Source organism: Mastigocladopsis repens PCC 10914 (assembly GCF_000315565.1).
Taxonomy (GTDB): domain Bacteria; phylum Cyanobacteriota; class Cyanobacteriia; order Cyanobacteriales; family Nostocaceae; genus Mastigocladopsis; species Mastigocladopsis repens.
The window spans coordinates 2,293,414-2,524,099 of the sequence record NZ_JH992901.1 but is presented as its reverse complement, the minus strand read 5'-3'; the positions used below and the strand labels follow the sequence as shown (position 1 = coordinate 2,524,099).

204 protein-coding genes, 1 tRNA gene, 3 rRNA genes, 2 other RNA genes, 9 pseudogenes and 1 riboswitch (1 of these 220 cut by a window edge) are annotated in these 230,686 nt (G+C 43.6%); of the genes and pseudogenes, 99 read left to right on the top strand and 120 right to left on the bottom strand.

The window, feature by feature from the left end:
• The first annotated feature begins 611 nt into the window (after positions 1 to 611).
• From MAS10914_RS0113405 to ureC, 6 genes are read left to right on the top strand one after another with little or no spacing between them, the layout of a single operon-like run.
• A complete protein-coding gene (locus MAS10914_RS0113405) occupies positions 612 to 1,397 on the top strand; it encodes a class I SAM-dependent methyltransferase (protein ID WP_017316452.1) in 786 nt (261 codons plus the stop codon).
• Positions 1,390 to 2,235, top strand: a complete 846-nt coding sequence (locus MAS10914_RS0113400; protein WP_017316451.1) for an urease accessory protein UreD — start codon at positions 1,390 to 1,392, stop codon at positions 2,233 to 2,235. Before MAS10914_RS0113405 ends, MAS10914_RS0113400 begins: the two co-directional genes overlap by 8 nt.
• A gap of 33 nt (positions 2,236 to 2,268) precedes the next feature.
• On the top strand, positions 2,269 to 2,571 hold the full coding sequence (gene ureA, locus MAS10914_RS0113395) for an urease subunit gamma (protein WP_017316450.1): 303 nt from the start codon (positions 2,269 to 2,271) through the stop codon (positions 2,569 to 2,571).
• 36 nt (positions 2,572 to 2,607) lie between these two features.
• Entirely contained in the window at positions 2,608 to 2,922 is a 315-nt protein-coding gene (locus tag MAS10914_RS0113390) for an urease subunit beta (RefSeq protein WP_017316449.1), read from the top strand.
• A gap of 31 nt (positions 2,923 to 2,953) precedes the next feature.
• Complete coding sequence (locus MAS10914_RS0113385) at positions 2,954 to 3,628, top strand: Coq4 family protein (protein ID WP_026082538.1); 675 nt, start codon at positions 2,954 to 2,956, stop codon at positions 3,626 to 3,628.
• 42 nt (positions 3,629 to 3,670) lie between these two features.
• The gene (ureC, locus tag MAS10914_RS0113380) at positions 3,671 to 5,386 is read left to right on the top strand and encodes an urease subunit alpha (protein WP_017316447.1); all 1,716 of its coding nucleotides are present in this window, start codon (positions 3,671 to 3,673) and stop codon (positions 5,384 to 5,386) included.
• Between the two features lie 26 nt (positions 5,387 to 5,412).
• Here the strand turns inward: ureC and MAS10914_RS0113375 are convergent, their stop codons facing one another.
• Genes MAS10914_RS0113375 through MAS10914_RS34200 form a run of 4 tightly spaced genes read right to left on the bottom strand, consistent with a single transcriptional unit; the run spans position 5,413 to position 6,552 of the window.
• A complete protein-coding gene (locus tag MAS10914_RS0113375) occupies positions 5,413 to 5,727 on the bottom strand; it encodes a DUF4351 domain-containing protein (RefSeq protein WP_017316446.1) in 315 nt (104 codons plus the stop codon).
• A 38-nt stretch (positions 5,728 to 5,765) separates the two neighbouring features.
• Positions 5,766 to 6,170: a type II toxin-antitoxin system death-on-curing family toxin gene (locus MAS10914_RS0113370; RefSeq protein WP_017316445.1), complete on the bottom strand. Its 405-nt coding sequence runs from the start codon at positions 6,168 to 6,170 to the stop codon at positions 5,766 to 5,768.
• Positions 6,170 to 6,367, bottom strand: coding sequence for a hypothetical protein (locus tag MAS10914_RS0113365; protein ID WP_017316444.1), 198 nt, complete (start codon positions 6,365 to 6,367; stop codon positions 6,170 to 6,172). The genes MAS10914_RS0113370 and MAS10914_RS0113365 overlap by 1 nt, the downstream gene beginning before the upstream one ends.
• A gap of 44 nt (positions 6,368 to 6,411) precedes the next feature.
• Positions 6,412 to 6,552 carry a hypothetical protein gene (locus MAS10914_RS34200; protein ID WP_156818149.1) on the bottom strand — a complete coding sequence of 47 codons (141 nt, stop codon included), beginning with the start codon at positions 6,550 to 6,552 and terminating at the stop codon, positions 6,412 to 6,414.
• Between the two features lie 80 nt (positions 6,553 to 6,632).
• On the opposite strand from MAS10914_RS34200, the pseudogene MAS10914_RS32805 reads away from it, so the two are divergent.
• Positions 6,633 to 6,776, top strand: a pseudogene (locus MAS10914_RS32805) (nucleotidyltransferase family protein); the annotation flags it as partial.
• Between the two features lie 545 nt (positions 6,777 to 7,321).
• On the opposite strand, the gene MAS10914_RS0113355 reads toward MAS10914_RS32805, so the two are convergent.
• Positions 7,322 to 7,582: a serine protease family protein gene (locus MAS10914_RS0113355; protein ID WP_017316442.1), complete on the bottom strand. Its 261-nt coding sequence runs from the start codon at positions 7,580 to 7,582 to the stop codon at positions 7,322 to 7,324.
• Positions 7,566 to 7,904: a CU044_2847 family protein gene (locus tag MAS10914_RS0113350; protein WP_026082537.1), complete on the bottom strand. Its 339-nt coding sequence runs from the start codon at positions 7,902 to 7,904 to the stop codon at positions 7,566 to 7,568. The genes MAS10914_RS0113355 and MAS10914_RS0113350 overlap by 17 nt, the downstream gene beginning before the upstream one ends.
• Before the next feature lie 440 nt (positions 7,905 to 8,344).
• Between MAS10914_RS0113350 and MAS10914_RS0113345 the strand changes: the two genes are divergently transcribed.
• Together MAS10914_RS0113345 and MAS10914_RS0113340 are read left to right on the top strand one after the other, a co-directional pair.
• Positions 8,345 to 9,442: a sensor histidine kinase gene (locus tag MAS10914_RS0113345; protein WP_017316440.1), complete on the top strand. Its 1,098-nt coding sequence runs from the start codon at positions 8,345 to 8,347 to the stop codon at positions 9,440 to 9,442.
• A 256-nt stretch (positions 9,443 to 9,698) separates the two neighbouring features.
• Positions 9,699 to 11,078 (top strand): aldehyde dehydrogenase, encoded by a 1,380-nt coding sequence (locus MAS10914_RS0113340; protein ID WP_017316439.1) that lies wholly within the window; start codon positions 9,699 to 9,701, stop codon positions 11,076 to 11,078.
• A 112-nt stretch (positions 11,079 to 11,190) separates the two neighbouring features.
• On the opposite strand, the gene MAS10914_RS0113335 is transcribed toward MAS10914_RS0113340, so the two are convergent.
• From MAS10914_RS0113335 to MAS10914_RS30125, 3 genes are all read right to left on the bottom strand, one after another.
• On the bottom strand, positions 11,191 to 11,781 hold the full coding sequence (locus MAS10914_RS0113335; protein WP_017316438.1) for a sulfite oxidase-like oxidoreductase: 591 nt from the start codon (positions 11,779 to 11,781) through the stop codon (positions 11,191 to 11,193).
• A 160-nt stretch (positions 11,782 to 11,941) separates the two neighbouring features.
• Positions 11,942 to 12,118, bottom strand: coding sequence for a 50S ribosomal protein L32 (gene rpmF, locus MAS10914_RS0113330; protein ID WP_017316437.1), 177 nt, complete (start codon positions 12,116 to 12,118; stop codon positions 11,942 to 11,944).
• Between the two features lie 81 nt (positions 12,119 to 12,199).
• Positions 12,200 to 12,748: a hypothetical protein gene (locus tag MAS10914_RS30125; protein WP_017316436.1), complete on the bottom strand. Its 549-nt coding sequence runs from the start codon at positions 12,746 to 12,748 to the stop codon at positions 12,200 to 12,202.
• 366 nt (positions 12,749 to 13,114) lie between these two features.
• On the opposite strand from MAS10914_RS30125, the gene MAS10914_RS0113320 reads away from it, so the two are divergent.
• Positions 13,115 to 14,896 (top strand): caspase family protein, encoded by a 1,782-nt coding sequence (locus MAS10914_RS0113320; RefSeq protein ID WP_017316435.1) that lies wholly within the window; start codon positions 13,115 to 13,117, stop codon positions 14,894 to 14,896.
• Positions 14,897 to 14,952: 56 nt separating this feature from the next.
• Here MAS10914_RS0113320 and MAS10914_RS0113315 read toward each other — a convergent pair whose 3' ends face one another.
• Positions 14,953 to 15,327 (bottom strand): Mo-dependent nitrogenase C-terminal domain-containing protein, encoded by a 375-nt coding sequence (locus tag MAS10914_RS0113315; protein WP_017316434.1) that lies wholly within the window; start codon positions 15,325 to 15,327, stop codon positions 14,953 to 14,955.
• A 532-nt stretch (positions 15,328 to 15,859) separates the two neighbouring features.
• Positions 15,860 to 16,042 carry a hypothetical protein gene (locus tag MAS10914_RS34940; protein WP_017316433.1) on the bottom strand — a complete coding sequence of 61 codons (183 nt, stop codon included), beginning with the start codon at positions 16,040 to 16,042 and terminating at the stop codon, positions 15,860 to 15,862.
• Here MAS10914_RS34940 and MAS10914_RS32800 point away from each other — a divergent pair.
• A pseudogene (locus MAS10914_RS32800) lies at positions 16,042 to 16,176 on the top strand (anion transporter); the annotation flags it as partial. The gene MAS10914_RS34940 and the pseudogene MAS10914_RS32800 sit on opposite strands and share 1 nt — an antisense overlap.
• A gap of 235 nt (positions 16,177 to 16,411) precedes the next feature.
• Here the strand turns inward: MAS10914_RS32800 and MAS10914_RS0113300 are convergent.
• From MAS10914_RS0113300 to MAS10914_RS0113290, 3 genes are all read right to left on the bottom strand, one after another.
• Positions 16,412 to 18,184 carry a ribonuclease J gene (locus MAS10914_RS0113300; RefSeq protein ID WP_017316431.1) on the bottom strand — a complete coding sequence of 591 codons (1,773 nt, stop codon included), beginning with the start codon at positions 18,182 to 18,184 and terminating at the stop codon, positions 16,412 to 16,414.
• Between the two features lie 308 nt (positions 18,185 to 18,492).
• Positions 18,493 to 19,377: a 4-hydroxy-tetrahydrodipicolinate synthase gene (gene dapA / locus MAS10914_RS0113295; RefSeq protein WP_017316430.1), complete on the bottom strand. Its 885-nt coding sequence runs from the start codon at positions 19,375 to 19,377 to the stop codon at positions 18,493 to 18,495.
• A gap of 205 nt (positions 19,378 to 19,582) precedes the next feature.
• Positions 19,583 to 20,623 (bottom strand): aspartate-semialdehyde dehydrogenase, encoded by a 1,041-nt coding sequence (locus MAS10914_RS0113290; RefSeq protein ID WP_017316429.1) that lies wholly within the window; start codon positions 20,621 to 20,623, stop codon positions 19,583 to 19,585.
• A 936-nt stretch (positions 20,624 to 21,559) separates the two neighbouring features.
• Between MAS10914_RS0113290 and tig the strand changes: the two genes are divergently transcribed.
• The 4 genes from tig to MAS10914_RS0113270 all read left to right on the top strand — a co-directional run bounded on the left by tig (position 21,560) and on the right by MAS10914_RS0113270 (position 26,341).
• Complete coding sequence (gene tig / locus MAS10914_RS0113285; protein ID WP_017316428.1) at positions 21,560 to 23,020, top strand: trigger factor; 1,461 nt, start codon at positions 21,560 to 21,562, stop codon at positions 23,018 to 23,020.
• 255 nt (positions 23,021 to 23,275) lie between these two features.
• Positions 23,276 to 23,971, top strand: a complete 696-nt coding sequence (clpP, locus tag MAS10914_RS0113280) for an ATP-dependent Clp endopeptidase proteolytic subunit ClpP (protein WP_026082536.1) — start codon at positions 23,276 to 23,278, stop codon at positions 23,969 to 23,971.
• Positions 23,972 to 23,980: 9 nt separating this feature from the next.
• Positions 23,981 to 25,318, top strand: a complete 1,338-nt coding sequence (gene clpX / locus MAS10914_RS0113275; protein ID WP_026082535.1) for an ATP-dependent protease ATP-binding subunit ClpX — start codon at positions 23,981 to 23,983, stop codon at positions 25,316 to 25,318.
• Between the two features lie 120 nt (positions 25,319 to 25,438).
• Positions 25,439 to 26,341, top strand: coding sequence for an alpha/beta fold hydrolase (locus MAS10914_RS0113270; protein WP_017316425.1), 903 nt, complete (start codon positions 25,439 to 25,441; stop codon positions 26,339 to 26,341).
• Between the two features lie 338 nt (positions 26,342 to 26,679).
• On the opposite strand, the gene MAS10914_RS0113265 is transcribed toward MAS10914_RS0113270, so the two are convergent.
• Positions 26,680 to 27,666 (bottom strand): GntR family transcriptional regulator, encoded by a 987-nt coding sequence (locus MAS10914_RS0113265; RefSeq protein WP_017316424.1) that lies wholly within the window; start codon positions 27,664 to 27,666, stop codon positions 26,680 to 26,682.
• Between the two features lie 200 nt (positions 27,667 to 27,866).
• On the opposite strand from MAS10914_RS0113265, the gene MAS10914_RS0113260 reads away from it, so the two are divergent.
• Together MAS10914_RS0113260 and MAS10914_RS0113255 are read left to right on the top strand one after the other, a co-directional pair.
• Positions 27,867 to 28,607, top strand: coding sequence for a dienelactone hydrolase family protein (locus MAS10914_RS0113260; RefSeq protein ID WP_017316423.1), 741 nt, complete (start codon positions 27,867 to 27,869; stop codon positions 28,605 to 28,607).
• Between the two features lie 192 nt (positions 28,608 to 28,799).
• Complete coding sequence (locus tag MAS10914_RS0113255; protein WP_017316422.1) at positions 28,800 to 29,699, top strand: S1 RNA-binding domain-containing protein; 900 nt, start codon at positions 28,800 to 28,802, stop codon at positions 29,697 to 29,699.
• A 148-nt stretch (positions 29,700 to 29,847) separates the two neighbouring features.
• Here MAS10914_RS0113255 and MAS10914_RS0113250 read toward each other — a convergent pair whose 3' ends face one another.
• Both MAS10914_RS0113250 and MAS10914_RS35535 read right to left on the bottom strand, forming a co-directional pair.
• On the bottom strand, positions 29,848 to 32,034 hold the full coding sequence (locus MAS10914_RS0113250; RefSeq protein WP_017316421.1) for a DEAD/DEAH box helicase: 2,187 nt from the start codon (positions 32,032 to 32,034) through the stop codon (positions 29,848 to 29,850).
• A 288-nt stretch (positions 32,035 to 32,322) separates the two neighbouring features.
• Entirely contained in the window at positions 32,323 to 32,520 is a 198-nt protein-coding gene (locus MAS10914_RS35535) for a PIN domain-containing protein (RefSeq protein ID WP_017316420.1), read from the bottom strand.
• A 175-nt stretch (positions 32,521 to 32,695) separates the two neighbouring features.
• Between MAS10914_RS35535 and MAS10914_RS0113240 the strand changes: the two genes are divergently transcribed.
• Entirely contained in the window at positions 32,696 to 33,391 is a 696-nt protein-coding gene (locus MAS10914_RS0113240; protein WP_017316419.1) for an Eco47II family restriction endonuclease, read from the top strand.
• Between the two features lie 9 nt (positions 33,392 to 33,400).
• On the opposite strand, the gene MAS10914_RS0113235 is transcribed toward MAS10914_RS0113240, so the two are convergent.
• Complete coding sequence (locus MAS10914_RS0113235) at positions 33,401 to 34,441, bottom strand: DNA cytosine methyltransferase (protein ID WP_017316418.1); 1,041 nt, start codon at positions 34,439 to 34,441, stop codon at positions 33,401 to 33,403.
• Between the two features lie 113 nt (positions 34,442 to 34,554).
• Here MAS10914_RS0113235 and MAS10914_RS0113230 point away from each other — a divergent pair, with 113 nt between their 5' ends.
• Complete coding sequence (locus MAS10914_RS0113230; protein WP_017316417.1) at positions 34,555 to 34,773, top strand: hypothetical protein; 219 nt, start codon at positions 34,555 to 34,557, stop codon at positions 34,771 to 34,773.
• Positions 34,774 to 34,852: 79 nt separating this feature from the next.
• Here MAS10914_RS0113230 and MAS10914_RS0113225 read toward each other — a convergent pair.
• A tRNA-Ser gene (locus MAS10914_RS0113225) sits at positions 34,853 to 34,937 on the bottom strand.
• A gap of 73 nt (positions 34,938 to 35,010) precedes the next feature.
• Entirely contained in the window at positions 35,011 to 35,940 is a 930-nt protein-coding gene (locus MAS10914_RS0113220; protein ID WP_017316416.1) for a TIGR04168 family protein, read from the bottom strand.
• 154 nt (positions 35,941 to 36,094) lie between these two features.
• On the opposite strand from MAS10914_RS0113220, the gene nadA reads away from it, so the two are divergent.
• Positions 36,095 to 37,069, top strand: a complete 975-nt coding sequence (gene nadA / locus MAS10914_RS0113215; RefSeq protein WP_017316415.1) for a quinolinate synthase NadA — start codon at positions 36,095 to 36,097, stop codon at positions 37,067 to 37,069.
• A gap of 132 nt (positions 37,070 to 37,201) precedes the next feature.
• Here the strand turns inward: nadA and MAS10914_RS0113210 are convergent, their stop codons facing one another.
• The 4 genes from MAS10914_RS0113210 to MAS10914_RS0113195 form a co-directional block, all read right to left on the bottom strand.
• Entirely contained in the window at positions 37,202 to 38,101 is a 900-nt protein-coding gene (locus tag MAS10914_RS0113210) for a hypothetical protein (RefSeq protein ID WP_017316414.1), read from the bottom strand.
• A gap of 249 nt (positions 38,102 to 38,350) precedes the next feature.
• A 5S ribosomal RNA gene (gene rrf, locus MAS10914_RS0113205) occupies positions 38,351 to 38,468 on the bottom strand.
• Positions 38,469 to 38,584: 116 nt separating this feature from the next.
• Positions 38,585 to 41,405: ribosomal RNA gene (locus MAS10914_RS0113200) — 23S ribosomal RNA — on the bottom strand.
• A gap of 397 nt (positions 41,406 to 41,802) precedes the next feature.
• A 16S ribosomal RNA gene (locus tag MAS10914_RS0113195) occupies positions 41,803 to 43,292 on the bottom strand.
• Together the 16S, 23S and 5S rRNA genes form the textbook arrangement of a ribosomal RNA operon.
• Positions 43,293 to 43,647: 355 nt before the next feature.
• On the opposite strand from MAS10914_RS0113195, the gene MAS10914_RS34195 reads away from it, so the two are divergent.
• Positions 43,648 to 43,809, top strand: coding sequence for a hypothetical protein (locus tag MAS10914_RS34195; RefSeq protein ID WP_156818148.1), 162 nt, complete (start codon positions 43,648 to 43,650; stop codon positions 43,807 to 43,809).
• A gap of 467 nt (positions 43,810 to 44,276) precedes the next feature.
• Here MAS10914_RS34195 and MAS10914_RS0113185 read toward each other — a convergent pair whose 3' ends face one another.
• From MAS10914_RS0113185 to MAS10914_RS0113170, 4 genes are all read right to left on the bottom strand, one after another.
• On the bottom strand, positions 44,277 to 46,592 hold the full coding sequence (locus tag MAS10914_RS0113185; RefSeq protein ID WP_017316412.1) for an NB-ARC domain-containing protein: 2,316 nt from the start codon (positions 46,590 to 46,592) through the stop codon (positions 44,277 to 44,279).
• Between the two features lie 366 nt (positions 46,593 to 46,958).
• Positions 46,959 to 48,011, bottom strand: coding sequence for a UDP-3-O-(3-hydroxymyristoyl)glucosamine N-acyltransferase (lpxD, locus tag MAS10914_RS0113180; RefSeq protein ID WP_026082534.1), 1,053 nt, complete (start codon positions 48,009 to 48,011; stop codon positions 46,959 to 46,961).
• A 258-nt stretch (positions 48,012 to 48,269) separates the two neighbouring features.
• Positions 48,270 to 49,538 carry a murein transglycosylase A gene (gene mltA, locus MAS10914_RS0113175; RefSeq protein ID WP_017316410.1) on the bottom strand — a complete coding sequence of 423 codons (1,269 nt, stop codon included), beginning with the start codon at positions 49,536 to 49,538 and terminating at the stop codon, positions 48,270 to 48,272.
• 3 nt (positions 49,539 to 49,541) lie between these two features.
• On the bottom strand, positions 49,542 to 49,796 hold the full coding sequence (locus MAS10914_RS0113170) for a hypothetical protein (protein ID WP_017316409.1): 255 nt from the start codon (positions 49,794 to 49,796) through the stop codon (positions 49,542 to 49,544).
• A gap of 714 nt (positions 49,797 to 50,510) precedes the next feature.
• Between MAS10914_RS0113170 and MAS10914_RS0113165 the strand changes: the two genes are divergently transcribed.
• From MAS10914_RS0113165 to MAS10914_RS36640, 4 genes and pseudogenes are all read left to right on the top strand, one after another.
• A complete protein-coding gene (locus MAS10914_RS0113165; protein ID WP_017316408.1) occupies positions 50,511 to 51,281 on the top strand; it encodes a hypothetical protein in 771 nt (256 codons plus the stop codon).
• Positions 51,282 to 51,475: 194 nt separating this feature from the next.
• Positions 51,476 to 51,703: a hypothetical protein gene (locus tag MAS10914_RS34190; protein WP_156818147.1), complete on the top strand. Its 228-nt coding sequence runs from the start codon at positions 51,476 to 51,478 to the stop codon at positions 51,701 to 51,703.
• Positions 51,704 to 51,997: 294 nt separating this feature from the next.
• Entirely contained in the window at positions 51,998 to 56,089 is a 4,092-nt protein-coding gene (locus MAS10914_RS0113160; protein ID WP_017316407.1) for a PAS domain-containing hybrid sensor histidine kinase/response regulator, read from the top strand.
• Between the two features lie 116 nt (positions 56,090 to 56,205).
• Positions 56,206 to 56,307 (top strand): annotated as a pseudogene (locus MAS10914_RS36640) (helix-turn-helix transcriptional regulator); the annotation flags it as partial.
• Positions 56,308 to 56,497: 190 nt separating this feature from the next.
• On the opposite strand, the gene MAS10914_RS0113155 reads toward MAS10914_RS36640, so the two are convergent.
• Both MAS10914_RS0113155 and holA read right to left on the bottom strand, forming a co-directional pair.
• Positions 56,498 to 56,917 (bottom strand): DUF4168 domain-containing protein, encoded by a 420-nt coding sequence (locus tag MAS10914_RS0113155; RefSeq protein ID WP_033365234.1) that lies wholly within the window; start codon positions 56,915 to 56,917, stop codon positions 56,498 to 56,500.
• Between the two features lie 158 nt (positions 56,918 to 57,075).
• On the bottom strand, positions 57,076 to 58,062 hold the full coding sequence (gene holA / locus MAS10914_RS0113150; RefSeq protein ID WP_026082532.1) for a DNA polymerase III subunit delta: 987 nt from the start codon (positions 58,060 to 58,062) through the stop codon (positions 57,076 to 57,078).
• Positions 58,063 to 58,238: 176 nt separating this feature from the next.
• On the opposite strand from holA, the gene MAS10914_RS0113145 reads away from it, so the two are divergent.
• Complete coding sequence (locus tag MAS10914_RS0113145; RefSeq protein WP_017316404.1) at positions 58,239 to 59,030, top strand: DUF1868 domain-containing protein; 792 nt, start codon at positions 58,239 to 58,241, stop codon at positions 59,028 to 59,030.
• Here the strand turns inward: MAS10914_RS0113145 and MAS10914_RS0113140 are convergent.
• Together MAS10914_RS0113140 and MAS10914_RS0113135 are read right to left on the bottom strand one after the other, a co-directional pair.
• Positions 59,019 to 59,801 (bottom strand): RDD family protein, encoded by a 783-nt coding sequence (locus MAS10914_RS0113140; protein ID WP_017316403.1) that lies wholly within the window; start codon positions 59,799 to 59,801, stop codon positions 59,019 to 59,021. The two genes, MAS10914_RS0113145 and MAS10914_RS0113140, sit on opposite strands and share 12 nt — an antisense overlap.
• A 20-nt stretch (positions 59,802 to 59,821) precedes the next feature.
• Entirely contained in the window at positions 59,822 to 60,676 is an 855-nt protein-coding gene (locus MAS10914_RS0113135; RefSeq protein WP_017316402.1) for a glycerophosphoryl diester phosphodiesterase membrane domain-containing protein, read from the bottom strand.
• Between the two features lie 81 nt (positions 60,677 to 60,757).
• On the opposite strand from MAS10914_RS0113135, the gene MAS10914_RS0113130 reads away from it, so the two are divergent.
• Positions 60,758 to 61,726: a stage II sporulation protein M gene (locus tag MAS10914_RS0113130; protein WP_017316401.1), complete on the top strand. Its 969-nt coding sequence runs from the start codon at positions 60,758 to 60,760 to the stop codon at positions 61,724 to 61,726.
• Here the strand turns inward: MAS10914_RS0113130 and MAS10914_RS0113125 are convergent.
• On the bottom strand, positions 61,704 to 63,032 hold the full coding sequence (locus MAS10914_RS0113125) for a DUF58 domain-containing protein (protein WP_017316400.1): 1,329 nt from the start codon (positions 63,030 to 63,032) through the stop codon (positions 61,704 to 61,706). The genes MAS10914_RS0113130 and MAS10914_RS0113125 overlap by 23 nt on opposite strands.
• Before the next feature lie 158 nt (positions 63,033 to 63,190).
• Here MAS10914_RS0113125 and MAS10914_RS30115 point away from each other — a divergent pair, with 158 nt between their 5' ends.
• Entirely contained in the window at positions 63,191 to 63,724 is a 534-nt protein-coding gene (locus MAS10914_RS30115; protein ID WP_017316399.1) for an FHA domain-containing protein, read from the top strand.
• 10 nt (positions 63,725 to 63,734) lie between these two features.
• On the opposite strand, the gene MAS10914_RS0113115 is transcribed toward MAS10914_RS30115, so the two are convergent.
• The 5 genes from MAS10914_RS0113115 to MAS10914_RS0113100 form a co-directional block, all read right to left on the bottom strand.
• On the bottom strand, positions 63,735 to 64,685 hold the full coding sequence (locus MAS10914_RS0113115) for an AAA family ATPase (RefSeq protein WP_017316398.1): 951 nt from the start codon (positions 64,683 to 64,685) through the stop codon (positions 63,735 to 63,737).
• The gene (locus MAS10914_RS34185) at positions 64,678 to 64,833 is read right to left on the bottom strand and encodes a hypothetical protein (RefSeq protein ID WP_156818146.1); all 156 of its coding nucleotides are present in this window, start codon (positions 64,831 to 64,833) and stop codon (positions 64,678 to 64,680) included. The genes MAS10914_RS0113115 and MAS10914_RS34185 overlap by 8 nt, the downstream gene beginning before the upstream one ends.
• Positions 64,834 to 65,169: 336 nt before the next feature.
• Positions 65,170 to 66,285: a DUF4350 domain-containing protein gene (locus tag MAS10914_RS0113110; RefSeq protein WP_017316397.1), complete on the bottom strand. Its 1,116-nt coding sequence runs from the start codon at positions 66,283 to 66,285 to the stop codon at positions 65,170 to 65,172.
• Entirely contained in the window at positions 66,282 to 66,890 is a 609-nt protein-coding gene (locus tag MAS10914_RS0113105) for a DUF4129 domain-containing protein (RefSeq protein WP_017316396.1), read from the bottom strand. The genes MAS10914_RS0113110 and MAS10914_RS0113105 overlap by 4 nt, the downstream gene beginning before the upstream one ends.
• A gap of 41 nt (positions 66,891 to 66,931) precedes the next feature.
• The gene (locus tag MAS10914_RS0113100; RefSeq protein ID WP_017316395.1) at positions 66,932 to 67,420 is read right to left on the bottom strand and encodes a DUF2243 domain-containing protein; all 489 of its coding nucleotides are present in this window, start codon (positions 67,418 to 67,420) and stop codon (positions 66,932 to 66,934) included.
• A 158-nt stretch (positions 67,421 to 67,578) separates the two neighbouring features.
• Here MAS10914_RS0113100 and MAS10914_RS0113095 point away from each other — a divergent pair, with 158 nt between their 5' ends.
• Entirely contained in the window at positions 67,579 to 68,049 is a 471-nt protein-coding gene (locus MAS10914_RS0113095) for an NADAR family protein (protein WP_017316394.1), read from the top strand.
• 123 nt (positions 68,050 to 68,172) lie between these two features.
• On the opposite strand, the gene MAS10914_RS30110 is transcribed toward MAS10914_RS0113095, so the two are convergent.
• Both MAS10914_RS30110 and MAS10914_RS0113085 read right to left on the bottom strand, forming a co-directional pair.
• Positions 68,173 to 68,592 carry a hypothetical protein gene (locus MAS10914_RS30110; RefSeq protein WP_017316393.1) on the bottom strand — a complete coding sequence of 140 codons (420 nt, stop codon included), beginning with the start codon at positions 68,590 to 68,592 and terminating at the stop codon, positions 68,173 to 68,175.
• Positions 68,593 to 68,621: 29 nt separating this feature from the next.
• Positions 68,622 to 69,101 carry a hypothetical protein gene (locus MAS10914_RS0113085; RefSeq protein WP_017316392.1) on the bottom strand — a complete coding sequence of 160 codons (480 nt, stop codon included), beginning with the start codon at positions 69,099 to 69,101 and terminating at the stop codon, positions 68,622 to 68,624.
• Between the two features lie 802 nt (positions 69,102 to 69,903).
• On the opposite strand from MAS10914_RS0113085, the gene psb32 reads away from it, so the two are divergent.
• Positions 69,904 to 70,641: a photosystem II repair protein Psb32 gene (gene psb32 / locus MAS10914_RS0113080; RefSeq protein WP_017316391.1), complete on the top strand. Its 738-nt coding sequence runs from the start codon at positions 69,904 to 69,906 to the stop codon at positions 70,639 to 70,641.
• Between the two features lie 99 nt (positions 70,642 to 70,740).
• Here psb32 and MAS10914_RS0113075 read toward each other — a convergent pair whose 3' ends face one another.
• The 3 genes from MAS10914_RS0113075 to MAS10914_RS0113065 form a co-directional block, all read right to left on the bottom strand.
• Positions 70,741 to 71,124, bottom strand: a complete 384-nt coding sequence (locus MAS10914_RS0113075; protein ID WP_026082531.1) for a DUF4346 domain-containing protein — start codon at positions 71,122 to 71,124, stop codon at positions 70,741 to 70,743.
• A 303-nt stretch (positions 71,125 to 71,427) separates the two neighbouring features.
• A complete protein-coding gene (locus MAS10914_RS0113070; protein WP_017316389.1) occupies positions 71,428 to 72,606 on the bottom strand; it encodes a GNAT family N-acetyltransferase in 1,179 nt (392 codons plus the stop codon).
• A 49-nt stretch (positions 72,607 to 72,655) separates the two neighbouring features.
• Entirely contained in the window at positions 72,656 to 73,348 is a 693-nt protein-coding gene (locus MAS10914_RS0113065) for a RibD family protein (RefSeq protein WP_017316388.1), read from the bottom strand.
• 299 nt (positions 73,349 to 73,647) lie between these two features.
• Here MAS10914_RS0113065 and MAS10914_RS0113060 point away from each other — a divergent pair, with 299 nt between their 5' ends.
• Complete coding sequence (locus tag MAS10914_RS0113060) at positions 73,648 to 75,684, top strand: sensor histidine kinase (RefSeq protein WP_017316387.1); 2,037 nt, start codon at positions 73,648 to 73,650, stop codon at positions 75,682 to 75,684.
• Between the two features lie 4 nt (positions 75,685 to 75,688).
• Here MAS10914_RS0113060 and MAS10914_RS0113055 read toward each other — a convergent pair whose 3' ends face one another.
• The 6 genes from MAS10914_RS0113055 to groL all read right to left on the bottom strand — a co-directional run bounded on the left by MAS10914_RS0113055 (position 75,689) and on the right by groL (position 82,082).
• Complete coding sequence (locus tag MAS10914_RS0113055; RefSeq protein WP_017316386.1) at positions 75,689 to 76,777, bottom strand: Gfo/Idh/MocA family protein; 1,089 nt, start codon at positions 76,775 to 76,777, stop codon at positions 75,689 to 75,691.
• 95 nt (positions 76,778 to 76,872) lie between these two features.
• Positions 76,873 to 77,592 carry a ribonuclease III gene (gene rnc / locus MAS10914_RS0113050; RefSeq protein ID WP_017316385.1) on the bottom strand — a complete coding sequence of 240 codons (720 nt, stop codon included), beginning with the start codon at positions 77,590 to 77,592 and terminating at the stop codon, positions 76,873 to 76,875.
• Positions 77,593 to 77,750: 158 nt separating this feature from the next.
• Positions 77,751 to 78,211: RNase P RNA component class A (gene rnpB, locus MAS10914_RS32365), an RNA gene on the bottom strand.
• Positions 78,212 to 78,260: 49 nt separating this feature from the next.
• The gene (locus tag MAS10914_RS0113045; RefSeq protein WP_017316384.1) at positions 78,261 to 78,971 is read right to left on the bottom strand and encodes a hypothetical protein; all 711 of its coding nucleotides are present in this window, start codon (positions 78,969 to 78,971) and stop codon (positions 78,261 to 78,263) included.
• Positions 78,972 to 79,034: 63 nt separating this feature from the next.
• The gene (gene corA / locus MAS10914_RS0113040) at positions 79,035 to 80,177 is read right to left on the bottom strand and encodes a magnesium/cobalt transporter CorA (RefSeq protein WP_017316383.1); all 1,143 of its coding nucleotides are present in this window, start codon (positions 80,175 to 80,177) and stop codon (positions 79,035 to 79,037) included.
• A gap of 240 nt (positions 80,178 to 80,417) precedes the next feature.
• Complete coding sequence (gene groL, locus MAS10914_RS0113035; RefSeq protein WP_017316382.1) at positions 80,418 to 82,082, bottom strand: chaperonin GroEL; 1,665 nt, start codon at positions 82,080 to 82,082, stop codon at positions 80,418 to 80,420.
• A 399-nt stretch (positions 82,083 to 82,481) separates the two neighbouring features.
• On the opposite strand from groL, the gene MAS10914_RS0113030 reads away from it, so the two are divergent.
• Positions 82,482 to 83,561 carry an MraY family glycosyltransferase gene (locus tag MAS10914_RS0113030; RefSeq protein WP_017316381.1) on the top strand — a complete coding sequence of 360 codons (1,080 nt, stop codon included), beginning with the start codon at positions 82,482 to 82,484 and terminating at the stop codon, positions 83,559 to 83,561.
• A 69-nt stretch (positions 83,562 to 83,630) separates the two neighbouring features.
• Here MAS10914_RS0113030 and MAS10914_RS0113025 read toward each other — a convergent pair whose 3' ends face one another.
• Positions 83,631 to 84,443, bottom strand: coding sequence for an alpha/beta fold hydrolase (locus MAS10914_RS0113025; protein ID WP_017316380.1), 813 nt, complete (start codon positions 84,441 to 84,443; stop codon positions 83,631 to 83,633).
• 15 nt (positions 84,444 to 84,458) lie between these two features.
• Complete coding sequence (gene fabG / locus MAS10914_RS0113020; protein WP_017316379.1) at positions 84,459 to 85,226, bottom strand: 3-oxoacyl-[acyl-carrier-protein] reductase; 768 nt, start codon at positions 85,224 to 85,226, stop codon at positions 84,459 to 84,461.
• A 438-nt stretch (positions 85,227 to 85,664) separates the two neighbouring features.
• Between fabG and MAS10914_RS0113015 the strand changes: the two genes are divergently transcribed.
• The 9 genes from MAS10914_RS0113015 (at position 85,665) to trxA (ending at position 93,546) form a co-directional block, all read left to right on the top strand.
• Positions 85,665 to 87,215, top strand: coding sequence for a phosphate ABC transporter substrate-binding/OmpA family protein (locus MAS10914_RS0113015; protein ID WP_017316378.1), 1,551 nt, complete (start codon positions 85,665 to 85,667; stop codon positions 87,213 to 87,215).
• A gap of 240 nt (positions 87,216 to 87,455) precedes the next feature.
• Positions 87,456 to 87,567: riboswitch (guanidine-I (ykkC/yxkD leader) on the top strand.
• 169 nt (positions 87,568 to 87,736) lie between these two features.
• Positions 87,737 to 88,930, top strand: coding sequence for an agmatinase (gene speB / locus MAS10914_RS0113010; protein WP_017316377.1), 1,194 nt, complete (start codon positions 87,737 to 87,739; stop codon positions 88,928 to 88,930).
• 3 nt (positions 88,931 to 88,933) lie between these two features.
• Positions 88,934 to 89,296, top strand: coding sequence for a hydrogenase maturation nickel metallochaperone HypA (gene hypA, locus MAS10914_RS0113005; RefSeq protein ID WP_269635053.1), 363 nt, complete (start codon positions 88,934 to 88,936; stop codon positions 89,294 to 89,296).
• The gene (gene hypB, locus MAS10914_RS30105; protein WP_017316375.1) at positions 89,280 to 89,972 is read left to right on the top strand and encodes a hydrogenase nickel incorporation protein HypB; all 693 of its coding nucleotides are present in this window, start codon (positions 89,280 to 89,282) and stop codon (positions 89,970 to 89,972) included. Before hypA ends, hypB begins: the two co-directional genes overlap by 17 nt.
• A gap of 95 nt (positions 89,973 to 90,067) precedes the next feature.
• Entirely contained in the window at positions 90,068 to 91,105 is a 1,038-nt protein-coding gene (locus tag MAS10914_RS0112995) for an ABC transporter substrate-binding protein (RefSeq protein ID WP_017316374.1), read from the top strand.
• Positions 91,102 to 91,950: an ABC transporter permease gene (locus tag MAS10914_RS0112990; RefSeq protein ID WP_017316373.1), complete on the top strand. Its 849-nt coding sequence runs from the start codon at positions 91,102 to 91,104 to the stop codon at positions 91,948 to 91,950. The genes MAS10914_RS0112995 and MAS10914_RS0112990 overlap by 4 nt, the downstream gene beginning before the upstream one ends.
• A gap of 28 nt (positions 91,951 to 91,978) precedes the next feature.
• Positions 91,979 to 92,281 carry a hypothetical protein gene (locus MAS10914_RS34180; RefSeq protein WP_017316372.1) on the top strand — a complete coding sequence of 101 codons (303 nt, stop codon included), beginning with the start codon at positions 91,979 to 91,981 and terminating at the stop codon, positions 92,279 to 92,281.
• A gap of 46 nt (positions 92,282 to 92,327) precedes the next feature.
• Complete coding sequence (locus tag MAS10914_RS0112980) at positions 92,328 to 93,125, top strand: ABC transporter ATP-binding protein (protein ID WP_017316371.1); 798 nt, start codon at positions 92,328 to 92,330, stop codon at positions 93,123 to 93,125.
• A gap of 103 nt (positions 93,126 to 93,228) precedes the next feature.
• A complete protein-coding gene (gene trxA, locus MAS10914_RS0112975) occupies positions 93,229 to 93,546 on the top strand; it encodes a thioredoxin (protein WP_017316370.1) in 318 nt (105 codons plus the stop codon).
• 445 nt (positions 93,547 to 93,991) lie between these two features.
• On the opposite strand, the gene MAS10914_RS0112970 is transcribed toward trxA, so the two are convergent.
• Positions 93,992 to 94,918 (bottom strand): DNA polymerase III subunit delta', encoded by a 927-nt coding sequence (locus tag MAS10914_RS0112970; protein WP_017316369.1) that lies wholly within the window; start codon positions 94,916 to 94,918, stop codon positions 93,992 to 93,994.
• A gap of 216 nt (positions 94,919 to 95,134) precedes the next feature.
• Entirely contained in the window at positions 95,135 to 95,761 is a 627-nt protein-coding gene (tmk, locus tag MAS10914_RS0112965; protein WP_017316368.1) for a dTMP kinase, read from the bottom strand.
• Positions 95,762 to 95,898: 137 nt separating this feature from the next.
• Between tmk and MAS10914_RS0112960 the strand changes: the two genes are divergently transcribed.
• Both MAS10914_RS0112960 and MAS10914_RS0112955 read left to right on the top strand, forming a co-directional pair.
• The gene (locus MAS10914_RS0112960) at positions 95,899 to 98,718 is read left to right on the top strand and encodes an ATP-binding protein (protein WP_017316367.1); all 2,820 of its coding nucleotides are present in this window, start codon (positions 95,899 to 95,901) and stop codon (positions 98,716 to 98,718) included.
• 128 nt (positions 98,719 to 98,846) lie between these two features.
• Positions 98,847 to 99,029, top strand: coding sequence for a hypothetical protein (locus tag MAS10914_RS0112955; protein ID WP_017316366.1), 183 nt, complete (start codon positions 98,847 to 98,849; stop codon positions 99,027 to 99,029).
• A 54-nt stretch (positions 99,030 to 99,083) separates the two neighbouring features.
• Here the strand turns inward: MAS10914_RS0112955 and MAS10914_RS30100 are convergent, their stop codons facing one another.
• The 7 genes and pseudogenes from MAS10914_RS30100 to MAS10914_RS0112920 all read right to left on the bottom strand — a co-directional run bounded on the left by MAS10914_RS30100 (position 99,084) and on the right by MAS10914_RS0112920 (position 105,077).
• On the bottom strand, positions 99,084 to 99,608 hold the full coding sequence (locus MAS10914_RS30100; protein ID WP_017316365.1) for a hypothetical protein: 525 nt from the start codon (positions 99,606 to 99,608) through the stop codon (positions 99,084 to 99,086).
• A 250-nt stretch (positions 99,609 to 99,858) separates the two neighbouring features.
• Positions 99,859 to 100,698: an aldo/keto reductase gene (locus MAS10914_RS0112945; RefSeq protein WP_017316363.1), complete on the bottom strand. Its 840-nt coding sequence runs from the start codon at positions 100,696 to 100,698 to the stop codon at positions 99,859 to 99,861.
• A gap of 30 nt (positions 100,699 to 100,728) precedes the next feature.
• On the bottom strand, positions 100,729 to 101,292 hold the full coding sequence (locus MAS10914_RS0112940; RefSeq protein WP_017316362.1) for a type 1 glutamine amidotransferase domain-containing protein: 564 nt from the start codon (positions 101,290 to 101,292) through the stop codon (positions 100,729 to 100,731).
• Positions 101,293 to 101,346: 54 nt separating this feature from the next.
• Positions 101,347 to 102,529, bottom strand: a pseudogene (locus MAS10914_RS31555) (zinc-dependent alcohol dehydrogenase).
• A 5-nt stretch (positions 102,530 to 102,534) separates the two neighbouring features.
• Entirely contained in the window at positions 102,535 to 103,014 is a 480-nt protein-coding gene (locus MAS10914_RS0112930; RefSeq protein WP_017316361.1) for an SRPBCC family protein, read from the bottom strand.
• Between the two features lie 353 nt (positions 103,015 to 103,367).
• Positions 103,368 to 104,513, bottom strand: a complete 1,146-nt coding sequence (locus tag MAS10914_RS34175) for a transposase (RefSeq protein ID WP_017315955.1) — start codon at positions 104,511 to 104,513, stop codon at positions 103,368 to 103,370.
• 207 nt (positions 104,514 to 104,720) lie between these two features.
• Positions 104,721 to 105,077 carry a hypothetical protein gene (locus tag MAS10914_RS0112920; protein WP_017315956.1) on the bottom strand — a complete coding sequence of 119 codons (357 nt, stop codon included), beginning with the start codon at positions 105,075 to 105,077 and terminating at the stop codon, positions 104,721 to 104,723.
• 89 nt (positions 105,078 to 105,166) lie between these two features.
• Here MAS10914_RS0112920 and MAS10914_RS30080 point away from each other — a divergent pair.
• The 3 genes and pseudogenes from MAS10914_RS30080 to MAS10914_RS34935 form a co-directional block, all read left to right on the top strand.
• Positions 105,167 to 105,910, top strand: a pseudogene (locus MAS10914_RS30080) (substrate-binding domain-containing protein); the annotation flags it as partial.
• A gap of 44 nt (positions 105,911 to 105,954) precedes the next feature.
• Positions 105,955 to 106,653: a hypothetical protein gene (locus MAS10914_RS0112910; RefSeq protein WP_017316359.1), complete on the top strand. Its 699-nt coding sequence runs from the start codon at positions 105,955 to 105,957 to the stop codon at positions 106,651 to 106,653.
• 61 nt (positions 106,654 to 106,714) lie between these two features.
• Complete coding sequence (locus tag MAS10914_RS34935; RefSeq protein ID WP_017316358.1) at positions 106,715 to 106,936, top strand: hypothetical protein; 222 nt, start codon at positions 106,715 to 106,717, stop codon at positions 106,934 to 106,936.
• Here MAS10914_RS34935 and MAS10914_RS0112900 read toward each other — a convergent pair.
• From MAS10914_RS0112900 to MAS10914_RS0112885, 4 genes are all read right to left on the bottom strand, one after another.
• Positions 106,933 to 107,142 (bottom strand): TOBE domain-containing protein, encoded by a 210-nt coding sequence (locus tag MAS10914_RS0112900; protein WP_026082530.1) that lies wholly within the window; start codon positions 107,140 to 107,142, stop codon positions 106,933 to 106,935. The two genes, MAS10914_RS34935 and MAS10914_RS0112900, sit on opposite strands and share 4 nt — an antisense overlap.
• Before the next feature lie 273 nt (positions 107,143 to 107,415).
• A complete protein-coding gene (locus MAS10914_RS0112895) occupies positions 107,416 to 107,679 on the bottom strand; it encodes a Calvin cycle protein CP12 (protein ID WP_017316356.1) in 264 nt (87 codons plus the stop codon).
• Between the two features lie 142 nt (positions 107,680 to 107,821).
• Entirely contained in the window at positions 107,822 to 108,601 is a 780-nt protein-coding gene (locus MAS10914_RS0112890; protein ID WP_017316355.1) for an MBL fold metallo-hydrolase, read from the bottom strand.
• Positions 108,602 to 108,637: 36 nt separating this feature from the next.
• Positions 108,638 to 110,239, bottom strand: a complete 1,602-nt coding sequence (locus tag MAS10914_RS0112885) for a phytoene desaturase family protein (protein ID WP_017316354.1) — start codon at positions 110,237 to 110,239, stop codon at positions 108,638 to 108,640.
• Positions 110,240 to 110,380: 141 nt separating this feature from the next.
• On the opposite strand from MAS10914_RS0112885, the gene MAS10914_RS0112880 reads away from it, so the two are divergent.
• The 4 genes from MAS10914_RS0112880 (at position 110,381) to MAS10914_RS30075 (ending at position 114,885) form a co-directional block, all read left to right on the top strand.
• Positions 110,381 to 110,719 carry a hypothetical protein gene (locus MAS10914_RS0112880; RefSeq protein WP_017316353.1) on the top strand — a complete coding sequence of 113 codons (339 nt, stop codon included), beginning with the start codon at positions 110,381 to 110,383 and terminating at the stop codon, positions 110,717 to 110,719.
• Positions 110,720 to 111,031: 312 nt separating this feature from the next.
• Positions 111,032 to 111,952, top strand: coding sequence for a phosphodiester glycosidase family protein (locus tag MAS10914_RS0112875; protein ID WP_198014973.1), 921 nt, complete (start codon positions 111,032 to 111,034; stop codon positions 111,950 to 111,952).
• Positions 111,953 to 112,165: 213 nt separating this feature from the next.
• Entirely contained in the window at positions 112,166 to 113,374 is a 1,209-nt protein-coding gene (locus MAS10914_RS0112870; RefSeq protein ID WP_017316351.1) for an FG-GAP repeat domain-containing protein, read from the top strand.
• 314 nt (positions 113,375 to 113,688) lie between these two features.
• A complete protein-coding gene (locus MAS10914_RS30075) occupies positions 113,689 to 114,885 on the top strand; it encodes an FG-GAP repeat domain-containing protein (RefSeq protein WP_017316350.1) in 1,197 nt (398 codons plus the stop codon).
• A 75-nt stretch (positions 114,886 to 114,960) separates the two neighbouring features.
• Here the strand turns inward: MAS10914_RS30075 and MAS10914_RS0112855 are convergent, their stop codons facing one another.
• Complete coding sequence (locus MAS10914_RS0112855) at positions 114,961 to 116,466, bottom strand: UDP-N-acetylmuramoyl-L-alanyl-D-glutamate--2,6-diaminopimelate ligase (RefSeq protein WP_017316349.1); 1,506 nt, start codon at positions 116,464 to 116,466, stop codon at positions 114,961 to 114,963.
• Positions 116,467 to 116,909: 443 nt separating this feature from the next.
• Between MAS10914_RS0112855 and MAS10914_RS0112850 the strand changes: the two genes are divergently transcribed.
• The 3 genes from MAS10914_RS0112850 to MAS10914_RS0112840 all read left to right on the top strand — a co-directional run bounded on the left by MAS10914_RS0112850 (position 116,910) and on the right by MAS10914_RS0112840 (position 119,010).
• Entirely contained in the window at positions 116,910 to 117,680 is a 771-nt protein-coding gene (locus MAS10914_RS0112850; protein WP_017316348.1) for a tyrosinase family protein, read from the top strand.
• 6 nt (positions 117,681 to 117,686) lie between these two features.
• Positions 117,687 to 118,178, top strand: a complete 492-nt coding sequence (locus tag MAS10914_RS0112845) for a hypothetical protein (protein WP_033365213.1) — start codon at positions 117,687 to 117,689, stop codon at positions 118,176 to 118,178.
• Positions 118,179 to 118,473: 295 nt separating this feature from the next.
• A complete protein-coding gene (locus MAS10914_RS0112840) occupies positions 118,474 to 119,010 on the top strand; it encodes a hypothetical protein (protein WP_232224157.1) in 537 nt (178 codons plus the stop codon).
• Positions 119,011 to 119,965: 955 nt separating this feature from the next.
• Here MAS10914_RS0112840 and MAS10914_RS0112835 read toward each other — a convergent pair.
• Positions 119,966 to 120,871, bottom strand: coding sequence for a CoB--CoM heterodisulfide reductase iron-sulfur subunit B family protein (locus MAS10914_RS0112835; protein ID WP_017316345.1), 906 nt, complete (start codon positions 120,869 to 120,871; stop codon positions 119,966 to 119,968).
• Positions 120,872 to 121,208: 337 nt separating this feature from the next.
• Between MAS10914_RS0112835 and acpP the strand changes: the two genes are divergently transcribed.
• Both acpP and fabF read left to right on the top strand, forming a co-directional pair.
• Positions 121,209 to 121,460, top strand: a complete 252-nt coding sequence (gene acpP, locus MAS10914_RS0112830; RefSeq protein ID WP_017316344.1) for an acyl carrier protein — start codon at positions 121,209 to 121,211, stop codon at positions 121,458 to 121,460.
• A gap of 127 nt (positions 121,461 to 121,587) precedes the next feature.
• Positions 121,588 to 122,838: a beta-ketoacyl-ACP synthase II gene (gene fabF, locus MAS10914_RS0112825; protein ID WP_017316343.1), complete on the top strand. Its 1,251-nt coding sequence runs from the start codon at positions 121,588 to 121,590 to the stop codon at positions 122,836 to 122,838.
• 99 nt (positions 122,839 to 122,937) lie between these two features.
• Here the strand turns inward: fabF and MAS10914_RS34170 are convergent, their stop codons facing one another.
• On the bottom strand, positions 122,938 to 123,096 hold the full coding sequence (locus MAS10914_RS34170) for a hypothetical protein (protein WP_156818144.1): 159 nt from the start codon (positions 123,094 to 123,096) through the stop codon (positions 122,938 to 122,940).
• Between the two features lie 34 nt (positions 123,097 to 123,130).
• On the opposite strand from MAS10914_RS34170, the gene tkt reads away from it, so the two are divergent.
• Positions 123,131 to 125,143 carry a transketolase gene (tkt, locus tag MAS10914_RS0112820; RefSeq protein ID WP_017316342.1) on the top strand — a complete coding sequence of 671 codons (2,013 nt, stop codon included), beginning with the start codon at positions 123,131 to 123,133 and terminating at the stop codon, positions 125,141 to 125,143.
• 336 nt (positions 125,144 to 125,479) lie between these two features.
• Positions 125,480 to 126,121 (top strand): hypothetical protein, encoded by a 642-nt coding sequence (locus tag MAS10914_RS0112815; protein WP_017316341.1) that lies wholly within the window; start codon positions 125,480 to 125,482, stop codon positions 126,119 to 126,121.
• 264 nt (positions 126,122 to 126,385) lie between these two features.
• Here the strand turns inward: MAS10914_RS0112815 and MAS10914_RS0112810 are convergent, their stop codons facing one another.
• Positions 126,386 to 129,079: an MHYT domain-containing protein gene (locus tag MAS10914_RS0112810; protein ID WP_017316340.1), complete on the bottom strand. Its 2,694-nt coding sequence runs from the start codon at positions 129,077 to 129,079 to the stop codon at positions 126,386 to 126,388.
• 86 nt (positions 129,080 to 129,165) lie between these two features.
• Between MAS10914_RS0112810 and MAS10914_RS34165 the strand changes: the two genes are divergently transcribed.
• Positions 129,166 to 129,321: a hypothetical protein gene (locus tag MAS10914_RS34165; protein WP_156818142.1), complete on the top strand. Its 156-nt coding sequence runs from the start codon at positions 129,166 to 129,168 to the stop codon at positions 129,319 to 129,321.
• A 333-nt stretch (positions 129,322 to 129,654) separates the two neighbouring features.
• Here the strand turns inward: MAS10914_RS34165 and MAS10914_RS0112805 are convergent, their stop codons facing one another.
• Positions 129,655 to 130,434 carry an ion transporter gene (locus tag MAS10914_RS0112805; protein WP_017316339.1) on the bottom strand — a complete coding sequence of 260 codons (780 nt, stop codon included), beginning with the start codon at positions 130,432 to 130,434 and terminating at the stop codon, positions 129,655 to 129,657.
• A 333-nt stretch (positions 130,435 to 130,767) separates the two neighbouring features.
• On the opposite strand from MAS10914_RS0112805, the gene MAS10914_RS0112800 reads away from it, so the two are divergent.
• Positions 130,768 to 131,193: a nucleoside deaminase gene (locus MAS10914_RS0112800; protein ID WP_017316338.1), complete on the top strand. Its 426-nt coding sequence runs from the start codon at positions 130,768 to 130,770 to the stop codon at positions 131,191 to 131,193.
• A gap of 10 nt (positions 131,194 to 131,203) precedes the next feature.
• On the opposite strand, the gene MAS10914_RS0112795 is transcribed toward MAS10914_RS0112800, so the two are convergent.
• The 3 genes from MAS10914_RS0112795 to MAS10914_RS32105 all read right to left on the bottom strand — a co-directional run bounded on the left by MAS10914_RS0112795 (position 131,204) and on the right by MAS10914_RS32105 (position 135,799).
• On the bottom strand, positions 131,204 to 131,866 hold the full coding sequence (locus MAS10914_RS0112795; protein ID WP_017316337.1) for a response regulator: 663 nt from the start codon (positions 131,864 to 131,866) through the stop codon (positions 131,204 to 131,206).
• Complete coding sequence (locus MAS10914_RS0112790) at positions 131,859 to 133,097, bottom strand: sensor histidine kinase (RefSeq protein WP_017316336.1); 1,239 nt, start codon at positions 133,095 to 133,097, stop codon at positions 131,859 to 131,861. The genes MAS10914_RS0112795 and MAS10914_RS0112790 overlap by 8 nt, the downstream gene beginning before the upstream one ends.
• Before the next feature lie 137 nt (positions 133,098 to 133,234).
• Positions 133,235 to 135,799, bottom strand: a complete 2,565-nt coding sequence (locus MAS10914_RS32105; protein WP_017316335.1) for a PAS domain S-box protein — start codon at positions 135,797 to 135,799, stop codon at positions 133,235 to 133,237.
• A gap of 491 nt (positions 135,800 to 136,290) precedes the next feature.
• On the opposite strand from MAS10914_RS32105, the gene MAS10914_RS0112780 reads away from it, so the two are divergent.
• On the top strand, positions 136,291 to 136,731 hold the full coding sequence (locus MAS10914_RS0112780) for a Spy/CpxP family protein refolding chaperone (RefSeq protein WP_017316334.1): 441 nt from the start codon (positions 136,291 to 136,293) through the stop codon (positions 136,729 to 136,731).
• A gap of 236 nt (positions 136,732 to 136,967) precedes the next feature.
• On the opposite strand, the gene MAS10914_RS0112775 is transcribed toward MAS10914_RS0112780, so the two are convergent.
• The 3 genes from MAS10914_RS0112775 to MAS10914_RS0112765 all read right to left on the bottom strand — a co-directional run bounded on the left by MAS10914_RS0112775 (position 136,968) and on the right by MAS10914_RS0112765 (position 140,374).
• Positions 136,968 to 137,660 carry a DevA family ABC transporter ATP-binding protein gene (locus tag MAS10914_RS0112775; RefSeq protein ID WP_017316333.1) on the bottom strand — a complete coding sequence of 231 codons (693 nt, stop codon included), beginning with the start codon at positions 137,658 to 137,660 and terminating at the stop codon, positions 136,968 to 136,970.
• Between the two features lie 216 nt (positions 137,661 to 137,876).
• On the bottom strand, positions 137,877 to 139,058 hold the full coding sequence (gene devC, locus MAS10914_RS0112770) for an ABC transporter permease DevC (RefSeq protein WP_026082527.1): 1,182 nt from the start codon (positions 139,056 to 139,058) through the stop codon (positions 137,877 to 137,879).
• Positions 139,059 to 139,063: 5 nt separating this feature from the next.
• Positions 139,064 to 140,374, bottom strand: a complete 1,311-nt coding sequence (locus MAS10914_RS0112765) for an HlyD family efflux transporter periplasmic adaptor subunit (protein ID WP_017316331.1) — start codon at positions 140,372 to 140,374, stop codon at positions 139,064 to 139,066.
• A gap of 492 nt (positions 140,375 to 140,866) precedes the next feature.
• Between MAS10914_RS0112765 and MAS10914_RS0112760 the strand changes: the two genes are divergently transcribed.
• Positions 140,867 to 141,487, top strand: a complete 621-nt coding sequence (locus tag MAS10914_RS0112760) for a TetR/AcrR family transcriptional regulator (protein ID WP_017316330.1) — start codon at positions 140,867 to 140,869, stop codon at positions 141,485 to 141,487.
• Positions 141,478 to 141,753: pseudogene (locus MAS10914_RS34160) on the top strand (TetR/AcrR family transcriptional regulator C-terminal domain-containing protein); the annotation flags it as partial. The gene MAS10914_RS0112760 and the pseudogene MAS10914_RS34160, both read left to right, overlap by 10 nt.
• Before the next feature lie 167 nt (positions 141,754 to 141,920).
• Here the strand turns inward: MAS10914_RS34160 and MAS10914_RS0112750 are convergent.
• Together MAS10914_RS0112750 and MAS10914_RS0112745 are read right to left on the bottom strand one after the other, a co-directional pair.
• Positions 141,921 to 142,499, bottom strand: coding sequence for a Uma2 family endonuclease (locus MAS10914_RS0112750; RefSeq protein WP_017316329.1), 579 nt, complete (start codon positions 142,497 to 142,499; stop codon positions 141,921 to 141,923).
• 105 nt (positions 142,500 to 142,604) lie between these two features.
• Positions 142,605 to 142,880 (bottom strand): hypothetical protein, encoded by a 276-nt coding sequence (locus MAS10914_RS0112745; protein WP_017316328.1) that lies wholly within the window; start codon positions 142,878 to 142,880, stop codon positions 142,605 to 142,607.
• Between the two features lie 427 nt (positions 142,881 to 143,307).
• On the opposite strand from MAS10914_RS0112745, the gene MAS10914_RS0112740 reads away from it, so the two are divergent.
• Positions 143,308 to 144,108, top strand: a complete 801-nt coding sequence (locus tag MAS10914_RS0112740) for an endonuclease/exonuclease/phosphatase family protein (RefSeq protein WP_017316327.1) — start codon at positions 143,308 to 143,310, stop codon at positions 144,106 to 144,108.
• Positions 144,109 to 144,574: 466 nt separating this feature from the next.
• On the opposite strand, the gene MAS10914_RS0112735 is transcribed toward MAS10914_RS0112740, so the two are convergent.
• Together MAS10914_RS0112735 and MAS10914_RS0112730 are read right to left on the bottom strand one after the other, a co-directional pair.
• Positions 144,575 to 144,838, bottom strand: coding sequence for a hypothetical protein (locus MAS10914_RS0112735; protein WP_017316326.1), 264 nt, complete (start codon positions 144,836 to 144,838; stop codon positions 144,575 to 144,577).
• Positions 144,839 to 144,915: 77 nt separating this feature from the next.
• Positions 144,916 to 145,989 carry a YheT family hydrolase gene (locus MAS10914_RS0112730; protein WP_017316325.1) on the bottom strand — a complete coding sequence of 358 codons (1,074 nt, stop codon included), beginning with the start codon at positions 145,987 to 145,989 and terminating at the stop codon, positions 144,916 to 144,918.
• Between the two features lie 158 nt (positions 145,990 to 146,147).
• On the opposite strand from MAS10914_RS0112730, the gene MAS10914_RS0112725 reads away from it, so the two are divergent.
• On the top strand, positions 146,148 to 146,894 hold the full coding sequence (locus MAS10914_RS0112725; protein WP_017316324.1) for a response regulator transcription factor: 747 nt from the start codon (positions 146,148 to 146,150) through the stop codon (positions 146,892 to 146,894).
• A gap of 309 nt (positions 146,895 to 147,203) precedes the next feature.
• Here the strand turns inward: MAS10914_RS0112725 and MAS10914_RS0112720 are convergent, their stop codons facing one another.
• Complete coding sequence (locus MAS10914_RS0112720) at positions 147,204 to 147,416, bottom strand: transposase domain-containing protein (protein WP_017316323.1); 213 nt, start codon at positions 147,414 to 147,416, stop codon at positions 147,204 to 147,206.
• A 310-nt stretch (positions 147,417 to 147,726) separates the two neighbouring features.
• Between MAS10914_RS0112720 and MAS10914_RS0112715 the strand changes: the two genes are divergently transcribed.
• On the top strand, positions 147,727 to 149,217 hold the full coding sequence (locus tag MAS10914_RS0112715) for a catalase (RefSeq protein WP_017316322.1): 1,491 nt from the start codon (positions 147,727 to 147,729) through the stop codon (positions 149,215 to 149,217).
• Between the two features lie 158 nt (positions 149,218 to 149,375).
• Here MAS10914_RS0112715 and MAS10914_RS0112710 read toward each other — a convergent pair whose 3' ends face one another.
• The 3 genes from MAS10914_RS0112710 to MAS10914_RS0112700 form a co-directional block, all read right to left on the bottom strand.
• A complete protein-coding gene (locus MAS10914_RS0112710; protein ID WP_017316321.1) occupies positions 149,376 to 150,128 on the bottom strand; it encodes a choice-of-anchor K domain-containing protein in 753 nt (250 codons plus the stop codon).
• A 360-nt stretch (positions 150,129 to 150,488) separates the two neighbouring features.
• Positions 150,489 to 151,745, bottom strand: a complete 1,257-nt coding sequence (chlP, locus tag MAS10914_RS0112705; protein ID WP_017316320.1) for a geranylgeranyl reductase — start codon at positions 151,743 to 151,745, stop codon at positions 150,489 to 150,491.
• A gap of 151 nt (positions 151,746 to 151,896) precedes the next feature.
• On the bottom strand, positions 151,897 to 152,511 hold the full coding sequence (locus tag MAS10914_RS0112700) for a GAF domain-containing protein (RefSeq protein WP_232224156.1): 615 nt from the start codon (positions 152,509 to 152,511) through the stop codon (positions 151,897 to 151,899).
• A gap of 251 nt (positions 152,512 to 152,762) precedes the next feature.
• On the opposite strand from MAS10914_RS0112700, the gene MAS10914_RS0112695 reads away from it, so the two are divergent.
• On the top strand, positions 152,763 to 153,779 hold the full coding sequence (locus tag MAS10914_RS0112695; RefSeq protein ID WP_017316318.1) for a sulfate/molybdate ABC transporter ATP-binding protein: 1,017 nt from the start codon (positions 152,763 to 152,765) through the stop codon (positions 153,777 to 153,779).
• 57 nt (positions 153,780 to 153,836) lie between these two features.
• Here MAS10914_RS0112695 and MAS10914_RS36165 read toward each other — a convergent pair whose 3' ends face one another.
• Positions 153,837 to 153,971, bottom strand: a complete 135-nt coding sequence (locus MAS10914_RS36165; protein ID WP_269635052.1) for a hypothetical protein — start codon at positions 153,969 to 153,971, stop codon at positions 153,837 to 153,839.
• A gap of 90 nt (positions 153,972 to 154,061) precedes the next feature.
• On the opposite strand from MAS10914_RS36165, the gene MAS10914_RS0112690 reads away from it, so the two are divergent.
• The 4 genes from MAS10914_RS0112690 (at position 154,062) to MAS10914_RS0112675 (ending at position 158,599) form a co-directional block, all read left to right on the top strand.
• Positions 154,062 to 154,709, top strand: a complete 648-nt coding sequence (locus tag MAS10914_RS0112690; protein ID WP_017316317.1) for a Uma2 family endonuclease — start codon at positions 154,062 to 154,064, stop codon at positions 154,707 to 154,709.
• Between the two features lie 290 nt (positions 154,710 to 154,999).
• The gene (locus MAS10914_RS0112685; protein ID WP_017316316.1) at positions 155,000 to 155,740 is read left to right on the top strand and encodes a cytochrome c biogenesis protein CcdA; all 741 of its coding nucleotides are present in this window, start codon (positions 155,000 to 155,002) and stop codon (positions 155,738 to 155,740) included.
• Positions 155,741 to 155,744: 4 nt separating this feature from the next.
• Positions 155,745 to 157,154: a cytochrome c biogenesis protein gene (locus tag MAS10914_RS0112680; RefSeq protein WP_017316315.1), complete on the top strand. Its 1,410-nt coding sequence runs from the start codon at positions 155,745 to 155,747 to the stop codon at positions 157,152 to 157,154.
• A 2-nt stretch (positions 157,155 to 157,156) separates the two neighbouring features.
• On the top strand, positions 157,157 to 158,599 hold the full coding sequence (locus MAS10914_RS0112675; RefSeq protein ID WP_232224155.1) for a glycosyltransferase: 1,443 nt from the start codon (positions 157,157 to 157,159) through the stop codon (positions 158,597 to 158,599).
• A gap of 49 nt (positions 158,600 to 158,648) precedes the next feature.
• Here the strand turns inward: MAS10914_RS0112675 and queF are convergent, their stop codons facing one another.
• From queF to MAS10914_RS31550, 5 genes and pseudogenes are all read right to left on the bottom strand, one after another.
• Positions 158,649 to 159,023 carry a preQ(1) synthase gene (gene queF, locus MAS10914_RS0112670; RefSeq protein WP_017316313.1) on the bottom strand — a complete coding sequence of 125 codons (375 nt, stop codon included), beginning with the start codon at positions 159,021 to 159,023 and terminating at the stop codon, positions 158,649 to 158,651.
• Between the two features lie 82 nt (positions 159,024 to 159,105).
• On the bottom strand, positions 159,106 to 159,510 hold the full coding sequence (locus tag MAS10914_RS0112665; RefSeq protein WP_017316312.1) for a hypothetical protein: 405 nt from the start codon (positions 159,508 to 159,510) through the stop codon (positions 159,106 to 159,108).
• 158 nt (positions 159,511 to 159,668) lie between these two features.
• Complete coding sequence (locus MAS10914_RS0112660; protein ID WP_017316311.1) at positions 159,669 to 160,055, bottom strand: phasin family protein; 387 nt, start codon at positions 160,053 to 160,055, stop codon at positions 159,669 to 159,671.
• 25 nt (positions 160,056 to 160,080) lie between these two features.
• Positions 160,081 to 160,177, bottom strand: an RNA gene (gene ffs / locus MAS10914_RS32790) — signal recognition particle sRNA small type.
• Positions 160,178 to 160,213: 36 nt separating this feature from the next.
• Positions 160,214 to 160,479, bottom strand: a pseudogene (locus MAS10914_RS31550) (YciI family protein).
• Positions 160,480 to 160,591: 112 nt separating this feature from the next.
• On the opposite strand from MAS10914_RS31550, the gene MAS10914_RS0112650 reads away from it, so the two are divergent.
• The 4 genes from MAS10914_RS0112650 (at position 160,592) to MAS10914_RS0112635 (ending at position 163,162) form a co-directional block, all read left to right on the top strand.
• Positions 160,592 to 161,155, top strand: a complete 564-nt coding sequence (locus MAS10914_RS0112650; RefSeq protein ID WP_017316310.1) for a 2'-5' RNA ligase family protein — start codon at positions 160,592 to 160,594, stop codon at positions 161,153 to 161,155.
• 73 nt (positions 161,156 to 161,228) lie between these two features.
• Positions 161,229 to 161,636 carry a lysozyme inhibitor LprI family protein gene (locus MAS10914_RS0112645; protein ID WP_017316309.1) on the top strand — a complete coding sequence of 136 codons (408 nt, stop codon included), beginning with the start codon at positions 161,229 to 161,231 and terminating at the stop codon, positions 161,634 to 161,636.
• Positions 161,637 to 162,020: 384 nt separating this feature from the next.
• Positions 162,021 to 162,455, top strand: coding sequence for a hypothetical protein (locus MAS10914_RS0112640; RefSeq protein ID WP_017316308.1), 435 nt, complete (start codon positions 162,021 to 162,023; stop codon positions 162,453 to 162,455).
• 146 nt (positions 162,456 to 162,601) lie between these two features.
• On the top strand, positions 162,602 to 163,162 hold the full coding sequence (locus MAS10914_RS0112635; protein WP_017316307.1) for a peptidoglycan-binding domain-containing protein: 561 nt from the start codon (positions 162,602 to 162,604) through the stop codon (positions 163,160 to 163,162).
• Between the two features lie 56 nt (positions 163,163 to 163,218).
• On the opposite strand, the gene MAS10914_RS0112630 is transcribed toward MAS10914_RS0112635, so the two are convergent.
• Positions 163,219 to 164,502 (bottom strand): ribulose bisphosphate carboxylase small subunit, encoded by a 1,284-nt coding sequence (locus tag MAS10914_RS0112630; protein WP_017316306.1) that lies wholly within the window; start codon positions 164,500 to 164,502, stop codon positions 163,219 to 163,221.
• Between the two features lie 457 nt (positions 164,503 to 164,959).
• Between MAS10914_RS0112630 and MAS10914_RS32785 the strand changes: the two genes are divergently transcribed.
• Positions 164,960 to 165,250 (top strand): hypothetical protein, encoded by a 291-nt coding sequence (locus MAS10914_RS32785; RefSeq protein WP_026082525.1) that lies wholly within the window; start codon positions 164,960 to 164,962, stop codon positions 165,248 to 165,250.
• Positions 165,251 to 165,285: 35 nt separating this feature from the next.
• Here the strand turns inward: MAS10914_RS32785 and MAS10914_RS35525 are convergent, their stop codons facing one another.
• The 4 genes from MAS10914_RS35525 to MAS10914_RS0112605 all read right to left on the bottom strand — a co-directional run bounded on the left by MAS10914_RS35525 (position 165,286) and on the right by MAS10914_RS0112605 (position 167,952).
• Positions 165,286 to 165,510 carry a hypothetical protein gene (locus tag MAS10914_RS35525; protein ID WP_232224154.1) on the bottom strand — a complete coding sequence of 75 codons (225 nt, stop codon included), beginning with the start codon at positions 165,508 to 165,510 and terminating at the stop codon, positions 165,286 to 165,288.
• Between the two features lie 72 nt (positions 165,511 to 165,582).
• The gene (locus MAS10914_RS0112615) at positions 165,583 to 165,918 is read right to left on the bottom strand and encodes a ribulose bisphosphate carboxylase small subunit (protein ID WP_017316304.1); all 336 of its coding nucleotides are present in this window, start codon (positions 165,916 to 165,918) and stop codon (positions 165,583 to 165,585) included.
• 113 nt (positions 165,919 to 166,031) lie between these two features.
• Positions 166,032 to 166,439 (bottom strand): RuBisCO chaperone RbcX, encoded by a 408-nt coding sequence (rcbX, locus tag MAS10914_RS0112610; protein ID WP_017316303.1) that lies wholly within the window; start codon positions 166,437 to 166,439, stop codon positions 166,032 to 166,034.
• An 82-nt stretch (positions 166,440 to 166,521) separates the two neighbouring features.
• The gene (locus MAS10914_RS0112605; RefSeq protein WP_017316302.1) at positions 166,522 to 167,952 is read right to left on the bottom strand and encodes a form I ribulose bisphosphate carboxylase large subunit; all 1,431 of its coding nucleotides are present in this window, start codon (positions 167,950 to 167,952) and stop codon (positions 166,522 to 166,524) included.
• Positions 167,953 to 168,390: 438 nt separating this feature from the next.
• On the opposite strand from MAS10914_RS0112605, the gene MAS10914_RS0112600 reads away from it, so the two are divergent.
• From MAS10914_RS0112600 to MAS10914_RS0112565, 8 genes are all read left to right on the top strand, one after another.
• Positions 168,391 to 168,930 carry a GNAT family N-acetyltransferase gene (locus MAS10914_RS0112600; protein WP_017316301.1) on the top strand — a complete coding sequence of 180 codons (540 nt, stop codon included), beginning with the start codon at positions 168,391 to 168,393 and terminating at the stop codon, positions 168,928 to 168,930.
• Positions 168,931 to 169,070: 140 nt separating this feature from the next.
• Positions 169,071 to 170,234: a ligand-binding sensor domain-containing protein gene (locus MAS10914_RS0112595; RefSeq protein WP_017316300.1), complete on the top strand. Its 1,164-nt coding sequence runs from the start codon at positions 169,071 to 169,073 to the stop codon at positions 170,232 to 170,234.
• Positions 170,235 to 170,346: 112 nt separating this feature from the next.
• On the top strand, positions 170,347 to 171,132 hold the full coding sequence (gene panB / locus MAS10914_RS0112590; protein WP_017316299.1) for a 3-methyl-2-oxobutanoate hydroxymethyltransferase: 786 nt from the start codon (positions 170,347 to 170,349) through the stop codon (positions 171,130 to 171,132).
• A 165-nt stretch (positions 171,133 to 171,297) separates the two neighbouring features.
• Positions 171,298 to 172,878, top strand: a complete 1,581-nt coding sequence (serA, locus tag MAS10914_RS0112585; protein WP_017316298.1) for a phosphoglycerate dehydrogenase — start codon at positions 171,298 to 171,300, stop codon at positions 172,876 to 172,878.
• 78 nt (positions 172,879 to 172,956) lie between these two features.
• Positions 172,957 to 173,877, top strand: coding sequence for a 50S ribosomal protein L11 methyltransferase (gene prmA, locus MAS10914_RS0112580; protein WP_026082523.1), 921 nt, complete (start codon positions 172,957 to 172,959; stop codon positions 173,875 to 173,877).
• A 505-nt stretch (positions 173,878 to 174,382) separates the two neighbouring features.
• On the top strand, positions 174,383 to 175,480 hold the full coding sequence (locus MAS10914_RS0112575) for an AI-2E family transporter (RefSeq protein ID WP_017316296.1): 1,098 nt from the start codon (positions 174,383 to 174,385) through the stop codon (positions 175,478 to 175,480).
• 159 nt (positions 175,481 to 175,639) lie between these two features.
• A complete protein-coding gene (locus MAS10914_RS0112570; RefSeq protein ID WP_017316295.1) occupies positions 175,640 to 177,157 on the top strand; it encodes a rhomboid family intramembrane serine protease in 1,518 nt (505 codons plus the stop codon).
• A gap of 125 nt (positions 177,158 to 177,282) precedes the next feature.
• Positions 177,283 to 178,068 (top strand): hypothetical protein, encoded by a 786-nt coding sequence (locus MAS10914_RS0112565; RefSeq protein WP_017316294.1) that lies wholly within the window; start codon positions 177,283 to 177,285, stop codon positions 178,066 to 178,068.
• A 25-nt stretch (positions 178,069 to 178,093) separates the two neighbouring features.
• Here the strand turns inward: MAS10914_RS0112565 and MAS10914_RS0112560 are convergent, their stop codons facing one another.
• Positions 178,094 to 179,149: a DNA cytosine methyltransferase gene (locus tag MAS10914_RS0112560; protein ID WP_017316293.1), complete on the bottom strand. Its 1,056-nt coding sequence runs from the start codon at positions 179,147 to 179,149 to the stop codon at positions 178,094 to 178,096.
• Positions 179,150 to 179,276: 127 nt separating this feature from the next.
• On the opposite strand from MAS10914_RS0112560, the gene MAS10914_RS0112555 reads away from it, so the two are divergent.
• On the top strand, positions 179,277 to 179,495 hold the full coding sequence (locus tag MAS10914_RS0112555) for a hypothetical protein (RefSeq protein ID WP_017316292.1): 219 nt from the start codon (positions 179,277 to 179,279) through the stop codon (positions 179,493 to 179,495).
• A gap of 142 nt (positions 179,496 to 179,637) precedes the next feature.
• Here MAS10914_RS0112555 and MAS10914_RS0112550 read toward each other — a convergent pair whose 3' ends face one another.
• Positions 179,638 to 182,094 (bottom strand): ATP-dependent Clp protease ATP-binding subunit, encoded by a 2,457-nt coding sequence (locus MAS10914_RS0112550; RefSeq protein WP_026082520.1) that lies wholly within the window; start codon positions 182,092 to 182,094, stop codon positions 179,638 to 179,640.
• Positions 182,095 to 182,342: 248 nt separating this feature from the next.
• Between MAS10914_RS0112550 and MAS10914_RS0112545 the strand changes: the two genes are divergently transcribed.
• Positions 182,343 to 182,633: a DUF3288 family protein gene (locus MAS10914_RS0112545; RefSeq protein WP_017316290.1), complete on the top strand. Its 291-nt coding sequence runs from the start codon at positions 182,343 to 182,345 to the stop codon at positions 182,631 to 182,633.
• Positions 182,634 to 182,689: 56 nt separating this feature from the next.
• Here the strand turns inward: MAS10914_RS0112545 and MAS10914_RS0112540 are convergent, their stop codons facing one another.
• Positions 182,690 to 184,177, bottom strand: a complete 1,488-nt coding sequence (locus MAS10914_RS0112540; protein ID WP_017316289.1) for an MlaD family protein — start codon at positions 184,175 to 184,177, stop codon at positions 182,690 to 182,692.
• An 88-nt stretch (positions 184,178 to 184,265) separates the two neighbouring features.
• Entirely contained in the window at positions 184,266 to 185,048 is a 783-nt protein-coding gene (locus MAS10914_RS0112535) for an ABC transporter ATP-binding protein (RefSeq protein WP_026082519.1), read from the bottom strand.
• 58 nt (positions 185,049 to 185,106) lie between these two features.
• On the opposite strand from MAS10914_RS0112535, the gene MAS10914_RS0112530 reads away from it, so the two are divergent.
• Positions 185,107 to 186,627, top strand: coding sequence for a phytoene desaturase family protein (locus MAS10914_RS0112530; protein ID WP_017316286.1), 1,521 nt, complete (start codon positions 185,107 to 185,109; stop codon positions 186,625 to 186,627).
• Positions 186,628 to 186,661: 34 nt separating this feature from the next.
• On the opposite strand, the gene MAS10914_RS0112525 is transcribed toward MAS10914_RS0112530, so the two are convergent.
• The 3 genes from MAS10914_RS0112525 to MAS10914_RS0112515 form a co-directional block, all read right to left on the bottom strand.
• Complete coding sequence (locus MAS10914_RS0112525) at positions 186,662 to 187,984, bottom strand: dihydroorotase (protein ID WP_017316285.1); 1,323 nt, start codon at positions 187,982 to 187,984, stop codon at positions 186,662 to 186,664.
• 126 nt (positions 187,985 to 188,110) lie between these two features.
• Positions 188,111 to 189,463, bottom strand: a complete 1,353-nt coding sequence (locus MAS10914_RS0112520) for a histidine phosphatase family protein (RefSeq protein ID WP_017316284.1) — start codon at positions 189,461 to 189,463, stop codon at positions 188,111 to 188,113.
• A 230-nt stretch (positions 189,464 to 189,693) separates the two neighbouring features.
• On the bottom strand, positions 189,694 to 190,098 hold the full coding sequence (locus MAS10914_RS0112515) for a hypothetical protein (protein ID WP_017316283.1): 405 nt from the start codon (positions 190,096 to 190,098) through the stop codon (positions 189,694 to 189,696).
• 390 nt (positions 190,099 to 190,488) lie between these two features.
• Here MAS10914_RS0112515 and MAS10914_RS0112510 point away from each other — a divergent pair, with 390 nt between their 5' ends.
• Complete coding sequence (locus MAS10914_RS0112510; protein WP_017316282.1) at positions 190,489 to 190,911, top strand: gamma-glutamylcyclotransferase family protein; 423 nt, start codon at positions 190,489 to 190,491, stop codon at positions 190,909 to 190,911.
• Between the two features lie 26 nt (positions 190,912 to 190,937).
• Here the strand turns inward: MAS10914_RS0112510 and MAS10914_RS0112505 are convergent, their stop codons facing one another.
• The 3 genes from MAS10914_RS0112505 to MAS10914_RS34930 form a co-directional block, all read right to left on the bottom strand.
• A complete protein-coding gene (locus MAS10914_RS0112505) occupies positions 190,938 to 191,570 on the bottom strand; it encodes an anti-sigma factor family protein (protein ID WP_026082518.1) in 633 nt (210 codons plus the stop codon).
• A gap of 156 nt (positions 191,571 to 191,726) precedes the next feature.
• Complete coding sequence (locus MAS10914_RS0112500) at positions 191,727 to 192,383, bottom strand: sigma-70 family RNA polymerase sigma factor (RefSeq protein WP_017316280.1); 657 nt, start codon at positions 192,381 to 192,383, stop codon at positions 191,727 to 191,729.
• Between the two features lie 354 nt (positions 192,384 to 192,737).
• The gene (locus tag MAS10914_RS34930) at positions 192,738 to 192,893 is read right to left on the bottom strand and encodes a hypothetical protein (RefSeq protein ID WP_198014971.1); all 156 of its coding nucleotides are present in this window, start codon (positions 192,891 to 192,893) and stop codon (positions 192,738 to 192,740) included.
• A gap of 493 nt (positions 192,894 to 193,386) precedes the next feature.
• Between MAS10914_RS34930 and MAS10914_RS0112490 the strand changes: the two genes are divergently transcribed.
• Positions 193,387 to 194,058 (top strand): L,D-transpeptidase, encoded by a 672-nt coding sequence (locus tag MAS10914_RS0112490; RefSeq protein ID WP_026082517.1) that lies wholly within the window; start codon positions 193,387 to 193,389, stop codon positions 194,056 to 194,058.
• A 62-nt stretch (positions 194,059 to 194,120) separates the two neighbouring features.
• On the opposite strand, the gene MAS10914_RS0112485 is transcribed toward MAS10914_RS0112490, so the two are convergent.
• Positions 194,121 to 194,669 carry a late competence development ComFB family protein gene (locus MAS10914_RS0112485; RefSeq protein ID WP_017316277.1) on the bottom strand — a complete coding sequence of 183 codons (549 nt, stop codon included), beginning with the start codon at positions 194,667 to 194,669 and terminating at the stop codon, positions 194,121 to 194,123.
• Between the two features lie 90 nt (positions 194,670 to 194,759).
• Entirely contained in the window at positions 194,760 to 195,692 is a 933-nt protein-coding gene (locus MAS10914_RS0112480; RefSeq protein ID WP_017316276.1) for a M23 family metallopeptidase, read from the bottom strand.
• Positions 195,693 to 196,093: 401 nt separating this feature from the next.
• Here MAS10914_RS0112480 and MAS10914_RS0112470 point away from each other — a divergent pair, with 401 nt between their 5' ends.
• The gene (locus MAS10914_RS0112470) at positions 196,094 to 198,433 is read left to right on the top strand and encodes a cation:proton antiporter domain-containing protein (RefSeq protein WP_017316274.1); all 2,340 of its coding nucleotides are present in this window, start codon (positions 196,094 to 196,096) and stop codon (positions 198,431 to 198,433) included.
• 36 nt (positions 198,434 to 198,469) lie between these two features.
• Here MAS10914_RS0112470 and MAS10914_RS0112465 read toward each other — a convergent pair whose 3' ends face one another.
• Positions 198,470 to 198,685, bottom strand: coding sequence for an Hfq-related RNA-binding protein (locus tag MAS10914_RS0112465; protein ID WP_017316273.1), 216 nt, complete (start codon positions 198,683 to 198,685; stop codon positions 198,470 to 198,472).
• Positions 198,686 to 198,787: 102 nt separating this feature from the next.
• On the opposite strand from MAS10914_RS0112465, the gene dapF reads away from it, so the two are divergent.
• On the top strand, positions 198,788 to 199,630 hold the full coding sequence (dapF, locus tag MAS10914_RS0112460) for a diaminopimelate epimerase (RefSeq protein ID WP_017316272.1): 843 nt from the start codon (positions 198,788 to 198,790) through the stop codon (positions 199,628 to 199,630).
• A gap of 184 nt (positions 199,631 to 199,814) precedes the next feature.
• Here the strand turns inward: dapF and MAS10914_RS0112455 are convergent, their stop codons facing one another.
• Positions 199,815 to 200,111, bottom strand: a complete 297-nt coding sequence (locus MAS10914_RS0112455; RefSeq protein WP_017316271.1) for a 2Fe-2S iron-sulfur cluster-binding protein — start codon at positions 200,109 to 200,111, stop codon at positions 199,815 to 199,817.
• A gap of 359 nt (positions 200,112 to 200,470) precedes the next feature.
• Between MAS10914_RS0112455 and MAS10914_RS0112450 the strand changes: the two genes are divergently transcribed.
• Positions 200,471 to 201,274 carry a GNAT family N-acetyltransferase gene (locus tag MAS10914_RS0112450; protein WP_017316270.1) on the top strand — a complete coding sequence of 268 codons (804 nt, stop codon included), beginning with the start codon at positions 200,471 to 200,473 and terminating at the stop codon, positions 201,272 to 201,274.
• Between the two features lie 442 nt (positions 201,275 to 201,716).
• On the opposite strand, the gene MAS10914_RS0112440 is transcribed toward MAS10914_RS0112450, so the two are convergent.
• The 3 genes from MAS10914_RS0112440 to MAS10914_RS0112430 all read right to left on the bottom strand — a co-directional run bounded on the left by MAS10914_RS0112440 (position 201,717) and on the right by MAS10914_RS0112430 (position 204,485).
• Positions 201,717 to 202,376, bottom strand: coding sequence for a DNA-3-methyladenine glycosylase family protein (locus MAS10914_RS0112440; protein WP_017316268.1), 660 nt, complete (start codon positions 202,374 to 202,376; stop codon positions 201,717 to 201,719).
• Between the two features lie 63 nt (positions 202,377 to 202,439).
• The gene (gene ada / locus MAS10914_RS30055; protein WP_017316267.1) at positions 202,440 to 203,534 is read right to left on the bottom strand and encodes a bifunctional DNA-binding transcriptional regulator/O6-methylguanine-DNA methyltransferase Ada; all 1,095 of its coding nucleotides are present in this window, start codon (positions 203,532 to 203,534) and stop codon (positions 202,440 to 202,442) included.
• Between the two features lie 36 nt (positions 203,535 to 203,570).
• Positions 203,571 to 204,485 (bottom strand): DMT family transporter, encoded by a 915-nt coding sequence (locus tag MAS10914_RS0112430; protein WP_232224152.1) that lies wholly within the window; start codon positions 204,483 to 204,485, stop codon positions 203,571 to 203,573.
• Between the two features lie 443 nt (positions 204,486 to 204,928).
• On the opposite strand from MAS10914_RS0112430, the gene MAS10914_RS0112425 reads away from it, so the two are divergent.
• The gene (locus MAS10914_RS0112425; RefSeq protein ID WP_017316265.1) at positions 204,929 to 207,148 is read left to right on the top strand and encodes a sensor histidine kinase; all 2,220 of its coding nucleotides are present in this window, start codon (positions 204,929 to 204,931) and stop codon (positions 207,146 to 207,148) included.
• Positions 207,149 to 207,297: 149 nt separating this feature from the next.
• A complete protein-coding gene (locus MAS10914_RS0112420) occupies positions 207,298 to 209,442 on the top strand; it encodes a PAS domain S-box protein (protein WP_033365904.1) in 2,145 nt (714 codons plus the stop codon).
• Positions 209,443 to 209,497: 55 nt separating this feature from the next.
• On the opposite strand, the pseudogene MAS10914_RS34155 reads toward MAS10914_RS0112420, so the two are convergent.
• Positions 209,498 to 211,114 (bottom strand): annotated as a pseudogene (locus tag MAS10914_RS34155) (ABC transporter permease subunit).
• A 307-nt stretch (positions 211,115 to 211,421) separates the two neighbouring features.
• Here MAS10914_RS34155 and MAS10914_RS0112405 point away from each other — a divergent pair.
• The gene (locus MAS10914_RS0112405; RefSeq protein WP_017316261.1) at positions 211,422 to 212,201 is read left to right on the top strand and encodes an amino acid ABC transporter ATP-binding protein; all 780 of its coding nucleotides are present in this window, start codon (positions 211,422 to 211,424) and stop codon (positions 212,199 to 212,201) included.
• A 192-nt stretch (positions 212,202 to 212,393) separates the two neighbouring features.
• On the opposite strand, the gene MAS10914_RS0112400 is transcribed toward MAS10914_RS0112405, so the two are convergent.
• Complete coding sequence (locus MAS10914_RS0112400) at positions 212,394 to 214,322, bottom strand: cytochrome-c peroxidase (RefSeq protein ID WP_232224151.1); 1,929 nt, start codon at positions 214,320 to 214,322, stop codon at positions 212,394 to 212,396.
• A gap of 295 nt (positions 214,323 to 214,617) precedes the next feature.
• Here MAS10914_RS0112400 and MAS10914_RS0112395 point away from each other — a divergent pair.
• From MAS10914_RS0112395 to truB, 4 genes and pseudogenes are all read left to right on the top strand, one after another.
• Positions 214,618 to 214,827: pseudogene (locus tag MAS10914_RS0112395) on the top strand (sterol carrier protein domain-containing protein); the annotation flags it as partial.
• 187 nt (positions 214,828 to 215,014) lie between these two features.
• Positions 215,015 to 215,932, top strand: a complete 918-nt coding sequence (locus MAS10914_RS0112390) for a DMT family transporter (RefSeq protein WP_017316258.1) — start codon at positions 215,015 to 215,017, stop codon at positions 215,930 to 215,932.
• Between the two features lie 334 nt (positions 215,933 to 216,266).
• Positions 216,267 to 217,946, top strand: coding sequence for an alpha/beta hydrolase (locus MAS10914_RS0112385; RefSeq protein WP_026082514.1), 1,680 nt, complete (start codon positions 216,267 to 216,269; stop codon positions 217,944 to 217,946).
• A gap of 150 nt (positions 217,947 to 218,096) precedes the next feature.
• Positions 218,097 to 218,975, top strand: coding sequence for a tRNA pseudouridine(55) synthase TruB (truB, locus tag MAS10914_RS0112380; protein ID WP_017316256.1), 879 nt, complete (start codon positions 218,097 to 218,099; stop codon positions 218,973 to 218,975).
• A gap of 518 nt (positions 218,976 to 219,493) precedes the next feature.
• On the opposite strand, the gene MAS10914_RS0112375 is transcribed toward truB, so the two are convergent.
• The 5 genes from MAS10914_RS0112375 to MAS10914_RS0112355 form a co-directional block, all read right to left on the bottom strand.
• A complete protein-coding gene (locus MAS10914_RS0112375) occupies positions 219,494 to 219,790 on the bottom strand; it encodes a hypothetical protein (protein ID WP_017316255.1) in 297 nt (98 codons plus the stop codon).
• A 159-nt stretch (positions 219,791 to 219,949) separates the two neighbouring features.
• Positions 219,950 to 222,061, bottom strand: coding sequence for a TonB-dependent receptor plug domain-containing protein (locus MAS10914_RS0112370; protein ID WP_017316254.1), 2,112 nt, complete (start codon positions 222,059 to 222,061; stop codon positions 219,950 to 219,952).
• A gap of 500 nt (positions 222,062 to 222,561) precedes the next feature.
• Positions 222,562 to 222,897, bottom strand: coding sequence for a cytochrome c6 PetJ (gene petJ / locus MAS10914_RS0112365; protein ID WP_017316253.1), 336 nt, complete (start codon positions 222,895 to 222,897; stop codon positions 222,562 to 222,564).
• A 165-nt stretch (positions 222,898 to 223,062) separates the two neighbouring features.
• Positions 223,063 to 223,557: a GNAT family N-acetyltransferase gene (locus MAS10914_RS0112360; RefSeq protein ID WP_017316252.1), complete on the bottom strand. Its 495-nt coding sequence runs from the start codon at positions 223,555 to 223,557 to the stop codon at positions 223,063 to 223,065.
• 103 nt (positions 223,558 to 223,660) lie between these two features.
• The gene (locus tag MAS10914_RS0112355) at positions 223,661 to 224,830 is read right to left on the bottom strand and encodes an RpoD/SigA family RNA polymerase sigma factor (RefSeq protein WP_017316251.1); all 1,170 of its coding nucleotides are present in this window, start codon (positions 224,828 to 224,830) and stop codon (positions 223,661 to 223,663) included.
• Between the two features lie 1,206 nt (positions 224,831 to 226,036).
• On the opposite strand from MAS10914_RS0112355, the gene priA reads away from it, so the two are divergent.
• A complete protein-coding gene (gene priA, locus MAS10914_RS0112350; protein WP_026082513.1) occupies positions 226,037 to 228,673 on the top strand; it encodes a primosomal protein N' in 2,637 nt (878 codons plus the stop codon).
• 118 nt (positions 228,674 to 228,791) lie between these two features.
• On the opposite strand, the gene MAS10914_RS0112345 is transcribed toward priA, so the two are convergent.
• Positions 228,792 to 230,054, bottom strand: a complete 1,263-nt coding sequence (locus tag MAS10914_RS0112345) for an acyl-CoA dehydrogenase family protein (protein WP_017316249.1) — start codon at positions 230,052 to 230,054, stop codon at positions 228,792 to 228,794.
• A 335-nt stretch (positions 230,055 to 230,389) separates the two neighbouring features.
• Positions 230,390 to 230,686: the 3' portion of a hypothetical protein gene (locus MAS10914_RS32100; protein ID WP_017316248.1), read on the bottom strand. 222 nt of this gene lie beyond the right edge of the window; the window shows 297 of its 519 coding nt (coding positions 223-519); the start codon falls outside the window, past its right edge; the stop codon is at positions 230,390 to 230,392.

Sequence of the window (230,686 nt, the reverse complement as noted above, 5' to 3'; positions counted from 1 at the left end):
GTTTTTCTAGCCCACTGTGGTATAACGAGTTAAAAACTCTCCCACAGGCACTGACCCCGACAGATTCCCCTCCACAAGCATCTGTTTTACTACCACGGGCTGCCCGACCGCAGTCACAAAATACTTATTCTGATGTATCCTTTGTCTCATTCACAACATTCGACCCCCCTGTTAATCAGGTATTTCCTTTTGGTGATGCGAGTTGTCTGGTGGAGAAACACCAATCTTGCCTAACCCTAACTTTTTTGGTGGCAAGTATATTCTACTACACCAAGGTATTGCGAAGCCATGTTTTTTATTGGTCGCAATTCATCTCACCGTTAAGGCGAAGCCTGTAACGGGAGATGAATTGCGACATCCAAGATAGCCAAAATAAAACCCCAGGCTTATGACCTGGGGTGACGGTGTTTCAACCACGATGTGCATGACGGCTTACTGACCTAATCTACCCTTTTGTTTTTAACGACAGTAGCCAAAATGCCAAAAATACTTTTCCACTGCTAAACTGCTGAGTTGGTGAAATCTGTCCCAGAAAAATTACCTAAACAACTATATTATGAGATGGATAAAAAAATCGGCATAAATATATAAGTAGAGTGGGCAATACACCCATGACCGATCACTCCGAACCAACATACCTACACACAATGAACCCGCTGACTCGATTCTCAGACAGAGTAGGGGATTATGTGAAGTACCGACCAAGCTACCCAGCCGCAGCAATTGATATTATCCTCGAGGGGTTAGCAGCATTACCGTCACAACTCCTAGCAGTAGATATTGGTGCGGGTACAGGAATTTCATCGCGGTTGTTAGCAGAACGCGGTGTCAATGTCATTGCGATTGAACCAAACGCAGCAATGAGAGAAGCTGCGGAACCTCTTTCAGGACTGGAATTTCGTGATGGAACAGCAGAAGTTACCAAATTACCTAACGCATCGGTTGACTTAGTAACTTGTTTTCAGGCTTTCCACTGGTTCAAATCTGAGCTAAGTTTATTAGAATTCCGCCGCATTCTCAAACCATCGGGACGGTTGGCGGTGGTGTGGAATAACCGCGATGAAAATGACGAGTTGACTGCTGAATATTGCCGCTTGGTACGTGCAGCATCGAATAACCACCCTGCTGAGTCGCGGATGGAGTCTGTGGAACCACTCGTAGCAACTCAACATTTTGTTAACCACCGCGAATATACCTTTGTTTATAGGCAAGAGTTAGATTTAACTGGACTTATTGGACGTGCGATGAGTGTTTCCTATCTTCCTCGTGAAGACTTAGTGTACGAACAGGTTGTTTCTGATTTGCAACAGTTGTATCAGCGCTTTTGCGATGAACGCGGTTTTGTTTATCTGGTTTATCGTACCAGCGTACACCTTGCTGAACCATCAAATGAGTAGCCTTTTAGAGAAAGAACTTCCAACTGGCTGGTATGGCAAACTTAGCTTAGTGTATGCCCATCGCCAAAATACAACAACGCTCATTCACAACCAGAATCAAGCACCGCTGAAGGTACAACGCCCATTTTATCCAGAAGGGCAACAGGTTTGTCATAGCGTGATTTTACATACGGCTGGGGGAATTGTGGGGGGCGATCGCCTTTCTTGCAACTTCCACCTCCAACCCAACGCTCAAGCACTCATCACAACAGCAGCAGCAAGTAAGATATATCGTAGTAATGGGACTCAAGCACAACAAAACATTGAGATAAGAGTTGATTCAGGTGCTTGTTTGGAATTGTTACCCCAGGAAACAATTGTCTTTAATGGTGCAATTTATCGGCAAGACTTGCGGGTAGAATTAGCTACGAAAGCGAGTTGGATCGGCTGGGAAATCACCCGCTTTGGACGCAGTGCTAGAGGAGAGAAATTCTTGCAAGGAGAATGGCGATCGCACACTGAAATTTGGCAGCAAGGCGTTCCCTTGTGGATTGATAGACAATTGTTACCTGGTAGCGAAGAAGTTTTTCATAGTCCCCACGGCTTGGCAGGGCAACCTCTGGTAGGTAGTCTAGTATACGTTGGGCAAGAAGTTTCACCGGAGTTGGTAGAGAAAGTGCGTTCTCTGTGGAATGGCAAAGGGGAAGCAGGTGTGACTCGTCTTTCATGTGGATTATTGTGTCGATATCGTGGTTCTACGACATCTGAGGTGAGAAACTGGTTTACAGCTGTGTGGCAACTGCTGCGACAATCATTTTTGGCGCGTTCTAGTTGTGTACCAAGAGTTTGGCAACTTTAAACCGCATCAACAGAGGAGATAAAGAGGTAGAAAATGCAACTGACGCCGCAGGAAAAAGATAAACTGTTGATTTTTACCGCTGCGCTATTGGCAGAAAGACGCAAAGAAAGAGGTTTGAAGTTGAATTATCCCGAAGCAGTAGCGTATATTTCTGCTGCTATTTTGGAAGGTGCGAGAGACGGGCAAACAGTTGCAGAATTGATGAGTCATGGGACAACGCTATTAACGCGGGATGATGTGATGGAAGGTGTCCCAGAAATGGTGCCTGAAGTGCAGGTGGAAGCAACTTTTCCTGATGGGACAAAACTCGTCACCGTTCATAACCCAATTCGTTGATTGTTCAGTATTTTAAATTTTAAATTTTGAATTATTATGATTCCAGGGGAAATTATTACACCAGAAGGGGAAATAGAACTTAATGCAGGTCGTCCTACTGTAAGATTGCAAGTCTCAAATACAGGAGATAGACCGATACAAGTTGGTTCCCACTTTCACTTTTTTGAAGTCAACGCCGCATTAAATTTTGATAGAGAACAAGCGAGGGGAATGCGCCTTGATATACCCGCAGGGACAGCAGTTCGCTTTGAACCAGGCGATGAAAAAGAAGTGACATTAGTCCCGTTAGTTGGGAGTCGCCAAGTTTACGGTTTTAATGCCAGAGTCAATGGACAGCTGCCACAATTATAAAACAGCCCAAAACTTTGGAAAAGGAGTTGCTATGTTGCTTTCAGAACAGCGACAACTTAAGCATAATTTATCAACTATATTAAAAGGAATTGTTTCTCTGTTCAGAGAACCCACTAATCTTGACTATGTTTACGATATCGAAGATGGGTTGCGTAACACTAAGGCAACTTCACTAGCAGTAGAGTTTATGAAATCCCAGCCAGGGGTAGCCCAGCTAATTGAAGAACGTTATCTTGCACCAACTCCTGATATAGAAAGTTTACTGAAGTATCCCGAAGACACATTAGGATACACTTATGCAGCCTACATCAAAACAGCAGGTTTCGATGCAAATTTTTACCGCAATGTCAAGGTAGAAGATGAGAACAGTTACATTCTTTTACGCATACGTCAAACCCATGATATTTGGCATATAGTTACGGGTTTTGGTACTGATGGATTGGGAGAACTGGGACTGAAGGCTTTTGAATTAGCTCAGACACGTAGAAATTTGGCAGTCGTGCTAGTAGGAGGAGGGTTATTAATTGCACTCGTAAAATCACCAGAAGGTATCGGTTATTTATTAGACCATATAGCCATGGGATATAGGATGGGGTCGAAAGCAAAACCCTTGTTGGCTCAAAAGTGGGAGGAACACTGGGATAAGCCTTTATCGGAGTGGAGGGCTGAATTAGGACTTGAGCCAGCCTCGGTTTATACTCCTTAAGCGAATCGTTAGATAATGAGGAACTAGGTGATGAGTTACAGAATGGATCGCCGCGCCTATGCGGAAACCTTTGGTCCAACAGTAGGAGATCGCATCCGACTAGCCGACACAGAATTATTTATCGAAGTTGAACAAGATCTCACCACCTACGGCGATGAGGTAAAATTTGGTGGCGGTAAAGTCATCCGCGATGGGATGGGACAGTCTCCCATTTCCAACGCTGATGGTGCGGTTGATTTAGTCATTACCAATGCCTTAATTCTCGATTGGTGGGGTATTGTTAAAGCAGATATCGGTATTAAAGACGGCAAGATATTCAAAATTGGTAAAGCTGGAAATCCTTATATTCAAGACAACGTAGATATTATTATTGGTCCTGGTACCGAAGCACTAGCTGGGGAAGGAATGATTCTCACTGCTGGCGGTATCGACTCCCACATTCACTTTATATGTCCTCAACAGATTGAAGTGGCGATCGCCTCGGGTATCACCACCATGATTGGCGGTGGTACTGGTCCAGCTACGGGTACAAATGCTACCACCTGCACCCCTGGACCTTGGAACATTTACCGAATGTTGCAAGCCGCCGATGCCTTCCCAGTGAACTTAGGATTTCTTGGTAAAGGCAATGCCAGCCAACCCCAAGGACTGGTAGAACAAGTGCAAGCAGGTGCAATCGGGTTAAAACTGCACGAAGACTGGGGAACCACACCCGCAGCAATTGATACCTGTCTCACCGTTGCTGATGAGTATGATGTACAAGTAGCAATTCATACTGATACTTTAAACGAAGCGGGGTTTGTGGAAGATACCATCGCCGCTTTCAAAAATCGTGTTATCCATACTTACCATACTGAAGGTGCAGGCGGCGGTCACGCACCAGACATTATCAAAGTGTGTGGAGAAGCAAATGTACTACCATCTTCCACCAACCCCACACGTCCTTACACCGTCAATACCTTAGATGAACACCTGGATATGTTGATGGTGTGCCATCACCTCGACGCTGGTATTGCCGAGGATGTGGCGTTTGCAGAGTCGCGTATCCGTCGGGAAACCATCGCAGCTGAAGATATTCTGCATGACTTGGGTGCATTCAGCATGATTTCTTCCGACTCCCAAGCTATGGGACGGGTAGGAGAAGTGATAATTCGCACCTGGCAAACGGCACACAAAATGAAAGTGCAACGGGGAAACCTCACCCCAACCCCTCTCCTTGTAGGACAGGGGGAAAAAGCAGACAATTTCCGGGCGAAGAGGTATGTTGCTAAGTACACTATAAACCCAGCAATAACCCACGGTATTTCCCAATATGTGGGTTCAGTGGAAGAGGGAAAACTGGCAGATTTGTGTTTGTGGCGTCCAGCGTTTTTTGGTGTGAAGCCGGAGATAGTCATTAAAGGGGGAATGATTGCATGGTCACAAATGGGCGATGCGAATGCAAGTATTCCCACACCGCAACCAGTGCATATGCGACCTATGTTTGGCAGTTTTGCAGGTGCGCGTCACGCCACATCGTTCACTTTTGTCTCGCAAGCTGCTTTAGAAAGAGAGATTCCCAGTCAGTTGGGTTTGCAAAAGCAAGCAGTTGCAGTTTCCGGGACACGTCAGTTGAGTAAGCGGGATATGAAGCTGAATGATGCGTTACCTCATATTGAAGTAGATCCGGAAACCTATGAAGTGAGGGCGAATGGGGAGTTGCTAACGTGCGAACCCGCAACGGTTTTGCCAATGGCGCAAAGATACTTTTTGTTTTGATACTAATGGCAAGGAACAATGAGCAATTAGCAATTATTAGCCTGCAACCAGGTGACTAAATCAGCTGCTGAGGAAAAATCCAACAGCGCCTCACCTAAATTTTCTAGCTGCGTGACGGATAGCCCCCTAATTTGCTGTTCCTGTTCTGGCTCAACTGTAACAAGTCGGCGTTTCAGTAGGCGCATAGTGTACGTTAGCGCCTCTTCCCGCTTTCCTTCTTCGAGAATGTCTTGGTAAATAACAGATTCCCGCATAATTTCCTCGCTAAAAAGTTGGCGAATTAAATCCTTAAAGCGATCGCTTGTTTTGGGGTAAGGGTGCGATCGCTCATTCTCTGCCAAAAGCAATCGCTTGCTTTGGGGTCAGGATGCGACAGAACCTATACAAAATCAGTAAAACCTGGTATGGGAATGATACGACTGCGAAGCCATTGAGTCAATTCGTCTCGCCCTAATTCACCAGATGCTACTTGCAAAATTACTTGCTCTTGCTCATCTACTCCTGCATCAATTTCATAGCCATTTAATACCAGGAAGACTTCCATTGCAGCGTGACCAATGCGTTTGTTGCCATCTATGAAAGGATGGTTTTTAATCAAGGAAAAACCAAGAGCCGAAGCTTTCTCAACTATTGTAGGGTAAAGTTCCTCGCCGCCAAATGTCATCTGTGGTTGAGCTATAGCTGACTCCAGTCCACCAAGGTTAGAAATACCTGCTGAACCACCTGACTGCTCGATGATGCGATGATAGATCTGTAAAACCTCTTCTATGGTGAGATGGCGCATTAAGCTAGCCGTTTGTACAGATCAGCATTTTTCTTGAGTACATAGCCCATAGCATCTTGAAAGGATGCTTCTGGCTGTTTGAGCAATTGTTCTACACTCATTAGCACTAATTCTTCTATTGATACGCCAAGACGAGAGGCCGTTTCTTGCAGCTTGACTAAACGGTCATCCGAAATGTGGATGGTGATGGTGTTCATTGCTAGCTAAAGGTTTGAGGATACGATCACTTTAGCATTGGAACTTATTTCATGATGTTGAGGCTATTTGAAAAGGCGATCGCCCTTGGGGAATGAGCGATAACCGTTGGTAAGCCCAAAGCGCGATTGGCTTTGCCACTGCCCCTTGGGCAATCGCTTGTTTTGAGGTGAAAGTGCGTAAGCATTACTCCTTTGATAGGACGTTTTTATGGTCAAACATGGCTGTTGATTTGGCTAAACTGTTTCTAGATACGAGAGTCAAACCATGAATATTTACGAGCTTTTGCAAGCAAAACGAGAAGAAATCCTCCGAAGTGCTGCTAAATATGGAGCATACAACGTACGTATTTTTGGTTCTGTGGCACGCCGAGAGGCTGATGCAGACAGTGATATTGATTTTCTGGTAGAACATGATTTTTTTTATAAACTTAACGGGTAATTCATAGTTACTAATATTTGTTTTCAAATAAATTTTAGCAGTGTAGCTACCAGCGCCTAGAAAAATTGTATTTAATATCAAGTCCAATTTTACGGAATAACCCTCAAACGTAACAGGGTTCAGTTTGACGATTTCAGGCATATTAGTAGAAGCATTTCCCTTGAGCTTTCCTCCAGAAGTTTGACAGATAATTTTCAATGAACCAGCAACAAAATTAAGGTCGTGTGGCACAAATTTCAAGTCTAATTCACTGGGTTCTATATAAACTAGAACTTTAGTAACTGTATATGATATGGAAATCCGGCAAGTATACTCACTTCGTATCGGCTCAATAAACAGGGGTAGTCGAGAAAAATAAAAAAACGAGCGAGGAACACATAGCGTCGTAGAATATGACAGATGACGCAAAAGCAATCGAGTGAAAAGTTACTCAAATTCGAGCAATCCCCTCTCTTGCCCAAGTTATTCGCGAGAAATCTTCTCTCATTCCATTGGGCTGGTCGTGGCAGCTTGAATCACTGCCTACCCCAAATTATTGAGCCGATACGCCAAAAGACCACTCTGGCTTTGAAAAACTGTTTTGCTGCTACTATCGGGAAGTCTAAGGTGATTGTTTGCTCAGGCTTTTCAACAATAGCTCGCGAAAGTCCCAAAGCATCTGCGACGACATGAGCGCAAGTAAGGATATGCTTTTGGGATACCAAGAAGCCAGCACCAATCACTTTGCCACCGTTGGAGTAAATCCTGACGACTGATGACTCAAGCGGTGTGGTCATCCTGTGACTCCCGTTTCCACTTCAGGGTAATTTCGTAGTTGACCTCGCCATTACCAGAAGCAATCACTGCCCCAAGTTCTGCACTAATTTTAATGCCAAACTTGACTTCCACTTCGTCCGCTGGCTCTTTGATATTACGCACCTTGGTGAGAATCACATTAGCTACTGGTCTTATCTTATCCAAAGCAGACTCGAAAGTCTGATGAGCCTTGTCAACAATCTGATCCCGTAAACCAATGCGATCGTCAATGACTGCTGGCTCATCTACTTCTACAAGAATCGATTCGCCGCTTTCCAGAGGAAATTCAACTATGCGCTTCACACGCTCACCTCTATGCAAAATTTTTTCAAAAAATGGGTTTACTTTGACCGTAAGCTGCAAAACTGTACATCAAGCACTCATTTTGCGTAGGTTAATATTCTTGCTACAAGTTAGGAAATTTTCATAACAGTGGCAGCCCTCTCTGATGGTATCAATAACTAACTGCTGCTAACCGTACTCAACAGCTACAAAAATCGTAACCTCCATTCCCTGTGTGTTGTTCTAAAATTCTACGAGCCATAATTTAATTAGCTTGTTATTATTTCTGGCAAAAAGGAGCAGCATTAAACCTCTAAAAAAATTAAAGACTAGGTTGAGAAAAAATTAGAGTAAAAAATGTTTCTTCGGTGGGAGGTCAACTTAAGTAAAAAATGGAAACAATGATACAAATATAGATTTATTTACACTCATTTAGTTTTACTGCATCTCTTCTATGCTGTATGTCTCAATCTTCTAAGTCTGATAAGATTCTGGTTGTAGATGATTCTCCTGATAATGTATTTCTAATTAAAACCATTTTGGAGGAAGAAGGCTACACGGTTAGCACGGCAGAAAATGGTGCTTCGGCATTGGCACAGATCGAAACATCTACTTGTGACTTGGTGTTGCTGGATCTGATGATGCCGGGTATAGATGGTTACGAAGTCACTAAGCGGATTCGGCAAAATATGACTTTGCCATTCATCCCAATTCTGCTGATTACTGCACATGACTCACCCAATGTCGCGCAAGGATTAGACTTAGGTGCAGACGATTTTATCCGCAAACCTGTCACAGTAGATGAATTGATGGCGCGAGTGCGATCGCTCCTCCGCCTCAAGCACAGTATAGATGAACGCGATGAAATCGCTCGCCAACGGCAAGATTTTGTCTCTCGCCTCACCCATGACTTACGTACACCCCTGGTAGCAGCTGATCGCATACTGTTGCTGTTTCAGGAGGGTGCTTTGGGAACGCTATCACCACAAATGCAGGAAGTGATAGAAATCATGGCTCGCAGTAACAGCAACCTGCTGGCTATGGTAAATACTTTACTCGAAGTTTATCGCTTTGAAGCAGGTCGCAAAACCCTGGCGTTTCAACCAGTTAATCTCAGCCAATTACTAGAAGAAGTCTCTCAAGAATTAAGTCCTTTAGCTGCACAAAAGGAACTTGCAGTTAATTTGGATTTCGGTGAGAAGTCAGGAACTTGTATAGTAATGGGCGATCGCCTAGAACTGCATCGGCTATTCACCAACCTGATAGGCAATGCTATCAAATTTACAGATACCGGCTCAATTACCATCCGCATCACTCCAGCCATCGCTGCTGAGGACTACATTACAGTTGAGGTAGCGGATACGGGTTCGGGTATTCCCCCTGAAGAACAAGCAACTTTATTTGAACGATTTCGCCAAGGAAGTCACAAGCGTTCTGGTAGTGGCTTAGGACTGTACCTTTCTCGCCGAATTGTTGAAGCGCATCAAGGCACTATTCTCATGAATTCAGAAGTCGGCAAAGGGAGTGTCTTCACAGTACGTTTGCCCATCAAACAGTAATCATTATCGGTTATTCGTGTTTGTTATAAATAGGATATGGGCAAACAGCCCACCGTGACCAAAATAGTTCTGAGTATTGAGCGAGATAAAGGAAACAAGTAGTCCATTACAATCAATTTGCGGGGTTTGTAGTAAGCGCTTACTACGAAAAATGTTTACCCGTCATACTAGGGGAAATTGACTCAGTATTCATAGCTAAGAACTTAGGACTTAACTACTCAAGGGTGAGTTCATTTGAGCTACCAAGGACAAAAAGATGATTACTCAAGAATTATCAATTACCGATATTATCCGCAAACAACGTGATTTTTTTAAGACTGGTCAGACAAAAGACATTAATTTTCGACTTGAACAACTGAAAACTTTAAAACAAGCAGTCAGTGAGAATAAAGAAGCGATTATCAACGCATTAAAAGCGGATTTGAATAAACCAGAATTTGAGAGTTATGCTACAGAAATTGGAACAATCCAAGAAATTGACTATGCTATCAAACACATCAAAACTTGGACTAAACCTCAGAAAGCACCAGTTTCCCTGCAACTATTTCCCGCTTCAGCAAAAATTTATCCTGAACCGCTAGGAGTGGTTTTAATTATTGCTCCTTGGAATTATCCGTTTCAATTAATTATCTCACCGTTGGTAGGTGCTATTGCCGCAGGCAACTGTGCTATTCTCAAACCTTCAGAACTTGCACCCCACACCTCTCGTCTTGTCAGTGAGATGACGGAAAAATATTTCGACCCGGCATATATTACTGTGGTAGAAGGAGGTGTGCAAACAAGTCAACAATTACTTGCTGAAAAGTTTGACCACATCTTTTTTACTGGTGGTACGGCTGTGGGCAAAATAGTTATGGAAGCAGCTGCAAAACACCTGACACCTGTGACTTTGGAATTGGGCGGCAAAAGTCCTTGCATTGTAGATTCTGACATCAATATCGAACACACCTCCAGACGCATTACTTGGGGCAAATTTCTCAACGCTGGACAAACTTGTATCGCACCTGACTATCTTTTAGTTGATAAAAAAATCAAAGCAAATTTATTAGATGAAATTCAAAAACGCCTGCAAGAATTTTATGGAGACAATCCAGCCAAGAGTTCTGATTATGCAAGGATTATCCATCAAAAACATTTTGACAGGTTAGTTACCCTCTTGAAAGATGGCGAAATTCGCATTGGGGGAGAAACCAATCCTTCGGAACTTTATATTGCTCCGACAGTGCTTGATAATGTCTCCTTGACAGACTCCGTCATGCAGGAAGAAATTTTTGGTCCGATTCTTCCTGTGATTGAATATACGGATATAACAGAAGCGATCGCCCTAATTAACTCTAAATCAAAACCCTTGGCTTTGTACTTATTTTCTAATAACAAAAACCTGCAACAACGAGTCTTGCAGGAAACCTCATCTGGTGGAGTTTGTATCAACGACACAGCGATGCAGTATGCTGTTTCATCTTTACCATTCGGCGGTGTGGGTGATAGCGGAATTGGTAACTATCACGGTAAATTCAGCTTTGACACCTTTTCCCATTACAAAAGTGTCCTGCACAAATCTTTTCTGCTGGACTTCAAATGGTTATACCCTCCCTATGAGGGCAAATTGTCTACACTGAAGCGAATTATTGGTTAACAGTTAGGAGTATGCGTGAAGAGTGAAGAATAAAAATTGATAATTCATAACTTCTAATTTAATGTAGAGACGCGCTAAATGAAAGCCTCTCTACAACTAAAACCCAAAACCACTAACTATAACGTTCTTCCGCCCAGGGTTCACCACGGCGATGATAGCCATTGCGTTCCCAAAAACCCGATTCCTCGCGTTCTAGAAACTCCAAACCATTAATCCACTTGGCACTTTTCCAGGCGTAGAGGTGGGGAACGACAAGCCGCAATGGACCACCATGTTCTGCTGGTAACGCCTCTCCAAAGACTTTAAAGGCAAAGAAGTTTTCTTCGCGCACAAAGTCTTCCAATGGGAGATTAGTAGTATAGCCACCGTAGCAGTGTTCCATAACGTGAACTGCTTTGGGGTCTACCTCAATGAGTTTCATAAAGTCTGTAACCTTGATACCAGTCCACTTGACATCAAGTTTCGACCAGCGCGTGACACAGTGGAAATCTGCTGTGAATTCGTGCTGCGGAAGCGCCATGAAGTCAGACCAGGTAAAGGTTGCTCCTTTTGCCAAACCCCATACCCGAAACTCCCATTCGTCGATGCTAACTTGAGGAGTAGCACCGTAGGTTAATACAGGAAACCCCTTAGCCAAATACTGACCCGGAGGAACGCGTTCGCCCTCTTGTTTTGTAGCCTTTTGAAAAAATTTTCCTACCATAAGTTGCAGAAAAATAACTTTTCTGAATAGACTTTAATTTTTATAGGGTTATTTGGTAATCAGTCGTAGGTTATAGCTAGTCATTAGTCAATAGTCATTTAGTCAAAGGACTGTAGACTTTTGACTATGGACTCTTGACTATGGACTTTTGGCTGAGGAATTATGATTCCTCTTCATCCTCTTCTTCAGCTGATGGATAGACAAATGTAGAACGTCCAGTCAAAATAGACTTGCCCAAAGAAAGAGCTTTCTGAGCTTGAACTGTGGCTTTGTGCCTCCATGTAGCTCGACGTTTGTCTCGTTTAGACTTGGATGTTTTCTTCTTAGGAACAGCCATAGCAACGGGTACTGCAAATTTAGACAACCTTTTTATTCTAAAGCATAGAAACAAATGCAGTTAGCAATTGGGTAGAAATCTCTATTTTGTGGGTTGCGTCGCTGGTGCAGCAGGTGCTGTTTGAGGGGGAACATTTATCGGTTCAGTTCTTACGCTTGGATCAACAGCAGAAGGTTGAGGTGTAGCTGGGGGGGTATTGGTGATCCCAGGTTGACCGGAAGAAGGTGTGGTGAAGTTTTGTCCAAAAAAGAGCAACGATCGCGCCGTTTTGAAGTAAGTTGCCCAACGTTGCGGGTCGGGGCGAGTACGCCATTGAGGACGACTGACGTCTAATGCTAGAACTGGTGCAACTGTTCCATAATTTTGCACGGAAACGACTATCGAAACATCTGTTACTAAAATATCTTGGTCAAAGCTACGTTGAGCCGCAGATCTTGCAGCAGCCTCTGCCCTTCGGAGTAAGGTTTCGTAGTTTTCTTCTGCTAATCTGTCGATAGAAAGGTCAACTCTAGCGGTATAAGCTTGCACCACCTGGGGGGTGATTGCTTCGGTCGCTAACCAAAAAGGAAACCCAGAACTCAGCAAAAATACAGCAGAACCTTTCCGGATTTTCTTGCCAATGAACGGCATAAATTGAATGAACGTTTTTAATGGATTCCTGACTGCAAAGAGAAGGGTGCATGATTGCTGATAGACATAAATCCTCCTCATCATTTCTTAGCTCCTCACTGATAATCTAGTATTGGGATTTACAAAAGGATGAAGTATAAAGGATGAAAGATCAGAAATTTTATACTTCATATTTCTGGCTTTTGCCGTCAGTAGATACTTCATGCTTTTGCCTTCAGTTCATACTTGATACTTCATCGTTCAGGTGACTTCTGCTCTTGAGATTCAAAGAGAATCACCTAGACTATTAGACATAGGTTAGCCTTGTTTTTTTCACAAAGCCAACCACTATCTTAGGCACGTACACAACGAGTAACAAAAAGCGCGATGGCAAATAACTGGGCGGTCGCAATTGGCATCAATCAATATCAGTTCTTTCAACCTTTAGGTTGCGCCCAAGCAGATGCCGAGGCGGTCAAAAATTTTTTGATGACAGAGGGTGGTTTTTTGCCGCAACAATGTCTGCTGATGACAGAGACTTCGCCACCGCAGGGAGATAGATCTACCTATCCCACGAAAGAGAATATTTTGCTGTTACTTGAAGATTTTGCTGCTGCTTGCTGGCGACCTCAAGACCGATTGTGGTTTTTCTTTAGCGGTTATGGTGTCAACCACAAAGGACAAGATTACTTAATGCCAGTGGAAGGCGATCCCAAGCGTATTCAAGAGACAGGTATAGAAGTAAGAGCGTTAATGCAAAGTCTGCAAGTTGCTGCCCTCGACGCATTGCTATTGTTGGATATCAACCGTGCTTTTGGCACTCACGCAGATGCTCCCGTAGGGAAAGAAACGATAGAACTAGCCAAAGAACTACAAATTCCCATTATTCTTTCTTGCCAGCCAGACCAATTTTCTCACGAAAGTAGCGAACTAGGTCACGGATTCTTTACAGCAGCTTTGTTAGAAGCCCTGCGTTATGCTGATGGCAGTCATTTGGCAAATCTAGAAAGATACCTGAGTGTTCGCACTCCAGAACTATGTCAACACTACTGGCGTCCCACACAAAACCCTATCACTGTTTTTGTTCCCACTCCGGTGGTTATCTCATCGCCATTGGAGGAGAAAAAGGACAAGGGGGTCAGGGGAAACCCAGACAAGGAGGTGTTTGCGTCTTTTTCTTCCCCGACTCCCCCAACTTCCCCGACTCCCCCAACTTCCCCGACTCCCCAATCTCCCCCGACTCCCCAATCTCCCCCGACTCCTCCAACTTCCCCAACGCCCCAATCCCCCCAACCCCATAAAGGGTCATTAAACAACCAATTTTTGCCGCAGATTCTACTGTGGAGTACAGGTGTTATGCTGGTTCTGTGCTTAATCGTGGTTGTTTTGTTCCGCGATCGCGCAGGATTGAGATTAGCACAGACATTGTCAGCATCCTCCAAGACTGCTACTGGTAATACAAAGGTTGTCAAGGCGTCACCAAAACCCAACCCGACACCATTACCTACCGTACCAGCCCAACCAACAATCCAAACAATCCCTCAAGTCTCTCCAAGTCCTGACGAATCCAAACAGCGGACTCAAGCACTATTGGACTTGGAGAAAATGTCCCTGAAACCAACTCAAGCTAGTGATTTGAGGTTGGCGATTAATACGGCTCGTAAAATTCAGCCTAGTGAACCGCAGTATACACAGGCTCAGGACAACATCAAGATTTGGAGCCGCATGATTTTAGATTTAGCTCAAGGTCGTGCTAAACAAAGAATGTATGCAGATGCTATCTCCGCTGCACAATTAATCCCCCAAGACCAATCTCTATACACAAAAGCACAAGCATCTGTTAAGCAGTGGCGGCTAGAGGCAAAACAATATGTCAGCAATTTAACCCTTATAGATGCTGCTGTTGGCTTAATCCGTTCTGAACATGCTTCCACTTACAATCGCGCTATAGAAGTTGCCAAGAAAGTCCCACAAGGTGAACCAGGCTTTGATATTGCTCAAAAATCTATCAACACTTGGAGTGGACAAATTTTGCGTCTTGCCAAAAAGCGAGCTGCCCGAAGAGAGTTCAAAGCTGCAATTGCAACCGCTGTTCTAGTTCCAGAGGGAACAGTCGCATACAAAGAAGCGCAGAATGCAATTGCAGATTGGCAAAAAAAGATTCAGTAGTATTTTTGGATAGTTGTTAGTTGTTGATTATTCCACTAACAACTATCCAGTGTTGATTAGCAGTACTGTGTGACATCCTCGCCACATTCATCTGCTAGATAGCACAGTGCTCGAAAACGTAAGCCAACCACTTCTTCATATACGGGGTTAAGCTTACACATTGGCGGAATATGAAACAGGGTTTTCCCAAATAATTTCACATCGCGCTCAAAAGGACACTGGGAAGGAATCACCTTGCACAAGCGATGAGCAAGTTCGCGATCGCGAACTTGAAAATTCTCTAACCAATTGCGTATGGGTTGGAGAATATCATAGTAAGGTTTGGCGGAAGGACGGCCTAGCTGGGTTTCTTTAACGACATCTTGTGCTTGATTTATCGATACCCAGCTTGCCAGGAAAATGTTTCTTGTGGTATTATTGTATACCTTCATGGTTCACTCCTCTATTCGATTGAGGGTCTTGGCGTGCCTGATGAACATCTACAATATTGCCAAGACTTATCCCGGAAGAATCTTGTCCTGACTGAGATGCAATCTGATGATCTAAGTCGTCTGATGATTAAGTAGCTACTGGCATCAGAACCTGTTCTATATTACGTCAAGTTAACAATAATTTCCTTTTCCTCAGATGTATGATATGAATTTCTTCCTTATAACTTGACGCATATAAAATTGTAATTAAAACATCTACCTTTGGGTAGAGGTAAATGTTACATTTACAAAAACTTCATGACGAAATTTTATAGCAGTATTTATTCGTAAGTAGAAATGCTAGGATTTTGCTATCACGCAGTCATTAGCTATGAGCTAAATTGCGTAAATTCTACCTACTTTTACCGCAACCTCTAAATATTACATCCTTACCACCAAAAAAATACTTATATGTAAGAGAGGCTAAGTGGGAGATATATAGAATAAAAGAAAGAAAATTTGGCGATAATCGCGAATTACCATTTTTTAAAAGCTAATTTTCAGTTATTTGACCCATATTCTCACTCACTGTTTGAAAGTGGTAATCTTTCATGGGAATATGAGTAATTTTGCTGATCGCTGTATCGCTGCTGTCAATAGCTTGATAAGTTTGTGATTCTTCTGCAACAATTTGCAATCTATGGCGTACTGGGGCTGACTTACCTCGGGTGAGCACTGGACTATCTTCCAGGTTTACGCATGAACCGTGCCACAATTGCCCTAGTTGGCTCTGCGTTTCTCATTGCTTTGGGTGTTGTTAGATTGCAAGAAGCAGGGAATGCGATTGATGCCACCACCATTGTGTTTCTGTGAAGCATGATGGTCTTGAATGCTAACCTATCCTTTGCTAGATTTTTCCCGCTAGCACTGTTCAAAGGTTTTTATTGTATTGGTGAAAACTTTCAGTAAAGATTCGTCATTTAGAAATAAATGAAGCAGAAACCAAGTTTCTTCAAGAAACCTGGTTTCTTTGCTCCATGACTACATCCTTAGTTAGGCTTCACTATCGTTCAACCCAACCAAAGAACTTAGGACTCAATACTTTTTACGATGCAACTTGAGCCGCAGTACGGGTGCGACGCCTTCTACCGTCAGCAACTTTTACTGGTGGTTCATCAGGAATTTGCATCAGCAAGGTAACAGATGGTTGACAATGCAGTTCCTTTCGCAGCGAGCGTGCTAGTTCCCGCTCTAAATGCTCTTGCAATCCAGCCCACTCTACCTCTTGATTGTCGCCATCACTAGACTGGGCAAATTCTGACCAGCGAATACTGAGGATTTCTTCAATCCGCTGTTGTACCCACTTTTGCAACAAGGAGCGATCTAGGCTGGTCACTACCCCTCGCAGGTGAATTTCTGGCTTTGCCATCAGCTTGCCATTCCAATCTATCGCCGTCGCGATTGTCACAATACCTTCTTCTGCCATACGTTGCCGTTCTTGCAGTACTTTGGCGCTGACCATACCAGTACCGGAAGTATCTACCAGTTCCAAACCTGATGGCACTTTACCAGCAACACGGATTGATTCATCAGTGAGTTCTACGACATTCCCATTGTGAATAATGACCATGTTTTCAGCGGGAATACCCATGCTTTGAGCCGTTTCGCTGTGCTTGACCAGCATCCGATGTTCCCCGTGAACTGGCAGAAAGAACTTGGGTTTAGTCAGAGCAATCATCAGCTTTTGGTCTTCCTGACATCCATGACCGGAAACGTGAATTCCTTTATCCCGACCATAGACAACCTTTGCCCCCTGCATCATCAATTTATCTATGACGGTGACCACGGCGATTGTATTTCCCGGAATTGGGTTGGCTGAAAATACTACCGTGTCTCCTTGTCGGATTCTGATGTGGGGATGTTCTTGATTGGCAATGCGCGTCATTGCCGACATTGGTTCACCTTGAGAACCCGTTGTCAAAACCAGCACATTTTCAGCTGGTAAATTGCGGACAGTATGCAATGGCTGAAGGAGATTATCATCACACTTGATGTAACCTAGATTGCGGGCGTGGGCAATCAAATTCAGCATGGAACGCCCTACCACGGTGACGACTCGGTTGTACTTCTGTGCCAGCTGCAAAATCATGTTAATGCGATGCACGCTGGAAGCAAAGGTGGTCACAAACAGTCGCCCAGTCGCTTGAGTGAAGACCCTTTCTAGATTTGGATACACGGAACGTTCTGAAGGCGTGAATCCTGGTACTTCTGAGTTAGTCGAGTCGCTCATCAGACAAAGTACGCCTTTTTCGCCGTGTTCGGCTAGCCGTTGCAAGTCAAAATGCTCGCTATCCACTGGAGTGTGGTCAATTTTAAAATCCCCAGTGTGAATGACCACACCAAGAGGAGTATGAATTGCTACCGTGAAACTATCAGCGATGGAGTGAGTATTGCGAATATACTCCACCAAAAAGTTTTTGCCAATCCGCACCATATCACGGGGTTGAACTGTTCTTAATTCTGTGCGATCGCGCACCCCCGCTTCTTCCAATTTGCCTTCTAGCATTGCCAGTGCTAGTCTAGGACCGTAAATCACGGGAATTTCAAACTGCTTCAGATGAAAGGCTATCCCACCGATATGGTCTTCATGACCGTGGGTCACAATCATGCCTTTGATTTTGTGGCGATTTTCCCGTACATAGGTCATGTCTGGGAGAACAATATTGACTCCGTGCATCCCGTCTGTGGGAAAAGCCAAGCCTGCGTCTAATAAGATAATTTCGTCGTCATACTCAAAAACACAGGTATTTTTACCAATCTCATGCAAACCGCCCAACGGAATAATTTTTAGGGCGGCTAAAGATTCGTTTTTAGCCATTTTCTCCTTAGATTGTTCTTTGATCGTTAAAAATGTGAAATTTAGAAATTGTTCTTTGTCGTTAAAGATGTTGAATTTAACGGTGTTGTAAAACTGACGAGACAAGCAGTCTATGAAATCAGTTAGAAAACAACTGAATTTTTCTCAAATGTTCAATTGTTGTTTAATTAATTGGGCTTTAAAAGCTCAAAATTCATAATATGTTTAGTTGTTTTACAGGATTTTTACCTGCAACCTGGTAAAATTAAGCACAAACTTTTTATAAAAATTTTCAGCCACCTAGTCCGTAACTCTTTCGCAAGTTCCTGCTAAATTAGACCTATTTCTTTGAGAACTACCTCTAATTTTCGACTAATTTCTGAGTCATCTTCGCAGAGTGGCGGACGAGTTGAGCCAACCTCCCAACCTAAAAGTTTCAGTGCTTTCTTGGCTGGGATGGGGTTTGTCGTTGCAAATAAAGCTTTAAACAAAGGGAAGAGTTGGAGATGTATTTCCCTGGCGACTTGAGTTTGACCCGAATCAAAGGCGTGGATCATCTTTTGTAGTTGGTTTCCTACCAGATGAGAAGCCACACTGACGACACCCTTTGCCCCTATTGCTAGCAAAGGCAAAGTCATGTAATCATCACCAGAGTATATCTGGAATTGTTTTGGCGTCAAGCGACGGATTTCACTTGCCTGGTCTATGTTGCCGGTAGACTCCTTAATTCCGACAATGTTGTCAATCTCTGCTAACCGAGCAACTGTTTCTGGTTGAAGATTTTGACCAGTACGACCAGGGATATTGTATAACAGCACTGGTAGGTCGGGCGTAGCCTGAGCGATTGCTTGAAAGTGCTGATATAGCCCGGCTTGCGGGGGTTTGTTGTAGTACGGAACAACGTGCAGTGCGCCATGTACTCCTATTTTAACCGCCTTTTGGGTAGCGGCAATTGCTTCTTTAGTGGAATTGGAGCCACACCCTGCTATCACAGAAGCTTTTCCTGCCACTGCCTGCAACACCACACAAAACAACTGGTATTCCTCCTCCCACGTTAGGGTAGGCGATTCTCCCGTGGTGCCACATACCACGATTGTATCCGTACCGTTGTCAGCTAGATGTGCTGCCAGTGCTGCTGCTACATCATAATTCACACTACCGTCTTCTTTAAACGGCGTAATCATAGCGGTTAGAACTCTGCCAAAATCTACCACCCTCTTTTCACTCCTAAATATTCCTTTTTGTTCTTCCTTTTTTTGTGCTTGGTGGTTTTATATTGTCATAACCTATCTGACTATGACTTTCAAGCGTAACTTACGCATTAGCCCTCTGTTCTGCGTTTTTTGTCATCTGTCATCTGTCATTTGTGCTTTGCTTGGTTGTTAGATGTTGCTTGCTCTACTAACCACTCATTGCTAACTAATGACTCATAACGACCGCAGGTTTTAGCAGATTTTTTTCTACTAATAACTCAGCAACTTGTATTGCATTCAAAGCTGCGCCTTTACGGACTTGGTCGCCACATAGCCACAGTTCTAAGCCGCACGGGTGAGAAATATCCTGACGAATTCTTCCTACCAAAACTTCATCTTGACCTGTCGCTTCAATTGGCATGGGAAAATGATTTGCCTTCCAATTTTCCACCAATTTCACACCAGGTGCTTGACTTAGAATTTCTCTCGCCGCCTCAGGGCTAAATGGTACCTCAAATTCTAGGTTAATCGCTTCTGAATGGCTACGTAGTACGGGAACCCGTACACAAGTTGCAGTAATTCTTATATCCTGAGTCCCAAATATTTTACGAGTTTCGTTAACCATTTTCATTTCTTCCTCGCAGTACCCTAAATCGTTCAGCGGGGAGTTATGCGGGAATACATTAAACGCCAATGGATATGGAAAGACTTCAGCAACAGGTTGCCTACCTTCTAAAATGGCACTTGCTTGGATTTTCACTTCTTCCATTGCCTTAGCACCAGCGCCACTAGCAGATTGGTAAGTTGCGGCAACAAGGCGCTGCACTGGTAAAACTTTATGTAGGGGCCACACTGCTACTGCCATCAAAATTGTCGTACAGTTGGGGTTAGCGATAATACCTTTGTGGTCAGATGCAGCTTGCGGATTCACTTCTGGAACTACCAAAGGAACTTCTGGGTGCATCCGAAATGCGCTAGAGTTATCTATCACCACAGCACCAGCCGCAACAGCTTTTGGTGCCCAAGTTTTTGATGTGGAACCACCTGCACTTGCCAGCACCAAATCCACATTCTCAAAGGCTTTTTCGCTCACAGGCTCTACTGGCAACTTATCTCCCTTAAAAGACAGTGTTCGCCCTGCACTGCGTTCTGACGCCAACAACTTTATATCAGAAACGGGGAAATTACGCCTTTCTAATAACTCTAGCAACTCTTTACCAACAGCACCAGTCGCTCCCAAAATAGCTACACAGTAGGATTTAGACAAATTGGCTTCCTCCTTTGATGTTATGTGCAATTTCTTCTAAGAATTTAAAGTTTAAATGGCAATACTAGACACTAAATAATCCTTTTAATAAGCTTTTGATTATTTTTAGCCAATAATTGTAATTCTTAATTTAATACATTTATTTTGTTGCTTATGCTGATTCATGTGGCAATTTACAATAATTTATTACTCAACCTCAGATACTATTAAAATTCACATTATACAGCAGACTACCTTCCGAATGTTTCGATAACACAAGCTTCTCCAATCTTGACTGAAGACAAGAATTCTGCATATAAGATCTGTTGTCAAGATGATTGGTGTACTATGATCCAAATGGACTGGAACTAGCAAGCCGGTAGACCGACCTATTCCCCAAGGCAGATAGCCCCAACGTTACAACTTTGGCGTGCCAACTGCTGCTTGAGAACCAGGATATCACGGTGTTAACCCTTTGGTAAAAAACAATTTGGAGTTTAAATTGGTAAACTAGTTTGCGCTAAAGTGTCAAGAACTTTTACCAACCAAAGGTCTAAGGATAAAAGATGAAGAAAGGATGAAGGATGAAGTCAGAAGGAATAAGCAGGATAAAAACTCCGTGGAGAAAAGCTTCAGGCATTGTATTATCCTTGTCTAGATCCCCCCGATGCATCCTTGTGGATACTTCTAACTAGGGAGACATAATTAAACATAAAATGCATCTGCCCAGAGAGTAGATAGGATAAGCCTTTTCCCTTCTGCCACACCACTTGCTTTATGCAGGCGTTGCCTTGACTACAGTGGCTCCTCTGCCTTCTACTTAACTTCGTACTTCACACTTATTGCCTTCAAGTAGATACCTTTCATCCAAGTCAGGAAAGTTTAACTTTTAAGACGCCATAAATGGTGTCAGCTCGTAATAGTAAAAAGAAATACCAAAATAGATAGAGACGAAGCATGAAAGTCACCCAGGAAAAACTTCCCGCCAGTCAAATTGGTTTAGAAATAGAGATTACGCCAGAAAAGACCAAGGAAACTTACGAACAAGTTATTAAAAACCTCGCCAGTACTGCAAACATTCCTGGATTTCGCAAAGGCAAGGTGCCTCGGCAAATATTGCTACAACGCCTTGGCGGAACTCGAATCAAGGCAACTGCGTTAGAAGAATTAATTCAAGATGGCATTGAGCAAGCGCTCTTACAAGAAAAAATCCAGGCGATTGGTCAACCGCATCTGCGCTCTTCGTTTGATGAATTGATTAACAATTATGAACCTGGAAAACCCCTAACATTTGCCGCAGCTGTAGACGTGGAACCAGAACCCAATCTGGGAGAGTATACGGGCTTGCAATTCAAAGCCGAGGAAGTTAAGTACGAGCCAGAGCAGGTAGACAAAGTCTTAGAAAACGAACGCCAAGAAATGGCGACGTTAATTCCTGTAGAAGGACGCCCAGTACAAATAGGTGATGTTGCTGTCGTCGATTTTAAAGGTGTTTTGGCTGCCTTTGAGGGTGAAGACGAAACAGGCGAACCCCAGCCAATACCTGGCGGCGAAGCAACTGATTTCCAATTAGAGATGCAGGAAGATAAATTCATTCCTGGTTTTGTTGTAGGGATAGTGGGAATGAATCCTGGAGAAACCAAAGAAATCTCAGCGACGTTTCCAGACCCTTACGTAAACGAAGAGTTAGCGGGAAAACCTGCTGTTTTTACAGTAACCCTCAAAGAGGTGAAGGAAAAAGAACTGCCGGAATTTAATGATGACTTTGCCCAAGAAGTCAGCGAGTACCAAACTCTGGACGAATTACGAGCTTCTTTGGAAGAGCGCTTTCAAAAAGAGGCTGAACAAAAAACAAAAACGAACAAGCAAGAGGCTCTGTTGGCTGAACTACTTAAGCAAGTAGAAATTGACTTGCCAGAAACGATGATTCAGCAGGAAGTCGATGCAATGCTGACGCAAACAGCCATGAGGCTTTCTCAACAGGGTCTTGATATTAAGAAATTGTTTACCCAAGATGTGATTCCCCAGTTGCGAGAGCGTTCTCGCGGTGAAGCAATTGAGCGCATAAAGCGTTCTCTGTCGCTCCGGGAAATCGGCAAACGCGAGTCCATCCAAGTGTCAGAAGCAGAAATCGCCGCTAGAGTCCAAGAATTAATGGAGCAGTACTCGGAAAAAGATGTTGATGAGGAAAGACTGCGTGAAGTCGTAGAAAACGAAATGTTGACCGAAAAAATCATCGACTGGCTTTTGGAACGCTCAACAGTTGAATTGGTAGCTGAAGGTTCTTTGAGTCCAGCAGAAACTGAGACTGAAGAAGATACAGTAGCCGAGCCAGTTGCAATAACTGAAACAGCAGAACAAACACCCCAAACTATTGCGGAAAGCTTGCCACAAGACACACCAACAGAGGGAGAATAGATCATGAGGGGGATAAGGGGAACAAAGAGAATTTTCCTCCCCCTATTGCTCTTACAACAGTCCCTCAGGTAGAAGTTTAAAAAAATTTAAATAAGTAGCTGCCCACGTCACTGCCTTGGTTTGATACTGTTTTACACGATAGGAATTTATATAAGGCATAATGGTTAACACATAGCTATATCAAAAATCAGGTTCCTGAACAAGGCAGCAGTTGCTGTCTCGATCATTGTTACACTTAGTGTCAAACGTTCTTTTATGGTTGTATCGCAGTCGGGAAACTACCAAGTTAACAGCTTGAGTGACTTTAAACTTTACTCCCTCAACAGTCCTAGCAACATCGTCCCGATGGTGGTAGAACAATCCGGTGTGGGAGAACGGGCTTTCGACATCTATTCCCGCTTGCTACGGGAGCGGATTATTTTTTTAGGAACGCCAATAGACGATGCCGTTGCCAACTCAATTGTTGCCCAGTTGTTGTTTCTAGACGCTGAAGATTCAGAAAAGGACATTCAACTGTATGTTAATTCTCCCGGTGGCTCCGTGACAGCAGGCATGGCGATTTATGATACCATTCAGCAGATTCGTCCTGATGTGGTAACGATATGTTTTGGATTAGCCGCAAGCATGGGGGCGTTCTTGTTAGCAGCAGGAACGGCTGGTAAACGAATGTCTCTTCTTGATTCCCGGATCATGATTCACCAGCCACTGGGTGGTGCACAAGGGCAAGCCGTTGACATTGAGATCCAAGCCAGAGAAATTCTTTATCATAAATCTAAGTTGAATCAGTTACTGGCGACTCATACTGGTCAACCATTAGAAAGAGTCGAAGCCGATACTGAGCGTGATTTCTTTATGTCGGCCCAAGAGGCGAAAAATTATGGGTTGATTGATCAGGTCATCTCCAGGCAAAATCTTCCCTCTCCAGGGGAAAACGTCACCATTCTGAAATAAGAGGCTGGTATGTCTAAGTACGACTCCCATTTAAAATGTTCGTTTTGTGGAAAGTCTCAGGAGCAGGTGCGTAAACTAATCGCCGGACCGGGAGTCTACATCTGCGATGAATGCGTTGATTTGTGTAATGAAATTCTGGATGAGGAGTTACTCGACACAAACGGGACAGCATCGTCGCAACCAGCACCCAGGTCAGAACCACCCCAGAAACGTCGTCGCTCCTCTAATCTCTCGTTGAATCAAATACCAAAGCCACGAGAGATTAAAAAGTACCTAGATGAACACGTCATCGGTCAAGACGAAGCCAAAAAAGTGCTGTCAGTTGCAGTTTACAACCACTACAAACGGCTATCACTGGTTCAGTCTAAAGGGAGTGGCAAAGGTTTGGATGATGCAGTAGAACTGCAAAAGTCTAATATTCTGCTCATTGGTCCCACAGGCTGCGGTAAGACTCTACTAGCACAGACTTTGGCAAAAATTCTCGATGTCCCTTTTGCCGTGGCTGATGCCACCACGCTCACAGAAGCAGGGTACGTGGGAGAAGATGTGGAAAATATCTTGCTGCGACTGTTACAAGTTGCAGAGTTGGATGTAGAAGAAGCGCAGCGGGGAATCATCTACATCGATGAAATCGATAAGATTGCTCGCAAAAGCGAGAACCCCTCAATTACCCGAGATGTGTCTGGCGAAGGCGTACAGCAAGCTTTGCTGAAAATGTTAGAGGGGACAGTCGCCAACGTGCCTCCTCAAGGAGGACGCAAGCACCCATATCAAGACTGCATCCAGATTGATACGAGCAATATCCTGTTCATCTGCGGCGGTGCCTTTGTCGGTTTAGAGAAAGTAGTAGAGCACAGAACTGGCAAAAAGTCAATAGGGTTTGTCCAACCAGGAGAGGGGCAATCAAAGGATAAGCGCACAGCAGATACTCTGCGCTATCTAGAACCGGATGACCTAGTGAAATTTGGCATGATTCCAGAATTTATTGGGCGTGTGCCAATGGTAGCAGTGGTAGATCCGCTGGATGAAGAAGCGCTGATGGCGATTTTGACTCAACCGCGCAGTGCCTTGGTCAAGCAGTACCAAAAGCTGCTGAAGATGGATAACGTCCAGATAGACTTTAAACCAGAGGCTCTGCGAGCTATTGCACAAGAAGCCTACCGCCGCAAAACCGGGGCGAGAGCGCTACGAGGAATTGTGGAAGAACTGATGCTGGATGTGATGTACGAGTTGCCTTCGCGTAAAGATGTGACTCGTTGCACAGTCACCAGGGAAATGGTAGAGAAGCGTTCTACCGCCGAACTCCTGATGCATCCATCCACACTACCTAAACCAGAATCAGCGTAATTGTCATAAGCTACGGCACGCCGCCCTTTGGGCGTCTACGTCATTCATCCTTTGTCATTTGTCGAGACAAAAGGACAAAGGACAAACGACAAAGGATCAGGGACAAAGGACAAAGGACAAATGCCCTACATAAAGGTTCGTGGTGTTGAACATTACTACGAGTGGATAAAAAAGCCATCAGATACTGAGGAAAAGCCTGTGATGGTTTTTATCCACGGTTGGGCTGGTTCTGGTCGTTACTGGCAACGTACTGCTCATGCTTTATCAGAACAATTTGATTGCTTAATCTATGATTTGCGGGGATTTGGGCGTTCCCGTGGGCGACCAACCGTAGCCAAAGCGAGTGAATCTGTCGTTGAGTCTGTTGAGTCCCACTCCCCGCAGGCAGAATTAGAAGCAATCCGAGAGTTAACCTATGAGCTAGAGGAATACGCCGACGACTTGGTAACTCTCTTAGATGAGTTAGATATTCAACGCGTGTACATCAATGCTCATTCTATGGGCGCGTCCATTGCTACTTTGTTTCTCAACCGCTACCCCCAACGAGTGGAAAGAGCGGTTTTGACTTGTAGCGGTATTTTTGAGTATGACGAAAAAGCATTCACAGCTTTTCATAAATTCGGTGGGTACGTTGTCAAATTTCGTCCCAAGTGGCTGGAGAAAATACCCTTTATTGACCGGATGTTTATGGCGCGATTTCTCTATCGCTCCATAGCCCGCGCAGAACGTCAGGCTTTCTTGCAGGATTTTCTCATAGCAGACTATGACGCAGCTTTGGGTACAATTTTTACATCTGTTAGTAAAGCCGCATCCGAGTTGATGCCGCAGGAATTTGCTAAACTGACTGTGCCTACGCTGCTAGTGGCGGGTGAGTATGACAAAATTATTCCAGCCCAGATGGGTCGTCAGGCAGCTGCATTGAACGATAAAGTTGAGTTTTGCTTGATTCCCGACACGGCTCATTTTCCAATGTTGGAAGATGCAGCTACTTACCTCATACGGGTGCGGCAATTTTTGCAATAGTTTTCGTTGTTAATTGTAGAGATAGGCCATGGCGCGTCTCTACATTAGTCATTAGAACTCTTGCATGCAGTTCATCTTTTTGAGATTAAACCACAGATGTAGGCGTAAGCCGTGCCGTAAGCTACACAGATAAACACAGATAAATATTCAGTGTTTATCTATTTAGCCTCCAGGAAGGCTTTCAGCTATCTCGAGTAGCTCTAGCACGTCTACGCCGTTAGTGCAGCTCCTCCGTAGAAGGGACAAAGACGCTACGCGAACACAACGCACGATGAAAGTAAACTTTCAAGACAGGTCTAGTCTAAACAAGTAGTACTCTCCATTTCCTCTGGGCGACATTACCCCAAACCCAACTCTCGTTTGAGCAAGTTAATCGAGTTGGCATCAATATATTTTTCGCCACACATTAGCTTAGGTGGACGAATAATGTCATCCATAGTCAGTTGCACCGCAGCTTGTACCGCAGAAAAACTCACTTGGTCGGTGCTAAAAATCACCTGAGCTCGCTTGGCGATCGCCTGAAGTTTGTACGTATCTTTTGGTTGTGAGGTCATCACGAGTATTTCATCCCCCCGTTGACCATGGAGGATAACTTCTGCTGCTCGGGCAAAGCCAGAGCTGAGGCTAACTACGCCAAGACAGCTGTCCTTTGGTAGGTTTTTAAACTGGTTTAACTCTTTGGCGTAGTCTTGTATGTCGAGGGGAATGACGCGCACGGCTTTGGGTGCTGCGATCGCTTCCACGACCCCAATAAAATACCTATTTGTGACGACTGTAGCTGAGGAAGTTTGATCTAGCACAGCAGCTAATTGTTCCATCGCTACCAACTGTACTGGTATTTTGAGGGCTTCTTCCAATTCATACAACATCAATTCTCCTACACCGATGTCTTGAGCCGGAGCCGCCACTAGCACTCGCGCACTACAACGTAAGCGCCAATCAATTTCCGCTAAAAATAGCTCACGAGCTTGATTAAGGGAGCAACCTTGAGAAAGTAGTTCGTCAAGTGCCTGCTGAACCACTTTGTATGCTTGAGGATATTGTTTGAGAATTGGTGATTGCAGCCTACTCCCACCCTCATGACCTTGGGCGCGAACATAAATCCCTGACCCAGCAAGGCTTTCTACCAGTCCGTCGTCTTCCAACTGACGGTAAACTTTGCTAATGGTATTGCGATGCAACCCTGTCTGCATTGCCAGCGCTCGTGTAGAAGGCAATTTGTAACCCGGCGGATATTGTCGAGAGGCGATCGCATATCGGATTTGATTTAACAGCTGGGTTGATGCGGGAATTTCACTGTCTGGCTGAATACGGAACTGAATCATTACCAAACCTCCTGCCTGATAGTTGCTGCATATGACCAGCTGCGAATGCTAACTGTCAAATATTTTACTTATATATTGAATTTCTCTTTTGAAAAATTCTGGTGTGGTTGTTACTTGTAGTTGATAATTTGATTGAAGATAGTCTAGAGCTATTGGCATAGCTATATCCATATAGTCACACAGTACTGGTAAAAACTATTATGGCAGAGCGAGCAATACATACCACAACAGTTAAACTTTCGCAAGATGATGTGCAAATTGGTGCATACCTAGCGCAGCCGTCTGAAGAAGGTTCTTACCCAGGAATTGTGGTACTGCAAGAGATTTTTGGAGTCAACTTCCATATCCGGGATGTGACAGAACGTATTGCCCGCGAAGGTTATTTAGCAATTGCGCCTGCACTCTTCCAAAGAGTTGCCCCTGGATTTGAAACCGGCTACACCCCGGAAGATATAGAAGTGGGTAAAAAATACGCATGGGAGCAAACAAAGGCTTCAGAATTATTGAGCGACATTCAACAATCGATTAACTATCTAAAAACTTTACCAAATGTGAAGCAAGATGGCTGCGGTTGCATCGGCTTTTGTTTTGGTGGTCATGTCGCCTATCTTGCTGCCACCCTGGCAGATATCAAAGCCACTGCTTCCTTCTACGGCGCGGCGATTCCTACCGGTACGCCAGGAGGTGGTCATCCCACCATTATTCGCACCCCCGACATTCAAGGCACTCTCTATGCCTTTTTTGGTATGGAAGACGCGAGCATTCCAGTGGAACATATAGACCAGATTGAGCGAGAGTTAGAAAAATACAACATTCCTCATCGTGTGTTTCGCTACGATGGAGCTGACCACGGATTTTTCTGCGACCAACGCGCCAGCTATAATTCTATAGCCGCAGATGATGCTTGGGAGCAGGTAAAACAACTGTTTGGACAACTATAACTATCCGATTGATTTGCGTTCTGGTTGCATTAAGGTCTTCCCTAGTCCTTAGTCATGAGTCATGAGTCATTACAAACAACTAATGACTCATGACAGTCTTAAAGAGCAATCATCGTCACTCGAATAGTGTTGTTTGGCGTTAAGTAAAACTCCAGTGGCATCAGCTAGAATAGCAATTTATCTTTAAGAGTCATGGATTCCGAAGCGAAATTTTCTCAAAAAGCCGATTCGTCTTTTACAATGGACGACTTTGCCAAAGCACTGGAAAAACACGATTACCAGTTTCAAAAGGGACAGGTGGTACACGGCAGGGTATTCCAACTTGACCCGGATGGGGCTTATGTCGATATTGCTGGCAAGTCGTCGGCGTTTGTCCCTCGCGATGAGGCTTCTTTGAGAGCAGTAACCGATTTGTCGGAGGTGCTGCCATTAAATGAGGAATTAGAGTTCGTAATCATCAGAGATCAGGATGCAGAAGGTCAAGTCACCCTTTCGCGACGGCAACTAGAAATTAATCACGTTTGGGAGCGCCTAGCGCAAATGCAGGAGAATTCTCAAACAACGCAAGTGCGGGTCTTAAATGTCAATAAAGGTGGTGTAACTGTCAATGTTCTGGGTTTGCGAGGATTTATTCCGCGATCGCACTTGGTTGAACGAGATAATTTAGAAGCACTCAAGGGTCAATCTCTGGCTGCTGGCTTTCTGGAAGTTAACCGCAGCAACAATAAACTTATTCTTTCGCAGCGCATAGCAACTCGTTCTGCTAGCTTTAGTAAGTTGGAAGTTGGTCAGCTGGTGTTCGGGAAAGTGACTGGTTTCAAACCCTTTGGCGTATTTGTAGATTTAGATGGTACAAGCGCTTTACTCCATATTAAGCAGGTGAGCCAGAAATTTATTGAAAATCTAGAAAAAGTGTTTCAAGTCGGTCAGGTGATTAAAGCTTTAATTATAGACTTGGATGAAGGCAAAGGTCGGGTCGCTCTTTCCACCAGAGTTCTGGAAAATTTCCCAGGCGAGATGCTAGAAAATATGGACGAAGTCATGGCATCAGCCGAGGCGCGTGCAGAACGAGCAAGGAAGAAGTCGGAATAAGTTGGTTGTTAGTTGTTGGTTGTTCTAGTTCTACTAACCAGTAACTACATAACAATGCTTTATCCTAAAAACTTTTGTGTAAGTCTCACGCAAAGACGCAAAAATATTCTCTACGCCTTTGCATCTTTGTGTGAGATTAATCAAACAGTTAAACTGCTTCCCCATCACCAATATCGCGTTTTGGTGGGCGCTTGTAGGTAAACGTGAAAGAGTCACCACTCGTAATGACTTGCCGCATCTCATCATACATTGGATAATTGCCGACACCACTCAGACTTGCCCAACCCCGCGCCCGGGTTAAAGCGACAAACAATTGGTTGCGACAATTCACATCACTTTCATTGCGAGCGACATTATCAAAGCCAACCACATAGACCATATCGGCTTCATGTCCCTTGGCACGATTGATACGAGAAACCGTGACTCCCCCATCGTGCCAGAATTTGTCTGGGTCATGGTTGGGCCATTGGGGAACTAAATCATTTAACTTCAAAGCAGTGGGAACATAAACATCAATATCCTGATCCATCAAGAAACCAGCGACTTCAGTTTCCAACTCTATCGCCTCGGAAGTAGAGCCTAAAACTACCACTAAAATATCGCGGCTGGGATTGAGACCATCATGGACAATGTTATGCATAATATTCTCAGCCAAAGCTGTCAATTCTTCCTGGCGAGAACCATAAGTTTGAAATTCTAATACAGGTGTCCCCCAAATTTCTGGAATCGGATTGGGTGAATATAGCGGTGGTCGATGGACAGTTATTGGTTTACCGAGACGCCGAAAGTCTCCCTTGACTTCGTAACCAATTCTGTTCCAATCATCTTTGTTTGTGATACCTGCAAGCATTCCCTCAGTGCGTAGTAAACCCATACCAATGGCGTGAGCCGCTGTGAGAATTGGTCCAGGTGTGCGGTAACAACGGCGCATCACCTCAGAACGTTTGATACCGCCTGGATATTGTGGTTGCTTGCTCAAAAGATTGCTCAAATTCTCGCCAAATACCTCTTTCGCTTTTGGCACTGCTATACTATCAAGACTTTGTGCTTCATCGTATGCCCAAATTAAGCGCCGTTCCTCTGGTTTTTCCTCATTCACAGGTCGCAACGCTTGATAAGCTAACCAGTAGATTGCCTGCTTATCCTCATATTTCAAATTATCTTCAGTGACTAAATCTTGACCTTCATCAATCAAGATGGCGTCGAACATAGGTTCAATCTTTATCTCTTCCTGTAGCCGTTTACATAAGTCTGCCAAACCTCGGTTAGGTTGTCTTTCTTTTGTATCTCCAACCGTCCCGCGTCTTTTACCGTGGTTGTCGCAGATCGTGCTGTACAAACCTGGATTGTCTTTTGCTCCCCACGCATGAAGCACTCGCAGTTTGAGATTTGTCCTTGGGTCATACAGCAACTCACCACCACTGAAGCGGCGTATCCATTGATCCAGCAACCCAATCATCAAATCGTAGAGCGATCGCGTGAAAAACACCAAGGCAATATCCCAGTCTGGATGCTTGAGGTGCATATGAGCAGCTTTTTGACACAGCAGTACTGTCTTACCTGAACCTGCGATACCGCGAATTCGCTGAGGTCCTGGGGGAATTTCTTTTCCTATGTGTTCTTGCTGTAAATCTATTTCATATAGCCTTTGCCGCAAACTGTCCATGATACTGGCGCGGGTTTTGCCTGTGGTGGAGATTGTAGCGCGAGGAGCTTTGCGAAGTACAGGTGTCCCGCCAATCACTGACAATAACAATTCCCAATCTTTATCTTCCAGGCTTTCTCCTGAAATTGCAGGAGGGATTTGTTGAATACGTTCCGTGCAACCCATCTTGCCCAACTGCTCTTGGAAAATCAAAGGAGGAGAGTTGGGTAATTGGTCAAAGCCTTTTTGTTGCCATTGTTCTTGAGTAATGAGAGGTAATGCAACCATAGCTCGTCCGGTAACTCTGCGCCAGATAGCTCTTTCGCGATCGCTATATGCAATCAATGCTCGTAGTTGGTGTTCGGCTCGCCCGTCAGGGTTAGCTTCTGCGGTGTGATAGTTTTGCAACTGCCAAATACCATCATTAATAGTCACGATTTGGTCAATCGTGACTGGCAGTACTTCAATAACCACTAAACCAAATTCTCTATCAGTGATGAGGATATCAGGTTCCTTACGAATCTCTCCCACTTTCGAGAAAATCGGATAGCGCCAGTATCCGATACAATTTCTATCAGAAAAAGCACTCTTAACAGCATCCCAAACTTTTTGCTCACCCGCTTCGCTGCTAACTTTTAACGGTTCAGTAGTGATAAATTTGCTACTTTGTTCTTCGTTACCACGATCCATTCAGTACCTGCCTGTACTAGTTAAATTTATGACACAAAGGCATTTTGAGTAATACTGCCAAGCTAGCATTGCCCATGTGATAGTTACCAGTGCAGATACACGGAACTACTTAGTTGGGTGAGTTCAGCAGATATGCGGTGTTAGTTAAACAAAAGTTGTGATAATTTTGCTGATTAAGTTTTAGATAATGAGGGTAAGTTAGCGCTGTTCCACCTCTAAATACTTGGCAAAGGTGGAACCTCGAAATCATTGAACAAGCAAACATCCTAAGACGTAGCCCCTAAAGCCCTAGCCAGATGCTGGTCTAGAGTCAGTAAGGGTAGCACCAACCTGCTGTGAAAGGGGAACATAAGAAGCATCATAGGCGCAAATATAAACCAAGGCGATCGCAACAGCATCTGCCATCAAGTCAGCCATTGAGACAACATGCAACAGGAAAACTTTAAGACTAGCTAAATCTGCCTGAACTTCAGCAGCAGCGTACATCCTTGCACGGACATATTTCCAGAAAGGTTAGCACACTCAATGTACAACAGGTCTGGTACAAATATTTCAGTCTGTAGATTGTCAAGATGCTCAAACAGTGTATTAACCTTGGGGGTTAGATATAACTAAGGATTGGTTAGTATATAGAATTGTTAGGATTACTTAATTATTGAGCATGAGTTATCTTTCCTATATAGCCGATGATGACCTTAAATCTGCCGTCAAAATAGTTGTTGACTGTATTCTTGAAACTCAACAAAAAGCTGAAGAAGCAATGCATAAAAATGTTATAGATCCGTTTTCAGCTATTTTTGATGGTGCTGTGCAAGGTTTTGACTTAGATGATTGGCTCAAAAAGGAAAGAGCTAGACAAAGTCAAAAAACTGTACAAAATCAAATAGGTTATTTTCACCAGAATATTTTAGGTAGTATTCCTGGCTGGAGAGTACTTCCTCAAGGATTCGATATCTGTAACGATACAAGGCAAATTTTTGCCGAAATTAAAAATAAATATAACACGGTTAAAGGAAGCGATAAATTTGGAATATACGATTATTTATCAAGCCGCTTAAACGAACCAGATTATCAAGGTTTTACAGCATACTATGTAGAAATTATTCCTAGTAGGAGACAACCTTACGATAGAGCTTTTACTCCTTCAGATAGGACTACTGCTACAAAAAGACCTTTAAATGAAAAAATCAGACAGATCAGCGGTCAAGCATTTTACAACCTGGCAACTGGTGTGCCAGGAGCATTAAGTATGCTTTTTAATGTATTACCAGACGTGATCGGTGAAGTTTCCGGACTTGATAGACTCAGTGAACAACAGCAAGCAAGCTATAGAACCATATTTGATAGAGCTTACTGAGGTAATAAATCAATGGGATGCACTTGCTAGCATGTTAACTATAGCTCTTCCTAGGTGATAAGCAAAATTTACAGGAACTGCATTACCAATTTGTTTATATTTGGAGCCTACACCACCCATAAATTGCCAATCATCGGGAAAAGTTTGAATTCGGGCATACTCCCTTACTGTAAAAGGTCTAGTTTCTTCTGGATGACAGCGTTCCGTTTGTTTTTGTGAGGGAGAAGTAGTCAGAGTTAGACTTGGCTCATCCCAAGAAATTCTACGTGCCATGCCAGTACGTCCACCTGTAAGATAGTAGCTTTTCATCATGTAGCTTTTTTGAATATCTTCAGGTAAATCTCGCCAGCAGCCGCCTGGTGGGACTAATTCTAAAACTTGAGATCTCTTTGGACTATATTTCATACCTTCAGAAGGTGGAACATCTTTCAAGGCATCTCTCAAAGTCAGAATTTTAGAAGAAGGAGCAGGGTAGTGAAAGCGAATATCTGGACGAGTTCCAACAATGATGACTCTTTCTCGCTTTTGAGGAACGTCATAGTTAACTGCATTTAGTAAACGATACTGGACGTTATAACCAAGAGATTCCAGAACAGATAGAACTGTTTTCAGTGTTTTTCCTTTCTGATGACTTATTAAACCTCTGACATTTTCAGCCAGAAATAGTTTAGGTTGTACCTCTTTAAGACAACGGGCAAATTCATAAAATAAGGTTCCACGAGTATCTTCAAACCCTAAACCTTTACCTGCATAGCTGAAAGCTTGGCAAGGAAAACCTCCAGTTACAACCTCTGCACTCATGCCTGCATAGGAGACTTTAGACACATCAGCATGAATTACATTCCATTCTGGACGGTTATGCTGAAGTGTTGCTACTGCATCTTTGTCAATTTCAATTAGTGCTTTGGCTGCCAGTCCAGCTTTTTCTAAACCAAGTGCCAAACCACCAGCCCCAGCAAATAACTCAATAACGGTTTTTGTAGTTGTGATAGGTTCTTGAACCTTTGGTTCCAGGTAGGGTAGTTCAAACAAATCTAGCTGTTTATACATACTCAGGCAGAGGTTAGCCGTCTATTCATTATTAAATTAGCTAATTAGCCAATTGTCAATACAGCTATCTAGCTAAGGTATACTGAGAAAAACTATTTATCTTAAAAGGGCAAATGGCACAGACACAAAGAAAGCCTGTATATATCCAGCCCGAACACCACAATATTCTAAGACGAATTGCATATGAGCAACGTTGTAACATCTCGGATGTGCTGGATGCGGTATTAGAGCAGGCAGATTGGGAAAAAATTGCTCAGGAGGCAAGTAACAAGCCTGTGGAGAGAGCTAAGGAGCGGGGAGGAAGCTATAAAGTTTCACGGGAGACAACTTAAGCCCCGCTCAATAACTCTTACGCTAGCCAAATGCCCAAGTTCTGCTGTTACGCCCAAGCAACCATCACAAATCATTCAACGGAGAGGGGGAGATTCGAACTCCCGGAACCTTTCGGTTCATCCGATTTCAAGTCGGACGCAATCGACCACTCTGCCACCTCTCCAGTAAAGCTGTCAGCCCTTGGCTGTCAGCAGTCAGCTTATAAAGCCGACCAAATACATAGTATATATCATCCTCTACGCAGGTTGCACTACTGGACTGGGTTGTTGATAAAAAATTTCCTCAGAAGTGACAGTGAAATCCTTTCTAACCCAGACGAGAGACACTTGGGAAACGACACCACCTTCTAGCAGGACAATCGAGAAGTTACGCTGCTTATGGTTGCCATGTTCCACAATCCTGGGTACACTTGCGGCGTTCAAGTAAATTATCCCCTCAGGACTTCTAAAGATGCGCTTTCGCGGTTCTTTCTTTGTGTGTCGCAGACTGTGGTGCATATGACCAAATGTGACGAGGGGAATAGTTTTACCAGCCGTGATGGTCTGAGATATCGCCTCTCCTAAATCCGCGTCGCCAAAGTCGCCGCCTATGGGATGCCAATCTTTACCGCAGGGGTCTTCTGGGCGATCGCCCAACCCAGTGGGACCGTTGTGACCTAGAAAAATTATCGTCTGGTAAGCCGCACTCTTAGCTGCTGACACAATGCGAGCTGTGGACTCTTCAAAACTGGTCACTCCATACCATTTTTGGTAGAAATCAGTATATTTCCACTCTGGTCCACCCCAGCTAAAGGGACGACCTCCAACAACCGTTAAATTCAGATCCGGAAAATCTAGCTTACCGTAACCGACATGGGCTTCGCCCAGTAAATCCAGCTGCTGCTGTACCCAGTCTTCCTTGGTGCGGTCGTAGGGGCATTTCTTACGTCCCCAGTCTGTGGCAGTGTACCAGGCATCGTGGTTTCCCATCACTGCTGCTTTGGGAATGTCGAGGGATGCGATCGCTCTTACCACCTCCACCGACTCATTGCCAAAATCCCCGACAAACAAAACTAAGTCAACACCCAGATGCTTAAGTGCAATGCCATCTTCTTCTTCCCATTGGTCGTGAACATCTCCGACTACAGCAATTTTCAAATGTTTTGAGTTTGTTTTCTGACTGGTCATGCCACTTTCCTTGCCATCTGTTTTTAGCATATGAAAATTACGGGATTTTGACACAACTCCGGGGGGAGAGCATTACCTGCCAAACATTTTTGGTAAAAACTACTATAATTGAATCCACACAACAATAACTTGCAACATTAAGCAACGTCTAACTGTGTTTACGACTGCACTTGCTCAACGAGAAAAAACCGAACAGGGTGATCTACCACTGGATTTATTTGCAGCCATTGAGACTCTTAAAAAAGAACTCAATGCGGTTATCCTGGCACATTACTATCAAGAACCGGATATTCAAGATATCGCAGACTTTATTGGAGATTCGCTACAACTGGCAAAAACAGCAGCTCATACAAATGCAGATGTGATTGTCTTTGCTGGTGTCCACTTCATGGCAGAAACAGCAAAGATTCTCAATCCTGACAAATTGGTTCTTTTACCAGATTTAAATGCTGGTTGTTCTTTAGCCGATAGTTGTCCTCCAGAGGCGTTTGCAGCTTTTAAAGCGTCACACCCAGACCATTTGGTGGTTTCTTACATCAACTGCTCTGCTGACATTAAGGCAATGAGCGATATTATTTGCACTAGTTCCAACGCTGTCAAAATTGTGCAGCAGATACCAAAGGAACAGTCGATTATTTTTGCCCCAGACCGAAATTTGGGGCAGTATGTCATGGAAAAAACTGGGCGAGATTTGGTATTGTGGCAAGGTAGCTGTGTTGTCCATGAAACCTTTTCAGAAAAGAAAATTGTACAGTTAAAAATTGCACACCCAGAAGCAGAGGCGATCGCCCACCCAGAATGTGAAACTAGTGTATTGCGCCACGCGAGTTTTATCGGCTCTACAGCGGCTCTACTCAAATATTGCCAAGAAAGTCCGGCTCAAGAATTTATCGTAGCTACGGAACCAGGAATTATTCACCAAATGCAAAAACTAGCGCCGCACAAACGCTTTATACCTGCACCGCCGCTGAATAACTGCGCTTGCAACGAGTGTCCTTTTATGCGGTTAAATACAGTAGAAAAACTGTATTTGGCAATGAAAAATCGCACACCGGAAATTACTATGTCTGAGGAGATACGGTTGGCAGCTTTGCGTCCAATGCAACGGATGTTGGAGATGAGTGTTTAGTTAGGTTTTTATAAGTTGTAGAGATGCGGGCGATCGCGTCTCTACAGCATTTTGTTGGGTTAGGTTGGAGGAAGAGAAAAGTAATAAAATAATCGATTACCTTCCTTATCGTAAGTATCATTTGACAAAAAACTAAGATTTACTCTTCTGTGCCTCTTTCTGCGCCACCTTGCTGTACTGCTGATACAACTTAGCCCTGAGCTGCGCTTCTTTATAACGACCGTGGCTAAGTGGCACTTTATTCATTAAATCTGAAGCCCTTTGCCAGTTTGCAGCTATTTCTAACCATTGAGTTGAAGTTTTAGCTATTTTACCAGTTGTGGTAGCTTGGTTAGCAATTCTCACCGCTGCTGCAAAGGGATCTTCCTCTGGGATGGAAGCACTTTGGGTAGGAGTAAAAGTCTGGTCTTGAGGTTTTTCCTGCTTAGTATTTGCTGACCGTGGCGTTTCTGATATAACTGAATTTTTCAGTTTAGTGTTTAAGAACGCATAAATAGCCCAGGTGAGTATCAGCAAAAATAAACATATACTGAGAGAAATTAACATCTGTCCCCGGAAAGAATTATTTTGTTTATTGTTAATAATTCCTATAGGATGAGAAGATAGGGATTTAGGAAAATTTGGCTTTCCTAATTCAGTCTTTCTGCGTTGAAAATATATAGTGATTTGCTGAAAAATGTTAGGTTGTTCTAAGATAATTTCCTGTGACCAAAGCAATTGATTTTCTGGGTTGCGATTAATTTCCTCCAACCACAGCAACTGCTGTTCCCGAACAATACGACTGTTGATATTAACTCGATGAATGTTGCGTGGTGCAATTGACTCGAGAATCTGCTGGATTTGCTTAACTAAAGTAGACTGTTCAAGTTTATCCCCCGTACGAGCCTCACAAAGAAGTTGTAAAACACCATTGTCAAAAATAGCTCTGGTTCTAATTCCAGAAGAGCCTAGTTTTTCATTTAACACCTGAATAATGGCCGCAACACTACCTTGATGAGCTTGCCAAGAGATATCGTTTATCCGCTCTACCATTTGTGAATTAGCGATAGCAGTTTAACCCTGAATTATTAATAGGCAAATTTATTTAGAAAATTTAGATTTTGCCTTGTTTTAAATTTTATGAGTAAAAATATGAAGATGCCAAATTTCACAAAAGTCTGCTTTAGCCACAAGGTCTAGGGCATGGGGTATGTACAGCCTCGCACACTTTGAAAGTCATAGAAAATCACAAAAATAAAGCATCTTTCTCTACTAGAGAAAGATGCTTTATTTTAACTATAAACCTGGCACCGAGCTATTGTAGCAGGCAGCAACCCGCCAACTATCGTCGCCACAGCAGCGTTTCACAACTGAGTTCGGGATGGGGTCAGAGTGGTTCCACTGCGCCATAGGCACCAGGAAAGACAGTGGTCAGTGATCAGTTAACAGTGATCGGGCATCATCTTCAGTGATTCAGTGATAAGTGTTAACTGATTGAAAACCCTGAAGACTGCATAGAACTGAAGCGATAGAAATGAGGTCAAGCCCTCGGTCTATTAGGACGGCTCGGCTGCATACATCACTGCACGTACACCTACCGCCTATCAACAGGTGTTCTACCTGTGACCTTACTGGCTTATGCCATCAGAGCACTCATCTTGAGGTGGGCTTCCCACTTAGATGCTTTCAGCGGTTATCCACTCCGCACTTGGCTACCCAGCGTTTACCGTTGGCACGATAACTGGTACACCAGCGGTGCGTTCCTCCCGGTCCTCTCGTACTAAGGAGGACTCCTCTCAATGCTCTTGCGCCTGCACCGGATATGGACCGAACTGTCTCACGACGTTCTGAACCCAGCTCACGTACCGCTTTAATGGGCGAACAGCCCAACCCTTGGGACGTACTTCCGCCCCAGGTTGCGATGAGCCGACATCGAGGTGCCAAACCTCCCCGTCGATGTGGACTCTTGGGGGAGATCAGCCTGTTATCCCTAGAGTAACTTTTATCCGTTGAGCGACGGCCATTCCACGCTGTGCCGTCGGATCACTAAGACCGTGTTTCCACCCTGCTCGACTTGTTGGTCTTGCAGTCAAGCTCCCTTATTGCCTTTACACTCAACGCACGGTTTCCAAGCGTGCTGAGGGAACCTTTGTGCGCCTCCGTTACCTTTTAGGAGGCGACCGCCCCAGTCAAACTGCCCACCTGAAATTGTCTCCCGACCGGATGACGGTCGTGGGTTAGAATCCTAGCTTCGCCAGAGTGGTATCTCACCGTTGGCTCCACACTCCCCACAAGGAGTGTTTCAATGCCTCCCACCTATCCTGCGCAAGCCAAGCCCGGACCCAATTCCAGGCTACAGTAAAGCTTCATAGGGTCTTTCTGTCCAGGTGCAGGTAGTCCGTATCTTCACAGACATTCCTATTTCGCCGAGTCTCTCTCCGAGACAGTGCCCAGATCGTTACGCCTTTCGTGCGGGTCGGAACTTACCCGACAAGGAATTTCGCTACCTTAGGACCGTTATAGTTACGGCCGCCGTTCACCGGGGCTTCGGTCGTCAGCTTCAGGGTTTCCCCCTGACCAACTTCCTTAACCTTCCGGCACTGGGCAGGCGTCAGCCCCCATACTTCCTCTTACGAGTTGGCGGAGACCTGTGTTTTTGGTAAACAGTCGCCTGGGCCTCTTCACTGCGACCCACTTGCGTGGGTACCCCTTCTTCCGAAGTTACGGGGCCATTTTGCCGAGTTCCTTAGAGAGAGTTATCTCGCGCCCCTTGGTATTCTCTACCCCCCCACCTGTGTCGGTTTGCGGTACGGGTATGAAGTTTTCATCACATCCACAGCTTTTCTTGGCACTATTCTCTCCACGCGACCTCCGTAGAGGTCTCCCAATCCAGTCAGGGTGTGGCCTACCTTCATGCGCACTCTGAATGCTCCCACTTCATAGTCAGGGATTTTTGACCCTGTGTCCATCGACTACGCCTTTCGGCCTCGCCTTAGGTCCCGACTCACCCAGAGTGGACGAACCTGGCTCTGGAACCCTTGGGGTTTCGGGGCATTGGATTCTCACCAATGTTTGCGCTACTCAAGCCGACATTCTCACTTCCGTTTCGTCCACACCTGCTTGCCGCTAGTGCTTCTCTCTACTACGGAACGCTCCCCTACCGATTACAATGTAATCCCACAGCTTCGGTACATCGCTTAGTCCCGTTCATTTTCGGCGCAGGAGCGCTTGACCAGTGAGCTATTACGCACTCTTTCAAGGGTGGCTGCTTCTAGGCAAACCTCCTGGTTGTCTATGCACTCCCACCTCCTTTGCCACTTAGCGATGATTTTGGGACCTTAGCTGGTGGTCTGGGCTGTTTCCCTCTTGACGATGAAGCTTATCCCCCACCGTCTCACTGGTTGTGTGTTCATCTGGTATTCAGAGTTTGTCGAGATTTGGTACAGCTCTCGCCGCCCGCACCTCAACAGTGCTTTACCCCCAGACTGGAATCACAACCGCTGCGCCTCAACACATTTCGGGGAGAACCAGCTAGCTCCGGGTTCGATTGGCATTTCACCCCTAACCACACCTCATCCGCCGATTTTTCAACATCGGTCGGTGCGGACCTCCACTTGGTGTTACCCAAGCTTCATCCTGGACATGGTTAGATCACCCGGGTTCGGGTCTATAATCACTGATGCATCGCCCACTTCAGACTCGCTTTCGCTTTGGCTTCGGCATTCACCTTAACCTACCAGTGCTTATAACTCGCCGGCTCATTCTTCAACAGGCACGCGGTTAGACGTTTAATCGTCCTCCCACTGCTTGTAGGCTAATGGTTTCATGTTCTATTTCACTCCCCTCGTTGGGGTTCTTTTCACCTTTCCCTCGCGGTACTGGTTCACTATCGGTCACACAGTAGTATTTAGCCTTACGAGGTGGTCCTCGCTGATTCACATGGGATTTCCCGTGTCCCATGCTACTCGGGATACAGCTACTATCCTTAAGTTTTCGACTACAGGACTCTCACCTTCTTTGGTGCAGTTTTTCGCTGCTTCGTCTAACCGCTAGATTCGATATCGCTGTCCCACAACCCCAACAAGTTTACTCATTGGTTTAGGCTCTTCCCCTTTCGCTCACCACTACTTGGGGAATCTCTATTGATTTCTTTTCCTCCAGCTACTAAGATGTTTCAATTCGCTGGGTTGGCTCATACCTGTCTATATATTCAACAGGCTGTACTTGGGGTTCCCCCATTCGGACATCTCCGGATCTTACGCTTGCTTCCAGCTCCCCGGAGCTTTTCGTCGGTCACCACGTCCTTCTTCGCCTCTGTGTGCCTAGGTATCCACCATTAGCCCTTATTAGCTTGACCTTTTTTTTCGGCTTAGTTGTTAGTTTTTTCTCAGATGTACACATCTGAGAATTTTCTTCTAACTACCTGCTTCTATCGCTTCTCTATGCAGTTTTCAAGGTTCTTCGCTGGAGCTTCTTCCAGCAGTCTTGCTCTGCTCTACAAGATTGCTGAATAACTTATCCGCTTCCATTCTGGCTTTTTCCCCAGAATTCCCGTTGCATTTCCTACTTTAACAAGTCTGTTCACTTGTGAAGTGATAATCACCAGACTTTTGAGTGAGGAGATCTGCCTTCGATGTCCATCGAACCAATCATAGTTTGAAAGCCCATCTGCTTTCCTCGACCGACCTAGGATGACCAACTCTCAACCTCTTTACTTTTCAGTTTTTGGTCTTTGAGCGGGTAGGTCTCCCTAAAAAGGAGGTGATCCAGCCACACCTTCCGGTACGGCTACCTTGTTACGACTTCACCCCAGTCACCAGTCCTACCTTCGGCGTCCCCCTCTCCGAAAAGTTAGGGTAACGACTTCGGGCGTGACCAGCTTCCATGGTGTGACGGGCGGTGTGTACAAGGCCCGGGAACGAATTCACTGCAGTATGCTGACCTGCAATTACTAGCGATTCCACCTTCACGCAGGCGAGTTGCAGCCTGCGATCTGAACTGAGCCGTGGTTTCTGGGATTTGCTTGCGGTTGCCCGCTTGCTGCCCTTTGTCCACAGCATTGTAGTACGTGTGTAGCCCAGGACGTAAGGGGCATGCTGACTTGACGTCATCCCCACCTTCCTCCGGTTTGTCACCGGCAGTCTCTTTAGAGTGCCCAACTTAATGCTGGCAACTAAAAACGAGGGTTGCGCTCGTTGCGGGACTTAACCCAACATCTCACGACACGAGCTGACGACAGCCATGCACCACCTGTGTTCCGGCTCCCGAAGGCACTCCCCCCTTTCAAGGGGATTCCGGACATGTCAAGCCCTGGTAAGGTTCTTCGCGTTGCATCGAATTAAACCACATACTCCACCGCTTGTGCGGGCCCCCGTCAATTCCTTTGAGTTTCACAGTTGCCTGCGTACTCCCCAGGCGGGGTACTTAACGCGTTAGCTACGACACTGCCCGGGTCGATACGGGCAACGCCTAGTACCCATCGTTTACGGCTAGGACTACTGGGGTATCTAATCCCATTCGCTCCCCTAGCTTTCGTCCCTCAGTGTCAGTTGTGGTCCAGCAGAGCGCTTTCGCCACCGGTGTTCTTCCTGATCTCTACGCATTTCACCGCTACACCAGGAATTCCCTCTGCCCCTACCTCACTCTAGCTATGTAGTTTCCACTGCCTTTATTTGGTTAAGCCAAACTCTTTGACAGCAGACTTTCATTGCCACCTGCGGACGCTTTACGCCCAATCATTCCGGATAACGCTTGCATCCTCCGTATTACCGCGGCTGCTGGCACGGAGTTAGCCGATGCTTATTCCTCAGGTACCGTCAAGATTTCTTCCCTGAGAAAAGAGGTTTACAATCCAAGAACCTTCCTCCCTCACGCGGTATTGCTCCGTCAGGCTTTCGCCCATTGCGGAAAATTCCCCACTGCTGCCTCCCGTAGGAGTCTGGGCCGTGTCTCAGTCCCAGTGTGGCTGATCATCCTCTCAGACCAGCTACTGATCGTCGCCTAGGTGCGCTCTTACCACACCTACTAGCTAATCAGACGCGAGCTCATCTTCAGGCAATTAATCTTTTACCCATCGGCACATCCGGTATTAGCAGTCGTTTCCAACTGTTGTCCCGAACCTGAAGCCAGATTCTCACGCGTTACTCACCCGTCCGCCACTAGGTGCCTAAGCACCCCGTTCGACTTGCATGTGTTAAGCATACCGCCAGCGTTCATCCTGAGCCAGGATCAAACTCTCCGTTTTGTTTTGAACGAGTTTGCCTAGGCTCCCGAAAATTTCTTCCCGGAATCCTATATCATCAGTTTTGTGAAATTATTTTTGTCTTGAGGCTTTCGCCCCTTGACTCCAATTTATTTTCTTGACGAGGACTTCTTGCTTATGGCTTTCAAACTATTGTTTTGTCTTGGTTCGGCGTGTGTTCTTCTCTTCACACTTTATCTAGTCTAGCCTCACCTTTTTTTTCTGTCAAGTGCTGGAACGAAAATATTTTTCTCACCCTTGGTTTGTGGCTAGTGCTTTGCTTTTCGCAATTTTGTGCAACACTGTGTCTATGATAGCTCATGGTTTTTTGCTTGGGTGTGTGTTGCTCCTTTGAGGGTTGCTTCCTATGACACTACAGCTTTATCAACCGCAGGTCTGCCTAGGATTGCAAACCCTGGTGATGGTGAGTGCAGTCGGCGGTGTCGGTTTGCGTCCCGTCGAACTGCCGAACCCGAAGGGTCGTGCGCCTGCGGCATCTAATTCATGGCAGCAGCCGTGATGATATGTTGTAGCCTAGTTTTATCAAAGCCTCGATAACAGCAATTCTAAATTTAAGAATTGACAAGAGGTTGAGCGGTAGGGGTCAAGTTATGGGGAAGATAAATTTTCCAAGCTTTGCTGAAAAAATTAGCGAATGTTATAGAAGTACTTGGATTTGCAGCCCTACTGGGATATTTACAGGCAAGCATCGCCAAAATAAGAAGTTAAGCAAAATTAATTACATAGCTTTGTCCAAATTCTCTGAGTATTTTTTCAAGAGACGCAACAAAAGTTTGCCAGCTATAATAAGCATCTATCTCAATCCACTGATATTTGATAAACCGCCACACAATCTCACTCAAATGACGCAACGCCTCGCCAACGTCCCTATGCGAAAACCCTTACAGAGCGAGGATATATTTACCAACCAAACACTATTCTGAGTTCTGGGTTCTAACAACTGAGTTCTTCTTAATTTTGACTTGTTTAGTTGGTCGGTTCCATGATCGGTGTTATTGTGACCGCAGGAGTCGGTATGGTTTCGACTGTTGATGTTGGTTCTGGAGTCGGAATTGGTGTAAAAGTTGGATCTGGTGCAGGTTCTACGGTTGGTTGATTGAGTTCAAGATTGGGTGTCACCGACGGCGTGACTTCTGGAGTCGGTGCAGTTTCTGATGTTGGTGTTGGGATGACAGTTGTCTCTGGAGTGAGTTGTATAAGTGGGGGTGTAGCTGTTGTCTCTGGTGCTGGTGTAGGTTTTGTTTCTGAATTGTTCTGTTTAGGAACTATTGGTTGTTGGTATTCGATATTTGGTGTTATCGGCGGATTGACTATAGGTGTAACTGCAGGAAGAGGTGACAGCCTCTCAATTAGTGAGGGTGGAGGTTCGATAATTGGTAAGGGTGTGGCAATTGCTTTGGGTGACGGTTTGGGTATAGATGACGGTTTGGCAGTGGTTGTCGGCGCAGTAGTGGATGTTGTTGAAGGTGCAGGTGTGAAACGATGCCAGTTAAACCACGCTAGTAATCCCCCTGAGGCTAAAATTCCAGTGGTAAGCAGCCCTGTTGGCGAAAGCAAAATGTTTGTGTAGAAAGGTTTGCTGGAGGGGGAAGCATTCTCAGATGAGACTATATTCATTCGAGTTACCAGAGGCTGGAATGAGGATGACTCGGAGCTAAAATGCTCTTGTTCTGAGTCTTGCAAATTTTTTCGCTGACTAGTTTGAGTAGGTGAAAAAGATGGAGAATTGTCTAACAGATTAAAATTGTGGCGTGTTACAGCAACTCCCCTCTCATCACCAAGTGATTGCCATAATTGTATTGCTTTGGTAAGGTAATTTTTAGCTGTAGTGTTTTCTTCTAAACAAAGGGCACGAGTTCCTAATTGATGTAATGCCCAAGCTTCGGCAGCTTTATCTCTTTGAGCTTGAGACGCTTGTAATCCCCTTTGCAGCAGTTGCCCCCATAAACCCCATTGTTTACTTAAAGCGACTGTGCTTTCCACTGCTTTTACCAAGCGCAGGACTTCTTTCCAACGGCTCGCTCTAACTGCCACTTCCAAAATTTGGACGATCGCATCAATTTTTGATAACAAAATATTGGGTTGCTGTTGATATCGTTCAATCCAATCTACAAAGTAGGCAATTGCCTTTTCCAAAGGTGCTGTCAACTTCCATTCTGGCGGTAGAACTTCTACTATAGTTTTACTGACTTTATATTGAGATCCATTAAGCTGTACAAGATGACGCCTGTGTAAGGTCTCAAGTGTACTAAAAGCATCAGGAATTTGTGTGATATCCGTGACCTGTTCACTCTCAAGCCCGACACTTCCCATAACAGTTAATAGATCCAGAATAGTTCTTTCTGATATTGACAGCGACGTTACTATTTGTTGGATGAGATACTGAGCAGGATCAGAGGTTGGCAATTGACTGATAACTTCAGCAAGTGTAGACTCGTAAACACCCTCCCGGCGATTTCCCAAAGGGTCAGGGCTTGTCGTCAGACATTGCTCTTTTTGCAGTATGCTTGCAGCTGCTATCTGTAGGTGCATCGGATGCCCTTTCAAGATAGTACATAATGATTTTGCCGCAGGCAGTTCGTCTGTTTTTAGAGAACGGTGCAGTTCCCTTTCTACCAAAGCGAGAGCATCATCTATTGAGAGTCCAGAAAGTGGTAGTGAGCGCCCCTTTTTCTTGCTCCGACTGGTTAACGACGCTATGAGGAAGGTACATTTGAGTGCTGCATTCATCAAATCTTCCAATTCATCTTGGATAAGTCCACCATCATCGAGCACTATCAGCACCTGTTTTTCCTGAATTTGTTGACGGATTTGGTTATGAGTTGGTTTATAGGAAATATCACTTTCATAAAAGGCATCCCATATAGACTGAAGTAAATCGTCTACATTCGGATGGAGAGGAGATAGGCTAATGATGCCGCTAGGGAAAAGAGATTTTACTTGATAGTCGTGCGCCAAGTAACGCAATAAAACTGTTTTTCCCAAACCGACTGGACTGTAAAATTCTATCGATTCTCCAGCTTCAAAAGCGGCAATAGCTTCTTTGACTGATTCTTGTCGATCTAGTAGGGCATTGAAGGGTTGCGGAAGTATCAAAACTGGGGTGGAACGCGATCGCCCAAGCGGCACTGGCGCAGCCAATCGCAAACTAGATTTTTCTTCATTGGTTGCTATATTCGCTATGGCGCCGTAAGTAGAACCAATCTTTATAATCCGATCACCAACTACCAGTTGACCAATCATTTCCTCCTGGGCATTTACTATGGTATCATTTCTAGTCATACTATTTGTCTTCAGTTAGATTTAGGTTACTTTTTCCCTACTAACTGCAATATAGCTATCATTAACCATAAGCATTTTACATACATTTTTGCATTGAGAAAACTTGAGTATTTATACTTGTGAAACCCGCATAATGTGCAAACAGCTAGTAGGTAGCTGCTTGCAAGTACCGAATTTTTCCTTTGTGTAATATGTGCAATAGTTTGAACTTTCACCAGGTTCAACCACTTTATGCTTTTTGATCTGGGACATCAACAGTCATTTGTACGCGTGTGACTACAAATGACAAATGAGGGTCACAACGATATGTTCACAGTTTAGTGAGGTAGGATCTCTATAGTTGTTTTCCTACTAACTACTAAACTATTAGCCATCACCATTGTTAAGCTTACGTTGCAACTGTTTCAGTGCTTGATACATTTCGGGTAGGCGATTTAAAATAGCTGATACCTTCAAATATTGTTTGTAAGGTACAGCTGGACTTGCAGAAACCATTTCTCCTGGTGCGACATCATGATGGACTCCAGCTTGTGCCGTGGCGATCGCCCTATCGCCCATTTTCACCTGATTGGCAACTCCCGACTGTCCAGCCAGGATCACACCATTGCCAAGTTTGACGCCTCCCGCCATCCCAGACTGACCTGCTAATGCACAACCAGCACCTATTTGGCAACCGTGACCTATTTGCACCAAATTGTCAATTTTAGTGTAGCGACCTACCCGTGTTTCTCCTACAGCTGGGCGGTCGATGGCGCTGTTACAACCCACTTCTACGCCATCTTCTAAAACCGTGTAGCCAGATTGTTCCATTTTCACCCAACCCGTTGAACTGGGAACAAAACCAAAGCCTTCAGCACCAATAACAGCGCCACTGTGAATCACACAATCTCTACCGATGCGAGTCCGTTCGTGGATGCTGCAATTGGCGTGCAATGTCGTGCGATCGCCTATTTTGACGTCTGGATAAATCACCACATTGGGATGAACGCACACATCAGTGCCAATTTCTACTCCCTGCTGAATGACGACATGAGCACCTATGTACACCTCGTTACCAATTTTTGCTGTGGGGTGAATAACCGCAGTAGGATGAATTTCTGGAGTCGGACGCCAAGGGTGGTAAAACAACGCAATAACTTTAGCAAATAACAGCCGTGGTTCTGGCGTTACTATCCAAACAATATCCCGTTCTATTGCTTGTGTCTGTAATGTTTCATCTGGAGGCAAAATTAAAGCACTGGCACTGGTTTTGCTGACCATTGAAGCAAATTTTGCTCCTTCAATGTAGCTGAGAGCGCCCTTTGTCGCTTCATCAACTGCGGCTACCTCTGTAATTTCTGGGTCGTTATCTTTATTAAAAGAGAGGCTATTAGAGGCGGCAGCGTCACCAAGTTTTTCTAAAATTTCACTAAATTTCATAGTTGTCTTTTCAGAAGTCCTTAATAGAGGCAAAATAATATAATTGTGGCTTTTTGTTAAGCTTCCCTCAGGGTACACAGATGCATACAGATAAATTATCTGCGTTTATCTGCACGCCAGTCGCCACAACGGGGGGAACCCCCGCAAGGCGCTGGCTCGTGCATCTGCGGTTCCAAACATCCTACAACTTTCTATTTACAAACAGTGTATTGATTGACAAATGACCTCTAAGAGCAAAGTATTGAAGAGTGATAAGAGTTATTCCTTCAACAATAAATAATAGAGCTTACCATTGCCACCTGTCACACCAGCGCGATCGCCGGCTAGTTTGCCACTTCCCATAAAATAATCAACTCGTCCTGGTCCTTTAATAGCACTTCCTGTATCTTGGTCAAGCACATAACGACTTACAGTACGATACACCATCTGTCGACCCCAAGCGGGATAAGGTAAACTAGTGTTGATGAGCGCCAATGCTCCAGGAGGCATAATAGATTTATCAGTCGCAATAGAACGTTCTGGTGTGACTGGCACACGAATACTTCCCGTAGCTGGTGTACCACCGGTATCCTTGAAGAAGACGAAGCGTTCCCAGCGCGGCAGATAATTATTCATCTCTTTGGGATTCCGCTGGAAATACTCAATCAAAACTGGCATGGTCAAACCCTTTAGGGGTAGTTTGCCATCTTTCGCCAGTTCTCCCCCTATACTTGTCCAGGGGTAATCTGTTCCACCTGCATAGCCAACAGACGTTGTTGTGCCATCAGTTAACTTGAGTTGAGCAGAACCTTGGATTTGAACCAAGTATGCGTCTAGACGATTGCGAAACCAAAATAACTCCAAACCTCTTAACGGACTTTTATTGCCAGCCAAACCATCTTTTCCTTCTAACTCAATCCGTTTTGGGTGTGGTTTAGCCCATTTGTCAAAGTTGGGTGGGAGTCGATAAACAGGATATTTATAGACTGAGGTGCGAACGCGACTGGCGAGATAAACAGGCTCGTAGTAGGCAGTAAACTTCACAGTTCCATTGCCATCGTTCCCAACTGACTTGTAAAAAACAAACTCCCTACCAACAGCAGCTTGCAGTTGTGCTGGTGATTTAGAGCTAACAACTAATTGGCGGAAACGTTGCAAACTACGACGGACGCGCTCAAGGGTAATTTCCGCAACGGGATAATTCTGATACACTGCTATAGCTTTATCAGTTGTTAGGTAACGCAAGCTGTTGTCTATTGCTGTTAATAGTGCGTTGCCATCGCCAAGTCTTCCGTTTCCACCCCAAATTTGCTCATCCCAACCCAAGCAACTGTATGAGGAGTTACAAATTGTTTCGATATCTACTGGTACTAACGGTGGCAGAACCTCCTCTGCTAAACTTGGTTGTGGTGGCAAAATCTGAGGTTGACCTGGGACTGGTATTGGTATCGGTGGTAAGCTAGGAACCTGTTGAGCAAAAACTGACCAAACCGGGTTAACAAAGGCAATTCCTAGACTCAAAGACACAGCTGCAAGCTTTTTTCTCATGATTTACGTAAATCTTTCCACACTAGAGCTAAAAAGGGGTTCTACCCGGATAGCCACAATCCGCGATGGACGCACTACCATGTACTCACCCTGAATATTTTTGATCGGTACGCTGATAAAGTCATTAGAAGCAGACTTCGGCATAAGTTCGCCACTATACCACTTCTGAAATTCTTGAATTGTTGGAAAACGGACTTCTTCACGGTGACCACTTTCCAGTAGAAGGTGTACGGCGTACTCATTTGGTGTTCTGGGCATAATGTTGAATCTTTTGAAACACATTCAACCCATTGTTAACCACGCAACCCCCGAATGGGAAGGGCAGTAGGGAGATGGGAAGGTGGGGTAACAGAAGACTCCCTTATCTTCCCCATCTCGTGATCTCGGTTGTCGGTTATGACGGTGACTTCACTAGGAACAGTTCCCAAGGTGTTGCCACCCCGAGCGGGGCTTGGTCAATCTTGAAATCTTGCTAAAATGTTACAGATAATGAGCATATGCTCATTATCGAGAGTAAGGTTGTTGATAGAAATATCCGAGATGAAGCTAAATTCTCTAAATATATTAGTTTGCTTAAAAAAGTAAAGTTTAATTTCAACAAAACACCCTAAGATTCAACAAATGCTAACTTAATAATTGAAGCTAAAAAGCTTCCCTGGCAGATTAAACAGCTAGACGGAAAATAAGCAAAGAGGTAAAAGACGCTGTTGAATTCACATCTGTCTCGTAACAACCCAGCAACACCCAAATCGAATGATGATATTTCCTCAAAGGTGGAGAGATAGGGGGCGCTGTCACTGAGGAGTTATCGCTTTTTGTAAGAGTGATAAACTTAGTACATCCCTGGCTTGAATGAAGAAGGAGAGGAAATAACTCATCTAGTAGAATATTGGGTGTTGTTGTCATGAGGAGCGCAGCTAGGTGTAAGCTTGTAAAAAGTTGAATAGAAAGAGACAATTGAAATAGCGCCTTATGTCCATTATTGCTCTGCGAGCATGGTATTTAGAGAATTATGAGCCGATTCCAGAACTGGAAAAACGTCTGCCAGACATTCGCCTCAGTAAAAAAAGCCTCCTCAAATCAGGATTAAGAGCGGACTTCTTGGAAGAGAGTGAGCAAGTAAAGAAATCGACTTGGTTTGGGCGCTATTTGGAAGGAGAAAACATTGAATTTTATATTGAAGGCAGTGGTGGTTATTGTGTGGCTAATATTGACTTGATAAGTCATGAAATATATTTCACGAAGCAGGCTGTGTTAGCGCAGTTAGAAGCCACAATTTTTTTATGCCATCAAACTGAGTATCCCGCTGCAAGTGAGGCTTTACGAGAAGGACTCGTTTATGGTTTAGAAATTTTAAACTTGCGATCGCGGCTCCCTTTATCTTTAGTAGAATCCTACCGCCCTAAAGAAGGTTCTGTGCGACTAAGCCGTACACTCATGCGAAAAATCCATAGAAGTTTATTATTCATTGCCGACACCACGCCCATTGCTAAAATCGACACTCAAGAAACAACTCAACTCATTCCTAGTCCAAATGTCTGTGTTGAAATGGGGTATGCTGTTGCGAGTAAGCGGTTTGAGCAGATTCTACTAGCACAAATGCAGCGCTCAGACTTGACGGGACAGTTTCCCTTTGACTTACCACCATCGCAAATTTTACAATTCCAAGATAGCAAAGAACTCAGTAAAATTTTACCTCAAGCCATTGAAGCCCAACTTGTGCGATTTAGATTATTTACTTGATAAGCCATTTAAAATATAACGCATATTTCTTCGGATTTTTTGCTAACTGCTAATTTGTTATTGCTTTTTTGACGGTGTTGAGTTATCAAAAAACCTCTTGCAAAAGACAAATTTATGAAAATGAAACCACAGATGCACACCGATAAACACAGATGAATTATCGCTGTGCATTTATGTACTATCGGGGAAGCCCTATGCCTGCGGCGCCGCTAGGCGCAATTCCCAGATCCTCCGCAGGAGGTACGATGAACGCAGTCGCGCCCGAGATTGAGCTAACTCCTATGGCTGACGCCACGCCTTACGGCTATCGGGTATCTTCCTCCCCAGAGGTTGCGCCAACGCCAGTTGCCTGGGTCAGCAAACCCTCCTGCATAGCGCTGTCTCACCGCCTCCGCGTCTACATTTATGGTTCTAACTTTTAAATCCATACTTTTACAAGAAGTTTAATTAATCTCTATAACTTAAAGTTAGGGTATTTTAATATCAAGTGCTGAAATGTTGGCAACACATAAATTTAGATGGAAACATTATCATTAAAATAAGCATTTCTTGATTTTTTTCTATTCTTTAATTCCTTCTTATAATTAAAAAATCTGTACAAAGGTAGATGTAATGAAAAGTCAATGAAAAGCATAAAAGACTAAGGTAGAAAAACAATCTTTTCCAGCAGACACTAAACATTACCGCGCTATATAGATGCGGTTACACAGTATTCAATGTTAAGGGTCAACCGCTTGCGCCAACAAAATTCACATCAAATCTCTCCACATTCACTGGTTGCACAAACTGCAAGTGCAATTACCATCTTCGTCGGCTGCTTGGTATTGCTTGGCTGGTGGCTAGACCTAGAGCTTCTCAAGAACTGCTTCTGTTTAAGCATTGTGACCATGAAGGCAAATGCAGCTTTGTGCTTTATTTTGTCTGGTGTGTCTCTATGGTTATCGCTAGGGAGAGTAGGGGAAGTAGGGGAAGTAGGAGAAGTAGCGCGTATAGGGGAAGAAAGTACCTCACCATCTTCCCACACTACCCCCACCTCCCTTTCTCTCCAAATCAGCAGGGTGTGTGCAACAACAGTCTTAGTCATTGCTGCGCTGACACTGGGTCAATATCTGTTCAGTGGGAATCTGGGTATAGATCAGCTACTGGTTCGTGACTCACCTAACGCTTTGATGACATCCCATCCAGGGCGAATGGGGTTGAATACAGCTGTAAACTTTTTGATGATTGGCAGAGCCTTGGAGCTTATAGGTCAACCAAAAAGCCGCCGCAGCTATTGGTATGCTCAGGTTTTCGTCCTTGTTGCCGCTTTGATGTCCTTAAAGGCTATCATCGGTTATGCATACGGAGTTGATATTCTCTACGGCTTTTATCCTTACACTACATCAATGGCATTACACACGGCACTGACATTTACAGTGCTTTGTGCCGGTCTACTGTGGACTCATCCTGACCAAGGGTTGATGCGGATAGTCACGAGCGAGACTTACGGCGGCTTACTGGCACGTCGGTTGTTACTGGCGGCGATCGCCGTACCTTTAGTGCTGGGGTGGTTGATTCTGCAAGGACTAAAAGCCGGGTTTTATGAGTCAGCATTCGCCGTATCCCTACTGGTGGTTGTGCTGATTGTCAGTTTCTGCGTCTTGATATGGGAAAGCGTAGCAGCGCTGGAACGGTTGGGGAATCAACGCGATCGCGTCAAAGAAGCTCTCAGAGCAAATGAAGAGAAACTCAACAGTTTTGTAGATGCTAACGTCATCGGCATTCTTTTCGGAGACATTCACGGAAATGTCCACAAAGCCAATGACGAATTTCTCCAAATGATTGGCTACACGCGCCAGGAATTAGAAGCAGACAAAATTAGGTGGATTGACATCACACCACTTGAGTATTTATCTCTGGATAAGGAACGTATTGCTGAAGCTAGGGAGAAAGGTGCTTGTACGCCTTATGAAAAAGAGTACATTCGTAAAGATGGTAGCCGTGTCTCAGTTTTAGTCGGTTACTCTTTGGTAGGCGAAAAGCGCGAGGAGTCGGTAGCATTTATCTTGGATTTGACTGCTCGCAAACAGGCGGAGCAGGCGCTACGCCAGAGTCAAGAGCGATTCCGTTTGGCGCTTGATAACATTCCCGATGTCTTTGCTATTTATGATGCCCATCGGCGGTTGCAGTTTGTCAACGCTGCCGCATTGCAGCGAGTTAAAAAGCCAAAAGAGGAAATTCTTGGACGTACTGACGAGGAAATTTTTCCCCCTGAGGCAACACAAGCTTATCTTTCTACATTAATTAAGGCGCAAGAAACACGCACCTTACAAAAGACAGAAGCCACCATCACTTTACCTGATTACGGCACGTTCACTACAGAAATCAAATATCTGCCGCTCTTGGATGAAAAGGGTGACATAGAACAAATTTTGGCATTTACTAACGACATCACAGAACGTAAGCAGGTGGAGGAAACACTCCGCAATCAGCAAAAATGGCTGGAAGATTTGCTCAACTTAATGCCAATGCCGATGTTGTTGATAGAACAACAAACAGCAAAGGTCACTTTTGCCAACAAAGCCGCTGACGAAGTTGCTGGTGGTAAATTTCCCAAGGCAGAATCAACCCAAGACTATGGCACTTATTACTACTCCACCGATGCGGCAGGAAATACCATCCCAGTAGAACAGGCTCCTGGGATACGGGTTGCTCATGGCGAACGCATTGAGGGATTTGAACTTGACTGGCATACCCCAGTAGGTGTCCGCTCCCTGCTGATTTTTGCCGATACCCTACCAGCTATGCATGGTCATCCAGCAACCTGTGTCTTGGTATTTCAAGATATTAGCAATCTCAAACGCGTGGAAAAAGCGCTTTCGTTGGGCTACAGAAGGCTCCATCTCTTATTCAACACAGCCAGTGATTTGTTATCAAGTCAGCAGCCTGTGGCATTGATTGATAGCTTGTATAGAAAACTCTCGGAACAAATTCGTTTAGATGTTTACTTTAACTATTTAGTTGATGAAGATAAACAGGTATTGCAACTAAAATCATACAGTGGTGTGACAGAGGAATTGGCAAAAGAAGTAGAGTGGATGAAGTTTGGTCAAGGGATATGCGGCACGACAGTACAGGAGCGCCGTCCAATAGCTCTGGAAAATGTGCAGCAATCAAGCGACCTGAAGACAAAGTTTATCCGTTCTATGGGCATTACAGCATATTACAGTTATCCGTTAATAGCCCAGGGACAGCTTCTGGGGACTCTTGCCTTTGGTAGCCGCAGGCTGTCAAGGTTTAGTCATAATGAATTGGGGATGATGCAAGCAGTGTGCGACCAGATTGCCATTGCAATGGAACGCGCCGGCTTGATTGCTTCTTTACAACAGCAAACGGAGCAGTTGAGAGAGGCAAACCGCATGAAAGATGAATTTTTGGCAATCTTGTCCCACGAGTTGCGATCGCCCCTCAACGCGATTCTTGGTTGGGCGCAGCTTTTGCGTTCCCGCCACCAGTTAGATCAAACTAAGGTAGCTAAGGCATTAGAGACAATAGAGCGAAATGCTAGGGCACAAACACAGCTGATTGAAGACTTACTGGACATTTCGCGGATGATCAGAGGCAAGTTACGGCTTCATGTCCGGACTTGCGACCTAGTTCCTATCATTGATGCCGCGCTTGAAACCGTACGCTTGGCTGCTGAGGCAAAGGAAATTAATTTGAGTTTTTATATCTTAGATGAGGGCTTGGGTAACTTTGGTAAGAATTCAGAATTTCTTGACACTCAAAATCAGAAATTCGCCAATGAGCAACCTAATCATCTCAAATCCAAAATTCAAAAATCCAAATTCTTGATTTCTGGCGATGGGGAACGCTTGCAGCAGGCCATGTGGAATTTGCTATCTAATGCCATCAAGTTCACACCCCAAGGTGGTCAAGTAGAAGTGCAGCTTAGGACTGTGAACGAAGAGGTCGCTGAGACACACCCCATCACCCCACACTATGCCCAAATCTTGGTAAGCGACACAGGCATAGGCATTAGTTCTGATTTTCTTCCATACGTCTTTGACCGTTTTCGTCAAGCTGATAGTTCCAGTACAAGGTCACATGGTGGACTGGGACTGGGGTTAGCGATCGTACGTCATTTAGTAGAACTGCATGGCGGTACTGTCCACGTAGAAAGTCCAGGTAAAGGGCAAGGCGCTACGTTCACAGTTAAGCTGCCGCTCCTTAATAATAAAGAAAATCAGCGGACAAGCGGACAAGGTGAGACAGCGAGGCACGGCTCGCTGGCTCCTGTGCAGGCGACTGCGTTGGTCGTAGACGCGCCGGAGGCATACCCGAAGGGGGGCAAAGGGACAAGGGAAATAATTCAACAACCGCTTGCTGAACCTGAGTGTAAAACCTCAGATCCATATATTTCCCTTGACGGCGTGCGAGTGTTGGTTGTAGACGACGAAGCTGATACCCGCGATTTTCTCACCACCGTACTGCAACAGTGTCAAGCCGAGGTCAAGGCTGTAGGATCAGCACAGGAAGCACTGGATGCCATGACACAATGGAAACCAGATGTTTTGGTCAGCGACATAGGGATGCCAGAAGAAGATGGTTATTCTTTGATCCGTAAAGTGCGATCAAAAGAACGTGCTGGATACATCTCGCTTTCACCACAGCAAAGTGGAAAGATTCCAGCAGCCGCGATAACAGCATATGCCAGACCAGAGGATAGAATGCGAGCCATTCAAGAAGGTTATCAGTTGCATTTGCCTAAACCTGTTGAGCCTGCTGAGTTAGCTACAGTCGTTGCTAGCCTCGTTGGACGTACGTGAAATTCAAAATTCACAACAAAAAACGACAACTGCTAAACATTCTGTGTGTAAACTTGATGCTTTTATAGCTGTTTGCCTATTTATATAAACCAATTGATATTTACAAAAGTTGCATCCGAAATATTGCTACTCAGTTTTACATTACTGTAAATACGGTAAAAAAGCATATGAAAAATATTCACGCAAAGCGACAAGCATTTTTAAGTGGCGAGAATTAGGCTTTAGCTCTGATCAGTCTGATCAGGATGATACGCCAACTAAAGGGTGTTGCTGATGTTTCCCTTTCAGTAGCTCATACACAGTTCAGGTACTCATTGGGTTATTAATTTTTTATATCCCCTCCTTCGGGGTTTCAACAGGGGTACTCATTTAAAATTGGATAATTTTTCATGTTCGTCTAAATTTTCCCTACCGAGATTCAGGATTTTTCTGTAGGCGGAGTAGTATATTATAAATCTGTCGTTTTAAATCTTCATTACTTTGTACTTGTGTAGTAATTGTGTTGAATCGATCAATGGTAAAACCATTATCTTCAACTACCTTTTGATAGCGTTGGCAGTAATTCACAGCAATATCTTTAGCCTTGCTAGGAAGATTACTAAAGCTACTGTTATCATTACAAATAATCTTAGGAACTTCTCCGCTACCAATAATTTTTTTTATTTCATCAAAGGCTTGTTGACGCTGCGGTTCCATTGTTAACATAGCTTTAGCGTATCTTCTTAGCTCATTAGGTTTAACTGATTGTGGAGTTTGAGCATTGGCATTTAAACTTAAAACCAAAGCACTAGAAAATAAACTTGAAGTCACAATAGCGCCTATAAACAAAGATTGGGAAAGTATCCGAATCAGACTAAGTCGACAAAAGCGATGGTAATATCTTCTCATTTGCTTTATCAAACAACTACAGTCGGGATATGTTAATCACTGTGAATTATTTTAGGAGTGAGAAGTTCCAGAAAACACTCAAATGTTTGTTTTTGTTGTCAAGTACCTCGACATACTTGACAAAGCTCTATAACTTTAGTCTGTAACGCTGACATCTCTGAAGCTCCTTGTTTTAGACTCACTTCTAAATCTAACAATATAGGTAAACTGGCAATCAGTTGCTGTATAGAAACGAATTGGACTTCTTTTTGTAAAAAGTAAATTCGATTGGGGTTGCCTATCTCGGCAGCTTTAGCAATAACTTGTGGATTGCGCTCACCATTTTCTATCATGAGCTTGACCCATAACCAAATGCGAAATTGACCAATGAGGGTAGCAACTATTCGCAAAGGAGGCTCACAAGCATTGATCATGTCGGTCAATATTGCTAAAGCTCTAGCTGTGTCCCCGGTTCGGATTGCTGCTGCTAATTGTAGGCTATTTTGAGTTGTATTTCGGACTAACTGAGCGATCGCTTGTGTGTCTAAAGGCTGATTACTACCTTCAGCATAAAGCCGTAATTTTTCCAATTCATTGTAGAGAAGGCGTGTATCATTGCCTATGGCTGACGCCAACATTTCTACACTCGACTCAGTCAGTTTTACTCCTACTGTTTGAGCAGCTTGACCAACAGATTGCACAAGGAGTTCCGTTTTCCAAGGCGGAATTAAAGAAAATTCATTGAATTCAGCAAACTTTTTTAAAAGTTTAGTAGATTTGAGGCGTTCGTCTGGTTTGTTAGTGCTAGTAAGCAACAAAAATGAGTTCTCAGGGATGACTGGCAAGGTTCGTACTAGTTCTGATAACACATTGTCTGAGCATTGCTGGCAAAGCGTTGTATTTGCCAGCCATACCAAGCGTCCGCCACCTCCAAAAGGTGGTGTCATCACTTGATTTAATGCTTGGATTGGCGCATCAGGTTGATCTGGAGGCAGTACAGTGTAGTTAAAACTCGTCCATAGGGGATCTACGAGGCGATGGCGCATAAGAGCAACCGCCTTTTCTATGGCAAAATCATCCTCACCCCAGTAAAAGTAGACTGGCATAGGGAACCTCTGTGTAACTAGAGTGGGGGAAGTAGTCATATTCATATATTTCCTCATCCCGCTCATCTCCCTCATCACCCTACCACCTCAAAAAAGCTAAATACTTTTTAAATCGCTTATTTAAGACGGGTAGTTGTGCCTACAATCAATAAACGTGGAGTTCGAGGATATGAACGTTGGACGACAAATATCAAATTTACTTAAATCGTTTAGCGCGGATGACGCTACCAGAAGCGTACACAACTCAGATCCAGCATATCCAGGAATCTTCTAAATTTCAGCTGCTCCCAGAGGGAGGAAGGCAAGCAGTACCTTTTCCTGGCTATACGGTTATCACCCCACCTTGGGAAGAAGAAACAGACAACTCTGCTTTCTACGCACACTTACAGAGTTACCAACAAGAACTTTTACAGCTAAGAGTAAACTCTGATTGGATTGTACTTGTACCGCCTGCTAGCTTTCATTTGACTTTGGCAGACTTAATTTGGGACAGTGCTTACCATGACGTTTACGAAAAAAATCCAAAATTTGAAGAACAGCTACGCTCTTGCTTGGCTGAAATCTTCCAGCAGTATCAACAATCGACGCAACAGCAAACTCATCCTATTCGCTGGCAAATGCAGGGACTCATAGTGATGCCAAGAGCTGTAGGCGTTTGTTTAGTACCTCAAGATGAAGCTTGCTACGAGCAAATTATTAACTTGCGTCGAGCAATTTATCAAAATTCCAAGTTGATGGCATTGGGAATTGAACAACATTATCACTTCACAGCTCATGTCACATTAGGCTATTTTGGCGAGATTTCGCCTAATCTAGACCGCGAGAGCCTTGCTAAACTGTTTTCTCAGTTGAATCAGCAATGGACAGAGAATTCGCCAGAATTTACGGTACGCCGTGCCGAACTGCGGAAGTTTGATGATATGACGCGCTATTATCGCAAACCAGACTGGCCTAGTTTAGATTTTTGAAAATTTTTGATACGCAAGGTAAATAGCTTCTAAAAACACATCTGGGGTGATAGCTTCTGGTATCTTTTCTAGGTGAATAATAGCTTTGACATCTTTCGCTAGTTGCAGAGCTACTGAGGCTCTTGCCGTTGCTGCCATTGCACTGCGTCTGTGCAAATATTCCCTAATAACGGCAAAATCGTCAGGTAACATAGCTGACAAATCGGCAATTTGTAGCAATTGCTCGCTCACAGACTTTGCCTGTTCTGAAACGGTCAAAGTCGTTGCTGTCATTGGTGTGTAAGTTTGAATCACAATTGTGCCAGCTGCTAAATCACCCAAGCGCTTTTCTAGGTAACTAAACATAATTAAAAAAGCTCCGATAAACAGAACCTCGTCAAATGGTCGCAGTAAGGCACGTAGGGTTGCTTGTTGCAGCCCAATAAGTCTACCATCATCGCGCACAACGCGAATTTTCGCAAAGCGTTTTCCAGGGGTTTGACCTTGCCACAAAGTTTCAAAAAAGACAAAATACCCGCCGTAAATACCGAAGCCAACGAAGGATGCGATCGCCATTAACCAAAAACCTGCTCTATCACGAAAAATCGATGACCAAAAATCAGCGAATTGAATGGAAACTGTTAACCAAGCAATCAGGAAAAGTACCAGGATTACACCTAAAACGTGATAGTCAATGAGTAATGCCCACGCACGATTACCAATCCCAGCAAGAGTGAACTCCAGTTCTACACTTTCTGGTGTACTAAATTTAACACGGTTAAATATATGCATAGCAATTTTTGTATCGGTGTTTAAATCTCATGGTCGCGTAACTTCAAGCCTAATCCCTCACGACGACTCCGCAGGTCATAGTAAACAACGGCTTTGATTGTTTGCCAGAATGGTAAAATCAATGCTCCACTGACGAAACTTAAAGCCATAACTAACAGAAAAAAAATCAGACGGAAAACAAAAGAATCCTGTTCTAATAAAGATGTGAAAACCAACTGAATAATAGTGGTAATAATCTGAACAATAACTTGGATAGGTATTGTAATCAAAAACGCAACAAATAAAATGAGAAAAACCCGCCAGAAATATCCTTGAGTCAACTCCCAACTCCGCCCAATCGTTGACGTACCATCAACATTATCCTCAATTGCCAGCGGCACATCCACAAGAAAAAACCGCGTCAATAGCCATAAAACCGCTACCAATCCAACAATGCTTACTACTATAATTAGCAAAGACAGGACAGCATATGCACTGGTATTTCCTTGCTGACCTATCCCCCCCAATAGCACTGATGATAAAAAACCAAAAATGATAAATAAAATGAAAGCACCTACGCCAATTCCCACACTTAAAAGAAACATCAACAGCATCGTGACGAAAAACTGCCATAACCGGGAATTGACAAAACGCTGAGCAGAAGTCATACTTTCAGGTTGATTAACCAATTCACCAAAAGCCAATCGGGAAATCAACGCTGATAAAGCATAAAACTTTGCCCACCCATACACTGGGACAAGTAGCCACACGTAAGCCTTTAAAGCTAGTAAAAAATAGTCCTTAAGATGAGAGCGATATAAGCGTAGTCCCGCACTGACAACATTTCCGAGGCTAAGAGGTTGTATTGGGCTAGGAGAACCAAAATCATAGGACATAATATCAAAGTCTCATGTAAAGTAGAGCGGTGAAGCTGAGGCTATCTTAGGATGAGTTAATAGTGAGTATTCCCAAAATTTATGAATATTCAACGTTGGATTGCGCGGCGAGAACCAAATTGGCAGCGTTTAGATGCCTTATTAAGACAGGCAGAGAAAAAAGGGCTAAAATCTCTGCGAGCAGCAGAAATTAGAGAATTAGCAAGTTTGTATCGTTCAGTAGCCGCAGATTTGGCTCGCGCTCGTACCCAACAACTAGGTAGTGTATTAGTACAAAATTTACATTTATTAACAAGCAGAAGTTATACCCAAATTTACCAAGGTTCGCGACGACAAGAATGGCAAGCCGTGGTGCAATTCTACAAATGGGGATTACCAGCTTTAGTGCAGCAGACATTCCCATATACTGCGACTGCCATTGCCCTATTTTTAATGGGAGCGATCATTGCTTGGTGGTATGCGTGGCAAGATCCAACTTTTCTATCAATTGTAGTCCCAGAAAACCTGATCAAATTGGTTCGAGACGAACATAAATTGTGGATGGGGTCTATTGTTGGCACTGAACCCCTGGCGTCTAGTGGTATTATGATTAACAACTTGTCAGTATCCTTCGGCGCTGTTGCTGGTGGAATGACGGGCGGAGCTTTTACAGCTTATTTGATGATTTTTAACGGCTTGTCGATTGGTGCTATTGCGACTCTAGTGGGTCAAAATCATCTTGGATATCCTTTTTGGGCATTTGTTTTTCCCCATGGTTCCCTAGAATTACCTGCCATCTTTTTTGCAGGTGGTGCGGGTTTTTTACTTGGAAGAGCAATTTTATTTCCTGGTCAATATCGCCGTACAGATGCACTGAAATTATACGGTTCTCAGGCAGTACAGTTAGTCTTTGGCATTGTGCCAATGTTGATTATTGCTGGTACAATTGAAGGCTTTTTTTCTCCTCATCCCAATGTCCCAGACCCTTTTAAGTATCTTGTTGGGATGGGGTTATTCGTGCTTTTAGTAGCTTATTGTTGTCGCCAGCTTAAAGCAGATTCCGCGCTTTGATGTGCAGATATTTATCAACTAATTGGTCAGTCATTTGATTGGCTGGCGCATCCAAAACCAACACACCTTTTTGTTTGATTTGGGCAAATGCAACTTTTCGTTGTGCTAATAAGTCTAAGGCAACAGCACGGGTATAAGCATCTGTCACCCCATCTTCCAACGCGGCGATCTGTGCCAAAAGGTCAACTTGAGGATCTCGCAGAGTAACGCAAAACGGTAAATAGCGAGGTGTTAACCTAGAAACTGCTGCTAGAAGTTCAGCGGAGGCGGTGACATCAACTAAATCGGTCATCACCACAACCAAACAACGCCTAGTTTGCTGCTGCACAAAATGTGTCACAGCTCCGACATAATCAGATTCTAGCAACACTGGCTGAATGGGAGTCAAGCGGTCAATGAGGTGACTAAGGTGATGTTGACCCCGTTCTGGAGGAATCCATATGTGCATTTGGCGGTCAAAGACACCCACACCCACGCGATCGCCCCGATGTAATCCCGCCAAAGCCAAGGACAAAGTGGAGTTCAAACCCCAATCAAATCGCTGCAAACCCTGGACTCTTCCCGTCATCAACCGTCCCCGATCCAATAAAATGAGTAAAGTTTGCTCTTGTTCTGGTTGGAGTACCTTAACTAATGGCGGTGTACCATAAGCACCTACACGACGGGCGGTCGCTTTCCAATCAATAAACCGCAAATCATCACCCGTCCGATAGTTTCGCAGTTCGGCGAACTCTGTACCAAGACCCAATTGACGAGATTGACGATTCACTCCTGTTGATTGGAGCGTCAGGCGAATTGAGAGCGATCGCAACCCCACTAAATCTGGATAAACTTTCACTTTTAGACTTTGAAGTATCTTTCTCTCATCCCAGGCTAATCCCCAAGCACCAAGTTGTCTAAGTTGAATATCTCCCCAGGAAAACTCTCCACGTTGTGTGGGATGAACAGTGTAAGTTAATTCTTGAGTACTGTTACTAAAAACAGTGGTACGTAGTACGGGTGCAGAAACTGCAAAACCAGTTGGGTAGTCGTCGCGGATTTGGATGACGGCGTTAGTTTTGTCTGATTTTACCTTAAGCAAAACGGGGTTATCTCGTCCAATGGACAGTCGTGTTGGTAACTCACGTGTTATCTGCACTTCTTGTCGTCGTACTTGCAAACCATCCACAACCATCAACCCCAGTACCATCAGATCAAACAACAAAGTTATCAGTAGACTTGCTGGAATGCTTACAAAAAAGGCTAAAGTTGGGGCGATCGCAATTCCGAGTATCAGTAGAAAGTAAACTCGTCTGGAAGGAAGCATTTTTTGAAGGATAAAGCTATCAACTCTGATTCTGTTATAATGTTTTACAGATAACAGATAATTTAAGTATTAAAATTAAGACAATATCAGCTCAAATGTTTTTGCTATTCAGCAAAACAATCTAGACTCATTGAGAAATTGCTCCGCAAAAACAAGCCATGCAAAACCCAGGCAGATCACAAACAAAAGGGCTAAGTCTAGAGCTTTTTCATGTTCAAACCAATACTGGTTTTGAGTTGCCAGCGGATTTTACTGTCATTCGCCTTGGCAAGCCGAAGGAGCAATTTATACCAGATATCGATGTTTCTGGGTTGCCAAATGCCGATTTTGTCTCTCGATTTCACGCAGAAATTCAGGTAGAAAAAAGCACTTACTATATTGTAGATGTGGGAAGTTCCAATGGCACATACCTCAATAATGTCAGGATAAAGCCAAAAACACGCTACTCGCTAAACTTCGGAGATAAAATAGACCTGGGTCATGGAAATAAAGTCACATTTTTATTTCTAAATAAAGAAAAACTTGTTTTTGAATCTGATACCAAACTCAACGAGCCGCCTACAGTGATTCAGATTGAACTTTTTGCGAACGCGGAACCAAGTCAAAGAGAGCGTTTGAGTCATCTTGTAGGCTGGGTTGGGAAAATGTTGAATGAGAGTTTGCACTCGCTCAAGAAATTACTAAAAAAATAGTTATTCAGCTTTATCTTGGTACTGGCACTTTATTAAGTACCGACGCAATTATCGTATCAATTTTTACGTCATCCAACATTGCTTCTGGTTTCAAGATCAAGCGATGACGTAGCAGTGGTGGTGCAACTGCTTTAACGTCATCTGGAGTGACAAAATCCCGTCCAGCTAAGTACGCTGCTGCTTGTGATGTCTGTAACCAAGAACCAGCAGCACGAGGAGATGCTCCCAAAGCTAAATCGGGGTATTGCCGCGATGCTTTTACTAAAGCTAGGAGATAATCAATAATAGCTTCAGAAACTTTAACTTCTCTGGCTGCTTGTCGTGCCGCCAAAATTTGAGCTATTGTTGCTACTGACTGTAAACGAGCAATATCTAAGCGTCGCGCTGCAAATCCTGCCTGACGATTGAGTAACATTTGCTTTTCAGCAGCTAGGTCAGGATAATCTACGACCAGCTTGAATACAAACCTGTCCAATTGTGCTTCTGGTAAGGGATATGTGCCTTCAAATTCCAAGGGATTTTGCGTTGCAATCACCCAAAATAACTCTGGCAAAGGCAAACTTTCACCGTCCAGCGTCACCTGCATCTCTTCCATTGCTTCCAGTAGGGCTGCTTGTGTTTTGGGGGGAGTTCGGTTGATTTCGTCCGCAAGCAGCACTTCGGTAAAGACTGGTCCCTTTTTCAGGCTGAAACTACGGGTGTTTAAGTCAAAAATATTAGTACCAGTAATATCCGATGGCAGCACATCAGGTGTCAGTTGAATTCGACGAAAATCGGCTTGAATCAACTGTGCCACTACCTTCACTAAGAGTGTTTTGCCAGTTCCCGGCACTCCTTCCAAAATAACGTGTCCACCAGCAAGTAATGCTATCAAAAGCTGCTCTATGAGGGAGGATTGACCAACCACAACTCGATTAAGTTCTTGACTAAGGCGATTTAATACAGGATGAGCATCATTCATATACAGCGATTTGCAATTGGGTGAGGTACACAAAGAAATAATGAACCACAGATGGACGAGCCAGTGCGTTGCGGTGAATCAGCCCTGCAGGCGGGTTTCCCGCCGTAGGGGACTGTGAACCCGTTCGCCCTTGGCGTGCCGTAGGCATAGGGGGGTTCCCCCCGTTGTGGTGACTGGCGTACAGATGCACACAGATAAATTAGTACTTCATTCAGATGAGAAGCGCTGTAGGTGCTATTTATAATCCAATACGGTTCAGTTAAGGATAAGGTAGGTTGGGTTAAGCGTAGCGCAACCCAACAATAAACGTTTTGTGTTGGGTTTGGTAGCGTCAACCCAACCTACGCAATTTAAGGGTTTTGGCTCTAACTGAACCGTATTGATTTATAATCATCTATGACAACGCATGAGGTTACAGATGCGACGGATAGATTATCTAAAGATTTTACTGAGAATTCATCCGTATCTGTCACAAAATCCGTTGCTACCTTTGCGCCTTTACGTAAAAATCCAATTGACGGCGCAGAATTTGCCATTTCCCCAACCAGCTTAACAGTTCTGGTTCACTCAGGCGGCGTTGTTGGGATTGTATATTTAACAACTTTTGGAGTTGTGTAGCAGGAACGTTTGTTTGCTGTACCAAAGCATTCACAAGAGTTTGGTGATCCAGCAGTTCTTGACCCAATCCTAACGCTTTCTGTAGTTGCCGTTGTTCTTCTTTTCCTACCATCTCTACAACAAAGTCGCTGGATTTAGCTTTTTGCAAAACTCCTGCCAAAGCTTTGATATATGCTTCACTGTTATCAACGACTGGTGTATTTAATGTTACTGGCTTCCCAAAGCGGCGATTTTGTGAGCGAATGAGCAACAGTAGCAGTATGCCTACTTGTAGAAATGCCGGAAACACAGGAGTTTTAGTAAAATAACTCAATAAACTCCCTTCGCCTTCTCTTTTTCTGACACTGGGTTCTTTGTAACCGTGGATGTATTCATCTACAAATAATAAATGACCTTTTTGACTGACTAAATCTGACAAATACTGAAAATGACTTTGATAATCTTGGTAGGCATTGGCAGCTAAGTAGGGAGTCGTAGAAAAAATAGCTTTTCCTTGACCGTAATTGTTTTCCCACACAACTGCACCAAAGCGATCATCGCCCAAAGAAACCTTTTCTTGACCTTTGATTTGCCTCCGTCGTCGCGTCTCTATTTTGACATCTCCAGCCGGAGACTTTTGTATAGTGGTAAAATCTGCTGCTGTGACGCGATCGCGCACACCCAAAAGAACCAAATTATTGCCTTTTTCTATCCATTTTTTCTCCTCAGCATCTAGCAAAGGTTCCCTCAGGATGCTGTTGATCTGTACCAGAGTCACAGGACGTTTTTCTGCATTTAAATCATCAAAAGGCTTTTGCCAGCGCTTGATCCCAGTTCCTCGCCTTTCCATATAAGCATACCAAGCGCCGTAACCATCGGGAGCGCGGTTGTAGGTGGAACCACTATTGATTTTGCTGCTGGTTGGAGCTGCAATGAAAGTCAGTAGTATCATAACTCCCAAGGCGATCGCCCCAATCCAAGCAAGACGGTTTGAGCGTTTCATGTATTGGAAATCTCCCGATAAGCTTGCTGACAATGCTCATAATTTTCTGACACAATTTCAGCATTCCCAAAACATAATTGCTCGTGGGTGGTAATCAACGTTTCATAAGGCTGCATTGCAGTCGCAGACATTTGTAGCAATTGCAGATATTCTCCATCTGTACGGCTGGGTTTGTGAGGGAGGATTCTTTTATCATGCACGTGCTGTAACATTGCCAAATAAAGACAACGGCAAGCCTGACGGTAATTACCCTGACGCGAAAATTCTTGCGATCGCCTTAACCACTGAGAACTATGTAACTCAGTTTCTGTGCTTTTTCCTTGAGAATCTGTGGACTTTTTAGCTGCACCCAGCCAAGAATAAAAAGAAGGGCGAAGTTTTCGCCACAGCCGCCAACCAACCCAAACCAGAAATGATCCCAGTATTAGCCAAAAAATCAAGTTCAGCAACTTAAGCAGCCAAGGCTGAATTGACGATTGAGGTAAGAACTCTGGTAAAGCCCAACCCAAGCGAGACAATTGGTACTCAAACCATTCTCCAACTTGTTGTTGGAACTGGGACATTTGCCAACCCCAGCTTGTTTTTTCAAAAGCTTCTGCTGACATAGGACAAATTATGAATTATGAATTTTTTCAACATTCTGCACTTATAATTCATAATTTTCACTGTTTTTTTGTACCATTATCCAACCAATGACAACAAGAAGCGCACCGACGGCAAGAAATCCCAAATCCCAAGCTAACTGATTCGGTCCTGGTTTGACATGATGGATGCCGAGAATCTGATGGTCAATCACTCCTTCAACCAAGTTGAACAACCCAGCACCGATAAATATTGACCCAAAGTAAATATTTGATGACCAAGGAACATCATTACCTCGTCCAGCCCGCCATAGCAAAACGACTCCAATCACAGTCATTATCCAATCAAAGGCATGAAATAAGCCGTCCCAAACCATATTCATATCGATATTAGAGATTGTGGTCAGAGGTCGAATGCTACTCAACATATGATGCCATTGAAGAATCTGATGTAGCACGATGCCATCAAAGAAGCCTCCAAGTCCTAGACCAAGGAATATTCCAGCAACAATGAGTGGTGTACTTCGATTGCTTTTTTCACTCTGCGTCTCCATCATCAACCTCTCAGATAGATCTATCTATCAACATAAACCTCTGTTTTGAATCCAATCTTCTGCCTTTAGGCAAATACTGTGGTGGAATTCAAAACAGACAGTCCTTGCTAGTATCTATCGTAATAATGGATATTAATGTATAAAAGAGCAATTTTCAAATGACCATTTACTTTTACAAGGTTGGGCAGCCTTATGGCTGTTTTTCCAATTTTTCTCCTCACGGAATTATCATGCAGGGCATTTATTGGTCAACGGTTGAGCATTATTATCAAGCTCAAAAGTTTGTTGGAAGCCCAGATGCTCTGATTATACCTCTCATCCATAACGCCGAAACACCAGAAATAGCTGCCGCATTAGGACGTGATCCCAAACGCCAAGTTCGTTTAGATTGGCAAGAAGTCAAAACACAAGTTATGCGAGAAGCTGTACTTAAAAAGTTTCTTACACATACTGATATTAGAGAAATCCTTTTAATTACAGGTGAGCAGCTGATTGTAGAAAACTCACCAACAGATTATTTCTGGGGTTGTGGTACAGATAAAACAGGTCAAAATCATCTTGGTAAAATTCTTATAAGTGTGCGTGACGAAATCCGTAACTTACTATCTTTATCAGTAATTTCCGATTAATTTAGACTGTTTTGCAGCCGAGATTTTCACAATAAATCAGGTAATTTGCTACAAGCGGGGGATTATAGCTTTCCCCCAAACACAAAGTTTTTAGAAAATTTATTATAAATTCTTATTTTTTTATTAAATATTTGACAAAGGCTGAGATTCCTTGATTTGGATTTCTTTCTGTGGAAAAGAATCAGTTTCTGCTGTCATTTTAACTATGTAGAGTGAACCCAACAAAGAAGTCATTAGCACTAATCCTAATATTGTCAGTGAAATTTTGTTGACAGGTGAGAAAGTTGAAGTTTGTGAACGCTCTTTTGAGCGCTTTTCCTTGCCTAGTAAGAAAACGACATAAAGGCCCTGTTTAGGAAATGGGATAGAAAGTTTGATATCCACAACATGGCGCTTGCTGAGGCGTCCCTGAAAGACCTGTTTGAGTGCTGCTAATTGGACATCGGTAAAAGTCCCTGCTGTTTTAGAAGGAATGCGGGCGAAAAACTGTTGTACGAAGGGGTCTTTGTTGGAAGAATCTTTGGTTAAACGGTTTTGAGGCATATTGCTTTTCCTGTCAGTACAAGTACGGTTCAGAACATAGGATTGTGTTCATAATCCCAACACTTCCCATCTCTCCAGGTTCTACCAGTGTGTTTGCATTCGGATTGGTTGTGAAGCCAGGGAATTGATGTTGGGTGAGGTGAAGTAGGTACGGAAGTAAGCAAGGAGAACACAAAGGAGAATGTAGTGAAGCTAGAAGTTAATAGGATGATAAAAAGTCCTATGAGGAACACGATATTGCCAGGAGTCCAAAGAGGATGTATGCCTCGTTCATATCGCAAACGCTGTTTTGAGCGACGTTCTGAACCTGCCAATAACACTACATAAAACCGTAGCCCTGGAATGGGAACCGAAAATCGTAGGTCTAAAGGATGACGAGTCCAATGACGAGAGCCAAAAGCGTTTTTTATCGCTTCTAGTTGTTCCTCAGTGAAAGTATCAGTTATTTCCCGGGGAATCTTAGCAAAAAGTTGCTCAAAAACAGGATCAACGTGCTGTAGACTTTTCATGACTTGTCTGTACTACTATATGTGGCTAGTAAAAACATAAAATTTCTTTTTGGCTGAAATGTCTACCAGCATAACTGATAATATTTAAATTTTTCATTAACTTGCTATTTAGATTAAGATAGGATTTCTGTTAAGTTTTTATTAATACTTAAGTAACAGAGATTTTGACAGCAGACTTATAGCAAATTAAGCACTTAAGTATCAAGTACGTGTGCTTTATTTTGCGAATATTTTTACTTATTTAGTTGTAGTTGTATTGAGAGTTTAAGGGTTAGTAAATATAACACAAGTCTACGAAATCGTCTTTGATGAATTTACGTAAAAGATGAGTTTGCAGATGATGACTTTCAACAGGTGAAATGCTATACCAGAGAGATGAATCAAGTATTTATGAACACTTTGAACAATGCCATTAATACTAATCATCTATTGCAATAACACTGGGAGCATTTTCATACAATCTTTATCTCACCGAAAAAGTACTCAGAACTCAGAACTCAGTAGTCAGAATTTTGAGGGGAAATTTGAGCATAGGTTGCTGTACTTTTTTAGTGTAGGTATGTCGTTACTATTTGCCTACTTGTTCTACTTAGCCTTTGAGCGGCGATTTACAACCACTGCAAGGCTGAAGCTTAAACCAGTTGACTGAAAAAGCTGCTAATTTTGTGCTATTTGAGATTTAAGCTAGAAGTTATTAACAGTCTTCACTTATAACCACTAGTGCGCTTTGCACATAAGACGCAAGACGCAGGCATGGTTATGTAGTATTTTTTTGGTGCAAGTCCGTCTTTTGGTAAATCCGATGAAACAGCTCCTCAACCGAGTCTATAGCTGGAAGAAACTCATCCAACGGCTACTTCTGCCCTCAGTGATGGTCATTCTAGCTTCTTTAGTGTTTGCTACATCTGCTTCGGCTACAGGTGTATATGAGATGCCAACCATTACAAGCGGCGAACGCACTTGGGTGGTGGATCAAGCTGAAGTGATCAGCCGTCTAAATGAAGGCAAGATAAGCAACGCCCTTGAGAATTTAGCCAATCAAACGGGAAATGAAGTAAGAATTGTCACAATTCGTCGTCTTGATTACGGTGAAACTTCAGAGAGCTTCACCAAAGCACTGTTTGAAAAATGGTTTCCCACAAAAGAAGCGCAAGCAAATCAAACAATATTAATGATTGACACCGTAAAGAACGGTACTGCAATTATCACCGGCGATAAAGTCAAATCTGTGATGCCAGACAAAATCGTTGAGAGTGTAGCTAACGAAACAGTGATGGCACCCTTGCGGGACGGCAACAAATATAATCAGGCGTTTCTAGATGCTAGCGATCGCCTAGTCGCCGTCCTATCTGGCGAACCCGATCCCGGACCTCCCCAAATTGCCGAGAACGTGCAGGTAGAAGGCACTTTTAAGAAAGCAAAAGAAACCGACAAAGGTAACGCAACGGCTTGGGTCATAGGACTATTAATCGCCGCTACTATTATCCCGATGGCGACTTACTACATTTACCAGGTGTTTCAGCCATCTTCTAATGGATAATGCTCGCCCCTGCATTGCATATCTTTTGTGATGGCTGTCCTTAGTCCTTAGTCCTTAGTCCTTAGTCCTTTGTGCTGCTGACAAATGACTAAGGACAATTTAATCTTGCACATAATCTTGTCCTGTCACTAAAGCAATCTCAGCTCGGACAAACTCTCGACCCAAATAAGCCGCATGGTTTAACTGAGTCACGGGACAGGGTTGTTGTTCCTCAAAAATTTTCACACACAGTTCCTTTGCCGTTCTCCCACTAAATACAGTCGTGTGAGTGCGTTCCACCTTTCCCCGTGCTGGAATCACCTTTCCTGTTTCCGGGTCAACAGCTAAACCATGCTCATCAATTACATTTGTGAAATGCTTGGCACAAATGACTCCCTCCTCCCGATTTAGATAAATAATGAAATAGCCACCGGGATCAAGGTCAATGTGACGCTGAGACAGTTTCTCGTCAATTGCTGCCAAGCCTTCAACAGTCAAATCCATAGTCACCATAGAAATCTACTTGCTTTAGGGGTTTTTGACCCCTTCTCAAGTGTAATTCTTATCTTACTTAGTACACGTCTCCATAAGAGGGGGTTCGGAATTCTCCTCAGGGATGAACCATTGTCGAGAGTTGTCAACATTTTGATTTCCGACCCCCATTAATGAGGAGTTGTACTTAGCGTTCTTGGCTTTTTGGCGGTTAGGAGTCGAATAAGCGGACGTCAAAGAGTGTAGGACTCTATATCAAGCAGCGGCGATGGAAATGTATGAATCCCTATCAGGGATTGAAATAATTTTCCGAAATCACTTTTGTTGACTAAAAGGCAACTCCGCGTTAATTGCCTCAATTTCCTGTTGTTCCATCTCATTAACCTCACTGATATGATGTCGCAAAATTTGTGCCAAACGACCATTGTAAAAGCGGTGCAAACTATAATTCCCAGCAGCAGGAAACCCGCGACGTTTTTTGTGGCGTCCGCCAGCACCAGGGTCAAAAATTTGGATACCGTTGGCGATCGCCCACTCTACTGGTGCATAATAGCAAGCATCAAAATGTAAGCAATCTATTTCTTGGAAAGAACCCCAATAGCGTCCATACATCCTATCGCCCTTAAACAGACAAAAAGACATCCCCACTGGTTGACGATTATCGTGTTCGCTGTATGCTGCGAAAAATACAACTCGATGGCGGTAATGGGTATGTAGCTGTTCAAAAAATCTTTTTGTTAAGTACTTGCTACCCCACCAGCCAAATTTATCACAAGTATCAGCGTAGAACTGATACATCAAAGGAAACAGCGACTTGGGAATCTCATCACCACTAAGAGGTTGTAGTTTCAAACCAGCCTTTTCTACTGCTTTGCGTTCGCGCTTAATGTTGCGGCGCTGGTTGGCGTTGAAAACTGCTAAGTACTCATCAAAAGTGTTAAATCCAAGATTTTCCCAGATGTAGCTGTGGTGTAGCCAAGATATAAAGCCGTGGCGTTCCAGAATAGGACGCCATTGGGGATCTACATAGAGAAAATGACAGCCAGAGATACGGTGCTTGGTACAGAAAGCATCAATCTCATGCACCATCATTGCCGTTATCTCATCTTCATCTTCTCCTGGTGCAATCAAGAACCGATAGCCTTCAGCCGGCGTAAATGGAGTCATTCCCACCATTTTCGGGTAATACTCCACACCAATGCGTTGTGCTAAGTCTGCCCACTGGTGGTCGAAAACAAATTCGCCATAACTGTGTCCTTTCAGGTATAGTGGGGCAGCAGCAATCAGGGTTCTGTCTCGCCATAGGGTCAAATGATTCGGTAACCAGCCAGTGTTAGCTGTAGCGCTTTGGGAGGTTTCGAGATTTTTCAGCCACTCCCACTCTAAAAACGGGGTATGAAGTGGTAATGCTAAAGCATCCCAAGCATCTTGGGAGACTTCGGCAATTTTATTAATCCAAGCGAGAGAGTAGCGAGACTTGAGTTGTTCCACCATCGGAAGCATTGGAGATACAAAATTTAGCACAAGCTTTATATAGCGTAATCTAATCTGCCGGTTGTTGCAGCCGATAATGCAGAAAGACTTCCTGCTCAATAGTGTACACTTCCACAAGTTGCAGACGCTTAGCCAACTGGGCGAAAAATCCGTTACCTTCTACTGGTGTAGGTGCAGTAGCACCACCTATAATCAACGGACAGACGGTGAACCAAAATTCATCAATTAAATCTAATTCCAGCATTGAAGCGACTAATTCACCGCCACCTAGTACTGCCAAATGTTTTATGCCCAAAGTTGTTAAATATTGTAAGGCTGCATTAATGTCAATTTTTGCCGTAGGTGTTTCAAAAACCAAAATTTGCTCAAATTCTCTGCGTCCTTGCCAAAAAAGCGCTCCTGCTTTTGTTGTCAGCAACCAACGGTTGACTGGTTGCTCAAAGAAGTGCATTTCTGGATTGAGGTTGGCAGAATGTGTAATTACTATATGGACTGGCTGGGGAGGTTTTCCCGCCTGAATTCGTTGTTGCAGCAGTTGTGGATGCGATACGGTTAGTGTTGTACCGTAGGCGCGGAGTGTACTAGCACCAAATAAAACAGCATCACCTATGGAGATTTGTTCTTCCAGGTGTGCTTTATCAGTCGTCGAGCCAAACCGAGCAGGCGATCTCGTGACATCTGCTATCTTGCCATCTGCACTCATCGCCAAAACTACTGTAGTATGAGGACGGTGTTGTACCATTGGGTTGGTTTGTTAGTTTTTATGTTTTTTGTACGGAATATTAATTTTCAAAAATAGTGATGCTGGAAACCTCCTCTCTCCAAATTTCATCTTTAGTATTTATATCGAACAACAGCCGCTGTAGTGGTTTGTTTATAGGAGTATTTGTATTGTGGGCTTCTTTTTGAGATTAAAGTATTTTATATTTTTAATATAGTTATGAAATTATGAAATAAGGATTTTTATAACTTAATAATACTAGCTGCTCTAACTACCTAGAGTTGCTGTTGTTGATGGCACAATACTAAGAGAGACAGCCGATGGCTAAACCCCGTCAATCATCCTTTCGTAGGATTTTAGTGTCGAAAATTTTGCTTCTGTCAGTTCCAGTTTTATTGATAGGGGAAATTGTCGCCTATAAAAAGGCACGCTCTAGTATGCTGGAAACTGCCCGTCAAAATTTAACAGAAAGTGCCATCATTAAGGGGGAAAAGATTGTAGAAACGAGCGCTGCTTTAAAAACGAACTTACTAAGTGCAAGTCAAACAACAGTTATCCAATCAGGTTCAAATGGTGATATCAAACAATTTCTGAGTCAGCTAGCACGACAACTACCAAGGCAAATAGACTGTATTCAACTGACCAATCCGCAAAACGGCCATATTATTGCAAGTGTTTGCGGTGACCAGCCCATCGGTGAATTGAAATTTCCCATAGCGAGTGATGGGGTGAATGTCGAGGCAATATTACCACCAAAGATAGGAACAAGTGGTCGGAGAGATTTACGAAATAAACTACAATTACTGTTATCTGCTCCCGTGTACGATAGTATGGGCGGCTTGCGTTATGCCTTGATTGTGCGCTCGACAATACTGCAAGAAAAAATCAAAGCAAAGCCTGGTTCACTAACAGGCTCCACGGTCGTTATTGCTGATGATGGAACAATTTTGTCACATCCAATTGCTAGTCGTGTTGGCACTAATATAGAACAGCATACAGATGCTTCTCGACTCAAAAAGATTGTAAAAACTGCTCTTGCTGGGAAGCAATATTTTCTGCATTTCTTTTTTGAAAATGAGGGTGAAGAATTACTTGCTGGTTATACTGCTATTCCCAGTCCCACAACAAAAGGGGAACAGAAAAAATGGGTCATTATAGCCGTTACAAGTTTAGACAATGCTTTGTATGGTCTTAGAGGAATCCAACTTATTCTTATTGTTTTAACAGTTGGTTTGATCAGCGCAAGTGTTTTGGCATCGCTGTATTTAGCTCGTTACCTAGCTCGTCCTGTAGAACAATTGCGTGACTATGCTATAAATCTTCACTTAAATCAATCAGCAGAACCGATTCCTCACAACTTTAAAATTCGGGAGTTTAACCAATTGGCGCAAGCACTCGAACAAATGGTCGAGCGATTGAAAGCATGGGCAGAAGAATTAGAAATCGCATGGAAAGAAGCGAAAGCCGCAAACCAGGTGAAAACTCAGTTTTTAGCTACGACTTCCCATGAGTTAAGAAATCCACTAAACATTATCATTAATTGCGTTCGTCTGGTTCGAGATGGTATGTGCGATGATCGAGAAGAAGAATTAGAGTTTCTCAAGCGTGCCGATGACACAGCTATTCACCTGTTAGGCATTATTAATGATATACTAGACATTTCCAGGATAGAAGCAGGCAAGCTCTCGGTCGTTTTGCAACCTATTGACCTTCGGCAAGTCCTGAAAGAAGTGATTAACATACAATCAGTGAATGTTCAACAAAAAGGTTTGCAGTTGAATATTCCTCAGCTTAATGAGCTAATTCCCGTTAATGCTGATGCAGCAAAACTTAAACAAGTTCTGATTAATGTTATCGGTAATGCAACTAAGTTTACCGATGACGGAAGCATTACAATTTCTACAAAAATTCTACGTAGTCACGATGATAAATTTGAAGTTTTTGTCTGTGTGACAGATACAGGTTTAGGCATTGATCCCGCTCAACAACAAAAACTATTTCGTCCTTTCGTAATGGTGGAGGATTCAACGGCACGTAAGTTTGGTGGTACAGGACTGGGACTTGCAATTTCACGAAACTTAATAGAACTGATGGGAGGTACCATTACTCTTAAGAGTGCAGGTCTTAACCAAGGCACGACAGTAACAGTAAGTTTACCTTTGATTGATGCCTCACTCTTACCAGGTTCAGGAGGGCAAGAAGATTCAGGAAATGTCACTCTTTCCTCTGGAGATCAAACGGTAAGAGGGATAAAGCAAACAGCAGAAGAAGTTGCTCAGAAAAAAAGCCACTTCCCCTCTACCCTGAGCAAAGAAGTGAAGAATTCAAAATTAAGTATGCAAAATGCAAAATCATAGTATTTCACGACTCATTTGCATCCATAAAAACAAGTGTGCCGCCTTTATGAAGAGATTCTGTCAAAGCAGCAAGAATTTGCACTAACTGCGTTCCTACCCACCCAGAGGAAACATCTGAGGGAGTCTTTTCAAGAACACATCTCATAAAGTGCTCACACACCCGCCGCAATGGTTCCCCTGTTTCTATTTCCAGCATTTGTTGCCTTTGATTAACAGGAATAAATCGGTTTCCCTGACGTTCAAACTCACCATGTAGTAGCGTCAAAGGTGATGTAGTTGACATTTCATCAAAAATCAGACTACCCAGGCTTCCGACAACTCCTAGTCGTCGTTGTTTATCAGCATTAAGCCAACACAGATGAATATATGCTTGAAAGTTATTCGGGTAGGTCAGTGTCACCCATACTAAGTCGGCTAATCCTTGGTTTTCAAGTGAGGGGGATGTTGCTTCTATTAATTCCTTTTCTCCCTCATCTCCCCCTACTCTCGGTTGCAGCCACACCGTACCCGTTGCTTGCACTTTTACAGGTATGTGATTGAGCCAAGAATTGAAGATGGCAATATCGTGAATGGCTAAGTCCCACAGCGCATCAACATCTTGGCGGACTGGTCCTAAATGAGTGCGAGTCGCGTATCCATAACGTAAATCACCTAATTGACCCGCCTGAACAACAGCTTTCCCTCTCTCAACTGCTGGGTGAAATAAGTAAGTGTGGTCAACTATCAGTTGTCGTTGCTGTTTTTCTGCAAGCTGACACAGTTCTCGACATTCTGCTAAGTTGAGAGTTAAAGGCTTTTCTGCTAAAACGTGATAACCCCAACGCAAAGCGTTGGCAATTAAGGAGTAATGCGTGCTAGCAGGAGTAGCAATAACTACTGCTTCTAAACCCGTCATCTGCTCTATTGCTTTCCATTCACTTGTCAGTAGTACCCCATCATCTAAGTGATACTGCTGTTTCACCTCTGCTAGACGTTCTACGTTCGGCTCTATGACCGCTACTACCTCAGCTTGTGGATGTTCTAAGAAATTCCGTAGCAAATGTACACCCCAACGTCCAACACCAACAACAGCTATGTTAATTTTCTTAGTCATTAGTTATTAGTCAACACTGATGAGTCATTAGCCATTTACACAAATGGACAAAGAACAAATTAACAAATTATTCTCTGATCATCTACTGTTTGAGTTCACGGTTTTTCCTGAGCGTCAAGTGCTAAAAAAGCAACTTTTGCAGCAGCTTGTTCAGCAGCTTTGATAGAACGTCCCTTTCCTTCACCTAGCTTTTGTTCGTATAGCCACACTTGAGCAAGAAAACGCTCTTGGTTATGCTGAGGTTGATTGATTTCTACAACTCGATATTCTGGTAAAATTTTATATTTTGCTTGAGTCCATTCTTGCAGAGCGGCTTTATAGTTAAATCTAGCCGGATCGAGGCGAATTTCTGCTGCAAGTTGTTTGAAGTGAGGGTCTAGCCAAGAGCGGATCAGTTCGAGATTGTGCGTACTCAGATACAGAGCACCCAACACTGCTTCAAAGGCATCTGCCAGTCGTGACTCCTGACCAACTTTATCAGCAGTCGCACTGCCAGCGACTAGTAAGTAGAGCTCCAAGCCGTATTCTCTTGCAAGTTGAGAGAGCATGCGATCGCTCACCAACACCGAACGAATTGCTGCAAAATCACCCACTGGACAATTGGGATAGGTTTCCCATAATACAATAGCTGCGACTAATCGCACGACTGCATCGCCGACAAACTCCAGATGTTCATAATTTGCCGACTCAGAGACAGTGGGATGAGTCAGCGCTAAGTCCAGCAGCTGCCACTTTATAGGTGCGTCTGCTGCCAGACCTAATTTTCTTACTAAACTTTCGAGCTGCCGCTGACGGCGTGGATAAGCGAGGCCCATTAGTCATTAGCCATGAGTCATTAGCGATTAGTTGTGAGTCATGAGTCATTAGTCATTGCTGAGTAACAAAGGACTAAGAACCCTTCGGGTATGCCAGTCGCCTACAGAGGGAAGCCCTCCTACAGCGCTGGCTCACAAATAACAAAGGACAAAAAGAGGGAGAGAGTCAGAACATAAGCCGGGTTCTGTTCTCTTTTCTAGAGACATGTTGTAGCATATCTCTACATTAAGAGGGCGGTCATCTATCTGGGACGTCTGTTACCAGACGCCTCAAGCGGCTCTTGTTGAGCGGAACTGGTAAAAGACCAACCGTAGTTCCTTTACCTTGCTTCCAACCGGGGTTTACCGAGCCACGACCTCTCGGTCGTGCTGGTGCGCTCTTACCGCACCTTTGCACCCTTACCTTTTTCAGTTATCAGGTATCAGTTATCAGTTATCAGGTATTCCCTGTTTACTGTTTACTGATAACTGTTCACTGATTTTGGCGGTATGTTTCTGTGGCACTATCCTCGCGATCGCCCGCACTGGGCGTTACCCAGCAAGTTTGGTCTTTCGGAAGCCCGGACTTTCCTCAAACCAGCCTCAATGAAACTGGTCTGCAACCGCCTACGTCTACTCTCTCCTAATATCCAGTGTAGTCTTTGAATGGCCAAACCACTAGTTCTGCTTTAGCGCCTCTTATTCCAAGGCAAAGCATATGTCCAAGGTAGTTTCCTCACGGTGAAAGGACACTTGACAATGCATAGCGGAGGAAGATGGCTACCCTGAGTGACACCCACATTTGTTTGAGCTAACCGAAACACTAAATCTAGCGAAAACTCAAAGGTGCGTTTTCTACTCATAAATTTGTTAAACTCGATTTTTTGTGCCTTCACAGGGCTGCTTTTCCATTTGAGGATGTTGGCTACCGGATTTTTTGTTGCTGTATACGTTCCAGATAACTTATCGAGCTGGAAAACACCTTCAGATGAGACTGATTCGCTGAGTGTTTTTCCAGGGACAATCAGACTGGGAGTTTGGAATACAGCTAAGTCACGGGTTATGTCTGGTGACATGCGAATAACTCGCTTTGAAGTACCGTCAAATTCCTCAAAAGCGCAATTGTCCCAATCAACGTATATTGCTAAGTCCTGGGATTTATTTTGAATGTTAATCGATAAAGATTGTGGTTTATCAATTACGAATGTATTTGCCAGTCCCCCAAAACTAATCCCAATCGTGTCTTGAAGATTTTGGTCTTTCAGTTGTTGGTCTACAGATGATTTATTAAATTCTATCTTGACTTGTTCGTCGATTGATTCGACCATCTGGTTAAAGGTGTAAGTAATGCCAATTATATAAAGCGTCAGAATAACTAAATTGTTGTCGCCGTTTCTCATGACTCAATATGTTCACTCCCTATGCTAATTTTGGAGACTCAATCTATGGAAAAGCTCAAATCTTTAATCATGCTTAATTGTTGAAGCATTTTCCAGCCAGCCTCTTCGCCAAAAGAAAAATAGTAAACCTGCTGCAATGAGTGCCATAACTGCTAAACAAATTGGATAACCCCAATACCAATTCAATTCGGGCATATTGTATGGTGATTTATCAGTATTAAAGTTCATTCCATAGATACCCACAATAAAAGTCAAGGGAATAAAAATTGACGAAATGACCGTTAGCACCTTCATAATTTCATTCATTTTGTTACTTAGGGATGAAAGATAAACATCCATCAACCCTGATGAAAGTTCCCGGTAAATTTCCACCATATCTATCACTTGGACTGCATGGTCATAACAATCTCTCAAATAGATTTGAACTTCATTCGTGATGAGTTCACTACCATTTTTTATTAAAGAATTAATAGCCTCTCTCTGGGGCCAGATAGCGCGGCGCAGTTGCAATAATTCTCGCCTAATTTGATAAATATTTTGTAATGTTTGACGCTTAGGGTTGGTGATGACTTCCTCCTCTAACTCTTCAATTCGCTCACCATAACGTTCTAGTACCGGGAAAAAGCCATCTACGATAGCATCTAACAGAGCATAAGCTAAATAATCTACCCCCTGTTTTCTGATAATGCCTTTAGAGTTACGAATTCGCATCCGCACTGGTTCAAAACAATCATATTCTGCTTCCTCTTGTATAGTCAGCAAGTAATGTTTCCCCAACACAAAACTAACTTGCTCACTATGAAAGCCACATTCTTTTTGCTTGGGTACGACCATGCGAGCAATGATAACCAATTGGTCTTCATAATCTTCTATTTTTGGGCGCTCTGCCATATTGACTACATCTTCTAAAACGAGACTATGTAAATCAAAAACTTTACCCAGCCTTTGCAAAATGTCTACATTACCCAAACCTTGTACATCTACCCAAGAAACAGATTCTTTATCCAGATAAGTGGCGCACTCCTCCGGAGTTGCGATTTGCTTATCGAGGATATTCGTTTGGTTATAGTCAATAAAAAAAATCATGGGAGGAGGAGCGTTTTCTTCAACAAAGATCGTTCCTGGTAAAGTCCCTGGTTGATGATATAAATTTGTTCTGTATGATTTAGTAACTTTAAAAGAAAGATGAGGAAGTTTTCTTGCCATACATTTTTACCTTATTGAGTCATGAGTCAAAAACTCGAAACTATTAACTTTTGCTTAGTAAATAAGGCATTTTGACTTAATTTCTTGAATTTTTCAACACTGATTTTCCAATTCTAAGGAAATAATAAGTACAAGAATTGTATTGAGTGCAAATGGAAACAGTATAGCGGTTTCCATGATGCAGTAAAAAAGCAGGGTGGGCAGTACCCACCCCACTGGATGCTATATGGCAAACGGGGACTACATCATGCCCATGCCGCCCATGCCACCCATGCCGCCCATGCCGCCCATGCCGCCCATGTCAGGCGCACCACCAGCGGGTTTTTTCTCTGGTTTTTCGACCACTATAGCTTCGGTGGTTAAAACCATTCCAGCGATAGAAGCAGCGTTTTGCAAAGCTGAACGTACGACTTTTGCCGGGTCGATAATCCCAGCAGCAATTAAGTCCTCGAATTTCCCAGTCGCAGCGTTGTAACCAACATTGAAATCAGTGTCATGTACCCTGGCAACAATGACAGATCCTTCAACACCAGCATTGTCTGCAATTTGACGCAAGGGGGCTTCGAGCGATCGCGCTACAATATCAGCGCCAATCTTTTCTTCGGCGTCGAGGCTGTTTTTAAATTCCGCTATCTTCTTGGATAAGTGAATCAAAGTTGTTCCACCACCAGGAACGATACCTTCTTCCACAGCCGCTTTGGTAGCGTTGAGAGCGTCTTCAATTCGTAGTTTGCGGTCTTTGAGTTCGGTTTCTGTTGCCGCACCCACTTTAATTACCGCAACGCCACCAGCTAGCTTGGCGATGCGCTCTTGCAGTTTTTCTCTATCGTATTCAGAATCTGTTTCTTCTAGTTGTTTGCGAATTTGACCAATTCGCTTCTGCACGTCTGTTGTTGTGTTTTCACCAGCAGCAACGATGGTGGTGTTTTCTTTGTCAATTGTGATTTTCCGGGCAGTTCCCAACATTTCCAAAGAAGCGGTATCCAAGCTTAAGCCGATTTCTTCGGAAATCATTTGTCCGCCAGTGATAATGGCAATGTCTTGTAACATTGCTTTCCGGCGATCCCCAAACCCAGGTGCCTTGATGGCGGCGACATTGAGCACACCCCGCGCTTTGTTCACCACCAAAGTTGCCAAAGCTTCCCCTTCCACATCTTCAGAGATAATCAGCAAGGGTTGACCCAAACGGGCAACTTTTTCCAAAACAGGAATTAACTCTTGGATGTTGCTGATTTTCTTGTCGGTAATCAGGATGCGGGCATTTTCAAATTCCACCGTCATCCGTTCATTGTTGGTGATGAAGTAGGGGGAGATGTAACCCCTGTCTATCTGCATCCCCTCGACAACTTCTAAATCCGTTGTTAGGGACTTAGATTCTTCAACGGTGATCACACCATCTTTGGTGACTTTCTCCATCGCCTCAGCCAGCATTTTGCCGACTTCTTCGTCGTTACCAGCTGAAACTGTGGCAACTTGAGCGATCGCCGCACCTTCTACTGGTTTCGCTACTGCTGCAATTTCCTGTACCAACGCCTCAATGGTTTTGTCGATTCCCCGCTTTAAGGCAATGGGGTTAGTACCTGCGGCGACATTCTTCAAACCTTCTTTGATCAACGCCTGCGCCAACACAGTGGCGGTGGTAGTGCCGTCCCCAGCCACATCTTTTGTTTTTGACGCCACTTCCTGGACCAGTTTTGCGCCAGTATTTTCTAGCGGGTCTTCTAGTTCAATTTCTTTGGCAACGGTGATACCATCGTTGACAATTTGGGGTGCCCCAAATTTTTTCTCCAACAGAACGTTACGACCTTTTGGTCCCAAGGTAATTTTCACGGCATCGGCAAGAGCATTGATGCCTCGTTCTAATGCCCGCCGCGATTCTTCATTAAATGCAACAATTTTTGCCATGTTTAGTGTTCTCTAGCGCTTCCAATAGACAATTTAGCACTCAGCGGTCAAGAGTGCTAATGACTTCAAGTCATTGATACCAACTTGTATTCCAGAAGGTAATTTTAGAGTATGGGGCGAGTGACAATTCAAAATATGCCCACCGGACACGCTAGGCGGAGTGTGCAACTCCGACTCAGGAGGCACAAAGTTCAAAATAAAAAATAATCTTCTTACCCTATACCCTACACCTCGACTGGCGTAAGGGAGTGCGCCTCTACCCCCCATACCCGATACCCTGTCCTCTCAAATGATTTTATATTAGAAGCAACTTTTTATAAGGTTACAGTTAGTTAGGAAAAAATTGATTAATATACAGTTGATGCTTATGCAAAGTGGCAATAATGGTTCAATCGGGAGATGAACATATACAGCTCCCTTCGGTCCCTCGGTATTGCTGACCCTAGCGGTTCCGGCTGGTTGGCGGTAGTATTTACGTTTCTTTTAGCTTGCAGTGTAACTTGGCTTTTGATTCCGGCAGTCCGCAAGTTTGCCTTGCGCGTTGGTTGGGCTGACCAGCCGAACGCGCGACGGCTCAACCGAGAACCTTTGCCTAATGCAGGGGGTCTGGCTATTTATGCCGGAGTGATTGCCGCAGTCGTACTAGCTAGTCTCTTACGACCTATTGAACTCGAAAGAGTGCTGGCTGAGGTACAGACTATTCTTTTAGGGGGTTCGATATTAGTTCTTGTGGGCTTTATCGACGACCAATTCGGCTTACCCCCGCTGGTTCGATTGTTAATTCAGATACTCACAGCTTTATTGCTGGTTGCTAATCGTATCACTATTGAAGTTTCTTTTGGAACTCCCATCGATTCTACGTTATCAGTATTATTAACAGTACTGTGGGTCGTTGGAATTACTAATGCTGTTAATTTAATGGATGGTATGGATGGTTTGGCGGGAGGAGTCAGTTTTATCACCGCCATGGGATTGTTAGCAGTTTCAGCTCAAGTTCCTAACCGTGCAGCAGCGACGTTAGTTCTAGCAGCTTTGGGAGGAGCGGCGCTTGGCTTCTTGCGTCATAACTTCCACCCTTCGCGCATTATTATGGGTGATGCCGGAGCTTACTTTTTTGGTTATGTGTTAGCTGCTACTTGTATTTTAGGGAATCTCCAAGCTCCTACGGTTGTCTCTTTAGTAGCACCAGTGCTGTTTTTACTGTTACCAGTACTCGACACCACTCAAGTGTTTGTGCGGCGACTGATGGCGGGTAAAAATCCTCTCAGTACTCCTGGGAAAGACCACCTACACCACCGCTTGCTAGCTTGGGGCTTGTCTCAACGTCACGCCGCGCTGACTCTTTGGTCTGTTACCTTAGTTTGCAACTTGCTGGCAATGAGATTACAAAACATGACTTTGGTACAGATACTTGCCACAACCATCGGCATTATTCTCCTTTTGAGCTTTACCATTTTGCAAAGGATACGAGCAGCGTAAACAGGAATGGGGGAAGTGATGGTGGCATTTTCTCCCCCACGTTTCTGTTGACCTCATTTTCTTGATAGCTTAGTGTCTGCGATTTTGGCTATGGTTGGTGAGGAAGTTGAACATAACTGTAGCCACAGTATCTGCACACTCGATTAAGAAGCCGTGACTACCACGCTCAAGAACGACAAGTTCGGCATTGGGAATCTCTTGAGCAAGTTGCTCAGAGAATTTTACCGGAGTCAAAATGTCCTGCTTACCAACCACAACAAGTGTAGGGCAACAAATATGTGTCAGACGGTCTAAAGTATCGCTGTTGAGGATAGCTCGGCTTTGATGATAAAGTCCATGAGTTGTCGGTAGGAATGGGTACTCACTCGCTATGTTGATGAACTGTTTTATTGCTCCTGGGGTAGAGTACAACTCTTCGGTAAAGATCCAAGGTAGCATCACCTTGGAATAAAGTTTTATGTCTAATATCTGGGGTAGATCACCCAACGTCTCGATAATTGCGTGGAACTTGCCATCACCTTTTGCCCAGGATGACAGTAGCATCAAGCTTTGCACTTTTTCAGAGTACGCTAGTGCTAATTCTTGTGCAATCTGACCGCCCATTGAGTGACCTGCTATATGTACCTGAGTAATGCCGATCGCATCAAGTAGTGCAGCAGTATCAGCAGCCATCTGCTTGACAGTATACGGATGATCAGGAGCGGAACTTTGCCCCACGCCTCGGTTATCTAAGCGAATAACCTGATACTGCTTAACGAGGGAAGCCATTACCGCAGACCAATACGAACTATCACAGGCAAAACCGGCAATCAGTAGCAAAGGCTCACCCGTTCCCTGAATGTCAAAGAACAAATCAATCCCGTTAACTTGTATTTTCGGCATAACTACATTCAGTCTTCAAGCCATCACCATTCCGCCATCAACGTTGAACACTTGTCCGGTGATGTAAGCACTGGCAGGGTCAGCAGCGAGGAAGCGTACCATCCCAGCAACTTCTTCTGGTTGACCATAGCGACCAAGAGGGATGTATTTGAGAATTTCTTCAGTGTTGTTAAGATTACTTGTCATGTCCGTGGCAATGAAACCAGGAGCGACGGCGTTAACAGTAATGCCACGCGAGGCAAGTTCTTTGGCAATGGTTTTGGTGAAGCCGATAACACCTGCTTTGGCGGCGCTGTAGTTAGCTTGTCCTGGGTTGCCCATTTGTCCAGCAACGGAGGTAATGTTGATAATCCGTCCCGAACGTTGCTTGAGCATGATTTTACTAACGGCACGAGTGCATAAAAAAACACCAGTGAGGTTGAGGTCAATCACCGCTTGCCAGTCTTCTGGTTTCATTCGCAAAAGCAGGGTGTCGCGAGTGATACCTGCGTTGTTGACCAAGATATCGACGCGATTGAACTTTTCCATCACGGTGTTCACAAGCGCTTCTACTTGAGAGACTTGAGAAACGTCAGCTTGCAGTGCTATGGCACTCCCTCCAGCTTTTGTTATTGTATCGACCACCTCTTCAGCTGCATGATTAGAACTGGCATAGTTGACAACAACATTCGCTCCCTGCTTCGCTAATTCTTGTGCGATCGCTCGCCCAATTCCCCGTGAAGCACCAGTGACAAGAGCGACCTGTCCGCGTAAACTTTGCAAATTGTCTGGCAATAGTTCCATAAATTTTCCCCTTTATTATCCGTTGCGTTAATCATCATAGAGTGATTGTGCATCAACAATAAAAACAATCGAGGAGATGACACAGATAAACGCTCTTGGAACTACTATTGTTATTAAAATTAACAGTTAGGTGATCGCTCCATTCCTAGCTTTTTCCGCGACGAACTTCCCCACTATTTTTAAATTTTATATTTTATATTTTAGATTTACCGCACCTCAGTCTTAGTAGGTTTTGTTTCGTAGTCTCAACCCAATCTACAAAGTAGCTTAAGTATTGGGTTTAACATAAATTTGTTTGAGTCAAAAGCTGGGGAAACTAGTGGTATAAGTCATAAGACCAATTGCTTGGTAAAGTGCGGATATTCTTGAATCTAACCCTATTTTGTCACTTTTGTGATGGCAAAATTTAGAATACTTACTTTCATTTACTAAGGTCTTATGAATAAGCGTACCAATCAGGTTGTACTTATCTTGGCTCTTAATGTGTTTGGTTTTTGTTGTTTGGTCTTCGGTAGTTTTTGGTTGATGAATAAAATAAAGTTACCATCAATTTCATCTGATGTAGAAAATACATCTGAGAAGAATAAGTTAACGCTTTTGGGGGACACCTTCAGTGGTTACAGCACTTTTCGTAGTCAGGCTTTTCAGGAAGCGGTCAAAAAAGTTGGTTTAAACTTGCGTTATGAAGATGAATTTGATCAGACTAAACGTGTTCAGCGTCTGAACCAGGGACAAGCTGACTTGCTAGTAACGACGCTCGATCAGTTTCTCAAACAAAAGCCTCAGGGAAAAATTGTGGGGCTGATTGACCGCACAGTGGGAGCAGATGCGGTTATCTTGAATACTAAGAAGTATCCCAACCTGAAGTCGCTCCTGGATCTGAGCCAGTTGGTAGCACGTGACAATAGACAGCAGTTGACAATTACCTTTGCTGGCGACACCCCCAGCGAGTACCTGGCACTGGTGTTAAGTACCAAATTTGAGGCTTTTAAGCTGTCAAGCTTCCAAGTGAATAAGGTGGCAGATGCTTCCGATGCCTGGAAGGTGTTGCAAGACCCCAATCAGAATGTCGCAGTTGCCGTACTCTGGGAGCCTTACGTTACCCAAGCTCGGCAGAAGGGCTATACGGTGGTATTATCCAGTAAAGATGCACCAGGAACAATTGTAGATGTGATTGTTGCCTCCAACCGCCTGATCGAGTCTCAACCTGAGAAGATTTCAGAATTTCTAGCAGCTTATTACCGCCATATTGATGCCGTTATCCGCGATACTTCGCAATTGCAGGCGCAAATTGCTAAGGATGGCAAGCTCTCCGTACCTGACGCTGAGGCAGTTTTGCAAGGCATTGACTTTTTTACCTCCATTCAAGCTAAAGACTGGCTGACGGATGGAACCCTAGATAAACGAATTAAGTCTACTGCGGCGGTGCTGACGCTAGTAGGCAGGATGAATGAGGTTCCCGAGAAGCCCAAGGAGCTGTATGCCTCTGCATTGATTGGGAAAGCGGCAGAAAACACCCAAAATCTGATTAAATTAGTACGTACCGATAATCCCGAACTAGCAGACAGACTCGTTGGCAAAGGGCAAGAGATTGCTTCCACTTCCACTTTCAATGCTAACCAGATTGAAAATGCTCCTAATATCGGCAACTTGCAAGTGCAGGACGAGGTGGAATTTGCAACCGCCTCTATGGAGATCACTGCTAAAGGCAAGCAAACGCTGAATAAGCTGGCTCAGGAAATTGCAGAATTCAACGAGCAAACAGTTGCTGTACGAGTGATTGGTCATACCTCTGGAACTGGTGGTGTTAACTCTAATCAAAGGCTGAGTCAAAAACGGGCAGAGGAGGTGGTTGCCTATCTGCGCGATCGCCGTCTCAAGCACAAGCTTGTGGCTCTGGGGAAAGGTTCTAGTCAACCGTTACCTGGCATTTCTGTCAACGATCCACGCAACCAACGCACAGAAATTCGTCTAGTCCGCGTCAATTAAGTTTTGATTTGTTGTTATCAGGGTTTCTCTGATTGAGGGTGTGGTGCAAGCACCGCAGTTGCTGCCACATCGTTATTTAAATTAACAGTTAGGCGATTCCTTTGATGACTTTGGCTTACGTCAAGGCTTACGGAAAAATAGGATTTATTCGAGAAAAACTGTATTCTATTATACTTTATTTTGTCATAATTTATTGATATTTATAGAGAAGAAATTTCAACAGGCTATTACCAACAACTTATAAACAGCTTCTAGGGTTCCGATTTAAATTTGATAATTTAAACGTCTGGTCCAAGAGAAGCACCCAGTTTTACAGAAACTGGTTACACGGCGGGAAAAAAGCCCGGGAGGTTAATATCAGATACTCATCTGTTATGACTTCACCGGGCTATAGTTTTGCGAGTTAGGCGGCGCAAAGTTATGAGTTTTAAGTTCATAATTTCTCACTCTTAACTAATGTAGAGACCGATAGATTGCGTTTCTATAACTCCTAACTCTTTACTCCTCTATTTTCTACAAATATGAATGAACAATCTTTGCCAAACTCCAATTCTCATTTGACACCAAATTCTACAGAAGCAAATCGCGCTCTGGAAAAAGAAGCCCATTTACCGATGACGGGATGGCAGCAGGAAGTTTCTAGTGGGCTAGAATTTGGCTTAGAAGCAGCAGAAAGTATAAAAGACCGCTCCATTCCTACCTTTTCGCGTGGTGAACTCCCCCACTATGCCGGGATTAATACTTTCTTGAAAGCGCCTTATTTAGAAGATGTGCGGAAAGTCGGTGAATACGACGTTGCCATTGTTGGAGTGCCGCACGACTCAGGAACCACTTATCGACCGGGGACTCGTTTTGGCCCGCAAGGAATACGGCGAATTTCTGCATTATACACCCCTTATAACTTTGAACTGGGAGTGGATTTGCGTGAGCAAATTACCCTGTGTGATGTGGGTGATATTTTCACCATTCCGGCAAATAATGAAAAATCATTTGACCAGATTTCTAAAGGAATTGCTCACATCTTTAGTTCGGGTGCATTTCCGATAATTTTGGGAGGCGACCACTCAATTGGCTATCCCACAGTCCGGGGAGTTTGCCGTCATTTAGGTGATAAAAAAGTCGGAATTATTCACTTTGACCGCCACGTCGATACCCAGGAAACAGATCTCGATGAACGGATGCATACCTGCCCCTGGTTCCATGCGACAAATATCAAAAATGCCCCAGCAAAAAACCTCGTTCAATTAGGAATTGGTGGCTGGCAAGTACCGCGTCAGGGTGTAAAAGTTTGTCGGGAAAGAGCGACGAATATCTTAACAGTTACCGACATCACGGAAATGGGGCTGGATGCAGCCGTCAACTTTGCTTTAGAAAGAGCATTAGACGGTACAGATTGCGTTTATATCAGTTTTGATATTGACTGCATTGATGCTGGTTTTGTCCCAGGAACTGGTTGGCCGGAACCAGGTGGATTATTGCCTCGCGAAGCGCTTTCTATGTTGGGTAAAATTGTCCAAAAAGCACCTGTTTGTGGACTGGAAGTGGTAGAAGTGTCACCTCCTTACGACATTAGCGATATCACATCATTAATGGCAACGCGGGTGATTTGTGACACAATGGCGCATTTGGTGATATCCGGTCAGTTACCGCGTAAAGAAAAACCCGCATACATTCACCCCGAAGCACAACCGGAGTTAGTTGCAGAGTGGAGGTGAATTTTGCACGAAACTGACATGACAAAAGCGCTCATTTTAACAGTAAAAGATTGGTGGGAATCCCAGCCAGAGCGCCCTCAGATTTCCCAAATTCATCTAATTGTTGGTAAGTTCACTTGCGTTGAACCTGCAAGTTTGCAATTTGCTTTTGAAGTCCAAACGTGCAACATTTTTTTAAAAGGGGTAAAACTGGTTATTCAAGAAACACCCCTAATTGCCTTTTGTCACCGTTGCCAAAAGGAATATGAGCCAAAAATTGGCTGCCAATATGCCTGTCCTGAGTGTAATTCCCCAATGGAAGATATTCGCTCAGGTAGAGAATTAAAAATTGATAGAATTGAGTACGCTTATGCATCAAACATTTGACGCTGCATTAGGCATTAATTTGCTCCATGCTAACCAGCAAGGAGCAGACCATAACCGAGCGCATTTTGATGAATGGGGAATTACTTGTTTCAACATTATGAGTAGTCCCGGCGCTGGCAAAACAGCACTATTGGAGTGTACACTTGGCTCTTTGTCCAATGAGTTTAAAATCGCCGTCATTGAAGGGGATATGACGACCGAGTTGGACGCAGAACGCCTGCGTAAATACGGTGTCCCCGTAATAGCAATTAATACAGGTCGTTCCTGTCATTTAGATTCCAAAATGGTAGCTGGTGGAATTTATAGACTCGAACAGGAATACAATCCTTCCGACTTCGATTTAGTGCTGGTGGAAAATGTTGGCAATTTAGTTTGTCCCGCTGAATTTGAAGTAGGAGAACACGCCAAAGTTGCTTTGTTGAGTGTTACTGAAGGCGAAGATAAACCGCTCAAATACCCGATTATGTTTCAAGAAGCGGATTGTCTGCTGATTACAAAAATGGATTTGGGTCCATATCTTGATATTGAGATTAGCCGCATTGAAGCAAATGTTCGCCAAATGAATCCCGATGTCACGATTATTCCTGTTTCTACCAAAACGGGTGAAGGATTAGAAGTTTGGTTTGATTGGGTGCGTCAGTCAAGCCGCTTTACGGAGTTGTTAGTCAGTAAATAACATTGCCCTGCCTTACGGTCATGAGTTAACCATCCCCTTTATTGGGAGTTGTAGAGACGTGAAATTTCGCGTCTGTTTTCTTACTTGGGTGTTCTATGAAGTTACGTACCTTACTATCTTTATTCGCTGTATTTTTACTAAGTTTAATTGTTGCCGTTAGTTGTACTCCTCAGGTACAAACTTCTACCTCAGGAAATTCTGCTACCATCACAAACACTGCTCCAATTCAAGTTGGTTTTAGTGCTTGGCCCGGTTGGTTTCCTTGGCAAATTGCTCAAGAACAAAAGTTATTTGAGGCAAACAAAGTTAATGTGGATTTGAAGTGGTTTGATAGCTATTTAGATTCCATTAATGCCTTGAGAGCAGGCCAACTAGATGCCAATACCCAAACCCTGAATGATACAATTAGCTCGGTAGCTGCTGGTTCCGATCAAGTTATCGTTTTAGTCAACGATAACTCAACTGGTAACGACAAAATTATTGTCCGAGAAGGGATTAACAGTATTGCTGATCTCAAAGGTAAAAAAGTTGCCGCTGAAGAAGGAACAGTAGACCATTTTCTGTTATTACTGGGCTTGAAAAAAGCAGGTTTAACCCAAGCTGATATTCAGTTTCAACCACTAGAAACAGGTGCGGCGGCGGCGGCTTTTGTTGCTGGTCAAGTCGATGCGGTCGGAGTTTTTGCCCCTTTTACCACAAAGGCTTTAGAGCGTTCTGGAAGTAAAGAACTATTCAGTTCTAAAGACTTTCCTGGTGCAATTCCCGACCATTTAGTCGTCAGTCGCAAACTGATTAATGAGCGCCCCCAAGATGTCCAAGCTTTAGTGAATACTTGGTTTGCCACTTTAGATTTTATGAATGCAAACCAAGAAAAAGCTTACGCAATTATGGCAAAACGGGCTGGAGTGTCGGTTTCGGAATATAAGGCATACGACGCAGGAACTAAAATCTTTACGCTTGAAGAGAATTTGAAAGCCTTTAATCCCGGTAATGATATGGCATCTCTGAGATACGCCTCTGGGGAAATTAGTAAATTTCTCCTCGACAGTGGTTTGACAAAACAAGCGCCTAATCTTAACCAAATCTTTGACGATCGCTTTGTAAAAGCCTACGCTACGAAGCAGAAACCATGAACCAATACGCTGAAGATTTGCACGATACTAACTCTAGGTATCCTCATAAAATGTTACCACAAACTGTTTTCTGGCGCATTGCTGAGGATATTCCAAAAAAGTTAGCTTGGACTTTAATGTTCTTGTCCATTTCAGTTCCTATACTTTTTTGGTGGGTTATTTCCAATACAGGGTTAATTCCACCTTTATTTCTCCCTTCTCCAAGTCAGGTTTGGGGTGCATTCCAAAGGCTTTTGGCAACTGGAGATTTGCAAAAAGATATTGCCTTTAGTTTATTTCGGGTACTGAGTGGCTTTTTCCTGGCGGCGATTATTTCTATTCCTTTAGGCACGTTGATGGGGACTTTTGCCAGCATTCGGGCGCTACTTGAACCCATTATCGGCATTGTGCGCTATATGCCAGCCCCAGCTTTTATTCCCTTACTAATTTTATATTTGGGGTTAGGGGAAACACCCAAAATTATGCTGATTTTTATCGGCACACTGTTTTTTAATACTTTAATGGTGATGGATGCCGTGAAGTTTGTCCCCAAAGAGTTATTAGAAACTACCTATACTTTGGGTGGTCAAAGAAAACAAGTTTTACTGCAAGTGATTTTCCCATTTATTGTGCCTAGCATTATTGATGCTTGTCGTGTAAATATGGCAGCATCTTGGAACTTAGTGATTGTTTCTGAATTAGTAGCCGCAACAGAAGGTTTGGGTCGTCGAATTAGTGTTGCCCAAAGATATCTCAAAACCGATGAAATTTTTGCTGGGTTGATTGTCATTGGATTGATTGGTTTAACAATTGACCTTTTGTTTCGATTGTTACTGCGCGTTTATTGTAAGTGGGCTACTGATTGAGGAAGTGCGAAGATATAGCGCAACTCAATTGAATGAAGCACTAATTTATCTGTGTCCATCTGTACGGCAGTTGCTACAACGGGGGGAACCCCCCTCCGGGTTCACCAGTCGCCTACGGCGGGAAACCCGCCTGCAGCGCTGGATTCACCGCAACGCACTGCCTCGTCCATCTGTGGTTCATTATTTCTTTGTGTACCTCACCCAATTGCAAACCGCTATATCTCCGTCCTTGGCTCTGCTAGGGAATGCCTGTTATGACGGCTTCACCTCTTTTTTTGCAAGTTTTTTGGCTGTCTCGGTAGAGGCAGAGCCTCCCAAAATGCGTTCTTAGTCTCACACAGGGAACGAGGAAATCCAAAATCTAAAAGCGGGTATTTATGCATTTACAAGTTAATCAACTCCATAAACAATTCAAAACTAAACGTAGTACGTTGACTGCTCTCAAAGACATTAATTTGCACATTCAAGAGGGAGAGTTTGTCTGTGCAGTGGGGGCGAGTGGTTCTGGTAAATCAACTCTGCTGCGGTTGATTGCGGGGTTAGATACTCCTACAGCAGGGGAAATCCTGGTTGATGGAGCGCGGATAACAGGACCGGGAAGCGATCGCGGTATGGTATTTCAAAGTTACACTCTCTATCCGTGGATGAGTGTTGTAGAAAACGTGGAATTTGGCTTAAGGCTGCAAGGTGTACCCAAAGCAAAGCGAGGAGAACAGGCGGCTTATTATCTGGAAGTCGTGGGGTTGTCGGGGTTTGCTAAGGCGCTACCGAAGGAACTTTCTGGTGGGATGAAGCAACGGGTGGCTATAGCTCGTGCTTTAGCATCGCAACCCAAAATTCTACTCATGGATGAACCCTTTGGCTCGTTAGATGTGCAGACAAAAGAAGCGATGCAGCACTTCCTGCTGGAAATTTGGCGGCGTACGCGCACTACGATTTTTATGATTACTCATGATATTGAAGAAGCAATTTTTCTGTCTCAACGCATCTATGTATTAAGCTCGCGACCGGGTACGATTAAGCAGGAATTGCAAATCCAACTGCCAAGCGAAGCAATTCCTCACATCAAGCGTCATCCCATATTTCAGAAATACAACGATGAGGTGATGAGACACTTGTGTGAGGACGGGAGCCAATCAAACAGTAGCCCGAACCAGCTATATCTGGTAAGCTGAAATACATATAGTTTTCATAAAAACAATTCAAGAGATTACACCGATAAGCGCTGCCAAGAACTACTATTGAAAAAACAAACAGTAGAAAACTGGTGCGTATCACATGTCTACGAAAAAGCAATTTAACAGCTTTGAAGAGATGCTGTCCGGTTCTGATGTACCTGTGTTGGTGGATTTTTACGCCGACTGGTGTGGTCCTTGTCACATGATGAGTCCAATTTTAGAGCAGGTTAACGCTCAACTCCAAGGACGCATACGTGTTGTCAAAATTGATACCGAAAAGTATCCTGCATTAGCGTCTCAGTATGAAATTTATGCTCTACCAACGCTGGTACTGTTTAAGCAGGGTAAGCCAGTGGAGCGGATTGAGGGTGTGGTGCAAGCACCGCAGTTAGTGCAACAGTTAACAACATTGATTTGATGAGCTTTTGAAGTAGAGACGCAATATATCGCGTCTCTTTAATTATCTTTGTTTTCCAAATAGTGGTTTTACTAAAATGTGAGGCAAATCGTTGAAAATATAGCGGTTCTTAGTTGAGTGCAATACATCAAGAAATAAGAACCAGAGATGGGACACAGATAAATTTGTACTTCATCCAAACGAGAAGCGCTATAAGTTATATTTATGTCCGGTTAAATAACTTTAATAAATTCGTAGTGAGGACAAGAGTCCTCTTGCTTGAGAAAACAAGGACTAAAGTCCTTACTACAAATAAGTTTTATTATGGGGAATTTCCCCAACATGATATTATTCTTTACAGCGGTTTTCAAATCAATGAACCACATCTGCACTCATTTCAATCCCTGTAGAGACGCGCCATGGCGCGTCTCTACAATGTGGTCTATTTCCCGAAAATTGCTTTAAACTATTGATTGACGAATGATAAAAGCGTGCATTCCCAAACAAGGCGCGGTTGAGCATAGCAAAGCAGAGATTTACGAGCTTGTTCTAACTGTTTAATTATGGTTGGTTGACGCTTCTGCTCCCAGTAAGACTGTTGCAAATAATCGACTAACCACAATTGAGATTCTGTATCTAAATCCTTATCAATTTGTTTGGCTAATTCCAGAGCCTCACGGTAGGATGAAGGTGTTTTGGACAAGCTTTTGAGTAGTTCAGGGGGAATGGCTTGCAGTTGTTGGTAAGATGCGATCGCCTCTCCTGGACTACCAGCCGCAACACTCAATATTGGCGGATGCTGCAAAATTTCTTCGTGTCCTGTTTGTGTCAGAACTTGAGCCATTGCTGCTGCTTCCAAACGATAGAAAGGAATTCTTTGACAGCGTGACACCAAGGTTGGCAATACAGACTCAACCCCAGGGGCAATTAAAATTAGTGTCGCCTGTCCGGGTTCTTCCAAAGTCTTGAGTAAGGCATTTGCTGCCGCTTCCGCCATTGTCTCAGCTTGCTCTAATACTACCATATGTCTTGGCGCTGCTAACGGCGGACGGCTAAGAAACTCAGTAATTTCCCGAATTTGTTCTAAACGAATTGTAGGCGGTGCTTTGCGCTTGACTCCTTTTTCTGCCGCTTCGGTTGCTGTTAGTCGTTGTCCTTGGTGCAGGTAAGTTGGCTGCACCCATAACAAATCAGGGTGGTTTCCTTGTCGCACGCGGTTTTGATGTGAGCCAAAGAGCAATTCCACAAAGCACCGTGCTGCTAAACTCCGTCCTACACCATCTGCACCCACAAACAGATACGCTGGCGCAACACGTTTTTTTGCTACAGCTTGCGTTAGTAATTCTACTGCTTGCTGCTGTCCTATAAGTGGTGCAAATGCGTCATTGGTCATTTGTCAAGTATCAAAGATCAAGAGTACAACTCTTGCAAAAGTATATTTTTTTATATATAACCACAGATGGACACCGATGCACACCGATGAATTATCTGTGTAAATCTCGTGTAGCCTACGGCACGGCTTACGCCTACATCTATGGTTGATTTTTAAAGATAATTGACTTTTGCAAGAAATCTAGTGATTCTGCGCGCCATCTCCCTCCCTACACTTTCAAGCTTGCAACTTGGATGTCAAAATCGCCTGAATCTTTTGTTGTACAGCTTCCTTACTTAAGGTAGCATCTACACGGACAATCCGCTGTGAGTAAGATGTATGCAGTTGAACATATCCTTGCTGAACGCGATGATGAAAGGCTATTGTCTCTTGTTCTATGCGGTCTAGCCTATCCCCACCTCCTCGTTTGCGGGCAAGTCCCACCTCAACATCAACATCAAACCACAAAGTCAGGTCGCTCTCTAACCCAGATGTGGCGATCGCATTGAGTTGATGAATTAAATTCATGTCTAAACCACGTCCCCAGCCCTGGTAGGCAATGGTAGAGTCGGTATAGCGATCGCACAAAACAATAGCCCCATTTTGGATGGCTGGCTTGATCACTTGCTCAACGTGTTGCGATCGGTCTGCAGCATATAAGAGTAATTCTGTCCTATTTGCAATAGAGTTAGAATCGCCAGCCAACAAAAGTTTTCGCAGATGCAACCCTAACTCTGTTCCCCCAGGTTGACGAGTTACAACGACGGAAGTCTTAAAACTTTTTAACCACTCTTGCGTTAGCTGTATTTGGCTAGTTTTGCCGCAACCTTCCACTCCTTCAAATACAATCAATTTGCCCTTCATATTTTTTGAATTTTGCTGCTACCGAATTTTTTAAAGGTAACTTTTTTTATGGCAATGTTTATTGTGATGTTGATAAAATTCAAGAGATGGGAACTCTAGGTAACGAGATTGACTAAAGCATCCTAGCATTTCCACTTATGCCCCATCTTGATAGTATAACCTTGCATAAGCTTTCATCCCCACGCTTAAGTAGAAGCCTGAGTACTCTAGAAACCTGGAGTTTCGGTTTAACAGGGCATACTTCTTTAATTGTGATCATCCCCGCAGTTCATCACAATCTAGGTTTATCGGCTATCTATGTTTGGATACCTGCCATTCTATTTGGGATGTTACTCAACTATCAGGTGAAGCGATTAGGCAGCCATTTCATAGATGCGGCTGGAGGAACTGCTATTTATGCTAGCAAACTGCTAAAGTCATACCCAATCCTCGCTCGCTACACTGCATTAGCATACTTCTTTTCTTGGTCTATAGGGCTATCAACCTATGTTACAGTTCTGACAGACTTAATCCAGGAGAATCTCAAGGCATTGGATCTGGCTTGTCCTGGATTGTTGCTGAAATTGGGCTTTACGTTTCTCTCCTTCGCTTTAGCATTTAGTGGAACCCGTGCTTTAGGTATCCTGCATCTATTCTTTGTGATTCCGGCAATAGGCTTGATTCTTGCCTTTTGTTTTCAGGGTTTTAGCTGGCTGGCTTTCTCTCCCACGAGTCCTGGCTTTTTCCCAATGAATTGGTCATCCATAAGTTTTCTAGATTGGGCAAAGTGGTTCTTCTTCATCAACTATGCTACCTATGGCTGTGAAACAGCTTCATTCTTTGTCGCTGATAGCCGGCGCCCTGAACAAACTTTACGTTTTTTGGATATTGCTGCCTGGTTGATGCCACCTGTTTTTTTGGGAGGCTTTTGGATTGTAACGCGAACCGTCACAGATGCGAGTTTAGGAGACAATCCCTTCTTACTCCTACTAGCAGCTTCTCAGTCCTTTTGGGGAAAGTCAGCTAGCCTAGCGGTCACCTTTCTACTTGTGGCAAATAGCCTACTGACAATCGCCACAGCGGTCTCTAATTGCCCCCGAATTCTTTATCAGCTTGCCTTAGATAAGCATATTTCACCTGTATTTGCGGTGGTATCACGTCGCGGAGTGTTGGGACCGCCTTTAACGCTGATGTTTGTGCTTTGTCTTATTGGGCTCATTTGGGGAGATACGACTCGGCAGATATTATTTAGTAATGTCAGCTGGATGCTCTCTATTATGGGTTTGCATTTAGGGCTTTGGTTACAGCGGGGCAAACCTGAGGTTCTATTCCCCCGTATCTCTTTAGGCATTTTGCTGGTGGAGATAGTCGCTTTCTTGGTAGGTGGATTTGCTTGGGGTTGGCAAGATTTTCTCATGGGGTTGTTACCTCCAATTGGGATTATGGGAATTGATGCGATCATTCGTCGCAGTTCCTTTGCTCCTTTGAGTCCCAAGTGGTGGCTACAACGCTATCAATTACGAACGTCATCTGAAGCACAAGACTCAGTGATGCTCCAAGTGAGTATTTTGATATTTTTATTATGCAGTGCCGTTGTGGTTGGCTGGTTATTTGGTATTCAGTTAAATAAGACTCATGCCACAGGCGATGAAAGTCTGATCGTGGTGCTGCTGATGACGGTGGCATTTGTGGGGGTAGCCATAGCCTGCTGGACAACTTTACCCCAGGTCGTAGCAATGGCAGAAGCACGGGAAGCTGCCGAACATTTATTTATGGTTGCCCAAGATGCGATTGTTGTAGTGAATGAGATAGGCGTTATTCAACAAGCAAACCCTGCAATTCAGTCTTTGTTTGGTGTCAAATCATCACAGTTACTAGGAAATCACCTAAGTCAATGGTTACCTGCGTTAACGCAGTATCCCCAAGAATGGAAAAAGCGCAGTGAACAAAAGCTGAACTACAAAAATAAAGTCAAAACTCTGGAAGTTTCTGTCTCAGATATACCCTATCAAGACTTTCAAGAGTACGTCGTCATCCTCCACGACATAACCAAACGCAAACAAGCAGAGGAGGTATTGCGACAGTCAGAAGCGCAGTTGCGAGAAAAGTCACAGCAACTAGCAGCGCAACTCGTGCAAAGTGAGAAAATGTCCAGCTTGGGTCAGTTGGTTGCAGGTGTAGCCCACGAAATCAACAATCCAGTTAGTTTCATTTACGGCAACATCACCTATGCTCATGATTATACCCAAGATTTACTCCGATTACTGCAACTTTACCAACGGCATTATCCCCAACCAGAACCAGAAATTCAAAATGAAATTGAAGCTATAGATCTGGATTTTTTAGTGCAAGACTTGCTGAAGTTGCTGACTTCAATGCAGGTAGGTGCTGACAGGATTACACAAATTGTTGTGTCTTTGCGAAACTTTTCTCGTTTGGATGAATCTGAGATGAAAGCAGTAGATATCCATGAGGGAATTGACAGTACATTGATGATTCTGCAACATCGCTTGAAAGCAAAACCAGATTTTCCTGAAATTCAAATCGTTAAAGAATACGGTAATCTGCCACTGGTGGAATGCTTTGCTGGACGACTCAATCAAGTGTTTATGAATCTTCTGGCAAATGCGATTGATGCTTTGGAAGAGCCATTAATCATGTGTCATGTGTCATTTGTAGAAGACAAAAAACAAAGGAAAAATCCTCAGATTCGCATTCATACTGAACTTTCAGATGACAAGCTGGTGATTATTCGCATTCGCGATAATGGTCCTGGCATCCCAGAAAGTCTTCAACATCGCTTGTTTGACCCCTTTTTCACCACTAAACCTGTTGGTAAAGGTACGGGTTTAGGTTTGTCTATTAGTTACCAAATTATTACTGAGAAACATGGTGGGAAATTACAGTGTTTTTCGTTTCCTGGTGAGGGGACAGAATTTGCGATCGCAATTCCTCTACATCAGCAACAGCACAAATAAAATTAGTTATGCCTTTGACTGATCCAATATCACCCGATCGGGTGAGCCAAGTGGATGAAGCCTAGTTACCGAAAGCCATTGTATTGTTTATAGCAACTAGCAATAAGCAGTAGCAATAGGCATTAGCTATGAGCAAGCAACAGCAAGCAGATATTAAACTAGCATATCAATCAGCGGCAGAAATGACATATATGATAGCTGTTGGTTTGAGTAAAGCCGTAGAAAACCAGAAGAAAGAGAAATCTTTTGCCAAGCGACAAAAGCGACTGAAATCAAAACAGGGCGCAACAATTGAGATTCATAATTCATAATTCGTAACTCATAATTGAGCTTGTCATTATACGTTACGAATTATGAATAAGTTACTATTTTTTTGGAGATGCAGTTGAACTAGCTGGGGGTTTAGCTGTGCTAGATGTCGGTTTTCGCTGTTGTTGGTAATAACCAGCAACTTTTTTCACATAATCAGCAGTGAAGCCACTATTACAGCCTGTATAGTTACCAGTCATCCACCAACAAGCAACGCCACGCACAGACGCCGTTTCATTATTACCAGTAGCAGTCAACTGATTATTTAGCTCCCGGCGTGTGATACATGAAACAACTTGGCGTGCTGTCCCAGGATTATTTTCAAACTGTGCAGGTGTCACTTCCTTCTTGAGACAATTTTTTGACCAGCCCTTAAGGGTTTCTGGTTTGACTTGCCATTCACTGTAAAATCCATCATTTGCACTACCAGTTTTCGGTGCAGCCAGCCGCAGTGCTTCAACCATCGCATTGACTTGGGCTTCAGATGCCGAGGACTGTTGTGCTTGAGCTAAAGAAGATTCTGGAAAAACCAGTGAAGACAATCCAAAGCTCAGAATGACTCCACCTAGTAGTAATCGCATTGATTTTCTCCTCACGACCTTGAAATTCGTTGTCCTAAAAAAATTCTCTGAAGTTGTTGGAGAAACGGTTTCAGCCATTGCGTGGCGGCTGGTGACAGCTTTGCTACTTTCCCCCATCAAGGAAGCTTGACTAGCTAACGATGTCAACCTCCTCAATGGTGGGCGGCTAGGCAAAAAGCTCGGAAGTCTTCTCCATCAGCGCGGTGCCTTCAATTCATGAGCAGGTAGCCTGCAGGCGAGCCAATCAGGCTTACAGCATGGGAAGCACGCGGGGACGAGATCCGGTCGGGAAGGCTGCGTCGATTCGATCGAGTTCGGTTTGGGTCAGATTGAGTTCCCCGGCTCCCGCGTTTTCAGCGGCGTGTTTGGGGTTGGATGCTTTGGGGATTGCGAAGAGCGAGGAATGCCGCACCAGAAATCGGAGCACGACTTGGCGAGGGGTGGCGTTATGGGCGGCGGCGATTTCCTGTAGTACGCGACCTGCGGTTGTGCGCGAGCTGGGAAAATCCCCATGACCGAACGGGCTGTATGCGACTACGGCGACCCCATGCTTCTCACACCAGGGGATCACAGCGTGTTCGATCGCTCTCTCTCTCAAATGGTAAAGGACTTGATTGCAGACGAGAGAACCCTCGCCAGCGATCTTCTGGACTGCTTCAAGGTCAGGCACATCGAAGTTGCTCACGCCCCAGCAGAGAATCTTCCCCTCGTGCTGAAGCTGCTCGAAGGCAGCGATCGTCTCCTCCAGTGGGTGTTGACCGCGCCAGTGCAACAGATAAGAGTCCAGCCGATCGGTATGAAGTCGAGCGAGCGATTTCTCGCAGGCTATGATCGTCCCTCTCCGAGAAGCATTTCCAGGAAGAACCTTGGAAACCAGGAAAACCCGATCGCGTCGTCCAGCGATCGCCTCTGCGACCACCTCCTCGGCGCTGCCGTACATCTCCGCCGTGTCGATGTGGGTCATGCCGAGATCGAGTCCTTGGCGCAAAGCGGCGATCGCAGAGGCGCGGTCATCGTTGTCGATGTACCAGGTTCCTTGACCGATCGCTGCCACCTCGCGCTGCGTGGAACCAAATCGATGCTGTTCCATACCTGTCCTCCTGATTAACGCTCCGAGTCCTCACACCATCTGCCTTACCTGCCCTGCATGGCTGAACAGCTCGATCATTTCCCGGTTGAAGGCTGGGATGTCGTCTGGCTTGCGGCTCGACACGAGGTTGCTATCAACTACAACTTCCTGATCTACCCACTGGGCACCTGCGTTCTGGAGATCGGTCTTGAGCGACGGCCACGAGGTGAGCCGCCGTCCGCGCACCACATCTGCCTCGATCAGAGTCCAAGGTCCGTGGCAGATCACCGCTACCGGCTTGTCAGTATCGAAGAAGGACTTTATAAACTCGATCGCCTTAGCTTTAGTCCGAAGTTGATCTGGATTGGCAACACCACCGGGAAGCAGGAGGGCATCATAGTCGGCTGGATTTACTTTATCGAGGGGGACATCTACCGGGAAAAAATCCCCTTTGTCATAATGGTTCCAGCCCTGAACGCGATCGCTCTTAGGTGAAATGATGTGGGTTTGAGCACCTGCTGACTCAAGGGCTTGCTTGGGTTGAGCCATTTCAACTTGCTCAAAGCCATCTGTAACCAGAATGGCAACTTTCTTATTTGTGAGATCTTCTGTCATCTCTACCTCCTAAAGTGTTGGCTAGACTTGGTTTTTTCGTGTTCTTGTGGGGTTTTAGGCAGCCTGACCTGGCTTGAGCACGATCTTGATACAGTTGTCCTTCTTGTGCTTGAAAATTTCGTAGCCGTGCGGTGCTTGTTCTAGCGGCAGACGATGGGTGATTACAAAAGATGGGTCGATATCGCCATTTTGGACGCGATCAAGTAACGGGCGCAAGTACCTATGAACGTGCGTTTGTCCCGTTTTAAATGTTAAGGCTTTGTTCATGGCAGCACCCATCGGTATCTTGTCTACAAAGCCGCCGTAAACACCAGGAATTGAAACAGTGCCACCTTTGCGACAGGCAACAATGACTTGCCTTAGGGCAGTGGGTCGGTCGGTTTCCATACGCACGGCTTGCTTTACCTGGTCGTAAAACGCATCAGGACCCGTACCGTGGGCTTCCATTCCCACAGCATCCATGCAAGCATCTGGACCGCGCCCACCGGTCATATCTTTGAGGGCTTCACCAACATCAACTTCCTCATAGTTAAGGACTTCTGCCTTGCCGTATGAAGCCATCTGTAGGCGTTCGGGAACTCGATCAATAGCAATGACGCGCTCGGCACCTAGCATATATGCACTTCTAATGGCAAACTGTCCGACTGGACCGCAGCCCCAGATCGCTACAGTATCTCCTGGCTGGATATCGCAGTTTTCCGCTGCCATATAGCCAGTGGGGAAGATATCCGTCAGAAACAGGACTTGTTCGTCTGTTAGTCCATCAGGAATCTTGAATAAACCGACATCGGCAAAGGGAACGCGGGCATATTCAGCTTGACCTCCAGCATAGCCACCCATCATATGGGAGAAGCCGAAAAGACCAGATGGGGAATGACCCATCAGTTTTTCCGCTATCCAGGCGTTGGGGTTGGAGTTATCGCACAGCGACCACAAATCTTTTTGACAAAAGAAACAGGAGCCGCAGGAAATGGTAAAGGGGACGACAACGCGATCGCTCGCCTATCTTCACATTCTTGACGGCACTGCCTAGCTCGACGACCTCCCCCATAAATTCATGACCAAGGATGTCGCCCTTTTCCATCGTGGGGATGTAACCGTTATAAAGATGTAAATCAGAACCGCAAATCGCCGTTGACGTGATTTTAACAATCGCATCACGCGGATTGATGATTTTTGGATCGGGTACTGTATCAACTCGTACATCGTTAGCGCCGTGCCAGCAAACTGCTTTCATAATCTTTAACCTCCCTTTGGTTGACCTTCTGTTGTTGCAATCTCGCCTGCTTCCATCAGCATTTTGAAGCGGCGTAAATCATCTCCAATCTGCTGTTCTGGTTCTTCGCCGAAGAGTTTGGCAAACACAGATGCAATCGCACCACCAGGCGGGTTATATTCCGTGACGACCTTTACCTCTGTACCGCGATTGGCGGGTGCTGGCTGGAAGCGGACAGAACCAGAGTTATCAACATCTGCACCTTCAACCGAAGCCCAAGCAATCAATTCGTTTTCCCGATCTTCAATGATGTCTGCATCCCATTCAACACTTCCACCTAACACCCCACTGGTCGTCCAGTGCGATCGCTTATTATTGTGTACTTTTACGTCTTTGAGATGCTTCATGAAGCGCGGCAAGTTCCCAAAGTTATGCCAAAAGCGGTAGAGTTCCTCTACTGGTTTGTTAATCGTTACCGTCTTTTCAACTTTAATTGGTTGGCTCATGTCTATTGTCTCCCGTGCTTGCTGTATGGTGCTTTGTTTATCGCAGTTTGGACAAATTTGTTTGTCCAAACCCTAATACCAGGAGCGGAGAACAGTGTAGGATAAAAGCTTATTAGCGAGAGGCATGTAGAAGTATCTTGAAAAAATTTACCCTTCGTATCAGCCTTCTAGACTAATAAAAAAATTAACTACTACAAATCAATACCTGAACCTTAAAGCTTTCAACTAAAGCTAACCTCTAACTAAAGAATGAGATTGGTGTTAAGTTAGTTAGTTCTCGCTTGTATCTTGGCGTAATGCTAGGGGTGCGATGTAGAAAGTCGAGTGTTAGAGGATTAAATAAATGTATCGGCTCAATAATTTGGGGTAGGCAGTGATTCAAGCTGCCACGACCAGCCCAATGGAATGAGAGAAGATTTCTCGCGAATAACTTGGGCAAGAGAGGGGATTGCTCGAATTTGAGAAATACGGTCACGCATATACTCAAAAAAGCTGATTTCTAACTTGCGAGTAGTAGCCACAAGAGACATAAAAGTATCCCAAGCTTGAGTTCCCTCAGTTGTCTGAGTTGCATAGCTAACATTACGTCGCTGCACCATAGTCCTAGCAGCTAATTCAGCAGGATTATTATGCAGGGGTAATTCCGGATGCTCTAAAACTAGAAGCAGTTCTGAAGCTTTGGCAACAGTTAATCGTTTTCGTTCATCCAACTGTTCGTAACCACTTTTTGTATCAAAAAGTTTCCAGAATTTAGACTTTAGTTCTCGTGCGACTTCTGCACTGGGAAAATCTCTGTAAGTGAGTAATTCTCGGTAATAATCCCAGAAATCATCCAAGAATTTATCAAGGGCTTGTTGATGATAAGCAACCAGTGGACTTAACTTCTTATAATGTCGTCCCTCATCTACCCAGCATAAAGCCAAATCATCAGTGAGTAACTTGAACTGAGGAGCATCATCACATACGAGAGCTTGCACCACTGGCCAATCTCTTTGCTGATGATAAAAGGCGATTGCGGCTGCTTCTAAAACACGAGTACGTTGGACAGAGCCTAATTTGGGTAGATATGTATCAAGTAGTGTATTAAAGTCTGTGCAGCTAAATACAGTTTCTTGAGGCAAGAGTTTTAGAGAATTCTTCCATTTAGTCGGTAGTTGGAAAGCCTCCAGGAGTGAGAAGGTGAGTTGGTTAAGAAGAAACTCTAGTTCTCGTCCGTTTTGTAATCCCTTCAGTACAGTTAATCTGTCTTTGTTGGGAGTTGTAAAGTAGACCGTATACAAAGGGTTACACACTACATTGGTGGTATAGTTGACTCCAGCAACACGGGCACCAGTCTGGTCAAACTGCTGCCAGGGACTGCTAGCTAGCCCAGCTTCATAGATTTCACTTTTCTCGCTTTCAAAACAAGGGTGGTTTTTGATCAACAGGTTGGACAAATGCCCTGCTGACATGGAGATGCCAATATCCTCTAAAAACTCTAACAGTTTGCCTTGGGTCATATTGCCTCCATAGTACAAACTAATCACCAAGGCTTTTATTCCCGGGCCAAATTCTCCAGAGTAACCTAGTGGTAGTTCTGCCAGATAAGTTTTTCCTTCAGACGGCGAATAGTATTTCTGTTTACGGAATAATACGTTATCGGCTGCCAGGGTGATGTCTTGAACGATTACTTCCTCGTAACCTTTGAATTGTGCATCTGCTGGCAGTCATTCTAAGGGATACTCCAGTATTTCTTCTCGGTCTATTTTTAGATGAGCATTTTTGCTGCCCTTGGAGTGGTTTTTCAGAGTCTTTCGTTCTTCTTCTGATGAGTGGTTGTTTGAGAACCCTCTCGGTTTTTTGGCTTTGATGTCTGGCTGACCCTGTTCTCCCTTGAGGCGGTTGTTTTCGTCTCTTAAGCGTTGGTTTTCTTCTCGTAACTCTTTTACTTCTGTATGTAATTGCTCTATCAGGTTCAGTAGTATCTCTACTGTTTGACGCAAGGACTCCTCTGCAATTTCCTTCGGGTTGATGGTTTGCACTAAAGTCTCTACTAACTTTTCACTCGATTGCTTTTGCGTCATCTGTCATATTCTACGACGCTATGTGTTCCTCGCTCGTTTTTTTATTTTTCTCGACTACCCCTGTTTATTGAGCCGATACCTTACGAGAACGTTTGGAAAACGGGGAACAGGCGGATGTTTTTGCTAGTGCTGATACAGGTAATGCAATTGTTCTAAATCAAAAAAACTTGAGTGGACCAGTGCAGACATTTGCCAGTAATCCTCTTTATGCAATTGCTTCTCCAAGAGTATCGCTGACAACAGATAACCTCTTAGATCAATTCCTGAATCCAGACGTTAAGTTGGGGATTGCACAACCTGTACGCGACCCTTTGGGAGACTACGCTATAGAGATATTCCGTAAAGCTGACCAAATTAGACCAGGTAGCTTTGAGTTGCTTGATGCAAAAGCTGTGCGCCTAACAGGACCATTGCCTGCTGAGAGAAATAGCCCTGGAGGTAGTATAGTTTACTATCTCGAAGAGTCTCAGCAGGCAGATATTTATCCGGTTTACTACACCAGTGCTTTGGCAGCTTTAGAACTATCACCCAATTTGCAAGTTGTGGAATTACCAAACAACTTAGCAGTCAAAGCCGATTATGGTTTAACAGTTCTCAAAGATGCTAACCCCAACGGGACAAAACTTGCTGAATACATCCTTTCACCAGCTGGTCAACAAATTTTGGCAAAGTATGGGTTTAGTTCCCCGTCTTCTACTCGCTCTGCTTCTGTTGGCGAATCACACAACTTGGGTGGTATTATCCTTGCTGTTGGTATCGCCCTAATTCTAAAGAAAACATCAGCATCTTCCAAAAAGAGAAGACTCAGGAAGGTGACTAGTTGCTGTCACTAGAAGCGAATTTTTAATAATTTAATACTTAAGTTGAGGGATATTTTATGCATTTTACTCGTCTTACTCGTCGTATCGCAATTGTGTCCTTAACACTATCGATACTGGGGTTTTGGCAAGTTACTTTAGCTGACCGAGGGAATCGCGCTCCCAAGGAATCAGAAAAAACACCAGATTCCTGGGAAGAAAATGCGTGTTCAGGGGGTCTCTCGCAGACATTGCGCTTAGGCGGTGAGGTCAACAATCCGACAACTTACGACTTGCAAAAGCTGATAAATTTGCAAGAGAATTTAAAGAACCAAAACCCAGCAGTCGTTACTGAAATCACTGTAAGTTTCCAAACAGGAGCAGGTCCGAGAACAGAAACATACTATGGAGTTCCTTTGTGGGAGTTAATTAATAATGAGATTTCTTCAGGGGGACTTCAAGCGGGTAATTCAGGTCAAAATTCTAAAAACGCTTTCCTTCGCCAGTACGTTCTTGCAGAAGCCACTGACTGCTATGGGGCGGTAGTGGCTATTGGTGAAATTCACCCCAACTTTGAAGGGAAACAGGTACTAGTTGCATATGCAAAAAAAGCAAGCGATGGTAGCATTCAGTATTTGACAGATACAGATGAAGGATTTGCTCGTCTAGTGGTGCCTAGTGATAAAGCAGGAGGACGTTACATCAGCAATGTTAGAAATATCCTAGTACTGTCTGCTCCGGCTTCCCCTTTAAAACCCAAATATTTCCGGCAAAATTAAGTAGGTTGGTTTAAATAATTACAGGTATGTAGTAAGCGCTACTCTGCGAGAAGCCCTTCGGGTGTCTCCTCCGGAGAAGCTGCGCCAATGCAGTCGCCTGGGTCGGGACACCCTCCCCGAAGTTTGCTTGGAGGGAAACCCTCCTGGCAACTTCTCTCCGCAGCGCTGGCTCACCGTTGCGCGTCTAATATCAAGCCCTGAGTTTTACCTCTTAGGAACTCCAGCAATCAATAGCCATTCCACTTTAGTAGCCAAGCTTGACGGCACAAAAACAGTTATTTAATCAACGGAAACCATCACATCTGAGGCTTTGATGATAGCGTAAGCTTGTTTTCCTTCTTGGAGTCCTAGCGTTTCTGCTGAAGTTTTTGTGATGACTGCAGTTACCTCTACTCCTGGTGCAATTTCTAAGCTGACCTCGTCGTTAACAGATCCGGTGACAATTTTTTTCACAGTACCTTTGAAAGCATTACGAGCACTAATTTCCATATCTTTTCCCTGTTTTTTGACTTTATGTATACTACCAACCATCTAGTCACGTAATTATCTCCTCTAGGTAAGAGGCTATCTGATATCGCTTAAGAAGCCCGCCTTATTCGTTTGATCCATAGCACGACTAGTGACCCCAAGAATCCGGCTAAAGCACCAAACAATACTGCATCATGGAAAGTAAAAAACCCATCTAAATTTTTGAAGATTCAGACGGGTTTTCTACATGAGGAGGAAATATCACGCTACCTTTAGCACAGTATTTAACTCAACTTAGACATCATAAATTAAACACTCAGGTGCATTTGGGTTCTCATCACAGTACAGATCTAACGAAGTTTTAAACTTTTCGGTTGCCTGTCGATGGGATTTCTCGGCTTGTAGCTCTTCAACAATATCCCAAGCTACAGCACAGCCAGCAGAGTTGTTTCCTTGAATATCACAAGTAGCACGAGCTTGCTCAATAGCTTGCTCAATAGCTTGCTCGAGAGGACTTTGATTTGCTACTTTCTGATTAGCGTCTATGATGTTAGGCATTAAGTTTTCTGTTTTTAGCTCTTTTGTTGAACGTTTACAGTTGCAGTTGAGAGTTTCTATTCTTACATGAGAGTTTCTATTCTTGCAACTGACATCTTCAATTAAAGTTTCCTAACAGTTGCACTGTAGACTTTAATTGCCATTAAACATTCAACACTCGCTTTTGTAATTTTAATTCAAAGCGATCGCCCCTTTTAGGATCTATCACTCGTGTCGATAAATTATTCTTTTCTAGTAATGAACGAAATTCCTCAATGCTTCCCTTAGTCTGAAGTAGAGAGGATAGTAATCCCTCAAAAATCACATCACCTCCACCAGCTGTATGTAGTATGAATTGGGGTTGCAACCATTGAGCAACTTCTAAAGCGTATTTATTTCCCTTAATAATGGAACCAACTAAGGGTAAAGTCGCGTCAATTAACGGAGTGATAACGACATCAACTGGAGCAATTTCCTTAAGCGAAGGGGAATGATTCCCATGAGGCTCGTAATAGAGCGTAAAACCGCTCTCCAATTCTTTAAGGAGATATCCATTTTCCACTAAATTTAGACCAACCAGCGATCCAGGAGTTGCCTTAATTTCCACGCTTTGATTCAGGCTGAAAGTTTCCCCATGAGCAAGTGCTGTGACTTGAGTATAATTTAACTGCTGTACTACCTTGGCAGCATTTGGAGAAGCGACAACCGGGATGTTGCGGTCAAGCTGCTTAAGAGTTGGTGGATGAGCATGGTCTTCCAAACCCTGAGATAGCAAAATCAGGTCTATCTTCTCTGGTATTGGGCGTTCCTGGAGTAGGGAACCTTTGATCAGCCAATCCAAATTGCCAAAGGTTAATAAACCCACTAGCCAAGGGTCAACGAGTATCTGTTGCCCTCCGATTTCCAGTAGCCAAGAATTGTTGTCTAACCAAGTTAAATACATAAATTTTTGTTAATCTTCACCAGAATTTATTATGACCTAACCCATACAACCAATATCTTGAAGCATTTGGAAATGCTTCTCTAGCGGTGCGAGCGTATTTGCAGCAATCATTCCACTTGTCGCGACGGCTGGTAGACCGATACCAGGGAAGGTCGAGTCTCCACAGCACAGTAGTCCAGGAAGAGGTGTGCTAGAACCAGGGAAGAAACCTTTTCCTGCTTGAATGGCGGGACCATAAGAACCTCTATGGCGTCGCAGATACTGCTCATGAGTCAGTGGTGTCCCAACTAGTGTCACATCGCAACGCGAGCGAATGTCTGGAATAATTCGCTCCAAAGCTTGCCACATCACTTCTGCACGCAACTGTTTTTGTCGCCCATATTCCTCACTTTTTCGGTTCATCCCCTGCCATAGGTCATAAGGTTCGTTGCCTGGTGTATAAACGTGAATGACGTGCTTTCCCGGTGGTGCTAATGAGGGGTCTAAAAGTGAGGGAATCGACACCAGTACGACGTTCTGAGGATCTGTAACACCGTTTTCCCAATTATTGACAACGATGTAGTGGCACGCAAGGTCTGAACGCAATCCTTGTGAGTCAATGCCTAGGTGGAGATGCATGAAACTATCACATTCAGGTGTGCTGGCTCGCTGTTCTTGAAACTGTTTTGGCACTGCTTCTTCTGGAAGCAGTTTGAGCGTATCCCATACCGATGCATTAGAAATCACTGCCCGACGCGCTCTTATTTGTTTACCACCTCGCAAACGCACACCTACCGCTTGTAGAGACGCGCCATGGCGCGTCTCTACAAGAATTTGCTCAACATGTGCGTTCAGCATCAAGCGACCTCCGTGTCGTTCCAGTCCCCGTACTAAGGCGTCAACTAAGGCACCACCTCCACCAACTGGATAGTCAAGCACGACACCCGGTCGATACCAATCTGCAAACATAAATGCAACCTCTGCTGTACTTGTTCCATTTGCTGGTAGTCCGGAGAGGAGAAAACAAAGCAAGTCAAGCCAGTTGCGCGTAAAAGGGTCTTTAACAACGCCGTCCATAATTCGGCTAAACGGTCCTGTAAGCTTACCTATGTCTGCAATATGTGGGAATAAAGATAGAGCAAATCTGCTTACAGTCATAACTGCACCAACATCAAGACGCAAAGCTGCTGGTGGTATCGCAGTTGCAGCACGCGCCAGTGGTTCCATCACACGCTGTAACTCACGCCATTCAACGACAGCCTCATTGCCACGGAACCGCTTCAGCACCTCACAAAACTGGTCAGGACCAACTGAAGTGTCAAAATCCCCTTCTGGTAGACAGCATCCCCACGTATTGTATGTTACGCATGGTAACTCCTCGCCAATAGCATCTAGCACTTGTCTGAGAGGGTTGGCAGATGGGCTGTACGACAACCCCGAGTATAGGGATGGACCTGAGTCAAATTTGAATCCATTCCGCTCAAATGCATGCGCTGCACCACCTGGGATAGAGTGGCTTTCGCAAACTGTAACATCAAAGCCATACCGTGCCAAAAGAGCTGCACAGCTTAAACCGCCAATTCCACTACCAATAATGATGACATCTGTTTCTTTATAACTTAAGGTAGATTTTGTTTGGGAAGAAGTTTGCTTACTCACTCAGTGTATCCTACGTTGCAAGTTGCATCTAAATGACAAATGAAAGCTAAAAACGGTAAATCAGCGCGAAACTAACATACGGTATAAAGTAAACAATGGGTAAATTAGCGTAAATTGATACTAGGTGTTTGAGGATATATTATGCGTCGAATCTCAGCAGTTACTCTCCTTATCTTAGCGTTCAGCATATTGTTCACCACTGCAACACATGCTTCCGAGCATCTTCCCTTAACGACTCTGGTTATGCGCGATCGCGTGATTACTATTAATTTTGGTTCAAATGGGTTACTATACACAGTCAGCACTCAGGACGGTACTGTGTTAGATGCTCAACTAAGCGATGCTCAACTACAAGCGAAATATCCTGAGATATATGATGATGTCCGTCCAGCGATCGCAGATAGCAACAAGACCGATGGACCAATAATCATGATGTGGGGTGAAACTGAGCACATTCCATCTGATGTTTTATCTAAATAACCCATAACATAAATTATTTGTAGAGAAAAAGCTCAGTTACATAGTTGCTACTGGGCTTTGCCCATGCAAAGAGATTTGTTAAAGTATCACCTTCAAAATAGTGCCTCAGGCACGCTGCGCGAACAGAATATCCCCACGGATAAATCCGGGGGTAAGAAAGCCTCGACTCATCCTTCATGCGTACACTCGCCATTCTGGCTCGTGAGTTCTGAGTTCTGAGTTCTGAGTTCTTTTTGATCAATTTGTAACTGAGAAGTAGTTGGCATCAAAGGTGCTCTATCGCCCAAGATAAAGCTGTACTTCCATCAAGCAATGCATTATCGATACAAACTTTACATACGGCGATTGTTGCTAGCTACTGGTCTAGGTCTGCTCTTATCGCCACTGATGTTCTACGGCTGGCGGTGTTTGCTGCGTCCCCCTCGAACTGATATGCAGCAAGTCTTGTTTCGTGGAATTGTTTACAAACGTTATGCTATCTCGACACCACGACCAGCAATGATCCACATTGTCACTATTGACTTAAAAACACCAGGAGTTAAGGCACTTGTTACTCCAGGAATACCAAAACCAAGCGATAGAGAAACAAGCGCACAGAAAACATCTGAATTTCTGAATGAATTCAAGCTGCAATTGGCAATAAATGCCAGCTATTTCCATCATTTCTACGAAAAGTCCCCTTGGGACTACTATCCTCACAGTGGTGACCCCTCGTATCCTATAGGGGAGGCTATTTCCAATGGATATCGTTATTCACCACCCGAACCCAATTGGCCTGTATTGTGCTTTTCAATCCAAAATCGTGTTCAAATCTTGAAAAGTGATTACTGTCCTGAAGGGACAACTCATGGTATTGCAGGGAACCAGCTTTTGGTTTATCGCGGTAAGGCAATAGATGACAATTCAGATGATAAGCCTTATCCTCGTGTTGCAGCTGCTGTCAATCAAGAGGGTACAAAACTGTGGCTGATTGCGGTAGACGGGAAGCAAGCACTTTACAGCGAAGGAGTCACAATTGCTGAATTAACAAAAATTGTCACGGATCTGGGTGCTTATGCGGCACTCAACTTAGATGGAGGCGGTTCAACTACACTGGTAATGTCCACAAATCATGGTTCAAGGGTATTGAACGCACCAATACATACGAGAATACCTATGCGTGAGCGTCCTGTTGGCAACCATTTGGGATTTTATGCTTTACCAGAGGGTTTAAGAGCATCTTTACTGAAGTAAAAGTGTGGAGTGTAGTGTAAACAAATATTCAGTATTTTAAAAAATAAAAATGTTGGTAAATAACATTTTTATTTTAACCTCTGCTTATAAATGCTGCTATTTTAGCTTAGTTTAAATGCCAAATAATTTAAATCTTGAATATGTTATTTGTTGACAAAAATAAAAAAGAAAAGACGTTAAAACATTGATGAACACTAGTGGTAGACAAACACAATGGCGGAGTCTAATACCTTAAGCTCTTCATCCTTAGAAACTACAAATTCTAGTGCATTAAATGTTCAAAGCTCAAATACTTTTGAGAACAATGATGTTGTAAATACTTCAAGCCTGAGCGGTTCCTCACAATCATCATTAGATGAAGAGTCTTATGAGACTGCAATAAATCCTAACCCCATCTACAATAGTGCCGCGATTTACGCTGATTTCAACGGTGACGGAAAGAACGATAAGTTCTGGCGTAATTCTGAAACTGGTGAGACACTTATCTGGCTGATGGATGGGACAAATGTGACCTCTGAAGTCTCTCTGAAGACAATGGGTTCAGAGTGGGACTTTACAATTGCCGATTTCAACGGTGACGATAAAACGGATATCGTCTGGCGTAATACTCAAACGGGTGAGAACTCTGTTTGGCTGATGGATGGCACAACTATTACCTCAGAAACAGCTCTCGAGACTGTAGGTACAGAGTGGACTTTGAGCAGTATTGCTGATTTCAATGGTGACAGCAAAACCGATATTTTGTGGCGTAATACTCAAACGGGTGAGAATTCTGTTTGGTTAATGGATGGTTCACAAGTGAGTTCTACCGCTGCTTTAGATACACTTGACACAAACTGGACCGCTAGTGTTGTTGATTTCAACAGTGATGGTAAAACTGATATCTTCTGGCGCAACAACGCAACAGGAGAGAACTCTGTTTGGTTGATGGATGGTACAAATGTTTCTGCGTCTACATTGTCAACAATGGGCACAGAATGGGAAGCTAGCTTTAGTGATTTCAACCTCGATTATAAAACTGACATCGTTTGGCGCAATACGTCAACAGGTGAAAATTCCATGTGGCTGATGGATGGTACAAACGTCTCGAGTGAAGCTGCTTTGCCTACAGTCGGTACAGACTGGACATATAAGTATGGTGATTTCGACGGCAATGGAAAGGCAGATATACTCTGGTACAACCAGCAAACAGGTGAGAGTAAGGTTTGGCTCATGGATGGCGCAAATGTTACCAGTGAAACTGCTTTAACAACACAAAGCTCAGGTTGGACAGCAAGCATCAGCGATGTTGATGGCGATGGCAAGTCTGACATCTTCTGGCGTAATTACGAAACAGGTGAGAACAAGGTTTGGCGTATGGATGGATCTACCGCCACTGAAACCGTTTTATCGACAACTTCTCCAGAATGGTATACTTTCTAAGAATTTCTGAATAATTTGTAATTCGTAATTCATAATTGAGTAGATAATTATGAGTTATCAATTACAAATTAATTTGGATTGCATTTGATTAATTGATGATACCTTAATGACGATTCGCCGAGATAATTCCCGGCGAATTTTTGTCATATCTAATACTTAATTGAAAAATTTAAAAATGTCAACTAAAAAACATATTTATGATACTGAAATGCAGCTGATTATGAGAACTCAAAAATAGCAGATGTTATATCTTAACAGAAACATTGAAAAAAAACAGTTAAAAATTTTATGAACACTAGTAATAAACAAACATCATGTCTGCATCTGAAACCTTAAACTCTTCTAAAGATACTAGTGCATTTCAATCTCTCTCAAAGTCCAATAGTTCTGTGGATGTAGATGATTTAAATTCTGCTACGAACTTTGGGCGTTCTTCACAATCGATATCGGATGAATCATTGCAGTCAGCAGAGACTACAACGGCGAACAATTCTAGTTCCAATTCTTCAGAGCTTCCCGATTTTAACGGCGATGGCAAGACTGACAAATTCTGGCGGAACTCTCAAACAGGTGAAACCGCTGTTTGGCTGATGGATGGTACGAACCCAACATCGGCTCTTGTAAGCAATGTAGACTCATCGTGGGACTTTGCTTATGCCGATTTTAACCGCGACGGCAAAACTGACATCTTCTGGCGCAATCAGACAACAGGTGAGAACAAGATTTGGCTGATGGATGGCACAAAAATTGCTTCTGAGGTTGCTCTACAGAACATTGACTCATCCTGGACTTTTAGCATTGCTGATTTTAACGGAGATAGCAGAAGTGATATTTTCTGGCGCAATACTCAAACTGGTGAGAATGCCACTTGGCTAATGGATGGCACAAACGTCACTACTGCGGCTGTTCTGACCGAAACTGACTCATCTTGGTCTTACAGTATTGTCGATTTTGATGGTAATGGCAAGAGCGACATCTTTTGGCGTAAGCAGACAACGGGTGAGAACGCCATTTGGTTTATTGATGGTACTAACTCATCAGAGTATTCATTGACGGAAGTTGAGCCGTCCTGGAATTATAGCACTGGGGATTTCAATGGCGATGGCAAGACTGACCTTCTCTGGCATAATACCGAAACGGATGAAAATACCGTTTGGTTGATGAATGGTTTTTTTATCACCTCGAATTCTCTAGAAAAACTTGATTCTTCGTGGGAATCTAGTACTGGAGATTTTAACGGCGATGGCAAGACCGATATCTTCTGGCACAATACTCAAACTGGTGAGAACACCGCTTGGTTGATGGATGGCGCATCAATTGATACTACAGCTTTTCTGTCTACAACTGATGTATCGTGGCAACCTAGCACTGGAGATTTTAACGGCGATGGCAAAACCGATATTTTCTGGCGCAAATCTGAAACTGGTGAGAATGTGATTTGGGAAATGGATGGCACTACTGTATCTGGATCTTCTTTGGAGACAGTTCCTGTAGAGTGGAATGTTTTCTAAAAATTTGTCGTGATGCTAATCAGAAACAGCAAAAACGCAGATGATAACTTTATCATCTGCGTGCGTGTTTCTTTTTTATTTGTTAACTTTTATTTTCATCCTTTCTTCCAAAGCTTCTCGTGCGTGTTCTCGGTCGTCAAAATGAATTTTTTCAGTTCCAAGAATTTGATAGTCTTCGTGACCTTTACCTGCAAGCAAAACGCCATCTCCAGGTTGAGCTTGCAATATAGCAGTGCGAATTGCAGTAGCGCGATCGCCTATCACTGTCGGTTGAACTGTTTGTGGAATCCCCTCTAAAATATCCTGTAAAATCCTTTGTGGGTCTTCAGTACGGGGATTATCAGATGTTACCACAGCTATATCAGCTAATTCAGCAGCAATTTTACCCATTTTTGGGCGCTTAGTGCGATCGCGATCGCCTCCACACCCAAACACACAAATCATTTTACCTGGAATAAACGGACGTGAGGCTTTGAGCAAATTTTCCAAACTATCTGGCGTGTGGGCATAATCTACAATGACACTAATATCTTGCTCAGGAGTCATTTGTACCCTTTCCATCCGTCCTGGGACTCCAGGAAACTTAGGTATTGCAGATGCAACTAACTGTAAATCTAACCCTAAGTGTAAAACTGCTCCTACTGCTGCCAGTAAATTTTCTAGATTATATTGACCAACCAACGGCGAATAAAAAGTCACCTCACCCTTTGGTGTGTGAAGCTGACCACTGACACCATTAGGTTGGTAATTCAGGTCGCTCATCCATAAATCTGCTGTAGAATCGTTGACACTATAACTCCAAACTTTGTCTGAGTTTAAGGATGCAATTAACCGTTTGCCATATGAATCATCAGCGTTAATGATTGCCCGCTGCTTTAGATATTGAGGACTAAATAGGAGTGCTTTCGCCGCAAAGTAATCTTCCATATCGCGGTGGAAATCTAAATGGTCTTGGGTAAGATTGGTAAATACTCCCACCTCAAACTGACAACCCATCACTCGACCTTGTGCCAAGGCGTGGGAACTCGTTTCCATCACTCCATACTCGTTTCCAGCATCCACAGCAGCTGCAAGCTGCTGTTGCAGTTCCACAGCAAACGGTGTCGTATGGACAGCAGTTTGAACAAAACCATTCCAACGAGTATAAAGAGTGCCCATCAAAGCCGTGGGCAAATGAGCTTTATTGAGAAAGTAGTCAACAAGGTGGGTGGTTGTGGTTTTCCCATTTGTACCCGTCACACCAACCAGTTTAAGTTTTTGCCCAGGATAGCCGTAAAAAGTAGCGGCTAATTGAGCACAAGCTTTTATCATATCATCAGCAGTGATCACACAAGCTTCTGGTGTCGAAGAATGTTTCTGTGCTGCTAGAGGAGAAATAATGGCAGCTACAGCACCAGAGGCGATCGCACTTTGCCAAAAGTCCCCACCATCAACCCGCGTTCCTGGCATCCCAATAAACAAATCTCCGGGAAGGCAAGCATGAGAATTAGTCTTCAAACCCTTGATTTGTTCATCCATCGCTGGATGTTGTGGTAATTCTACAACACCGTCTACAGTGGCTAGTAACTCCCGCAGTTTCATTTTGTGAACCTCGTTACACGTTTGGATTGCGCCTATTCTCCACTATGTTTTCTCTTTCTACAAAGACTTTCAGATTCCAGAAAACCCATTTTGCCACAGGTAACACCTGAGTAGGATGTAAAGCGTTAGTGGGTGTACGCCGAGATAACGGCAAAATTCAACACATTGTAAAGTTTTGTTGGAAAGGGGAAGTTTAGTGATTTACTAAATTGCCCAAAAATGTTATTTTAACAAATAAGTTTTTGTACGTTCAAATCAACGCTTCACCCTATTCAGCGGCTCCAACTTGTTTATTCATGACTTTTTTAGAGGACATTTTCAAGACAGATCTAAATGATCGAAATGAAGTGTTATGACATTATCTAAACGAAGAATAAAGCCTTTCCTGTGATTCTGATACAATCCAGTCGTTGGGTTAGAAGTTGCCTGAGGAGTTGTGAAACGTGAGTAACGGTAGGGCGATAAGAAAAAATATTGTTAGTTTAACGGATAGTGAGCTTGCAGCTTTACAAGATGGCTATAGTAGAATGCAAGCGATTAGGGATAATAGGGGGTTCAATCATATTGCAGGTTTCCATGGTACTCCTGGTAACTATTGTCACAGAGATACTGACTTGTTTTTACCTTGGCATCGCGCCTATATATATAACTTTGAGCAGTATCTTCGCGATCAAGTCTTAACGGCTGCTCTACCTTGGTGGGACTGGAGTTCTGACACTTCAAGACAAACAGGAATACCTACAGCATTTAGCAGTCCAAACACTGCTATCGGCACTCCAAATCCTCTTTTGAAATCTCGAATCAATGTACCAACGGCAAACCCGCCTGTTGATCGGGATACAGTGCGTCGCCCTGGTGTTCCAAATCAGCTACCTCTTCCTAGTGATATTGCTAATCTTTTATCTATTCAAGACTTCCTAGACTTTTCCGGGCAGTTTGACTTTGGTATACACGGTAGAATTCATCTCTGGGTTGGTGGCGATATGACTAGCGTTCCTTTTGCTGCATATGACCCTATTTTCTACTCTCATCATTGCATGGTTGATCGGATCTGGTACCTTTGGCAGCAGCGACATGGTGTTAACAATATACCCAGAGCTTTACTCAGCCGCCCTTTACCTCCTTTCAATTTGACAGTAAATGATGTTCTGGATATTAGTGAGCTAGGCTATGAATATGCAGTTGATCAAGTAGTGATAAATCTGGGAGTTTAAACTATTATGATGGCTAATAAATACGTATCTTCTACTATTCCTATTAATTCAACTCCATTAAAGGAAGCCCAATTCACGAGAGCTGATGTCCACCTTCATGAAGTAGATCACTCAGGCGCTTCCTATGAAGGACGTATTTTCCTCAACAATCCAGAAGCAGATGACAAGACTCCTACTGAACCTGAAAATGGCTATGCTGGTTCATTCTATGTTTTCTCTCATGGTGGTTGTTTCGGTGATATTGGACATTGTGAATTACAAACTGGGGTTAGACCTTATGACAAACGTCTAAAAAGCCCTACAGTTCCACGCGATATTTCTGTGATAGTTACTGACAGACTTAAAGACTTAGCTAAAAACAGCGATCAAGTCACGGTAACTATTGTTCCTGTTGTTGATCCAGACAATTACAGTCCAGAAGGTTACAACGTTGATGTAGCAAACTGTCTTAGATTTAAGGACATTGATATTAGGCTTTACGAAGCTCCAGGGCAGTAAGTTACTAGGCTCAAAATGCATTCCAAGGATCTACTTAACAAATTGGCTTTCCTAAGCTTTACCTGCTAGAACACCGATTCAGTAATCGGGAAAGAAAATAAAAATCAACTTAGCTTAGAGCCTCTAATCATTAATAAGCGAACATATTTACCACGACCCGCTTCTAAAAGCGATAAGCTATATTGTGTTTATCTACGGTCGTGTTTGTATGCAGCATCAATTGAGAAAAATTCTTAGTTATCAGTCTATAGTTGTAGTTTTTGTCGTGATTACGGGGACTCTTAACCCTGCTGTCGTGAGTCAAGCGAGTCCGTCAGAACGAGGTATGTGTCAGAGCAATGAACTTCAGCCAGATGTAAAGCAAGCTCAGGCTAAAAGGAACATTCTCCTGAATAACCCGCCTGGAGTTTACATCATCTCGGATCGCAAGGAGAGTATTGCCAAATTCTTTCAACAGCGTCGAATCGTGGTTGGAACAGTAATGTCACAACTTTTGGATAAGACTCTGATGATGGCACAGGTTGTACAAAGAAACTGCTTTGTTGCTTATCCCTCTTCTAATGATGATGGAAGGGGTGAAATCACTACTTATGGTCTTATTTTTAAGCTTGCCCCAGTTTCACCAAAAGTAGCTCAGCTTTGGAAAGAAAGACATCAGTCTAATGCTATTTCAGTGCAAATGTTTCTAGAGCGTGATTCTCAGGATTCAGAGCTTTATCATTTTGTTGGTTGGGCTGAAAGTAAGCAATTCTCCTTCTCTCCAGAACTCGCGAAATCTAATCCGTTACCAGCGTCGTTAAATCCTAAAGATCTCTGGTATCAAGGAAAGTAGGGCGTGTCTGCAATTTAATTGGTAAATAGCTAGAATAATTAGCCTGCGAACTCTCTACGTTTCGCAGCAGAATTGTTATGTCGCATTGCATCAAGAGAGACAGGCGTTATTTTGCCTTCTGGCTTCTTCTGAATAGCGCTATACATAATATTGACACTCTCACCTTCAAGGCTTCGCCTGTGAAGGGAGATTCTTGCTTCAACAGGTTTTTCTAGCCCACTGTGGTATAACGAGTTAAAAACTCTCCCACAGGCACTGACCCCGACAGATTCCCCTCCACAAGCATCTGTTTTACTACCACGGGCTGCCCGACCGCAGTCACAAAATACTTATTCTGATATATCGTTTGTCTGATTCACAACATTCGACCCCCCTGTTAATCAGGTATTTCCTTTTGGTGATGCGAGTTGTCTGGTGGAGAAACACCAATCTTGCCTAACCCTAACTTTTTTGGTGGCAAGTATATTCTACTACACCAAGGTATTGCGAAGCCATGTTTTTTATTGGTCGCAATTCATCTCGCCGTTAAGGCGAAGCCTGTAACGGGAGATGAATTGCGACATCCAAGATAGATTTTACAATACCTTCGCCAATTTCTGAAAAGCCCCACAGACTATAAGTCAGGGGCTACACATACGAAGCCCACCTCCGTGGGCTGAAACCCTTATAGGCTAGGGAGGCACAGAGAAGTCCTGCAGGTAGGTTTCCCGCGCCCTCTTAACTGAGCGCACGCACGCTCCGCGTTGGCGCAGCCTGTCCGCAGGACTTACGGAGCTTTGTTTGTGTAGCCGAGGCTGCGCCGTGCGGGGGTCTCCCCCCAACCCCAACACCAGTCCGCTCAAGTCGGGAGACCCGCCCACGCGGCTGGCTCCTCCGTGGGAACCCCAAAGCCCCCCATTGAGGCGACTGCCGTCCAGTTTTCCAGAGTGAGGGCATTTTGGCGAAGCTATTAATTTTACATTCCCAATTTTTCCAACACTGGCTTGGTGGAAACAATGTGCCGTTCTAGACCGAGTTCCTTCGGGCTAACCCCAACTGCTAAAGCAATCAGCTGAGGTAAATGTAACACTGGTAAACCTAGTTTCTGTCCAATCACTTTTTCCACCTCTGGCTGACGAGAATCCAGATTAAGATGGCAAAGAGGACAAGGTGTCACCATACAATCTGCACCAAGTTCTATGGCTTCTTGAATGTGCATTCCCGCCATTTTAAAAGATTGAGTCGTAGCGTAGCTAGAAAGGGGCCAGCCGCAGCATTGCGTACGACCTCTGTAATAAATTGGTTCTGCGCCTACCGTGCGAAATACATTTTCCATTGCTTCCGGTCGGAAGGGGTCATCATAAGGCATGGACTTTTGGGCACGTAGGAGATAGCAACCGTAAAAAGCTGCACATTTTAATCCTGCTAACTTACGGGTGACACGTTTTTGAATTTCCTCTAAACCGTAGTCTGTTACTAGGGCATAGAGGAGATGTTTGACTTGTGTCGTTCCGCGATAGGGTAAACAACCTTCTTTTTGCAGCAAGCCATTTACTTGTTCAAGGTATGCTGGATTGGTTTTTTGGCATTCTTTTAGGCTTTCGTCAACATGACCAATCACACCCTGACAAGTGCTGCAATGAGTCAGCAATGGAAGATTTAATTCTTCTGCTAAAGCAATATTGCGGGCATTAACCGTATCTTCCAGTAATTGGGAATCTTCCTTAAAAGTGCCGGAACCGCAGCAAGCAGCTTTTTTGAGTTCAACCAGTTGTATGCCCAGGGCTTTACTGAGGGCAACAGTTGATTGGTGAAGCTCTCGGCACGCTCCTTGGGCAACACAACCTGGAAAGTATGCGTATTTCAACGTATGGGTTAGCATAGTATTTTAGTTAGTTAATAACTGTTTTATCATCACTAGTTAGTATTGGTTGCAAAAGTGCCTAACCTGACAAGGCACATCCTTAAAAAAATTTAATAACAGTTGTATACACAGAATGATTTATATAGTGTAAGCAACCGTGTGACACGCTCTACTGTCTAACCCCTCTTTGAGCGGTTGTCCCATTCTAATAAGCAATAGAATGGGGTACAGATTTTCCAAAAAGAAAATCCTTGAGCAGTGTACGGATGATCGCGCTTTCCGATAAGATCAATATGCTCAAAAACATATCCCCCATAAACAGCGGATTATAGCAACTGGTTGAGGAATTTTATCTATGAGCCAAGCGGAAATTTTTGAAAAGGTCAAGAAAATTGTTGCGGATCAACTGAGTGTTGATACCGACACAATCACACCACAATCTAATTTTGCCAACGATTTAGGGGCTGACTCCTTGGATACCGTTGAACTGGTTATGGCTTTGGAAGAAGAGTTTGATATCGAAATTCCCGATGAAGCCGCTGAAAAAATAACAACAGTTCAAGAGGCAGTTGAATACATTAACAACAAAGTTGCTGCATCCGCCTAATAAGGGGAAAGTGGGAAAGGGGGAGTGGGAGTGAGGAAGTACTTTTGACTTTCTCCCCTCCCCCTATCTCGCCCTTTCCCCATCTTCTTACAAGTGCTTGCATCAAGAGCCATCATAAACTATTGACATGACTGATTTTATACGTAAACGCGTTGTTGTCACTGGGGTTGGCGCGATTACACCGATTGGTAATACACCAGCCCAATATTGGGAAGGATTAATAAGCGGGCGCAATGGCATTGGTGAAATCACCTTATTCGATGCGTCTGGGCATGATTGTCGCATTGCTGGTGAGGTAAAAAACTTCGATCCGCATGAGTTCATGGATCGCAAAGAAGCCAAGCGCATGGACCGATTTGCCCAATTTGGGGTTTCGGCAGCAAAACAGGCTTTAGTGGACGCGCAGTTAGTTATCAATGACCTAAACGCAGAACAAGTGGGCGTCATAATTGGTTCTGGCGTGGGTGGCATTAAGGTGATGGAAGACCAGCAAACGATCTACCTAAACCGTGGTCCCGACCGCTGTAGTCCCTTCATGATACCAATGATGATTGCCAATATGGCAGCTGGGTTGACAGCAATTCACACTGGTGCTAGAGGACCAAATTCCTGCTCCGTCACGGCTTGTGCCGCTGGCTCAAACGCTATAGGTGATGCTTTTCGGTTGATTCAAGGGGGATATGCCCAAGCAATGATTTGTGGCGGGTGTGAAGCAGCAATTACACCTTTGTCTTTTGCTGGATTTGCGGCAGCCAGAACCCTTTCAACCCGTAATGAAGACCCCGCTCATGCGAGCCGTCCGTTTGATAAAGACCGCAACGGATTTGTGATGGGTGAGGGTGCAGGTATCTTAATTTTAGAAGAGCTACAGCACGCCCTCAGTCGTAAAGCCAGGATTTATGCAGAACTTGTTGGTTATGGCATGACTTGCGACGCTTATCATATGACTTCTCCAGTCCCTGGAGGTGAAGGTGCAGCAAGAGCCATTCAACTGGCACTTAAGGATGCAGGACTCACTCCAGAACAAATAAGCTATATCAATGCCCACGGGACTAGTACCCCAGTGAATGATCCAACCGAAACTGCAGCAATGAAAAAAGCTTTGGGCGACTATGCCTATAAAATAGCAATCAGTTCCACCAAATCAATGACAGGTCATCTATTGGGTGGTTCTGGCGGCATTGAAGCTGTAGCAACAGTACTGGCGATCGCCAATAACCAAATTCCACCGACAATTAATTTGGAAAACCCCGATCCAGAGTGCGACCTGGATTATGTCGCTAACACTAGCCGCGCCGCAAATGTTGAAGTTGCATTATCCAATTCTTTTGGTTTTGGCGGTCACAACGTGACACTAGCCTTTAAGAAATATGTCTAGGGTTAGAAATTTGAGATACGTAGATCTGATCTCAAGGTGTAGAAATCAACAAGAGCGTGAAGAGCGGGTGTAGGGCAGGTAGCTTGATAATTAAGTCCGTCAGCAACCGATACTATGGGGAATGCCCCATAAAATTAATCCCAAATCCTCATCAAAAATCCTCAAATCTGCGGCTTGTCCGGCAACAAGTACCAATGGGATGATGATGAGGATACTGCCAAAGGGGATCTTATAAACAATCCCCGTGGTGATACTCAACAAGTGCTAACCTGTCGTAAAGAACAATCTTATTATGGCTGTTGCAACCCAAACCCTCGAAGAACTTTGTATTAACTCGATTCGCTTTCTGGCAATTGATGCCGTAGAAAAGGCAAAGTCCGGTCACCCAGGGCTGCCTATGGGCGCAGCGCCAATGGCTTTTGTGCTATGGGATCGCTTTATGCGGTCTAATCCCAAAAATCCCAAGTGGTTCAACCGCGATCGCTTTGTTCTGTCTGCCGGTCACGGCTCTATGTTGCAGTATGCCTTGCTGTACCTGACAGGCTACGACAGCGTATCAATTGAAGATATCAAGCAATTCCGTCAGTGGGAATCCAAAACCCCTGGACACCCTGAAAACTTCATGACTGCTGGCGTAGAAGTCACCACCGGACCTCTGGGGCAAGGAATTGCCAATGGAGTTGGTTTGGCGATCGCAGAAGCACACCTTGCTGCAAAGTTCAACAAACCCGATGCCAAGATTGTTGACCATTACACCTACGTGATTTTAGGTGATGGCTGCAACATGGAAGGCGTTTCTGGTGAAGCTTGTTCTTACGCGGGACACCTGGGATTAGGCAAACTGATCGCTCTGTACGACGACAACCACATCTCCATCGATGGTTCTACAGATATCGCATTTACCGAAGATGTCAGTAAGCGTTTTGAAGCGTACGGTTGGCACGTACTGCACGTTAAAGATGGCAACACCGATTTAGAAGGAATTGCCAAAGCAATTGAAGAGGCAAAATCCGTCACCGATAAGCCTACTTTCATTAAGGTCACAACCACTATTGGTTACGGTTCGCCCAATAAAGCAAATACCGCTGGTGTTCATGGTGCTGCTTTGGGTGGAGACGAAGTTAAACTCACCCGCGAAAACTTGGGTTGGGAACACGAACCTTTTGTTGTTCCAGAAGATGCCCTTAAGCACTGGCGCAAAGCAGTTGAGCGCGGCGCAAACTACGAAGCAGAATGGAACAACACCTTTGACACCTACAAAGGCAAGTATGCCCAAGAAGCGGCTGAATTTGAACGTTACATTAATGGCACACTGCCCGATGGTTGGGATAAGGTACTACCCACCTACAAACCAGAAGACAAAGCAGTAGCCACCCGCAAACACTCGGAAACCTGCCTCAACAAACTGGCATCGGTTTTACCAGAGCTCATTGGTGGTTCGGCTGACTTGACCCACTCCAACCTGACTGAAATTAAGGGTTTCGGCGACTTTCAGAAAGGACAATACCAAAACCGCAACATCCACTTTGGTGTGCGGGAACACGGTATGGGCGCAATCTGTAACGGCATAGCGCTGCATCAATCTGGATTAATTCCCTACGGTGCTACCTTCTTGATCTTCACAGATTATATGCGTGCTGCCATCCGCTTATCCGCCCTGTCCCAAGCTGGCGTGATTTGGGTGATGACCCACGACTCTATTGGACAAGGCGAAGATGGTCCAACACACCAACCCATCGAAACTCTAGCTTCTCTGCGAGCCATTCCTAAGCTAACGGTGATTCGCCCCGCAGATGGGAACGAATGTTCTGGCGCTTACAAAGTGGCGATTGAGAAGGCAAAGCAAAACGCTCCCACCCTGTTGGCGTTCACCCGTCAAAACGTCCCGAACTTGGCAGGAACCTCGATTGAGGGTGTGACAAAGGGTGGATACACGGTTGTCGATAGCGAGGGTACGCCAGATCTGATCCTAATTGGTACTGGTTCGGAATTGAGCCTCTGCGTAACCGCAGCTGAGAAACTTACCAGCGAAGGCAAGAAAGTCCGTGTTGTCTCGCTGCCCTCGTGGGAACTGTTTGAAGCACAGGATGCGGCTTATAAAGAGTCTATTCTGCCTAAAGCTGTCACCAAGCGTTTGTCTGTAGAAGCTGGTGCTAGTTTCGGTTGGCACAAGTACGTCGGCACTGAAGGCGACACTGTTAGCATTGATCGCTTTGGTGCTTCAGCTCCTGGCGGTGTCTGTCTGGAGAAGTTTGGCTTCAGTGTTGATAATGTGTTAGCTAAAGCGAAACAATTGTTGGGTTAATTAGGAACAGAATATTCTCTTTGTTTTTTGGGTGGGCAAGGTAGCCCACCTTTTTTATTAGAATAGAAAGTAAATACAAGAGAGTAACTTTTCTCTAATTATAATTAAGTACATCAATATAAATTACAGCAATATAAATTACAGCGCAACTCAATTGAATGGAGTACTAATTTATCTGTGTCCATCTGGAGGACACTGCGTTGCGGAGAGCAGCGCCGTGCGGGGGTTCCCCCCGTTGAGGCGACTGCGGAGGGTTCCCCCCGTTGTAGCAAGTGTCCGTTGTCCATCTGTGGTTCATTATTTCTTTGTGTACCTCATCCAATTGCAAACCGCTGTATGTACACTTCCCAAGAAGATTTTACAAGGGATGCCCAGTCCTGTGGTTCAACTTATTACTCAGATTCATCTTTACAACCACAAAAGATAAATGTAGCTTATGCCATATATCAAAAAGCAAAAGCAGGATCGCTTTTAGGTATTACAATCGTTGGACGCTTACAACTGAAAACTCAAGGAGCAGATGGTCAATTTGTCTTAATTCCTTCAGATGAAAGCTTCCCCAGCATTGATGAGGATATGAAAAAAAACCTCTTAACTTTAGACGAAGATTTCAACCAACAAAGTGGAAGTATCTTGAGTTCAGAAAACTGGTCGCTACTTGCAAATGATGCATGGTTGCTAGGAGGTCTTCATGCACTGACTGAATTTCACTTCGCATCTCCCTTAAGATGGAGCAACCTTTGGGATGACAATAAAAAGAGGATATCGGTGACGGCACGAGAGGCTATAGGCATTACATCTTTTGGTTATCAGTTGACGAGACCGCAGCCTAAGCTTGAGGCAGTGGCAGTATGTGTCAACGAACAAGCTGCCATTAACGCATCGTTGTTGACATATAAAGAAAAAGTCATAACCTCTTTAACAGAAGATGCTTTCCAACAGTTCTTTACATCACTCCCCAGGGAGGTCACGAAATAAGCACTCAACAAGTCTAGGACTTACGCATTGACAAAGTAGACTCTCTTCGAAAGCGATCGCCCTTGGCGATCGCTGTAATATATGAATTGCAAATACCATGTTGCTTGATATCCTGACTCAGTTGTAAGAAGCTTTCTGGGTAAGTTGGTGTTGCAAATCACCTGTTTGAGTAAAAAACGAGTATCACCCGTTTATAAAGCGTAATCGAGTTATCTAAACTAGCTTCGATTACCTGCTAAGTTACAAGAATTGAGACTTGACTCCTCAATCTCCTGTTTTAAACACACTCACTGATGCCTGTAATTGCTGCGCTACTTCTACAGTTTGTTGTAGAGATGTAGACACAACCCGAGACGAATCAGCAGTGCGAACTGATGCTTTGGCAATTTCCTTCATCAAAAAAGCAACAGTTTGCGAAGTTTGAGCTTGAGACACTGTTGTCTGAGAAATTGACTGCACTAACTCATCAATTTGACGAGACACTTCTACAATCTGCTTTATGCTTTGCTTAACGTCTTTAACTAAGTGAGCGCCTTCCACCACCTGAGTTGTTCCCAATTCTATCGCTTGGACAACTTCTTTGGTTTCTGACTGAATGTTTTGCACTATGTGTTCAATTTCTTGACTCGCTTGGGCTGACTGTGCTGCTAATCGACCGACTTCTTCAGCCACAATGACAAAGCCTTGACTTTGTTCCCCAGCACGAGATGCTTCAATATTGGCGTTGATAGACAACAGGTTTGTTTGCAACGCGATTTGCTTAATCAATGTCACAACTTTGGAAATCTCTTGGGAGGATTCGCTAAAACGCCTCATCTTTTCGGCGGTTTCTCCAACTGTCTCTCGTAAATTTAAGATGCTAGAGACACTACGTTCCATTGCTTGACCTGCAACAAAGGCAGTGTTAGCAGATGTGCGAGCAACTTCTGTTGCTTGATGGGCATTATTGGCGGCTTCTTGAATAGAGAGGTTCATTTGCTCCACTGAATCAAGAGTGTGGGTCATTTCTTGAGTCTGTTGGAGTGCTTTATCTGCTAACTGACGGATAGCATCAGAGTTTTCCCTCAGGGAAACATTGACCTGTTGGGCTGCTTGTTTGACTTGAATGACTATTTGCCGTAAGTTTTCAATGATGGTATTAAAAAAGTCAGATACAATTGTGATTTGACCGCTTGTCATTTCAGCCCGAGCTGTAAGGTCCCCTTTAGCTACTTCTTTAAAATCACTAAAAAGTTCTACAAGTTGATGTTGGAGGTCTTCTTTATAAAGCTTCAATTCTTCTTGCGTCTGCTTGCTAATGGTAATATCGGATTGCACTCCAATAAAATTTATAACCTGTCCAGTCATGTCTCGTACTGGAAAAATGCTTAACTCACACCAGAACGAAGTACTATCTTTGCGGTAATTCTTGATGACGACATGACATTCGTGCTCCTGTCGCACTGCTGTGCGTATTTGCTCAATAGTGGCTGGGTCAGTGTCAGGTCCTTGTAGAAATCGGCAGTTACGTCCCAACGCTTCTTGTGGTGTGTAGCCGGTGATGGTTTCAAATGCAGGATTGCAAAAGATAATAGGATTGTCTAGCTGACGAGGGTCTGTCATGACAATAGCGCTGCTGACAGCGGCGATCGCACGGTCACGCACCCGCAGCGCTTCCTGTGCGGCACTCAGTTGATGCAGAAGATTGGCTTGTTCTAGAGCAATGCTGACTTGAATGGCTAATTGCCCGAATAAATGAATTTCTGACTTGTGCCAAATTCGAGGCTCAGAACATTGGTGAGCGCACAATAAACCCAAAAGCCGATTCTCACTTAGAATAGGTGCAACCAAATTCGCTTTGATTTGAAACTTATTAAGAATCTCCCGATGAGAGTCTGTAAAATCCGCTTCATAAATATTGTTGGTAGCGCGGACTCGACCATTTTTGTACATTTCAATGTCATCTTTGCGAAACAAATCATGGGCTGTTATCCCTAAGGTTTTTATACAACCCTGTGCTACCGACTCCGCGATGATGATGCCACTCCAGTCAGAATTGAAGCGATAGATAATAACGCGGTCTATCTTCAGTGCTTTCCTAACCTCAGTAACGGCTGTATTGAGGACATCTTCGAATTTGAGAGAACGCCGAATACGCAGGCTAATGTCCGTAAATAGTTGCGAACGAAGAGCTTCTTGCTGTTTGAGTAATACTGTTTCGGTATCCATTCGCCGCTGCACGAAGGAAGTCAGCAGCGTGAAGGCAAGAATGATCAGAGTGCCAACGCCAATGCCTACAGCCAGCCCAGGAAGGGATACTTGCATTGCCTTGGTCGTGATTATACCAGTCACTCTATTTGGCGTGAAAGAGGCAGCTGCCATTCCCGTGTAGTGCATCCCGGAGATTGCAGTTGCCATGATGAACGCACTCGAAATCTTGCGCCGTCTACCAGTTTTACCGATCTGTAAACGCAGTTGGAAAGCAATCCAGAGCGCTACAATTGACGCACTGATGGCGATCGCCACAGAAACTATAAACAGCACTGGGTCATACCGAGTAGCGGCTTCCATCCGCATTGCCGCCATACCAATGTAGTGCATGGACGCAATGCCAATGCCCATCAACACGCCACCAATCAGCAATTGCCGCGTATCCAAAACTTCGCGACTGGCAAGGAAAAGCGCTCCACCTGACGCAATAACAGCAGGCAGCACTGAGAGTACCACAGTCAAGATGTCATAGCTCATCGGTATCGGTAAACTGAAGGCGAGCATGGCAACAAAGTGCATTGACCAAATGCCAATTCCCATGACAATTGCGCCGCCAATTAACCAAGCAAGTCTAGCCTGTGCTTGAGCGGCTGTTACCCGCCCAGCTAAATCGAGAGCGGTGTAGGAAGCAATCACAGCTATCACAATTGAAAGCCCTACAAGATTTGGATTGTAAGTACTACTCATTGCTACATCTGCCAAGAGCATCTAGTTAACCTCACGTGGGATTTGTGTAAATAATGTGAATAAATATAGTCCTGAGGAGACAGCGCTCTTGGAAAGAGAGCCACTGTTTGGCATTGCGACCCTTTGGGTCGCAAGTGGCGTTTTATCTACATAGGCGACTGGCGTTGCCAAGTGCTGAGTTTGAAATTGTTCAATCCCCTCAGGTTTCTCTGTGGGAATGTACTCAAACTCAGTACTCAGGACTCAGCGGTGATGAAAAGTAAGATTAGTAGACGCACTCATACCTTAGGTTGCCAGATAGCAAAACGATCCAGAGATACAAAAATGTACTTTTTACAGTTTTCTTAAGTAAGAAAAAATTTAAACCGATTTGATTATAAAAGTAAAGTTTTTTATCAAAAACTCATATTTTAAGTATTTTAGACAATAAATATGTTTAGCAAGATACTAATTATTTTTCAGTACTGACACTCTTATCTAGCAAATAACCGCTTATTTTTGTTAGAACAAGCGCTGTCTCACTAAGGACAGCCTTCTCCTGTCCCAGACGCTATGCGAACACGAAAAATCCCGCAACTCAAATAGGATTGCTATAGTTAATCTTTTCTCAACCTTGTGCCACAAATTTTGCAGAATTTAGCGTTTGTATCATGGAAAGACAAACCACACCCAGAACAAACTGTTTCTACTTGATTTGCAGTTTTGACTAATCGCTTTATCAAATCCCCTACTTGCCAAGGAATGAGCGCAATACCTGTTAAAATCATTAACACTGTCATTAGGCGACCTAGTTCAGAAATCGGAATCACATCGCCAAAACCTACAGTTGTCATGGTCACTATGGAAAAATAAAAAGCATCCAAAAAAGTAGTGAAAACTTCTGGATTAACAGGATGCTCAACTTGATAAATTAAACCAGAGTAGACAAAGATAATCGCAAACAAGGTAAATAATATTCGTGCAGAAATTAAGCCATCTTCTGTACTAATACCAAATAAAAATTTCTGATCTAGAAACCGGATTAGCCGTAAAATCCGGAACCATCGTAGTAGTCGGATAAAGCTGATATCAACGACTCCCAGAAAAGATGGCAAAATTGCCATTAAGTCAATGATGGAATAGAAACTTAGAAGATACTCAATTTTATTTTCTTCACTCCACAAACGTAGTAAGTACTCTGCTGCAAAAATTAACAATATTGCCGTATCGATTGCATTCAAATAGAAATGTAAAAGGTCAGTCAGATTATAAGTTTCTGCTACAAAGATTCCTGATGATAGTAAAACTAGTCCAGCAATGGTTAAGTTAATCGCTTTACCTACTGGTGTTTCCAAATCTTTTAAGTAAAATGCTGTTTTTTCTCTACTAAGTAACATAATTTGCAGAAACCGCGTTGAACAAATTCACTAAGCTGTTGTGCATTTAAATTGCACATTATGAGCGTGAAGGCAGATCATTTGTCAAAAGTCCAGAGTCCAGAATTACTATTGACTTTTAACTCTTGACTCTTGACGACCCTAACAAGTAAATATGCGCTCCTAGATATGTTTTAGCTTAAAATTGTTTTATGTACCGAGTGATACAGCAGAATTCAGAAGTCAGGAATCAGAAGTAAAAAGACCTTTCTATCCGGCTTTTAGAGAAGGGCGCTGTACTTCATTTACTTGCAATGTATTATATTAATAATAATTTTCTACTCTCAATCTTGTATGAACACAGAATACTTTATGCGTTTGGCACTGGAAGAAGCAAAAAAAGGAGATGCGCCTTATGGTGCTGTCATTGTCAAAGATAACCAAGTCGTTGCCTTAGCTCATAATACTGTAAGGCGAAATAGTGACCCTTCTGCCCATGCAGAAATAAATGTCATTCGCAGTTTAACGGCTAAACTTAACAATCCTTCTTTAGAAGGTTATATCATATATACTACTGGTGAACCTTGTCCAATGTGTGCAGCTGCTTGTGTTTGGACGGGTTTATCAGAAATAGTATACGGTGCTTCTATTGAAGATTTAGTTTCGGTTAATCAATCTCAAATTAATGTTTCATGTGAAGAGATTATTGCTAAAAGCTTTAGAAAACTTACAGTCAAAAGAGGCATTTTAAGAGAAGAGTGTCTAAAATTATTTAAGTAGCTTATCAGCTTTAACTGGGGTCATTCAAATATGGCAAAAAAGAATTAGCAAAAATTGCCGCTTGGGTGCGATCGCGCAAATGTAAACGATTCAAAACATTGGTGACATGGTTCTTCACTGTTCCTTCAGAAATATAGAGTTGTTGTGCAATTTCTCGGTTACTAGCACCTGTAGCAATTAACCGCAAAACTTCTTTTTCTCTAGGAGTCAGTTCAGCCAAGCTAGGTGGTGGAGGCGGTGACTGAGTGAGTTTTGCATTAGAAAATTGAGTGACAAGTTTTTTGACTATTCCTGGTCCTAATTGAGTGTATCCTTTGTAGACTGCGCGAATAGCAAAAGCTAACTCTTCTGAGGGTGTATCTTTCAGCAAATAACCCATGGCTCCATTTTGTAACGCCGCTTTCACATATTCATCATCATCAAAAGTTGTCAGCACCAAAACTTTAATTTTAGGAAACCGCTTTTGAATTTCCGAAGATGCTGCAACACCATCCATAACAGGCATTCTAATATCCATTAATACCACATCTGGATAGAATTGTTCAATCAAATGAATAGCAATTTCCCCATTTTCTGCCTCTCCGACTATTTCTAAATCCGGTTCTAATTCTAATAATGCTTTTAATCCTTGACGAATTAAACTCTGGTCATCTACAAGTAAAACCTTAATCATGTACGTCATGAGTTTCTAAATGAGTTAGTAAAGACAGAGAAAGAGGAATAGTAGCTATAACTTGACAACCTGAACCAGGAGCGCTTTTAATATTAAAATAACCATCCAGAGCTAAAGTGCGATCGCGCATACTTTGAAGTCCAAAACCAGTGGTATTTTGTGTGACATCAAACCCTATACCATTGTCTGCAATTTTTAACTGCAAACAAGTTTTAATTGTAGTTATTTCCAGTTTAACTTCTGTGGCGCGTGCATACTTACAGATATTTGTAAATGATTCTTGGACAATGCGGTAAACAGCAGTGCTAACTTCAACTGGGATAGGGTGAGATAAGTAAATTTGACAAATTGGTGCGACACCCGTTGAACGCTGAACATTTTCTGCAAGTCCGGCGATCGCCAGTTCTAAAGATTGCTCTTGCAAGGGATGAGAACGCATAGTAGAAACTGATTGACGCACATCTTGTAACGCTTTAGAACCTAACTCCTTTGCCTTTGTCAAGAAGGTCTGTGCTTTTGTTGGGTTAGATTGCCAAAGCTTTAAACCAGTTTCTAATTGCAAATTCAAAGCAGTAAGAGAGTGTCCTAATGAATCGTGTATTTCACGAGCAATGCGGTTACGTTCTTCAAGAGTTGCTTGATTTTCAATTTGTAGAGCATAGTGACGGAGTTTATTATTAGCGATTGCTAGTTTCTCTCGGCTTTTTCGTTCAGATAAGACTGCATTCATCAACAGCAAAACAAACAACAGAGCCAATCCGAATACCAGCACAAAGCTTAAAGTAAAAAACCAAAAACGCTCTTGTTCTCCTGGTGATGATGCTATGTGTGCAAACCGCCTTCTAATTGTTAACAGAAATAAAATAAATGATAAACCTGTCACTACCAAACGACCTGGCAACTCAAAAATTAAGCAACTGCGAGTGACTAAAATGAGGTAAAAAAAGGGGAAAAGACGAGCAGTTTTTCCTCCGAAAAAGCCAATTATTAAAATTAATAATATTTCAACTGCAGTGTAAATAGCTTTAGTGATATGGTTACGAGTCGGCAATCTTAAGCCCATTAAACCAAAAAGCGCCAGACTACAAATTGTCAATTCGGGAAATCTAGGCTGAAATCGCTGTGAAAAAGATGGTATAATTCCTGTAAAAGCAGCAAACGCCAGCAGTATCCACTCCAAATAAAGTAGAAACCGAAAAGGGTGATTGTCGAATTGAATAGGACGTTTCATAAAAATAAACCTAACTTTAAACTAGTTTTATAGTAAGCCTAATTAGAGAAATCGGGTTTATTTCAGAAATTGATAGCCTACTATCCTTCTAAATTAAAGGAGCATCGTTCGGCAATACTGTCACCTTGAGCCATAACTCATTCAGTATCATCAGTATGATAAATATGTACACGATTTCGCCCTTTGTTTTTGGCTACATAGCAAGCTGCGTCAGCAGCACTTAATACACTATTCATACTTTGGTTATCTGCGTTAAAAACAAGTAACCCAATGCTGACACCAATATTGAAAGATTTATCTTGCCATATAAAACGAAACTCCTGGATACGCTGCAATATTGTGTTAGCAATCCGCAATGCTGGCTCTAGAGGGCAAAATTCCAGCAGTATGGCAAATTCATCTCCACCCAGACGTGCTAAAGTATCGGACGAGCGTACTGAGTTTTGCAACACCTCAGTCACTTGACGCAAAAGTTCATCACCAGCGATATGACCGCAGGTATCGTTAACAATTTTGAATCTATCTAAATCTAGATAACACAGCGAATGTTGCAGATTTTCTGTCTTAGCGCTTTTCAATGCTTCTTCCAAACGGAATTCAAATTCCCGACGGTTGAAAAGTCCGGTTAAAGCATCGTGAGTAGCTTGCCAAGAGAGTTGTCTTGCCATACTGCGTATCTGGGAAACGTCTTGAAACACCATCACCGTACCAATAATTTGACCATCCCGAGCGCGAATGGGTGCAGCAGAGTCGTCAATCGGTATCTCGCTACCGTTGCGGGTAATCAGGACGCTATTTTTATCAAGACCAACGATACTGCCAGAACGCAAGGCTTTTTCTACGGGATTTTCCAAAACTTCCCGTGTAGTTTCATTGACAACTTTAAAGACCTCTGCCAATGGCTTTCCTTGTGCATCCTGAAGACTCCAGCCAGTCAATTGTTCTGCAACCGGGTTAAGATATTTTATCTGTCCAGAAGCATCGGTTGTGATGACTGCATCTCCGATAGATTGCAGCGTCACCTGAGCCAGTTCTTTTTCTTCAAAAAGTGCTTGTTCTAAAAGTTTACGCTCAGTGATATCAAACGCTACGCCTCCGACTAACTGTCGTCCCTCACCATCCTGAAAAGGAAACTTAAAAACTAACCAGTAATGGGGACGTCCATCTGGTGTGGGAACGGTTTCAATAATCTGTCCAACTTTACCTGTAGACAGGACTTGTGTATCATTCTCCCGCACTTGTTTTGCTGTCTGTTGTGGTATCCAATCAAAATCCGTTTTGCCTTGCAAATTAGCTAACTCAATGTTGAAATGATGCTCTAACGTCTTATTGAGGTAAACGTAGCGCCCTTCGGAGTCCTTCATAAAAGCGACAGCGGGAGTGTTGTTCATAAAAGCTTGAAAGCGTTCTTCGCTTTCCCGCAACGCCGCCTCTGCTTGACAGCGCAAGATAAATTGACCAATCTGGCTGCCAATAATAACCATCACACTCAGCAAATCTGACTGTGGCTGTTGAATGTTGTGGCTGAAGAAAGTCATCACAGCTTTGATTTCGTTCCCGCATTTGATAGGAAAACCAAAAGCTCCATGCAAACCTTCTTTTACCGCGCTTTCCCTCCACTGGTCGTTCTCATTTTGAAGATCATTGACCCAGACGGGTTCACTCCTAGCCCAAACGCAACCCGGAAGTCCGACCTTTGGTGAAAAGGTCATTTGTTGTGAAACCAACTCAAACTCAGGAAAATTAACACTTGGTCTGTGCCAAGTAGAACTGAGTTGCAGCTCGTTAGTTTGCCGCTCTATGCTCCAGAATTCACCTAAATCCCATCCTAGTTCAAAGCAAATAGTAGATAAAATTTTCGTCGTGGCTTGTGAAACTGTGGTGGAAGAAGCTAATATACGTGTCGTGGTATGCTCTACGCTCTGAAGCTGTTCGGTTCGCTTGCGTTGTGTAATATCGCGACCAACATAGACAAAATGTTGTAAGCCCTCTATCTCGGTTGAAACAGCAGAGAAGGAAACAATAAGCTTTCTTTGTGTTTTGGTCTGACAAATGACTTCGTAATCATGTAAAAAATCTCTTTTAGATAAGTGATTTAACTGAAAAGCTTTTTGTAAGAATTTATCGTCATTAATAAGTGTTGAAATGGGTTGTAATATTAATTCTTCTTGGCTATATTCAAACAATTCTAGTGCTGTTTGATTGACAGTGGTGATATTTCCAGAATCTGTTGTGATAAATAAGGCGTCTCTTATAGATGTGAGAAGTTTATCAATATAATTATAAGCAGTAGATAAGGCGTTTAATAAATTCTCAGTCAAGAGATTATCTGTCTGTTTTTCTTGCAACAACTTTTGCTCTAAAACATTTCTTTCTGTTGCATCTTTTATCAAAAAGATCAAGCTATTTTTCAAACCGATAATATGCCAATCAAGATAACAAGAAGGACCGGTTTGCTTAGAAGAGATAATACCTTTTAATTCAAAACTCTTTTGTTGTCCTTCGATGATGTCGATTAAATAGTTTTCATATTCTATTAATTCAGGAAAACTAACTCGAACATCTTTTCCTAACATAACTTCTGCGGGAAATTCAACAAAACGTTGAACACCTGGGGAAGTTTCCAGAATCACCAAGTCGTGAGATACTACTAAACATTCTGTATGATTTGGAGATAAGATTTTTTCTATAATGGTATCCATAAAAAGTTGGTGTAGGGATACTATAAGAAAAGTATTTGAAAGGCTTTGGGTTGATATCGTATAACTGTTATTGAGTATCTATGGATTTTATAAAACATTAAATTTTAGGTATAGAATAAAAATCTGTATATTGTATTCAGTAAATCCCCTGAATTATTTTATATGTTATAATAAAATTATGAAAAATTACGTATTGACAAAAAATAGGTTTTTGAAAAAGCCTGTAAAATTTCTATAAAAGACCTCGAACTCAAACTTTGGGAGTTGCAAAATGAAGCTTGATTCATAGGTTTTCATTGTTATTGTAAAGACATTTATTTCGGCAGGATTCATATGATAAGAGAAAGCTCCAAACTTCCCTGATGAATTGAGTGATTGTATGGACTATGACTTGAGTCATGATTGTAGGGGTGACTTTCTCCTCATGTAACTTTTAAATTTGAAGTTCTATGATAGTGGTATCAAGCAAGAGAAACCCAAGAGATCCTTTAATGAAACTCAAAAACTTATCAATCATTTGCGGGGCGATCGCTCTTAGTTTAACTGCAACCTCCTTCGTCGTCAAAGCAGAGGCAAATTCACCCTTAGTTATTGCACAATCTCAGCAAAAGGGGGGAGCACTCCAACGTTTGGGACTGACGGATGAACAAAAAGCCAAAATCAAAGAAATCCGCAGCAATGCTCGTGCTGAAATGGACAAAATTCTGACCGAACAGCAACGGGAACAGTTAAAAACAGCTATGCAAAACCGCCAGGGAAAGGGAGATAGGTTTGCTAGTTTGAATTTGACTGATCAGCAAAAAAACCAAATGCGCCAACTGATGCAGTCACAGAAAACGCAGATTGAAGCAATCTTGACACCACAGCAAAAAGAACAACTACAAAAATACCGAGAGGAGATGCGTGCTCGTCGTCAACAACGCAATATGTAGCTTATCACTAGCGCTTTTAAATTTATAGCGGTTCTCTAGTTGTATTGAATACAGTTTTTGTGGGGTGGAGAGAAGTTGCGTGCGGGGGTTCCCCCCGCCCTTGCAAACTGAGCGCAAAGCGCACGCTGCGCGTTGGCGGAGCATCTTGAGCGCCTTAAATCCAGGACAGCTCGTGTCGCCCATCCCACAAAAAAATCATGAAAACTGCTAGCAACAATGAACAATAATATATTCTGCTATCCAACAGTAGCAGGGGCTTTCGCTAACTTACCATCTTCCATATAGACAATGCGATCGGCTATGTCCAAGATGCGGTTATCATGAGTCACCAGCAAAATCGTACAAGCTTGCTCTTTCGCTAGATTTTGCATCAGGTTCACCACATCTCGACCCGACTTACTATCAAGGGCGGCGGTGGGTTCGTCTGCTAGAACAATTTTGGGATGACTCACCAGCGCACGGGCTATGGCAACTCGTTGTTTTTGTCCCCCAGACAAATCATCTGGGTAATAATTAAGACGATTTCCCAATCCTACTAACTCTAGCATCTCCGCTGAACGTCTGTGCATTTCTTGTGGGCTAATACTCTTGTGCAGTTCCAAACCCATCCTGACATTTTGCAGTGCTGTTAGGCTACCATGCAGGTTGTGTGCTTGGAAGATATAGCCGTTACTACGTCGCGCCAGAGTGAGTTGTGCTGCACTTGCACCACACAGTTCTCGTCCTAAAACGTACAAACTCCCTTCTTGAGCAGAACGTAGCCCACCCACCAAGGTCAGCAGTGTCGTTTTACCAGAACCAGAGGGGCCGGTCATAATCACAATTTCACCGGCGTTTATCTCCAAGTTGATGTCAAATAGCACTTGTTTGCGGAGTTGACCTTTACCAAAGTAGTGGTTGAGATTTTGAATAGAGATGACAGGTTCCATAGTTAATTGTTAATTGTTAATTGTTACAGCGCAACTCAATTGAATAAAGTACTAATTTATCTGTGTCCATCTGTGTCCATCTGTGGTTCATTATTTCTTATTTCTTTGTGTACCTCACTCAGTTGCAAACCGCTGTAATTGTTAATTGTTAATTGTTAATTGTTAATTGTTAATTGTTAATTGTTGACTACTATCCACTACCTACTACCCAGTTGCTTAAAACATATCGGCGGGATCAGCAGATTGAACTTTACGAGTGGCGATCGCCCCAGAAATCATACACATGATTATGGTCAGTACCTGTACCTGAATTGCTCGTGCTAAAGTCATGTACAATGGTAAGTTAGTTGCATTCCGGGTGAGGGCGTACAGTCCTACGGATACAGTCATACCTGGTAGAAAACCTAACGCTGCCATAATGATTGCTTCTTCAAACACAACCCCTAGCAAGTAGGCATTGCGATACCCCATTGCTTTGAAGGTGGCGTATTCTTTCATATGTGCGTTCACATCGGTAGAAAGAACTTGATATACGATAATCACCCCCACCATGAAGCCCATGGCTACGCCCAAACTAAAGATAAAGCCGATTGGCGTATTTTGTTGCCAGTAATCCTTCTCAAATTGAATAAATTCCTCTTTTGTCAGAACTTTGACATCATTATTACCGACTAGATAAGACTTCAAGGTATTTGCCACTTGTTGCGGGTCATAACCTGGTTTTAGCTGAATCAAACCCAGGTTCACACTGCTTGCGTCCTGTCTGGGAAAGAGTCGCAGAAAGTTCTGATCGCTCGTTATCAGGCTACCATCAGCGATAAAGGAAGCCCCCACTGTAAATAAGCCACCAATAGTTATTGTCCGCCGCTCTATTTCGGTGGTGACGCTTTTACTTTGGTCAAGTTGGGTAAGTGCTTCGGTGTAATCCCCTCTGGAGGCGCGGTCAAATAGGGCTGTATCTGGTAGCTTGAGGATGTTTAATTGACGCTTAACGTCCGGTAAGTCGAAGGCTGGCTGATCAGGATTGAAACCCATAACCAGTACCCCAGTCTTCTGGTGTGTTTGGGGATTCTTCCAATCAATAAAACCAAGATACATTCCCTCTGCCGATTTCACCCCCGGTACATCCATTGCTTGGTAAAGTCGTCGCCGAGCAAATGTAGACAAATACGCTAGGTTACGTGCTTGAGGACTGACTAAAAAAATGTCTGCCTGCATACTGCTATGCAGTCTGGTGTTACTGTTAAACAGGGCAGTCTGAAAGCCTAGCTGCATGAACATGAGAACATCGGCAAAAGCAATACCTGCCAATGCCACTAAAAAGCGCCCCTTCTGATGACTCAGTTGCAGCCATCCTAACGGTGTTCGCCGCTGTAGTTGCTGAATTTGCTGGATCAGTCCAATCACAGAGAAATCACCGCCCTTACTTGCAAATTGGAGTATCTAGCAGCTTCCTGGCTGGAAGGTTCATCCAGGCGTACATGGACTTCCACGATTCTGGAATCAATATTGCTTGTGGGGTCGCTGTTGATGACATTCTGGCGTTCTACCTGCAAGCCAACCCTCTCCACAGTTCCCATTAATGGACCAAGTAGAGATTCACTTAGCAGCTGCACTTGTTGCCCTAAACGCACTTTGTTAATATCACTTTGATAAACTTCTGCTACTGCATACATCTGGCTGGTTTGCCCTATCTCTGCAATACCGTCATTGCTGGACACCAATTCTCCAGGACGGGTGTGAATTTTAAAGATTTGACCTTCTTGGGGCGATCGCACGAAAGCTTGTCTAAGGTTTGCCTCTGCTCTTTTGACGGCTGCGATCGCACGATTGACTTCTGCTTGAGCTGCTGCTACATCTACAGAACGAACTTCTGCAATTCTATCTAAGGTCGCTCTGCCTTCTTTAAGTTGTTGTTCTCGCGATGTCTGGATGCGTTGGAGGTTGGCTTTTGCTTCTAATAGTTGTTGGTCTTTGGTGGCTTGGATGCGTTTGAGGTTTGCTTGTGCTTCTAATAGTTGTTGCTGCGCTGTCGTGAGAGCCAAGCGCTTGGTTTCCTGGAACGAGGTAGAAACCGCCCCTTGCTGATAAAGTGCTTGATAGCGTCGGTATTCCGCCAGGGCATTGTTTTGCTGTGCCTGCACTTGAGCAATGCTGGCTTTTTGTGCCTCAATTTCCGTCTCTCTTTCTGCCTCTAGGCGAGCAATGGTTGCTTGTTGTGCTAGAACTTCTGTGTCTTGTTCCGCTTGAATGCGGGCAATAGCTGCTTTTTGCGCTTCTATTTCTCCTGTTTTGGCACCCGCTTTGATTTGGGCAAGATTTGCCTGGGCGACTTTTACCTGCTCTTGTGCTTCTGCTAAGGCTGCGGTCAGGCGATCGCGACTGTCTAAAATTGCAACCACCTGTCCTTGGGTTACCTTCGTCCCTTCCCTGACCAGTAGTTGTTCAACCCGGTTCCCCTCGGTTGATGTTGGCGCAGAAAGTTTAATGATTTCTCCCTTTGGTTCCAAGCGTCCCAGCGCTGTCACCGTTCTTACTTGTACTACTGGAATCGCCTCCTCTTTTGTCGCTTCAGGGTTGGTATTCCGGGATTTTTGTACCGTGTAAACACCCATTCCTCCTGCTGTTACACTTGCCAGTACAGCCATCAGAACAGGTGGACGTAAAATCGGTTTTAAAGGCGATGAATCTTCTATGTTAGAGTTTTCAAGCATGGATGCTTTCATGGGCGTGTAAAACTAAACCGTTTAGTCGTATAATATATCTATACTAAACTGATTAGTTTCGTTTCGCTCCAAACAATTTTCATTACCTATGTTGCAATCAAATGAAAATTGCTTGTGTTGGACACATCCTAGATAGATTATCTGAGGGAGGCTATTAAGACCATATACCTTTGGTAACATTTTGGGTGAATGTTGCAGCTTAACGTTATCAGTTATTAGCTGTTGAATGATTTGGTTAGGCAAAAATTTGGAAATGATTGGTACTTTATTTTGTCTATCCAACGAGATATTGATAAAGGTTTCACACAATATGGAGTAACCCTAGAACATAAAGGAACCATCTATTAAATTCTTTACATACAGTACATTGCAAGTAAATGAAGTACAACGCGCTTTGTCTAAAAGCCAGACAGAAAGCACTTTTTACTTCTGACTTCTGAGTTTTAAATTTTTCTATAAGATTAAGAGTATTTTTGAAAAATGGTGCGCGAAAGAGTTACTGAAATTGAGATCGACAGATCCTTAGAGAAGATTGAACAAATCCTGCAAGGGGCAATGCATGAATTTCTCCTTCATGGCTACGCTGGTACTAGTATGGATAGAGTAGCGACGTGTGCAGGGGTTTCTAAAGCCACAGTTTACAGCCACTTTCAAGATAAACAAGGTCTCTTTAAGGCACTGGTCGAGAAACTGGCTCAAAAGCGGTTTCATTCCATTTTTGGTACAGAACACCTTGAAGGAGACCCGAAAATAGTATTGCGCCGATTAATCACAAAAGCATTGAATCAGATGCTTAAAGATGAAGAGTTTCGTGCGTTTAAGCGAGTACTGATTGGCGAGTCTGGTCGTTTTCCTGAGTTAGCCCAGTTTTGTATTCTATGTTTGATAAAACCGACTATTAAGACTCTGAGTCATTACCTAGCTTCTCACCCAGAACTAAAAATACCTGATCCTGAAGCAACGGCACGAATTCTTATCGGATCATTGGTTCATTTTATGATGACTCAGGAGATGATGTACGGTAAGGACATTATTCCGATGGAGAGCGATCGCTTGATTGATGCTTTGATACACCTGATTCTCAAATCAAGCGAGTACTGATTGGCGAGTCTGGTCGTTTTCCTGAGTTAGCCCAGTTTTGTATTCTGTGTTTGATAAAACCGACTATTGAGACTCTCAGTCATTACCTAGCTTCTCACCCTGAATTGAAAATACCTGATCCTGAAGCAACGGCACGAATTCTTATCGGGTCATTGGTTCATTTTATGATGACTCAGGAGATGATGTACGGTAAGGACATTATTCCAATGGAGAGCGATCGCTTGATTGATGCTTTGATACACCTGATTCTCAAATCAAATGAATAGATTTTCTGCAAAAATTCCGGTTGAAGGATATTTGGAACCGCAGATGCACGCCGATGGACGCAGATGAATTTACTTATGCAATCTTGTCTAATATGTAGGCAAAAGAACTCACGACTCTTGGTCTGCTTAGTGAAGTTGGCGTCCCCTCTAAATTGTGTAGATAATATTTAGCCAAAAATTAGTTCCAAATCTAACACAAAACCAGGTAAGACATCCTCACCCGATAAATTTTTGGGAGAATAGAGAACTTCCACCGCTACATGAGGACGATAAATTTCCACTTGTTTCTCTTGAGGATGAATCAACCAACCAAGACGCAAACCATTTTCTATATATTCCCTCATTTTGGCTTGAGTCTCTTCTATATCATCACTTTCCGAAACCAATTCCACTGCAAAATCAGGACATAAAGGAAGGAACTTCTTTCTTTGTTGTGGTGTTAATCTTTCCCATCGTTCTATAGTTATCCAAGATGCATCAGGAGAACGAGTTGCACCATTGGGGAGTTTAAAACCTGTCGAAGAATCAAAAGCTTTTCCGAGATTATTTTGACGACTCCAAAACCATAGTTGACCTAATAAATCAAAGTTACGATTCCCCGTTTCTCCTCCCGTAGGTGACATTATAATTAATTCCCCTTGAGCATCCAATTCCAACCGTAATTCTTGATTAACAGCCACAAGTTGTTCAAATTCTTCATCAGTTAATTTTAGCGATGGAGGTAACTGTAAAATTAACGCGCTCATAATTAAGTATTACCATGACAAGTGAAATGACAAGTTAAATAAAAGCAGTCAGAATGCAGAATTCAGTATTCAGAATACTCCTCTTATAAAGGGATAGAGTGTTGTTTATTCGTGATCATTCAAAATCGATTCTAAGATTTCAGGCGTTAATCCTCGCTCTTGTGCTTCAAGGCTAGCTTTATCCATCGTGTTTCTCAGACGGGCGATCGCCTCTTGTCTATCAGTGGTAAATTGAGACTGCATAATTGCCGCAATCTTGAGTTGCAATTGTTCACGCTCTTCTTCAGAGGCATCCCGCAATGCCTCTGCTACCTCAGACGGCACTTTGATGGTAATTTCTTCTTTAGTAATCATGGTCTGTTCGCTTCCATAATTTCTCATCTTTAATCATGTTACTTCCTGTTACAAACAACCGAATTAGCTATACACTTTTGTTCATCAGTTAAAGTTTCTCCTAATTCCTTCTCAATAAAACCAACAGGGTCATAAATTTATGGGCTTGAGACCTACAACAGAAGGCAAAAATATAGTTTCTTCCTTCGATTCTTTGGTAATCTTTCTAATAGTCTTGCTCCCTTGCTTTACTTGCTCCTCTGTGGAGACAACGAAAGTATTATAGGTTTCAACCAGTCCCTCTCGGTTAGTGATCGCATCCCTACCCTGCGGTTTTCCTTATAAAGTATATTACGCCCACTTTGTCAATGTATAAGTCCTAAAACATACTCTTAATGTATTGAACCTGAATTCTGGAATATACTTTTTCGAGGGGTTGGGTCAAAATCCCTAGTTTAGGAGTTTTGGAAAAGTAATGAAGATAATGTGTTTGAATGGATGGGGAGGAAAGTTACAGGAACATCTAATCCCTTATGTTCACGATACGTCGCCTGATGTATTGTGTCTGCAAGAAGTTGTTCATACGCCTACCAGTCATAAGGACTGGCTGACTTATCGCGATGGCGATCATATTCTGCCTCAACGGGCGAACTTCTTTCGTGACGTGTCCGAGGCTTTGCCAGATCACGTTGCCGCATTTTGCCCCACAGCGCAGGGCGTTTTGTGGGATGGGGATCAACAGATCCCCTCACAGTGGGGACTTGCCACATTCACCCGAAAGAGCGTTCCAATCATCGGGCAGGTTCAGGGGTTCGTGCACAAGTCCTTTGAAACAAATGGTTATGGTGAGCATCCTCGGTCTCGAAGTGCCCATGCAATTCGTGTCTTTGACTTTGAGAAAGATAGGCCAGTCAGCATTGTTCATATGCACGGCTTAAGAGACCTGAACGGCAAAATGGATACGCCAGAGCGGGTGGCGCAGGCGCACAGGCTGTCAGCACTGGTGCAAGGCGTCATGGAAGAAAATGACCCTCTCGTGGTCTGTGGCGACTTCAATGTTGAGCCGGACAGTGAAACTTTTGATGTCCTCAAAAAGCTCGGGTTGACTGATCTAGTAACCTCGCGAGGATTTACCGATACTCGGACTTCGCACTACAAAAAGTCCGGACGGTTTGCCGACTACATGCTCGTCAATACATCTGTTGAAGTGGTTAGCTTTCAGGTTGTAGAGCAGCCCGAGGTATCAGATCATCGACCACTAATTCTCGAAATCTGAACTTTTTGTAGGTATCAAGTCTCATGTGAGACAAGCAATCGGTACCCAGTTGCCTGGTTGACTGACAATAATTGGTTGCTCAACGCCTGAAACGTTTGTGAACCAAAGCTTTGAGAGACATAGAAAAGCTGGGTGGGAGTCAGCATTCTAAGATTAGATACCACTCACAACCCAGAATGCTGTGAAAAAAACTCCCAATTTTACCATATATAGCATATCACGCCCACTTTGTCAATGCGTAAGTCCTAATTTTGAAGGAAAACGAGGATAAAACCTGGCAAAATATTTGCGTAGAAGGTACTAACCGAAAAGGTTGGGTGAAAGCAGATTATACAAAGAAAGTTGTGGAATAACGTGATTTTTCACAGTTAAATAAAGCATTACCACCAAACTCCCTATGCAATATTTCCCACAGAAACGCTGTGCGGTATGTCCTCTGGACACGCTGTGCGATTCGCACACCACCTCAACCCCCATCAAAAAGCTGATGCAACAAATCCAATTCACCAACACCCCACGACTCTAACCCATCTGCACCAACAACATGAGAACATACAGCACTTAACTGCATCGAATTCTCCAAAGCAATCACAACCGCCTTCGCATCCGGACTCCGCTTCAACCTCGCCCTCGTCTTCTCCTTCGCTTGACAACAAATCTGGTCTTTCGTATTGATACTATAACGAGTCGCACACAAGTCCTGAAAAATATAATCCTCTTTTTCACCCAAAGGCGCTCTGCACCATCACGCACAGGCTTTTTCAAAAAAAGTTAGGACACCATTAATGTCTATTGTTGTCTATTCATTCAGCGAAGTTTGTTAATACTCTTGCCCTGCTGACCTATCCACTCTAAAATACGATTCCACGCCCACCAAGGATCAGGGTCTTTTGCTTGGCGCTGGCACGCTTTACTACTGATATAGCCGACATGACCACCATAACGAGTCAGTAACAAATCTATGGCTGGGTTATTAGCACAAGCAGCTTGTAACTCAGGTATGAGCGTTGGATCAAACAAAGGATCATCTTCAGCGTATATAATCAAAGTCGGTTTTGCTAGATGTGGCAGCAGGGGCAAAGCACTAGTTGCGTCGTAGTAAGCTTCCACTGTGGGGAAACCTAATCGCCCAATCACCAGTTCTTCATCAAAACCCCAGATACTATTAGCTCTTTCAATCGCTTCAGGGTCAACAGATCCAGGATGAGCATCATGAATTTGCCACGCGAGTTTTTTCAACTGCCGTGCGATCGCCCTCTCAAGATATTTTCCCACAGGGTGTTTGACTAGATAAGACAGCGATCGCCGAGACTCTAGACTTGGACAAATAACTGCGGCACCGCCAATGTCAGTGTCTTCTAGCCCTAAATTCTCATCCTGTTTTGTTAGTTCTACAGCAGCTTTCACTGCCCATAGAGCTAATTGCCCCCCTAAAGAGTAGCCTGTAAACCAAAATTTTCCTGGACATCCCATTGCTTTGGCACTTGCCGCAATGCGAACAAAATCCTCTCCCTCGTACAATCCATCACTTGTTAAAGTTGGCGACAACTGGGCTGTCTTCCCGTGACCCCGCCAATCAAAGAGTACGACAGCATACCCTTGAGCATATGCTTTACGCCCTAGCAGCCTTAAATACCATTGGTTATCCAAATCCCCTGTAATGCCATAAGTGCCCACAATAGTGCCATGAGCGTTTTCAGGAATGGCTACGTATCCAAAAATAGGTACACCTTGGGCACCTATGAAAATTTTTTCTTCATAAGGCGGCTCTGGGTTATTGATTGTACGTTCCCAATGAAGAGTACCCCACCGAGCGGTGTAGACAGTCAGGACAAGACCGTTTTGTAAAAACCACGGTGGACTGTAAGAGGAGTCACACATTTAAAGCCAAAATCTAGTATAGTTTAGGTTTGGTTTCATAATCCTTTAATCTTAATCTTTATGTTATATTTAAAAAATTTTTTATAATCAATACAGTAATCTTTGTATCTACCAAAGGTTCTTATTTATCCTTAATAAGTAGTAATAAACTTTTACTAATGCCGAGGATTCTTGTCATAGACGATGACCCTGCAATTTCAGAACTCGTTGCCGTTAACCTAGAAATGGCTGGTTACGATGTCAGCCAAGCTGAAGACGGCATCAAAGGTCAGGCGCTAGCTCTCCAGCTACAGCCAGATTTGATTATGCTAGACCTGATGCTGCCAAGGGTAGATGGATTTACCGTTTGTCAACGCCTGCGTCGGGATGAGCGCACTGCGGAGATTCCCGTGTTGATGTTAACGGCTTTAAGCCAAACTCAGGACAAAGTGGAAGGCTTTAACGCTGGCGCAGATGATTACCTCACCAAACCCTTTGAAGTTGAAGAAATGTTGGCACGGGTGCGGGCGCTGTTGCGACGTACCGACCGCATTCCTCAAGCTGCAAAGCACAGTGAAATTCTCAATTACGGACCGCTTACCCTGGTTCCAGAACGCTTTGAGGCGATATGGTTCAGTCAAACAGTGAAACTGACTCACTTGGAGTTTGAGCTACTGCACTGCTTACTCCAACGCCATGGTCAGACTGTTTCCCCGAGTGAAATTCTTAGGGAAGTCTGGGGCTACGATCCAGATGATGATATAGAAACCATTCGCGTACACATTCGTCACTTGAGAACCAAACTAGAACCTGACCCGCGCCATCCCCGCTATATCAAAACGGTATATGGTGCGGGTTACTGCTTGGAGTTGCCCAGTCTGCCTCAACAGGCTGAAGGTGCTTCGACAATATCGGGAGTTGAATAACTCCCCTATCAACCAACGGGTGCTGACTCTGGGGAAAGTCGCTACGCTTCCTATGCAGCCTTCTACGTTACCGATAAATCGACGTGTTGCAATGTGTCTTGACATATCGGTTTACAAGTGTGTCAAAAGGGGGCGCAATTTTAGTAGTTCGAGTCTTGCGTCCCCGCGATAGATGATTGCGCTTCAATTCACTTGTCATCTTGGTAAATACAAAAAATTGACACTCTACGCCAATACGGTTCAGCTAAGAAGAATTGTAGGTTGGGTTTTGTACCTCAATCCAACCTACGTTAGTTCCTGTTTTTATCGCTAACTGAACCGTATTGCTTTAGTACATCTCGCATCTAATTTCAAGGGCGACAGGCTCATTGCTATTATCAAACCAACTACTATTTGTGCTGGTAATGAGCGATTGCGTTCCTCTTCGACTTCGGTTTTCGCTATTGCCTGTTCGATTGACGCTACTGGTATAGCTGTCTCTATTGCGTTGAATCTCTCCGGACTTTGTATATTTAGAGACACTCTTGAGATTTTTTAACAGACACCATACTTTCTTTCCATTTTTGGGAATAATCAATTGAGTTTTAACGGAATCGTATTGTGTCAACAGTTTCTTCACACTTATTTACCCCTCACGGTTTATCTCACCTTGATCCCTGTTACCAAAAATACAAAACAAGTTTGTTGAAAATTATAGTCATACCGACTATGCTTTATTTATGTACTCGATATGACTACGACTTAGTTTGCTCTATCAATCAGCACCCGTTTGTCTAATGACCTAATGTAATGCAGGGCAATCTAAGTAACTAAATGGAGAACTTCTTTAGCCATGACTGAACCCCAAAACTTGACAACGGCTGACGGTATCCCCGTTGCTGATAACCAGAACTCACTCACCGCTGGACCGCGTGGACCTGTATTAATGCAGGATTTTCACCTGATGGAAAAGCTAGCTCATTTCAATAGGGAACGTATCCCTGAGCGAGTTGTCCATGCCAAAGGGGCTGCGGCTTTCGGTACTTTTACTGTGACTAACGATATCAACCGCTACAGCAAAGCCAAACTCTTCTCTGAGATTGGCAAGAAAACGGAAGTCCTCCTTCGCTTTTCTACAGTCGGGGGAGAGAAAGGTTCAGCAGATGCCGAGCGTGACCCTAGAGGTTTTGCCGTCAAGTTCTACACTGAAGAGGGCAACTGGGATATCACAGGCAACAATACCCCTGTTTTCTTCATCCGCGATCCCCTCAAGTTTCCTGATTTCATCCATACCCAGAAGCGCAATCCCCAAACCAATTACAAAGACCACAACGCAATATGGGATTTCTGGTCACTCAGTCCTGAATCGCTCCATCAGGTGACGATCCTCTTTTCAGATCGAGGAATCCCGAAAACCTACCGACACATGGACGGCTTTGGTAGCCACACCTTCAGTTTGATTAATGCTAAGGGCGAGCGAGTCTGGTGCAAATTTCACTTCAAAACTCTACAAGGGCATCAAACCTTGACTTCTGAGGAATCGACCAAGCTTAAGGGAGAAGATCCCGACCATGCGACTCGTGATCTGTTTGAAGCGATCGCACAAGGAGACTATCCTAAGTGGCGCATGTGTATTCAGGTAATGACAGAGGAGCAAGCCTCAAAGCATCCAGACAATCCCTTTGACTTGACGAAAGTTTGGAAGCACGCAGACTATCCTTTAATTGAAGTCGGGATACTAGAACTAAATCGTAACCCTGAGAATTATTTCGCCGAAGTTGAGCAAGCTGCTTTTAGCCCGAGTGCAGTGGTTCCTGGTGTTAACTTCTCCCCAGATAAAGTTCTTCAAGCTCGCATCATGTCTTACCCAGATGCTCAACGGTATCGCCTGGGTGGTAACTATCAGCAACTACCCGTCAATCAGCCCAAATGTCCAGTGATGCATCACCAGCGAGATGGCTTCATGGCGCTAGGAAACAACGGTGGTAGCGCTCCTAACTATGAACCGCATAGTGCTGAAGGTACGCCCAAACAAAATCCAGCCTATGCAGAGCCACCCATCCATTTGGGTGATGTCGCAGTTGATCGCTACGATCATCGTCAAGGCAACGACGATTATACCCAAGCTGGTGATCTCTATCGATTACTGACTCCTGACCAGCAGCAGCGTCTTGTTGAAAATATCGTAGCTAGTCTCCGTCAAGCGAGAAAGGACATCCAGATGCGTCAACTTTGTCACTTCTTCCAGGCAGACATTTCCTATGGTCGTCGTGTAGCAGAGGGGTTAGGGATTTCAATTGATCCCTCAATGCTTCGCGTTACTGCTCAAGCTGTAGGTGTCTAGAGTCTAAGATAAGAAAGACTTTTTTTTCATTGGTGTTAACTTGACACCGATGGCAGGATGCCCATCCGAAGTTATTTCATTCGCAAAACTAACAAGCCAGGGGTCTAAACCCCTGGCTATACGGATAAGATGAATTGGTATAAACTGTTAGCGGTCTATTAGTTTTTTGCACTTCCCGACTTCTTGCGGGTTATAAGGTAGATGCCTAGTAGTGATAGTCCAACAGTACTCGCTGGCTCTGGAATTTTTTCCGCTGGAGTCACCTGAGTGACTGTGGCATAAATACCTGCCGTGGTTGTGTGATCCTCAAGAACACGAAAATTGCTAACACTTGTCTCACCGTCATCTTGACTAAAGCCAATTAACTTCAGTAGGTACTCATTACCATCAAATGTGAAACTGCGACTGTCAAAGTTTTCCTTGATATACACAGTATCTGCATCTTGTTGGGGACTGTCTCCGGAGTTGGTTGTATTGTCAAGCTGAAAGTCGAAGTTGAAGACTTCGTTGACATTACTAGGATTGGTAAATGATAGGCTGAGAGTGAAAGGTACGGAAACAACGTTCGTACTTTCCTCAACCATGCCATTGTAGTACTCTAAATCGCCTACCTTAAATAGCGAACCAATGTCCTTTGTGGAAAAGGAGTTTCCGGTAAAGGTTAGTTGATTTGCAGGTGTCCCATAGTTGTTCTCACGATCATCTGGACGCGAGCGTCCCCACGTAAATGTGTTAGTTCCCACACCTGAAAAGATGGGGTTGGTATTGCTCCCTGGATTAGGTTGTCCCCAGATACCATCCGAGTTGCCTAAAAAAGTTAGACCCTGAGCTTGGCTAGAGAAACCAATTGCTGTAACCATAGTTACAGCCAAAGTTGACAAAGCAGTAGTGAAAACTGAACTTAATTTCATAGTTAGGCTTTCACTCCTATCCAGGAGCTTGTCTCCAGTAGATAACCTGTCTACCATAGTAAATCTACGGAAAAGTTGCCAGTCAAGTAGTCAATTTTTTACTAAATCTTTACAGATTATTTGTAAATTCTTATCAAAGCCACTCTATTTTTAAATGGCTTCTAACGCCCATATTATATTGCTTTGAATATATGCAGAACCAGGAGAAACCAGAATAAGGATGCTGCGCGTTTTAAACTGGTTTCGCTTACCCTACCCATAATCGTAAGATTATGGGTAGGGTAAGTGAAACAGAAAGTGTTTCACTGTTAAAGTGACACGGTAGAGTAAAGTTTTTTTGAGAACTTCTCCGTGTCCCTTTTAAGGAGCAAGAGCGTTACCGCGAAGTAAACTACCAATAGTTTTGGCAGTAATTTTTAGCTGAGTCAAGGGATTAGCCGGCACAACTGTCTTGTAAAGATAGCTATCAAAAGTCAGCCGCTGGACATCGCGATCGCTGCACATTTCCACAAAAGCTTCGCGGGTAGAGTCAGAACGATAAAACACCGTTTGCAGGAGGTCTAACACCTTGTAGGTGAGTCCGTATCTCCTATCCCAGCGCTTGATATACACCTTGAGGTCAGCTTCTGTAGGAATGCGGCTCCCGCCGTTGGACATTTCTACAATAGTTTCAGCACACATCCGTCCAGACTTAGCCGCAAAGTAAATTCCTTCACCAGAGGACTTGGTGACATAGCCAGCAGCATCACCCACCAAAGCTATTCTCCCGACCACGCGACGAGGACGGGGATGTTCAGGAATCGGGTGTGCTTCTACTTTGATAATTTGACCGCCAATCAGCTTACGGGCTGCACGGGCACGGATACCAGCTTGCAATTGTTTGATGCTAGCTTTGTTAACGTGCATCGTGCCAGTACCGACAGCGACGTGGTCGTATTTGGGGAAAACCCAAGCGTAGAAATCTGGAGACACATCGTCACCGACGTACATTTCGGCGAGGTCTTCGTAGTAGAGCATTTTGTCTTTAGGTAGACGAATGCGCTCTTGGAATGCGATCGCATAGTTGTAATCCCCTGCATCCATTTCCTTCGCAATGCGGGAATTCGCCCCATCTGCCCCGATAATCAAATCGACCTTCAAAGTTTTGGCAATACCTTGGGCACCGCCTTCTGTATGGTCTACATAATGAATGGTATAGGGGTCTGTATTGTTGGTAGGAATATCGAGTTTATGAACTGTGGCATTAATTAAAGTTGCGCCCAATTTTGCGGCACGATTTCGTAGATACCCATCGAGTACCTCACGGCGACACATTCCTATATATTCTTCTTGTTTTTCTAGATTAATATCAACCTCACGATTTGAGGGCGAAATCATTTTCATTTTCCGCACCTGGCGATCAATGATATCCTGCGGTAAGTCAAATTCACTCACCATACACAGGGGAATTGCACCGCCACAGGGCTTGGCATTATCTAGTTTGCGCTCAAATAGGTAGGTTTCAATTCCAGCTTTGCAGAGCGTTTCTGCAGCAGAAGAACCGGCTGGACCTGACCCAACAACAGCAACCCGTAGTGTCAAAGGTCTTCTCCCAATCTTGACATTTACCGAAAGCATCGTATCACGGTCTTTTGGGTAATTTTGCGCTCTGCTTTCTAGATTTGAAACAAATGCAACATTCTTTAATATTTCGCTACGAACATTTAGGGTGAAAATTGGTCATTGGTCATGGCTAATGGGTAAAATTGATGACCCCTTTGTTTGGAACTTATGCAAATTTGAGGGTATTGACACAAAAGGTGCGTTTGTTGAAGTCAAGGAGATCAAACCAACATTTCTGATTTTGGCGAACTTTCTCGAATTTGAAAAGTCCTACATCCCCCATCTCTGCCTTAAGGCGGTGGGCAACTAGTTGCAGTTGCTGCACATCGGTATCCGTGAATTGGTGGGATTGGAATGTGCCGACGTGCAGAACTCCGACCACTTCCTGATTCAAGATCAGGGGGATGCCGACGAGCGATTGCAGACCCTTGTGGCGTAGGATAGGGCTAAAAACCTCTACCTGCGCCAGGTTATTGACTATCATTGGCTTTCTAGTTGCGGCAATGCGACCAGCAACACCCTGTCCAATGGGGATACGGATCTGTTGTACAATTTCCTCCTCAAGTCCGAGGGTGGCGTACACAGCCAAATTCTCCCGTTCAGCAATCGGCAGCAGCAACGTAACGGTATCTACAGACATATACTCTTGCAGCCACGTAAGCAGCTTTTTCAACGAGGCGGCTACCTTTGTTTTCGACCGATTCTGCTCCCAATCTACAATCACATCCCAGCCCCTATAGGATCTTGGTAAACCAGAGTTATCTCCCCAAAACAGCATCATTGCGCTCCTACCTATAAGTGTAAAATGCTGACGTTGCTACGCTTCCATAAGTTCCCACATAGCCTGCTTTACCCCTGTTTTAATCCGAACGCAGTGGGGATTAAAACAGGGGTTAGGACTGAGGGTACTTTTATTTACAATTAAACAAAATTGATAGAATTGCGTTAATTCAAAAGCAATTACCTATGGTATATGTAGTGTACGCTAATCTTAACCGTAAATCCTAGATTAGTTGCAGAGGTGCAGTAGTAGTGGGCATAGTAGTTGAGAACGTATCCAAACAATTTGGCAGTTTTAAAGCGGTTGATGAGGTCAGTCTAGAAGTTGAAAGTGGCTCACTGGTGGCACTGCTAGGACCGTCAGGTTCAGGAAAATCTACACTGCTGCGGCTGATTGCAGGTTTGGAAGTACCGGATACTGGGAGAATTTTGCTGACTGGCAAAGATGCCACATATCAAAGTGTGCAAGAGCGGAACATTGGCTTTGTGTTCCAGCACTATGCTCTATTTAAACACTTGAGTGTTAGGCAAAACATAGCCTTTGGCTTAGAGATTCGCAAAACACCAAAAACAAAAATCAAACAGCGAGTTGAAGAGTTGCTGGATTTAGTGCAACTGCGTGGACTAGGTAATCGCTACCCGTCGCAGCTTTCCGGCGGTCAACGCCAACGGGTAGCCTTAGCAAGGTCATTGGCAGTAGAACCCGAAGTATTACTCTTAGATGAACCCTTTGGCGCACTGGATGCAAAAGTCCGTAAAGACTTACGGGCATGGTTACGACGCCTCCATGATGAAGTTCATGTTACCACAGTTTTCGTCACCCACGACCAAGAAGAAGCGATGGAAGTCTCAGATCAAGTTGTGGTGATGAATAAAGGACGAGTGGAACAGATAGGCACGCCTGCGGAAATTTACGATCATCCAGCAACAGCATTTGTGATGAGTTTTATTGGACCTGTCAACGTGCTCCCCAGCACAGCGCAGATTTTCCAGAGTAACGGGTTCGATTCTGCACATCCAGAGATATTTTTGCGTCCGCAAGATGTGATTGTGGAAACAACCGCCAACGGTACTACGGTACCAGCTAGGGTCAGTCGGTTAATACATTTGGGCTGGGAAGTTCAGGCGGAGTTAACTTTAGATGATGGACAAGTAGTGACAGCACATTTGACGCGGGAACGCTTTGACGAGTTAAAGTTGGAACCGCAACAAAAGGTTTATGTTAAGCCCAAGGATGCGAAGTCTTTCCCACTGTATTATTCGATTTAGCGGTTCCTAGGTGTTGCCAAAAGTTGAGAATGCATGACCTATCTTTTTCTACCATCATTAGGTCAAATCTTGACGCCACAAGACTTTTAGTAGGGCGCTTGTCGCCCCGTCAGGGTATTCCTCATTTGTCCACAGGCGAAGTTGTAGAGCCTTTTTTCTATCTTGCATAGATTTGAGGGTCGAGGTAGGCATTTAGAATAAAGATTTATATCCTAGCGTTTTATATTTGACATTATTAAAAGTATATGAGCAGCAAAATAGAGATTTTGAGGCAGTTAGCAGATGCATGAATTACAAACAAAAATACCAACTGATACTTGGGTAGCAGCTACTTGGGATGAATATATCCAAATCTTTGAAAATCCCGTCTATGAAAAAGCTAAGGGCTACTACCACAATGGACAAATGAGGATTGAAATACCACCCGTTGGAAATGACCATGCTAGTGACCACACAATTATTATCACCGGAGCTAGCCTGTTTGCAGCTATCAAAGGTATCCCTATGAATGGGAAGGATAACTGTACTTACCGTAAAACAGGCTTTAACGATGCTCAACCAGATGTGTCTTATTACATTGGTGAAAACGCCAATGCGATTCCTTGGGGAACTTCTATCATTCAACTAGATATCTATCCACCCCCAAACTTAGTCATAGAAGTTGCTAACTCCTCACTTGCTGATGATAAAGGTGAGAAACGACTACTCTATGAAGATTTAGGAGTTGCTGAATATTGGATTGTAGATGTCCAAAATGTCCAAGTTATCGCTTTTGCTATAGAAAATGGTGGGAGTAGACGGATAACTCAATCTCAAGTTTTACCTGGATTAACTATTTCTTTATTAAACGAAGCTTTTCGGCGGACTCGTCAAACAGACCAAAGTCAAGTTATTGCTTGGTTATTATCGCAAATTCAGTCAGAAAAATAGCTTTAAGAGTAACGCACCTTTTTAAAGGGATGTGTTACAGTATACAAAGCTGTGTCATTGGTAAAAAACGACAAATAATCAGCATCTAACGCACCTGAGTGTGACTAGATTGCCAGTTACTATGGTTTTTGGGTACCTAGCGCTCATTTTGCTCCCTTAACTCGCCGTACTTTATCCACCACCGCTACAACTTGACCGTGATGCACCTCTTCATCTGCGTTTCACACAACCATCATCTGCTGTAAGTTAAAATTCAAGCATAATAAGCATTTTTTGCTTTTGGATGTCCCATGCTTGAAACCCTCCAAACCCGACTTTACGAACTAGAACAATTTGCTAACGCCCTTGTCGCCAACCAACTCACGCACCTGAGTTTGCTGAGTATTGGCGTGATTTTTATCGCTGGGTTGCTCACGAGCCTCACACCCTGTATGCTTTCTATGCTGCCGATTACCATTGGCTACATCGGTGGTTATGAGGCAAAAAGCCGTCTGCAAGCTGTGGCTCAGTCAACGTGGTTTGCTTTGGGATTGGCTACTACACTAGCAGGTATGGGAATCATAGCAGCTTTTGTTGGCAAAGTCTACGGTCAGGTGGGAATTGGTTTACCAATTATTGTCAGTATCATTGCCATTCTCATGGGGCTGAATTTACTGGAAGCCTTACCCTTGCAATTGCCATCTCTTGGTGGAACAGAGTGGATTTCTCAAGAGTTACCCCAAGGAGTGCGAGCATATTTCATGGGTTTAAGTTTCGGTTTAGTTGCCTCTCCTTGCAGTACCCCTGTTTTAGCGAGTTTGCTTGGTTGGGTTGCCAATACGCAAGACTTAATTCTAGGCGTTGTTTTGCTGCTTTCCTATACAGCAGGTTATGTCGCCCCATTAATTTTAGCAGGTACGTTTACGGCTTCAATTAAGAAATTGCTAGAGTTGCGCCGCTGGTCTGGTTGGATTAATCCAGTGAGTGGCGCTTTGTTGGTAGGATTTGGTGTGCTTTCTTTAATGTCTAGGATTCCTATGGGAAGTTTTTAGGTAAATGACTATAGAAAATTCAGTTTCCAAAAAATCTATATGGTCAGCTTTTGGGCAGTTCTTGCGACAAGAGTTATTGCCTGTGCTGACAGATTTACGTTTAGCAATTGTGATGCTATTGGTTATTGCACTCTTGAGCGTCACTGGCACGATCATTGAGCAAGGTCAATCGCTAGCATTTTACCAAGCTAACTATCCAGAACACCCGGCTTTATTTGGTTTTCTTTCCTGGAAAGTCATCTTAACAGTGGGATTGGATCATGTTTACCGAACTTGGTGGTTTTTAGCTTTACTCATTTTTTTTGGAACAAGCTTAACTGCTTGTACCTTTACTCGTCAGCTACCTGCTTTAAAAGCTGCGCGTCGGTGGAAATTTTACGACGAACCCCGCCAATTTCAAAAGTTAGCTTTGAGTGCAGAACTTGATCATGGTTCCGTGAATTCCCTGACTCAGCTTTTGCAAAATCGCCGCTACAAAATTTTTCAAGAGAAAGAGGATATTCTTTACGCCCGCAAAGGTATTATCGGACGCATTGGACCCATCATAGTTCATGTGGGTATTGTGACAATTCTTTTGGGGTCTATTTGGGGGGCTATGACTGGTTTTGTTGCCCAGGAAATGGTTGCCAGTGGTAACATCTTTCAAGTGAAAAATATCATAGATGCGGGACCTTGGGCAACAGGGCAACCCAAAGATTGGTCTGTGCGAGTCAATCGCTTTTGGATTGACTACACCCCTTCGGGTGGAATTGACCAATTTTACTCAGATATGTCTGTTTTAGACAATCAGGGACAGGAAGTTGACCGCAAGACGATTTTCGTCAACAGTCCTCTGCGTTATCATGGCGTGACTTTCTACCAAACTGATTGGGGAATCTCTGCTGTGCGAGTGCGAGTCAACAAAAGCCCCATTTTTCAGATACCGATGGCGCAACTCAACACCAACGGAAATGGACGCATTTGGGGAACTTGGATTCCTACTAAACCGGATTTGAGTGAGGGTGTCTCTTTACTGGCGAAAGACTTGCAAGGAATGGTGTTAATTTACGATGCCACTGGCAAGTTGGTTAATACCGTTCGCACTGGAATGTCCACCCAAGTCAATGGCGTAACATTGAAAATTCTAGATGTCGTTGGCAGTACTGGGTTACAGATTAAAGCCGACCCAGGAATACCAATTGTCTATACAGGGTTTGCCTTGCTGATGCTTGGTGTTACGATGAGTTACTTCTCTCACTCCCAAATTTGGGCGTTGTGCAAAGATGGGCGCTTGTATGTGGGTGGTAAAACTAATCGCGCACAAGTGGCTTTTGAACAGGAGATGTTGCAGATTTTGGATAGGTTAAGTTTACCCCCAGAGGGTGAGGAGAAAGCGGTTGCTCTAAATCCTCAGATCTCTCATCCAGAAATTTAAAAGTGCGATCAGGCGTTGCTGAATTTGAGGATGAAATAACAAAACAAAATTGCTCAAACACTAGTTCTCTACGACGGCAGTCGCTCATGGGGGAAACCCCCAAGACCACGCTGCCTCGCCTTTACGTCTCTGGTTTTAAACTCAATTCATACTGTCACTCAGCAACGCCAAATTTAATGAGTTTAATTATTTTAACCACCATCGGTTCCTTTGGTGACTTACATCCCAAAATTGCGATCGCCCTGGAATTAAGAAAACGCGGTCACGATATTGTATTTGCAACCCACAAAGAATATCAATCCAAAATTGAAGCTTTGGGATTTGAGTTTCATCGGATGCGCCCCGATAATACCGCTCTTAACGACCCGCAAGAGATGGCGCAAATGATGGATTTGCAAACAGGCTCGGAGTATATTGTCCGCAAGTGGGTCTGTCCCAGTTTACGCCAGATGTATGCAGACTTAATGAACGCTGCGAAAAATGCAGATTTTATGCTTGCAGGTGAAGGAGTGACTGTAGCTCGAATGGTGGCGGAAAAATTAGGAATTCGGTGGGCATCAAGTGCTATGGCTCCAATCTCGTTTTTCTCTGCCTATGACCCATCCGTGTTGCCTGTATTTCCATTTCTAGCCAAGCTACGTCGGTTTGGCTTATTTGCTAACCGGGGAGTTATCAACTTTGCCAAGCTTGTTACTAAATCTTGGGCAGAACCCGTCCATGAATTTCGCCGTGAACTTGGATTACCGACCTTAACTGGCAATCCTTTTATTGACGACAAATTTTCACCTTACCTTGTCCTTGCTCTGTTTTCCCCTGTTCTGGGAAAACCCCAACCTGATTGGGTTGCAAACACAGTCATGGCAGGTTTCACCTTTTATGATGGTAGTTCGGACAAAACCGAACTCATGCCACAACTCAAGAAATTTTTAAATGCAGGGGAACCGCCAATAGTTTTTACCCTTGGTTCTGCCGCAGTTATGTCTCCTGGCAATTTTTATCGGGAAAGCATCAAAGCCGCAAAGCACCTTAATCGCCGTGCTGTGCTGTTAATGGGTAAAAATCCGCCTCCAGAAAATCTTTCAAAAGATATTCTTGCAGTTAGCTATGTACCATACTCGCAAATTTTCCCTCACGCTTGTGCAATTGTCCATCAAGGAGGAATTGGGACAACAGCCCAAGCATTACGGGCTGGTCATCCTAGCTTAGTCATGCCCTACAGCCACGATCAACCGGATAATGCAGCACGAGTCCAACGCTTGGGAACTTCGCGCACGATTAAGCGCAAACAATATTCAGCGTCACGGGTTGTAAAAGAGTTGCATCAGTTGTTGGATAATCCCAGCTATGCAGCTTCTTCAGCGGAAATTGGACGCATTGTGCAGGCAGAAAATGGCGTGGGTGTGGCTTGTGATGCGATTGAAAAACATTTGAATGAGTTTGGTTAACCCAAGTAAAGGAGACATTCCCCTGACTTGGGTCGTTAACTATCTATTTTTATGACTTTTGATGTCGCACTTCAATCACTGTATGTACATTACCGCGAGGTGTGAAGTCTGCTTTGACGGTGACATCTATTGGGTCACAGGCGGCAACAAAATCGTCTAAAATTTGATTTGCAGTTTCTTCGTGGGAAATATAGCGATCGCGATAGCTATTAATATAGAGCTTTAGCGCCTTCAATTCCACCACCCGTTCATCAGGGATGTAGGTAATGTGAATCGTGGCAAAGTCAGGATAGCCCGAAAACGGGCATTTACACGTAAACTCAGGCAAGGTAATGTTAATGTCGTATCGCCTTCCTATACGTGGGTTGGGAAATGTGATGAGTTGTCCTTCCGCAATGTTGCGTTCTCCATATTTCATTTCCATAGTCTTTAGTCTTTACGTCTTGTTAGTGGTTAGTCGTTAGTAGTTAGTTGTCAAAAAATACTAATAACTACTAACACCAAACTTATAACTCTTCTTGTTCCCAATCTGGGCAATTTTCATCTTCCCAGCCATAAGGATGCATACCGCAAACTAACAAATTCCCACTATACGCTTGACCGTGGTAGTGACGACAACCAACGCAAGCGGGATTTTTTTCTGCACAGGGTTCAACTGAATAAGGAAAACCCAGGTCAACATCATCTACGATAATGTCTTCTAGTTCCCAGTAAACTTCTAAAAGTGGTTCAGTCAGTTCCTGCAAATATTGCTCTACCTCAGTGGCGATGGTATTTTGTACTTGATCGGTAATTTCTTCTGTTAGCTCAAAAAATGAGTCTACTATTTCCGTCATCCCCAGGAAGAAGCTTTCTACTTCATCAGCCACTGTTTCTATCATGTCCCAAAACTCTTTTTGCCACTTTTCCATAAACCCCACGTCCTTACTCAATTTATTTACTGGACGCTTAATGCTATATGGCTTGAAGCACTTTTGTACACCCTGAGGATTGTGTTTGAATAAAAATTTTACATTATTATGAAATATTTTGGCGCTACGTTAAAGTGCTACTACAAGCTAATTTCCTACTACTTATCGCGTTGCAACTTACGCAGTTCTTCCTGCATTTGTCTGACTTGCTCACGCATCTTATCAACATCCTCTGTGGGTTGGGTCACTTTTACGGTAGTTGGTTCATCTTCCTCTATTATTTCTATGCGACGAGGTTCAGAGGGAGGTGTTTTGTTCGCTGTTACATCAGATGTCGGTGCTTGCTGGGCTTGCTTCATCATGTCTTCGACAAAGCGCCGGGCTTCATCTGTCGTCATTTCTCCCCGCGCAACCATTTCATCTGCCAGCTTTTGGACTTGCGATCGCAGTTCGCTTATTGTCCCGCCTGCTTTCTCTCCCGCGTAAGAAGCCAACCCAACACCAAGGTAAAAAGCTTTTTTAACAATATCTCCAAAACCGGGCATTGTAGCTCTTGCGCTCCTAAAATGGGGCGACCCGGAGACTACGCCTGCTACAAGCATCCCGTATTGCTGCTACCTTCCGGTCCTGACAAAGTTTGGGCGTTGCAGCCGCGTAGATCCAGGTCTATAAACACAATAGCATTAATTTTTCTGACTGTGTGTTATTTGACTACAATTTTCCACTCGTAAAGCTTATAGTTAACGCAGTCGTTTTGTACCAATGGATCACCAGCTACAATAGCTTCAGCCTCTTCCATGGAGGTTGCTTTAAACAGCATCATGCCCCCGCCCTTTGCGCCCAGTAGCCAGTTTTAGCTTTGTGTCCTTTGGCATTCAACCCCTGTACGTAAACCTTATGGGCGCTTACGTATTGGTCAAAGGTGGACTTGTCAACTTTGCCTTCTTCTATCTTCACAAAAGTGGGCATGACTTGTAACCTCTTAAAACCCTATGCTGTAATATTTTCAGGGCTATGGTCTGCTTTTTAAGCTACCGTGCATAAAATTCAAAGACCAATAATCTGCCCCTACTCTTGATAAATGCTGCCATCACAGAGACTTTTTTTTATAGCCCTTCTGCCATCGCAGGAAATTCAAGACTACGCTAACCAAATTAAGCAATACTTTGCTGATCAGTATGCCAGTCGTCACGCACAAAAATCTCCACCGCACATCACCCTGCAACCACCCTTTGAATGGGTTGATGTCAACGTGCCAAAACTGGAAAAATGCCTTGGAGATTTTGCTTGTCGTCGAGAGTCAGTGCCTATCGTACTAAATGGGTTTGCTGCCTTTGCCCCCCGCGTCATTTATATTAATGTGGACAGAACTCCAGAACTGCAGGCTTTACAGGCTGATTTAATGGCGCATCTGGAGAGCAACTTGGAAATTGTTGACAAGGTGGGGAAAACTCGTCCCTTTGCTCCTCACATGACGGTTGCGTTTAAAGATTTAACAAGGCAAAACTTTAAAGCTGCTTGGTCTGAATTTGAAAAGCGTCCGCTGTATTTTGAGTTTACTGCTTCCTGCTTAACGCTGTTGCTGCATGATGGTAAGCGGTGGAATGTCAAAACTGAGTTTCCCTTTTTATCTTCCACTCCCTGACTCAGGGAGAAAATATCAAATATGATATATTATCATCTCTCTTAAGAGAGATTTTAAAATAGAAGAGAAAAAGATGTCTAAAAAAGGAACTCTTGCACTCATACTCATAGCTAACTCCCTATTTTTCGTTGTAGCAAGTCACACTCCAGCAGCGTTAGGAGAGACAATGAGTCAAAAAATTGACTGCAATAAGGCAGCCTCGACACCAGAAATGAAATACTGTTCTCAGCAGTCGTATCAAGCCGCAGATAAACGACTAAATCAAGTGTATAAAAAAGTTATATCTAGCTTAAATAGTGAGCAGAAGCAAATACTAACAGCAGCACAGCAAGCGTGGATTAAGTTTCGCGATAACAACTGTGATTTTGAGGTTTATGGTAACCGTGGTGGGACAGGTTATGAAATCTTTCGTAATGGGTGCCTAGAGCGCTTAACAACTCAACGTACAAAAGATTTAGAAAATTTTATATCATCCCGGTAGTAAAAATTACGCAAAAGCTTAATTGCCCTATGCCTTCGGCACACCTAAGCCCGCACAGCTTAGGGCAGAGGAGGTAGGGGACACGCTTTTACGTTCGCCTTCGGCGTGTGCCTTGCCCTGACGTGCAATCGCCTCTGCGGAAGTTCTGACTGCTTTTTTCTTTCGCCGACGTAATATTGCAAAGTATCTCTGCCAAATTGCAGATATTGTTAATTGTGATTATTATCATAGGCTTTATTAAAGCTAAAAAAGGGAATTCGTGAAACATAACTTGCAAAATTTAACTAAAATAAACATCATAGAGACCAGCAACGCGCTGTCCTAAATACTGTTAATTTGTGGATTCCTTTGTCATCAACCGATAGAAACTTTAAGGGCATTATTATGAATATGCGTGAAGCTATGAATAACACTTTATCTTTGGATTTTGAGGTAGTATCTACTGAAATTGCAGCACAGGCTTTTCCTGAATTTCGATTCATATGTAGTTATCGCCAACCACCAATCAAGCAAAAACTCTCGCTTAAATTTCAAGGTAATAAAAATTGTGGGACTAACATTTTAGTTACGAATACAAGTAGCTTCCACCGGCAAGGCACTATCTCTTTAGATATAGATTTTTATGCTCATTCTAGATGTCTAAGCATAGAAACGCGATTTGAGGATAAGAAATATTCTGTGTTTTATCACTCTAATGGCTACCTATTCTGGAGTATAAATAACAAGAGAGATATTACCCCTCCCTCAATCTTGGAAAAAGAATTTGAATATATTGCAACAAAGCTTTATCCAGTTTTAGAAGAGTTTTTTCTAGTTTAATTCCTGTGAAGTTTGGATAGTGTCTTAAAAACAGGTTGTACAGTAGATGGGTGAGGACTAACTCCTCACCTATTTTCTTTTGCTTAGTGTCAGTCATGATTGTGACAAGATAAGATTTATGAACAAACAAAACAAAGGTGAGTATCATGACAACAAATTCCGTGATTCTCAAAGAAGGCTCAAAAGGAGCAGAAGTCATCAAGCTACAAGAAGCATTGAAAAAACTTAATTTTTACTCTGGTGCTGCTGATGGCATTTTTGGATCACAAACCAAAGCAGCCGTGATTAAATTTCAGCAGGCGCAAGGGCTTGTTGCTGATGGAATTGTTGGTTCCACAACATGGTCTAAATTGAATGAACTATTAAATAAACAGCCAGCAACCAGATGGCGACGGATGACACAAGCAGAAGAGACAGATGAAATTAAAGAACTCATTAACAGTCGCTTGGGTGTAGCTGCACTAAATCAGGTCGCACTAGAAAACTTTGTTCGTTTTGATTGCACAAGAAGCTTTTATATCAACGAAGAATTTGGTGGGTTTCAAACCTTGATGCGGGTTAAGTGTAGCACACCAAGCGGAGCCTCCAGCGCGATCGCCTATGACGAAATCCGAATTATCTTCAATCGCTTTGAAGGCAATATTGAAGATTTTGAAATCGAGCGAGTCTCACAAGAAACTCCTGCCAAAATTGTGCTACCAGATTAGTTTGCACAAAAATAGTGCTGAGTGGAAATGACTCAGCACTACTGAAGATTGTATTATCAACTAGCAACTTTCCCATTCGGGCGTTGAATAATCTTTTCTACAACTCGCCGTTTCGCCTTTGGATCAATTCCTACCAAGCGTACATACTCGCCGTCATACTCTGTTAAACAAGATTCCAAAGCTGATATTGCATCTGATTTGCCATCAATTGTACCAATGGCGCAACTTTGCCAAGAACCTGTGCGGAATCGTCGTTCGTCTACGTGTTCAATGGCTATTTTGTAACCCTGTGACAAAATTTCACGTATCTGTTCTTGTGTCTCCAAAGTTAAATGAGTATCTGATACGTGGTGTTTCTGGTGTCCATTGTCTCTTTGGGATGGGTTTGAGCTATTGGTTATTTGATTAGGTACTACTGTATCAACAGGTGGTGGAGGTGCAGGTTGATAATTTCTGCCTCTATTCAATCGATTGTACTCATCAACCAACTGAGAATTCTGCACTTGCTGCTGTTCACCAACCATTAAATTGCCTATCTCAATTAAGTGAGACAAGTTGAAATTTGGCTTTCTGAATTGTGGTGGACCTTCAGTGCTGTTAACCACACGTTGAGATACACGCTCAATTCCTATTTCATGTATAAAGTTGCGGATTTGTTCGTCGTAAATTCGGGAACGCAAAGCGCCGAAGAAGTCTATTGCCTGATTTGAGAACGTATTCACTAGCTTTTCAACTTCTTGGCGTGAAAGTCCATCCGGTTCAAAAATCCCGCCGACAATGCCAACTTTATCATCTCGGTCTGGGTTCCAGTAAAATTTCTCCATGCGACCATCCCGAATCAGCGGCGCATAGAGGGTGGAGAAATCATTACCTGTCACAAGAATCGGTACACGATGTAAAGGCGTTGCGTCGTAACTACCGGGGAGTTGCACATCGGTAGGATTATCAGCAATATTCATCAGTGTGGCATTCACCAACTGAGTATTAACTGTGTACTGAGTGCCTTCATCAAAGCGTCCTGCGCCTGCATCCAAATCGTTAATCATCAGCACGCACATTTTGCCGCGCACACGAATGAGTTCCGCTGTTTCTCGATAGCGCAGACGAATCAGACGTGCTGGATCTCCTGCATCTGGACTTTCCAGTTCGCCGCCAGAGATATGAGTTACTTCGATACCCATCCTCTCGAAGACTAACTCACATTGAAAAGACTTACCCTCGCCTTTGCGTCCGTGAATTCCCAAAATTAAGGGAACTCGGACACCAGGAAGGTCAAGGTAGTTTTTGGTAATGTGAACTGCAAGTTTATCCAAAAAGCGGGGGGAAATGTAGTAACTCATAAATCTTTACAGATAATTTCAAGCCCTGATAGGGATTAGTGATGGCTGCCAACCGAAAACCAACAGCTATTTTCGGATAGGTGGATTGGCTTCCTTAAGTTAATCTTAATTTTTTTTAGCTACTAATTTTCATCTATTTTGAGATAAAGACCATATTCTCTGGTTATCTCAGTAATTATACATACAGCACATTGCAAGTAAATGAAGTACAACGCGCTTTGTCGAAAAGCCAGACAGCAGAGCCAATTTTACTTCTGACCGGAGGCGGAGCATCTGGTGGCTCCGCTTCTGACTTCTGACTTCTGACTACTGCTGTAAATGATACTTGAGTTGTAGCCTCTGTACAAATAGCTCCTTCAATTAACTTCTCTTCATCATTTTTCTTAAAATCTTAATAAATTCCGGAGAGGTGTTTGGTAGAATTTGGTATCTTTTAGTGTACAAAGAGAGTTCGTGAGTGAGCTACTATAATTTTAATGACCATTTTTGGTCGCCACAGACAGTTTGTAGTCAAACAGTAGTACCAAAATCAAATAAAAAAAATGCTCGCAGGGTTATACTGAAAAATATTTTAACCATAGGATGTATTGCTGTTTGGACGCCGTTGCTACTCCAGATGCCAGTTCCTGGCGTAAAGGTTAATAAGAATCAGCCAACAAGCTCTCTGGATTCTAGCAACTCTAGTGGCGATCGCCTTGTGTTCAAGCGTGAGCGCTTTCTTTTGTACTTCTCAACCCAGCAGCGGTAGAGCTTCCTACCCTAGGTGATCAGGCTGTGTTATATTCAAATTTCCTCTAGAACTAAGCGTGAGTGTACGCTGATTCCAGGAGAAACGTGATGAGAAGCATAATCTAAAAATAATAACTCTACCCAGAAAAGATCTAGATGAGATGTTGATTGGATGTCTGCGTAAATTCCCAAGACACTTCTTACAGCAATCGCAGATAGAACGTGAACATTAGGCTTTTTCAAAGTCATGGTGTAAAAAAGAGAGGTAGATAATTCCACCTCTCCTAATCCTATTGGGGGAATAGATAAATCACTTACAGATTTCTCAAAATTAATTCCAACTTACCAACTTTAGTATCTGCTGCTATTGGGTTTGTGAACGATAAAGCTGAGAATTTGGCACTGCTTAATGTTATCGAAACCAACAACGCGGATAAAGCAATTGCCATACTGAGAACGGCAAGATTGCACTTCGTTCAGTACTTCTTGAGTGGTTCTAGCACTAAACAAAGGTAGTTTCCACATTGTCCAGTAGCAGTCAGTGGGTTCAGACTGTTCGTTAAACTCAATTGCTGGAATATAACCTTGATTCAGGATGTACTGGATTTGCTTGGCAATTTGAGCATCACTCAGGGGAGGTAGGTAGGAAAGGGTTTCGTAACGACGCTCTTTTGGTAGGGTTTGCATAGCTGATTGATAATGGGTTTTGGTTTTTACTACTGAGTTAACGAAGTTGTTAGTTATTAATTGTTAGTGGTTGGTTGTTCTACGACCCACTAACCACTAACCACTAACCACTTTTAACTGGATGAGTTATCCAGATTTGGATCTGAAGTTGCTTGTTGTTCCGGTTCCGGGCTGGGAGTTGATACATCTATTTGCGTTATTCGCTCAAGATGCTGGCGACGGTGTTCCATGTTGGCTTGCTGAATGCCAGTGCGAACCATTTCGGGCAAAAACTCGCTGACTTCTTCGGCTATGTGTTCTCTAACAGTCATGATCCGCAAAGCCAAATCAGGCTTCTCTTGGAAAAGCATCTCAATGTATGCTTCTCCATCCTGAATTTTGTCGGCAGAAAAGCGTTGTAGCCAAAGTGCCAAAGGAGGATTGGTTTCGCCCAGTTGAGCCAACACAGTTCTCAGTGCCTGATAAGTCAAGTAGCTTTGTAGCGTCTTGGCTGTGTCCTTCGCAATTTGCTTGATATCCATGCTTGACCCCAGCCCTAAATAAGTAAAAAGTAAAAAGGGTTATTTTCCTTTACCTTTTACCTTTTTACCTTTTACTTGATTATCAAACGGTATCAACTGGTTTAAAGTCGAACTTAATCTCCTTCCACAGTTCGCAAGCAACAGCCAGTTCTGGACTCCACTTAGCGGCTTCGCGGATAACGTCGTTTCCTTCTTGAGCCAAGCTGCGACCTTCGTTACGAGCTTGAATACAAGCTTCCAAGGCGACGCGGTTAGCGGTAGCACCGGGAGCGTTACCCCAAGGGTGACCCAGAGTACCACCACCAAATTGCAGCACAGAGTCATCACCGAAGATTTCTACCAGCGCTGGCATGTGCCATACGTGGATACCACCGGAAGCAACAGCCATCACACCAGGCATAGAAGCCCAGTCTTGGGTGAAGTAGATACCGCGAGACTTGTCTTGCTCAACATAGTTTTCGCGCAGTAGGTCAACGAAGCCCATTGTGATACCGCGCTCACCTTCCAACTTACCAACCACAGTTCCGGTGTGGATGTGGTCACCGCCGGACATCCGCAGAGCCTTAGCCAAGACACGGAAGTGGATACCGTGGTTCTTTTGACGGTCGATAACAGCGTGCATAGCGCGGTGGATGTGCAGTAGAATGCCGTTATCACGGCACCAGCGAGCCAATGTGGTGTTGGCGGTGAAGCCTGCGGTCAGGTAGTCGTGCATGACGATGGGCATTTTGAGTTCTTTAGCGTACTCAGCCCGCTTCAGCATTTCTTCACAAGTGGGAGCGGTGACGTTCAGGTAGTGACCTTTGATTTCACCAGTTTCAGCTTGTGCTTTGTGGATAGCTTCAGCGACGAACGTAAAGCGATCGCGCCACCGTTGGAATGGTGCGGAGTTGATGTTTTCGTCATCTTTGGTGAAGTCCAAACCACCGCGCAAGCACTCGTATACAGCGCGTCCGTAGTTCTTCGCAGACAGACCCAACTTGGGCTTAATCGTACAACCCAACAGCGGACGACCGTACTTGTTCAGTTTGTCGCGCTCAACTTGGATACCGTGGGGAGGTCCTTGGAATGTCTTGAGGTAAGCAACAGGAATCCGCAAGTCTTCCAGACGCAGTGCTTTGAGAGCTTTGAAACCAAACACGTTACCTACAATTGAGGTAAACATATTGGTGACAGAGCCTTCTTCAAACAGATCCAGAGGATAGGCGACGTAGCAAATGTACTGGTTGTCTTCGCCAGCAACTGGTTCGATGTCATAGCAACGACCTTTGTAGCGATCTAGGTCGGTGAGCAAGTCCGTCCATACGGTTGTCCAAGTACCAGTGGAAGACTCAGCAGCCACAGCAGCGCCAGCCTCTTCGGGTGGAACTCCAGGTTGGGGTGTAACGCGGAATGCCGCTAAAACATCTGTATCTTTAGGTGTGTAATCGGGGGTGTAATAAGTTAATCTATAATCTTTTACCCCTGCTTGATACCCTGATTTTGTCTGAGTCTTCGTTTGAGCGTAAGACATAGTTTCCTTCCAACAAATTTCTCTTTTTACTTAACAAATTACGTCCCGTGCAACTTTCCCTCACCGCAAAAGCGTCCCCTATGAGTGGGGAAGAAATAAGGAAAAATCGTTTGTTAGGGGTTGCTTATTGCAAAGATTTGCTATTTTTCTGCAACTATTGACGGAAATTCACAGATTGATGAGTGAAAGACACAAGTCGCACATCACGTAATTTGTAGCCTGTTTCACAATATATCAAGAATCTAATAAGTTATTCTTTGAATCTTTTTAACTTTTGTATTTAAATTTGTTATTAATTATCATTTTTAACATTTTATTAAGAAAGCTTTACAAAAAGCGTGTAATAATAAATGCCTTTGAATTAGGATGTAGGGAAAAACCCATTACACCCGATACCCCACACTTAGTATCAACAAACAAGCATGGTGCATAAATCCTATGCATATTCCTCAACTTGAAACCCAGCGCTTGCTCTTGCGTGGATTTCGTGAAGAAGATCTTGGCGCTTACGCCGAAATGTGCAGCAACGCCGACGTCATGCGCTACATCGCTGCTGGAAAACCCTTGTCTCGTGAGGAATCTTGGCGAAATATGGCAATGATTGTTGGTCATTGGCAATTGCGAGGCTATGGTATGTGGGCTGTTGAGGAACGTTCTAGTGGTGAGATGATTGGTCGGATAGGCTGCTGGCAACCTGAGGGGTGGCCTGGATTTGAGATTGGTTGGACGTTGCGGCGAGGTTATTGGGGACGTGGCTTTGCCACTGAAGCCGCAAAGGCGGCGATGGACTATGCTTTTGGCAACTTGCAACAATCTCATGTGATCAGTTTGATTCGTCCGGAGAATGCTCCGTCAATACGAGTTGCCCAGAAATTAGGGGAAAAACCACAAGGAAAGACAGAACTTTTTGGAAGTGAGGCGGTAATCTACGGCATTAGTCGAGAAGATTGGCTAATGATAACGAAGAATAAGAAATGAGGAGCATAGATGAAGAAGAGTAAAGAAGAATAAAAATAGAAAATATTTTTTTACACCTTGACCACCCTGAGTTCAGAAAAATTGCAAATAAACAGACCAACCAAGGGAACACTGAAATTAACCCAAAGCCTGTTTAGGCAATGGCTATAGGAATTGTCTCCAAAGGAAGTGTGACCGTGGTATTGTTTTGCAAGCGTACTAGTTTATTTATTAGTTTTATTCTTCTGGGGTTGGTAGCTCTGCCGAATATAGCTACCGTAGCAATGGCAATTCCAGTGACATCTCAAAAAAGTAGTCGTCAAAGTATTCTTGCACAAAGGCTCCTCAACGTTGAGCCATCCGAGTTAATACCTGCATACCCACCTTCTCCACCGCCGCCGCGCCAAGACTCTTTACCCGATGAACGGCAACTGCAAGAGAGTTTGCAAGAAACTGATTACCGCATTAGTGCCTTGCAGGAAGATTATACAGGTAATCTCTGGGTAGGTTCTTGGCGGGGGTTGTCGCGGATTGACCCGAATACTGGCAAAATTCTAGCCCGCGTTAGTTTACCGAATGTAACTATTGGTGCCTTAGCCCAAGACAAAGTAGGACGCTTGTGGGTAGGAACCTATGAAGGTTTACAGCGAGTAGACCCCCGCAGTAGCGAAATAACAGCACAGAATTTATTTTTGCCTTCTAAACGAGTGCTATCGTTATTAGTTGACAAGCGGGGTTATGTGTGGGCAGGAACAGATAACGGTTTAGCCTTAATTAGCCCAGACCAAGGCTTGAGCATGACAACATTAAAGAACCTTCCCGGTGTCAGCGCCAATGCGATGACTTTAGATGCTGAAGGTCAACTTTGGGCAGGAACCCTTGATGGATTGGTGCGAGTTAATACCGCTAACGCTTATATCATAAAGCGGATTGACAATTTACCAGGAACGACTGTACAAGCTCTAGCTATTAGCCCACAAGGGTTAATTTGGGCTGGAATGCCAAACAATTTGCTCGTTATTAACCCAAAAACTGGTATGGTGTTGCGGTCTGTAACTCCCTTGCGTGGACGTAATGTCACAGCTATACGTTTTGCTAAAGATGGTAGTGTCTGGGTTGGGACTAATAATGGTTTGCTACGATTAAATCCATATACTGGTGCCATGCTAGATCAAGTTCCCGGTCTTCCTTCTAGCCGTGTTCTCAGCCTTGCTGCTGACATAGGTAATAAGTTGTGGATTGGTACTAGTGAAGGTCTAGCTTGGTTAATGCCTAAAATGCAAGGTGCAAAACCTCATTTGGCTTTCACTCGCGCTGTGAAGTAGTGAGTGGGTATTAGACAACTAACAAATGTAGAGACGCGCCATGGCGCGTCTCTACAACTAACAACTAACACTCCCCAATCTATAATCTAAATTTATATATTAAAAATCGAAAATGGCTGTCACCACCCAGCAACTAATCCAATGGAAACAACAGGGACGTTCAATTGTGGCATTGACCGCTTGGGATTATGCGATCGCCCGAATATTAGATGCAGCTGGAGTAGACTTAATCCTCGTAGGGGATACGATGGCGGTGGTGCTGGGGTATGAAACAACACTACCAGTTACCTTAGAGGAGATGCTCCACCATGCCAAAGCAGTGCGTCGCGGTGTGAAAAGAGCATTAATGGTCGTAGATTTACCATTTTTGACGTATCAAGAAAGTCAAGAGCAAGCGATGCACTCAGCTGGACGGGCGCTGAAAGAGACGGGCGCTCAAGCGGTAAAGTTGGAGGGTGGATATCCAGCAATGGCAGAAACCGTCGCCCGTTTAGTGCAAGCTGGAATTCCGGTGATGGGTCATGTGGGTTTGACACCGCAATCGATCCATCAACTTGGATTGAAGCAGCAGGGGAAGACTGAGGAAGCAGGGGAGAATATTTTACAAGAAGCGATCGCCCTAGAACAAGCGGGTGCATTTGCGATCGTGTTAGAGCATATCCCTGCTGAGTTAGCATCGCAGATTACCCAAAAACTTAGTATTCCCACGATTGGCATTGGTGCAGGACCCCACTGTAATGGTCAGGTTTTAGTTACTTCTGATTTATTAGGACTTTCAGAAAAGCAGCCACCATTTGCTAAAATTTATACTAATTTGCGGGAAACGATTACTAAAGCCGTGCAGGATTATAGTACTGAAGTTAGAGAGCGCAAGTTTCCACCACTGGGTAATGGGTAGCTAGGCGTGGGGAGTGTCAAAACTGACCCTCTAGTAGCATCATTAACAGAGGCGGGCGTCACTTACTGCATATAAAAAGTTATCATTCCTACTAAATTGCAAGCGTTACAGTCTAAACTGGAAAATCCGTCTTCCGGAATACCTCTAGCTTTAAAATAAGCAATCATGTCTAAGGTTCTTGTCTCCGATCCAATTGACCAAGCTGGGATTGACATTCTTTCCCAAGTTGCCTCTGTAGATGTGAAAACAGGATTAAAACCAGAGGAACTCATAGAAATCATTGGTGAGTACGACGCACTGATGATTCGCTCTGGTACTCGTGTTACCAAAGAAATTATTGAAGCTGGGACGCAGTTAAAAATTATCGGTCGTGCTGGTGTGGGGGTGGATAATGTCGATGTCGCAGCTGCCACTCGCAAGGGAATTGTAGTTGTCAATTCTCCAGAGGGGAACACAATCGCCGCAGCAGAACACGCACTTGCTATGATGATGTCTTTGTCTCGCTACATCCCTGATGCCAATGCTTCAGTGAAACGCGGTGAGTGGGATCGCAAAACCTTTATTGGTGCAGAAGTATACAAAAAAACTTTGGGCATTGTAGGCTTAGGTAAAATTGGCTCCCATGTTGCTGCGGTTGCCAAGGCAATGGGGATGAAACTATTAGCTTATGACCCCTTCATCTCTACCGAAAGGGCAGAACAAATTGGCTGTCAATTAGTAGAGTTAGATTTATTGATACAGCAAGCAGATTACATCACGCTACATATACCCAAAACCTCAGAAACCACCCACTTAATTAACACCGCAAGGTTGGCAAAAATGAAACCCACCGCCCGCATTATCAACTGCGCTCGTGGTGGCATCATTGATGAGGAAGCTTTAGCAGTCGCTCTTAAGGAGGGTAAAATTGCTGGTGCGGCACTGGATGTGTATGAGATAGAACCGTTGGGCGATTCCTTATTAAAATCACTGGGTAAAGAAGTCATCCTGACTCCACACTTGGGCGCTTCGACAACAGAAGCACAAGTCAATGTGGCAATTGACGTTGCTGAACAAATTCGGGATGTGTTGTTAGGACTCCCAGCACGTTCAGCAGTGAATATTCCCGGACTGAGTCCTGACGTGATAGAACAACTCAAACCCTACATGCAACTGGCAGAAACCTTGGGAACCTTGGCGGGACAGTTGGCTGGTGGACGGGTGGAATTGCTCAACGTCCGGCTGCAAGGTGAACTAGCAACAAACAAGAGTCAGCCTTTGGTGATAGCAGCCCTAAAAGGTCTACTTTACCAAGCTCTGAGGGAACGGGTAAATTATGTTAATGCCAGCATTGAAGCAAAAGAGCGCGGGATTCGCGTCATTGAAACACGGGATGCTTCAATCAAAGACTATGCTGGTTCTCTGCATTTAGAAGCTACAGGTTCTTTGGGAACTCATGCTGTTACGGGTGCTTTGTTGGGCGACGGGGAAATCCGCCTCACCAATCTGGACGGTTTCCCGATTAACGTTCCCCCCAGTCAACATATGCTATTCACCCTGCACCGCGATATGCCAGGGATTATTGGCAAACTCGGTTCCCTACTTGGCAGTTTTAATGTCAATATTGCCAGTATGCAAGTAGGTCGCAAAATCGTTCGTGGTGATGCGGTGATGGTTCTCAGCCTTGATGACCCCTTACCCGATGGAATTTTGTCTGAGATTACCAAAGTGCCGGGAATTCGTGATGCATACACGGTAACACTATAAGGGCAAAGGTAAAAAGTCGAAAGTAAAAAGAAAACCTCTTTCTTTTGACTTTTGCCTTTTTACTTTTTACTTTTTTTTATGGCAAACACCTGGTGGGAACTACAAATTCTATGTGAGACAGAGCTAGAAGAGTCCATCTTTTGGCGTCTGCAAAATTTTGGCTTTCGTGGAACAGCTAGTGAAAAAAAAGGAAACGACAGTATAGTAAGGAGTTACTTGCCGCAGTTCCAAGCCCAGCTTCTAGACTTGGCTGCACTCTCGCTCTGGCTGCGTCAAGATGCTCTATGTATGGGATTTTCTGTACCTGTTGTACAGTGGCAATTGATTGATGAGCAAGATTGGGCGAGTAGCTGGAAACAACATTGGCAACCTCAGGAAATTGGCGATCGCTTCCTGATTAACCCTGCATGGCTACCAATACCAGAAAATAGTGCTCGCCTCATTCTTCGCTTAGATCCAGGTGTAGCTTTTGGCACAGGCACTCATGCTACAACTCAGTTATGCTTGGAATCCTTGGAAATGCGATTTAGTGAGTTACCTGCTTCTTTCCAGGAGAAGGAAAAAGAAAGCCAAAATGTGGAGATTGCCGATATTGGTTGTGGTTCTGGTATCCTTTCAATAGGGGCAGTGTTGTTGGGAGCCAAGAAAGTCTATGCAGTGGATATTGACCCCTTAGCAGTAAAATCAACCGTAGAAAACTCCGCACTCAACGGAGTGAGTCTAGAACGTTTGGTGGTGGCGGAGGGGAGTGTAGATGTTTTGACAAAACTGGTTGAGCAACCAGTGGATGGTATCGTCTGCAATATATTGGCTGATGTAATTATAGATTTGGTTCCAGAAATAAGTGCTATCAGTAAACCCAGCACTTGGGGTATCTTCAGCGGCATTTTACTTGAGCAATCCAAAGCTGTTGCTGATACTTTAGAGAAACATGGCTGGCTGGTTGCTACTCTTTGGCGGCGTAAAGAATGGTGTTGCTTGAATGTGCGGCGTTCTTAAGCGCACTTGCTGGACAGATGCGAGTAAACGAGGCGTAAAGCAGTTGACGGCGTATATCAATACGGTTCAGGTAAGATAATTTACTTATCAATCATGTGTGTAGAGACGTTGCATTGTAACGTCTCTACACAATTCATGTGCTAGAGGGGTCAACCACCAGGAGAATATCGAAGGGCGTAGCTAATCAGTCTCCACGGATAAATCCCGGGGCGCTATACCAAGATTCTAGACCAGAACTCTTAATTCATGCTCGAAGAGCGCGTTTAATATTCTGACTACTGAGTTCTGACTCCTGAGTTCTTTGTTGGTAAAATCTTGACTCACTGAGTTAAATGGCAGAAAAAACTTGTATTCTTAAGCTTTAAAGCCAAAAAATTGTCCGTCAAAGCAGGAGCACTTGAAGAAGTGGCGCCCTCCTGCCTTCCAAGGTTCTTTTTTAGTGTAATTAACTAAATTTAATATTATTCATAGGTATTGTCAAAACTACAAACTTTAATCAAGTAATATGAATGTTTCACTAAGCAAACTACTGCAGTTGTTAATTTTGACACTACTATTTCCTTTAGTCTTTCTTAATGGCTGGCTATTCTTTCAAGTTTTTGATTATTTTCACCCCCTAGTAACAACTTTTGTTTTAGCAGCTTTGTTAGCATTCATTCTGAATTATCCTGTTTCGATTCTCCAACAACAGAGAATGAAAAGAAACTATGCGATTATATTAGTTTTTTTATCAACTGTATTGATTATAGTTGCTTTAGGTATAACTCTATTCCCCATTATTTTCCAGCAGTTTAATGAGATGGTTAAAGTTCTTCCTCAATGGATTGATTCTAGCGAAGAAAAACTTCAAAATCTTAATCATTGGGTAGTTATTCATGGTTTCAAAGTTAATTTAAATCAGATATTTACTCAAATAACGAATCGCTTACCTACTGAATTAGAATATCTTGCCGATAAGCTCTTTAGTCTGGTAATAGACACCATTGATAGTATTTCCGAAGCTTTAATTACAGTCGTGCTGACTTTTTATCTGTTATTAGATGGCGATAGAATTTGGAAGAGTATATTTAAAAAGTTACCATTAAGTTTTGGTCAGCAGTTAAGACAATCTATTCAGCAGAATTTTCAAAATTACTTACTTGGTCAGGTAGCTTTGGCTTTCCTGATGGGGATTTCACTCACAATAGTGTTTTTAGTTCTGCAAGTACAGTTTGCTTTACTCTTCGGTTTGGGAGTAGGAATTTTGAGCTTAATTCCGTTTGGTGATGTCGTGAGTCTTGCCGTAATCACTTCAATCATAGCGTCACATGATTTTTGGCTCGCAGCAAGGGTTTTAGCTGTAGCTGTTGTCATTGATCAGTTAATTGATCAAGCTATTGCGCCGAGACTCTTAGGTAGTTTTACAGGACTTAGACCAATATGGGTTTTAATTTCTTTGCTATTGGGAACATACATTGGAGGAGTCTTAGGGTTACTGATTGCTGTACCTGTGGCTGGTGTGATTAAAGATGCGATAGATGGTTGGCAAGTCCCTCCTGTATCTGGTTATTCTGACAATGCTGTTGAGGGTGAAGAATTGCCAGAGATGTTAATAAATGAATAAACATTTCAGTTATCAGTTTTTGGTATATTACACGCATCTTTAAAAGAGAATCATAATAGAAATTGCTCTACAACCAAGATTTTCCTGATTGGTGTAAATTCGATGGATCTCAATCACATACTGATTTGGATGGTGTGTCTATCATGCGTCTCGACCATAATGAGTGCATCTCGTATTTCTGCTAGGAATAATCGTGGCTGGATTATAGTGTCAGGATTAATCTTGGTTGCAGTTGCAGTTTTGTCCTATCTAACTCCAGCTGTAGGCGGCTTGATTGGTGGATGCTTATGGGCAATTCTAGTTATCGTACCCAATATTGGCACTAGGAAAGTTGACCGACTTGTTGCTCAACAACGTTTTGGTCAAGCAAGCAGAGTTGCTAAATTCATTTCCTGGCTTCATCCGGTAGATGGTTGGCGTGAGCAACCGGAATTATTACACGCTCTAGAATTGGGTCAGCGTGGAGCAATGGCTGAAGCTATTGTCATTCTAGATCGTTATCAAACCGCGACAACACCAACTGGTCGCTGTGCAACCGTCTCCCTGTACCAGATGGATGCTCGTTGGGAAGAACTACTGGTGTGGATACAGGATAATCTATCAGAAACAGTATTGCAGAAAGATTTTGATATGCTGGTCTGCTACCTGAGAGCGCTTGGGGAGACTGGCGATTTGAATGGTATGCTTCAAGCATGGGAGCGCTATGAACTTAGTCTGGAAAAAATACCTAAACTCAGAACACGCAATCTAGCACGTATGTTTGTGCTAGCCTTCAGCGGTCAAACAGAACAGGTAGCAAGATTATTCACTGGTCCACTAGCCAACTATTCAAATACGATCAAACTATTTTGGCTCGCAACAGTTGACCAAGCGGCTGGAAAAGACTCCATAGCTCATGAGCAATTTTTAAGTATAAGTAACACAAGTGATATTCGCCTCCGCAATGAAGTTGCAAGGCGTTTGTCCAATCCAGTGGTTGTAGCTGAATCAATACTCACTGAGAAATCCCAACAGATTCTAGACAAAATCAGTACGGAAATAGAGGATGAGGCAAGATATAGCGGTGGAGTCAGCCTCAAGCCACGTCAAGCGATCGCCACTTACTTTATTATCAGTTTGAATGTACTTGCCTTTGTCCTAGAAGTGAAACTTGGAGGTAGCACCAACGTAAATAACTTATACCGTTTAGGTGCATTAGTTCCAGAAGAAGTTGTTACTGGAAGTTGGTGGCGGGTATTGACAGCAGCCTTTCTTCACTTCGGTTTCTTGCATCTATTAATGAATATGCTGGGTCTTTATTTATTTGGTCGCTTGGTAGAATTTGCCTTAGGAATACCACGATTTCTACTGTTGTACTTCACCAGTGCAATTGGCTCAATGCTGGTTGTTACTTATATGGCAGTGATGGGATACTCTCAAGCTGATTTTGTTGTTGGTGCATCGGGATGTGTGATGGGTCTTGTCGGGGCTTTTGCTGCCGTTTTATTACAAGATTGGCAAAGGAAAAAAACGCGCCTAGCTGCTAGGAGTTTGCGAGGAATTGTAATACTTATTTTGCTGCAAGTTATCTTTGACCTGACTACCCCACAAGTTAGTTTTGTTGGGCATACTTCTGGGGTGATGATTGGCTTTGTGGTGGGGATGATTTTAAGACAGAATTGGTTAGGTGAACGTTAAGCGATTCGCTTTCATCTATCAATTCCATGCCTACTACCAAAGAGCCGTGTTGTAAGTGTAAGTATTCACCTTTAGTTCTTAAGTAGAGAACAAAACACAAATTTGGACATTTAAAATAATATAATATGGCAGGCAATGAAATTGAGGTATGTAGATTTTTGTTCTCAAATATTGAAAATATAGATTTAAAGCACATTGGACAAGTACGGGAGATTGGAGCGCCTTTACTAAATGAGCACGGCTATCTTCCAGTACAAACTTTGGATGACTTACTGAAAATATCGACGGAAGATGCTAGAAAAAAAGCTGATGTCTACTTGAATGGAGTTGGTGTTTCAATCAAACAATTAGGAGGCAGTTTTGCATATAATCGCTTGCAAAGAGCAAATATTATTGAGGTTTATTCAATACTAGGATTTTCTAGCCCAGAATCAAAACTTAATCAGATAGACGAAGAAGTTTATAAATTCCATCAAGGCTTGTTAACAAGTAGAAATCGACCTTGGGAAGATTTATTTTCAGAGCAAGACTTCAAAGATTTATTAAATTTTCTGATGATGAGAGGAAGTCCTAACTTAGGAATGTCAAACCATCCAGCAGCTTTTATTCTGGAAGCACCTGCAACTGATTTAAGTTGTAGTAATATTCAAGTATACTCTTTTAGTGAATACTTTGACATACATAAACAAAAGTTGAAGATAGCAATTAGAAGACAGTGGGTTGGGCAAGACAGCAATAGTGAACATAGTAGAGCTTTAAGTCTTACAAAAAAAATCAGTAATGCTCCTTGGGTATTTAATGATATAGCTGGACAGCCCAAGTTAAGCGCTAGAGGAAGAAGATGGAGAGAAGATTTTCCAGAAGCTGAGAAAAAAACTGTATATTTTTTAATGATTGAAAAACTAAAATAACTTATTTAAATAGATTCACATATTACTAAAAGAGATTCAGAGTTAATTGCAACGGTAGAGGTTTATATTCCACTATTTCTCGTTTAACAGAGAATAAATCGGTATATATAGCCTGTGCTAAAGCATAGCTGAAATTAACAGGAACAGCATTGCCAACCATTTTATAACCAGCAGCTAAGTCTTTGTAGTAGAAAATAAAGTCATCAGGAAATGTTTGAATTCTGGCACACTCTCGAACTGATAATCTTCTGTATGTTTGTAGCGAATCTGGAGCAAAAATCCACTTGTCTTTTCCTACATGAATCATTTTATTTGCTTGTGGATGTATAGGTGCATGACGACCACCGGCTTGAATTGTGAAAGATATCTCATTCCAAGACCTAACACGGTTGCGGGACATATACATACTGGAAAAACCACCAATCATATATTCATGGTTTTGAACTAAGCAAAACTCCCCATTTGTTTTACTTTTTTCTAAAGCTGGAAGTGCAGACTCACGTAAATCCCAAATTGTTTCTTTTAAAGTGGGGGTATGGGAATCTTGCTTTAGCAAAGCAAAATTAAAACGTTTTTTTAAATCTACATGATAACCAATAAATATAACTCGCTTTCTATCCTGGGGAACGTTATAGCGCATAGCGTTAAGTAATTTATATGAGATAACGTAGCCAGCTTCTTCAAATGCAGTAATAATATTATTTAAAGCTAATTGGTGCTTTTTATGAAGCATCCCAGATACATTTTCAGCTAGAAAAAATAAAGGTTGTTTATCTTTAAGAATCCGCACATACTCCAAAAATAATTTGCCACGCTCATCATTGATTCCTCGCTGGCTACCTGCTTCACTCCAACTTTGGCATGGAGGTCCGCCTATAATCCCAACACAATCAGGAATTTCTTTTGAGGAAATTTCCCTGATGTCTCGCCTGTCGATAACTGTATTTAAATGGTTCTTCTCGTAAGTCTCCCAGATGTCTTTGTCATATTCATTTGCCCATACAACATTGAAACCTGCTTTACGGAAGCCTAAATCCAAACCTCCACAACCCGCAAATAGTGCAACTACTGCTTTTTCCATAGACATTCTGAGAGAATTTTGAGAGTTTATTAATCTCTTGTTATATTTAAGAAGCTAATTAGCTATTTGTCAACATAGCTATCTAGCTAAGATATAGTGTGAAATAAACATACTAATAAAACAGACAATGGCACCGACCCAAAGAAAGCCTGTGTACATCAAGCCTGAACATCATGACATTCTTAGACGGATTGCCTATGAGCAGCACTGCAATCTATCGGATGTATTAGACGCAGTGTTAGAACAGGTAGATTGGGAAAAAGTGGAAAAACAGGCAAGTACTAAGCCTACCCAAAGGGTGATGGAAAGAGCAAGTCGGTCTAAAACTGGATCTGATAAATCTTAATTTAGCGAAGCGCTGTCTCCCCACATAAAAAAATTCCCTGATATCTCTACCAGGGCAAAAGTTACTATTACCGTTTCACTTGATGTCTGCCAAAGAGCCTTTTAAGCTTACAGGGTCAGCAAAAAGTCACATGGTACGAATTTTAGCCAAGATTTGCGAGTAACAGCTCTCGCTTCTGTGACTTCTGTACTTTCACTTGACCGTCATTGTCAACATCCACAATGGCTGTGTCGCCTTCTGCAATTTCACCCGAGAGCATCGCCTCAGCCAAAGAATCTTCTAGCAGGCGCATAATTGCTCGACGTAAAGGTCTAGCACCGTAGCTGGGGTTGTAGCCTTCTTGCAACACACGCTCTTTGAAGCGATCGCTAACTTCGAGTATAATTCCCTTCTCAGTTAAGCGGGTCGCAACTTCGTGCAGCATAATGTCAGCAATTTGCTTGACCTCATCTTTCTTCAACTGAGTGAAGACTATGATCTCGTCGAGACGGTTGAGGAACTCTGGACGGAAGAATGTTTTCAATTCTTCGTTGACCAGTGTTTTAATGCGGTTGTAATTAGCCTCCGCTTCATCTTCAACGAACTGGAAGCCCAAACCACCGCCACCTTTTTCAATCACCTTAGAACCGATGTTAGAAGTCATGATAATTAAGGTGTTCTTGAAGTCCACTTTCCGACCTTTCGCATCGGTGAGGTGACCGTCGTCCAACAGTTGCAGCAGCATATTGAAGACATCGGGGTGTGCTTTTTCAATTTCATCAAATAGCACTACCGTGTATGGTTTGCGCCGTACGGCTTCGGTAAGTTGTCCGCCTTCGTCGTATCCGACGTAACCAGGAGGTGAGCCAATCAGTTTGGAAACAGTGTGGCGTTCCATGAATTCGGACATATCGAGGCGAATCATCGCTTCTTCAGCACCAAAGAAGTACGAAGCCAATGCTTTCGCTAATTCTGTCTTACCTACTCCGGTAGGACCAGAGAAGATAAAGCTTGCAATCGGTCGATTAGGATTCTTTAACCCAACTCTTGCGCGACGAATTGCTCGGGAAACTGCGGTAACTGCTTGCTCCTGACCGATGAGACGCTGGTGGAGAGTGTCTTCTAAATGCAGCAGCAACTCAGATTCCGATTCAGTAATTTTGTTGACTGGTACGCCAGTCCAGGAAGCGACAATCTGAGCAATATCTTCCTCATCCACAATTGGACTATTGACAGATTTATTGTTCTGTGGTAAATCTCTTAATTGAGATTCGAGTTCTAACTCCTTGTCTCGCAGTTGTCCTGCTTTATCGAAGTCCTGAACTTTGACAGATTCCTGTTTTTCCTTGGTCACTTGCGCCAATTCGCGCTTGAGTTCCCGATTAGGAGACTTTAGAGAGTTCCGTAAACGAACGCGAGACCCAGCTTCATCAATTAAGTCGATCGCTTTATCAGGTAAGAAGCGATCGCTGATGTATCGGTCTGAGAGTTGAGCTGCGGCAACGACGGCTGCATCAGAGATTTGAACTTTGTGGTGCTGTTCATAAGCGGAGCGCAAGCCATATAATATCTCGATAGTTTCCTCAACCGATGGTTCGCCTACCATAATCGGTTGGAAACGACGCTCAAGAGCTGCATCGCGCTCAATATGCTGACGGTACTCATCAAGGGTGGTTGCGCCAATGCACTGGAGTTCACCCCGTGCCAATGCAGGTTTAAGGATGTTAGCTGCATCCATGCCGCCTTCTGTGCCACCAGCACCGACCAAAGTGTGAAGTTCATCAATCACCAGGATGATGTTACCCGCAGAGCGGATTTCTTCCATGATTTTCTTAAGGCGTTCCTCAAAATCGCCACGGAAGCGAGTCCCTGCCACAACTGACGCCATGTCAAGGCTGATGACTTCCCTGTCTTGTAAAATGTCGGGAACATCTTGATTAACAATACGTTGAGCTAGACCTTCAGCGATCGCTGTTTTACCAACTCCTGGCTCACCAATCAATACAGGGTTATTCTTAGTCCGACGACCAAGAATCTGAACCGTACGCTCAATTTCCTTCTCGCGTCCGACAACAGGGTCAAGCTTACCTTCTTTTGCTTGTTTGGTAAGATTTCTACCAAATTCCTCTAAAGTTAAGGATTGGTTGCGCTTTTGACCGCCACCGCGACCTCCAGAAACCGATGCCACTTCACCTAACTGACGAATAACAGTTGCACGGACTTGCGCTAAATCAATTCCTAAATTTTGCAAGACTTTAGCGGCAACGCCTTCACCAGCCTCAGTTAATCCCAAGAGTAAGTGTTCAGTACCTATATAATTTTGTCCCAGGCTACGAGCTTCTTTAAACGCTTGCTCGAATAAGCTTTTCACCTTAGGCGTAAAAGGAATTTCCGGGGGTACAAAGCCAGAACCCCGACCAATAATTCTTTCTACTTCGCGACGCGCTTCTTTGAGAGTAACGCCCAAGTCGGTCAGCACTTTGGCAGCAACCCCTGTTCCTTCTCCAATTAACCCCAGGAGAATTTGCTCCGTTCCAACGAAGTTGTGTCCCAGGCGACGCGCTTCCTCCTGGGCTAGCATAATGACTTTAATGGCTTCGGATGTGAAGTGTTCAAACATAGCGGGTTCTTGCTCCCTTGCTGCTTGGGCTTTGGGCAATGTGACTCACCCTCACCTGAACATTTGTGTACTTTCTTAATGACAATGTATCTTTGTTTAAAACCGAGTGACAGTAGGGAGAGCCGTAAGAGCTTAGGCGTGTTTGCCGTCAGTTAGGACTCATAGGAGGAGTGGGGGAGAGAGGAAGTGGGAAAGTCGGAGAATAATAAATAACACTCCCCTATTTTGAGTTTAAACTCCAAAATTGTATGAGTAAAGGAAATAAAGACCAACAGCATCCTTTGTACAATCGCGATCGCCCCATCGTTGAGATTTTACTGACTCAAGAGGCGACTGATCATAATCTAGCAGAACTCGCTAGATTGCGAATTCGTTATTCCCGCTTTCCGGGTGCAAGAGATATCCAACAAGACTTAGATAAAGTCTTACAGCAATGGGGTCTTAGCGAAGAAGAACTTTTTGAGAAAACCCGCCAGTTACACAAAGTTGGGGGCATTTACAAAAGTCGTGGCAAAAAAGAAGAAGAAGATTGGAATTAGTTAGTTGTTAGTTGTTAGTTGTCAAGAATAACTACTAACCACTTCCTCAACTTCCCCTACTCCTGTTCCTCCCGATGCTTCCTCAATTGTCTCAAGAGGTTTTCTTGAGATGAGGAAGGAGTCGTGGTAGGTTGAAGAGCCTGTTTGCCAGCATCCCTAACAGCAGGGTTTAAGGTATTAAATATGACCGATTGTTGATTGACGCTTGGTCGGGAAGAAGTAAAGGTAATGGTAGTAGGTTGAAACGTTTTGCCAGCACTCTTAGCAGCAGTGGATGAGAGATTAAACATCATCTGCTGTTGATTTGTATTTGGTGCGGAAATTGCAGCACTGGGGTTGTCAACGGCAGCTTTGACTGAATCTAGAGTATTCGCTATCTGCACATGTTGCTGCATCTGTTCTGTGGAGGATACCAAGCCACTCAAACCATTGACTAGTTGCCGTAGATTTTCTCGAAAAGCTGGATCTCCCGTCAATTCATCTAAATCAGATGTAATCTTCTGAGTGTTCTCAAATGTCACACGAGCAGAATCTAAGGTTTGTTGCAGTACCAGCAGGTTATTAGGATTGTTGAGGCTATTACTCACCTCTCGTAAATTAGCAGAAGCTTGTGCCGCATTTGCAGACAGAGTTTCTAAATTTTTGATTAATTCTCCTTGAGTCACGCGATTGACAGTAGGGGATAGGCTGCTAACTGTGGTTCGCAATTGTTCACTAGTTTGAGTGATATTGTTCAATGCTCCAACCAGCGAAGAGCGGTTACTTGTGACCAGAGTATCAAGGTTGTTAACCAACTTATTAACTTGAGTGGTGGTTAAACGAATTTCTTTGGCAGTAGCACCGAATTCATTTAAGGTTTTCGTGCTAGATGTGCTGAGTTGAGTTGTTGCCTGTTGAACTGTATTGTTAGTAGCAGCAATGCCGTTGATCTGTTGTTGCACGCTTTTGCTCAAAACATTGAGGTTGCTACTTAACTCAGCGACACTTGCCGCAGCTACAGCGGTATTTTCCACAGCCTTATTGACGTTTCTATAGAACTGTGGGCTAGAGTATACACTAGCTAGCTGTGTTGTAGAGCGAATAAGTTCATCGGTACTAATACCAATCTGACCTGTTAACCGAGAGCCGTTACAAACAATCATCTGGGAGTTGCAATTTTTGTCCAAGGGTTTAGCAAGCACAACCCCAGGAGGTAGCTGTGCTTTTGGTGTAATGTCAATAACGCTTTCGCTAATGAGTCCCGACTGATTCGCTTCAACTTTTACATTGTTGGGCATAATCAGGTCAGATTTAGTAATTTCAATGACCACATCAACATTGTTTGGTCCCGGTCGAATAGCAGAAATAGCACCTACTTCCACGCCACGATACCGAACCACTGCCCCTTTTTGCATCCCGCCAGCGTTAGCAAATTCAACAATAGCTTTGTATGAACTGCGAGCAGCAGTGAATCTAGTCAACCACAAAATGATTAATCCAAACACTCCCAGTCCCAGCAGGAGCAACAACCCCACAGAACCTTCTCGAAATGTTCGCGAGCGCATTTTATTTGTCCTCACCTATGGATTTTAGATTTCAAATTTCAGATTTTAGATTTTGCCTTCAATCCAAAATCCAAAATCCAAAATTCTCCTAGCCAATAACATGAATTGGTCCAGAGACACTTCCACTAACAAATTGTCTAATTAAAGGATGATCTGTCGTATCTATTTCACTGACACTACCTTGCCATTGCACTTTACCTTGGTAGAGAAACACCAGCCTGTCAGCCGTGCGACGAATGGTGCTGCCTTGGTGAGTGACAATAGCGTAGGTGCTACAGATGCCTTGGGTACATTGCAATTGCCGGATTAAATTTTCTATCACCGTGGAAGCAATGGGATCAAGTCCGGCAGTTGGTTCATCGTACAGTAAAACTTCTGATGTATCTTTGATGTTATCGGGATTAGACATAATCGCACGAGCAAAGCTGACCCGTTTTCGCATACCTCCGGAAAGTTCCGCAGGAAAGCGATCGCCTATTCCCGATAACCCTACCATCTCCAATTTTTCATTGACCAATTCTCGAATGCGAGAGCGCGGTAGCTTTGAGTATTGATAAAGTAAAAATCCCACATTCTCTTCTACCGTCAAAGAATCAAATAACGCCGCCTGCTGAAACACCATGCCAATACCAACCGAATCTGTAGCATCCTCAATCAAACCCTCTCGCCGTACTCCTTGGATATAAATTTCTCCAGAATCAGGAGCAAGCAATCCAGCAATCACCCGTAAAATAGTTGATTTACCAGTACCACTAGGACCGATGATTCCTAATGCTTCTCCTGGGTAAATCGTCAAATCCATGTTATCTAAAACCTTATTGCCACCAAAGGATTTAGAAACGGCTTTCAGTTCAATCAACGGTTCAGTCATTGGTCATTGGTTAGTGGAAAATAAACAACTAACAATTAACAACTAACAACTCAAAAAAATGCAGGATATTGATGTCATTGTTATTGGCAGTGGTATCGGCGGGTTAACGGCTGCTGCATTACTCGCTCGTTACGGTAAGCGGGTCATTGTGTGTGAAAGCCATATAATGCCTGGAGGTGCTGCTCATAGCTTCAGACGACGGGGATTTGAATTTGATTCTGGTCCCTCATTCTATTGTGGTCTGACAGGGGAGCGAAGTTTGAATCCTGTTAAACAAGTTCTTGACGTTTTAGGCGAAGCCCTAGAAGCTGTAAGCTACGACCCCCTTGGACAATACCATTTTCCTGAAGCGATTTTTCCTGTTTATGGCAATGCTGACCGTTACTTTGAGGAAATAGCAAAAATTACGCCCCAAGGTGCCAGGGAATTCCTGCGTTTTGAAGAACGCTTGTTACCACTATACGAAGCGATGAAAGGGATTCCTACCTTGGCTTTGCGGACGGATTGGCAGTTGATTCCCGTGTTAGTGGGACGTTACTTGCCATCTTTGTTAAAGATGCTACCTCACTTGTCCCTTATTCAAGCATCTGTAGGGAATGTGATGGATGCAACAGTACAAGACCCTTGGGTCAGGCGGCTTATCGACTTGGAATGCTTTTTGCTGTCTGGTTTAAAGGCACATGGGACTATTGCCCCAGAAGTCGCTTTTATGTTAGGTGAACGCTCTCGTACTGGTGTTGAGTATCCAATAGGCGGCAGTGGGGCGATTGTGAAGGCTTTGGTGCGGGGATTGGAACGTTGGGGCGGCAAGTTGCTCCTAGGATACCACGTTGAGCAAATTCTTGTAGAGACGTTGCATGCAACATCTCTACGTAAGGTGGTTGGTGTGCAGTTGACAAACGGTGAAATCCTCAAAGCACCAATTGTCATTTCCAATGCCAGTATCTGGGACACCTATACCAAGCTGTTAAATCCCAACGATTTACCCTCTTCCTATCGCCAAGCAGCTTTGGAGACACCTACTGTTGATAGTTTTATGCACTTACACTTAGGTATCCGTGCCAAGGGTTTGGAAAATGTAACTGGACATCATGTAGTAGTCCACGATACTAGTAAAGATATCACAGTACCAGGAAATACTTGCATGATATCGATTCCCAGTGTGTGGGATGCAACACTTGCCCCACACGGGCATCATGTCATACACGCATACACTCTAGAAACCTATGCAGGCTGGGAACGCAATGACGGGTATGAACAGAAAAAGAAGGAGAAAGCGCAGACTTTATATCGTGCCTTAGAGCGGATTATCCCAGATATCACAGAGCGTGTTGTTTTAGAACTTATCGGCACCCCCTTAACCCATGCCCATTATCTACGAAGGTATCGGGGAACTTATGGGCCGGCTATTGAAGCAGGTCAGGGGATGTTTCCAGGATCACATACACCTATACGGGGTTTGTATCGTGTCGGTGATAGCACCACCCCAGGAATTGGTGTTCCTGCGGTAGCCGCATCTGGCATTCTGTGCGCGAATACGCTTGTGAAACCGCAGCAAACAGGGGAGTTGTTGGTCTAGGAAATCAGGTTTTTAATAATTAAATTTGTATCAACTAACACCAAGTTTGCACAACGCGACCCGTCAATTGTTGTCCTAGCCAAAATGTATTACTAGAAAGTGTGTATAGATTTTGCTTCTCGACTTTCCAGTTTTGCTGGGGGTCAAATAAAGCCAGTTCCGCTTTTTGTCCAGGTGCAAGTGCAGTTGTTTTTTGTTTTAGACATTCCGCCGGACAAGTACTAAGAGCTTTCCACAATTCCAAAGCTGTGAACTCCCCGGTTTCTACCAGATGCTGCCACAGCAGAGGTAATGCTAACTCGTAACCAATTGCTCCAGGAGGAGCTTCGGCAAAGGCAACGGTTTTTTCTTCGTAGGTGTAGGGTGTATGGTCTATGCCTATAGCATCAATAACACCTGTTCGTACTGCCTGCCGTAATGCTGCTAAGTCACTGGGAGTGCCGAGAGGTGGCTCTAAACGCAAGCTAGTATTATAACTTTTAACTGCTCGCGTGTCAAGTAAAAGATGCATCCAAGTGGTACTGGCGGTAATAGGTACACCTCTAGCTTTCGCTGATGCAATCAGTTCGACACTGCGAGCGGTAGAAACACGCATGATATGTACAGGAGTACTTGTGGCGCTCACCAATTCCAATAAAGCAGCTAGCGCAGAGGTTTCAGCGCTAGCTGGTATCAAAGGCAACCCTAGACGGATAGCATCTGAACCTTCGCGCATCACCCCATTCCCCATCAATTCACGCTCACAACACCAAAATGCGACTGGTTTGCTCAAAGGCTGGAGATATTCCAACACCCGACGCACCAACCCAAAATTTTCCCAAGGTTGACTATCGGTAAAGCCAACCACCCCAACTGCTGCCAAGTCTATCAATTCTGTTATTTGCTTGCCAGCAACATCTAGACTGATTGCACCCCAGATATTGAGGAAGGGAAGAGTGAGGGAAGTAGAGGAAGTGAGGGGAGAAGAATTTACGTCCCCCTTCCCCATCTTCCTCATCTCCTCCAATTCTCCTCCTCGCTTCTGCAACTGTGCTACAACAGCTGGATTATCAATGCATGGGGATGTATCAGGTAAGACACTAATTCGTGTAAACCCACCAGCAGCAGCAGCGTGTAAGAGGGACGAAAGGGTTTCGCGTTCTTCAAACCCTGGTTCCCCACAATGGCTGTACAAATCTACCAATCCTGGTCCTAAAATCAACCCATGACCATCTCTGATATGAGCATCATTTGGCAGATCACAAATGTGATTAGCGACTGACATGATATAGCCATTATCAATTAGCACATCAGAGATTTGGTCAGTTCCAGAAACAGGGTTGATAACCCTTACTTGTTGCAGCAGTTCACTTGTCATTTTAGCTACCGACTATCAGCTATCAGCTATCAGCTTTTTAATTTCTATATGTTGTTAACTGTGCGTTTGTGTACTTTCAGCTTGGAATCACCTACCAACTAAAGGCTGACAGCTCATGGCTAGACGCTACAACGCTCCTGCCGCTGTTTTATCCAGCACGCCTCCACCTAAGTGAGTGGTGATATTCATTGCTTGCAGTACTGGTAAACCAGTTGCTCCCAAAGGGTAGTCGATCACAGTAACTGCGCCATTGCCTTGACGGAAATTCCAAAATTGCTCTGAAGATAAACCCAGAACGTGACAAAGCAGGGTTTTATTAGTAGCATCATGAGCAACAACTAATCCGGTTGTGAGTTGCTTTGCTAACGCCGCTTGGACAATTGCCTCCCACGCTGCGACACTACGCTGCCAAACTTGCTGCAAATTTTCCCCTTCTGGCATTTGGACTTGTGCTGGTGCTGTTCGCCAGCGATGCAATTCTCCTGGAAATTCCTGCTCTATATCTTCTTCTAATTTTCCTTCCCAAAGTCCGTGACTAATTTCCCTTAAACCATCTTGCAATTCCAAATTTACACCAGTGTGGGGCTGCAAAATAATTTCTGCTGTTTCTTTAGGACGCAGCATTGGGCTACTAATAGCAAAATCAATTGCCACGTCTTTAAGAAATTGAGCGGCTTTTTGTGCTTGCTGCCTGCCATTATCGTTGAGGGGGACATCAATTTGTCCTTGAAATCTGGTTTGGCGGTTCCACTCGGTTTCTCCGTGACGTACCAACAACAATCGTACACCCTTGTGATTCGGGCGCAAGGAGGGCAGAATTTCTCCTAGATGTTGCGTCTGATTTAGAGATTCTAGTTGGACTGGTTCTCCCAATCCTCCAGAAAAGTTGAGTACGCTGACGCTACAGTTAGATTGTTGGATACAATGGTAGCGTTCTGGAGACATTTCTAAGGCTATGCTGATAAGAGCACGATTAATGCCATTATGTCCTACTATGAGTATAGTTTCGCCTTGATGGCGAGATAAAATTTCTTGCCAAAATTGCCGCGCCTGTTCGTACAATGCTAGAACAGGAACCAGTTCTTTAATTTCCTCTCCATCTTTCACAGACATTCGTAGTAGATGGGGACTTTTCTGCCAGATGCGGTAATCTTCAGGAAACTTCTCCTTCACTTCGGCACTAAGCATTCCCTGCCATAAGGGAAGGTCAATTTCCATTAGCTTCTCAGAAGTTTGGGGAACAGCAAATTGCTCAGTATGAGTTGCTAGTTCATGATAGATAATCTCTGCTGTCTCTTTCGCCCGTTGCAAAGGACTGCTGTATATTGCGTTAAATAGGATATTACTGAGGGCTTTGCCTACTTTACTAGAATCACTACGACCTTTTTCAGTTAACGTGGACGCATCCGAACGTCCCTGTATGCGCTTTTCGGTGTTATAGCTGCTTTGACCGTGGCGCACAATAATTACACGAGTCACGTTTTGCCCTCCTGTATCTAAAGGTCTAATTCTACTGTAAAGTGTTGGCAGAATAATCTCTTGACAATAAAACCTACACTTAGTCTCTACAGATTACCTGGAAGTGTCAGAGCCATAATAAAGAACCCTCTAGATTTGTGGACGTTCTAGCCCAATAATCTAGAGGGAGTTTGAATTTTTGGCATTTTTCAGAAAATTTTAGTAAAGTTTAGTGAAAACTAGGTGAAATCCTATTGTTGGTACCTGTTTCCATTTCTATCCAGGTCAATCTGCACTTGCACTCCATCATTGCCGTTAAATGACTCGTTTCCTTGTGGGAAAATAACATCATTTGGAGTTGTTACTGGGTCATTGCGGCGTAATTCGACTTGATCGCTAAGTTGCCAAATACCAGATGGAGAAATGCTGTCTCCAAAATTGTTTCGTGAACCATTATTCTTCAGATTTTGTTCTGCAAAAAATCTTGCAAAATCATCCTCGGCTGTTCTATTATCTATCCCAGTTAAAGAATCTCCTTGAATTGTGTCAGCCCCGACATTTGAGTTTGGTGTAACTGAGGACTGTGCGTGAACCTTACTTACTAAACCAACAAGAGCTGCCATTACACCCAAGGCGGCGAATACTTTAGAGTTCATTGTTTTTCCCCAAACCCTGCGTTATTTTTTGATTTTTTGGTCAGTATTTTACAACCAAGCGTTTTTTCTTCCAATTTTATGGTAAGCTACACAAAAAAAACGTATTGAAATATACGTTTGTTGAAATTGAAAGCAGTATCAGATCACTTTTAAGATGGGCAATCGCCTTGTAGTGGATTAGCTGAGACGCTCGTAGCCATTTAAATTTGGCAGTTGCAAAGTAAACAAGTTATCTGTTGAAGCACTCAAGGTGAGCCTACGATATCACGTTGTCCAAAAAAACCACCACGCTCTCGGGCAAATGAATATTGACCTAACGGTACAGCAAAACTACTGACTTGATTTCATCCAGCAACAGGACAAGAATATTACTAATGAGGATTCTTGGCGGTGAAGGTCTTTGTTTACGGCACTCTTAAACCAGGTGAAGAAAATTATCAAAGATACTGTGCTGGTCAGGTAGTCAATGCCACTAAAGCAGTTGCACAAGGTAAATTGTTTGCTTTACCAATGGGTTATCCCGCAATGACACAAGGAGATAGCCCCATCCACGGATATTTACTTTCGTTCATTGACTCGCGTGTCTTAACGGATCTCGACAATTTGGAAGACTACTACCCCGACCGATCTGTGTCAGAAAACCTTTACAATAGAGAACAAATTGTAACCCGTGATTCACAAGGGCATTCGCTTGGTTGGGCTTGGGTCTACATAATGACAGAAGAGCTAGCCCTTCAATTAGGAGGCATCCACCTACCTGACGGTTGGTGGAGTGCCACTGAAAACTATAATAATATGAATTATAGATTATGAATATTTATAATTTATAATTCATAATTTCAGTTTATGTCGTATTCAATATTTAGCTCATGCTCGAGATCCTGAGATTGAGGGTCTGGCTTATTGACTGGACTTTCAGGAGAGGCTTCTGCTGTTTTTGGAATCGGGATCACGGGGTTATTTATGGCAACCATAAGCGGTGACGCGACAACAGGAATGGGCATCGCTGATTGTGCGTGTTGTATTGGTTGATTGTGAGCCAGTAGAGGCATTCTTGATTCACCGCCCAGTAAACCAGACACTGTACTAATTAAGCAAGCAGCAACAGCAGCACCTCCACCGAACCACACTAGCCTGGAACGATGGTGTAAACGTGCCATCACTTGCTCAACAGTTTCTTCTACTGACTGTGGTGGTTCCGGTACTGGAAGAGTCCGTACACTTTGCCGCAGCTTTAACAGTCGGGCATACAAACGCTGAACTGTCTGGTCATCCGCAAGCCATTGTTCAACTTGCTTGCGTTCAGCAGCCGTCACCTCACCATCGAGGTAAGCACTTAATAACTCGAAGCGATCGCGCTTCACCATATCCATAGCACCCGTTGATTCATTGGCATGGTCTACCTTCCCATCTGGCAAATCTCTATAATGTTGCAAGTCGGAACGGTCATCAAACTGAGAATCAGTAGTCATCTTAACATTATTACCAATTCCTAGACGGGTAAACACAGCGGACAAGCGTGAGAAATTAATCAATTCTTCTCCTGTCGGCAGAAGCACTCTGCAATTTCTTTAATATTCTTAATGAATTATCATATCTGCCATAAACCAAAGGACGCAAACTGTTCATTACGAATCTAGATAATTTTGCAACTGAGATTGCAATCTCGCTCTTGCTCTGGCTATTCTCGACTTCACTGTTCCCAAAGAAACACCAGTAAGTTCGGCAATTTCTTCATATGCCAATCCCTCGATTTCTCTGAGGACAATTGTAGTGCGGAACACCTCTGGCAAATCAGCGATCGCCTCCCGCAGTTGCTCGTAAAACTCTCTAGTTGTCAGTTCTTCTTCTGGTCCTGGAGTATCTCCAGCAATTTCCCAATCCATCTCACCATCGTCTACTGAACGGGGAGCATCCAGTGACAGTGGACTCACAACCCGCTTGCGCTTACGCAACTCATCGTAAAACAGGTTGGTGGCGATGCGGCTTAACCAGCCCCGGAATTTGGCCGGCTCTTGTAATCGGTTAACATTCCGATACACGCGAATCCAAACCTCTTGAGCCAAATCAGCTCTGTCAGACCAATCAGGAGCCAGATGATATAAAACCCTATCGACCTGGGATTGATAGCGGCGCAATAGTTCTGCAAACGCAGCACGCTCAGGGCGCAGTCCTGCTTGACAACGCAAAATAAGGTCGTGATTTGAGAGTTTGTCAACTTGCACCGATGCTTCTGGAAGCCTCGTATCAACCGTTGACCAGGATACAGTAATCGATTGACTCATAGATCGTACTGGCTGTAAATCATCCCTATCTATTAGACCTGCTAATTAGCAGGAAGTTCCCTTATTGAGTGACGGATTTAGGACTGGAACATTAAGGTATACTAACTTGGGAGAATTAAGTGGTGGCACAAAGAACCTATAAGTGAGTCTTTGGCATAGCTCCTCGCCTCCTTCACCCCTCAGTTACGACGTAGCAGGGGTACAGCAATGTTACCTATCGTTGTGCAGTATTGCTAACTGACCACCTACGCTTGACAAATATAAAGTAATCTAATAATCGAAATATGGGGATGGGGAAAAAAGTAAAAAGTCATTTTTTTTGACTTTTACTATCCCCACTGCTTGATAGAACTTTTATTTCTTGGGCACTGTTACCAGGAGGTTTGGTGATATTTCAGCTTCTTGTTGGTAATTGTTACCATCTGTATTTGTTTGCTCTGGTACGTGAACTTGCAAAAACAGATTTAAGGAAAAAGTAATCGTAACTGCTAGCAATAGTTTTTCCATCATAGTTTTTCTTCGACCCACACCACTAAATGATTGATCGCTACGTTTTGTAAAGAGTTCCAGGGAGCCAAGTTTCTTATCTAGACTTTTTCTAGATGAAAGCAGTAGCGCAATCTCCATAGCCCTAGTTTGCCCCCGACTATTGACAAATTCATGAGGGAACTGATAAATGTTTATGAATTTTTGATAACTGAATGATGAGAATATAAAAGGATATGAGTATAGCTATCCGTAGATACTCTTACTTAGTATTTAAAACTAATTTTGACGAGTTGGCAGGGTATAGGGTTTGAGGGAGCCAGCCTATCTAGAGAAGTCCTCCGCTCCTATGACTAACGTTGTAAAATGTAGTAAAAAAAACGGATTAAATGCACCCTAATCCTTAAGAATGAAGTGGCATGGCGCACTACCAGTACAGCTTTCTGCTTTAGGATAGAGTAAGGTAGGGTAAGCTCATAGCTAAATGGTCAGGTGGGTCTGCTGGAGAGAATAGAAGATGGCGATAGTAAGAAACGACTCATTAACGCGTGTAGTGATGTTACTCTGTTTTGGTACAGCAATCCTATCTCTGGCAGTTCAGTGGCGCATGACTAGCTCTATGACGCCTCAGACCAAGTCAGCAAGAGGTGGAAACGTTTTCTCTGGGCAAGCGTCAGCAGCAGAAAAACCGTGGCAACTGACCCAGACCAAAAGACAGAATGTTCTTGCATCTAATATCTCAAATTTGCTATCGACTCAAGGTTCCGACCAACAAAGATCATCTCAAAGCCCAACCTATACAAAGACTCAAGTGGTGGTTGATTTAAGCGATCGCCGCGTTTACGTTCATCGTGAGGATCTCGTCATAGCAAGTTATCCAATCGGTGTGGGTAAGAAAGGTTGGGAAACCCCCACTGGTTCTTTCCAGATCATGAACAAGCAACTCTATCCTATCTGGCGTCACCCAATTACAGGTAGAGTATTTCCCTCAGGTACGGATAGCCCTTTAGGAGACAGATGGATTGGTTTTTGGTCAGATGGACGCAATCAAATTGGGTTTCACGGCACACCAGATGATGAGGTCGTGGGCGCTGCGATATCTCACGGCTGCTTGCGGATGCGTAATCCCGATGTCCGTCTGCTTTACAAGCAGGTGAGTTTGGGGACACCAGTGGAAGTACGTCAGTAGTCAAAAGTCAAGAGTCAAAAGATGAAGATATTGTCTGTAGACTCATGACTAATGACTCATAACTATTCTGATTTTTGCTCAAAATGAGGTGCGTATGCTTGGAGTAAGGTACTGACTTGACGTAGAACCTCATTGCCCGTGTTTTTGGTTCCGACTGGCGTTCTGTCATCATTAGGTCGGTCTAGATTTCGGGCGATCGCCTCGCCTACTTGCTGGGCAATCAATTCCTGAAGTTCTGCTTTGGCGCGTTGACGCTGGTAGTTGGCACCTTCTTCTGTAGTGGCATATAAGGGTGGTAAGCGGTTGAGGGCATAAGCGGCAACATCCCCAACATCTAGAGAACTTTCGCTAGTCACTTCAATTTCTGCTATGCGGGATATTGCCTCTGTTAGTACCAACTCTTCCATGACGTTGATAAATTGTTTGCGCGGTACCGCCACCACCTCCCCAGTCAATAGCGATCCCATCAGCCGATCCAACGCCATATACTCTTCTATTGAGAGTTCACTAGCGCTATCACAGATTCGCCCGACTTCTGCTTCCATTGCTGGTGTGAGATAACCATCCTGGAGAGCCTGTTCCACAATTTTTTCAATACTCATAATGCTCATCATCTTTCAGCCATCCAAGCAAGGTAGGCACGGTACCAATTGATCCTATTTATTTTGCCCACTTTTGAGCAAATAATATGCAACAAGCTACTACTTTATGGCTTGGTATCGCCAAGATACGGGGTCAACAGATTTCCCATTGACATAAAGCCCCCAATGCAAATGCGGACCAGTCGAAGCACCCGTTGAACCCACTGCGCCAATCAATTGACCAGGTTTTACGAAATCACCTTCTTTGACATTAATGCGACTGAGGTGCATGAAAATGCTTGCCACTCCTTGCCCATGATCAATGCCAACGACATTACCGTGAACCCGGAACCCTTGAGATACCCTACCTACCAAGGTGACTCGTCCGCCAGCTGGGGCGACGACGGGCGAACCCGCTGCACCAGCGTAGTCAACCCCACGATGGTAGTAATCATTGGCAAATTTACCATTGTAGTAGCGACGTACACCATAAATTGTGCTTACACGTCCTTTATTAGGTGCAAGAAAAGGACCATCCCAAAACTTTTCTGGTGTTCGCACCGCCTTAAACTGGGCTGCACGCTTGAGTTCATACTCTGTGGCGTTTACCCCAGCTTTGCCTGGGGGTAAATTAATGCGTTGTATGGGGAATTTGCGATCGCGTATCTGTATGGATAAGTTCTGCACCTGACCTTCTCCCGAAACCCGAATTGCTTTAGTTCCAGCCTTTTCTAAAGGTGTTGTCGGGATCAAAGCCCGATACTGATTCGGGGCTATTTCATATGCTAGGTAGGTCTCATTGCCACTAGCTACTGTGACATTGCTACCATTAGCAGGATTATCTAGATTCACCACAACTGATATGGTGTCTCCAAGTTTGGGAGTCTGTGGATTCACCTGTACTTGTAACGCTTTTGCAGGTGCTGCCAAAGCAATAGGTAAGGCAAATATCCCAAGTACGACACTGGTTGCACCGAGGTTAGCTTTTATAGCTAGCATGACTTGATCCAGTAACTTTTTGCCAGAATCACTAGCGTGATATTCGGTCGTCATAGAGGTGTTACTAAAAATTCTCAATTCTTCTGTTGAACAACAGACTAGCGTGTTGTTTGAGGTGTTTCCCAAACTTCACGATTATTTTTGAGACTTAGTCACTACAAATAAATCATTATCAATGATGAATTGTCGCGTGGAAGTGATCAGCGTATGACTCCAACTGTGGATTATTCCGTTACCTGCTTGTGCGTCTTCTAAACTTGGCAACATAAAGCCAGCGATAGAACCAGTAACCCGCCTTAATTTCCAATGTTTCTGTGTGGTGATCCAGCTGTATGTTTAGCTGTGAAACCACGTCATACTACGAGCGCTGGCAATTGTTACCAACTTACTCCCCACAGGAATGAAAAACTTTGTATCCTGAGGTTAATAGGTCTTAACAGTTTCTTTATAAAGTTGTGCAGGAAGATTTCAGGCTCATAGTTGATTTAGTTTCAGTTTTTGCCGTTGCTGCCTGTGGTGGACTCTTGGCAGCGCTTTTGCGACAACCCGTTTTACTAGGGTATCTCATCGGTGGGATGGTCATTGGACCAGCCGGACTGGGACTCATTAAAGAATTAATTCAAGTAGAAACTTTGGCTCAGTTTGGAGTCGCCTTTTTACTATTTGCCTTGGGAGTTGAGTTTTCCTTTGCGGAACTTAAAAAAGTCCAAGCGATCGCCCTTGGGGGAGGAGGACTCCAAATTGCCCTGACAATTGTGATCACGGTTTTGGTATGTGGAGCCACAGGAGCTTGGGCATATTTACCAGCTAAGGGTATGTTTTTAGGGGCAATTCTATCTTTGTCTTCCACAGCAGTTGTCCTTAAGTGCTTGATGGAGCGTAATGAAACAGAAACGCCCCACGGACAGGTGATGCTGGGAATTTTGGTCGTTCAGGATTTAGCGCTGGGATTGATGCTCGCAGTCCTACCAGCCCTTAACCAACCGATGGAATCAATTGGTATAGCAGTGCTCTTGGCGCTGTTGCGGATTGGTTTATTTGCTGGCGGTGCAGTCGCAGCTGGGATTTGGCTCATACCTCCTTTGTTGCGACTCCTAGCCCGTACTGAAAGCCGAGAATTATTTTTATTAGGCGTGGTGGCGCTGTGTTTAGGTATTGCCCTACTGACAGAGTATATGGGGCTTTCTATTGAAATGGGGGCGTTTGTCGCTGGCTTAATGATTTCCGAGGTGGAATACGCTGACCAAACCCTAACATATGTAGAGCCACTGCGAGATATTTTTGCTACTTTATTTTTTGCCTCCATTGGGATGTTAATCGACCCAGTGTTTTTGTGGAACAACCTGGAATTGATTCTGGGATTGGTAGCACTGGTCTTTATTGGTAAATTTTTAATTATTACGCCACTTGTAAAACTGTTTCGCTACCCGTTGAAAACAGCTTTAATTGCTGGGTTAGGGCTGGCTCAGATTGGAGAATTTTCCTTTGTTCTCGCCAGTGAAGGACAGGTGCTGGGGTTGGTTTCTCGGCGAGTCTATTTACTGATTTTGGGAACGACAGCGGTAACATTGGTGTTGACACCCTTCGTGCTGCGTTTAGTACCAATTTTATTTGACTGGGTAGAATCAATACCTTGGCTGAAGCCCTATTTAAGCGGGGAAGGTCAGCCGTTAGCAGTTGCTGACGAACTACCGACGAAAAACCATGTGGTGGTTTGCGGCTATGGGCGAGTGGGACGGAATTTGGTGAAGTTGCTTCAGCAGCACGATGTGCCTATCGTGGTGATTGACCAGGCGGAAAGCCGAATTCAGCAATTGCGTGAAGCTGAGGTTCCTTATATTTATGGTAATTGCGTGAGTTTTCACGTTTTAGAAACCGCTGGAGTCAACAGCGCACGAGGAATGGCGATCGCATTACCTGACCCAATGAGTACGCGTCTTTGCCTCAAACGTGCTTTGGAATTGTCTCCCGATCTAGATGTCGTTGTTCGCGCCACTAACGATAAAAGTATTGAGGTGCTTTACCAACTGGGAGCGAGGGAAGTCGTGCAACCAGAGTTTGAGGCTAGTTTGGAAATGACAGCCTACATATTAACTGATTTGGGCTTGTCATCTGCTGTGGTGCAGCGAGAAATGCAGGAAATCCGCAATCGTCATTATTTGGATCTGCGACCGGAAGAATCAGCGTCTGAGGTTTCCCGCAATTTGCAACAGGCAACTCAAGACCTCAACAAGCGCTGGTATTCCTTACCATCCGGTTCGCCTCTCGTCGGTATGGCCTTAGACGAAGCAGATATGCGCTACTTAACAGGGGCGAGTTTGATGGCAATTCGTCGTCAAGGAGGTGAAGAAATAGATTATCCTCCAGCGCAGACTAGGCTGGAAGAGGGCGATCAGCTTTTGGTGGTTGGATCGGATGATGAATTGGCTGCTTTGGATGAATTCGCTAAAGGTCAAGCTGCTGTTCCAGGCGAAAACAGTGCTTGCCAGTGGGTAACAATCAGCGCTGATAGTCCTGTAGTTGGTAAAACCCTTGCTGATTTAGATATCCACAACCAATCTGGAGTTATGGTGCAGGCGATACGGCGAGATGGCAAGTTTATCCGCTTTCCCAATGCTAGCAAGGACTTGCAAGTTCGCGACCAAGTTTTATTGTGCGGGAATTTGCCTTCTCTGAATCAACTTGTACAGTTGCTTAACCCAGCCAGCCAAATATCGCTCTCTATCCCAGTGGTGAAAGCAGGCGAAGCAGAAGCACTAAAAGAGTTTTTGCCAATGGATAGTGTGTTGGATTAGTCATTAGTCATTGGTCATTAGCAATCATACAAAGGACTAATCTTTGGGCTTGATGTATACAATTGCTTGCTTCCAAACAGTGGTCTGCTGGTTGTTTTCATCCACAAGACAGACACATTGTGCGTCCTGCCATATAACTTTCCCAGTCAGTATGTCGTCGGTTAGTAGTTTTAACTGAATTGTCTTTGCCTGTTGAATTAGGTTTTGTACTTGCCGAACGCTGGGCAGTGAAGTATCAAATTCCGTAATCATAGTCATTATTCATTAAATTAGTCATTAGTCCTTAGTCATGAGTGATTAACAATAGACTTATGACATAGGAGAAAACACAAATATAGTTCAACGATTTGAGAAATGGCAATCGAATTTACTAAGTATCACGGTTTAGGTAATGACTTCATTTTGATTGACAATCGCTCGTCATCTATTCCTGTACTCACTCCTGAACAAGCAGTTAAGTTGTGCGATCGCCACTTTGGTATTGGTGCTAATGGTGTCATTTTTAGCTTACCAGGACAAAACGGTACTGACTACACAATGCGGATTTTCAATTCTGATGGTTCTGAACCAGAAATGTGTGGTAACGGCATTCGCTGTTTGGCTACTTTTTTAGCTGATTTGGAGGGTGACACCAGAAACGGCGACCAATATCGCATTCATACATTGGCTGGTGTAATTACACTCCAACTCATGCCAGATGGTCAAGTTAAGGTGGATATGGGTCTCCCCAGGCTACTTGCCAGTGAAATTCCCACCAACCTTTGTCCAGCTAACGAAAAAGTCATTAATCAGCCGCTAGAGGTGGCAGGGAAAACGTGGCATGTCACCTGTGTCAGTATGGGTAATCCTCACTGTATTACTTTTGTAGATGACGTAGCAGCAATTCCTTTGGAAGTTATTGGTTCCCAATTTGAGCATCATCCTGCTTTTCCACAAAGGACAAATACAGAATTTATTGAAGTGGTACGCCGTGACTACGTGAAAATGCGGGTATGGGAACGTGGCGCTGGTATTACTTTAGCTTGTGGGACTGGTGCGTGTGCTTCCTTGGTGGCTGGTGTTTTGACTGGGAGATGTGATGACACTGCAACCGTTGAACTGCCTGGAGGATCTTTACAAATTGAATGGTCACAAGAAGACCAACGGGTTTACATGACAGGACCGACCGAGCGGGTTTTCACTGGGAAAATTGGCTAGGAGATTGGGTCATGGGACGATAGCGGTTCTCGTTTGGATGTAACACACGCTCAGGGGCACAAAATTGTTGTGCCCTTACAAAAACCTGTATTGTACCCAATTGATAACTGCTATATGTAGAGACGCAAAATTTTACGTCTCTATCTCATAAACTTATTTACTACCCTGTAAGTTTTGACCAAAGCTAAGGTTTAGTTTTGACACTCACAGGACCATAGACACAGGTTTGACACGCCAAACGATAGCTTTCGGGCTTTCTCTTGAGCATGACTTTTTCTACTTCCGTCCGAGAAGAAAGGTTTTCCATCCCTTCAACAATTTCCACAATACAAGTACCACATTGACCGTAACCCCCGCAGTTAGTCAGTTTTGCCATCATCTTATAAATGGGGATGCGGTTTTCTAAAGCTTTTAGCCTCAAGTTAGCACCATAGGCTGTCACGACTTCCTGATTCTCGTTGACAAATTTGATTGTACTCATGGTGCCATTCCTCGTGTGTGTTATTCAACGTTTTGTATTCCAACACAGGTGCTACTTACACTGCATATTGTAGAAAGCTTGTTAAGTTTACGCTACTGTCTGTCTACGAGACATTGACCGCTATTGTTGAGGGAGGAATGGCTAGTGGCGTTTTCCGCGAGAGTGACCATGATGAATAATTCTTGTTGCCAATCACAAAAGTAAGCTGTGTCATAAAAAATTCAAAATTTAACTGAATGTTCTGATACAAGCTTCTATCTTCTATAAAGCTGTTCAATCCATGCAATCATGTCGGTGTCAGAACCAGAGCAGAAATATTTCCCGGTCGCAGGGAAGTATGCTAAAGCAACTACTAAAATATGAAATTCATCAAGCCAGTTTGTCTGCATGCAAGGGATGAAATAGAAGCGTTTCTGCACCGTCAACCTTTTGTGCATTTGTATGAACTTGGAGATTTAGATGACTTTTTTTGGTCGTATACCATCTGGTACGCACTCAAAGATAGTGACAGCATTCGCCAAATCGTGCTGTTATACACTGGTGCAGAACTACCTGTTTTACTAGGTTTTAGTGAAGATGGAGATGAGATGAGTAAACTGCTGCGCTCCATCTTACATCTCCTGCCAAAGCGGTTCTACGCGCATTTAAGTAGCAATACAGTAGCAGTTTTTGCCCAAGACTACCAAATCCACTCACATGGAACTTTTTACAAGATGGCTTTGACCAATCCCTCATGCTTAGATAAAGTGGCTACATATAGTGTGGAACAGTTGTCTCACTCTGATGTGCATGACCTAGAGGCGCTGTACCAGATCAGTTATCCAGGCAACTGGTTTGACCCAAGAATGCTGGAAACAGGGCATTATTATGGTGTACGTCAAGGATCTGCATTGGTGAGCGTGGCTGGAGTCCATGTGTACTCACCACAATACAGAGTAGCAACACTCGGCAATGTCACAACACACCCAGATTTTCGTCATCAAGGTTTGGCAACAAAGGTTTGTGCAAAATTATGCCAGTCATTATTAGGCAGCGTAGATTACATTGGTTTGAACGTCAAAGCTGACAATACAGGTGCAATATCCTGCTATCAAAGATTGGGATTTGAAAAAATTGCAGTTTACGGAGAGTATACGCTTGATTTAACAACTATCTTGAGCTAGTTGTTATCAGCCGTAAGGATGTGTCAAATGATAGATATAGCCTCTTCTACCTTTTGACAGATGAACATTATTTAGTATGATTTCGCCTATGCAAAATCCACTCCCGCAGTTTGAGTAGACAACGAGCCGAGTCGTTGTCTACTTTTACAGCAGCAGATTACGCTTATGGACTCCAATTATGTTTTTACGCCTGGTAGAGGCTATCTCGCTTCACCGTAAAGGACTCCTGCATGGGGCGGAATTATTTATTTTTCCTGCTGATGTGAACCCTTGGGTTTTCTCAACAGATTTGGTTAATGAAGCCAAAAGCTTTCGACTAACTAACAACAAATTGCTTGAGAGAGTGCATTAGTCATCGCACATTATCGAGTTTGCATTCCGATTTTTTCATCTCAACCTGGCTAATGTTGATATTTAAGTTTTGTCAGGAGAATTACGCCAGCTATGGAGTACTTTTTTTAAATCCTTTACGATTGGAATTGCTGAGGTAGTAGTGCCATAAAATTCTGGCAGCAACAGCACGCCATGGTCGCCAGCTTTCGGCAATTGCTTCTAGTTCTTCTGGTGTTGGACGTAGTACTAATCCCTTAATTTTCTGTAAAGCGATCGCAAGTGCTAAATCGCCTTTAGGAAAAACATCAGGGCGTTGCAGCGCCATTAGTAAGTATATATCCACTGTCCAATCTCCAATACCTTTGATGCGCTTTAGCTCGGTCCGGATAACTGTTTCGTCCATTGTCTCTAGGGTGGTCAGATCAAGCTGACCGCTGATGATTGCGATCGCTAATGCACGACCATAGACAGTCTTTTGCCGACTAAACCCAATTGTCTTCAATTGAACATCATCAAGTGTGAGAAAATTTTCCGGCGTCAGTGGTACTACCACCCCACATAGACGGTCAAAGACAGCCCTTGCAGCAGCTAAGGATACTTGCTGTTCCAAAATTATACGTAGGAGTGTTGAGAAGCCTGCTTTTCTTTCCCATAAAGGCGGAGGTCCCAGAGTTTCTAAAATTTGGGCAAAATCGCTGTCACGGCTGGCAAGCACCATCAAACCACGAGCAAGACTTTCTTGTGTGAGTGATTCTGAGTTAGTAAACATAAATACAGTACACACTGCTTTTTGTCTAATTAAGGTAGGCAAGATACTTACCCCACAAGAAATTTATCTTTTTTTTGGGATGCGTGTCTCCCCCCTCCGTTTCGCTTCTTGTGCCAGTAGTTTTTGTTTGCGCGAAATTCCCCAGTGATAACCACCAAGATTGCCATCAGTTCGCAAGACACGGTGACACGGTACAATAAGCGCTGTCGGATTAGCACCACAAGCACTACCTACAGCGCGGACTGCGTGAGGCTTACCAATATCACGAGCAATCTCAGCATAGGTGCGTGTTTCGCCATACGGAATTTTCTGCAATGCTTGCCAGACTTGTTTTTGAAATGCTGTCCCGCGTATATCAAGCGGCAAATCGAGGTGTGGCTCATCTCCTGTGATAAAGTCGAGGATTGTCTGTATCCACTCTTTGTGGGTGTGGTCATCATGCACGATATCTGCCTGATTGAATTCACTCACAAGAATACGTTCTAGCTCGTCTGCTTCATCACCCAATTTAACGGCGCAGATTCCTTTCTCTGTTGTTGCCACAAGCAAATATCCTAGAGAACATGGAACAACAGTATAGGTAATCTGCATTCCCTTACCACTACACCGATAAGTCTTTGGTGTCATTCCAAGTTGCTTGGATGCTTTTTCATACAGTCGGCTACTAGATCCATATCCTGTGTCGTAAAGCGCAGGAGCAATGTCCTCACCTTCCTGAAGACGCTGTTTGAATCGTTCACTACGAAGCGCATCTGCATATTGAAAGGGAGATAAGCCAATGACTCGCTTGAATTCCCTTTGCAGATAGCTGGGACTCATGCCAAAGTGAGAGCTTAGTTCCGATAGGGTTGGGATGCGATCAACTTGTTCTTCTATGTATCGACACACTGCTAAGATTTTAGTCTTGGTCAAATTGGGAACTGTTTCAGATTGTGGCTGACAACGCTTACAAGGTCGAAAACCAGCAGTTTCAGCCTTTTGTGCCGAATCAAAGAAACAAACCTGGTTCCTATTTGGTCTTCGACTAGGGCAAGTCAGCCGACAGTAAACGCCTGTAGAACGGACACCATAGAAAAGTTTTCCTTCAAAACCGGGGTTTCGATTGAGAACTGCTTGCCAAAGGGTTGTCTCTGTGTTTAGAGTCTTTTGTAATTCCATCGATAGATCCTTAAAATATATCGCTTTTGCCAAGGGTTAACTGACTCCAATCAACTGTCGAATGCGAGCAATCGCTCTACCATCTATAGCAGCAAGACCTATAAAGATAAGCACCATACTTGCGAATGTCGTCCAGTGTAACTGCTCACCCAGGATAAACACGCCCAGAAAAAGAGAACTGACTGGGATCACGAAGGTGACAAGCACTAAATTAGTAGCGCCAGCTTTAGTCAAAATATGAAAATAGATTATATAGGCAAGTGCCGTACTGAGTAACGATAACCCTATCAAAGCTCCCCAAGTCGTAACACTGGGTTTGAAGGTCAATGGTCGCTCTAGAAGCAAAGTTAGTGGTAACAACAGAATTGTCGAGCTTATGAGCATTCCTGCTGCTGCAACAGCAGGGGGCAATTTTCTAAAACGGCGTCCATAAATTCCAGCGCAGCCATACGAGCAAGCAGCACCCAGAATAGCAAAGTGTCCTAAACTGTTCAGACTTAGTCCACGTAGAGCATCTGAACCAATCAGTACAACCACACCACATAGTCCTAACATAGTACCTACTAGGCGATTGAAAGTTAGGCGCTCATCTTGAGTGAGGAAGTGAGCTAATACCACAGTGAATATAGGTGTCGTAGCGTTGAGAATGGCAGCAAGCCCGCTATCAATATGAGTTTGCCCCCAGACAATTAAGCTAAACGGAATGAGATTATTCAAAGCTCCCATGAGCAAAAATTCACGCCACAAGGTGAGAGAAACGGGTATCTGCTTCCCTTGAAGAAAAACGAAGGCTGTCAGTGCGACTGCTGCCAAGCTCACTCGACCTAGCACTAAAGTAAATGGCTGCAACTCTTTGAGCGCAACTTCATTGAAAAAGAAGGAGCTACCCCATAATACAGACAGTATTAACAGAAGTATCCACTCCAAAACACCCATTGTTAGTTTCTGCATAACTGGTCGCTATATTTGTTCTCTATGTGCAACCAGCTTAGGTGTATCAACAGGCTACGTTCTACCCGATTGTTGCACTCAATTTCCTACATATCTATTGGCGATCGCCGCCTCTAACGCATATATGATATGATGTTCGCTCTCATTGCCGATAATAAAACTTCTTTGTAGTGCAGATTTCTTTTGTTTGCTTGACATAACATTGAAATTACGTTAATAACTTCTAAAACTAAATTCGCTTGTTGTCGCTGAAATCATCCTCCTGTAAATGGTTCATCCAATCGGGTGAATGCGAGATTTCGCTTGGGACTATAACCTGAAAGAAGAACTACTTTTATCAAAATTTGTTTGGTAGGTATCCAAGTATAGGAAAAACTGCCAAACAGCCCATAATTGCCTTCCGAAATACATCAATTATTATTTGTGGATAAAAAGGTCAGAGTGTGAATGAAACTGTGAAAGCGCTACAGACGCCAGATTATCAACAAGGAGCATTGCCCCTGCTAAAAAGAATTGCTGCCAACTTACCAGGAATGATTTTCCAGTTCCTCAAGCAGCAGGATGGAACTCAGTTTGTTATATACGCCAGTTCTGGCTGTAGAGAACTGTTTGAATTGGAACCTGAAGTATTGCAGGCAAACTTTCAAGTGCTAAACGAACTGATTCATCCACAGGATATTAAAGCTTTTGAAGAATCTATTGCCATCTCTTGCGCCACGGGAGAAGCTTGGCAGTGGGAAGGTCGCATCATTACTGCGAGTGGCAAACTTAAGTGGATTCAAGGGAATTCTCACTCAGAACGACAACCTTCGGGAGACATGATCTGGGATGGTTTGTTCATAGATATAACAGACAGGAAGTTAGCGGAAGAAAAATCGCGAGATAGTGAGGCACGGTATAAAGCAATTTTGGATGCTATTCCGGATTTGATGTTTCGCATTAGTCGAGATGGCAAGTATCTCGACTTTAAAGGTGACGGTGCAAATGTTACCATTCCCGGAAATGAAATTGTTGGGAAAAATTTGCAGGATTTGTTGCCTCCAGATGTTGCTTTAAAAAGCCAAAAGGCAATTGCAAACACTTTGAATTCAAAAACTTTGCAAACTTGCGAATATCAACTGCCAACGCCTTTGGGAAACAGAGATTATGAGGCGCGGTTGGTCGTCAGTGGGCAAGACGAAGTGTTGGCAATTGTGCGGGATATCACTGAACGCAAGCAGGCAGAGGAATTACTGTGCCTTTCCTCAAAACGCGATCGCCTATTGGCTCAAACGCTATCGCGAATTCGTCAGTCGCTTAACCTAGACCAAATACTGCAAACCACCGTTAACGAAGTTCGGCAATTTCTAGAAGCAGATCGAGTTTTCATAGCTTTAAATGATACTCATGCCCAATCCAGAATCCTTGCCGAATCAGTAGATCCCAAATATCCATCAGTTCTAAATTGGAAAAACAGCGATAAAACACTTCTGGAAGAACTGAAAACAATCCTCAGTAGTCATCGGGTACGTATAGTTGAAGATACCACGCAAATAGCAGCATCTCCTAAATTAAAAGCGCTTTATAAACAATTCCAAATTAGAGCTAACTTGGCTGTACCAATTATGCGAGGAGAGGAATTATTTGGTGCATTGATTGCCAACCAATGCAGCGAAGTACGCTATTGGACTCCTATGGAAATTGATTTGCTCCAACAAATGTCTGAACAGGTAGCGATCGCCATTCAGCAAGGACAACTTTATCAACAACTGGAGCAACTTAACATGAATTTGGAACGTCAAGTAGAAGAACGTACCGCACAGCTACAGCAAAAAATGCTGGAACTCCAAGAACTCAACAGGGTGAAAGATGTCGTTTTGCACACTGTTTCCCATGAATTGCGGACTTCGGTGCTTGGCAATTTGATGGTACTGAATAATTTGCATAATTTGCTCAACACAGGAATGGGGAATGGAAAAGACGCACACAGTGATGATGTCTCCGTGTCAACGGACACTTGCACGCCACTTGCTACCTCACGCGAACGGACAGTTTCTTCCGTAGGGAAACCGTCCTCCCCATGTCCTCGCGTAAACGCGTCCTTTATCCCCGTGTCTGGCTCGATCATCAAGCGTATGATTCAAGGTAACGACCGCCAATTGGAAATGATTGAATCACTACTCGAACTTCATACTAGTGAAGCACAGGGAATTGTTCTCCATAAAGAGGTCGTTTCATTTGGAACATTGGCTATGACAATTATTAGAGACTTGGAGCCAATGCTGACACAACATCAAGCCACTGTGAAAAATTTGGTTCCAGATGACTTACCATTAGTGATTGCTGACCCAGCTCAACTGCAAAAAGTTTTTGTCAATTTATTGACTCATAGCTGGCAACACAATCCACCTGGAATAAAGTTTACCCTGAAAGCTACAGTTGAGACAGGAAGGATTCGCGCTTACATTCAAGATGACGGTGTAGGTATGAGCAAGTTAGAGTGCGATCGCCTCTTTGATTTGTATGTGCGCGAACCGCAAGCCCGTTCTTCAACAAGGATTGGTTTAAAAATGTATCTGTGTCGGCAAATTATTAAGGCACACGGCGGTGAAATTGGTGTCAGTAGCAACCGTAAGTGCGGGTTAACCTTCAACTTCACATTACCTCTGGCAACCCCATCCTAAAATGTTAAGTATCTGATTGACTTGTTTTTTACTAATAAGGTCATGGGGAGAAAGATCATCTGCTATCCAAAATTCAATATGAGGGTGCGATGGCAAAGATGAAGATGACAAAAGTCTTCCTGAGTATGGGAAGATTTGGTCAGAGGTTGATGGCGACCGGATTTAGAACAGTACAAAAATATTTGAAAAAAGCTTTTTCAACCGCCTTTTATAGAACAGGCGATGCAGTCACTACTGAATATGAGGCTTGGCGCGATCGCTTTTTATGGCAAAGATTGCATCTGGCACTGTGGATCGCGTTAATCTTGGTTTTGACCTTTACCTTGCGGGACATTTACGACGCTTTATTCCACCTTCAGGAGTTAGCAAAAGTTCCAAAAGAGTTTAAAACCCTTGTTTTTGTCGTGGAAGCTGCTATAATGCTAAGTTTACTTAGTTGCATAGCCCTTCATAGAACTCAATTCGGTCGTCGTCATCCGGGGTTTGTGTTCCTTGGCTTATCCTGGTCAATCACTCTACTCGAGCAAATTTGGGCAACACTCAACAATTTCGCCCTGCCTGATATCGTAACTTGGTTCCTGGTGTTCCTGAGTCAAGCGACACTTATGTCGGTTCGCTGGACCCTGCACCTTGTCTCTCAATTGGGTGTACTGGTTTACTATTTCAGTGTAAATACAGTACTGGGACTAAAGCTACCACCACAGGATAGTGATAAGTCAATCTATAATGTGACATTGATTTTAGCCCTGTTTTGGTACTGTTTTATCTGTAACTTAGGTGTCTACTTATACGACCGTTTGCAACGCTCAGAATTTTTCGCCCGCAGAGAACTGGAGACAGCGTACCAAAAACTAGGGGCTGCGGAAGAAAAATACCGTAGTATTTTTGAAAATGCAGTTGAAGGTATTTTCCAAAGCACACCAGATGGACGTTACATTACGGCAAATCCCGCATTAGCAAGTATTTATGGATACTCTTCACCGGAAGAAGTTACAGCACTCACTGATATTGAACATCAACTGTATGTTAATCCCAATCGTCGCGCAGAGTTTATGCGCTTAATTGAAGAGTTTGGCAGCGTCTCTGAATTTGAATCCCAGATATATCGCAAAGACGGTAGCATTGTCTGGATTTCGGAAAAGGCATATGCCGTGCGTGATGAAAGCGGAAAACTTCTTTACTACGAAGGGTTGATTGAAGATATTACTAAGCGCAAGCAAGTAGAAGAAGCTCTACAGGAACAGTTTAATTTTTTACAAGTATTAATTAATACAATACCAACTCCGGTTTTTTATCAAAATGCACAAGGGATCTATGTCGGCTGTAACAAAGCTTTTGAGGAAATTTTAGGTTTGAGTAAACAGCAGATTCTGGGAAAGTCTGTCTATGATATTGCCCCCAAGGATTTAGCTGATAAATATTATCAAGCAGACTTAGCGCTGTTTGAGCAGCGCGGAGTTCAAACTTATGAAAGCTCTGTTGTCTACAACGATGGCACGAAACATGATGTGATATTTTACAAAGCAACTTTTTCTAAGGCTGATGGTACCCTTGGTGGTTTGGTAGGCGTAATTTTGGATATCAGCCAACGCAAACACACTGAGGAAGCACTACGAGTCTTTTTCCATGCAGTTTCCCATGATTTACGCAACCCAGTGCTTGGAACTTTGATGGTTCTCAAGAATTTGCTTTCTCGTTCGGAAGAAAAAATATTACTTCCTCGCTCGATTTTAGAGCGGATGGTGCAAAGTAGCGATCGCCAATTGAACTTGATTAACTCGTTAATGGAAGCTCATGTCAGCGAAGTGCAAGGTATTGTCTTGCAACGTCAAACCGTGCAGTTGCATAAGGTAGTCGCAGCTGCCATTGCAGATTTAGAGCAAATGCTCAAAGAAAATCAAGCTATCTTAACAAATTTAGTTTCAGTAGATTTACCGTTAGTCAATGCCGATCCAACACAACTGTGGCGAGTCTATTCTAATTTAATTGTCAATGCTGTCAAACATAATCCTCCTGGATTAAGTATTACCCTCGATGCCACTGTTGAAGGTGATAAGATGTGTTGCACTGTTTGTGATAACGGTGTTGGGATGAGTCAGCAACAGAGCGAGCATCTGTTTGACCTTTACTTTCGAGGTGGTAATGTCCGCAATTCTTTGAGTTTGGGATTGGGGTTGTATTTGTGTCGGCAAATTATTACAGCACACGGTGGTAAAATTGGTGTGAAAAGCACCCAAGGAGAGGGGGCAAATTTTTGGTTTACTTTGCCGATACAAGCTGTAGAGCAAGAGTGAGTGTCACCAAGTGCCAAGTAGTTGAAAGCATTGATCTAACTAGCTTTTAGATGACTTATGGCGAAAATCTAGTTTGGCTTGCTTTCTGACGCTTAATTGGGTTCATCCAAACTTCTAAATAAGAGAAAAATTGGGATGACGCTAAGGTGAGAACTAGATAAACCAAGGCAACTGCGGCATAAATCTCGAACGCCCGATAAGTATTAGCCACGATTAATTGACCGCGTCGGAATAATTCCTCAAAGCCAATAACTGCTACGAGACTGGTATCTTTGAGCAGGGTAATAAATTCATTTCCTAGTGGTGGAATCATGCGACGCAATGCTTGGGGAAAAATGATATAGCGCATGGTTTGCACTCCACTCATACCCAAGGAGTTTGCTGCTTCTGCTTGTCCTGGTTCAATCGACTGAATTCCACCGCGAACAATTTCGCCTATATAAGCAGCAGCATTCAGGCTCAAAGCAACAACAGCAGCAAGTAAACGGTCAAAGCGCAGAGGTATACCAAAGCTTTGAGCCAGTGCTGGCAAGCCAAAGTAAATCATAAAAATCTGCACGAGCAAAGGTGTACCGCGAAAGAAATCGATATAAGCGCGAGTTGCCCACCTTAAAGGCAAAATTGGCGAAAGTCGGGCAACTCCTATTAAGGAACCGCCAACCATGCCCAAAACAACTGAAATCCCAGCAATTTCAAGTGTGACTACCACGCCAAGCAGTAAATCTGGCAGGGCGTTGAGAATGACAGTTAGACTTTGAAGCATTGTTTAGTTGATGGGGGGGTGGGGGAAGTGATGGGAGATAATATTATCTCATCTTCCCTATCTCTCTCCTCAGGAGGTGGAGGCTGGCGCAATTTCTGGCAGTTTTAGAGGTTCTGAGTCAAACCATTTTTTGTAGATTTGAGCATAAGTACCATCTGAAATTACTTTTGCCAAAGCTGTGTTAATGGCGTTGAGGTTGGGAGAGTTTTTCGGCAGGGCAATGCCATAGTATTCTTCTGTAACAAGTTCACCAACCACCTTTAGACCTTTAATGTTGCCAGTCTTGATGGCGTACAGAATGACAGGCGCATCGTGGATAACAGCATCCACGTTGCCGTTCGCCAGTTCCTGTAGAGTTAAAGGTGCAGAATCGAATTCTCGTACTTGAGCACCGGAAATGCTTTTGGCTTTTTTCGCTCCGGTTGTGCCAATTTGGGCAGCAATGTTCTTGCCTTTTAAACTATCTAGGTTGGTAATGGTTGTGTTGTCTTGAGGAACTGCGATCGCCAACCCTGCTTTAAAGTAAGGTCGGGAAAAGGATATTGTCTGGGCACGTTCTGGTGTGATGGTCATGGCAGCAACAGCTGCATCTACAGTATTTGCCTGAAGTGCAGGAATCATACCATCAAAAGGCAGACTTTGGAATTCAACTGTCATTCCAGCTGCTTGTCCCACGGCTTTTATCAAGTCGATGTCAAAGCCTACAAGTTCACCTCCCGTACCTTTCGCCTCAAAGGGTGGAAAAGTCGGCTCTGTGGCAACCTTGATGGTTTTGCCTTCGGATGCTGGCTTTGTTGTTGTCTGGGAATTACCATCTGAGGTATTACAAGCTGACAAAATGACAGCCGCACCAAAACCAGCTAAAAAATGCTTAATGAAACGCGATCGCGTAATTTTTGGCTCGAACATTTTTTTACCTGTATAAATAAATAATTACCAACAGAGATGAAATTTAATTGAATTATGTTTTAAGTTACTACAGAAGCAAGCAATGATTGATCCAGAAGTATATAAATAACTTATTTTTTGTAGTTTGTGCAAATAATTGTAGGAACCCTCCTTCTTATCCACTTCCCTAAACCTATTTCACCTCTGCCTAAAGTAGTCATTAAATATATTAAAGAAAAACCAAATAAAATACCTACTAGCTAACTTTTTTATTTTCCAAATCCAAGGTGTTCAGCTAGAATTAGCTGTAGTGCAATAAACCTGGGAAATGGACAATTCCACCTCTGCAATTGTCTTTAAAGACATTGAGAAGAGTTATGGTTCCCTAAAAGTGCTAAAGGGAATCACCGGTGAAATCAAACGCGGAGAAGTTGTAGCAGTCATAGGTGCTTCTGGTTGTGGTAAAAGTACTCTGCTACGCTGCTTCAACCGCTTGGAAACTATTGAACGTGGGCGTTTAGTCGTCAACGATATTGACCTATCGCAACCTAGTTTCAGTAACAAGCAACTGCGACAACTACGAACACAAGTAGGCATGGTTTTCCAGCAGTTTAACCTGTTTCCTCATCTGAGCGTACTAGAAAATCTCACACTTGCTCCGCGTAAAGTGCTAGGAAAATCCGCGAAAGAAAGTACACAACTTGCGGGATTTTATCTTGAAAAAGTTGGACTGTTTGACAAAGCATCTGCCTATCCAGAACAACTTTCCGGTGGACAAAAGCAACGGGTAGCTATTGCCCGCAGCTTGTGTATGAATCCCCAAGTTATGCTCTTTGATGAACCCACTAGCGCCCTAGACCCAGAACTTGTTGGTGAAGTGTTGCAAGTCATGCAGCAGTTGGCAGCAGAAGGTATGACAATGGTGGTTGTGACACATGAAATGCAATTTGCCCGAGAAGTGGCGCATCAAGTTATATTTTTGGATCAAGGTGTTGTGGTAGAACAAGGTGCGGCTCACATTCTTGCCAATCCACAGAGCGATCGCCTACGTACTTTTCTTAGTCGTCTCAATGGCAGAGAGTTAGGAATTACGAATTATGAATGTTAAAAAATATGTAATTTGTAATTCGTAATTACACCAGTTTTCAGTTAGATGAACCATAAACACCAGACCTAACCCCCAGCCCCTTCCCTACGAGGGAAGGGAAGAAATACAAAGCCTCTCTCTTCATAGGAGAGAGGTTTATGTATTGTCTTACGTGCGACTCGTAGTCTCCGCGTCTCCAAATGTCAATGACCGCTACTGCGGTTGCAGGAAATTTGGGGTACCACTGCTACCATTAAAACCAACAGCAGGAATTTCCAGTAGGTCATCCTTGGCTTTTCCGGTGCCGTCGTTAGTAACGGAGGTAGTATCTCCTGGATGTCCATTAGAAATGAACAACTGTGGGTGGTCGAAGGGTGCTTTGTCTAAGCCGACTCGCTCATCGGTTAATGCTGTCATAAAGGCTACCAAGTCATCTATTTCAGTTGTTGTTAGCCCCAAGTTTTCGATATCTGGGTCGAGGTTGGCGATATTCTGGTCGTGGAAGTCTCCGCCACGATTATAGAATTCTACCACTTGCCGCAAAGTCAACTGCCCACCGTTGTGGAAGTAGGGAGCAGTGAGTTCGATGTTGCGGAGTCCGGGTGTCTTAAAGGCTCCATCCGCAGCTATTCTTTCATTGGAACTGACTGAAATATTTGGGTTTGCCCCAAGAAGCTGCTGGAATTTTCCCAAAGCAGCTACTCTCGACTCTGAAAGTGGATTACCGAAGAGGTCTTTATCACCCACTCCGAGGTCTTCCAAAGTCGGTGTGACACCGATGTTGTAGAAGCCATTGTCATAGACGGCTTCTTGCTTGTCCCCCATAACCATGCGTTCGAGTCGTTCGTTCTGCACGTTGTTTACAGAAGCGTTGGTGAATTCTGCCCCACCGTGGCAGTTGATGCACTTAGCTTTTCCCTCGAACAGCTCTTTTCCGCGCTTTTGCTGGTCGTTTAGGGAATTGCGGTCAAACGGTGTATCGTCGGAGACAAGTGTAGACTCGTACATTTGAACAGCCAGCCCAAAGAACAGGGGGAAGTTGTACTCCATCAACGTGTACTCGTTGGTAGCCAAGGAGCGATCTGGCTTTTTGACAATATTGCGTTGACCTTTAGCATCAACTTGGATCATGCGATTGGACTTCCACCACTCTGACTTGAAGGCATCCTCAATCAACTTTTCGTAGGTAGCCGTCTTTAGACCAGGTTGAGGTGATCTGCTGTCACTACCTAAAACGCTGTCTTCGAGATGCACAAGCTGCTTGCCTAGTGGACGAAGGGGAAGTAACTTCTTACCAAGTTTTCTGGGGAGCTTTTTGCCCTTGGTAGCGCTGTTGGATTTCTTGTCGATGTCTCCGAACTTATCACCAATTTCCTCAAAGGTACGACCGTCAGCGGACATCTCAAAGGAACTGAGCGGTGGACCCACTGCCTGGGAAGCTAAGGACGAATTCTTGAGACTGACTTGGACAAAGTCTAGTTTAGCTGGATTGTCTGCCTTGCCGACAAAGGCATAGGGGTCTCTTAAGCCGAAGGGATTCACGCCGTTGAAAATGTCCTGCGCCCTTCCATCCCAGAAGTTGCGGAAGTTAAACACTGCGTTAATTACGGTCGGCGTGTTACGCGGCTCGACTCGGCGCACTTCGGTGCCTCCCACGTTAAAGACTGGATCGTCTTTTTGATTTACTTTGTCTTGTGGATTGCCGGGTATGACATCAACGAACTCAGTATTGAAAACTCCTTCGGAGGAGGCGACATCGTTACTGTCAGATAGAACGCTGCTGTTGCGGTCATTTGGATTAGACAGCTTGTGGAAAGGAAAATCTTCCGGCTTGATCTCGTAGTTTGGTGCCCCGCCTACCTGGAATGTCGTATCTGGGTTTGGGCTACCGTCTGCATTCACACGCAGAAGACCAGGACTGATCAGATTTTTGGATCTGTTGTCCGCTCCGGCATGGAAGTGACAACTGGCACAGGATAGTAAGCCATCGCTGCCAACTTGCATATCCCAGAAAAACGCTTTTCCTAGTTTAATTGCGGCTGTTTTGTCCTTAATAAAGTCTCCAAGATTCTCTGGTTCTGGAACCGAGACAGTCTTGAGCGAAGCCAGCGGCGTGGGTGGTTCTGCAATCTGCGCCGACACAGTATGTCCGCTTATGATTGCTGCAACAACTATTACAGCAAGTACTATACCCCTTAAATACCTTGATACCAATCGGTTAAGGTTTACAAAAATAAATCTCTTACTCAATAAGTAAAGGAGTATGCTTGTAAAAATAAATACTAGAATCAGACCAGGTAGTGTACCCATGGCATGAGGTTAAGTTTTATTTGTATCTATCAGTAAAAATACCCTATTAAAACTTCTGACAGTTCAAAAAGCTGTAAAATTTGAATATTTTTTGGATAAAGTTAAAATTCTTAGTAAAACACATCAGTTGTCTGTTGCGAATGGATGCGCTGAAGTCACCAGTGGCGGAAAGGGCGAGATGAAGCTAGACATTAGAGGATTAGCGCCTCTCTACACAGGCTTGTTTACCCCACAGCAATTGCAGTTTGCAGGACAACTTGATGCTACACAAACAGCCATGTCAGCAGCGACTCAAATATTTGCTGGCGCATCCCCTTGGATGGCTGATTTCTTTTAAACAAGAGTGGGTAGTGGTTAGTAGATAGTGGTTACTAGTACTTTTTGACAACTAACGACTAACCCTTCGGGTATGCGCGGAGCGCACGCCCTGAGGGCGAACGCCAGTCGCCGTGAGAGCGGTAAACCCTCCTGCAGCGCTGGCTCACAACTAACAACTACCAACTAACAACTACCAACTAACTCATATGCATACAACTTCCAATCGCTGGCGTTTGGGGCTAGCATTATCGCTGTTGACCGTTTTTTTGTGGGGAATTCTACCGATTGCCTTGGCGGTGACTCTGCAAGCGCTTGATGTCTACACCGTCATTTGGTTTCGCTTTTTGGTATCGTTTGTGTTGTTAGCTGTTTATTTAGGATGGCGAGGAAAATTACCGACTCTGGAAAGATTACGTTCCACTTCTTGGATTTTGTTGGCAATTGCTACACTTTTCTTGGCAGCTAACTATGTTTTTTTCTTGCAAGGTTTAGCACTGACTTCACCTGCTAACGCTGAAGTTATTATTCAGTTTGCTCCCTTACTTATGGGTTTTGGCGGTTTAGTTATTTTTAAAGAACGTTATACTCTGTCACAGTGGATAGGTGTAAGTATTCTTACTTTAGGATTCACTTTGTTTTTTCATGAACAATTAAAAAATTTAGTAACAGCACACGGTCAATACCTTTTGGGTAGTGGTTTGATTGTGCTAGGAGCAGCAACTTGGGCTGTTTATGCTTTGGCACAAAAGCAGTTGTTGCAATCTTTATCTTCTTCTAGCATTATGCTGATTATTTATGGAGGATGTGCTTTATTATTCACTCCATTTGCTAACCCAAAAACAATTTTTACACTTAATCCTTTACATTGGGGAATGTTGCTTTTTTGTGCATTAAACACTCTCATTGCTTATGGTGCTTTTGCTGAATCTTTAGAACATTGGGAAGCATCACGTATAAGTGCAGTTTTGGCATTAGCTCCCATTATCACTATAATATCGGTTTGTCTTGTATCAGTCCTAGTACCAACTCTAATAGCACCTGAGCAGTTTTCCTTAATAGGAATAATAGGAGCCGTTTTAGTAGTAACAGGTTCAGTTACTATTGCTCTAGAAAAAGCCCGTTGAAATAAATGAATTTCGGTAATCTTTTACTGTTATTCATTTGATATTTTGTCTGTTTCAAGGTGAGTCTTACATCCGGATATGTATTCTTTTGTTGTTGCTCAAAATAGCACGATTAGCAAAGGTGCAATCATTTGATATATTATTTGATATATTAAAAGTGGGGGTTTCACCTACTTGATGTTCTCTTTGAAGTTCACTCTTTGAATTTTAAAATAAGAGAAAACGTCAAAAGCATCTCTCATTGAGAGGCGAAGAATATCAATGAATTCCAGGGTGTCCGCGCAACTACTACAGCATCGCCTCGATAAACAACAGTTCCTTGCACAGTTAAATAATGAACAGTTTGTTTGGTCATTGGAATAGCGTCTTGAGAAAGAATTCTCTGTCGCTGGTTCTATCAATGTTGCTGCCTACACTTGGGTTTGGCAATTCTGCCAAAGCAGCAGAACGAATTTATGTATCATATTCACCGTTTGAGCGTTCCATACCTGTTACCGCTTTGCAAAAGTACGCCCGAAAAGGTGTCATAGACCATGACTTGGCAGTGTATACGCAGTATCTGAAAAAAGAGCAGCTTCAGCAGTTACGACGTGCTTTACTCAATCCGATAAAGGTCAATCCAGTAGCGGTTTCGCAATTTCTGTATACACCCCAAGGAGAATTTCTGCTGCAACGGTTGGGAGAAGTCATTAAAACCGAATCTCGTCAACCAAAAGTTGGGCTTCATGCCTTACGAGGGACGCTTATTTTAGCCTCCGCTGAACCAGGAGGTTTAACATTATTGAACTTGTTGCGTAAGTATCCTAGTTCTAGTATTTACATCAATTTGTCGCGAACTTTGGGAATGGCTGCGGAACTAGAAAAACTGGTCAATGAAACGAATCGAGCTGTTACAGCAGTTTCTCAAAAGTCAAATGTCGAAGCTGCAACCATAAGACGACCTTTGAACTTCTCCCAATTGCCAGATTTACGGCGTAAAGGTCGGTTCATATCCCAAAAACAGACGCTGAAGTTTTTCGACTCAGTACGCAAACGGTTCCTGCTGACTGATGTTTACCTTCCCAACGTTCACAGTCGGGTCCCTGTTATTGTCATTTCTCACGGTTTGGGTTCAGACAGCAGTAACTTTCAATATCTAGCCACTCACCTAGCTTCCCACGGGTTTGCTGTCATCGTTCCCAATCATCCCGGGAGTGACACCAAACAATTGCGAGCGCTCTTCAGAGGAAGTACTAGTGAGATAGCCCAAGCGGATGAATTTAAGAATCGACCTCTCGATATCAAATATATACTTGATCAGCTCGAACAGCTCAGCAGAACAGATACACATTTTAAAGGTCGGTTCAACCTGCAAAGAGTTGGAGTCTTTGGTCAATCCTTTGGTGGTTACACAGCTCTTGCCTTGGCGGGTGCAAAAATTAACTTTGGACAACTCCAGAAAGATTGTCAACCGAAAGCACTCCAAGATACCTGGAATCTCTCTTTACTGCTTCAGTGTCATGCACTCCAATTGCATGGCAATAACCCTAAAGAGTATCAATTTCGGGATGAGAGAGTCAAAGCTGTCATTGCAGTTAACCCAATGACCAGCAGTATCTTTGGAGAAGCTGGTTTAAGCCAAATTCAAACTCCAGTGATGATTGTTGCCAGCAGCGATGATACCATCGCGCCAGCTTTATACGAACAACTTCTGCCATTCTCTTGGATTCATAATTCACAAAAGTATCTCGCAGTGCTTCGGCATGCAAGCCACTTTTCCATCATTGGAAATGGCAAAGGTAGCGCACAACAAGTGTCATTACCTTCTGAAATCGTTGGGAAAAATCCAAGCCTTGCAAGACGTTACATGAATGTTTTGAGTGTGCCTTTCTTTGAAACTTATGTCGCAGGAATGCCAGGATACACCACCTACCTCAACGCCTCCTATGCTCAAGCTATTTCGAGTCACTCAAGTGATTTGAGTCTTATCAGATCCCTAACGCGCACCGAATTAGCACAAGCGAAGAAAGGATGAATAACCCTCTTGCAAAAGGCAATTGCTATGAAAATGAAACCACAGATAAACACAGATGGACACAGATAATTCATCTGCGTCCATCTGCGTAGCCTACGGCACGGCTTACGCCTACATCTGCGGTTCTCAATACAAACTTTAATAATTCATATGCAAGGTTTCCTCAATCTCAACAAACCATTCGGTTGGACTTCCCACGACTGTGTAGCAAAGACGCGCAAACTTGTGCGCCTCAAGCGGGTGGGACACGCTGGAACTTTAGATCCAGCAGCCACAGGAGTATTACCCGTCGCCCTTGGTAAAGCAACTCGCCTGCTACAGTATCTTCCAGGAGAAAAAGCTTACAAAGCGACAATTCGCTTGGGTGTACGTACCACAACCGATGATTTGCAAGGTGACGTTATCGCCTCGCAGCCTTGCACTGGGTTGAGTTTAGAAGTGGTGAAATCAGCACTGCAAAAATTTGAGGGTAAAATCGAGCAAATTCCGCCACTTTACAGCGCTATTCAAGTTCAAGGGAAACGCCTGTACAATTTGGCACGTAAAGGGGAAGATGTAGAAGTGCCAGCACGGACAGTGGAAGTTTTTAAGATAGAAATTTTAGACTGGCGAGAAGAAGAGTTTCCCGAATTGGATGTGGCGATCGCCTGTGGTGTGGGAACATATATTCGGGCGATCGCTCGTGATTTAGGTGTAGCCTTACAAACTGGTGGAACTCTCGCTGCTTTAACACGCACACACAGTAGCGGGTTTGACTTAACAAATAGTCTGACCTTCACTGATATAGAAGCACAGCTGCAAGCTGGGAGATTTCAACCTATTGCTCCTGATGCAGCACTACAGCATCTTCCTTCTATAACTTTAAGCGCAACATCTGCCCTGAAATGGTGTCAAGGTCAGCACGTTCCTGTCACTGCCAATATAGTAGAAATATTACGGGTATATGATGAAGATGGGCGTTTTTTGGGTATTGGACAACTCAGAGACGATTTGTTAATTCCGACAATGGTGTTTGAAGGGGTTGCGTGATTTTTTGGCACAAAGGTGAAGCAGGCAGTTTTCTATTGTTTAAAAACCCCCATATAAATAAAAAATTCCCCCTGTCGGCAATGGAGAAAAATAGCAGGGGGCGGAATCAGCATTAGTTGATGTTTGTCCGTTCTTTATATTATTAGTGAATGTCAGTAAATGTTTTACCATCTTTAGAAAGAGACCATTGTTAAGCTTTTTAGTGCTTTAGGCTACAAAGTATAGTCGATTACATAGATATTTAACAAAAAACCTCTTGCAAAAGTCAATTTTATGAAAAAAACCACAGATGGACACAGATGGACACAGATAATTTATCTGCGTTTATTTGCGGTTCTAAATATCCATTAATCATACTTTTGCAAGAAGTCTAATCTACAATTCTTTTAGTAGCGCTCGTTGCCTACACTCCCGCTATCGCGGTGAGTGTAGGAGTATGTCACAGCTAAAGCAAGAGTTGCCAAGCCTTTCTACCAAGTTCCGAATTTGCAACAGAGTGGGAACTTCTTCCTCTTTTTCTACTCCCAAGTAGAAACATCTCGCAGCACATCAGGAATTTCTCCTTGAGAGAGAGGAAACTCCAGCACAGTTTCTCTAAACCCCAGATATCCAGACTCAGCGAAAGATAACAGCATCCGCGCCAGTGCTAGCCAAACCTCAGGCTCGTATTCCCAATCACCATAGCGCGAAGCCCTACCCGCAATTGAACGCAGCGCCCAGAAATAACTATTCCTTACTACGGAACCACCTTTTTTATACTCTGGTACATCTTCATGGTCGAGAAAAAGTACGCTGTTTTCAATTCTGGCTTTCATAACAGTTATGTTAACCCAATTATAGATGTAGAGATGTTGTAATAGTCTGCCAACGGAAAAATGACGGATAAGCATAGTTTGTAGTGAGCGCTAAAGCGCTCACTACAAACCCCTCAAACTTGGTGTGATGAAGTAATGCAAACTCTCTACACGTAATGCTTAAATATTAGCTGTTAAACCGAGGCGAAAAGTAAATCCAGGGCTATAGATACGATTGACTCGCTCGTATTGTTCATCGAGTAAATTTTCTAAGTAAACTGTCAATCCTAAATTTCTTGTGACAGGAACGCGAGCGCTAAAATCTAAATTAAAGAAAGATGGCGTAAAATCTGTAGTTGAATCCCCGGTTGCCGTGTATAAGGAACGACGAGCGCCACTATAGTAAGTAGCATACAAATTAGCCTGCCAGCCTCCACTTTCATAACCAAGACCAAGAGAGGCTACAGAGTAAGGAATTAAGCCTAACTGTAACCCTTTTTCGGATCCTGTTTTTATTTTGGCATCCGTATATGTGTAGTTGATGAAAGTTGTCCATCCAGGAGCAATTTTCCACCGCAGCGCTGCCTCTAAACCATTGGTATCAACTAACCCGATATTCTCCCATTTTCCTTGTACTACGCCTAAACGATTATCTAAACTACTACCGAAGTAAGTCAGTTGTCCTGTTAAGTTTTCAGAAAACTTAATATCGACTCCCGCAGTCCAAGAAGAACCAGTTTCTGGTTCTAAATCAGGGTTAGGTAGCCATCCATGAACTGTATCATAAACATACAACTGATCCAAACCAGGATTGCGCTGTCCTCCTGCCCAACTTCCTCGCACAGCCAATGCTGGAACAATATCATATTTAAATCCCACACTAGGATTGAGATAATTACCAAATTTGCTGTCAAAGCTTTGTCTCAACCCTAAATCTATTTGAAAATTATCGGTGATATTCCAAGTATTAACGGCAAATAATGCGGTATTTAACAAGCTCTCGTTTTCATTTTCATTCAAGTCAACTCGATTAGGAACTGTACTGTACGTATCACCATTTAAATCTGTGTTTTGTAAATCTAATCCCCAGCGCAATTTATTATTTTGCGTCAGTTGCCACTCATGGTCTATCCTAGCCGAATATAATTGTGTATCTAAAGTCCCTGTACGGTAAAATTCGCTGCTGGGACCGTAAGTGTTGAAGTAATCTTGGTTATATCCTAGTGTGGTTGTAAGAACAGAAGTATCACCATTACCAAGGCGAGTTTTCCAAGATAAGCCAATATTTAAATTATCGTGGTCTAATCGGTCTCTTTGTAAAGGAAAGCCAAAATAAATTAATCCCCGACGACTGCTAAGTTTAGTCACATCTAAACTTAAGGTATTCCTGGAATCTATATCGAAGGCAAAACTACCAAAATATGTACTTCTTGCTGTGTCTGCATTAAATAAATATCCTTGAGAATCACGATTTGCAGCACCAACAGGAACGCGGTAACGGTTATCAATAAAACTTCTTTCAAAGCTAAGGTTGTATCTGAAAGACCCACTTGCGCCCCCATAGCTCAACTGTTGATTATTAAAATTTAAAGAACCAAATTCTACAGCAGCATTTAAGCGAGGAACACCGCTACCTTCTTTAGTGATGATATTAACAACTCCCCCAAAAGCTGATGAACCATAGAGGGTTGAAGCTGCACCACTATACAACTCCACTCGTTCAATAGCCTCGACAGGAATGCTATTTAAATCCGTTGCGCCATGATATGTGTTGACATTAGTGTTAATAGGTCTGCCATTAATAAGAAAAACAGATTGGTTAATTGAGGCTCCCCGATAGTATGTACCTGTGTGAATATCTGCACCATGACCTGTGTCATTGATAGCAAATCCAGGCAATTTTTTCAAAACATCAGATACGCTTGTTGCACCCTGTTTTTGAATTTCTTCTTTTTCAATGATGTATGTTGGTGTAGACTGAGGAAGGTTATCTTTCTTGCCTGTCACATCTATAATAATTGCGTCATCGTCTTCAACTGTAGGTTCTGACTCGTTTGTTGTGGAATTTGGTTCTGGAGCATCAGTTGTTTGTGGCTTTTTAGATGGGATTGGCGTTTGAGTCAGTAATTCTGCACGAGTGTATGCTTGCTCTATCTCATTTAAAGATGGAATTTCTGGTGTCTTCTTGATAGGAGAATTTTGATGATTAAAATTATTTTCATTTGCTAGCGTAACTGTAGTTAAAGCAAAGTTAATTAATATGACTTGAAAAATGATAAAACTAAATTGCATTTTCTACCTCACCACACCAAATTATTGTCTATTACTCTTGACAATCAAAGATGCCAAAAGTTTTTGACATAAACTCTTTGAAGAGTTGATGTCAACTTACAATTGATGGGAAAAAGTGTCAAAAGACAAGCTGTCAAACTTCCTAGCTAGAAGAAAAAATAAGCATAGAAATCCGGGTTTTCTAAAAAACCGGCTTTCTTGAAGAGCCACTTTAATCTTGAAGCGGAAATTTTTGTGCTAGCAAATTAAGAATAGCCCTCTTGCAAAAGTCAATTTTATAAATATGAAACCACAGATAAAAATAGAGATGCACACAGATGAATTATCTGTGTTTATCTGTGTGCATCTATGGTTCCAAAATTCATTAACAGGATTTTTGCAAGAAGTTTCATGAATCGGTAGAAGCGATTCATAAAAAGGTCTCACATTTCTACCATAATAAAAGCAGTAGGATAGGCAGCGCCCACCCTACCCTGTTTGGAGAAGAACTATTTTCCGCTTTATTTCCAGTCTTTATCGGCTTGTTCTAGCACGTATGCCACTACGTCTTCGATTTGCTCAGATTTTAAACGACCTTTAAAGGCGGGCATAGCATTTTTACCATTTGTAACTTGGGCGGTAATGGCTTCCTGTGAGTACATCCCGTACTTTTCCAAAGCATCTTTTTTTAGGTTTTTGTTGGCTTGAACCAGGTTTTTGCCACCCGCATGACAAGAAGCGCAATTGGCACTAAAGACTTTGGCTCCCTTAACACTGTCTACAGCCCAAGCCGGACGATTAAAGGCAAAGGTAAAGATTACTAAACTTAGCAACAATACTGAAAGAATTTTTCTCATACTGTGTTCTCTCTAGAACAAAGGCGTTTTCGGTGCAATATCCTCCATAATTCTCAGGTTCACGGTTGTTGTCGTCAAAAGACAAGCTGTCAAACTTTCTTAGAGGGTGTAGGGAAGATGAGAAAGGATGAGGAAGTATTTTCTTCCCCCACTCCTCCACTCCCCCTACTCCCTACCCCCTAACTCGATAAGCGCCTCTTCGGTTACACGACAAATTCGCCAATCATCTAAAATAGTTGCTCCCATCCGGCGATAAAATGCAATGGCTGGCTCGTTCCAATCCAAAACACTCCACTCTAACCTTCCGCAACCCCTCTCTACAGCTATCTGAGCTAATTTAATCAGCAGCGCTTTACCAATACCATGTCGCCGATATTCTGGTAGAACAAACAAATCTTCTAGGTAAATTCCTGGTTTTGTCAAAAATGTTGAATAATTATGAAAAAATAGGGCAAACCCTACAGCTTGCCCTGTATATTCTGCTAATATTGCTTCTACGTAACTTGGGGAGCCAAATAGATGCTCCTTTAATGCCGTAGGATTGCCCGTAACGGCATGAGACAATTTTTCGTAATCTGCCAGCGCCTTAATTAATTTAAACAATACGTCGCAATCGGTTGGTTCAGCAAAACGCAAAGTTAAATCGCTATGCGAAGTCATTAGTTATGAGTCATTAGTTATGAGTCATTAGTCATTAGCCCATAATTTATAGTCGATAGTCAACAGTTGTATGTTTTTATGACCCTTGACCCTTAACTATTGACTATATGAGCCATCCCTTTAAACGTTTGGCTATGTGAGGACGCCGCAACTTCCGCATAGCTTTGCTTTGGATTTGCCGAACTCGCTCGCGGGAAAGATTGAACATAGTCCCAACTTCTTCCAAGGTACAGGGTTCGCTGGTAATTAGACCGTACCGCAGAGAGATTACATCTTTTTCCCGTGGGGTGAGTACGTCACCTAAAACGTCCCAAATCTCCTGGCGCATCATGCTTTCGTTCATTTTTGCTTCTGGAGATAGGTTATCTTCATCTTCTAGCAAATCCATCAATTCCGTGTCTTCTTCTTTACCAACACGGTGGTTGAGGGAAAGTGCTTGTCGTCGTAGTTGTTGCAGCTGACGTAGTTGTGGCGCGGGAATTTCCAGAGCTTCCGCCATTTCTTCTTCGCTGGGATTGCGCCCTAATCTTTGTTTAAGTTCCCGCTGGGCTTTTTTAAGTTTGTTAAGTTTTTCAACAATATGAATGGGCAAGCGAATCGTCCGCGCATCGTTGGCTATTGCTCGCGTAATCGCTTGTCTAATCCACCAATAAGCGTAAGTAGAAAACTTATATCCTTTATCTGGGTCAAATTTTTCAGTAGCACGATTTAACCCCATCGCTCCTTCTTGAATTAAATCTAGAAAAGGAACGCCGCGATTTAAATATCGCTTAGCAATAGATACTACTAACCGTAGGTTTGAGCGAATCATTTTACGTTTCGCGACTCGCCCTTGATACAAGCGATGTTCTAGTTGTTTTTCTGTCATCTCAAGATGAGATGCTACAGTTGCCTTACTCGCTTGATCTCCTAGTTGTTCAAATAACGAGACTTGTAATTCCCTAATTTCCTCTACAAACCGAACTCTCCGCGCTAATTCCACCTCTTCATCTGGCTTTAACAATGGGTATCGCGCCATTTCTTTAAAAAACGCCCCAACAGCATCGTCATACTCGGTTTTGTTATATCCCGAGGGACGCGCCGCCGCCATTTTATCTCCATTGCGGTCTTCGGCTTCCAGATTTTCTACAACAATTTGGGATTCTTCATCTGCCACTGCGTCTAACGTATTAAATAATTCTTCATTATCAGCAGCACTTCCCATTGTTGCCATTATTCCCAAGTCAGCGATATTCATAGTTTCCTTGAGGGATTGTTGCTCTGTTTGGTACATAATTAGTGACAGCTGCTCTGGTAATACTTGGTGATTTTCCTGAGGCACAAATGCACCCGCCGAATTACAAAATACGAGTGTTTGTCCAGAGTTTATGTGATTCTGATCATGGGTATCTATACTGTGGTTACCGAACGTTCATGCTCTGGTAAAAGCGTATTCAGCTGATGACTGTAAAAAGGAGCTAGATATTTGGAAAGAAGCTTACTCTAAGTGGGGATCAAGGTAGAAGTATGAAAACATAGGGAACACTCGTAGAGAATCCTCTGAATTTATTCATGGGGTTTATTCATACTTCATTCTTAACATTTAAACTTCAGTGGACTTCATCAATCGATTACAGATAGATACAGTTCTTAACTCAGCCTGGTATTTACACCTTATAAAAATTTTGTCAGGCTGCCAATACCTATTTTCCTCTTTTTTTCTTAATTACAAAGATCCTTCAAACCCTCCTCAATTAAAATTCCTTTATTTTAACAAATATAAAAACTTCATTTGCCTCTCTCCAAATCCTTAAACATTCATGTATTTTTCTAATCTTTTTGATTTTTTATGCTTTAGTTGTCGCTAGTGGTATTTGATTTTTCATAGTGGGGTTATGCATCGCTCTTGAGCTTTCCCCAGAACCAGCAATTTGGCAAGTCAAAACTTTAGCAATGTCTTCTCTTGATAAAGGATCTCACATACACATAGAGTTAAATATCTATCAATAGGCGGAAAAGCATTATTCCCTATTTAGTAATCACAGAAAATCAACTGAGAAAAGCTGAGATTGTCTAATTTCGTTTAATTGACATTAAATATTTATTGCCTTCTACAGTTAGGAGTAATTTTCTAGCCGATTACATAAGAGGAAACTTATCAAGTATTATGTCTTATGACAGTATTGCTAATCACATTTTCAGGCAAGGGATGCATACAGTTAGAGTTAAGTTGACAAGGTTAAGATAGACAAACTGGTTCATGAGTGCTGAGTACTAAGTCCTGAGTCAGGAAGTCAATCCTCAAAGGATGAATCCGGAGAATGAAACAAGAAAAAAGTTTGTTTTTCTGCAAGAATCAATTCGCTTGCTCCTAAATATTTTGTCAAGCGCTTGAGGGCTTTTGAGGATGGAAAACAAAAAAGGATTCTCTCAGCACTTCGCACTTGGCACTTAGGATCGTTTTGGTAAGAGAAATATCTGTAGTGTTGATTTAGAAACTATGTATATGAATGGCGTTAGTTTGCCTCCTTTGGTGGTTGCCCAAGCTGGTGAATCGTACCACTCAGGAACAACTGAGAATCGTTGGATTGAAGTGCTAGTGGACTGTCCGGGAAGTTCAGGACTGTATACATATCGGCTGCCATCTCAGTTGGAAGTAAAACCAGGGGATATTTTGAGTGTGCCATTTGGTACGCAACTGCTAGGAGGAATCGCCATTCGTTTTCTAACACAACCTCCAACAGATCTACCACTAGAAAAAATCCGCGATGTGGAAGATATTGTCAGCGTGGGTTTTTTTCCCTCCAGTTATTGGGAACTTTTAAACCGAGTTGCAGCATACTACTACACACCCCTCATTCAAGTCATACGTGTCGCTTTACCACCAGGTTTATTAGGGCGATCGCAGCGTCGTATCCGCCTTGTGAACAGAGTGGGGGGAGTAGAGAGAGTAGAGGGAGTAGGGGGAAAAATGACTCCTTCATCTTCCCCTACTTCCCCCACTTCCCCATCTTCCCTACCCTTCCTCTCCCCAGCAGCGCAGCAAATTCTGAAACTTTTACAAGCACAAGCAGATGGAAATTATAGCTTCGCCTACCTGCAACAACAAGTAAAAGCAGCTTACCGGGGTGTACGGGAGTTGCAGCGACGGGGTTTAGTAGAAAGTTACTTAGAACCCCCACGACTGACTCGACCAAAACAGCAAAAAGCAGTCACACTGATAGGCAGTACATTTGAACGCGACTTAACTAGTCGCCAGCGAGAGGTTTTAGAAGTGCTGCGAAGGCGCGGGGGTGAATTGTGGCAAAGTGAACTGTTACAAGTTTGTAACACAAGTACATCCATGCTCAAGACGTTAGAACAAAAGGGGTACGTTGTTATTCAAGAACGAGAAGTCATGCGAACTCCTCCTGTGTTCCTCCCACTTGCAGATGGGACGCAAGGGGGTTTGCTAGCGGTGGAACAGACAAAAATACTAACACCAGATCAATCGGAAGCGTTAGGGGTTATTACCCATCTAGATGGATGTGCTACGGTACTGTTACATGGTGTCACAGGTTCTGGAAAAACAGAGGTGTATTTGCAAGCAATAGCTCCTCTTTTAGCGCAAGGCAAGTCTGCCCTCGTTTTAGTACCAGAAATTGGGCTGACACCGCAGCTAACTGACCGTTTTTCCGCTCGTTTTGGAAACAAAGTTAGCGTTTACCACAGCGCCCTTTCAGACGGTGAACGTTACGACACCTGGCGGCAAATGTTAACAGGAGAACCCCAAGTGGTTATAGGTACGCGAAGTGCAGTTTTCGCCCCCTTACCAAACTTGGGCTTAATTATATTAGATGAAGAACACGACAGCAGCTTTAAGCAAGATTCTCCCATCCCCACATACCACGCCCGCACGGTTGCCCAATGGCGAGCAGAGTTAGAAAACTGTCCCTTGGTGTTAGGTTCAGCAACACCCGCCCTTGAAACGTGGGTGAGTGTTAGAGACACGGGGACACGGGAACAAGGAGAAAAATTCTCCCCCTCCCCCCTTCCCCCTCTCCCCGTGTCCTCTTACTACCTCTCCCTCCCCGAACGCATCCACTCCCGTCCTCTACCTCCTGTGGAAGTTGTGGATATGCGGCAAGAATTGCAGCAGGGAAACCGTTCTATATTTAGTCGCTCTCTGCAAGAAGCTTTGCACCAACTGCAAGAACGCCGTCAGCAAGGAATTTTATTTATCCATCGTCGGGGACACAGTACATTTGTCTCTTGCCGTAGTTGTGGATATGTGGTAGAATGCCCAAACTGCGATGTGTCGCTGGCATATCATCACACTGAAGAAAACGCGCCTCAAGTATTACGGTGTCATTACTGTAACTTTGTGCGATCGCATCCCCAAAACTGCCCCGAATGCAGTTCTCCATATCTCAAATTTTTTGGCAGTGGAACCCAACGAGTCGCCCAGGAGTTAGCAAAACAGGTTCCCCAATTACGATTCATCCGCTTTGATAGCGATACCACCCGCACAAAGGGAGCGCACCGCACTCTTCTGACTCAGTTTGTCAACGGTGAAGCAGATTTGTTAGTAGGTACGCAAATGCTCACCAAGGGATTAGATTTGCCTCAGGTAACACTTGTGGGTGTTGTTGCTGCTGATGGGTTGTTGCATTTATCAGACTACCGCGCCAGCGAACGGGCATTTCAAACCTTGACACAGGTTGCTGGACGTGCTGGCAGAGGAGAAGAGCCGGGAAGAGTCATTATTCAAACATACACCACTGAACATCCTGTGATTGAAGCAGTGCAAAATCATGGTTATCAGTCTTTCACGGATGCTGAATTGGAACAACGGCAAGCACTCAATTATCCCCCCTACGGACGGTTAATTTTATTGCGCCTGAGTAGTCCCGATCCAGTTCTGGTAGATAATACTGCCCAGATAATAGCAGCAGCTTTACCTCAACAAGAGGGGTTCGATATTTTGGGACCAGCACCAGCTAGTATTTTACGGGTAGCTAATCGTTATCGCTGGCAGATCTTGCTAAAATTTGCCCCCAGTGCCTTGCCACAATTGCCAGATTGGGAGGAAGTGCGTAAACTGTGTCCTCAGTCTGTCAGTTTAACGATTGATGTAGACCCAATGAATATGATGTGAATGGAATTTTAGAACCGCAGATGCACGCAGATAAATACAGATAATTTATCTGCGTGCATCTGTGTTTATCTGTGGTTTTATTTTCAAAAAAATTTTGCCAAAGAGGAAAACTATAAATCTACAAACAGTTAACAAGTCCAAGACGCAAGACTTCTCGCGTGAAATCACACGAGTATCCAATAAACGCATCGTTAAGAAACTTACCCGCTTGAGACTCCTTAGTGACTCCATATCCACCAAGAATCTCGACTGCTGTTTGTGCGTTCTTGATTGCCACATCCACAGCAAAAGTCTTCGCTGCTGGTGCTTTCACCATCGCAGCGAGTTGCGGATTAGTGTCTGCGGTATTGGCAGCCTCCCATACCGTCAACCGCGCAGCCTGTGTGTTTATCATCATATCAGCCAGCTTCAAGGCAACTGCCTGATGTTCAATAATCGGACGCCCCCAGCTGACTCGCTTTTTAGCGTAATCTAGGGCATACTCATAGGCAGCACGAGCTAAACCGACGTAGGAAGCTGCAAGTCCAATAGCAACCTCAGGAAGCAGCATGAGGAGTTTTGCCGCTTCCCCCTCTTGTCCAAGGAGATTCTTTGCAGGTATCCGCACATTATCAAGATGAATGGGAGCATGATGGGAGGGTTTCCAGCCAATCATCTGAGTCCTCTCACCAAATTTAAGACCAGGGGTATTTGCTGGAACGTAGAATATGGACATACTCTCGCCCAATGGCTTATCAAGAGCTGTGCGTGCAATGATGAAATATGCATCAGCGATGCCAGCATTTGTCACTAACGATGACTTTTTACCATTGAGGACGTATGCATCGCCATCGCGTTGTGCAAAGGTCTTGATTCCAATGTTGGCATCTGGTATCGGACAGAATAAATCTGAGGTTGCTACGTTTGGCTCACTCTCTGCGGCGCTGAACAGATGAGGCTCCCCAGAACGGACATGCGATAATATCCGCTCTTGCTGTTCGCTCGTTCCAGCCCTAGTTACGAAAAGCGACATCGCAGCGGTGAGATTGAAGTAGCTACAAGCAATACTGACATCAGCAGCACCCAGTTCTTCCAAAACCAAAACGATATCTATACATTTTCCACCCAACCCACCGTACTTTGTTGGAAGCAACAATGACGTGAATCCCAGTTCAGCTCCCTTGCGGAATATACTTTGACAGAAATCCCAAGGTTCAATTTCTGGATTATCAGATTCCTCAATGATTTGAACGATAGGCTTAATGTCTCTTAAGGCAAAGTTACGCGCTTTTGACTGCAACATCCGCTGTTCGAGAGTGAGGCTGAAGTCAATCATGATTTGTTCTTCCTTGGTCGTTGGATGTTCTGAACGCCATAGCTTAGAGTAGTTTGGAATTTGCATTTCATATGGCTTCTAGCTAACTATCCTATAACCATTGAAGTGGTAGAAAAATGTTGCCTACAACTCAAGAATTTCTGTTGGATTAGTTGATCTACAACATGAAAAGTATTGGTATAAAAGGATTTTAGGCTTTGTAGTAGTCACTTAGTTAATGGCAATAACATAAAAAAATATCAAAATTACAGATAAAAAAATCAACTGTATTAATCCCCCATTAGGGGATTAATACAAAAGACTTGACTCTAATACCCTCGCTGCGATCGCCCAAGGCGGCTCCCTCTAGGAGCATCGCCTAGAGAGCACTGGCAAAGCCAATTGCCCGTTAGGACGCTGTGCTACGCCCTATCTCGTTCTAAGTCGTAAATGACTTTCTCTACATACCAATCAACCGACCGATTAGGATTTTTCATTTTAACTTTGGCTAAAAGGCGGTTTGCTGCATCCCAGTCATTATGCAAAAGACTCAAAAGTTTCTGCTGAAGTCTACGACTTGCTTGTTTCAGAAGAATGGTATCTGTTTTGCTTTTTTGTGAAATTGATTTCCAGCGATTATTGCCATCTTGTGTACTAAGAACAACTGCAATAGCAGCGCTACCAAGCACAAATAAACCTAACATGATCCCTGTTGGGTC

Bases quoted from the DNA above. Each gene is read 5' to 3' on its own strand.
- MAS10914_RS0113405 (WP_017316452.1), top strand. From the start codon at position 612: ATGACCGATCACTCCGAACCAACATACCTACACACAATGAACCCGCTG.
- MAS10914_RS0113400 (WP_017316451.1), top strand. From the start codon at position 1,390: ATGAGTAGCCTTTTAGAGAAAGAACTTCCAACTGGCTGGTATGGCAAA.
- ureA (WP_017316450.1), top strand. From the start codon at position 2,269: ATGCAACTGACGCCGCAGGAAAAAGATAAACTGTTGATTTTTACCGCT.
- MAS10914_RS0113390 (WP_017316449.1), top strand. From the start codon at position 2,608: ATGATTCCAGGGGAAATTATTACACCAGAAGGGGAAATAGAACTTAAT.
- MAS10914_RS0113385 (WP_026082538.1), top strand. From the start codon at position 2,954: ATGTTGCTTTCAGAACAGCGACAACTTAAGCATAATTTATCAACTATA.
- ureC (WP_017316447.1), top strand. From the start codon at position 3,671: ATGGATCGCCGCGCCTATGCGGAAACCTTTGGTCCAACAGTAGGAGAT.
- MAS10914_RS0113370 (WP_017316445.1), bottom strand. From the start codon at position 6,170: ATGCGCCATCTCACCATAGAAGAGGTTTTACAGATCTATCATCGCATC.
- MAS10914_RS0113365 (WP_017316444.1), bottom strand. From the start codon at position 6,367: ATGAACACCATCACCATCCACATTTCGGATGACCGTTTAGTCAAGCTG.
- MAS10914_RS34200 (WP_156818149.1), bottom strand. From the start codon at position 6,552: ATGCTTACGCACTTTCACCTCAAAACAAGCGATTGCCCAAGGGGCAGT.
- MAS10914_RS0113355 (WP_017316442.1), bottom strand. From the start codon at position 7,582: ATGACCACACCGCTTGAGTCATCAGTCGTCAGGATTTACTCCAACGGT.
- MAS10914_RS0113345 (WP_017316440.1), top strand. From the start codon at position 8,345: ATGTCTCAATCTTCTAAGTCTGATAAGATTCTGGTTGTAGATGATTCT.
- MAS10914_RS0113340 (WP_017316439.1), top strand. From the start codon at position 9,699: ATGATTACTCAAGAATTATCAATTACCGATATTATCCGCAAACAACGT.
- MAS10914_RS0113335 (WP_017316438.1), bottom strand. From the start codon at position 11,781: ATGGTAGGAAAATTTTTTCAAAAGGCTACAAAACAAGAGGGCGAACGC.
- rpmF (WP_017316437.1), bottom strand. From the start codon at position 12,118: ATGGCTGTTCCTAAGAAGAAAACATCCAAGTCTAAACGAGACAAACGT.
- MAS10914_RS30125 (WP_017316436.1), bottom strand. From the start codon at position 12,748: ATGCCGTTCATTGGCAAGAAAATCCGGAAAGGTTCTGCTGTATTTTTG.
- MAS10914_RS0113320 (WP_017316435.1), top strand. From the start codon at position 13,115: ATGGCAAATAACTGGGCGGTCGCAATTGGCATCAATCAATATCAGTTC.
- MAS10914_RS0113315 (WP_017316434.1), bottom strand. From the start codon at position 15,327: ATGAAGGTATACAATAATACCACAAGAAACATTTTCCTGGCAAGCTGG.
- MAS10914_RS0113300 (WP_017316431.1), bottom strand. From the start codon at position 18,184: ATGGCTAAAAACGAATCTTTAGCCGCCCTAAAAATTATTCCGTTGGGC.
- tig (WP_017316428.1), top strand. From the start codon at position 21,560: ATGAAAGTCACCCAGGAAAAACTTCCCGCCAGTCAAATTGGTTTAGAA.
- clpP (WP_026082536.1), top strand. From the start codon at position 23,276: ATGGTTGTATCGCAGTCGGGAAACTACCAAGTTAACAGCTTGAGTGAC.
- clpX (WP_026082535.1), top strand. From the start codon at position 23,981: ATGTCTAAGTACGACTCCCATTTAAAATGTTCGTTTTGTGGAAAGTCT.
- MAS10914_RS0113270 (WP_017316425.1), top strand. From the start codon at position 25,439: ATGCCCTACATAAAGGTTCGTGGTGTTGAACATTACTACGAGTGGATA.
- MAS10914_RS0113265 (WP_017316424.1), bottom strand. From the start codon at position 27,666: ATGATTCAGTTCCGTATTCAGCCAGACAGTGAAATTCCCGCATCAACC.
- MAS10914_RS0113260 (WP_017316423.1), top strand. From the start codon at position 27,867: ATGGCAGAGCGAGCAATACATACCACAACAGTTAAACTTTCGCAAGAT.
- MAS10914_RS0113255 (WP_017316422.1), top strand. From the start codon at position 28,800: ATGGATTCCGAAGCGAAATTTTCTCAAAAAGCCGATTCGTCTTTTACA.
- MAS10914_RS0113250 (WP_017316421.1), bottom strand. From the start codon at position 32,034: ATGGATCGTGGTAACGAAGAACAAAGTAGCAAATTTATCACTACTGAA.
- MAS10914_RS35535 (WP_017316420.1), bottom strand. From the start codon at position 32,520: ATGTACGCTGCTGCTGAAGTTCAGGCAGATTTAGCTAGTCTTAAAGTT.
- MAS10914_RS0113240 (WP_017316419.1), top strand. From the start codon at position 32,696: ATGAGTTATCTTTCCTATATAGCCGATGATGACCTTAAATCTGCCGTC.
- MAS10914_RS0113235 (WP_017316418.1), bottom strand. From the start codon at position 34,441: ATGTATAAACAGCTAGATTTGTTTGAACTACCCTACCTGGAACCAAAG.
- MAS10914_RS0113230 (WP_017316417.1), top strand. From the start codon at position 34,555: ATGGCACAGACACAAAGAAAGCCTGTATATATCCAGCCCGAACACCAC.
- MAS10914_RS0113220 (WP_017316416.1), bottom strand. From the start codon at position 35,940: ATGACCAGTCAGAAAACAAACTCAAAACATTTGAAAATTGCTGTAGTC.
- MAS10914_RS0113210 (WP_017316414.1), bottom strand. From the start codon at position 38,101: ATGGTAGAGCGGATAAACGATATCTCTTGGCAAGCTCATCAAGGTAGT.
- MAS10914_RS0113185 (WP_017316412.1), bottom strand. From the start codon at position 46,592: ATGACTAGAAATGATACCATAGTAAATGCCCAGGAGGAAATGATTGGT.
- lpxD (WP_026082534.1), bottom strand. From the start codon at position 48,011: ATGAAATTTAGTGAAATTTTAGAAAAACTTGGTGACGCTGCCGCCTCT.
- mltA (WP_017316410.1), bottom strand. From the start codon at position 49,538: ATGAGAAAAAAGCTTGCAGCTGTGTCTTTGAGTCTAGGAATTGCCTTT.
- MAS10914_RS0113170 (WP_017316409.1), bottom strand. From the start codon at position 49,796: ATGCCCAGAACACCAAATGAGTACGCCGTACACCTTCTACTGGAAAGT.
- MAS10914_RS0113165 (WP_017316408.1), top strand. From the start codon at position 50,511: ATGTCCATTATTGCTCTGCGAGCATGGTATTTAGAGAATTATGAGCCG.
- MAS10914_RS34190 (WP_156818147.1), top strand. From the start codon at position 51,476: ATGCCTGCGGCGCCGCTAGGCGCAATTCCCAGATCCTCCGCAGGAGGT.
- MAS10914_RS0113160 (WP_017316407.1), top strand. From the start codon at position 51,998: ATGTTAAGGGTCAACCGCTTGCGCCAACAAAATTCACATCAAATCTCT.
- holA (WP_026082532.1), bottom strand. From the start codon at position 58,062: ATGCCAGTCTACTTTTACTGGGGTGAGGATGATTTTGCCATAGAAAAG.
- MAS10914_RS0113140 (WP_017316403.1), bottom strand. From the start codon at position 59,801: ATGCATATATTTAACCGTGTTAAATTTAGTACACCAGAAAGTGTAGAA.
- MAS10914_RS0113135 (WP_017316402.1), bottom strand. From the start codon at position 60,676: ATGTCCTATGATTTTGGTTCTCCTAGCCCAATACAACCTCTTAGCCTC.
- MAS10914_RS0113130 (WP_017316401.1), top strand. From the start codon at position 60,758: ATGAATATTCAACGTTGGATTGCGCGGCGAGAACCAAATTGGCAGCGT.
- MAS10914_RS0113125 (WP_017316400.1), bottom strand. From the start codon at position 63,032: ATGCTTCCTTCCAGACGAGTTTACTTTCTACTGATACTCGGAATTGCG.
- MAS10914_RS30115 (WP_017316399.1), top strand. From the start codon at position 63,191: ATGCAAAACCCAGGCAGATCACAAACAAAAGGGCTAAGTCTAGAGCTT.
- MAS10914_RS0113115 (WP_017316398.1), bottom strand. From the start codon at position 64,685: ATGAATGATGCTCATCCTGTATTAAATCGCCTTAGTCAAGAACTTAAT.
- MAS10914_RS34185 (WP_156818146.1), bottom strand. From the start codon at position 64,833: ATGCCTACGGCACGCCAAGGGCGAACGGGTTCACAGTCCCCTACGGCG.
- MAS10914_RS0113110 (WP_017316397.1), bottom strand. From the start codon at position 66,285: ATGAAACGCTCAAACCGTCTTGCTTGGATTGGGGCGATCGCCTTGGGA.
- MAS10914_RS0113105 (WP_017316396.1), bottom strand. From the start codon at position 66,890: ATGTCAGCAGAAGCTTTTGAAAAAACAAGCTGGGGTTGGCAAATGTCC.
- MAS10914_RS0113100 (WP_017316395.1), bottom strand. From the start codon at position 67,420: ATGGAGACGCAGAGTGAAAAAAGCAATCGAAGTACACCACTCATTGTT.
- MAS10914_RS0113095 (WP_017316394.1), top strand. From the start codon at position 67,579: ATGACCATTTACTTTTACAAGGTTGGGCAGCCTTATGGCTGTTTTTCC.
- MAS10914_RS30110 (WP_017316393.1), bottom strand. From the start codon at position 68,592: ATGCCTCAAAACCGTTTAACCAAAGATTCTTCCAACAAAGACCCCTTC.
- MAS10914_RS0113085 (WP_017316392.1), bottom strand. From the start codon at position 69,101: ATGAAAAGTCTACAGCACGTTGATCCTGTTTTTGAGCAACTTTTTGCT.
- psb32 (WP_017316391.1), top strand. From the start codon at position 69,904: ATGAAACAGCTCCTCAACCGAGTCTATAGCTGGAAGAAACTCATCCAA.
- MAS10914_RS0113075 (WP_026082531.1), bottom strand. From the start codon at position 71,124: ATGGATTTGACTGTTGAAGGCTTGGCAGCAATTGACGAGAAACTGTCT.
- MAS10914_RS0113070 (WP_017316389.1), bottom strand. From the start codon at position 72,606: ATGGTGGAACAACTCAAGTCTCGCTACTCTCTCGCTTGGATTAATAAA.
- MAS10914_RS0113065 (WP_017316388.1), bottom strand. From the start codon at position 73,348: ATGGTACAACACCGTCCTCATACTACAGTAGTTTTGGCGATGAGTGCA.
- MAS10914_RS0113060 (WP_017316387.1), top strand. From the start codon at position 73,648: ATGGCTAAACCCCGTCAATCATCCTTTCGTAGGATTTTAGTGTCGAAA.
- MAS10914_RS0113055 (WP_017316386.1), bottom strand. From the start codon at position 76,777: ATGACTAAGAAAATTAACATAGCTGTTGTTGGTGTTGGACGTTGGGGT.
- rnc (WP_017316385.1), bottom strand. From the start codon at position 77,592: ATGGGCCTCGCTTATCCACGCCGTCAGCGGCAGCTCGAAAGTTTAGTA.
- MAS10914_RS0113045 (WP_017316384.1), bottom strand. From the start codon at position 78,971: ATGAGAAACGGCGACAACAATTTAGTTATTCTGACGCTTTATATAATT.
- corA (WP_017316383.1), bottom strand. From the start codon at position 80,177: ATGGCAAGAAAACTTCCTCATCTTTCTTTTAAAGTTACTAAATCATAC.
- groL (WP_017316382.1), bottom strand. From the start codon at position 82,082: ATGGCAAAAATTGTTGCATTTAATGAAGAATCGCGGCGGGCATTAGAA.
- MAS10914_RS0113030 (WP_017316381.1), top strand. From the start codon at position 82,482: ATGAACATATACAGCTCCCTTCGGTCCCTCGGTATTGCTGACCCTAGC.
- MAS10914_RS0113025 (WP_017316380.1), bottom strand. From the start codon at position 84,443: ATGCCGAAAATACAAGTTAACGGGATTGATTTGTTCTTTGACATTCAG.
- fabG (WP_017316379.1), bottom strand. From the start codon at position 85,226: ATGGAACTATTGCCAGACAATTTGCAAAGTTTACGCGGACAGGTCGCT.
- MAS10914_RS0113015 (WP_017316378.1), top strand. From the start codon at position 85,665: ATGAATAAGCGTACCAATCAGGTTGTACTTATCTTGGCTCTTAATGTG.
- speB (WP_017316377.1), top strand. From the start codon at position 87,737: ATGAATGAACAATCTTTGCCAAACTCCAATTCTCATTTGACACCAAAT.
- hypB (WP_017316375.1), top strand. From the start codon at position 89,280: ATGCATCAAACATTTGACGCTGCATTAGGCATTAATTTGCTCCATGCT.
- MAS10914_RS0112995 (WP_017316374.1), top strand. From the start codon at position 90,068: ATGAAGTTACGTACCTTACTATCTTTATTCGCTGTATTTTTACTAAGT.
- MAS10914_RS0112990 (WP_017316373.1), top strand. From the start codon at position 91,102: ATGAACCAATACGCTGAAGATTTGCACGATACTAACTCTAGGTATCCT.
- MAS10914_RS0112980 (WP_017316371.1), top strand. From the start codon at position 92,328: ATGCATTTACAAGTTAATCAACTCCATAAACAATTCAAAACTAAACGT.
- trxA (WP_017316370.1), top strand. From the start codon at position 93,229: ATGTCTACGAAAAAGCAATTTAACAGCTTTGAAGAGATGCTGTCCGGT.
- MAS10914_RS0112970 (WP_017316369.1), bottom strand. From the start codon at position 94,918: ATGACCAATGACGCATTTGCACCACTTATAGGACAGCAGCAAGCAGTA.
- tmk (WP_017316368.1), bottom strand. From the start codon at position 95,761: ATGAAGGGCAAATTGATTGTATTTGAAGGAGTGGAAGGTTGCGGCAAA.
- MAS10914_RS0112960 (WP_017316367.1), top strand. From the start codon at position 95,899: ATGCCCCATCTTGATAGTATAACCTTGCATAAGCTTTCATCCCCACGC.
- MAS10914_RS0112955 (WP_017316366.1), top strand. From the start codon at position 98,847: ATGAGCAAGCAACAGCAAGCAGATATTAAACTAGCATATCAATCAGCG.
- MAS10914_RS30100 (WP_017316365.1), bottom strand. From the start codon at position 99,608: ATGCGATTACTACTAGGTGGAGTCATTCTGAGCTTTGGATTGTCTTCA.
- MAS10914_RS0112945 (WP_017316363.1), bottom strand. From the start codon at position 100,698: ATGGAACAGCATCGATTTGGTTCCACGCAGCGCGAGGTGGCAGCGATC.
- MAS10914_RS0112940 (WP_017316362.1), bottom strand. From the start codon at position 101,292: ATGACAGAAGATCTCACAAATAAGAAAGTTGCCATTCTGGTTACAGAT.
- MAS10914_RS0112930 (WP_017316361.1), bottom strand. From the start codon at position 103,014: ATGAGCCAACCAATTAAAGTTGAAAAGACGGTAACGATTAACAAACCA.
- MAS10914_RS34175 (WP_017315955.1), bottom strand. From the start codon at position 104,513: ATGACCCAAGGCAAACTGTTAGAGTTTTTAGAGGATATTGGCATCTCC.
- MAS10914_RS0112920 (WP_017315956.1), bottom strand. From the start codon at position 105,077: ATGACGCAAAAGCAATCGAGTGAAAAGTTAGTAGAGACTTTAGTGCAA.
- MAS10914_RS0112910 (WP_017316359.1), top strand. From the start codon at position 105,955: ATGCATTTTACTCGTCTTACTCGTCGTATCGCAATTGTGTCCTTAACA.
- MAS10914_RS0112900 (WP_026082530.1), bottom strand. From the start codon at position 107,142: ATGGAAATTAGTGCTCGTAATGCTTTCAAAGGTACTGTGAAAAAAATT.
- MAS10914_RS0112895 (WP_017316356.1), bottom strand. From the start codon at position 107,679: ATGCCTAACATCATAGACGCTAATCAGAAAGTAGCAAATCAAAGTCCT.
- MAS10914_RS0112890 (WP_017316355.1), bottom strand. From the start codon at position 108,601: ATGTATTTAACTTGGTTAGACAACAATTCTTGGCTACTGGAAATCGGA.
- MAS10914_RS0112880 (WP_017316353.1), top strand. From the start codon at position 110,381: ATGCGTCGAATCTCAGCAGTTACTCTCCTTATCTTAGCGTTCAGCATA.
- MAS10914_RS0112875 (WP_198014973.1), top strand. From the start codon at position 111,032: ATGCATTATCGATACAAACTTTACATACGGCGATTGTTGCTAGCTACT.
- MAS10914_RS0112870 (WP_017316351.1), top strand. From the start codon at position 112,166: ATGGCGGAGTCTAATACCTTAAGCTCTTCATCCTTAGAAACTACAAAT.
- MAS10914_RS30075 (WP_017316350.1), top strand. From the start codon at position 113,689: ATGTCTGCATCTGAAACCTTAAACTCTTCTAAAGATACTAGTGCATTT.
- MAS10914_RS0112855 (WP_017316349.1), bottom strand. From the start codon at position 116,466: ATGAAACTGCGGGAGTTACTAGCCACTGTAGACGGTGTTGTAGAATTA.
- MAS10914_RS0112845 (WP_033365213.1), top strand. From the start codon at position 117,687: ATGATGGCTAATAAATACGTATCTTCTACTATTCCTATTAATTCAACT.
- MAS10914_RS0112835 (WP_017316345.1), bottom strand. From the start codon at position 120,871: ATGCTAACCCATACGTTGAAATACGCATACTTTCCAGGTTGTGTTGCC.
- acpP (WP_017316344.1), top strand. From the start codon at position 121,209: ATGAGCCAAGCGGAAATTTTTGAAAAGGTCAAGAAAATTGTTGCGGAT.
- fabF (WP_017316343.1), top strand. From the start codon at position 121,588: ATGACTGATTTTATACGTAAACGCGTTGTTGTCACTGGGGTTGGCGCG.
- tkt (WP_017316342.1), top strand. From the start codon at position 123,131: ATGGCTGTTGCAACCCAAACCCTCGAAGAACTTTGTATTAACTCGATT.
- MAS10914_RS0112815 (WP_017316341.1), top strand. From the start codon at position 125,480: ATGTACACTTCCCAAGAAGATTTTACAAGGGATGCCCAGTCCTGTGGT.
- MAS10914_RS0112810 (WP_017316340.1), bottom strand. From the start codon at position 129,079: ATGCTCTTGGCAGATGTAGCAATGAGTAGTACTTACAATCCAAATCTT.
- MAS10914_RS0112805 (WP_017316339.1), bottom strand. From the start codon at position 130,434: ATGTTACTTAGTAGAGAAAAAACAGCATTTTACTTAAAAGATTTGGAA.
- MAS10914_RS0112800 (WP_017316338.1), top strand. From the start codon at position 130,768: ATGAACACAGAATACTTTATGCGTTTGGCACTGGAAGAAGCAAAAAAA.
- MAS10914_RS0112795 (WP_017316337.1), bottom strand. From the start codon at position 131,866: ATGATTAAGGTTTTACTTGTAGATGACCAGAGTTTAATTCGTCAAGGA.
- MAS10914_RS0112790 (WP_017316336.1), bottom strand. From the start codon at position 133,097: ATGAAACGTCCTATTCAATTCGACAATCACCCTTTTCGGTTTCTACTT.
- MAS10914_RS32105 (WP_017316335.1), bottom strand. From the start codon at position 135,799: ATGGATACCATTATAGAAAAAATCTTATCTCCAAATCATACAGAATGT.
- MAS10914_RS0112780 (WP_017316334.1), top strand. From the start codon at position 136,291: ATGAAACTCAAAAACTTATCAATCATTTGCGGGGCGATCGCTCTTAGT.
- MAS10914_RS0112775 (WP_017316333.1), bottom strand. From the start codon at position 137,660: ATGGAACCTGTCATCTCTATTCAAAATCTCAACCACTACTTTGGTAAA.
- MAS10914_RS0112765 (WP_017316331.1), bottom strand. From the start codon at position 140,374: ATGCTTGAAAACTCTAACATAGAAGATTCATCGCCTTTAAAACCGATT.
- MAS10914_RS0112760 (WP_017316330.1), top strand. From the start codon at position 140,867: ATGGTGCGCGAAAGAGTTACTGAAATTGAGATCGACAGATCCTTAGAG.
- MAS10914_RS0112750 (WP_017316329.1), bottom strand. From the start codon at position 142,499: ATGAGCGCGTTAATTTTACAGTTACCTCCATCGCTAAAATTAACTGAT.
- MAS10914_RS0112745 (WP_017316328.1), bottom strand. From the start codon at position 142,880: ATGAGAAATTATGGAAGCGAACAGACCATGATTACTAAAGAAGAAATT.
- MAS10914_RS0112740 (WP_017316327.1), top strand. From the start codon at position 143,308: ATGAAGATAATGTGTTTGAATGGATGGGGAGGAAAGTTACAGGAACAT.
- MAS10914_RS0112730 (WP_017316325.1), bottom strand. From the start codon at position 145,989: ATGTGTGACTCCTCTTACAGTCCACCGTGGTTTTTACAAAACGGTCTT.
- MAS10914_RS0112725 (WP_017316324.1), top strand. From the start codon at position 146,148: ATGCCGAGGATTCTTGTCATAGACGATGACCCTGCAATTTCAGAACTC.
- MAS10914_RS0112715 (WP_017316322.1), top strand. From the start codon at position 147,727: ATGACTGAACCCCAAAACTTGACAACGGCTGACGGTATCCCCGTTGCT.
- MAS10914_RS0112710 (WP_017316321.1), bottom strand. From the start codon at position 150,128: ATGAAATTAAGTTCAGTTTTCACTACTGCTTTGTCAACTTTGGCTGTA.
- chlP (WP_017316320.1), bottom strand. From the start codon at position 151,745: ATGCTTTCGGTAAATGTCAAGATTGGGAGAAGACCTTTGACACTACGG.
- MAS10914_RS0112700 (WP_232224156.1), bottom strand. From the start codon at position 152,511: ATGATGCTGTTTTGGGGAGATAACTCTGGTTTACCAAGATCCTATAGG.
- MAS10914_RS36165 (WP_269635052.1), bottom strand. From the start codon at position 153,971: ATGCCTACCTCGACCCTCAAATCTATGCAAGATAGAAAAAAGGCTCTA.
- MAS10914_RS0112690 (WP_017316317.1), top strand. From the start codon at position 154,062: ATGCATGAATTACAAACAAAAATACCAACTGATACTTGGGTAGCAGCT.
- MAS10914_RS0112685 (WP_017316316.1), top strand. From the start codon at position 155,000: ATGCTTGAAACCCTCCAAACCCGACTTTACGAACTAGAACAATTTGCT.
- MAS10914_RS0112680 (WP_017316315.1), top strand. From the start codon at position 155,745: ATGACTATAGAAAATTCAGTTTCCAAAAAATCTATATGGTCAGCTTTT.
- queF (WP_017316313.1), bottom strand. From the start codon at position 159,023: ATGGAAATGAAATATGGAGAACGCAACATTGCGGAAGGACAACTCATC.
- MAS10914_RS0112665 (WP_017316312.1), bottom strand. From the start codon at position 159,510: ATGGAAAAGTGGCAAAAAGAGTTTTGGGACATGATAGAAACAGTGGCT.
- MAS10914_RS0112660 (WP_017316311.1), bottom strand. From the start codon at position 160,055: ATGCCCGGTTTTGGAGATATTGTTAAAAAAGCTTTTTACCTTGGTGTT.
- MAS10914_RS0112650 (WP_017316310.1), top strand. From the start codon at position 160,592: ATGCTGCCATCACAGAGACTTTTTTTTATAGCCCTTCTGCCATCGCAG.
- MAS10914_RS0112645 (WP_017316309.1), top strand. From the start codon at position 161,229: ATGTCTAAAAAAGGAACTCTTGCACTCATACTCATAGCTAACTCCCTA.
- MAS10914_RS0112640 (WP_017316308.1), top strand. From the start codon at position 162,021: ATGAATATGCGTGAAGCTATGAATAACACTTTATCTTTGGATTTTGAG.
- MAS10914_RS0112635 (WP_017316307.1), top strand. From the start codon at position 162,602: ATGACAACAAATTCCGTGATTCTCAAAGAAGGCTCAAAAGGAGCAGAA.
- MAS10914_RS0112630 (WP_017316306.1), bottom strand. From the start codon at position 164,502: ATGAGTTACTACATTTCCCCCCGCTTTTTGGATAAACTTGCAGTTCAC.
- MAS10914_RS0112615 (WP_017316304.1), bottom strand. From the start codon at position 165,918: ATGCAAACCCTACCAAAAGAGCGTCGTTACGAAACCCTTTCCTACCTA.
- rcbX (WP_017316303.1), bottom strand. From the start codon at position 166,439: ATGGATATCAAGCAAATTGCGAAGGACACAGCCAAGACGCTACAAAGC.
- MAS10914_RS0112605 (WP_017316302.1), bottom strand. From the start codon at position 167,952: ATGTCTTACGCTCAAACGAAGACTCAGACAAAATCAGGGTATCAAGCA.
- MAS10914_RS0112600 (WP_017316301.1), top strand. From the start codon at position 168,391: ATGCATATTCCTCAACTTGAAACCCAGCGCTTGCTCTTGCGTGGATTT.
- MAS10914_RS0112595 (WP_017316300.1), top strand. From the start codon at position 169,071: ATGGCTATAGGAATTGTCTCCAAAGGAAGTGTGACCGTGGTATTGTTT.
- panB (WP_017316299.1), top strand. From the start codon at position 170,347: ATGGCTGTCACCACCCAGCAACTAATCCAATGGAAACAACAGGGACGT.
- serA (WP_017316298.1), top strand. From the start codon at position 171,298: ATGTCTAAGGTTCTTGTCTCCGATCCAATTGACCAAGCTGGGATTGAC.
- prmA (WP_026082523.1), top strand. From the start codon at position 172,957: ATGGCAAACACCTGGTGGGAACTACAAATTCTATGTGAGACAGAGCTA.
- MAS10914_RS0112575 (WP_017316296.1), top strand. From the start codon at position 174,383: ATGAATGTTTCACTAAGCAAACTACTGCAGTTGTTAATTTTGACACTA.
- MAS10914_RS0112570 (WP_017316295.1), top strand. From the start codon at position 175,640: ATGAGTGCATCTCGTATTTCTGCTAGGAATAATCGTGGCTGGATTATA.
- MAS10914_RS0112565 (WP_017316294.1), top strand. From the start codon at position 177,283: ATGGCAGGCAATGAAATTGAGGTATGTAGATTTTTGTTCTCAAATATT.
- MAS10914_RS0112560 (WP_017316293.1), bottom strand. From the start codon at position 179,149: ATGGAAAAAGCAGTAGTTGCACTATTTGCGGGTTGTGGAGGTTTGGAT.
- MAS10914_RS0112555 (WP_017316292.1), top strand. From the start codon at position 179,277: ATGGCACCGACCCAAAGAAAGCCTGTGTACATCAAGCCTGAACATCAT.
- MAS10914_RS0112550 (WP_026082520.1), bottom strand. From the start codon at position 182,094: ATGTTTGAACACTTCACATCCGAAGCCATTAAAGTCATTATGCTAGCC.
- MAS10914_RS0112545 (WP_017316290.1), top strand. From the start codon at position 182,343: ATGAGTAAAGGAAATAAAGACCAACAGCATCCTTTGTACAATCGCGAT.
- MAS10914_RS0112540 (WP_017316289.1), bottom strand. From the start codon at position 184,177: ATGCGCTCGCGAACATTTCGAGAAGGTTCTGTGGGGTTGTTGCTCCTG.
- MAS10914_RS0112535 (WP_026082519.1), bottom strand. From the start codon at position 185,048: ATGACTGAACCGTTGATTGAACTGAAAGCCGTTTCTAAATCCTTTGGT.
- MAS10914_RS0112530 (WP_017316286.1), top strand. From the start codon at position 185,107: ATGCAGGATATTGATGTCATTGTTATTGGCAGTGGTATCGGCGGGTTA.
- MAS10914_RS0112525 (WP_017316285.1), bottom strand. From the start codon at position 187,984: ATGACAAGTGAACTGCTGCAACAAGTAAGGGTTATCAACCCTGTTTCT.
- MAS10914_RS0112515 (WP_017316283.1), bottom strand. From the start codon at position 190,098: ATGAACTCTAAAGTATTCGCCGCCTTGGGTGTAATGGCAGCTCTTGTT.
- MAS10914_RS0112505 (WP_026082518.1), bottom strand. From the start codon at position 191,570: ATGACTACTGATTCTCAGTTTGATGACCGTTCCGACTTGCAACATTAT.
- MAS10914_RS0112500 (WP_017316280.1), bottom strand. From the start codon at position 192,383: ATGAGTCAATCGATTACTGTATCCTGGTCAACGGTTGATACGAGGCTT.
- MAS10914_RS34930 (WP_198014971.1), bottom strand. From the start codon at position 192,893: ATGATGGAAAAACTATTGCTAGCAGTTACGATTACTTTTTCCTTAAAT.
- MAS10914_RS0112490 (WP_026082517.1), top strand. From the start codon at position 193,387: ATGGCGATAGTAAGAAACGACTCATTAACGCGTGTAGTGATGTTACTC.
- MAS10914_RS0112485 (WP_017316277.1), bottom strand. From the start codon at position 194,669: ATGAGCATTATGAGTATTGAAAAAATTGTGGAACAGGCTCTCCAGGAT.
- MAS10914_RS0112480 (WP_017316276.1), bottom strand. From the start codon at position 195,692: ATGACGACCGAATATCACGCTAGTGATTCTGGCAAAAAGTTACTGGAT.
- MAS10914_RS0112465 (WP_017316273.1), bottom strand. From the start codon at position 198,685: ATGATTACGGAATTTGATACTTCACTGCCCAGCGTTCGGCAAGTACAA.
- dapF (WP_017316272.1), top strand. From the start codon at position 198,788: ATGGCAATCGAATTTACTAAGTATCACGGTTTAGGTAATGACTTCATT.
- MAS10914_RS0112455 (WP_017316271.1), bottom strand. From the start codon at position 200,111: ATGAGTACAATCAAATTTGTCAACGAGAATCAGGAAGTCGTGACAGCC.
- MAS10914_RS0112450 (WP_017316270.1), top strand. From the start codon at position 200,471: ATGAAATTCATCAAGCCAGTTTGTCTGCATGCAAGGGATGAAATAGAA.
- MAS10914_RS0112440 (WP_017316268.1), bottom strand. From the start codon at position 202,376: ATGTTTACTAACTCAGAATCACTCACACAAGAAAGTCTTGCTCGTGGT.
- ada (WP_017316267.1), bottom strand. From the start codon at position 203,534: ATGGAATTACAAAAGACTCTAAACACAGAGACAACCCTTTGGCAAGCA.
- MAS10914_RS0112430 (WP_232224152.1), bottom strand. From the start codon at position 204,485: ATGCAGAAACTAACAATGGGTGTTTTGGAGTGGATACTTCTGTTAATA.
- MAS10914_RS0112420 (WP_033365904.1), top strand. From the start codon at position 207,298: ATGGCGACCGGATTTAGAACAGTACAAAAATATTTGAAAAAAGCTTTT.
- MAS10914_RS0112405 (WP_017316261.1), top strand. From the start codon at position 211,422: ATGGACAATTCCACCTCTGCAATTGTCTTTAAAGACATTGAGAAGAGT.
- MAS10914_RS0112390 (WP_017316258.1), top strand. From the start codon at position 215,015: ATGCATACAACTTCCAATCGCTGGCGTTTGGGGCTAGCATTATCGCTG.
- MAS10914_RS0112385 (WP_026082514.1), top strand. From the start codon at position 216,267: ATGAACAGTTTGTTTGGTCATTGGAATAGCGTCTTGAGAAAGAATTCT.
- truB (WP_017316256.1), top strand. From the start codon at position 218,097: ATGCAAGGTTTCCTCAATCTCAACAAACCATTCGGTTGGACTTCCCAC.
- MAS10914_RS0112375 (WP_017316255.1), bottom strand. From the start codon at position 219,790: ATGAAAGCCAGAATTGAAAACAGCGTACTTTTTCTCGACCATGAAGAT.
- MAS10914_RS0112370 (WP_017316254.1), bottom strand. From the start codon at position 222,061: ATGCAATTTAGTTTTATCATTTTTCAAGTCATATTAATTAACTTTGCT.
- petJ (WP_017316253.1), bottom strand. From the start codon at position 222,897: ATGAGAAAAATTCTTTCAGTATTGTTGCTAAGTTTAGTAATCTTTACC.
- MAS10914_RS0112360 (WP_017316252.1), bottom strand. From the start codon at position 223,557: ATGACTTCGCATAGCGATTTAACTTTGCGTTTTGCTGAACCAACCGAT.
- MAS10914_RS0112355 (WP_017316251.1), bottom strand. From the start codon at position 224,830: ATGTACCAAACAGAGCAACAATCCCTCAAGGAAACTATGAATATCGCT.
- priA (WP_026082513.1), top strand. From the start codon at position 226,037: ATGTATATGAATGGCGTTAGTTTGCCTCCTTTGGTGGTTGCCCAAGCT.
- MAS10914_RS0112345 (WP_017316249.1), bottom strand. From the start codon at position 230,054: ATGCAAATTCCAAACTACTCTAAGCTATGGCGTTCAGAACATCCAACG.